The following is a 166,114-nucleotide window of genomic DNA, read 5'->3' on the forward strand; positions in this document are numbered from 1 at the left end:
AAAGTGAGAATAGCTATCTGTTATCACTCTACTTTAGTTTATAATTCGCTCCTACTAATCAATAAATAAATTACTATCCTAATTTCAGCATACAGGTATCTTTCTTTATAAGATATGCCACTTCATAGGCTTTCTTCTTATGTTCAATATCCATTTGCTTAGTAGTTGGCAAGGGCTCACTGCAGTGAACAAATAAGCTATCAGATGTAAACAAATAAGCTAACGATAGTAAACAAATTCGTTCACTGCAGTGAGCCGTTAAAAGACATTAGGGCTTATCAGAAGAATCACGAGGGATAAACATCTATTATATAAGGCATTGACGTCTATTGTATAGGAGAGTATAAGATAAAAGCGAATAGACAAGACACTTATTATAAACTGTTTAAGATAGAATCAGGACAAGACAGGGTGAGGGTAAAAAGTTACCCTCACCCTACTACCGCACTTACCCTCACACGTTGTAACCACGATGAATAAAGGAATTGAGCGAAGGTGTGAGGATGTGAGGGTAAAAGTGATACAAAAATTTAGTTGAAATGAAATATTAAAAGCATCCATGTTCTATTAAAAAAGAAGGAGCTGCACAGTGCAATGCATTCTTTCTGTTAAAACCTCCAGGATACTCAAACAAAAAGAACCTCCGTCTGTTACATTAGCGATTTAAACATAGTAACCTAAACTTTAAAATTATGGCTAGAGAAAGTGTAAAAATCCTACAAGGTAAATTAGATGTAGAAAGTTTAATTTCACAGTTGAACGCAGCATTGGCTGAAGAGTGGTTGGCATATTACCAATATTGGGTAGGTGCATTAGTAGTGGAAGGCGCCATGCGTGCCGACGTACAAGGTGAGTTCGAGGAACATGCCGAAGAAGAACGTAGACATGCACAGCTGCTTGCCGACCGTATCATCGAGCTGGAAGGGGTTCCGGTACTTGATCCGAAACAATGGTTCGAACTGGCAAGATGCAAATATGATACTCCGCAAGGCTTCGATTCAGTCAGTTTGCTGAAGGATAATGTTGCTTCCGAACGCTGTGCCATTCTCCGTTATCAGGAAATTGCCGACTTTACTAACGGGAAAGATTTCACCACTTGTGATATCGCCAAACATATTCTTGCCGAAGAGGAAGAACATGAACAAGATTTACAAGATTATCTGACTGACATTGCCAGAATGAAGAAATCATTTCTCGAAAAGTAAATTCTAATTTAATAATGATTAGGTGAGAGAGGGTGCATCCGAAATACAGGATATGCCCTCTTTTATGTAATAGTACGATAAAAACCAAACTATTTTCAAACAAATCAAGAAGAAATCTTTCTTTTTTCGTATTTTTGTCCCAATATGCATGTTTAATCCAAGTAGATAACAACATCAACGAAAAGGAATGAAAGTAATTGATTTAATAAATAACAGTAAAGGTACAGCTTTTTCTTTCGAAATTCTCCCTCCTTTGAAGGGAACCGGAATCGAAAAGCTCTATCAGACAATCGACACTCTTCGAGAATTTGATCCGAAATATATCAATATCACCACGCATCGCAGCGAATATGTCTACAAAGATCTCGGCAACGGGCTCTTTCAGAGAAACCGCCTGAGAAGGCGTCCGGGAACAGTCGCTGTGGCGGCAGCCATTCAGAATAAATATAATATTACTGTGGTTCCTCATATCCTGTGCAGTGGTTTCACGCGTGAGGAGACCGAATATGTATTGCTGGATTTGCAATTTCTGAATATAACAGATTTGCTGGTACTCCGTGGAGACAAGGCTAAACATGAATCGGTATTTACTCCCGAAGGAGACGGATATCATCATGCGATTGAATTGCAGGAGCAGATTAATAATTTCAATAAGGGAATCTTCGTTGACGGTTCGGAGATGAAAGTCACCGCCAGTCCTTTCTCGTATGGTGTGGCGTGTTATCCGGAAAAGCATGAAGAATCTCCTAACATAGAGACAGATCTTTACTGGCTGAAAAAGAAGGTAGAAACTGGTGCAGAGTATGCTGTGACACAATTATTCTACGATAATAAGAAATATTTCGATTTTGTGGAGCAGGCTAAGGCAGCAGGTATCAACATTCCTATCATTCCGGGAATCAAGCCTTTCAAGAAAATCTCCCAACTAAGCATGATCCCCAAAACATTCAAGGTGGATTTACCGGAAGATCTGGTGAAAGAAGCATTGAAATGCAAGAATGATGCGGAAGCCGAACAGGTGGGTGTTGAATGGTGCGTGGCTCAATGCAAGGAGTTGATGGAACACGGAGTTCCGAGCATCCATTTCTATTCTATCGGAGCAGTAGACAGTATCAAGGAAATAGCCAAAATCATTTATTGATATGTTTTTCAGAGACGTAATCGGACAAGAAGAAATCAAGCAACGACTCATTCAGGAAGTGAACGAGGGGCGTATTCCACATGCCCAACTCATTTGCGGTCCCGAGGGAGTTGGTAAAATGCCATTGGCTATCGCATACGCACGCTACATCAGTTGCACCAATCGGGGCGAGGAAGATGCTTGCGGTGTCTGTCCGTCTTGTGTGAAATTCAATAAGCTGGTACATCCGGATGTGCATTTCGTATTCCCCATCGTGAAAAGTGCGAAAGGAAAGAAAGAAGTGTGCGATGATTATATTGCCGATTGGCGGCCATTCGTTATTAACAATCCTTATTTTAACCTCAACCATTGGTTGGGTGAAATGGACGCGGAGAACTCGCAAGCGCTGATTTATGCCAAAGAGAGCGATGAGATCCTGAAGAAGCTCAGTCTGAAATCCAGTGAAGGTGGATTTAAGATTACGATTGTATGGTTGCCGGAGAAAATGCACCCGGTATGCGCCAATAAGTTGCTGAAACTGCTTGAGGAGCCACCCGAAAAGACGATTTTTCTGTTGGTATCCGAAGCTCCGGACATGATTCTGCCTACCATTTTGAGCCGTACTCAACGTATGAATGTGCGGAAAATTGACGAAGCCAGCATCGACCGGGTATTGCAGAGTAAATATCATGTTCAGCCTGCGGATAGCATTTCGATTGCCCATCTGGCAAACGGAAATTTCGTCAAGGCACTCGAAACGATTCATCTGAATGAGGAAAATCAGTTATTCTTCGAGCTCTTCGTCAACCTGATGCGCTTGTCCTATCAACGGAAAATAAAGGAGATGAAGATGTGGAGCGAACAGGTGGCCAGCATGGGACGCGAACGCCAGAAAAACTTTCTGGAATATTGCCAGCGCATGATCCGCGAAAACTTTGTCTTTAACCTGCACCAGCGCAACCTAACGTATATGACCATTAATGAACAGAATTTTGCAACCCGCTTTGCGCCTTTTGTCAACGAACGTAACGTGATGGGCATCATGGACGAATTAAGCGAAGCGCAACTACATATAGAACAGAATGTAAATGCTAAAATGGTATTCTTCGACTTCTCGCTGAAGATGATTGTACTGTTGAAGCAATAATAAATATATAAACTTATGGAATATAAACTTCATAATGGAAGCGGTGGCCTTTGCTGCAAAGGATGCTCCCGACAAGATAAAAAGCTGAACACCTACGATTGGCTGGCGGACATTCCGGGCAATGCGGAAGAGAGTGACATGGTGGAAGTGCAATTCAAAAATACCCGGAAGGGATATTTTCGGAACAGCAACAAGATTAAACTGGAAAAAGGAGATGTAGTTGCCGTTGAAGCGGCTCCCGGCCATGACATCGGCGTGGTTACATTGACCGGCCGGCTCGTTCCCCTGCAAATGAAGAAAGCAAACTTCAAAGCAGATACGGAAATCAAGCGTGTCTATCGGAAAGCTAAGCCGGTAGATATGGAAAAGTTCAACGAAGCCAAAGCCAAAGAACACGCTACGATGATTCGTGCGCGTCAGATTGCGTTGAATCTCAATCTGGATATGAAAATCGGAGACGTGGAGTATCAGGGAGATGGCAACAAAGCTATTTTCTACTATATCGCCGATGAGCGGGTAGACTTCCGGCAGCTGATTAAAGTATTGGCCGAAGCATTCCGCGTACGTATCGAAATGAAACAAATCGGTGCCCGTCAGGAAGCAGGACGCATCGGCGGAATCGGTCCTTGCGGACGCGAACTTTGCTGCGCTACGTGGATGACGAGCTTCGTCTCTGTTTCTACCAGTGCAGCCCGTTTTCAGGATATCTCATTGAATCCGCAGAAACTTGCCGGACAATGTGCTAAGCTAAAATGCTGTCTGAACTACGAAGTGGACTGTTATGTGGAAGCTCAAAAACGTCTCCCATCAAGAGAGATAGAGTTGGAAACGAAAGATGGCACTTTCTATTTCTTCAAAGCGGATATTCTAAGCAATCAGGTTTCTTATTCTACAGATAAAAACTTCCCAGCCAATCTGGTCACTATCAGCGGCAAACGTGCGTTTGAAGTAATCTCCATGAATAAGAAAGGGATGAAACCGGACAGCTTGCTCGAAGAAGAAAAGAAACCGGAACCAAGAAAACCAGTTGATTTGCTGGAACAGGAAAGTGTTACCCGTTTCGACCGCAGCCGGAATAATAAAGAGGGCGGCAATAACGCTAACCGGAATAATAAAAAGAAGAAAAAAGGAAACAATAATAACGAAAACCGCCCGCAACAGCAAGCAGAAGGCGGCAATCGTCCGCAACAACCTCAACGGGAGAATGAAAACCGCCCGCAGCAGCCAGAAAACGGTAACAGAGGGGAAAGAGACAACCGCCCGAGAAATAACAATAACAACAACCGGAACAGAGGACAGAACCAGGGACGGAACAACGAAAACAGACGTCCGGAAAGAGGATCAAATCAAGAACGTCCACAAGGACAGGAACGGTCGAATCAGGAACGTCCGCAACAACAAGACCGTCAACGGGAACAGCAAGGGCAGGAACGTCAAGAACGCCGTCCCAACCACGAGCGTCCTTCCAGACCGGAAAGAAATCAGAATCAGGAGAAACAGTCAACTAATGAAAAGCCTACTCAAGAATAGTATATTGAGTCTATTCAGCGCTTGCTTACTGACAGCCTGCAATGAACATACAGTGTATCACTCTTATCAATCCCTTCCCAACGAGGAATGGGGAAAGAGTGATACACTCTCTTTTCAGATTCCCATAACTGACAGCGTTCCCACTACTCTCCGGCTTTTTGCGGAAGTCCGCAACAGTATCGAATATCCTTATCATGACCTCCATTTATTTATCAGTCAGAATCTACAGGATTCTACGGTATGGCGCACTGATACCATTGCTTTCTGCCTGGCTGACTCTACCGGAAGATGGACGGGACACGGATGGGGAAGCATTTACCAATCGGAAACTTTTATTACATCTGTTCGCCCTTTACATCCTGCAAATTATACTATTAAAATTATGAGCGGAATGAAAGATGAAAAGTTACAAGGATTGAGCGATGTAGGTATCCGTATTGAGAAGCAGTAAGATTAGAGTCTTCTGCCACGTCCTGCATCAATGCGCAGGAAGATAAACAGCAATATCGTAAATCCCCATAAAGAAGAACCTCCATAGCTGAAGAAAGGCAATGGAATACCGATAACCGGAGTTAACCCCAGCACCATACCGATATTAATAAATAAGTGGAAAAGGAAAATACTGACAACCGAATATCCATAAACCCGCCCAAAGTTGGAAGTCTGCCGTTCGGACAGGAAGATTAATCGTAAGATCAAAATAAGGAAAGCCAACAGGACAGCAGCCGAGCCGACAAATCCTTGCTCCTCACCCACTGTACAGAATATAAAGTCGGTATCCTGTTCGGGCACGTACTTTAATTTTGTTTGCGTACCATTCAGGAACCCTTTTCCTGTCAACCCACCGGAACCGATGGCAATCTTGGACTGATTCACGTTGTATCCGGCACCGGTCAAATCTTCTTCCAAACCGAGCACTACTTTGATACGGACTTGCTGGTGAGGTTCGAGCACATTATCAAATACATAATTGCTGGAATACAGGAAGCCGACAGAACCGATTGTAAACAGGGCAATCAGGAAATAAGTACGCTGCCGCTCACTTAATGCCAAATAAATCAGATAGCCTATCACCACAATACAAAGTGCCCATTGCACCCAAACGAGGCTAAAATGTACCCAATATTCGGATATTAAATAAGCAATCAGTAATATAGCCAAACTTCCACCAATGATATTGCGGGTAGCAGACCATTTCTTGCGATATACCCACACCATACCACCGGCAAATAATAAGATCAATAGTAATACGATAAATTCTCCCAGTGGTGTAGGAGTATCGGCGATAAAGACTTCATCAAAACGGATGCCGACCACAAAGTAGATTACCGCACATACGCCCGCAAAAAGCACTACTCCCGGCATTCCTTCACGATAAAGAACCAGAAAAAAAGCAAGATAAACCAATGCAGATCCTGTCTCCCGCTGACCGATAATCAATAACATCGGAAGAAGAATGATGAACCCCAGGATAAAGGCACACTTTTCTTTCTTGATACTGAATGAATAAGAGTTCATGTATTTGGCCAACGCCAAGGCCGTAGCGAACTTGGCAAACTCGGCGGGTTGCAGGCTCACAGGCCCCATGACAAGCCAGGAGCGTGATCCTTTGGTGTCCGGTGCTATGAAGATGGTAACAATGAGCAAGAGAATCATCCCCACATATATAATGTACGCGAACATATCATACATACGGTCTTCCAGCATCAACAGCACGAATCCGAGCCCGAAGGAACAGATAATCCACACGAACTGCTTGCCGGCACGGGTTGAGAAGTCGAGGAAGTCGCGTTCGCCATAGTCATAGCTGGCTCCGCAGACGCTAAACCATCCGCCAACAATCAGGAGCAGGTAAATAAAAATCGTTACCCAGTCCAGCGTTTTCCACAAACTATCGTTCCTCGTTACCATATAATATCACTCTGTTACTAAATTCTTCCGCCCTCAACTCGTTCTCCGGCGAGAGCTTGCCTTTCAAATACTGTTCCATCATCAGTGCGCCGAAAGGAACTCCGTAAGTAGCCCCCCATCCGCCGTTCTCTACATAGACAGCAATAGCTATCTTCGGTTTGTTCATCGGAGCAAAGCCCATAAATACCGAGTGGTCGTGTCCGCGGTTCTGCGCAGTACCCGTTTTTCCACAGGCTTCCAAATCCGGAACCATCACTGACAGCATACGACAAGTTCCTCCGGTGGCTGCGCCACGCATCCCTTCTACGACTGATTCATAATGTCTTTTCTCAATAGTGGTATAACGTGGTACGCGATAGATGCTGTCCAACTGATTATCTTGGATTTCCTTTACAATATGCGGTGTCACAAAGTATCCTCTGTTAGCAATCGTTGCTCCCAGGTTAGCAATCTGAAGGGGAGTGGATAGAATTTCCCCCTGTCCGATAGAGATACTGATTACTGTCAGTCCGTTCCAATGTCCGCGATAGGCTTTATCGTAGAACTGCGCATTCGGAATCAAGCCCCGTTTCTCTCCCGGCAAATCAACTCCCAGTTTGTAGCCAAATCCTTGCGAAACCATGTGGTCTTTCCAGACCGTAATGGCGTTTTGTGGCGAACCGTATTTACGATCGCCAAACATACGGAACAATCCCCAACAGAAATAGGAGTTGCACGATGTAGCAATAGCCGGAATCAATGGCAAGGGAGATCCGTGAGCATGACAGCCTACTGTCAATCTTCCGTAATGGAATCCATGTGAGCAAGGGAATGCCGGACTTTGTTCGGTGATGATTCCTTCTTGCAGAAACGTCAGTCCTTGCGCTGTTTTGAACGTAGATCCCGGAGGATACACTCCCATCAGGGCACGATTCAAAAGCGGTTTGGTCATATCACGTTGCAAGGCCAGATGGTTCTTGCCACGCTGGCGCCCAATCATCAAATGCGGGTCATAATTGGGAGAGGATACCAGACAAAGGATTTCTCCGGTCTCCGGTTCAATAGCCACAATGCTTCCAATCTTATTCTTTAATAAACGTTCGCCCAGCATCTGTAAGTCAATATCCAAACTCAATGTCAGGTTCTTGCCGGGAACGGAAGGACGGTCATATTCACCATCCATATAATGTCCCTGGATACGACCGTGCGCATCGCGAAGCAGAATCTCAATTCCTTTCTCGCCACGCAGATACTTTTCATACGATTTCTCGACTCCTAACTTGCCGACATAATCCCCACGGATGTAGTATCCTTCTTCATCCGCTTCCATTTCTTTTGCGGAGACTTCTCCGATATCTCCCAAAGCATGGGCGGCAGCATTGTACGAATATTGACGGATGGTACGCCGTTGAATATAAAAGCCACGAAACTTAAACAGCTTTTCCTGAAAGACACCACATTCTTCCGCCGAAAGTTGCGACATAAACAACTGGTTGGTATAGCGGGAATACCCCGGATTGCGGCGACGGTCTTTCATATCGCTCATTATTTTGAGAAACTGTGCACGGGTGATATTCAGCGATTGGCATAAATCGAGTGTGTCCAGATTCTCTATTTCCTTTGGCACGATCGTTATGTCGTATGCCGGCTGGTTGAATACCAATAGTTTACCGGTCCGGTCATAAATAGCGCCACGCGAGGGGTATTGGATCTTATTCAGAAAAGCGTTACTGTCAGCATTCTTCTTGTAGTCATCGGTCGTGATCTGCAATACAAAAAGACGTATCAGATAAATCAAAACAATGGAGATAGCAATGCCTCCGATTACAAATTTGCGCTTCTCTAAGATATAATCTTTTGCCATCGTTACTTCTTAATCCCTTCTATAGCTATGATACAGGTTACAGTCAGAATAGTGCAAAGAAGCACTCGCAACAGTAACAGCCAAATGCTGGTAAATGAGAAGAACTCAATGGAGAGTAATGCCAGACTGTGCACAAAAACACTTGCAGTAGTATATTTTAAGAAAGGACTGATTCCCATCGTCTTGAAAGAGGGAATAAGGCTGTCCGGATTATCACGGGGCATGAACAGACGAAGCAAAGAGGGACGGAGAAAGGCAAGCAATACGGTAGCTGCCGCATTCATTCCCGGAGTATCGGAGAATATATCAATGGTCAGCCCGAAGAAAAAAGCCCACAGCATCAGTTCATTCCGGGAAGTGCCGGAGCTGAATTTCAGAATAAAATAGATATAGAGAAAAGGAGTAGCATAGCCGGCAATATGTACACTATTAAGGATTAGCACCTGAAGAAGTACCAAGCCGATAAACCATCCGATTCTATGTATATAAGTAATAATCATTCTTTCATCACCTTGTTTTCAAGTTTCTTCTGTTCTTCCTGACCTGTCCGGGCTACCACCCGAACGTCACTCAACTTACCGAAATCAGTAGCCAGCTTGATTTTCAACAGATAGGAAAGTCCGTCATTAGAGTCGGACATATCATCTACCGTCCCCACCATTATACCTTCGGGAAAGACGGTGGAGAAACCACTGGTAACGACTGTATCTCCCAAATTAAACTCTGCATGACGAGGTAAGTCTTTCAGATAAGCATAGCGCGAATCTCCATGTTCCCATTTCAGGTAGCCGAAATAATCACTGCCGATAATCTTGCAACTGATATTCGACTTGCTGTTCAGTACCGAAATCACCACCGAGTAGGAAGGAGAGGTTTCATAAACAATCCCTACAATCCCATTACCATCCACCACTCCCATTTCGGAGCGAATACCAGAAGAGGAACCTTTATCAAGCGTGATATAATTATCAACCAGATTCAAACTGTTCTTTATCACATGCGCTTTAAACAACTGATAATCTGCTTGCGGCACCTGCCGGATGCTGTTGATGGCCATAGAATCGAGCTGCTGCTCTCTCAATGCTTTTTCCAGATTAGTGATCTGTTGTTCGAGCACCATGTTGCGATCCAACAGATCTTCATTGACCGATTTCAGATGAAAATAAGAGGAAATCCCTCCCGAAACTTCATAAACCGCCCCCACAACCGTATTGGCAGAAGTGAAGAATGCACTCTGCTGATAACGGTTGAACCGAAATAACAAAACAAAACTGGCTACCTCCAATAAGATGAAGAGGAACCAGTAATTGTATTTCAGAAGGAAGTTTAATAAATTCCTCATCCCCGGTTTATCTCATTAAGAAAGAGAAACGGTCTACGTTCTTCAATGCCACTCCTGTACCTTTGGCAACTGCATGCAAAGGATCTTCCGCAATATGGAAAGGAATGTTGATCTTATCGGTCAATCTCTTATCCAATCCACGAAGCAATGCACCACCTCCGGAGAGATAGATACCATTGTGCACAATATCAGCATACAGTTCAGGAGGTGTATTTTCCAATGCACTCAAGATAGCAGTTTCGATCTTTGAAATTGATTTCTCCAGACAGTGGGCTACTTCCTGGTAGCATACAGGCACTTCCATCGGAAGAGCCGTGATACGGTTCGGCCCGTGAACGATATAATCTTCCGGAGCATCATCACCCAGTTCGGTTAAAGCAGCACCTACATTGATTTTGATACGTTCTGCCATACGCTCGCTGACTTTCACATTGTGCTGACGGCTCATATATTCGCGAATATCCTCTGTCAGGTCATCACCGGCTGTGCGGATGGAGTTGTTGGAAACGATACCTCCCAAAGAGATAACAGCAATTTCCGTAGATCCACCACCTATATCGACAATCATGTTTCCTTCCGGAGCTTCCACGTCGATGCCGATACCGATTGCCGCAGCCATCGGCTCGAAAATCAAATAAACATCACGACCGCCGGCATGTTCCGCAGAGTCACGGACAGCACGGAGTTCGACTTCCGTACTTCCCGAAGGAACACCAATCACCATGCGAAGAGAAGGTGAAAACAAATGGTTGCGAGTATTCACCTGCTTTATCAAACCGCGCATCATCTGCTCGCAAGCATAGAAGTCGGCAATCACTCCGTCTCTCAACGGACGGATGGTACGTATGTTTTCGTGGGTTTTTTCATGCATCAACTTCGCCTTTTCCCCCACGGCAATCATCTTTTCTGTACGGCGATCCAGAGCTACAACCGAAGGCTCATCCACCACGATTTTTCCGTTCGTGATGATGATAGTATTGGCTGTGCCCAAGTCCATTGCTATCTCTTGTGTAAAAGAAAATAATCCCATTCTTAATTCTTGTTTTTAGTGTTTAAAATGACGGATACCGGTAGTCACCATCGCCATACCGTGCTCATTGCAATAAGCAAATGATAAATCGTCTTTTACCGAACCTCCCGGTTGGATAACAGCCGTAATACCTTCCTGATCCGCAATTTCCACACAGTCGGGGAACGGGAAGAAGGCATCGGAAGCCATTACTGCACCATTCAGGTCGAAACCGAATGATTTGGCTTTTTCAATTGCTTGTTTCAATGCGTCTACACGTGAAGTCTGTCCTACACCGCTTGCAAGAAGTTGTTTATCCTTTGCCAATACGATGGCGTTGGATTTGCTGTTCTTTACAATTTTGTTGGCAAACAACATATCTTCCACTTCTTCCGGAGTAGGAGCTTTGTCTGTCACGGTTTTCAGGTCGGCTACCGTTTCAATATTAGTATCTTTATCCTGCACCAATACGCCATTCAGCAAAGCGCGGAATTGTTTCTTAGGCAATTTAGCTTCCTTACGAACGAGGATGATGCGGTTCTTTTTCTGTCCCAGGATTTCGAGTGCATCCACATCATAATCCGGCGCGATAATCACTTCGAAGAAAATCTTGTTGATTTCTTCCGCAGCTTCTTTGTCGATGACACCATTCGTAATCAATACACCGCCGAAAGCAGAAACCGGATCACCGGCCAATGCGTCTTTCCAAGCTTCCAAAACTGTAGTACGGGAAGCTAATCCGCAAGCGTTGTTATGTTTCAGGATAGCGAAAGTGAGGTCATCGAATTCGTCGATCAGATCAACGGCTGCGTTGATGTCGAGAAGATTGTTATAAGAGATTTCTTTTCCGTGAATCTGGTCGAACATTGCTTCCAGATTTCCGTAGAAATAACCTTTCTGATGTGGGTTTTCACCGTAACGAAGTTGCTTCTGGCTATTAACAGAGCAACGGAAAGCAGAACCTTCGCCGGCATCGAAATAGTTGAAAATAGCCGAATCGTAGTGAGAAGAAACGGCAAATGCTTCTTTAGCCATCCAGCGACGTTCTTCGAGTGAAGAAGTAGCGCCGTGCTCCATCAACATATCCAATAATGGTTTGTATTGAGCTTGAGAAGCTACGATGATTACATCGTTGTAGTTCTTAGCTGCAGCACGAATCAGTGAGATTCCGCCTATATCGATTTTTTCAATAATGTCTGCTTCAGATGCACCGGAAGCTACGGTAGCTTCGAACGGATACAAATCAACAATAACCAGATCTATCTCGGGAATTTCATATTTCTCAATCTGTTGCATATCCTGTTCCAGGCCGCGACGACAAAGAATACCTCCGAAAATTTTCGGATGTAATGTCTTTACTCTACCACCGAGAATAGAAGGATAAGTGGTCAAATCTTCCACTGCCTTGCAAGGATATCCCAATGATTCAATAAACTGACGAGTTCCGCCTGTTGACAAAAACTCTACTCCCTCTTCATGAAGTTTGGTAATAATTTCATCCAAACCTTCTTTATGGTATACAGATACCAATGCAGTTTTTATTCTTTTAGACTCTGACATTGAATTGCTTATTAAGTATTTGGTGTGCAAAGTTACGAAATATTGTTTATCGTACGTAATAAATAAGGTGTGAATTAATAAAAAAAAGCGTTGACTCTCCTCAACGGAAAATCAACGCCTCTTCGCATATATGCTATCTATTCAAAAACTATTACCAGATAGATACTCGTTTTTCTTTAGGTACGAACATCGAATCCTGTTCGGTGATTTTGAATGCTTCATACCAATTCTGGATATGAGGAAGAGCACCGTCCACACGCCATTTGCCTAATGAGTGAGGATCAAGTTTGGTTAATCGGAGAATCTCTTCCGGACGGATATTTCCTGCCCACACATTAGCGTAAGCCAGGAAGAAACGTTGTTCCGGAGTAAATCCGTCAACAATTTCCAGCGGTGCGGCTTCTGTTGCATTCTTGAATGCCTGGAAAGATACTTGCAAACCTCCGTGGTCGGCAATGTTCTCTCCAAGTGTCAGGCTACCGTTTGCGTGTACGCCCGGAGCTACTTCAATACTGTCAAAGAAGTTAACCATCACCTGTGCCCGTTCTTCGAACTTTTTAGCATCTTCTTCTGTCCACCAGTCTTTCAGGTTTCCGTCTTTGTCATATTGACGTCCCTGATCGTCAAATCCATGAGTCATCTCATGGCCGATTACCACGCCGATTGCACCGTAGTTCATAGCATCGTCCGCATTCATATCGAAGAACGGAGGTTGCAGGATAGCTGCCGGGAAGCAGATTTCATTGGTAGTCGGGTTATAATAAGCGTTCACTGTTTGAGGAGTCATCAACCATTCATCCTTGTCTACCGGTTTGCCGGCTTTGGCAATCATTTCGTTGTAATCCCATTCGTTGGCACGCTCGATATTTGCCCAGTAAGAATCATCTTTGATCTCCAGTGCGGAGTAATCTTTCCATTTATCAGGATAACCTATTTTTACATGGAAGGTTGCCAGTTTCTCCAACGCTTTTTCCTTGGTCGGTTCACTCATCCATTCCAAACCTTTGATACGTTCTCCCAAAGAAGTTTGCAGGTTCTTCACCAGTGTAACCATACGTTCTTTGGCAGCAGCCGGGAAGTACTTCTCTACATACATCTGTCCTACCACTTCGCCAAGTACACCATCTACGGTGCTCACGGAACGTTTCCAGCGAGGTTGCATTTCTTTCTTTCCAGACATTGTTCTGCTGTAGAAATCGAAGTTTTGTGCTTCAAAATCATCGCTTAGATAAGAAGCGGCAGCATCTATCAATCCCCATTGGAGATATAGCTTCTGATCGTCCAGTGATACGGTATTAATCACATCGGCTACTTCCTTCATGGCAGCAGGCTGACCTATATTCACTTCTTCCAAATCTTTCAAACCGGAAACGGTGAAATAAGTATCCCAGTCAAAAGTCGGGAAGTTCTTTTTCAGCGTCGCCCTATCCATCTTGTTATAATTAGCATGAGGATCACGCAATTCCACTTGTGAACGAGCCGCTTTCGCCAGGCGAGTTTCGATGTTCATCACTGCTTTCACAGCTTTCTGTGCAGTAGCCTCATCATAACCTGCCAACTGGAACATTTTGGCGATATGTTCCTGATATTTATTACGGATATTCTTAGTCTGCTCGTCATTCTCCAGATAATAGTCACGCTGTCCCATTCCGATACCACCTTGATAGGTCTGTACGATATTCATGGAACTGTTCATATCATCTGCACTTACGAACATGGTGAAGTAAGGACGGATGCCTTTCTTCTGGCTCTCTGCGATATATGCATAGATTTCTCCTTTATCCTTGAGAGCGTCAATGGCTGCCAGTTCTGCTTTGATCGGAGTTACACCTTCCTGGTTCAGCTTCACGCTATCCATTGCGATATTATAAAGATCGCCTACTTTCTGCGCAGCACTGCCCGGTGCGTTATCTTTCTTCGCTGCCAATTCGGCAATCAATGCTTTCAGTTGTTCACGACTGTTTTCGCGCAACATATCGAATGTACCGAAACGTGAATACTCGTCTGTCAGCGGATGATCTTTCACCCAACCTCCACAGGCATATTGATAAAAACTTGTACCCGGCATAGCCGTGGTATCCAGATTAGCAAGGTCGATACCGGACGTCAGCACGGCCTCTTTCTTACTGTTACATCCTGTTGTCATAAGGCATACGGCAAGAATTGGTAAATACTTGGTTACTTTCATATTGTATAAATAATTAAATAGTCTCTCTAATCAACAATCATCCTACCCGCAGTCCGGCACCGAGGAAGAAGGTGACCGACACCGAGGAACGCCTCGTTCCTCAACGAGAAACACCTGTTTCGACACCGAGAAACAGATACCCGCCAGGAATACCTTCTATCGAGGTATAGCATTTCTCTCACATAGTGCTCGGAAGTATGCGTTTTGTTCTAGTTTTTCGCTTCTTCCAGTTCCATCGAAACCCGCTCCCACTCTTCAACAATGCCATCCAACTGTTGCTTCAGTTTTTGATGCCGTTCATAGAGCTGCATATCCGAAGCTCCTTCGGGAGTTGCCATCTTCGTTTCTACGATAGCAATCGCGGATTCGGTTTCCTCTATTGAAGCTTCACAGTCCGCCACCTGGCGTTCGAGTTTCTTAATCTTCTTATTAAGTTCTTTCTGGGCTTCGTAAGAGAGCTTATTCTCCGAAGGCTGAACGGTTTCAGGTTCATTACCTTTAGCTGAAGCCGTGGGAGAAGCCGACAGTCCCGCTCCTTTCTGAAGCTCGTTCAAGCTATCTATCTTTTTCTTTTGCAAGAATTCATAGATACCTCCAAGGTGTTCTTTTACAAGTCCACCACCGAACTCATATACTTTAGTCGCAAGTCCATCCAGAAAATCACGGTCGTGGCTGACAAGAATCACTGTTCCGTCAAATTCGCGGATAGCTTCCTTCAAAACATCTTTCGAACGCATATCCAAATGATTGGTCGGTTCGTCCAGAATCAGTAGATTTACGGGTTCCAGCAGAAGTTTAATCATCGCCAATCGCGTACGTTCTCCTCCGGAAAGGACTTTCACCTTTTTATCCGAAGCTTCGCCTCCAAACATGAAAGCTCCCAGTATATCACGTATCTTCAGACGGATATCTCCTGTCGCTACCCGGTCAATCGTATCGAATACAGTCAAGTTCTCATCCAACATTTGTGCCTGGTTCTGCGCAAAATAACCGATTTGTACATTATGTCCGATCGTTAGTTTGCCTTCGAAATCAATCTCGTCCATGATACATTTCACCAAGGTAGACTTACCCTCTCCGTTCTTCCCGACGAAAGCCACTTTCTCTCCCCTGTTGATAGTCAGGTTGACATCATGGAAAACGACATGGGTGCCATACGCTTTGCGCACATCTTCGCAAATCACAGGATAGTTTCCGCTACGACTGGCTGGAGGGAATTTTAAACGCAAGGCGGAATTATCTTCCTCGTCCACTTCGATGCGGTCTATCTTTTCCAGTTGCTTGATACGGCTTTGCACCTGTACGGCTTTCGTTGCTTTATAGCGGAAGCGTTCGATAAAATCTTCCGTATCTTGTATTTGTTTCTGCTGATTTTCGTAAGCACGGAGCTGTTGTTCACGGCGTTCTTTACGCAGGACTACAAACTCATCGTACTTCACTTTGTAGTCGTAAATCTGACCGCAAGTAATTTCGATGGTGCGGGTCGTTACGTTATTCAGGAAAGCACGGTCATGGCTGACTAATACGACTGCATTGGCACGTGTAGACAAAAAGTTTTCCAACCATTGGATACTTTCAATATCAAGGTGATTGGTCGGCTCATCGAGCAAAAGCACGTCCGGGCGTCGTAAGAGCAATTTTGCCAATTCGATACGCATACGCCATCCACCGGAAAACTCCGAAGTAGGGCGTTCAAAATCTTCCCGACTGAATCCCAATCCGAGAAGTGTCCGTTCGATTTCCGCCTGAAAGTTCGTACCGCCCATCATCAGGAACCGGTCGTTTTCATGCGTGAAACGGTCTATCAACTGATGATATTCTTCCGAATCATAGTCTGTCCGTTCGGCCAATTCCTGATTCATCCGTTCCAACTTCGCCTGAAGCTCAAATATATGTTCGAATGCCAGTTCTGCCTCTCCCATCACCGTCCGGTTGTCGGAAAGAATCATGACCTGTGGCAAATATCCGATGGTTACATCTTTCGGAGTAGCTACCACTCCGCGTGTCGGTGACTGCAAACCTGCCAATATCTTCAGCATGGTTGATTTGCCGGCACCATTTTTGCCGACCAGCGCAATGCGGTCTTTCTTATTAATTACATAGCTGACGTCCTCAAAAAGCGGCGTCGCATTAAATTCTACTGATAATCCTTCTACTGAAATCACTTCTGCTTCTGATTTATAACATTTTGGACTGCAAAGATACTGAATATTTATTAGATACTACTTAGTATGATACGTTATGAAAAACAAAAAAAGCAGTCATTCTTATGAATGACTGCTTTCTATCTTAATCAATGGCTCTTCTTTAGAACAACTTAGCAGGATATTCACCGGCATCTACCAATGCCTGAATCTTGTCTACTACGCTCTGACGGTCTTCCGGATAAGTGACGCCGAACCACTTGCTGGTAGTATCCAGTACTTCAACAGTGGCAGTTCCGTCATTAATCAATTTATCTACCATCAATGGGATGAAGAACTCGCTCTTCAGGTTTTCCATATTCTTCGGATCGCTTAGGAAAGTCTTGAAGAATTCCTGACTGTAAGCGAAGTAATCAGGAGTAAAGCCCCAGAAGTTCATACTTACCGGAGTCGTGTCGGGAGTAGCCGTCCATTCGCCATCATCACCGATATATTTCACTTCGCCGTCCAGACGTTGAATCTTCGTACGTTCTACTACAGATGTCAACAATCCTTTAGCATCTGTACTACAGATACCACGAGATACCGTACCGCTTTCGCTCAATGTATTTCCTACACGGAAACCTACCATTGAATAAACGTTCTTTGAATTTTCAGGAAGAGCAGAAAGGAATTTACCCATTACCTGGAAAGAATCGCGACCATAGAAGTCATCACAGTTAATCACTGCAAACGGTTCTTTAATCACATCAGCGCCCATCATTACTGCATGGTTAGTACCCCAAGGTTTAGTACGGTCTGCCGGGCAAGTAAAGCCTTCCGGAAGATCGTCGATTGATTGAAATACCAGTTCGCAAGGAATGTGACCTTCGTATTTGGAAATAATTTTATCACGGAAATCTTGTTCAAAATCTTTGCGGATTACAAATACAAGTTTGCCAAATCCGGCATTGATAGCATCATAGATTGAGTAATCCATAATAGTTTCGCCATTAGGACCCAGTCCGTCTAATTGCTTCAAGCCTCCATAACGGCTACCCATACCGGCTGCCAATAAGAATAAAGTTGGTTTCATAAATTGTGTAATATTAAAAGGTTAGTGATGTCAACGGCATCAGATTTCGTTGCAAAATTACAAAAATAGTTGAATCCAACAGGACAAATATCAATCATTATTTACCAAAATCGTACAAAAATCATTCATTAGAAGGGATAACCGATAGCAAAATGTATTCCCAGATTCTTCATAAAGGATCCTGTGACATTGTAATATCCGCTTCGTTCTGTATCGTAAGGCAAATGCAAAGGTATACCGAAGTCGAGACGGAACACCAGAATATCCATATCATAACGAATACCGACACCAGTACCCAAGGCGATTTGTTTCGGGAAAGTTTTCAGTTCGAGTTGTGAATTGGGACGGGCCTCATCCTTTCGCATCAGCCAAACGTTTCCCGCATCCAGGAAAGTGGCTCCCCAAATGCTCTTAAAGATACGGAAACGGTATTCTACATTTGCCTCAAAACGGAAAGTACCCGTCTGGTCGAGGTAAGAATAGCGGCTTTCCGCCGGATGGTATCCGCCCGGGCCGATGCTACGTACTGTAAAAGCGCGGATGCTGTTGGCACCACCCACATAGAATTGTTCGCTGTAAGGGGCTATCGTTGCATTACCGTAGGCGAAGAGAGCGCCCAAAGCTACACGGGAAGCAATCTTATTATTCTTGTCCATATTCCACAAATGGCGGAATTCCGTATTCAGTTTCACAAACTGCGCGAAAGGGACGTTCAGCAAACGTTTGTCCTCTTTGCTGAAAGACTGACCGAAAGCACGGTAAATCACCGAGGTCAGGTTACCGGCAGAGGTTACAGTCGATTGCCACCAAATCGGATTTTTAATACCGCGTGCGGAAGCATTATCATAGGTATAGGTATATTCCATTGCAGGAATAAACTGATCTTTCAAACTGATATATAATGCAGGATTGGCATCGGCAATTTCCCTGAACTCTTCCGATTGGTGTTGAAGGACGTTGAATGTCAGTTTAAAAGGGGTGATACTATGCCGGCTTGTACGTGTCGGCTGGAAATCGTAGGTAGCATTTCCGCCGAATGACAACAGTTTATAATACCTGGCACGGTTCAACTGGTCGATGTATAGACGGAATGTAGTGGTAGCCGGGAAGTCAAACTCCCTTTTCCCCCAATGCGGGAAAACCACGCGCGGGAAAGTCAGAGAGGTGGAAATTCCCATCTCCCAGCTGTTCATTAAAGAGCTTTTTTCTCCTCCGCCGGTTTGCCATTCATAAGAACCTTTCAGCTTCACGTTCCAGCTTTCGCCACCTCCGAATACATTGTTCCGAGTGACGCCGAATGATGCCCCGGGACCGGTTTGGTCGTTACTTTTGGTTACGACATTCAATTCCAGTTCGGCGTCCAGCGGCCTGGCAAATGTGGCCTGCATGGTTACGTTCAACGTATCACAAACGGCTGTCGTATCTTTCGGAGCATATTGCAAATCCAGATAACTGAAGATTCCCAACTGGCTAAGTTTCTCCTGCACCTGCTCCTGCCGATACTGACTGTAAAGACGGGTACGATTGGAAGCCCGCATCTGTGCATTCCGCACAAACTGTTGATAGTTCAACCAACGATAAAGCATATTCGGACGTACCTGCAATTTCTTATAATAATGTATATTCAGATTCTTATACATCATGCTGTCATTGGGCGCCTCACCATTCTTGCCAAACAGGTAAACAGAAGCATCTCCTACATAGTAAGGACGTTGTGCCGCAGCGGGTAATCCCGGAACGGGAATCAGACGAAGGCTGATATGTCCACCGGGAACCAATGTCGTATCTGCCTGATAAGTCATATAATCGGGACGGAAGTAAAAATATCCCCGGTTACGCAACAGCGTACTGATACGGGTACGCTCTTCATCCAGATCGACCACGTTAAACTGCTCGCCGGGACTTATATAAGACATTCGACGTCCCCGTTCCATAATGCGCAACGTTTGGGGAGTGAAACGCTGATAATAAACCGTATCTATAAAATAAGGATTCTTCATGTCTACCGTATAAAGAATACTTGCTTTCAGGCTGTCTTTCTTATCAACCAATGTTTCATAAGTCACTTTTCCATTGAAGTAACCATAATCACGGAGTAAGTTTGTAGCCACCTTGATACGAACCTCCGGATTGACAGTAGAGATAAACACCGGAGGATTGGCAGCCAGGCGGTTGAACATCCACTTTCCAAATCCCTTTTTATATTTCACAAAGTCGTTATACATCCACATTTTAAAAGGAATAGGCAGAAGGCCTCCTAACATCTTTGTACTGGGAGTTTTGTCAAGAGCCGCATCAATCTCTGTTAAAGCCGTCTCTCCTACCGGTGTTGCCGACTTATTCTCTACCACCGTTTTTCCTCCTGTATAAAGTACCTCCCCTTCAGGCAGGTGTTTTGTCACCGAACAGCCCGAAAACAAAATGATACCAATCAGACAACTTGCTAATATGTTATTATATATCCCTTTCATGCTTACTTCTTTTTCTTAAAGATGAACAGTTCACTGAGTTTGTCCAGTTTCTTGCGAAGTACCAGACCGACTCCTGTTTCCGTAATCTCGCCTTCGAGTACACTCTCGTAGTTTTTATCGTAGAACAGACGAACATAACGGGTTCCGGTTCTATCCAAACGATATTCCAGAGAGATGTTATCGATAAAGGATTCCGCATCATTCGTCGCATTCTCACCTGTAGACACCTTACCTCCGATTACAATCTGGAAACGGTTGTTAAAGAGACGTTGTGAATAACGGAAACTGTAATCCGTACGCTTACCACCCGTATCCGACAAATCGTGATCTTCGATACCGACAGAAACACTGGCATTTTTCAAATTTCCCATCAATGAGTTGATTTGGCTGCTTAATACGGAGTTCAGTGCGGAACCCATATTCAGTTTACCCAATCCACCACCTCCGCCACCAATCGGTCCGGTGCCAAGATAGGTTTTCATAACCATAATATAGAGGGCTTGTTTACCTCTCTCTTCCGCCCCCATGGCTGTCAACTCGTTTTGTATGGTTGCATCTTCGGGAGCAGATACATCAAATGCAAAGGAAAGATTATCCAACCGGTTCTTGACAACAATGGACACATCGAAATTAACCGAACGCGTTCCGCCGTTCTCTCCTTCGGAAACAGAAGCACGGATACGATCGGTTGCTTTGAAGTTCAACATCGGGTCCATGGGGTTTCCTGTCCATTCCACATAGCTACCGTTATCGATAGCAAATTCTTTGGCAGCAATGACAGGTAAAGCATATTTCATCAAACCGCCGCTCAACGTATAGCGTCCGGTCAATGTCAGATCACCTTGCGGAGTATATTTCATAGAGAGGTCACCTCCCCCTTCCAGTTCGACACGATTGTCATTGCTTGCATCCAAATCGACTTTCAAACGGACGGATGGATCGATATGTACCATCATCACCATGTCCAACCCGCCTAAAGAAACAGTCGGCACTTCTTGTTGGACAACCGTAGTGGTGTCGCTAAACGAAGTAAAGGTTACCAGACTTCCCAAACGATCCTGTACCGTCAACGGCGAGTCGGTCAAGATATAGGAAACGTCTGTATTACCCAACAGGCTCATGTTTCCACGCATATTCAATCCATCCAACGGCCCTTTCACTGTTGCCCGGAAATCGGCAAAGACTTTTCCGTAGACCAGACTCTCACGAGTGCGTTTGGCATCCAGAAGCGTATAGTTCTGCGCCAGCAGATTCAGATTCGCCATCGGTCGGAACATATCCCTGAAATCAACATAACCGTCAATCGTGAATGGAGTTTTTCCTGTTGTATAAATTGCGAATTTATCAAATTCCAACCGATTATTCTTTATCTGTACCGGACGGTTGTCGAGCCTGAAGTTAGCACCATACTGCCGGGAAAGGACAGTAACGCTATCCAATATCAGTTCGCCATTTATCAAAGGCTGTTCGGTACTACCCGCAATATTCAGATTACCATCCATATCACCGGCCAGCGTAGCCATTTTATCAGGAATAAATACGTTAGCTACACGTAGCGGGAAATGCTCCAGAGTAGCGTTTACTTCCAGACTGTCTTTTCCTGTCTGGGTTGGAACCAGCTTACCATCCGCCACCATCACTTCCACTTTGTCATGATTCAGATAGGCGTTCAGGTATTGTTTTCCCTGTTCGCCTGGCAGCCAGGTGGCTCCCACTGTCACGTCACCAATTCGTTGACGTTCATAAGTCAATTCATCAATAGCTGCTTCAACCGAAAGTTGAAGATCCTTTTCGGTCTGTACATAGTGCGCTTCCGCAGAGAATAAACCGGTTATTTCCGGGAAGTAAGGAAGTACACTGCTCAAATCAGCCAAACTGATTCTTCGGATTTCCACATCAATATTCTGTAGAGAAACGGTGTCTCCCCGTACAGAATGTACACGGAATCCCATTCCTTCGTCATCCCACATATCTACATTGGCGTATACACGCATATTCTTATGCACATAAATCCAATTATGATTTTCATTGAAATGAAACTTCTGGAAGGCGATTATCGGTTCTTCCGGAATCAAGGTGAGAGCCAGTCCATCGCCTTTTCCTTTGCCCTCGAACAAGGGACGTGCATTGACACCGAGTAATACTCCTGTTTCTCCTTTTCCATTCTTAAAGTCTACCAGCAATTCGGCATCCCGATCACGAATTTCTCCCGTCAGTGTGGTAGAGAAGGAGAATTGCGGATTCTTGGGACCGTTAATAACTCCGGCACGCAATTTCATGAGTGTGGTATCTTGTTTGACGGTAAAGAAGATGGTATCCAATTGCAAGGTATCTACTTTCAAGGCGTGGATAGCGGCTTTTCCATTAATTCCCCAGTTGGGAGCCGTTCCGAATTTCACTGAAGCGTCATGGTAAGCTATCTTCTTGGTAGCCAGAAAATATGCCAAAGGGTTCTCTTGTCCTGCGGAGAAAGAGAAAATAGCAGTTGGCAATGCTTTGCGTAATTCAGCGTGATTCAAGGCTTTCTCATCAATCTGCTTCATCAGTACATCCACAAAATGAGTGGACTGACGAATCAAAGGATTAACACCGGAACGTGCACTCAAATCGAGTTTCATATCTCCGGAGATTAAATGGGTAAATACGCGGTTCTGACGAGCCTCTGCCGAAAAATTGAAAGTCAGCGGACGCTTCATTGGCTCCGGCATGATTCCCAGTTCATGCAAATCCAGTTGGGTGACATCAATCGTTATTTTACCGTCGGGGTAGCTGTGTGCCAGATTGTATTCAGCATCCGTTGTCATTTTCAATAAAGCATTGTCACTTGTCAGATGTGCAGTGACCAATGCGCCTTTAAGTTCTCCCGTCAGATCAAGATTGGAAAGATGGTATTTAGCATAATGAAGCTGATCTAATGAAAGATTCAATTTGGCAAATGAATGGTAGGACATGACATCTAATCCACGACCATTAGCCGCAGCCGAAAGAGAAAGTTCATAGATAGAGTCTTTCGGGAGGAAACTATGAAGTTGCAGATTGTCTATTTTCAGATCAGCCTTATAGACTTCGGTAGTGGTATTTAAGGCTGCATTCACGTCTATAGCTCCTTGTCCTTCTTTCAAACGGAGATTTGCTTTATATTCAGGACCTTTGATATCCACTTTCGCCACCAGATTCATGCTGTCAGGAATGACAAGCGTACCATTAGGCGCTTCTCCCGACAGAGCGGTCAGGAAGTTCAGGTTTTGAGTAGTCATTTTCAGGCCGATGGTTCCGGTGCGTGTGAGGCTGTCGGTGAGGTTTTCCAAAAGGCCACCGCCCTCCAATGCAAAAGCACCCGGCAGGTCTACCGTGAAACGGGAAATCTGCATTTCTTTCAGATTGCCGTCCGTGCCGGCACGGATGACGAGCGGACGAAATGGATAGGCTACTTTGAAGCTTTCGGGCAGACCGCCGGCAAACAGCATGACGTCTTCTTTGCCGATATAAGCATTGAGACGGGCGGATAAGCGTCCCGTAGTGGGGATATTGACCAGTTCCCAATAGGTATGGGCAGATAAATCGATTTCAGAATGGGGAGTGTTCAGTTTCAAACCAGGAACACAGATAACTGAATCATTGGAGTAGGCTCTACCCGTCAGGGAAGTGACGCTCAATCCGGAACGTTCGTTCATGGTAAACTCACGAATGACTGCGTTCATATCCCTCCCTTTATACAGCAAGGAATCCAGAGCGATGCGAATATCCCGGACGGCAATATGAGAAGTGTCGAAGCCCTCTGCCGGTTGAGCAGTTCCGGTATCATAACTGGCAGAGGTTCCCGATAATAAGAACTTCTTCAAGTCGTAGTACTGATTCTTCAAATCTGCTTGAGCATCATCGATGGCTGCTTCTCCAATATGGGCCGCCATACGCATGGAATCAGCAGGAAGTTGCATACTGAACGATACATTTTTCAATTTCAACTGATGAAGAGCTACTTTCCAGTTGATCGGAGCAGAAGCTGTGGTATCTTTGGGCGTAGTTGTGGTATCATTCATCAGTAGCTGCACGTGAGTGTCGGATAGTTCGACCTGATTGATTACCGCTAGTTCATTAGACAGATCGACGCCATGACTTTGCAGGAAGAAACGTCCCAAAACGCCTTTAATCTTCATTCCCTCCATCAAATCGGCTGAATTAACGGCTACCCGGCTCAAAGTGACTTCATCCACTTCTACTTTTCCTTTTATCAACGGCCATGCCTGTACACGAACATTGAGACTTTCCAAAGACAAAAGGGTATCCGGCTGTTGAATAACCTCCACGCCACGTACCAACAGATTAAGCGGGAAACGAAGGTCTATCCGCTCCACCTGAATCCGCATGCCGGTTGCTTTAGAAGCGTATGCAGTAACCTCCCGACGCAAAAGATTCTGAACGGGAGGAACATAAAGCAATACCATTAGTATTACAAAGAGTATTATAGGAGTAAGCAATATCCAGCTTACCCAACGTATCCATTTTCGTTTCATGTAAAATGTGTCAGTGTAAATAAGGTGACACAAAGTAAACAAATTATTTTGAAAAAAGGTTTGGGTAATAGTAAGAAAGATACAGATAGTAGCCAAGGAGTAGAAGAAAACGGCTTATTGGGTATTCTTCATTACCTCCAAATAATGCTCCGCTTCACTAATTATTTTACGGACAGCTTCTAATGTATTGAATGTTGTTTCTTCTATTTTTTCCGAAAATTCTTCTCCACGACAAGCCTCCAACCATTTTAATGGGGCGATAGTATCCTCCGCTCCGATCATTGTGAAAAGAGGGAGAAGTTTATGCGCCATGGCAGCTATCCCGTCCACTTCTTTTTCATTCAATGCTTGTTGCATCCGTTCGACATTCTTGCCTGTCTCTTCAATAAAAGTGTGAATGATGGAGTATGCTGCTTCCGGATCATCTTCAGAATAAGCAGTCAGTGCAGAAAAGTTGATCCCGACAGTTCCCATATCTTCTGTTATATGCGCTTCATCGGCCGAAAGTTGACCTTCATTTACTGTTAGCAACAATTCCTTTACTGTAAACGGTTTATGCAAACAACCGGCAAAACCATGTTCATGTAAAGCGGCTTTATCCATTTCACTACGGGCAGTCACAGCAATAACAGGAATTGTTTTTGCTTGTGGTATATTAGAAGCCCGTAATAGTTTTACCAGATCAAACCCGTTAATGGCAGGCATTTGTATATCTGTCAGCAATACATCGAAGACGGAAGAGCGAAGTTGTTCAATCAGCTGTTCCAGCTGTTCACAACATACGGCATCAATACCATGCTGTTTCAACATGGCAGCAGTCAGATTCAGCTGAATCTTATCGTCATCAATCAAAAGCACACGAATGACTTTCATGGGAGGAATGGCAACCGACTGTTTGGGAGCGTATGGACTTTCGTCCTCCGAAGATTCATTTTCCGGAGATTCGCTTTCCGCAATGGATTTACCTACCGGATAAAGAGGTAAAGTTACAGTAAAACAGCTCCCTTTTCCTAATGTGCTTTGCACGTCAATGGTTCCTTCAAGCAAGGTTACCAATTTCTTCACAATAGAGAGTCCGAGTCCGAAACCTTCTTCCCCCTGCGCACCGGAAAGACGTGTAAATTCTTGGAAGATACGTTCACGATCTTCTGATGCCATCCCTTTTCCTGTATCGGCAATGGCGATGGTTAACTTAGAAGAATCATAACTGGCTGTCAGGCTAATTTCTCCTTTTTGAGTAAACTTTACGGCGTTGGACAAAAGGTTGTTCACAATTTGCCGGAGTCGCAAAGGATCACTGATATATCTTCCATTCAGTTCCGGGACGACGTGACATTGCAAGGCTAAACCTTTGGCAGCGGTCAAAGGTTCGAAACTGACATAAATTTCATCAAATAGCTGGGAAGGGTTAAAGGTTACGCAATTCACTTCCGCTTTATTGAGATCAAGCCGGTGGAAATCAAGTAAGTCACTGACTAACTTCAATAAATGTTCTGAAGAGCTTTTCATGTTGTCAAGGTAGAATCGTTGCCGTTCATCTTCTGTCAATCGGGACAGGAGTTCGGTATATCCCATAATTGAGCCTAACGGAGCTTTAAAATCATGGGTAATGGCAAGCATTAATTTTTCACGGGCGATCAGCAAATCTTCCGCCCGTTTATTCGCCACCTCCAATTGCTGGCGGTAACGGTTGCTACGGGAAATATCCCGCATAATCAATATCAGGAAAAAAGCCGATAATAGTACGGCACCAACCGCGATACCGCCGATGATACGTGCCGACCGCATCCTCACTTCCTGCTGAAGTTCGGCATCCTGACGGGCACGCAAGGTCATTTCTTCCTCATACTGTTTAATCAAGCTATCCATCCGTGCCGTCAACTGCGTATTCATCCGCTGGTACTTTGTACTGGTACGCCGGATTGTTTTCCTCCGTTGCAACCGTTTTTCTTCGGTAGCCATGCGGATTTTCTGCTGAAGAGAATCTTTAGAAGTGGTCGGTTGGAGAATGGTATCAGTGGCTACTTCCAACGATGTATTTACTAATACGGCACTGTCTTGTTTAGAAGGGGAAAACACTTCGGCGAGTCGTTTGAAGAATCCCTTCTTTTTAGGAGTAGTGATTAACGAGTCACGTTTGGTGATGACCCGATGTTGTACCCGTTGCTGGGTAATCACAGAATCCTGTTCGGAAATGATTTCTTCGATTTCCGAAGCAGAGAGAAGACTGTCGTTTGCCTCACTTAGCACCCGCAACATCTGAATCGTGTTTTGATCTTTCTCATGGAGAAGGGTCAATAGACTGTCTGTTCTTAAATTTTGTTGATCGTCGGCGGCCGACAATGCTTCCATTTCACGATGTACAAACACCAGCGAGAAAAGGAGGATCGCCAGCAACAAAGTGTAACCGGCGGTTATTTTCAACTTTGTAAAACGGAAGGAAGCCATTGGGGTTAAGTATTAAGTTTTAAGTATCAAGTATTTAGTATCAGGTTTTGGGATGAGGTTCGGGGAGTTTCGTCATGTGATGAAAACGCCACCAAAGCATCAATCCTGCGCTTGTCAAACCAAAAGGAAATGCCATCCAGACACCTACTACTCCCCATCCCATCACAAAGCCGCAGAAATAACCTACAGGAAGAGAAATAATGAAATAGGCGACAAAGGCAATCAACATCATTAGTTTTACATCTGAAATTCCACGCAAAGCGTTGGCGAAAGTAATCTGCAGTCCGTCGCCAAACTGATAAACGAGGAAAGGGAAAATTAGAGAGGTCACCATAGCAGCCACTTCCTGACTGTCGGTAAACCAGCCTCCCAAGTAATTCCGGCAAAGGAAGACAATCAAAGAAAGCACAACGCCCAATGTCATCATCAGATGAAAACCTGCATAGGCAGAACGACGTACATTGATGATGTCATTCTGACCTTTGAAGTTACTGACACGAACAGCCACAGCAGCACCCATACCGTAATACATCATAAATGTAAACTGCGAAATAGCCAGCATAACCTGATGAGAAGCCAGAGCGATAGTACCCAGCCAACCGATCATGATCGCACTTAGACTAAAAGAGGCTGTCTCCATTCCCATTTGAAAAGCAACCGGCCATCCGAGGCCGTTCAAATGCCCAAATACAGCTCGTGACCATCCCAAACGGAAAAAGCCAATCTTATAGCGGACAAAACGCGGACTACGCATAAAGATGATGATAAATATAATCACCATCACGATACGCGAGAACAGCGTGCTGACACCTGCTCCCAACAGACCTAACTCGGGCAATCCGAGCTTTCCATAAATCAGGATATAGTTTCCTATGATATTCAAGACATTTCCACCAAGCAATATCCACATAGCGGTTTTTGTATCCGTAATTCCGTCTGTAAACTGCTTGAATCCATTGAAAAGCATGACAAACACTAGTGAAGCGAGCAAAACAAGGTAATACGGTTTAATCAGGGGAATCAATTCTTCCGGCTGTCCGAGACGTTCTATATTTAGATAAAGAACAGTCATACAGACAGTCAGCAGCAATGCAACCATCAGGTTTGCCAGCAAACTGTTGCGTAAAGCCTGTCCCGCAGGGGCATACTGGCGGGTTCCATACAAACCTCCCACAATGGGAGTCAGCCCATACGAAAAACCCGTACTGAAAATAATCGCCAGATTGAACACATTATTGACGAAGGAAGCTGCTCCCAGCTCAATCGTACTATGATGCCCGATCATTAACGTATCCGCAAATCCAAGAACGATTACTCCTATTTGACCGATCACAATCGGCAGTCCGAGAAAAATTAGTGCTTTATAATGCTCTTTATATGTACTATAAATATGTCTCATTTACTTTTCCGTTACCTAAACGTATCTCCATTTTCAGGCAAAGGGACTTTTCCCTTTCACTGATAGATTAAAAAAGGGAGAATTTAATTTTGTTGTTTCTTATAATATAGTATTACTCCGTTCTCCTTACGGAAAGCAGATTGAGCTACCGCCCGCAATTGTTCAGCCGTGACAGACCGATAACGATCGACCTCTTTTTCCATGTCCTCCGCCCGGCCAAGCAATTCGTACCAAGCCAGGTTGGTTGCCACATTCAAATAATTGATGTTGCCGAATATCTGGGTGGACTCAAATTTGTTCTTCACTTTTTCCAGTTCCTGTTCGTCAACCAATTCTTGCTGCAACAGTTCCAGTTCTTCCCGCACTGCCGCTTCCGCCTGTTCCAGGGTGACACCTGCCGAAGGTTTACCACTAATATGGAATAACCCCGCATCTACACTGCCGGAAATATAAGCATCTATACTCGAAAATAATTGTTTCTGTTGTACCAAACGCTGGTTTAACCGGCTGGAACGTCCGTTGCTCAACACATCCGACAAAATATCAAATGCATAATAATCCGGATGGCAATGGGCAGGCATGTGGTATGCCATAAATAAAGAATCGAGAGGAACATTTCTCTCTACCGTCAGCCGCCGTTCTTCCGTCTGTTCCTGTTCTTGTGGCAGGTTCCGTTGAGGAACTTCCCGACGAGGAATAGAGCCGAACCATTTTTCCGTCAAAGCAACCGCTTCTTCGAAAGAGATATTGCCGGTTACAGCTAATATAGCATTATTAGGAGCATAAAAACGGAAAAAGAATGCCTTCACTTCTTCCAGCGTAGCATTGGCAATATGCGACAACTCTTTTCCGATAGTAGGCCATTGATAAGGATGCGTCTGATAAGCCAGAGGACGCAAAAGATGTCCGATATCCCCATAAGGCTGATTCAAACATCGCTGTTTGAATTCTTCCATTACTACTCCCCGCTGTACCTCCAGACTCCGTTCGCTAAAATCAAGACTCAACATCCGGTCGGATTCCAACCAAAAGCCGGTTTCTACATTCTGACGAGGTACAGTGAGGTAGTAATTGGTTATATCATTATTCGTCCAGGCATTATTCTCTCCACCCGCCAATTGAAGCGGCATATCATAATCGGGAATATTCACCGACCCTCCGAACATCAGGTGTTCGAACAAATGGGCAAAACCGGTATGTTCGGGATCTTCGTCGCGAGCTCCCACATTATATAATATATTAAGGGCAACCATCTGCGTACTTTCGTCCTGCGAATGTACCAGACGTAACCCATTATCAAGAATATGCCTGTTGATTTTCATATATTTCAGTCAAGTATTGTCACCTTTGTTATTTTTACATCTTCTTCGGGACGATCGCTACGGTCGGTTTTCACCTGCTGGATTTTATCCACAATATCCAAACCTTTCACTACTTCGCCGAACACAGTATATTCGCCATCCAGATGCGGAGTTCCTCCCACCGTTGTATAGGCTTCAATCTGTTCCGGAGTGAAATGAAATTCCGGTTGTTTAGCTGCCATTTCCTGTGCCTCTGCAAACAACTTTTCCTGCAAATCATAAAGACCATTTTCGTCATTTGCTTTTCGCATCTTATAAATTTCCTTCATGTGTTTCTGTGCCAGCGTATTGAAAATAACATTAATCTTATTCTCATTCATCTGGCTTTCCATACCCAGCAAGGTAGAGTCATTGAACACCTTACCTGTCACGATATAGAACTGACAACCGGAAGATTCTTTCTTCGGGTTCACATTATCTCCCTGACGGGCAGCGGACAAGGCACCTTTCTTATGGAAATATTTAGGATATACAAATTCAGCGGGAACAGTATAACCTACATCTCCCGTACCCAGCATTTTTCCTTTCGGTGCATTCTTTGAGTCCGGGTCACCAGCCTGAATCATAAAATCTTTGATAACACGATGAAACAGTGTGCCTTCATAAACACCGTCCTTCACCAGTTTGATAAAATTATCACGATGTTTCGGTGTCTCATTATATAGTTTCACCTCGATATCTCCTACAGTTGTCTCAATCTTTACCAACGTTTCTTTATCCATGTCTCCTCCTTTTTTTGTTCCGGTTTTGCAGGCAGTAAGTCCGCAAAACGATATGGTTAATATTATCAATAGAATCTTTTTCATAACACTTTTATTTAATTTAAGTTTGCAAATATACCACTTTCGCCTAAATCCTCTTACCTTTGTGACTTAAAAGAATCAAAACCTGACATGATGAGCTCCATATTGATCGTTGAAGATGATATCACTTTTGGAATGATGCTAAAAACCTGGCTAGGCAAAAAGGGCTTTGAAGTATCATCAGTGAGTAATATTGCCCGCGCCCGAAAACATATCGAAAGCCAAAACGTCGATCTGATTTTATCAGACCTGCGACTACCCGACCACGAAGGTATCGATCTGCTGAAATGGATGAATGAACAAGGCATGGACATTCCTTTAATCATCATGACTGGCTATGCGGATATACAATCCGCCGTACAGGCAATGAAACTGGGAGCACGTGATTATATAGCCAAACCGGTAAATCCGGAAGAATTACTGAAGAAAATTTCTGAATGTCTACAGTCTGAAAAGAGTCCTGCTACTCATAACGTTGCTAAATCTTCTTCTAAAAAAGGTGCTTCTACTTCATCTAAAGATTCAACAGAAAATCATCGTGCTTATCTGGAAGGAGAAAGTGATGCAGCCAAACAACTCTACAATTATGTAGGTCTGGTAGCTCCGACCAATATGTCCGTACTTATCAACGGTTCCAGCGGAACAGGAAAAGAGTATGTGGCGCACCGTATTCATCAACTTAGCAAACGAAACGATAAACCGTTTATTGCCGTAGATTGTGGTTCTATCCCCAAAGAACTGGCTGCTTCCGAATTTTTCGGTCATGTGAAAGGTTCGTTTACAGGTGCTCTGACAGATAAAACGGGTGCTTTCGTTGCAGCCAACGGTGGTACTATCTTTCTGGATGAGATCGGAAACCTTAGTTATGAAGTGCAGATACAACTGCTTCGTGCCTTGCAAGAGAGAAAAATACGTCCGGTAGGTTCTACACAGGAGATATCGGTAGATATTCGTCTGGTATCTGCCACCAATGAGAATCTGGAACAAGCCATTGAAAAAGGTACTTTCCGTGAAGACCTTTATCATCGTATCAATGAATTTACCCTCCGTATGCCCGATCTGAAAGAACGGAAAGAAGATATTCTGCTCTTTGCCAATTTCTTCCTCGATCAGGCAAACAAGGAACTGGATAAACACCTGATTGGTTTCGATGCAAAAGCATCGCAAGCTTTAATGAATTATCATTGGCCGGGAAATTTGCGCCAAATGAAGAACATCGTCAAAAGAGCAACTTTATTGGCACAAAGCAGTTTCATTACTTTATTGGAATTGGGGACCGAGCTTTTAGAAACTCCTGCATCCAGCAATACGAGCATTGCATTACGCAATGAAGAGACTGAAAAAGAGCATATTTTGGAGGCGCTACGCCAAACAGGAAACAATAAGAGTAAAGCAGCGCAATTACTGAATATTGATCGAAAGACTTTATATAATAAATTGAAATTATACAATATTGATTTGTAACAAGTTACATTCTTGCATTTTCTCAAGTGTTCTCATGCCTATGAGAAAATTTTCTCAATGCAATGAGAAAAAATTCTCACTATTATGAGTATTTATTCTCATCACGGTGAGAAATGATTCCTTTTTGTAGTGCTCGAACTTATCTTTAACCGAATCTATCGCATTACCAGATATTATTAATTTTAATGCATATTCCATAGAATAAAATGCCCCCCATGAATAAAAAAACATTATTACCCCTTGCATTTGTGCCACTCGCAGCAACCAATCTGCAAGCACAAAGCAATATGCAAATAGAACACGCGGACAAACGTCCGAATATCATTCTCTTTATGGTAGACGATATGGGATGGCAGGATACTTCACTCCCATTCTGGACACAGAAGACACACTATAACGAATTGTACGAGACTCCAAATATGGAGCGGTTAGCCAAACAGGGAATGATGTTTACTCAAGCGTATGCCAACAGTATCAGTTCTCCTACCCGGTGCAGCCTCATCACCGGAACCAACGCCGCACGTCACCGAGTAACTAACTGGACGCTGCAAAAGAATACAATGACAGACCGTAAAGATAGCATTCTGGCAGTCCCTGACTGGAATTACAATGGAGTAAGTCAAGTGTCCGGCACTAATCATACTTTCGTAGGAACCTCCTTCGTGCAACTGCTAAAGAACAGCGGTTATCATACTATACATTGTGGAAAAGCCCATTTCGGAGCGATAGATACTCCAGGGGAAGATCCGCATCATTGGGGATTCGAGGTAAATATTGCCGGACATGCGGCCGGTGGACTTGCCAGTTACCTGGGAGAAGAGAACTACGGACATACCAAAGATGGGAAAGCGGTATCACTGATGTCTGTTCCCGGATTAGAGAAATATTGGGGAACGGAAACCTTTGTAACTGAAGCATTGACGTTGGAAGCCATTAAAGCACTGGATAAAGCGAAAAAGTATAATCAGCCTTTCTATTTGTATATGTCGCAATATGCCATCCACATTCCTTTGAACAAAGATATGCGCTTCTATGAGAAGTACAAGAAAAAAGGAATGACAGACCATGAAGCTGCTTATGCCACACTGATTGAAGGAATGGATAAAAGTTTAGGTGATTTAATGAACTGGCTGGAAAAGAATGGAGAAGCCAACAACACTATTATCATTTTTATGAGTGATAACGGAGGACTTGCATCCGAATCCGGATGGCGTGACGGCAAGCTGCATACACAGAATTATCCATTGAACAGTGGTAAAGGTTCTACTTATGAAGGCGGTATCCGCGAACCGATGATTATCAGCTGGCCGGGAGTAGTAGCTCCGGGAAGCAAATGCAACAACTACTTGTTGATAGAAGACTTCTACCCTACTATTCTTGAAATGGCAGGTGTCAAGAACTACCAGACAGTTCAACCGATAGACGGTATCAGTTTCATCCCTCTGCTGAAACAGACAGGCAACCCAGCTAAGGGTCGGAGTCTTTTCTGGAATATGCCTAACAACTGGGGAAATGACGGTCCCGGAATCAACTTTAATTGTGCCGTTCGAAACGGTGACTGGAAATTGATTTATTACTATGGAACAGGAAAGAAAGAGTTATTCAACATACCTGATGATATAGGAGAAAGCAACAACCTTAGTGCACAGCATCCGGACATCGTGAAGAAACTTTCTAAAGAGCTGGGCAACTTTCTAAGAAAAGTAGATGCACAACGACCAACTTTCAAAGCGACAGGTAAACCTTGTCCCTGGCCGGATGAAATTAAGTAAATAGATTACCTAAATAAAAGAACTGTGGCGGGGAGTGTGGAATAATTCCACACTCCCCGCCACAGTTTCCACACACTCCACACATACTTCCCCACTATCCTAATTGGCATCATCTTCCTCATTCCCTTATTTATCAATCACTTATCATACATTATCTAATTTTGGCACGCGCTTTGATCTTTAATTAAACGTTAGCGAAAAGCAATAACCGATTCCTTAACACAAAGGTAGAGAATTGAAAACATATGTCTAATAATCATTAAAGCAAACGATTATGAAAAAATTAGTATTAGTAGTAGCAATGTTTATGTTTGTTTGTGGTGGTTCATTCCTTGTAAAGGCTCAGAGTTCTGCAGAAGCTGTGACAGCCCCGACAGAAATCAATGCAACAGTTGTCAATGATACAGTAGTAAAAGATACTGTAACTAAAGAAGACGCGCCTGCAAAGGCATCACTGGTTGCACTCGCCGCCAATGTCAATGATACAGTTGTCACAGACACTACATCAAAAGACAAACCGGCTGAGCCTGTCAAGGAATAACCTTGCCAACAACATGCAGGACATAGTCTGCCGAAGAATAGTAAGCACACTACAAAAAAAGCCATCCCTACTTTCGTCTATTCCGGGGATGGCTTTTTTATTATCCTATCTTCTTACAATTATTCTGTAGGAGTACTTGTTTCCAATATCGGATCTGTTTTCCAACTTGAAACAATATTTGCCGCCTCTGCTTCGAAGCTCTTTCCTGCCAAGGACACAAATGTCTTGGTATTACCATTTCCATTATTGAATAACCAATTAGCTACCATTCCATCCTTATCCTCACTCAACAACTTGCCGCTCTGCTCGGAGATCTGTTGATCCGACAAGGCTTTTGTCCAAATACGGGCATAACTGATAGCTCCGTTCAACCGGCGTTTACCATCAGACTGGCCGATGTAGAAATCAGAAGTAAGATTGATCTCTTTCAAATCATCCGGCGTACCGTTTGATAATTGAAGCGTTTCTCTGACACCATTTACATACAATGCAATCCGTTCGCTTCCGCTCTTACTATTATCCAATACCACAGCCACATCATACCACTTATTGGTTTCTATCTTAGTAGAGCCCTCATAGCGAATACTACCTTTATCATCTGCAGCAAGCTGAAGGAAACGTTCTTCATCATTGCTTCCTCCCTTATGCACGTCGACACGCAGCAGGAATTTCTTCTCTATACCCATCACCGTATTAATCCGGGCATTTCCATTGTCATTGCCATTCAACGACTCAATATTGAAACGAGCCTCAAATGTGATCGTACTCAAATTCTTTAGCGATTCATCTGCCGTACCATTATATTCAAACGGTACTTTAAAGTAATTACCGCTACCTAGGTTCGCTACTTTATCTGCCTGTACCACCGTAACGGTCAGACTTAATTCCTGTTCCGCTTCGTCTCTGACAAACACGGTAGTGATACCCGCTTTTTTACCTATTAAATTGAAACGAGTGTCATCCACCTGCTGAATAGCTACAATCTCTTCATCCTCTGCTGTCAGACTATAACCTCCGTTCCCTTTTTCTACCGTAATCATGATCTTATTGTTGACTCCCACTCTCGGTGTCAGGTTGGAGACATCGATAGAAATCGGATTTACCGTCACCTGAACCACTGCCTGTTTTCCTTTATGGTCTGTAAAAGTCACTGTTGTATGTCCGTTCTTCAAACCTGTCAAAGTATAGAAAGGACGGAACTGATCTGTATTAACCATGCTGACAACCGTTTCATCCTCCACCTCATAAGACAATTCATCATTGCTGGAAAAGTTTCCCATGCTAACAATCAGTTGCTTTTCACCGGCAACTTCCAAGATCACCTCCGGTTCATTCACTTCCAATTCAAATACACCTACATTCACAGAAATATTGGCAACTACTCCTTCTCCATCCATTACTTCGACGGTAGTGGCCCCATTCTGTGAGCCACTTTTTACAGTTATCAATTCGCCGGAAACGGTAGCCGTTGCAATGGCAGTGTTGAAACTTCTCACGGTATAGTTTCCGTTTCCAACCACTACATTCACTTTGGCTTCCTCATTCTGCCCGATACGTATTACCGGTTTGTTCACAATCAACTCTATCAAGTCTTTAGCCACATCGTCGTCATCATCGTCATCACAACCTGTAACGGCAAACGATAATACCGACAAAAGCAACAGACACATATATGTATAGATTCGTTTCATCTGATTTTCTTTTTAAAGTTATACATTCCTACCGGTTTACCATCCGGGATTTTGTTCAATGGTCGGTGTCTTCTGCAACTCACTCTGGCGAATCGGGAACAGATAATGCTGAATAGAGAACGTACGTTCTTCCACGCAGAAACGCTCCATTCTATATTTCACACCGTCAACCGTAATGGCCCCATTCTCATCCTGCACCGGACGCATTCCGTTAATCATTCGCTGGCAACGGGGCAATGCACCGTTATTGGCAGCCCAGTATTTCTGTGTACGTTTTGAATTGTCACTCCCGCTCGATTTCCAAAGGCTTTCCTTTGCTAGCTCTTCCTTACTGGTGGGTTCCAGATACAAGCGGCAAGTCCACGGACGTTTTCCTTCATAAAAAAGTTCCACGCGACGTTCGCGCTGAATGTATTCACGCATCAACTGTTGATTAGTCTTTACTTCCGGCGGCATCGGTTTCATAAAAGAACGTTCACGAACCGTATTCACCAATTTATAAGCTTCATCGATATCCTCGCCCAATTCATTACAAGCCTCTGCATAAATATAAATAAACTCCGGAAGACGCCAGATGGCGGGCGCATTGATACTGAAGTTACCGGATTTGTTCCATGACTCCTGTTGGAATTTACGTAAATAATAACCGGTAGTAGTTGCATTGGTAGCACCAATCTTATCGGAACCACTCGCCGTATTGATCGTTTTCGACTCGTTCTTATTATTACGGTAAGGAGCTCCGTGATAAATTACATCACGATAGAAACGCGGGTCACGAGTACCTTTCACATACGGATTAGTATCATCATAGCCACCTTTGCGGGCTTCTGCCGAATATACCGGATAGCCATAATCACCTACGATATATTCGTATTCATCCACTTGTTCCTGTACCGGTTGCTGGCGCGAACTTCCCTCACGGCTGGGCGGATAAATATCACCCTGCCATGCCTGATCCTTGCTCTTCGTCATAAAGAACACATACTCATTGGCAAAGGCATCCATATCATAAAACATATCCCACAAACGAGCATATACACGGCTGTCATTCAGATTACCGTCAGCCGGATCCTTGAAATCATTTGCATCATGTTTCGTATAGAGAGAATAACGCTTGGTTCCGCCGACTTCGAAATCCAGAACGGCTTTAGCCGCTTCTTTGGCTTTTCTCCAACGAGTAGCATCATAAGCATACTCATTTTCAAACACACGACGCAAGTTGTATCCATATTGAGAAGCACCGTTCCACAACGGAGTAGCCGCTACCCAGCGAACAAAAGAAATCAATCCCAGACAGGCTCCCTTATCCACACGCCCAAAATTCTCGGAAGTTTTCACATATTTATTAGGAACCATGCCATAAGCAGTTTGCGCATCCGTCACAATCTTTTCAACCATCGAATGAACAGATTCTTTCTTGAAGTCCATATTATCTCCGGCATTAATCACACGGTCAATATAAGGAGCTTCGCCATACATACGCAATAACAGCATGTGGAAATAACCACGCATGAAATACATCTCACCGATACGGTTGCGAAGATCACCATCCTGCTGTGGGTTGTCGGGCGTATTATACTTCTGTACATTTTCTATAATCAGGTTCGCTTTACGGATTCCTTCATAAAGAGCTTCCCAATATTGCCCTACACTACCGGGCAAAGAATTCGGGTTCCAGGCACCGTTATTGAAGTTATTCGTAATGTTTCCCTCTACGTTGGTTCCTTCACATTCGTCCGTAATGGCACTGTTGCTGAAGTGCTCGAAGAACACCAGCGGACGGTCTGCTTTCTTTGCAGCCGCATATACGTCGGAAACCAGTCCGTTCACTTTTTCGTAACGGGCAAAAACGTCCGCTTCCGTAATATTATCATCATCGTCCCGATCCAGGTAATCGCTACATGAAGTAAAGACCAACGGCAGGACCAATAAAGCAATTGCTGAAAATCTATATAACTTTTTCATATTTCTATCTTATTTAGAATGTTATATCAATACCAAAATTGAATACCTTTTGAATAGGATACCAGGAAGCTCCGTCTCCGGATTTCGTTTCCGGATCTATATCCACATCACCCAGTTTATCAAAAGTCAACAGATTCAGACCTTGTACATAGATACGTGCCTGTTGCACATGGAATTTACGTAATAATTTGGGTGATACATTGTAACCAATTTCCACATTCTTAAGACGCAGGTAGGAAGCATCATACAAAAACAAACTACTGTTTCCATTCTTGTTGTTATCATGTGTTCCATAATGCAATGCCGGATATTTGGCAGTAGCAGCCGTTTCCGGTGTCCAACGGTCCAGATGCATTTTCTTCACACGTCCGATCTTATCTTGTTCAAATTGCGGGAAGTCAAATACAGCAGCCCCATTCAACAGAATAGATGATTTTGTCGCACCTTGCAATAATACACTAAAATCAAAGTTCTTATACTGGAAACCGAAAGGAATACCGAACATCAGTTCCGGACTACGCGGATTTCCCATTGCTGTACGGTCTTCATCATCAATCACTCCGTTACGATCCAAATCCTTATAAACAACATCTCCCGGAATTAATTGTCCCCACGGCTGATAACCGATCTTGTTCAAACGGTCAGCCTCTTCCTGATCGGCTACAAAATGATCGAACACATAAACGAAGTTTTCGTATAAACGTTTACCGGTTTCTTTACGCCAGGAGTTCTTGCGGGCAACTTCCGCTTTATATTCCAAACGGTTGCGGGAGAAAGTCAGGTTCGGACGAATATAGTAACGGAAATCCTTTCCAATCTTATCATTCCAGCTCAATTCGATATCCACACCGCGGTTGCTTACTTCACCCAGATTCTGTAAAGCTGCATCTTTACCTACAATATCCGGATATCCCATGATACCGTCACTATTCATATCTGTAATAATGTCAAAACGATATTCATAAAATGCATCTATCGTCAATGCCAAACGTTGGTTCAGGGTAGTAAAGTCAATACCGACATTCAGTTTACGGGCTTTCTCCCAAGTCAGATTCGCATTAGCCAGATTACCTTCGGAAGTACCGCCTACATTCGTACCAAAGTTATTACCGAAATCATAACCACTGCCACCACCGTAGAAAGCCAGATATGGGAAACGGCTGCTGACATTGTCACTACCTACCAAACCATAGGAGGCTCTTACTTTCAGGAAGTCAATCCAGGAAGCCTTTTTCATAAATTCCTCTTCAGAGACTACCCAACCGATTGAACCAGCTGGGAAGAACCCGTAACGTTTGCCCGGAGCGAAGTTTTCGGAACCATTGTAACCGAAGTTAAATTCCATCAGATACTTCTGATTATAATAATAAGCAAAGCGTCCGGTGATACCCTGGCTATGATAAGCCAGTTCATTGTTAACAGTACGGTTACCACGGTTTGCCAATAACATGGCGGTCACTTCGTGGCGGTTGCTAAACAAACGGTTGTAATCCAAACGTGCCTGTATATAAGTACGTCCGTCAGAAGCGTTATGACTGAATCCGTTGCCAATAGTCTGGTCAATATCATATTTGTTACCCGTTTTGTAAGCACCCGTATAGTGTCCGCCTGCCATATAAGCATCCGAACCTTCGATCGGCATAAACGTCGCATATTTCGGATATTCACGATAACCGTCTTTGTAAGTATCCAGTTTGCGATTAATCCAGCGTCCTTCAGAAGCATCATAAGAGAACATCACTTCCGCTTTTAATCCTTTCGTCAGAAATTCCATATCCAGATTCATGGCAAAACTACCATTCAGATACGTGTTCTTTTCATTCAGATAACCGGTACGGCTCAATTCACCCAGAAGATTGTAACGGTAGATATTGTCACCATAAAGCATTCCACGAGGATTTTGCTGAATGTATTCCTCATTCTGCGGATGCGCATTTTCTTCCACCAGGATGGGCAGATATGGAGGCTGGGTAGCACAGATGGTCATCAGGCGACCGGCTGTTGTACCCGGTGCATTACGGTCGGTAATACGGGCCCCCAAATCCAAACGGGTACTCAAATAACGATTAATGTTGATATCGATGTTCGAACGGAAGTTGTAACGGGTGAACTTGGTTTGCGAGTCATATTCACCGGCATTCGAATATTTGTAGTTACCGCCTTGTGAAAAGTAATTGGCCAATACATAATAACGTACCTTGTCCGTACCTCCACGGATGGAGAGGCTGACATCTTCCTGCAAACCGGGTTTGAAGGCAAAATCATAATAATCCCAGTCATATCCCAAACCATCGGAGTTGTCTCCTTTCGCACGGCGGAAATTGTCAATCGCCTGTTGAGAGAAAAGGTTCAAACTGCTGATGTCTGCGCCCGTCATCTTGGCATCGTTCAATCTGGCTTCATTATATAAAGTTGCATAATCGGCAGAGCCTAAATATTCGGGGAAACCGATCGGCTGGTTAATACCGATAGAGGCTTTCAGGTTCACGGTTGCCTTTTCCGCTGCCTTACCACGTTTGGTAGTAATAACGATTACACCATTTGCACCACGGATACCATAAGCGGCAGTAGCCGAAGCATCTTTCAGGATAGTGAATGTTTCAATTTCATCCGGTGCGAGGTAACTCATGTCACGTTCGATTCCATCGACAATGACAATGGCACTCTGGTTACCGTAAGTTGCCTTACCACGGATAAACAATTCACTTTGATCCACACCCGGTTCACCACCCGCATACTGGTTTACAATCAACCCCGGCAGACGTCCGGCAAGCGCATTGTTGATATTGGCAGTAGGACTTTGCGTCAGATCTTTTGTCGTGATGGTAGCAACAGAACCGATCATCGTTTCTTTACGTTGTTTGGTATAACCTACCACAACCACTTCCTGCAAGGCTTTCGTATCTTCCTGTAGTAAGACAGTCAGTTCCTTCTTTGCACCGGGAACAATTTCCTGCGGCTGGTAACCCAGGTAAGAAAACACCAACGGAGCTTCCGCATAAGGCAGTTTCAATGTAAACTTACCATCCATATCTGTAATCGTACCTGCATTGGCCACCCCTTTCACGACAACAGACACACCGATCAACGGGTCATTTGTCGTCTTGTCCAATACCGTACCCGACACTGTTATTTTATTACTTTGTGTGGCCTGCACCTTTGCCGTTCTTCCCGTTTGCGCCACACCCTGCAAAGGTATACCTGCAAGAAGAGTGCAAGAAACAGCCACCAGACAAATATTTCTTTTTATATGTATCATCTTTCTTTTCGATTTTCTATGTGTAATAAATCAATCTTATTCCTCTGCTTTCTTACCGAAATCCGGTCCGACCCAGTTGGCCTTTTCCGTTGCTTTACCTTGCACCCAGTCTTCATAACGGGCACGGATTTCAATCATTGTTGCTCCCGGGACTTCCGCATTCAAGGAAATTGTCAGGCGATCTTCCCTGTTGTCACGATTACCGAAGGTCGGTGCTTTTGCCCAATCGTACTCCCACACATAATAGCCTTCGGGATGAGCCAACGTCCAAAGCACATCAGAACAGCTGCGCAATGCAGCGATAAACTTATTCTTGGTCTTTTCCGGATAAAGGCTGTTAGTCGGCTGTTTCACCATATCCAGGAAGTAACGGACAAATATTCCACGGAATAAAAGATTATCTCCCGAATTTCCTTCACCACTGAATACCGGATAGTTGGAATCCATCTTCTTATTCACCTGGTAAGAGCCGAAAGCAACCGCATTACGAAGATATTCATCCTCACCGGTAGCGTTGTACAGCTCCAGGGCAGCCGCCATAAATGTTCCCTGATTATAAGACAAGGCTACTTTATCAGGATCTCCCGGTGTTCCGTCATCTTTAATACTAAGATTATCATATACCTGTCCGGTGGAAATATCACACAGATAAGCCGTCATCCAGTTGTATACCTCTTTGGCGAAGTTCAGGTAATAAGCAGCCTGCTCTTCCCAGCCATCTTTAGCCTCCTTAACGGTAAGTTGATACAATTTCATAGCCAGAAGGCAACCGGGACCATTGGAACAAGACATACGTGAAGCCGGCGCATCCGTTTTCCATGCCATTCCTCCTACCCCTTTATAGTCATTCTTCGCTCCCTTGATATGGTTCCACATCTTCATCAACGCACTGTAGTAATCCTGATCGCCAGTCAATTCATAAACCCGCAGACAAGACAGTGCCATCCATTCCATATCATCATAGAAGTTATTCCAGAAGTCTTTGCCACCATAACCGCAATGTTCATTCCAGTCATCAAAAGCCGGCAGGAAAGGTTTCATGATGTTTTCATACAAATGAGCTTGATATTCGGGATTGTTTGCGTGACGGATATAAGCATCGATCACGATGTCCAATGCATGTCCCTGCGACCATCCGCCGCTACCGCCCGTGCTTGCCGGTTCTCCGGTTTCCGGTGTATTCGGTTTTTCCCAGTAAATGCTTCCGCAAAAGGTATCCCGTCCGCTGGCATTCTCATAGAAATATTTGATATAAGTTCCCGTACTTTTGTCGGCTGCATCTGTCCAGTTCACATCCGACACATATTCACCGGATGAATTACCTTTGTAGATGTCTCCCAGATCGCCGTCGTCACAAGCTGTAAATATTGCCAGTGCACCGCTTAACAACAAAGCTCTTTTTGATAATGATACTATATAGTTCTTCATATTATTATTCAGTTTTAATCTTCATTCGTTTCCGAAGCTACCCAACGGTGGGTGTACGTTCCAAACTCTGCATTGAAATAGAGGGTTACATCGGTTTTCACCGTAGCATAATAGACATTTCCCTGCTTTTCGCCCCATTGCAGTAATTCGTCGCAGAAACGGAAACTGTAATCCCATGGATCTGTGCCCAATGCCAGTTGATATAAATTATAATAGCTGTTGTCGGTAGTCAGATTCGGTTGCCCTTTATCTTTCTCCTTATGTCCCCAACGGTAGGTTGTTCCGTTGATTTCCATCTTAAAGCTATGACGGGTTTCACCGCTTCCTGCCCAACTTTCCGTTTGTTTCCGGGCAGTATAATTCTTCACACCCCATTTGCCATATCCCAGATAGTTGAAATCCTGTCTATACCCACCCGAATGGTTATAAAGATATACAGCTCCTATTTCATCGTAACTGATCGTTTGTTCACCCATATTGATGGTAATCCGGTAGATGCCTGATTGAGGAACCGTAACTGTATAGTCTTCACCATCATTACGCTCACGTAACACTCCGTTGTCGTCTACATAATAATAGCATTTGCGACCTTCTACAGTAGACATAAATATAAATGGCTGGTCGGCTTTCAATTGAGTGAAAGTCTGATAGATTCCTTCATTCTGACGGAGCATTTGTTGTGCTTCCGCTTCATCACCATCATCTTCCGTACCCACGCCAGTGATATAAACCGGCTCGTTTTCAGAAGGCATATCATCAATGCCGTCCATCATAAAAATTACGAAATAACCTTCCAGACTACTAAGAGCCTGATCCAATCCGCAATAAGCACGCACCTTCCAACGCAGTGTGCCGTTAGTATTGCAACGGAATTTAGCCAGTTTACCTATTGTGTTTGCCTGATAATGGGTTAAAGTCAACTGTGATTCCAAACCGTTATTGTCAGAAAAGATCGTTTCTACCGGTTTGGTAAAGTCTCCCCCGATCGTATCAATCAATACTTCATAACGATATACTGTATTTCCGTGTTTCTCGGTAGGCGTCCATTTCAGAACAATATCCGTCAACGAAGCACCCGAAAGTACTACTCGCTCGCCACTAGCCATTGCATCCATTGTTCTAACAGGTTCAGGCGGAACAATCGGTTCATAATCATCCGGATCAAATCCCGGATTCAGTTTATTGTCACAAGCCGTCAGTCCGATAAGAAAAAACAGCAGGGCAAATTTGATTAGTTTTTTTGTTATCATATTGTTTCTCATATTATTATATTCCTAGTTTTAGTATGAATGAGGACATTCAATTGGTTCAAAGCGGCTCTTATCTCCATTATAAGTTGCAGGAAGTTCCGCTCCCCAGGCAGGTTTATTTTCGCTTATATTCTGCAAACAAACTTGCGCATCCAATCCGCTGCCGCCATTTCCCCAATTTTCAAAAACTGTAGTACCTCCGACCCCTTTCGAGAATACCCAATATCCCATCAAGTCAGAGTGTTCTTCTGCATTAAGGATTTTGCACATATTCGCTTTAATTTCACTTTCGTCCAACGCTCTCTTCCACATCCGTGCCTGATAAACTTTGCAATATCCTACCCGATATGAATCTCCGGAACGTCCAATCAACAGTGCTTTATCATTTCCACCTACATCTGTCAGATTGAGAGATGAATTAGGGGCACAATCCTCATAAGAGTTATCTGCAGGAGTCAACGTTTCTCTCACCCCGTTTATATACATTTTATAAGCCTCTTTAGTACTTGATTTCGTTCCATCATATACAATGGCTATATGATACCATTTACCCGGAGTCTTACGTCCACCTTCCGAATCATCGCAATAAATAGTTTGCTGACTACGGAAACGGGGATCACTCTTACCATTAATTTTAGTGGCTATTTCAAAACGCGGATTCACATCCTTAGCTTCTGCACGAAGCAGGAATACACTTTCCAAACCTATAAACGATTGCATAGAACGAGTATAAGTCGGGTAGAACACAACCTCAAAAGTAAGCTGATTCATACTTTTCACCTCTGAATGTGATTCGGCATACTTTTTAATATCAATTTTAAAGCATACGTCATATTCCATACGATAACATACCGGATTCACATAAACTGGTAACGTCAATTTCTGACCTGCCGCATCAGACAGTTCCAGTGTGGTACTCCCGAGCTTCTTTCCTGTTAGTTTTAACTTGGTAGCCCCGTCTTCCGTAATCAATTCTGCGGTTTTCAAATAGGTTTTATTATCATCTGTGAGTTGTGCCAACTTATAATCACCATTTCCTCTGGTAATAGCTATTTCTGTAGATGCCTCATAACCACCGATGATTAAAGAAGTTGCTTCATTTTCCAGTTTAAGGTTATATGGATTCACTTTCACCGAAATCTCCTCCACAGAACCTTTCTGGTCTGTCACAATCACTTTCACATCACCTCTAGCTTTGGGTTTCAAGGTAATCAGGTTCTCTTTTTCAGTAGCTTCCACAATCGTTGCATCCGTAGTAGGCTCGCCGTCTCCCACCTGATAAGTGAAACTATATCCGCCATTACCTCTCTCAATAGAGATATATTGAGATTCGGCATCCGGTTCGGCAAAAGTGGCTTCATTACTTTTCAGTGTCAGATCCACGATGTTCACTACCACAGGAATAGTGATTGTCTTACCTTTCTTATCTGTTATCGTAATATTTACCGGATCGGCTCCAGTCTCGAACTTGGCAGTCAACGGAATAACTTGTCCGGATAGTTCACCCACTTCCAAAAACTTATCAGCACCTTCCGGTATGGAAATCTGATAATCTCCGTTACCGGTCAAAATCTTCACCAGTCTCTTTTCACCGATAAAAAGGTCAAAACCTTCTTCCGGTGCATCTACCGTCAAATCCCAGAGTTTTGCTACCCGAACCAGCACTCTAGCCACTTTCTTACGTCCATCTACTATTAATATAGTGGTTTCCGTACGGTTATTTTCTTCCAACTGGCTATTTTCGGTAGCTTTAATAGTCACCTTATTACCATTGATTGTAGCCGTCGCCACGTTTTCATCAAATGGCTTCACATAATAATCGCCATTACCGGAGGTGATACTCACCGTAATTTCGTCTCCTTGTAGTAGTGTCACCGAATTATTATCGACAACCAGATCTGTTGCCGGTTTCACTTCCTGTTCTTCTTTATCATCACTGCACGATACCATAAAAAATGGAATGGTCAATGCTGAAAGAAATAAAAAACTAAGTTTCCTTTTCATTAGATTAAAGATTAATAAATTAATACTTTTCAAGTTTATCTACTTAAAAACTTCGATGAGACAAAGATAAAATCACTAAACTCTACCAAAAGAAAATTAACTATCCTTTTTTACCTTTTGGCACGGATATTTACTATATTAACACGGATATTTACTTCTTCTTTTTCTTTAAAAATTCCCGCCACAGGCTACTGCTGAACCTCTTCCAAATGTTTCATCCGAAACTCTTTTGGCGTGCACTCATACTTTTCACGGAACACCTTAAAGAAAGTAACTTTGTTCGAGAATCCCGAATCGAATACAATTTCATCAATCGTCTTTTTAGTGGTCAGCAATAAATCTTTCGCTATGTGCAAACGACATTCCTTAATCAGATCGGTCGGGCTATCCTCTCCTATCTCTTCCATCTTCCGATAAAGACTCCGGGGACTGATTGCCAGCCGATCGGCGATATAACGTGGAGTCAAATCTTTGTTCGTTATATTATCATTGATAATCTTCAAAACCGACTGAAGGAACTTCTTCGACTCTTTATGCGTCAACTTCCCGTCCGACTTTTCAAAAGAACTGATCGGCGAACTGAAATAATTCTTCAACACCTCTTTCCGTTCCATCACCTGACAGACAGAAATACGAAGGTACTCCGCACTAAACGGTTTCGTGATATACATTTCCGCACCGGCAGAAAGAGCTTCCATCTGTTGTTCCATCTCGTGCCGTCCGGAAACCACAATAATAGGAATATGCGCTGTCTCTTTCACCGATTTGATCCGCCTGGTCAGTTCAATGCCGCCCATTCCCGGCATCATGACATCACAGATAATCACATTCGGATAAACCTCATTCATCACCTGATCCAGCCGTTCAGGATCTTGCAAGGTTACCACATTGAAGTCAGCCGAGAAGATTTCTCCAATAAACCATAGCATTTCGATTTCATCATCGACAACCAAAAGCGTAGGACGCATCTTATCAAACTCATACTGGGGAAGTTTCAGTATCGATTGAGTATCTATCTTAGGGATGTATTCCGCTGTGAGCCGCTTGGTTTCCGACACTCCGGTAGTCAGTTTCACGACCGGCAAGGTTAGTGTAAACATCACCCATCCGTCAGGAGTATTTTCCACTTTCAACGTACCATTCAGCAACTTTGCCATATTATAAGAGATGGCTAGCCCCAGTCCGTTCCGTGAAAAGTTCTTTTCATCCTGATTCTCGAAATTATCCAAAATGGCATACCGATTAAAAATATACTGAAAATCCTTTTCCTTGATGGTACTTCCTTCATTTGCTACACGAAGAGCCAGCATATTTTCCCGGCTCGTATCCACTTCAATCTTGATACTCTGTCCGTCGGGAGTATATTTAAAGGCATTAGAAATCAGATTAATAATAATTGTATTCAGGAATCCTTTGTCCGAGTTCCACATCACCTGCTCGGGTATCTTGCTCAAGAAAGTGATGTTTCTGGATTTAGCCATTTCAACAAACGTTTTGGCTATTCCTTTCACAATGGAAGACACATTCAATGACTCAACCCGCACTTCCCTGTTTCCCGTTTCAATCCGACGGAATTCGATCAACTCATGAATCAGGTTGTTGAGACGCTCCGCATTCGTCTGAATCATCTGTACGTAGTCCACGACAAATTTACTAAGTCCCTTCGATGAAAGGATTCGTCCGCAAGGACCATAAATCAAAGTCAGCGGAGTACAAAATTCATGTGCGATATTAGTAAAGAAACGAAGTTTGGACTCAAAGACATTCTTTTGATGGCGTTTCTCTATCTCGTTCAGCAATTCCTGCTTTTTACGTTTGGAGCGCAGGATAAAGGAACGTATCAGCAAGGCTGCCAGTAAAAGCAGACACAGGGCATAAATCAAATAAGCCCACCAGGAAGCATACCACGGATCACCTATACGAATCACCAGAGAATAGACATCACTCTCTTTATCAAAGACACTATTGTAATATTTCACCAGTAAGGTATATTCGCCGGGAGCCATATTCGTAAAAGAGACTCCGCTTTCCGAACCATTGTTTACCCATTGGTCACTCAATCCTTTCAGTTTATAAAAATAGGTACAGTTATTACCATTCAGATAATCCACAGAGGCAAATGAAACAGAAAAGAAATTCTGGTCATACTGCAAATTCAAGACTTCAGTTTCTTTTTTCCGGGTGAGAAATTCGCCCAGATTGTATTGTTCACCGAAGATAGACAGCTTATCAAAATAAACAGGAGGCATATAAAGCTGCTCCGGACGGCCATCCGCCCGGATAGCTACGACTCCATTGATTCCGCCAAAGAACAGAGTACCAGTCTGGGAATCCCGAAAAGCGGCTCCGTCACTAAACTCTACCACCTTTAAACCATCTCCAAAACCGTATGAACGAAAGACATTCCTTTTCGTATCGAAATTGATTAATCCAAGATTGGTGCTCAACCAGAAGTCGTCGGACGAGTTTCTAAGAATTGCATGAATGGTATTATTCAGGAAACCATTCTTGGCATTGAAGAGCTGATAAGAGGTTTCCGATGTGTACTTTATCAATCCGTAGCTCGTTCCGAAAAGATAGTTATTGCTGCTGTCTTTACTGATAGCGAGAATATTATTCAGGGTCATGTTTTCGTATTTGTGAGTAGACACCGGTTCCAGGCCATTCGTCGTTTCGTTATAGCGGAATACCCCATATCCTTTATTGCCAAACAACAGGTTGGCTTCATTCTCCGCATAAATAGTAAAGAAATAGTTCGATCCCAGTTCGCCGTCATTGATGATGTAACGTTGCGCATCCACAATCACCGGATTGTCCGGTGTTCCGGCAATACGAGCTTTCACCACTCCCATGCCGACACTCGCCAGCCACAGTTCGGAATCTGCTGTTTCGTAAATGTCATGGATGTATTTGAAATCTTCGTTACCGATCCGTATTGGTATACTCTTGATACGTTTTTCCCGATATGAATAATAAGTTAATCCTTCTTCGTCTCCTATCCAAAGCAAATTCCGGTGGCTCTTGGCAAAACAATAAACGGCATTACTACTCAAAGCACTATTAGAGGTAGTCAACACCTCCGCCCGACAGTCGGAGATGTTTTTATCGAATTCGTAATCATAGATTTTAAGAATTCCGTTTCCTTTGGTTCCCACCCAGAAAGTACGTTCATCATCAAGATAGATGGCACGCACGGGGCGTTCTATTTTCTCGGTATAATTGCTAAGCACCATTGATTTGATAGAATAAAGCGGGTTCGAATAAAGATAAACACCCTGCCCGTCGGTACCAATCCAAACAACATCCTGAAAACGGTCTTTCTTGAGACAGAATACACCGCTGTTGATAGGTAACGACTGAATTTGATAATGATTCGTCTCCTTCTGTTTCTCCAACAGCAGAATACCATCCATCAAAAAGCCCACAAAATAGCTGTTATGATAATGAACGATGGAAGAAATTTTACCACGTTCCTGTATTTCTTTACCTAGATTGGCAATAAACTCATTCTTCTGGGTCGGAATATGGAAAGCATAGAAATTAAATTCCTTGTCTATGTAATAAAGAGATTGCTCGTCATTGAAACAATAAATCAAGGAAGTCTGATAAATCAGGTTCGTTTTCTGGGGTAACAGGGTGATATCTCCCGATGCGGCTTCCTGCTGTATATCATAACAGCGGTTATATCCTTTCATGACTACCCACATCCGGTTGTTACCGTCGATAAAGAAGTTTACGATATCGGAAATCGGGATTCCCGTGATATTGATTTTCTTGAAGACTCCTTCTTTTTTATGATAATAATAAATGCAGTTACTATCCTGGATAATGAACAGATTACCATGACTATCTTTATTCATAAAGAAGAGTTTCTGAAATTCATTATAGTGAGTGATTGTATTGGTTTTCCGGTTCAAACGGTTCAGCCCATAGTAGGTTTGAATCCAGTAAATATCTTCGCCCGTATACACAATATTGTCAATCAGATTACCAGATAAGTAATCCTCCTTGTCACGAGTCTTAAATTCCTCAATCTCCTGTCCATCATAAATATTCAGTCCGTCGCAGGTCCCGATCCACATCAATCCACGCTCATCCTGGCACAGAGATGTAATCGAACTATTAGACATATACTCTTTATCTGCAACTTGCTTCAAATTATAAGCATAAGCGTTATGTATCAACAGATTAAGAAAAAAGAATAGAATAAAAACCGACTGTTTTCCCATAGTGTATTATTCTTAGATTTGCTATATGACAAAGGTAAACAAAAAAACATTCCGAGCTTTTTTTTGGCCGGAATATAAGTAAAGCTCCGTGCCAGAGTAGTTAATTTCAGCGACAAGAGGCGATTTAGCCCCTCTATTACTAGAAGCACATTCCTTTTCTCCCTATTTTCGTCGTAGAAATTATTTTCAAATCTATAAATTCATTTGTTCATGAAAACACATTTTTCATTTAAACACTTGCTATTTCTTGGAGGTGCCGTGTTGTACAGCCTGCAATCTTCTGCCGTTAAGAATCCTGTAGACTATGTCAGCACACTGATAGGCACTCAATCCAAGTTTGAACTGTCTACCGGAAACACGTATCCGGCTACGGCATTGCCGTGGGGAATGAATTTCTGGACACCGCAGACCGGTAAAATGGGAGACGGTTGGGCGTACACGTATGATGCCGACAAAATCCGGGGATTCAAACAAACACATCAGCCCAGTCCCTGGATGAACGACTACGGGCAGTTCGCCATCATGCCTATCACAGGCGGACTGGTATTCGATCAAGACCGACGTGCCAGTTGGTTCTCTCACAAAGCGGAAGTTGCCAAACCTTATTATTATAAGGTATACCTCGCCGACCATGATGTAACAACCGAGCTTGCTCCTACGGAGCGTGCCGTCATGTTCCGTTTCACGTATCCGGAGACAAAGAATGCCTACGTGATTGTAGACGCTTTCGACAAAGGTTCTTATGTGAAAGTGATTCCGGAAGAAAACAAGATTATCGGCTATTCAACCAAGAATAGCGGCGGTGTGCCGGAAAACTTCAAAAACTATTTCGTGATTCAATTCGACAAACCGTTCACATTCGTTTCCACAGTTTTCGAAAACAACATTCTTCCGAATGAAACAGAAGCAAAAGGAAACCACACAGGGGCCGTGATCGGATTCGCCACGAAAAAGGGAGAAATCGTACACGCACGTGTTGCTTCCTCCTTTATCAGCCCCGAACAGGCGGAGTTGAATCTCAAAGAGCTTGGCAAAAACAGTTTCGACCAATTGGTAACGAACGGAAGAGACGTGTGGAACCGTGAAATGAGTAAGATAGAGGTGGAAGACGATAACATTGATAACCTGCGCACCTTTTATTCCTGCCTGTACCGCTCCATGCTTTTCCCACGTAGCTTTTACGAGATAGACGCTAAAGGAGAAATCATGCATTACAGCCCCTATAACGGTGAAGTGCGTCCCGGCTATATGTTTACCGACACCGGTTTTTGGGACACGTTCCGTTGTCTGTTTCCTTTCCTCAACCTGATGTATCCGTCGATGAACCTGAAGATGCAGGAAGGTTTGGTAAACGCTTACAAAGAGAGCGGTTTCCTGCCGGAATGGGCCAGCCCGGGACATCGGGATTGTATGGTAGGCAACAACTCGGCTTCCGTAGTGGCCGACGCTTACATCAAAGGATTGCGCGGATATGATATCGAAACTCTTTGGGAAGCATTGAAACATGGAGCAAATGCACATCTTCGCGGGACTGCTTCAGGTCGTCTCGGTTACGAATCTTACAACCAACTAGGATATGTTGCCAACAATATCGGCATAGGACAAAACGTTGCACGTACACTGGAGTATGCATATAACGACTGGGCAATTTATACATTAGGCAAGAAACTCGGTAAACCGGAGAGCGAAATCGACATTTATAAGAAACACGCGCTGAACTACAAAAATGTCTATCACCCGGAACGCAAACTGATGGTTGGCAAAGATAACAAAGGCGTATTCAATCCGAATTTCGATGCAGTGGATTGGAGTGGTGAATTTTGCGAAGGGAATAGCTGGCACTGGAGCTTCTGCGTATTCCACGACCCGCAAGGACTTATCAACCTGATGGGAGGCAAGAAAGAATTCAACGCGATGATGGATTCCGTCTTTGTCATCCCGGGTAAACTGGGAATGGAAAGCCGCGGCATGATTCACGAAATGCGTGAAATGCAAGTAATGAACATGGGGCAATATGCGCACGGCAACCAGCCTATTCAGCACATGGTATATCTCTACAACTATTCAAGCGAGCCCTGGAAAGCTCAATACTGGATACGTGAGATTATGAACAAACTATATACCGCCCGTCCCGACGGTTATTGTGGTGACGAAGACAACGGACAGACTTCCGCCTGGTATGTATTCTCCGCACTCGGTTTCTATCCGGTTTGCCCGGGAACGGATGAATATATCATAGGAACCCCGCTCTTCAAATCGGCGAAGTTACATCTGGAGAACGGAAAGACCATCACGATCAAGGCAGATAACAACCAGCTTGACAACCGCTACATCAAGGAAATGAAAGTAAACGGGAAATCACAAACCCGCAATTTCCTTACACATGACCAGCTGATTAAAGGTGCTAATATTCAATTTCAAATGAGCCCCGTGCCCAATAAACAACGGGGAACCACAGAAAAAGATGTACCTTACTCTCTTTCGTTTGAATAAAATATTGTACTTTTGGAGATCAATGAATTATCTACCAAACAAACTATAAAAACATGAAACTGAAAAGCCTTTTACTAATTGCCCTTGTTGCGATCGTCTTTTGCGGTTGCCAAAGTAACTATCAGCCTACTTCTATCACCGTTGCCTCCTACAATTTGAGAAACGCCAACGGTGGCGATTCAATCAACGGAAACGGTTGGGGACAACGTTACCCGGTCATTGCCCAAATAGTGCAATACCACGATTTCGATATTTTCGGCACGCAGGAGTGCTTTATTCATCAACTGAAAGATATGAAAGAAGCATTACCTAGTTATGATTATATCGGTGTAGGCCGCGACGACGGCAAAGAGAAAGGTGAACATTCTGCTATTTTCTATCGCACAGACAAGTTTGATGTGATAGAGAAAGGTGATTTCTGGTTATCGGAAACTCCCGACGTGCCGAGCAAAGGATGGGATGCCGTGTTGCCGCGTATTTGCAGTTGGGGACACTTCAAATGCAAGGATACCGGCTTCGAATTCCTTTTCTTCAACCTGCACATGGACCATATCGGCAAGAAGGCACGCGTGGAAAGTGCGTTCCTCGTACAGGACAAGATGAAAGAACTTGGCAAAGGCAAAGAGCTTCCGGCCATCCTGACGGGAGACTTCAATGTCGACCAGACCCACCAGTCTTATGATGCTTTTGTGAGCAAAGGGGTGTTATGCGACTCTTACGAGAAGGCCGGCTTCCGCTATGCTATCAACGGCACGTTCAACGACTTCGACCCGAACAGCTTTACGGAAAGCCGTATCGACCATGTATTCGTTTCTCCGTCTTTCCATGTGAAAAAATATGGTGTGCTGACGGATACTTACCGCAGCATCGTAGGCAAGGGAGAAAAGAAGCAGGCGAACGATTGCCCGGAAGAAATCGACATCAAGACTTATCAGGCGCGCACTCCTTCAGACCATTTCCCCGTAAAGGTGGAACTGGAGTTCGAACAGCGTCAGCAGAAATAATCTTTGTATCTAGTTATAACCTGAAAGTTTCACCACACAACCCGATATTCCTATGAGAAATATATGTTTTGTAGCCTGTATGTTATTTTGCCTTACCTCCGCAGTGGGAAAGACACCGGGAAATACCCGTTATCTTTCTATTGCCGACTCGATTCTATCTAATGTATTGAATCTCTATCAGACGAATGACGGACTACTAGCAGAAACGTATCCTGTCAATCCCGACCAAAAAATTACTTATCTGGCGGGCGGAACGCAGCAGAACGGAACGCTGAAGGCTTCTTTTCTATGGCCGTATTCCGGAATGATGTCGGGTTGTGTGGCTTTATACAAAGCGACCGAAAACAAGAAGTACAAAAAGATTCTCGAGAAAAAAATTCTACCGGGGGTGGAACAGTATTGGGATAACAGCCGCCTGCCGGCCTGTTATCAGTCATACCCCACCAAGTACGGGCAGCACGGACGTTATTATGACGATAACATCTGGATTGCACTGGATTACTGCGATTATTACCAACTGACTCACAAACCCACATCTTTGGAAAAAGCCGTTGCATTGTATCAATATATCTACAGTGGATGGAGCGACGAGATAGATGGTGGCATCTTTTGGTGTGAACAGCAGAAGGAAGCGAAACATACTTGTTCCAATGCACCGTCTACTGTGCTCGGCGTCAAGTTGTACCGGCTGACGAAGGATGCCAAATACCTCGAAAAAGCAAAAGAGACGTATGCCTGGACGAAAAAGCATCTATGCGACCCTACCGACCATCTTTACTGGGATAACATCAACCTGAAAGGGAAAGTTTCCAAAGAGAAGTACGCCTACAACAGTGGACAGATGATTCAGGCGGGTGTATTACTCTATGAGGAAACAGGAGATGAACAGTATTTGCGCGATGCACGGCAAACAGCCGCAGGAACAGATGCCTTTTTCCGCACAAAAGCCGACAAGAAAGACCCGACTGTCAAAGTACATAAAGACATGGCCTGGTTTAACGTGATCTTATTCAGAGGACTGAAAGCTCTGTATAAGATTGACAAGAATCCGGCGTATGTCAATGCGATGGTGGAAAATGCGCTTCACGCCTGGGAAAACTACCGGGATGAAAACGGATTATTAGGCAGGGATTGGTCGGGACATAACAAGGAGCAGTATAAATGGCTGCTCGACAATGCCTGTCTTATTGAATTCTTTGCAGAGATTTAACACTTCTTCTCCGCAACACTTTCATAATCAATACTAATCAACAAAAAAAGACTATTACCATGAATATAACTAAAGCCTTTTGTTTGTCCATAGCACTCTTTGGTGCTAGCAATATGCAGGCTATAACGAACAGTGATTTTGTCATCCAACAAGATAATACCAAAATCAACAACTATCAGACGAACCGTCCGGAAGCATCGAAACGTCTGTTTGTCTCGCAAGCTGTGGAACAACAGATTGCGCATATCAAGCAACTGCTGACGAATGCCCGCTTGGCATGGATGTTCGAAAACTGTTTCCCGAACACCCTGGATACTACTGTTCATTTTGACGGCAAAGACGATACGTTTGTTTATACAGGCGACATCCACGCCATGTGGTTGCGCGATTCGGGTGCACAAGTATGGCCTTACGTACAACTCGCCAACAAAGACGCGGAACTGAAAAAGATGCTGGCCGGCGTTATCAAACGTCAGTTCAAGTGTATCAATATCGACCCGTATGCCAATGCTTTCAACATGAATTCCGAAGGCGGCGAATGGATGAGCGACCTTACGGACATGAAGCCCGAACTGCACGAACGCAAATGGGAAATCGACTCGCTCTGCTATCCTATCCGTCTTGCTTATCATTACTGGAAGACGACGGGAGATGCCAGTATATTCTCCGACGAATGGCTTACAGCCATCGCGAAGGTTCTGAAAACGTTTAAGGAACAGCAACGAAAAGAAGATCCGAAAGGTCCTTATCGTTTCCAACGTAAAACGGAACGTGCACTCGATACGATGACCAACGACGGCTGGGGTAATCCTGTAAAGCCGGTCGGACTGATTGCTTCTGCTTTCCGTCCTTCGGATGATGCTACAACTTTCCAGTTCCTCGTTCCGTCCAACTTCTTTGCTGTAACTTCATTGCGCAAAGCTGCCGAAATTCTGAATACGGTCAACAAGAAACCTGATTTAGCTAAAGAATGTACTACACTGTCTAACGAAGTGGAAGCAGCCCTGAAACAGTATGCGGTTTACAATCATCCGAAATATGGCAAAATCTATGCTTTCGAAGTGGACGGTTTCGGCAATCAACTGTTAATGGATGATGCCAATGTGCCGAGTCTCATTGCCCTGCCTTATCTTGGGGATGTGAAAGTGAACGATCCTATTTATCAGAATACCCGTAAGTTTGTATGGAGCGAAGATAATCCTTACTTCTTCAAAGGTACTGCCGGCGAAGGAATTGGCGGTCCGCACATCGGATATGATATGATTTGGCCCATGAGTATTATGATGAAAGCATTCACCAGTCAAAACGACGCAGAAATCAAGACCTGTATCAAAATACTGATGGATACGGATGCCGGAACAGGGTTCATGCATGAATCTTTCCACAAGAACGACCCGAAAAACTTTACTCGTTCCTGGTTTGCATGGCAAAATACGCTGTTCGGAGAACTAATCCTAAAACTCGTGAATGAAGGAAAGGTAGACTTGCTGAATAGTATCCAATAGTCTTCTATTATGTTTTTATTGTATTCCCGCTTATGAGATAACTGTTTCTAACCTTGAAGCTTACGCTTCCAAAGTAGTTTCAAGGTTGAAGAACTTTAGTTTCAGGCCTTTGAAACCACAGTTTCAAGTAAGAGAAACTAGAGTTTCTCACCGATGAAACTAAAGTTTCCCGCTGACGAAACAAAAGTTTCAAGCAATAGAACTTTTAGTTTCAAGTACTGAAACTCTCTCTTCCGTAATAGTCTGATAATCCTTGAATACCGCTCCGGATAGAAAAATAAGTGCCCACATAGCAGAGAAGCAATAAAATCCTTACTTTCAACAAGGTGACAGCAAAGTTGTCGTCACCTTGCCGTCACATCATGCTGTCACACTGCAGTATATTTATAATCAATCATTTATGCCCAATCAGATGACAGATGACAGCATTTTATTTATTTTCCAATTTATATGTAGAGAGTATATGACTCCTAAAAAATAAATGACCCATATAATATGAACAATATGAAATCAACTTTTTTATTCCTACTTACTACAACCATGATGACCTGTACTGCCTACGGACAGTCTTCCAATCATAAAGAGAACAAATTACCCGATTGGGCTTTCGGTGGTTTCGAACGTCCAAAGAATGTCAATCCGGTAATATCTCCTATAGAAAACACCAAGTTTTACTGTCCATTGACCAAAGATTCTATTGCGTGGGAATCGAACGATACATTCAATCCGGCTGCTACACTCTACAATGGTGAGATTGTCGTGTTATACCGTGCAGAGGATAAATCAGGTGTCGGTATCGGACACCGGACTTCCCGCCTCGGTTATGCCACTTCTACCGACGGCACACATTTCCAACGGGAAAAGACTCCTGTATTCTATCCGGATAATGATTCACAAAAAGAGTTGGAATGGCCCGGCGGCTGCGAAGACCCACGAATTGCCGTAACCGATGACGGATTATATGTAATGATGTACACCCAATGGAATCGCCATGTACCTCGCCTGGCAGTAGCGACCTCCCGCAACCTAAAAGACTGGACAAAACACGGTCCTGCTTTTGCCAAAGCATTTGATGGAAAGTTCTTCAACCTGGGTTGTAAGTCCGGCTCTATCCTGACCGAAGTTGTTAAAGGGAAACAGGTTATCAAGAAAATCAACGGGAAATACTTTATGTACTGGGGAGAGGAGCATGTATTCGCAGCTACTTCCGATGACTTAATCCACTGGACACCGATTGTCAACATTGACGGCTCCCTAAAAAAGCTGTTTTCTCCCCGTGACGGCTACTTCGACAGCCATCTCACCGAATGTGGGCCTCCAGCTATCTACACTCCGAAAGGAATTGTCCTTCTTTATAATGGTAAGAACCATTCAGGAAGAGGTGACAAACGCTATACCGCCAATGTCTATGCTGCCGGACAAGCACTCTTCGACGCCAATGATCCTACCCGCTTTATCACCCGTCTCGATGAACCGTTCTTCCGTCCGATGGATAGCTTTGAAAAGAGTGGGCAATATGTGGATGGAACCGTATTTATAGAAGGAATGGTCTACTTCAAAAACAAATGGTATTTGTATTATGGTTGTGCTGACTCCAAAGTAGGAGTAGCCGTTTATGATCCGAAACGACCGGCAAAAGCTGATCCGCTTCCATAGTTATAAAAATAGTCTTGATTACATTCTTTTTTAAAGGAAAGATGTACTTATTTCTTAAAACTATATTCCCCAAAACGGCTGAAAACAGTAAGTTCTTGTTAAGGATTTGCTTTTCAGCCGTTTCTAGTATAAAATAAAGCTTTCCGAAGCAGAATTAAATGCTACAATCGGAAAGCCTTATAATACCTATTGAAAACTGAATTGAATATTGAGAACCAGCTTTATTCTTTCATTGTCGGAGGCTTCTTCCTCCTTTCAACAATTAGCTGTCTTTTATAAGTAAGCCATCTTTATCCATTTATCTTATTCAAAACAACCGGTCTGTTTGCCGGAGCCTTACCAAAATTCTTATTAGGCTTTTTCCCCATTACAAACTTCAATGTGCTGCCATTTATTATATCCTGATAAGTGATATAACTCTTATCATAAGGCTTGCCATTCAAATACACTTTCTGGATATAGATATTTTCTTTGCTGTTATTGGGTGCTTCTACAGTAAAAGTGTTACCACCACGTACCTTCATTTCTACTTTCTTAAAACAAGGGCTACCGAAAACAAATACACCATCCGACGGGTTCACCTGATAGAGTCCCATAGATGAAAGAAGATACCAGGCAGACATTTGGCCACAATCCTCATTACCGATGATGCCGTCCGGCTGGTCTGTGTAAAAATCGCTCATGATAAAACGAACCTTTTCCGCCGTTTTCCATTGTTCACCGGCATACGCATAAAGATAAGCAACATGATGGCTCGGTTCATTTCCATGTGCATATTGTCCGATCAATCCGGTTATGTCGCTCGATGCTCCTTCCCCCATACTGTCGTTGTTGGTGAAGAAATTATCAAGTTTAGTAATAAAGGGGTTGTCACCGCCAAACAAGGCAATCAGCCCGTACGGGTCTTGTGGTACAAAGAAAGTATATTGCCATCCGTTTCCTTCACAAAAATCTCCAACTGTGTGGATGGAACGTGCCGGATCATAAGGAGTACGCCAAGAGCCGTCTTCCAATTTCGGACGAATGAAATGGATTGAAGAATCAAAATAGTTCTTGTAATAATGAGCACGCTTTGAGAAAGTTTCAGCATCTTCTGCCTTTCCCATCTTACGTGCCATAGCGGCAATTCCCCAGTCGTCCACTGCATACTCCATGGCTATGGAAGTAGCTTCATGAACTTTATCGGCAGGGATATACCTCTTTTTGACTACATAAGGTACTCCTTTCTGCTTTTCATAAGTAGCTGTAGCTATCATTGCTTGCAATGCTTCTTCCGCATCGAACCCGGTAAATCCCTTCAGATATGCATCGGCAATCACCGGCACGGAGCTATACCCCGGCATCTGATCGGTCTCTCCACTCATCAAAGGCCAGATAGGGAGTTTGTCCTGCTGACGATAGATGGAAATCATCGAATTGACTACATGGTCAACCATTTCAGGTTGAGTAATAGTCATCAAAGGATTTAATGCACGGTAGGTATCCCATAAAGAAAGAGTCGTATAGTTGGCTTTCTTCGGGTCTGTGTAAATCATGTCATTCATCCCTCTATACTCTCCATTCACATCGCAAAAAAGCGTAGGGGCAATCATAGTATGATAATGGGCGGTATAGAATACACGCTTGGAAGCCTCATCATCAGTCTCTACTGTCATCTTCTCCAGTTGCTTGTTCCATCGGTCGGCACTCATATCCACCACCTTATCAAAATCCCAGTGAGTAAGTTCGGATTGCAGGTTCATCGCTGCGTTGTCACAGCTGACAGAAGAAAGAGCGACTTTTATCTTCACTTCTTTCACGTTGCCAAAAGTAAGGACACTCTTCACCGATGCCACTTTCAGTTGGTCCCAAGGTTGCGGAGCATTATCGTCATAGGCAGTAAACTGCTCTATCTTTTTATCACTTTTCAACACAAAATAAACTTTGCGGGAAGGACTCCAGCCTCTCACATAACGATAACCCTCTACTGTATAATCATCTACCTTACGGATATAGCTGTCGTAAGCATTCGATCCGTTTCCTTCACGTAAGTCGATTAATATGGAAGCCGGTTTTCCTTCAGGATAAGTATAACGATGGAAGCCTACACGATCTGTAGCTGTCAGCTCGGCTTTGATATTGTAACGGTCGAGAAGCAAAGAGTAATATTCGGGACGGGCGATTTCATTCGCATGAGAATATCTGGAAGCATACCCATCACGTATATCATCCTGATTGCCTCTGGGAGTACGGATCTCATTCAATGGCATGATGAGAATATCACATAAGTCAGTACAGCCCGTACCGCTCAAATGGGTATGTGAAAAGCCAATTAAAATACTATCGGAATAATGATAACCCGAGCACCAGTCCCAACCTTTATGGATATTGGTAGGACCCAGCTGTACCATTCCATACGGAACACTCGTCCCAACAAAGACGTGTCCATGATAACCGGATCCGATATACGGATCGACGTACTGCAATAATCCTTCACTTTTTGAATAGTTCTGTTGCGCTACTCCATTTCCCGCTGCAAGCAAGACACAAGAAGTAAGTGCAAGTAGTTTAAATGCCTTCATTCGTATTTTTCTTTGGTATGATTGAAAATTATAGTTAGCGAATGGTGCAAATATACTACCTATTTAGGAATTAACTAACTGTCGCTAGAGTTTACAAGAAAAATGGCAGGCAGGTTTACTCTTTTGGCAAGTTCCAACCACAGATTTACACGGTTTTCCACAGAAAAACTGCGTACCGTCTACTAAATAACATAATAAATGAATCTGTGGAAATCCGTGTTAATCTATGGCGAATCCTTTCCATAAATTCCCTTCGGGAAGAGGAGCTTCAAGCTCTATCAGTTCTTTTGAGACAGGATGTACGAACCGTACTCTCCGGGCATGCAGACAAATGCTCCCATCCGGATTGGAGCGTGGAGAGCCATATTTCAAATCTCCCTTGATAGGGCATCCCATTTTTGCCAGCTGACAACGAATCTGATGATGACGTCCGGTTTTTAAATCGACTTCGAGCAAATAGTAATTCTCCGAATGACCGATCAACCGGTAATGCAAGATCGCTTTCTTGCTGTTCGGCACTTCCTTATCGTATGCATAACTTTTGTTCTGCTTTTCATTACGTACAAGAAAATGTACCAGTTCACCTTCCGGTTCTTGCGGAGCATTTTTCACAACCGCCCAATAAGTCTTTTTCACCTCACTGGTGCGAAACATTTCGTTGAGCCTTGTCAGCGCCTTACTCGTTTTGGCAAAAATAACAAGACCGCTTACGGGGCGGTCCAGCCGGTGTGTCACACCGAGGAAAACATTTCCGGGTTTCTGATACTTCTCTTTCAGGTACTGTTTCACAGTCTCCGAAAGTGGCGTATCCCCCGTCTTGTCTGCCTGGACAATCTCGGAAGCGGTCTTGTTGGCTACAATGATATGGTTGTCTTCGTATACAACAGTCATTCTGTTCGATTACATATTCATACCACCATCTACCTGAATCACCTGACCTGACACATAAGATGACATATCAGAAGCCAGGAAGGTAGCGATGTTTGCCACATCTTCAGGAGTACCACCACGACGCAAAGGTATTTTCTTTGCCCATTCAGCTCTTACTTCGTCAGAAAGAGCAGCTGTCATGTCTGTCAGGATGAATCCCGGAGCGATAGCGTTGGCACGGATGCCACGAGAGCCCAACTCTTGTGCGATAGACTTAGCCAATGCAATCATACCTGCTTTAGAAGCAGCATAGTTAGCCTGTCCTGCATTTCCGTGAACACCTACAACAGAGGCCATATTGATAATGCTACCAGCTTTTTGACGCATCATGACAGGTGTACAAGCATGGATGAAGTTAAATGCTGACTTCAAGTTCACGTTGATTACCATATCCCATTGCTGTTCGCTCATGCGCATCATCAAACCGTCACGAGTGATACCGGCATTATTTACCAATATATCGATCCGTCCGAAGTCCTTGTGGATTTCTTCAACGACCTTTGCAGTATCTTCAAAGTTAGCCGCGTTAGAAGCGTAACCTTTGGCTTTCACGCCCATTGCTTCCAATTCTTTAGCTGTATTTTCTGCATTTTCGTCAATGACAAGATCAGTAAATGCGATGTTTGCGCCTTCGGCAGCAAACTTAAGAGCGATAGCCTTACCAATACCGCGAGCAGCACCGGTCACAATGGCTGTTTTTCCGTCTAATAATCCCATACTAAAAGTTATTTAATTAAATTTCTGTTCTATGCAGTGCGCCAAACACAATGTTGGACACATATCTATTTCTTGTATCTTCATCCAGATGTGCACCTATATGGCCTCGAATATAAGGAACTTCAATTCCTTTCACACAATAATGTATCAAGTCGGCAGTCATCTCCACATCGTCAATATGGAAAACTCCTTTTGCCTGTCCTTCCAGAAGAACAGCTTTAAAGAGCTGGACTTCCTTTGCATCAAACTTCTTGCGAACTTTTTCCACCCGCCATATATCACGGAAGAAATAAGCACGCAGTGTTCCGTTTCGATAGACGACCTCTTTTACTGCGTCCAACCGGGTATATATCATCTCCAACAATTTCTCGTCCGGTGAGATATTTTTCTCGGCCACCCGCTTCATCATATCCGACAGAATATCCAATTCCGATTCCACAACAGCCAAATAAATTTCATCCTTACTTTTAAAATAAGTATAGAGCGTTCGTCTACCTTTTTTAGAAGCAAGAGCGATATCATTCATAGTTGTGTTTTCTACTCCCATCTTCGCAAAAAGCTGACGGGCTACATCTACTAATTTGGCTTTTGTCTTGGATACGGTCATAGGTTACAAATTGCACATTGCTGAATATTTTGAGCAAAAGTAATTCTTTTCTTTAGACCATACAAGAAAATAGAGAGAATATTAACATTTGTATATTAATAGGTGCTAAGAAAAAGTTTCATCATTATTTCATTCATTCTCAACTAAATAAGAAAAAAAATGATGATTTACTCGAAAAATATTCAGCAAATTATTTGTTTGTTTCAAAAAAAGCCGTACCTTTGCACCCGTTAAACATCGCGGAGTGGAGCAGTTGGTAGCTCGTTGGGCTCATAACCCAAAGGTCATTCGTTCGAGTCGGATCTCCGCAACTAAAGATAAGAAGAATCGCAGAAATGCGGTTCTTCTTTTTTATGACGACTCTTCTTTACTGGTTTTATTCACAACCTAATTTCAGTTATCAACAAGGATATCAACAAAGTTATTAACAGGTTAATTTGCTTATAACAAGACAATTAAGCATATAGACTCCTTTTCTATCAACAAGGCAGTATTTAGTTATTCACCATACAAAAGCCGGCTGATCCCTCATGAATCAGCCGGCTTTTATGTTCCTTCGAAAAAGGGTATCCTATTGATGTTTATAAAACTTCAGTATCTTTTTCGCATAACGTTTTCCTAATAACAGTTGTGCTTCCGTATTAAAATGAGGGTCTTTCTCATCTTTATACCATCCCAATCCTTTCGATGATACCCAATCGGAATAGGGAATAAATGAAGAAACTTTTTTAATCATCTGATTAAAGGGGACTGTACCTGCTTCTCTTTTCGTCCAGTTCCATTGTGAAATCTGTCCTACAACAACCGGTAGATCCGGCATGTCCAGATCTTCCCGCAAGTCTTTCACCAAAGAAATCAGTTTCTGTTTATACGCTTCCGGATTCGAACAATCGGCTTCTCCCTGATGCCAAAGGATTGCTTTCAAAACACCTCCCTGCTTCATTGCAATCCGAACCCGGGAAAGAGCTTCTTCATAATATCCGTCTTTACTCCCTTTTAGCCAGGAGTTGATGGATGAGCCTCCACGCGCATTTACTACCAGCCCGACAGGACGTTTCGTTTGTCGGGCCATCTCTTTAGCAAAGCCGTAAGCCGGTCCCAAACGCTGCATTGACAAATCTTTCCGAACTGTAGAATAACGATTGAGAGGATTTACTGCCGGTTCAAAATTCCCCTTATCATTCAATAGATACACATTTTGGAGGGTATCCATGACTTCCGGAGTTAATGTTGCACGCCCCGCCATGTTGGATTGTCCGATGCATACATACAAGTCAAAAGAAGACGGAACATTCTCCTTTACATTCCCGGCAAAAGCAAATAAAGATTGCAGGAGGAGAAAAGACAGTAAATAAATAGACCTAAGCATATTGACAGTGTTTATGATTAATAGTTTCTATAAATACGGATAGCGTTCAGAATAGGTTCTCCTTCTTTTTTATGAAAGTCAACACTCAATCCTTTTCCATCCTTCACCGTTACTACAAACTTCTTGATAACAGCACGGGCATATCCGTAATCACGAGCTATGTTGAAATCATCCAAAACAGTCGTTCCATTCATTGAAATTCCGAAGCTACGGTTTCCGGCAAACGTCTGTTCCGAGTCAGCTCCCAGATTATAAACCAACGCTTCCCTCTCTTTGTCCGACTCCAATTCTGCCCAGTACAAATATACGGAATATTCTCCATTCGGTACATCAGCTTTAAAAGATTTTATTCCAACACGTTGAGTCTGGAAGATTGGATTCATATCCGTTCCCAGAATGTCAATATCCGAACCAAGCATACTGCCGAATCCTGTTTTACGACGATAAGAAGTTCCGCCTACAAATCCCCAGCTACCGGGCTCATACTCCTGCTCGGGAATCCATGCTACATTTGCTGTACGGTCTTCAAAATATCTCGGAGAACCCAACATTACATTTATTTCCGTAAATGGGATTGCTTCGTCTTTCAACTGTGAGCCTACCAACCGGAACTGAATCCGGAGCATATCCCGCAATTTGCTATCACCAGCCACAGCAACCGCTTCCAGGAGATTCTCCCCACCAACGAACGGTACATCGAACAAAGCATAATTATCTTCCACCTTTTTCTTTCCCAGACTCTTATTGTTCACAAACAGCTCTACTTCTTCCGCATTGGAGAATACAGGAACAGACTGAATACATTCTTTCTGTGCAGTATTCACCACTCCCCCACGGCTTTTCCACTCCCGATTACCTATAACAAGTATCGGACGACGTGACAAAGCTGTCTTATAAAACCAATAAACATCCTTCTTCTCCCTGTTTAATCCGACAACTCCTTTATTGTTTACATGAGGAACAGCATCGACACGGGATTCGGAATAAAAATCATTCAGATTCCACAGACTGGAACCGGCAATAAACGGACGTTTCATCATTTCACGGAGATAATGTTTATGATACACCAAACCATATTCCTGTGAGAAGTCGAAACGTTCCGGCTGGTAGGAATGAAGTCCCGGATCTACTCCCGGTCCATATTCCGTAACCATCAACACTTTTCCCTTGTATACCTTATGGGCACGGTCGAGCAAACGTTGAAACTCATTGATATCCGGCTCATACCAGCCTTGATACAGGTTCCACCCCTGAATCATCGGAATTTCGGTCAGATGGGCATCTTCGTAATATTGAGGCATATTATGATAAGCCATCATGGTATATCTTGAAGGATCTTCCTCGCGGATGGTCGCTTCCAAGGCACGGGCTACTTTTTCAGTAAAGCGGTAGTAATCTTCCAATTGCTTGCCTTCGGTATAAGGGCGACGCAGAAAAATCTCATTCATATACCCCCAAATCATAACAGAAGGGCGGTTGAAATCCTGACGTACCATTTCTTTAGCCATCTCAACGGAGTTCTGCAAAAACTCTTCAGTTTCCGTAACAGCATTGACAACGGGGATTTCAACCGAAGTCACAATACCCAGTTTATCACACATTTCCATGATTACAGGATCTTGGGGATAATGTGACACACGCAGGAAGTTCCCTCCCATCTCTTTCAACAACAGTACATCTTGTACATGCAACTCATCGCGCAAGGCATTTCCTTTCTGAAAATAATCCTGATGCCGGGCAGTTCCGATTAGTTTACGTCCTTTGCCATTCAGGAAAAAGCCCTTTTCCGAATCAAATTTAAACCAGCGCAAGCCTAACGGATTCACCACTTCATCCAGCAAAGTACCCTTTTTCTTATCGAGAATACGCGTATATACCATATACCGATAAGGATCGTCTATATCCCACAAACGGGGCGAATCTATTTTTATCTTTTTAGAGATGTCTGTCTTTGTTTCACCGGATGCCAGCTTTATTTCCGCATGAGTCTTTTTCACTTCCTTACCATCCGCATCGCAGATTATATTTTCCACCCTGATTTCTGCAGGTTGGAGTGTATTATTCGTCAGTAATGTAGTAATTTCTACCGAGGCTGCGGAGTTGTTCACTTCGGGTGTACGGATATAAACTCCTGACGAAGCATAATCATTCGTTGCAATGTGTACCGGATTCATAAACTGCAGATAGACATCCCGGTAGATACCGCCAAAGAAAGTAAAATCGGCAGATAAGGGAGGAATATTCGGATTATAGACATTGTTCACATAAATGGCAAACAGGTTTTCCTGTCCATAACGCAAATGGGAAGTGATGTCAAAACAGAAACGGGTATACCCTCCTTTGTGTTCTCCCACGAACTGACCGTTCAGATAAAATCGCACTTCCTGATTGGCTCCTTCAAAATAGATCACTGCCTGACGTCCCTCCTGGCTTTTATCTACAAACAATTGTTTCCGGTACCAAGCCGGTCCCCGATAAAATCCCGGAGTTTCGTCGTCTGCATCTTTATTATTCCATGTATGAGGTATATTGACCGTCTCCCAAGAAGAGTCGTCACAGCCGGCCAGCTGCGCTTCAAACGGAGATCCTTTTGTAAATTTCCATCCGTCGTTGATTGTGTATACCACACGCTGTTGCGCCTGTGCCCATCCCACAATAAACAATAGAATAAAAATATAGAGAAACTTCTTCATAATCGATATATACTTATAATTAAAACTTTATTTTTACTTCTCTACCTGTGTAGACGCACTCTTTGCTATCAAGAGCTGCACCTTCAGGCAGATATAATTTCACACGCATTTTTATTTGTTCCGGCATACCGGGATAAGTTCCCTCACGCAGTCCAATAGTCAATGTCCGTTCCGAATCTTTCCATTGCATCGGCACTTTCGAACATACACCCTCTTCATAGCGGTAGGAATCACCTTCATCCTCATACCATAAAAAAGCAGCATCCGCTCCTCCATAGATACGCAATTCCAGTTCACGATCGGGATATTCCATCGCATATTGTTTCACTTCTGCCAAAGGCAAGATAGAACCAGCCTTCACATAGAGCGGAAGTATGTCGAGGATATTTGTCTGCATTTGTTCTCTTCCTCCTTCAAAAGCTTCTCCGGTCCAGAAGTCATACCAATATTTACCGCTATGTTCCGGCAGATAAATACAGATGTTCTTTTCTTCCGATTGCGGATGAAATACCGGACGCACCAATAAGGAAGTACCGAACATATAGGCATTATCAATATCAAATGTCCGGGTATCTGTTGTGAAATCCATTGCCAAACCTCTCAACATGGTATAATTATTGGCGGTTACCTGATGGGACATTGAGTAAATGTATGGCAACAGACGGTAGCGCAGATGGATATACTTCACTTGATTATAATAAGATAATGTCCCCTCTTCACCGAATTGCCAAATTTCACGCGGCACATTCGTACCGTGAGCACGGAAGATAGGAGTAAATGCGCTAAACTGGAACCAACGGGAATATAACTCTTTATAATCATTACTTTTCAGTCCGTCGGGATATTTTGCATCCCGTTCTGTAACAAAGAATCCTCCCGTATCGGAAGTCCAATACGGAATACCGGACATAGACAAGTTTAAGCCGGCAACCAGTTGTTTGTGCATATTCTCCCATGAAGCCGAAACGTCACCCGACCATACGGCTGTACCATAATGCTGTTGCGAGGCAAAGGCGGAACGAGTTAAGATAAATATACGCTTCTGATCGCTCTCGGCGCGCAGGCGTTGATAGAAGTCCTTTAGCATTTCTAAAGAATAAGTGTTCAGATAACGGTGGAAGCTACCCAGATAAGTATTACCAGCTGATTTGGTCTTTTCTTCCTGCTTCAACTGTGTGAATCCATCCCGGAAAGATGGTTCCGTTGCATCCATCCACCAAGCATCCACACCCATATCATAGAGTCCTTTCTTGAGGTATTGCCAGAAAATATCCCTCGCGACAGGATTGTAGGCATCAAAAACCTTATAACCTGCCCATGTAGGTTCACTAAACAATGCACCGATAGAATCCAAAGACTGATAGACAGCCGTTTCCGGTCCGAATCCGGGCCATACGGAAAGCATAAAATGAACATGGTCCTGTTGATGCAGTTCATCAATAACCTGACGGGGATGATTAAAGTTTGCCGGATGGAAGGTCAGGCTGTTCCAATGAGGTTTGTCTCCCCAATATTCCCAGTCCTGCACAATGTTATCCAACGGAATTCCCCGTTTACGGTATTCTTTAACGACTGCCTTCAATTCATCGAACGACTTATATCGTTCTTTGGACTGCCAGAAGCCATACACCCATTTTCCAAACATCGGCACGTCCCCCGTCAATTCCCGATAACCGGCAACGACTTCGTCCATATTCTTGCCATAGACAAAATAATAGTCGGAGGCATCACCTACTTCGGAAGTAAATGAGTAGCCCTCCTTCGTATCTTCAAACTTCGTAGAAGAATAATTATCCCATAAGACACCATATCCGTTGGTCGAAATAAGGAACGGATTGACAATATCCATATTGGCCTGTAACAGAAGTACGGATTTCCCCCGGTAGTTCATGATTCCATTCTGATACTGTCCCAGTCCGTAAATGGCCTCATCCTCGGTAGGAACAAAGCGTTGAGTGACTTCGAGACATTGTTCACCTCCGGCAACCGAACGTTTGAAGTTCCGTGCCTTTCTATCCCCTTTCTCTTTTAGTAATAACTTACCTGTGGATGTTTCCTGAAAAGTGAAAGCCGCATCTGCCTTATCAAAAACTACGGAAAGTTCACGGGTGCGAAAGACCAGCTTCTGTCCCGTATCTTCCCATTTATAATCTTTAAAAGCCGGCTTTTCCGAATCGACCACCAATCTTCTTGTTACCAGTGTATCACCTTCAGGAAAAGACAGAATCCGCACGCACCCCGCCGACATAAACTCGACCCGATATTGAATACTGTCAGATACGAAAGCACATCCCCTACCGTCTTCATGAACCGGAGAGGAACATCCGATGCAGGATAGTACAGATAAAACTAATAACCAATTAAAACTCTTCATCCATGCATTTATTTGACTGTGTAGATCGTATAACCCAATGACAAATTACGAACTACGACATTTCCTTTTAAATAGAAAGTAGGCATATTGAATCCATTCATGATATTATCCTTATACAATTCTACTTTTGCGCTTTTCCATTCACCTGTATTGTCGGTACGTATCCGGGATACAATTTTAAACGGTTCTTTCGGTTCGCGCTGTGTAGATGAACGTATAAAAAGAGATTCATTTCCCTTGTCCAGGTATTCAAAATAGAGATACCCTACATAGTTATTCATTTGTAATTTGGAAACCAGCTCTTTGGGCAAAGAGATAGAGAGAGTTTCTTCGGCACTGTAACCACCGGATTTTCGCTTTCCCTGAATCTTCATGTCCGACTCACGCAAACGCATCATCTCAACCGCCAAAGCGGATTTTGCCGTCTTGACATCATTTTCTATTTGTGACAACAAGCCTATTGCCACCGGATAACGTCCCTGGCTAATCAACAATGCTGCCCTATCGAGCGAACGTTGACAAGCGGATACGTCCATCTTCGTCTTTTCCAGGAAACGGGCTTCTTTTCGCAGCCGGAAAAGCATTAAAGGTAAGGTTAATCCACGCTCGTCCGCCTGTTCGTCTTTGAATTCCGCCGCATACTTTAAAGTCGTACGTAGTTCACGGTCACCGTTTTCAATGGTCGGCTCTATTTCGTGTCCTTCGGTATAGTCACTCCACGAAGCGATAAACATCATGTCCAGGCTGTCCTTCTCTGCCATACAGAACTTCCACATACTTTGATAAGTTTCTCCATTGTTACGTGGGATATAATAGAAGTGTCCACGTCCCCAGCCTGCACAGCCCCGGTTATCCATTCCCGGCATGGCAAATCCCGACTTAATGGTATAAGCAGGATTGTTACTATGCCAAATTGAATCACGGAAAGGTTTCATAAACTCAATAACATCATCCTGTGTGGCATAATTATCCCATTCAGCATGTGCCTGATCTCTTGTGCGAACACGGGCAGGAAGCCATGCAGTCGGTATTTCTCCCACTTTTTCCCAAGCATCCATATCATCACTGCGGGTGACGGGAATGTATTTATCATTTTCCAGTTTTCCCCAATCCGCCCAACGGCGTAAGGCAACGGGCTGCCTCATTCCTTGCGGAAACTTCACTTGTGATAACACTTTCTTGTATTCATCAACTTTCGCTCCGGGACCGAAATGATAAAAAACAGGCATTCCTTTCACCATAGGAGCAGTCGGACCTGTGAAGACACTATCTACCAGATATTGATAACATTTAGCCATGTATTCGGTCTTTGCCTCACGGGTGTTAACTTCCGGATAAATCTTCGTAATCCAGTCATAATATAACCAACCGTCGCACCAGTTTACGCCGATTTCAAAGTCATACTTTGCTGCCACTTTCTGCATCTCACGCAGCAAGATGTCATTTTCGTGAGGCTTGAACCCCCATTCGATAAAGAATCCATCTATCTTAGCCGCTTTTGCCGACAATATCTGATATTCGATATAATCGGGATCGAGATTGGACTGCATTCCGACTTGGGGATAAGCCACTGCCGCTATCTCATGCCGTCCTTCGCTGTCTATCAGATCGGCATTATAACACAGCGACTTCCTTCCGGTACTTGATTTTTCCGTATTGGCATACATTTCCCAACGGCCCAACTTTCCGTCATGCTGCCGGGTATAACGTACACCGTGGAAGTCGGCATACACTTTCTTTCCGTTTTGCGCCAAAGCCGGTAATGCGATAGATACCAATAAAAAAAGAAGAAGTTTCCTCATTGTTCCAAACTTAATTATTCAACTTATATATTTTATCAATCTTCGGCTATACTTAATTTAATCTTCGCCCAATACGAAATCATGCTTTTCCGGATAACTGAAAGTATTGTCTATCATCCAACGACCTTTATAAATCTTAGCTCCGTCCATTTTGAAAAGTTCTTCTCCCTCCTCATTTACAAGTCCTTCTGCCCACCACTCTTCAGTCGGTTTCAGCATCAGGATTCCGTCCGGTCCGTTGCAGATGCTTTTTATATCGGCTATGCTGTAAACTTTCTCGCAAGTAGGTTCGGCAGAGTCATTAGTCGTAGCGTCGGTAACTCCAGTCAAATCAAACTTATAGACAGCCGAAGCAGCAGTAAGCCATAATTTATCTTCTTCACCATATACCGGGAACAAATCATGCCCACCCGATTCATTGCTGAATGTATAAAGGGTAGTCTGATTTATTAACTTGGGATTACTCCGGTTGCCATCGTACTTAAAACGGAATAATGCAGTCACTCCCTCTTTTTTGGTAGCTGTAGCATAAAGATACGATCTTTTCTTATCCCAAACAACATTATGCGCATTACCCAACTTCACCGTATTAGCTTTTGCTCCCAATACCTTAACCGTGTCAACCACAAAGGTATTGATTTCACCGGATTTAGATTCTGCCGTCACGATATTTCCATCGGGCAATACCTCCGCAGAGTGGGGATTCTGTCCGCAGTTTGCATAGAACATTAATTTATGATCGGACAAACGGATTAAAGCCACAGCTCCGCCGGAGGCAGTCATCAAGATATAGCGTCTATTGAAAACCGGTTTCACTTCACTCGGATTAACAAACCAACCCTGCTGTGCAGCAGGAACACAGGCAGTATAAGGATCCCAACTCCAAATATTGCGGTGCGTCTCCGCATCTCTGATGACAATAGCCCGTCTGGATTGTTCCGCCAGTACATAAGCCTTTTCCGGAAGTTGAAAGATTTCATTTTTTACTACAGGAGCGGCATCATCATCGGAACATGCTCCCAAAGCTATATTAAATCCTAAAAGGATTGCAAATAAACTAAACTTCTTCATGGTCATAACTATTTTAATTCTAAATATTCAATTTGTCTATTTAAAGTTTCCGTCAATCTATTGAACCGATTTTGTATCGTAATAATCGATCAATGAATGAACTGAAAGATTCAACTGCCGCATCTGCGACAGAAAAGATTCATAAGGTTCGTATTCGATGGAAACCACTCCTTTATTAGAAGCTTTTCCGTTAGAATCGTAACCATCATTATACTCAAAATGTACCCAGCCCACACAGTTATGAGTTTCAAGCAAACGAAGACAGAAGTTCTGATAAAACTCACCTCTATTTTTTTGTGTATGCACCAGCCAGCCACCTCCTTCAGTATTAGCATATCCAGTTCCTTGATAACTGGCATCTTCCGCTTTTATATAGAATTCTGAAACTAAAAAAGGCTTCGCTCCACACCAGATTTTCAGGTTTGCCAAGAAATCTGCCTCCGGTTGCCAACGTGCATAATAGTTGACGGAAACAAGATCGCAATAACGAGCACACGCTTCCACCACTTTCTGATTATATTTACTCCAATCATGCAGACGTGTTCCCAATATCAAATGCTCTTTATCATATCGTCTGACGGTAGCGGTGGTCAACTGATAATAATAATCAGCAACCATCCCCCGGAAGTCTTCCTGATTTTTCTTGGTTATCACTCCGGTAGAAGCTATACCGTTATCCCGCATAAACTTTTCGGCATACTCACGAGCAGCTTTATAGCGTTCGGGCAAAGACAAGAAATGTTTCAGATCAATTCCTCGCAAAGGGTCAGCATTCTGATAACTGGCAAATGGCAATTCATTGTCAAGATAGAAACCGATAAAATGCCGGTCACCGGCAAATAAAGCTGACTTTTCTTGTACGAGACGATCTATGTACGTAGCAAATGTGGGTTCAAAAAGAAGAACTAAGCGATTATATTTGTCATCATCAAACGCATAGCCCAAATTCCTACTCATATCCCACATAAAGGTACGAAGCAGATACAGATTCTCTGCATAAGCAATCTTTTGCGTCTTAGGGGTCAACAAGTTACCACGTACTGCAGCAGGAAATACTTCAATACGGTTCGAGCCATACGAAATATAGTTTATATGATTGTCTGCTAACAGTTTGCCAGTCTCTTCACTCCATTGCGCCTCACTACCGTATCGAGTACCGAAAGCCTTCTTATGAGCAGTAGATTCTCCCGGACGAACATGCTGAATTCCATGAATGATAACAGCTCCATTATCCGGATCGAGCAAATAAAAACGGCCTCTACAATTAGCCACTCGGAAAAAGCCTTCTTTTCCAACCACAGAAGAAGGCTGTAAACCGATTCGTCCTCCCCATGCAGTCCGGCTATAATCCGAAGAGGGAGTATACCAATTCATATTATCAATGGTACGTGTTTCCCTTGAATCTGCCGTTATCCATGCCTGGAAAGTTCCGTTCTGCCACTTCCGGTATTCTACATTCATAAAAGTATATTCATCTTTTTCCAAAGAAGCATCTTCTCCTTCCGGTTTCAAAGGTTCTATTTCGTTGGAAGAGGAGGAACAGCTAAACGTCAACTGCATCAGTCCGACCAAAGATAAAAAGAGGAAATACCTATATATTATATGTTTTCTCATATTACTTTCAGCTACTGCACATTATTACTTAACCATCGTATTTGTTATCAATCGCATCTTTCGTATACTCTAGTTCACCGGGATAGCTGTTAATAACTCTCGCGTCGGCTATTAATAGAAAAATTATCCTCCACTAGGAGAGAACTTCCTTCCTCCTTGTTGCAAACTTCTTTTATCCTTATTATAAACTATAAACGCAAGCTTTGTTTTTATAATTGCAAGTTTTGTTTTTATAAACGCAACTTGCATTTATAAAAACGTAAGCTTCGTTTATAGTTTGTATCGGACAGAGAACAACTTTACTCCCAATGAAAGGGAAGTTTAGTCTTAATAGAAAAGAAGTTTTCTATTAAGACTTCAGGCGGTAGGTAATACTACCCTGCCTACTTCTTCTTAGGGAATTTGATTTCAACAGTTAATACACGAGCTGTTGTATCTCCGGGCTTCAGTACACCTTCACCAATAGATGGTGTCATACTAATGATTTTCATCACTCCGATTCTGTTTCCACCTGCTGCAGAAGTCGATGCTGTTTTAAAGGCAATAATATCTCCCTCCGCTATAGGAATCAGTTCTTCTTTCACAATCAAACTAGCTGATATTTCAGAAGCTATAGAAGTAACTGTTGCATTATCATAATCAAAGCCGGAAAGTTTAGCTATCATAGTCTTATTCTTCACAGCCGCGGTGTTCAAAGATACCCCACCGGAGCCTGTATATTCATTTGTTTTTGTAGCATTTATAGAATACAGACGAGGCTCTGAAGGAACGTCCTTACCTTTTCCCATACAATAGAATTTCAAATCAACATTCTTCGCATTATCCGCACTAGCTAATGCATAATCAACAGAATACGTTTTTAAATCTTTGAAAGATAACAAACCATAAGCATCCGGATATTTTTCGTGCGCACTATTAGCAAAAGTCTTACTAGATATATTCACTGTGGCAACATCCATATTTACATATGCTTTCACAGTTCCGACAGCTTCTTTTCCCACTCTCCCATCAGAAACCACCACTTTAATTTGAGACGTAGTTTCAGTAAAATCAATTTCCGGAGTGTAATCCAATTGTTTCTCACCATTCTTCTGTTCCCGTAAGACTTCGATTTCCTGTCCGTTTTCAATACGGTAAATAATTACTTCGTGAACTCCTCGTACAGATTCGACCTTCACCGGCACTCCCTGTTTTGCATCTGTTGTAGCAAAAATAGGCAATTCAGGCAAAGTCAATACAGGTATTGGCACTGTTCTATATTCCACAGGTAAAGTTGAAATGGTCACATTATCATATATATCCACTGCTTTTACTTTGAAACCTTTATCGCCTTCTTTGTAATTAATCATCTCGTCATACGAGAAATCCTTTTTGCCATTCAGTTCCACACTTCCTTTTGATTCCTGTCCGGTGGCAGATACCAAATACACTTCCACAACCTTCAAGCCGGCTTCCGAAACAACTTCGAAAGTAGTACGGGGAATTACCGGATTTTCATCCATCTCATCATATACAATCTCTTCCGGATCGAATGTAATGACAGGACGTGCCATTACATCGGTAACAGCAATTGGTAAAGTCCCACTCGTAACATGATTCAGTTTATCTGTAGCTTCAATGATAAAAGCTTCATAATTTGCATTGTACTCCAAGTTTTCAGACAAGCTATACGAGTTGGGATTGAAAAAGTCGGTTACAGTTTTATATTCTGTCACTCCCTCCACCGTCTGCAATTTCATTGTCACGCTCTGAAGCCCTGCCTGTGATTTAATAACAGCCACTACCGGCAGATTGTCTACTTTATTCAAATCAACGTCCAGCTGCTCCATAGGAAAATTAATCACAGGAGCCGCTGCATTAGGATCCAATCCATCATTATCGTCGCCACAGGCAGCAAAGCCCAAGCAAAGTCCTAATATTAATAAGGTATATATTTTACGAATCATAATTAGTTCTCTTTTTAATTAACTGTGGTTATTTGGAATATTTGCAATAGTTCTCAAATATATGAATCACACCGTTTGTCGGCAGAATATTGCTAGTCTTAGCTTGTCGTTGCGGAGATTTTCCGTTGCTTCCGGTCTGATTCACCAGAATCTTACCTACTGCAGCCTGCCATGGATTTTTCCAAACAGACATTGTCATCAATCCAGTCTCACCTTTCAGCATAGTTAAGACGAACATCGGTTCTACCTGCAATTGCCCATAAGAACTATATTCTCCATCTACAATATGATAAAGCAACATATTCTTCACCTTTTCTTTATCACAATCTGTAATGGAAGCTACGCCTGCAAATTCATTCTCCCGATAAAGCTGCATACCGGCATTATTCAAAGCCAGAAAAGTATATTTATTATCAGTCTGGGTATAATAGTCCTTTAAGCCTGTATATTCAATAGCTGCTATCAACTCCGAGAACATATCTTTGTGATCCTGAAAATATTCCCACGCTGTCACTTTTACATACGGATCATCCACCGAAGGCTCATAATCATAGTTCTTTTGCAAGTCCAGATCACAACCGGTCAATGCCAAAATTGTCCAACAAAAGAAAAGAGTCTTATATAATATTGTCTTTTTCATTGCTTCTACCTTTTTTAGTTGTTAGTATTACCATAATACGTATTCTGCACAATCTTCGGATTTTCCAAGATATGTGAATAGTGGATCGGGAAAAGTTCATTGCCATCCTGCTCCATTCCGTTAATAGGTTTCATCACTTCCTTCCACTTTTCGGTACGCAGTAAATCAAACCAACGGCGTCCTTCGCCAGCTAACTCCACCTGACGTTCACGCAAGATATAATTGACTACCTCTTCTTCTGAAGCAAAATCATTTTCAGTCAGTGTATTCAATCCGGCACGGTCACGTACAGTTTTTACTAAATCCAAAGCTTCCCCCCATTTTCCCTGATGAGCACGAGCTTCAGCTTGCAACAACATCATATCTGTGTAACGATAGATTGGATAGGCTACTTCGCATGTCTTATTCAAAGAGTTACTGATGTCACCTGCCATATATTTACGCAATTCATTTCCATTTTGGTAATTCTTCACCGTATAATCTTTGCGTAAATCACCTTTCATATCCTTTTCATCAAAGATACTCATAAACTTATCAGACATGACTGCCGCACGATTCCCTGAACCGGAAAACCATTGATACATGTAACTGTAACCATTCGTGCCGACTTCATCCATGTTGAAATGAACAAGGAAAATAAACTCTCTGGAGTTATATTCATCATTTTCCGGTGTATCATCAGAAGGTTTATTAGTCAGCTCTTCCGTAAACATGGTATGCCAAGTAGCAATGTTAGGTTCGAAGTCTACAAAACGACCGCCCTTTTTAGAAGCGATAGTCGCCATCTTATCGATGGTCTGGTCGGCCAGATTATATTCTTTAGCCCACATATAAGCATCCGCCATGATGGCCCATACGCCACAGATAGAAATGCGTTTGCGTTCGTAATTCTTGTTACGGTTAATCAGGCTTTCCGCTTTCTTCAGGTCCGGAAGAATGACATGTTCCAAAATGTAGTTTTTATCCGTACGCTCTTTGTAGATGGCTTCCGAATACTTTTCAGTAGGTTCTGTAAACAAAGGTACGTCTCCCCAAACACGGATAGCATAGAAGTAGGCCAAAGCACGCAATGCATAAGCTTGTCCGAGATAGTCATTTCGGTCTGCCACATCAGGCATACTGATATTAGGAACATATTTAATAGCCAGATTTGCCTGGTTAATCATCTGATACAGAGTCGTCCACTTTGCACATTTCTCATCCGTAGACATTAGGTTGTTGATAACACGTGCCTGATCGGCCATTACCGGTGCTCCGGGAGCTACATTATCCGAACGGAACTCCCCCCAATAGAAATAGTTCTCCCGTAAAGTGGAACGTAACAATCCATAGATTTCATTTATACCTGCCTTAGCGTCACGGGCAGTCTGCCACATGTCACCTGCCGGAATTTCACTTACCGGTTCCTCATTCAGAAAGTCTGAACAGCTATTCAACGATAGAGCCAGGCATACAGCTCCAACAAAATATTTTATATTCTTCATACGATATCTTCAATTAAAAGTTTGCAGAAAAACCAATACCATATTCTCTCTTTCTCGGATAACGGTAAGAGTCTTTACCTACCTGCAGAGGATTGTTGGTAGAGAATTCAGGATCGAATCCCGAATAGTTGGTCCATGTCAAGGCGTTGTTTACAAAAGCGTAGATATTTATATTCTTCAACATCAGCTTCTTTATCCAGTTTTCAGGAAGATCGTATGCTACACGTATGTTCTGCAAACGAATAAAGGAAGCATCTTCCAGATAGAACGAGTTACCCATACGGGCATTGTTGTAATCATCATTATACGGACGCGGATAGATTGCCTGGTCACCCGGATGCAACCACATATTATGGATGACTTCCGGTGAAGGAGTAGTTCCGGTGTATTTGAACATATTACGATTATGTTCGGCTGCATTATAAATCTGTCCTCCCAATGAATAATAGAATCCTAAGTATAAACTCAAATTCTTCCAAGTCACCGTTGTATTCAAACCACCGGTTACATCAGGCATGGCATTACCGATCACCATACGGTCATTATCATCAATCACACCATCACGGGTTCCTTCCGGTTCTTCCCAGTTGTAATCTCCACCACGGAACGGTTTGCCGTTCGGCAACGTCTTCTGACGAATATTACCTGTATATTCTTTTCCATCCAACAAATATTTGTACTGGAATACACCATTCTCAAACACCGGAGTCAGTTGTTCCCATTTATCAGTGAAAGCATTCGATTCGTCGTATGCAAAGACACCGGCGCTTTTAAATCCGTAGAAGTCACCCACACGGCCACCTTCCTTCATCCACCAGATATCACCTTCCATATATGCCTTACCTTCAGACAGCTTTTCAATACGGTTGATGTTTCTGGAGATATTGAAAGAAGCATTCCATTTCCAATCCTTCGTGCGGATAATATCACCGGTAACGGCAATTTCAAACCCGCGGTTGCTCATCTCACCGACATTGGTTTTCATATATGCAAAACCAGACTCCTTAGGTAATTGGTAGTTTGCCAACAAACCGTCTGTGTATTTATCGTAGTAATCGGCAGTAATCGTCAAACGGCTATTCCAGAAATTCAAGTCCAAACCAAGGTTGAACTGTTTAGTTTCCTCCCATTTCAGATTGTCTTTACCGATACGAGTCGGAATAACGCCACCCACTCCGTCATAAATAGAATTCGGAGAATAAGAGTAGATATAGTCGTAGTTGCCGATTGCTTCGTTACCCGTGATACCGAAACTTGCACGGATCTTACCATCTTCGAGAAACTTTTTCGAAAATTTCATGAATTTCTCATCCGAGAAGCGCCATCCCACAGATACGGAAGGGAAATTACCCCATTTGTTCTCTTTGGCAAAACGAGAAGAACCGTCACGACGCATAATGGCATTGAGCAAATATCTTCCTTTATAATCATAAGTCACACGGGCAAAAATGGAAGCCATAGAGTGATTGCTTAATGTGGAGCCTGTAGATGACAAATCCAGGTTTGCGGCAAAAGCATTCATTGTATAGATAAAATCTGTAGACGAGTTTATCCCCACAAATGTTTCGTTTTCATAACGCCACTGCTGTGCACTAACACCTACCATGGCCGTAAAATTATGATCTTTTATTTTGCGTGCATAAGTAAGGATGTCTTCATTCATCCAGTTCCAGTTCAGGTAATTATAAGAATAACCTTTATTCTGTTTCTGCCATTCATCGGTGATAAGACTCGGTTCGAGTTTTTTGCGTTTATCCAGATAGAAGTTGGCATTAATATTAGCTCTAAACTTCAAATACTTGTTGAATTTGATTTCAAAGAACTGGAAGAAGTTAGCCTTATAAGAATCAGTAAAGTCGGTGGTATAATTGACCTGCGCAATAGGGTTCTTCTGACCGTTAAACACTCCGACCAAAGAGCCATCCGGATAATAAGTATTGAAATAAGGACGACGAGTCAACACTGCGCTCAATAAAGTACCTTCATTCAGACCTTTCTTTTTAGAATAAGTCAAAGAAATACGGCTACCCATATTCATCCAGTCTGTCGGTGAATAATCGGAGTTGATACGAGTATTTAATCTCTGGAAACCTGTATTGGAAATAATACCTTTCTCATTATAATAACCGGTATTGATGAAATATTTCAGTTTCTTTGTACCACCACCTACACTGATATCCACCTGATCTTTTTGTGCAGTGCTTGTAATCATGTCCAGATAATCGTTATCCACATTAAAGAAAGAGTTCAACGGATCATTCAGTATATCACTACTTTCATCCGGATTACCTCCGCCGTATGTTTCAAAATACTCTTTACGGTACTGGTCGTACAACAAACGTTCTTTACGGTTTGCTTGTGGAACCTTGTGAGACAATGTACCCCACGAGTGATTATACTTGATATCAATACGGGCTTTACCTTCCTGCCCACTTTTAGTAGTGATAATAATCACACCGTTCGCCGAACGGGAACCGTAGATAGCTGCAGAAGCGGCATCCTTCAAAATTTCCATAGAAGTAATATCATTGGTATTGATACCATCGATACTTTCCAAAGGAACACCGTCTACAATATAAAGAGGAGTCACACCTTCGGCAGAAAAAGTGGAAGTACCACGAATTTTGATAGAAGAAGATTCACCGGGCTGTCCGGAACCGGATACCACCTGTACACCGGCAGTAGTACCCTGCAATGCTTCAAAAACATTAGTAGCCATTTTTTGCTCAATGGCCTCGCTTGAGATGGAAGTAATAGCTCCTGTTACATCACGCTTTTTCATCGTACCGTAACCCACTACCACTACTTCGTCCAATAGCTTAGAGTTCTCTTCAAGCGTAATATTCATTGTTTTATCTTTCACTACCACATCTTTAGGGGTATATCCCATGAATGATACAGTCAAAGTAACTCCCTTCTTCGAAACATTCAATGAGAAATTACCATCTAAATCTGTAATTGTTCCATTAGATGTTCCCTTTTCCATCACATTGGCGCCAGGCAAAGGAAATCCTGTTTTATCCACAATAACTCCCTTCACTGCAAACCCGCCTTGAGCATAAGCCGGATTGACAAGGAAAAAGAGACTCAAGGAAATCAAAAGGAACGACTGAAGCAACCGCACTTTTGTCCTACTCTGCAAATTTTTCATAACTAGAATAAAATTAAATTGGTTAATTATCAAGGTTTTACTCACTACTTAATTAATTGGGGAAAATATATTGTTTCTCTCCAATAAGATGTTATCTTTTATTTATTATATGGATATTTGTCTTTCATAATACTACACAATAATTATTATATTAGAATAAAGATTACACAGCACCCGGTCTACCAAATGAAAGTGTGTGCGGACACACCTAACCAAAGAAAACTCAAGTACAAGCTGGCATTATCCAACGCCACAAAAGTATCACATTTGAATATATTGCACCCTATCGAATTGTTCGTTTTATCTAGTCTAAAAATTCAGATGACTTATTTTAATCACTTCACAGAGGGTTCGGAGGAGGTATTATGAGCTTTTCGGTATTGCGTAGGAGCAATATCAAAAAGTTCTTTAAAACATTTATTGAAGTATTGAGGATTTCCAAATCCTAACCGGTAAGCAATATCCGATATATTCATTTCCGGAGAATTCTGCAGAAAATATGCAGCTTTTTTCAGACGCAGATTCATGATAAAATTATTTGGCGTACTTCCCGTGATACCTTTTATCTTCTGGAATAAGACAGTACGTCCCACCCCCATCTCACGTGAGAAGACATCTACACTGAATTCGGGATTTTCCATATTATCTTCCACTACCTGTGTCGCTTGTTCGATAAACCTCTGATCGAGTTCATTCGTTGCAATCTTCTCCGCTTTGCTATCCAGCTGATGGGCATATTTATTCTGTAAAAGTCTGCGGGTATTAATCAGATTATTGCATTGCATCACCAGCCGCCGCATATTAAATGGCTTCACCACATAAATATCCGCTCCAATTCTTAATCCTTCCAACTCACGTTCGGGCGCACTAAGGGCAGTCAGAAGAACGACAGGGATATGACAAGTTTCAATATTGTTCTTAATTTTGGCACACAATTCCGTTCCGGGCATTCCGGGCATCATAATATCCGAAATAACCAGATCAGGTTGCATCATCTTTACTTTCTCATACCCTTCCTCACCATCACTTGCAGTTTCAACCGTGTACAATGGAGAAAAGATATCTACAAGGATATTTCTGATTTCTTCATTATCATCAATAACCAACAGCTTGCAGTCAGTAGTCCCACTCTCACTTTGAGCCGTTTGTACCTCCTTAACCAATAGTTCTTTATCTTCCGAATAATAAATATATTCCTTATCCTGCTCCGGTTCAATCCGGGAAACAGAAGAATCAAAGTGAGCATCTCCTTTCTTCAGAGTGACCTTAAAGCATGAACCTTTCCCCAACTGGCTTTCTACAGTTATATCTCCCTGATGAGCTTTCACAATCCCCTGACTTAAAGCCAGCCCGATACCCGTTCCTCCATACTGTCCGATATTCTCGGCCTGATAGAACCGCTCGAATATCTTCACGTAATCTTCCTCGGATATTCCTGCCCCATTGTCTGAAACGGAAAACATACATTCATCCGCTCCATCAGCCAATTCCATACTGATACTTCCACCGTCTGAAGTATATTTAAAAGCATTCGACAGCAGGTTATTAACCACTTTCTGCAATTGCATACGATCTCCCCACACGAGGCATTGCTCACAGTCAGCATGCAAAACAAACGAAATATTCCTGTTAGCTGCCAATTCTTTGAACAATACATAATGCTCTTTGAGTAAAGAATATAAATCAAATTGAGAAACTTTCAGTTTCAAAAGTCCCTGCTCCTGTTTCCGGAAATCAAGCAACTCCGTTATCAATGATTTCAGGTTACCGGCATTTTTATGTATATTCAGTAATTTCGAATAAGCATACGTAGACAACTTACCGGAATTCAACAACAGATCAACCTGCCCCAGGATAAGGGTAATAGGGGTTCTGATTTCATGTGAGATATTAGTGAAGAAACGCAGTTTGGATTGGTTCATTTCTTCAATATATTGTTTCTCACGAAGTTCAAAGTCCAACGAGGTTTTCAAGAACAGCCGAATTCTATATTCTCTCACTACAAAGAATAGAATCGTCAGAATCACACACACATAAATTGTATAAGCCCACCAGGTGGCATAAAAAGGTGGTGTGATCGTTATATGAAGAGATCTGATTACTTCCGGAAAGTTCTTCAATCTGATCTCAAAAACATAATCGCCCGGAGATATATTTGTATAGGTAATATCATTCCCCAAACGATTCTCACTCCATTCGTCATTAGAACCTATCAACCGGTATTCTACCTCACCACCGCCAATATGCAGAAAGTTATCTGTCGAGAAACCGATAGAAAACACATTCTGCAAATAATTCAATTTAATCCGGTCGGTATAGGCAAAGGACTTATTTAGGATGCCGGTTTGATCGCCTGTGGTAATCTCTTTATTATTGACATACAAATGAGCCAACTCCAAATCATATATTTTCGGAGGATAGGACAAACTACTTTCACGAATGGCAACCAGTCCGGTAGCTCCTCCCATATAAATATCATGATTGCGGGATACATGCATGGATTTCCTATTGACAAGAGTCAGCGGAAATCCTGTTTTAGAATTGAAGTTTATCACTTTCCCGTCTTTCTGTTCTAACACAGACAATCCATGTCCGGTACCAATCAATAAATTCCCGGAAGGAGTTTCGCCCAACACTCTGATATTTTCTCCCGACAATACGCTTTCAGGAGTATGTAAACGAAACAATCGCTCTTTCTTATCCAACAAGAAAAGCCCGTTGCCATGTGTTCCGACCCAAATGTTTCCCTTTCGATCTTCATAGATGACATTGACCAGCTCTTTTTGAGATCTGACCTGTTTCTTCAGACTTATCCTATACGTTTCAAACCGCCCTTCATCAATCACATAAGCTACACAACCATCATCGGAAGCAAACCATAGCCGGTTTTTCGAATCAAGCAACAAAGTGTTATAATTATGTGTAAACAACTCCTTTTGATGAAACAGCACTTCAGTTTTTAAGGTCTGTTTATCCAGACTAACAACTGCAGATGTTGTACCTACATACAATTTACGAGGAGTGTCGGCCAAGGCAAACAGAGCTTCTCCCACACTTTCCTCTCCGAGCGGTTCGAGGTCATATATATCATTCCGATAGTTATCAAGATGAAAACAGTTGACCTTGTTTGTAAAGTCAGCAGCAATCCACAAGCAGTTATTAGCCTCATCAAAAACGACATCTTTCAGATAATCCGTACTAAAATGATATCCGGTATGCGCATTAAAATGTTTGAATGTTCCTTGTTCCGGTTGATATAAATCCAGTCCTCCACCTTCTGTGCAAATCCATATATTTCCGGATTTATCTTCTGCCATAGCACCCACCACCGGAAAAGACAATCCGGTATCCGAAGCATGATAATGTACAAAATGTTGATATTCCGGTGAGAAGAAGTTCACGCCGCCCCAATAGGTCCCCACCCAGACAGTTCCTTGTTTGTCCGTATAAAGAGAAGTCACCGAACGATTGGACATAGCCCCCACCCGGTTAGGATCCGCCTGATAATGAAATATTTTCCCGGTAGCCACCTCAATCTTACTCAATCCGCTTCTGTAACCTACCCATATATTCCCTTCCAAATCCTGACATAGCGCTCTTGCCATATCATCCCGGACCGTGTAAACACTCTTGTTGTTATAATCATAATGATGTATGACTGCACCTTGAGGTGAAAAACAGAAAACACCATGATCCTGCGAACCAACCCAAATATTCTGATCGTTACTTTTTATCAGTTTCATCACCTTGATTCCGGGCAAATAAAGCGACATCGATCCACAAGTATCCACACGCATCACCCCGCCATCTTTCAAAGCAACCCAAAGATTTCCTTCCGAACCTTCTACCATTGTCGGCCCGGTGTCCGGCAAATGTACCTCCGCATACATGGGTTTCACGGAACGGGTATTCTTATCATATAAGAAGAGTTTTCCCCCTTCTGCAATCCACACTCCCAACTTTCCTTTGGCAAGAGTGGAAGGAGAAGGCACCGGAAGAATATAATATTTCTCCGTTTCAAGGTCGAACTGGAAAAGTCCCGTAGAGGTCAAGAGAAAAAGACTCCCCTGGCCGTCCTCCACCATCTGGGTGACATATAGATTACCATAACTGATGGAATCGTTATGAAAATGATTAAAGACTTTGATATGATTGCCATCGAAACAATTCAGACCATCCAGTGTGGCAATCCATATACGCGACTTCTCATCCTGGCAAATATCGCTCACCGTTATTTGCGACAATCCATCCTCCACACCCAATGTTCTGAACTTATATTCCTGTGATTGAAGAGGAGATATAAATCCTAAAAGAGATAACAGAATAAGAAAATGGATCTTAGATAGTTTTTGTCCGCGCATATCAAGAATGATGGTTTATAGCACATTATCTTCGCCACAAAAGTAACAGTTTTTATGATATTCCCAAAATCAGAGCCAAATAACTAATAGATATGAACTTCATCCTATTCATTCTTCCCGCCCGAACGAACGATACTCCAACGGAGTTAGTCCCGTACGTTTCTTGAAGAAAGAGAAAAAATATTCGGTTGACTGGAAACCTAGAAAAAAAGAAATCTCTTTTACTGACTGGGAAGTTCCCACCAGCATTTGTTTAGCTTTACGAAGTTTCAATTCCTGGAAATATTTAGCCGGAGCATAACCTGTATACTCCTTAAAAACACGTCGAAACCATGAATAACTAATATTAAGTCGCATAGCCAACTCTTCCGGGTCCACATTGCCGGAAACATTTTCATTCATAATGATTTTTGCCTGTTCGATCTTCTGATCCACATCACTCATCTCGAAAACCTTATTCTTGGAGACGGAAAGAATCATCCCTATCATGTGGAGCACAATCCCGGAAAGATATTGTTGCGCGGAAATCTTATCCGCTTCGGCTACGGCAAGAGCACGGGAGAATAATGAGACTAACTCTTCATTAAGGCCTATTTCCAGTATTTGCTGTTCCTGCGACAAAAAAGCATCATCAACAATGGCGTCTATCATAGGCCCCTCGAAACCTATATAATATTCCGTCCAACCAGTCTGCCGCAACGGGCGATAAGTATGCCATTGTCCGGGAAACAATACCATCAGCCGACCTTTACAAACTTGCTTTTCAGAGGTAGAATCAGATGAAAACAAACCACGTCCCTTGGTGATATATACCAATTGATACTCACGAAGCACTCTTCCTTTTTCTGCATTAAAGAAGTAACCGGAAGGATGCTCTTTCAACGGATAAGGTGAATCGGGAGGAATGGATTGATAGCCGACGGTATTTACCCATAGCCCGAATTTACGGTCCATGTCATTTACAATCAGATATTTAAATTCTAATCCTAAACTATTATCCTCGATCATACCAGTGTGTTTTCATGTAATTGAGTTGGACAAAAATAGGAATTATTTTCAGAAAAACACCACAGATTACACAGATTTACACAGATTATTTTCTAATCGGAAGCCGATATTTAAGAATTAAATCTGTGTAAATCTGTGTAATCTGTGGTGAAAAGAACTTCCGCAAAAACTAACTTTAGAAAGCTTTGCGATATAGAGCTTCGATATCTGCTACCGAAGTAGGACGAGGATTACCACCTGTGCAAACATCATTGAAAGCAGCTACAGCCAGTGCAGGAATATCTTCTTCCTTCACATTGATTTCATGTAATTTCTGCGGTATATTGATACTGGCAGAAAGTGCTTTCACTGCCTCAACAGCCGCTTTTACTCCCTCGGCTTCACTCATTCCGGTAGTATCCACTCCCATTGCTTTCGCAATATGGATATATTTCGGAGCTGCCGGAGATTCAGCATTGTATTCCATCACATACGGTAACAATAAGGCATTGGCTACCCCATGAGGAGTATCATAGAACGCACCTAGCGGATGCGCCATCGAGTGGACAATTCCTAAACCGACATTCGAGAATCCCATACCGGCAATATATTGTGCCTGTGACATAGCTTCGCGGGCTGCCACATCTTTACCATTATCCACAGCTGCTTTCAAGTTTTGAGCAATCATTTCAATGGCTTTCAATTCGAACATATCGCTCATTACCCAAGCACCCGGAGTGATATAACTTTCGATGGCATGAGTCAAAGCATCCATACCGGTAGCTGCAGTCAGTCCTTTGGGCATTGAGTACATCAGTTCAGGGTCTACGATAGCTACGGCAGGAATGTCGTTCGGGTCTACGCAAACCATTTTCTTGCGGGCATCTTCATCAATAATCACATAATTGATCGTTACCTCGGCAGCTGTTCCAGCAGTAGTAGGCAGCGCGAAAGTAGGCACCGCTTTGTGTTTGGTATCGGCTACCCCTTCCAGAGATTTCACGTCTGCAAAATCCGGATTGTTCACAACAATACCGATTCCTTTGGCAGTATCGATGGAAGAACCGCCGCCCAAAGCAACGATAAAATCGGCTCCGGAAGCTTTGTATGCCGCCACACCGTTTTGTACATTTGCAATCGTAGGATTCGCTTTTACATCACTATAAAGTTCGTAAGGAATCTGATTTTCATCAAATACTTTAATGATTTCGGCAGCCACACCAAACTTGATAAGATCTTTATCCGTTACAAAAAAGGCTTTCTTAAAGCCACGTCTGGCTGCTTCCACAGCAATGACACTACGGCATCCGGCACCGAAGTACGAAGTTTCGTTTAAAATAATGCGATTCATGGTTATCTATTTGTTTAAAGGGTTAACCGCAGCACCTTCCAGGGTAGAAAATGCCACGGTTTCTAAAGTAATTAAAATCAATGACTAGTATAAATCTTATTTAGGAAGATTGAAAGCAACTGACATTTCTTTCATCTGTTCCTGACTCATACCATCCGGTTCGAAGCCCATATTTTTAGCTGCGATATAAATCAGAGCCGACTTATTGAGTACATCAATCTGATCGAATGCCTGCATCGCATCGCAATCCACTGCAAATACACCATGTTTCTCCCACATCACCACATCGTAATCCTGCAATTCTTTGATGGTAGCTTCAGCCAATTCCACCGAACTAGGTAATTTATAAGGAATGATACCCAAACCACGCGGGCAGAATGCCTTTGTTTCAGGGATCATACTCCACAACAGATTGGTAGCCACATCTTTTTCCAGAAATTTCGGACAATGTGTCATGGCAATCAGTTCAATCGGGTGTGTGTGTACAGATGCTTTATAAGGAGAGTTTTTGCTCAACAGGTCATTGTGTACGCTCAAGTGAGAAGGCAATTCCGATGTCGGGACTACGGCTTCATCCGCAATAATCACATAGCTGGCACAGTCATCCAGAATACGGATTACCGAACCATTTTCCATCGGCCAGCGGGCTAAATCACGCATGCGTTTATTAGTTCCCTTGCAGTAGAAATAGCAGCCTTTCAGATAAGGAAGAGTCACACCGATAGACTTTACTTCGCTGATCGGCTTCATCTGACGGATTTCATCGTCTACAAACTCTGTGATATTAACAGTGATATTACCACCATTACGTTCAGCCCATCCTTTCTGCCACAAGTATCCGGCAACTTCTGCTACCTTGTTTACTTCTTTGGCAAGTGCCGGACGATTCTCTAAAATTGATTTCATTATATATATATTTTAATTAGGCACGGATTACATGGATTTTGCCGCAAGTTATAAAAAAACTGCGTAATCCGTGTAATCCGTTCTTGATTTTTTTAAAACAAATTTGGGAATACTAAAGAGAAGATAAGGACGATCAGACCAGCTATCAGCACAGTTATGGTCTTGTTTGACACCCCTTTCCATTCTTTTAAAATTATTCCCCAAACATTACTAAAGGTTACGTTCAATGCCATTAGAATACACCAGGAGAAAGCCAGTAACACCGGGCTTTCGGTGAGGAAGCTCTTACCCATTTCCAATCCGAAAAACTGCATATACCATAGTACACCAGCCAACGCACAGAACACTAGATTATTGCCCCACACTTTTCCTTTAGCATAGTCACCCATCGTTTTGTTAACCACATTCTGTTGCAAACAGTAAGCTGCATTTGTCAGGAAGCCTCCAAGCGTAACCAGAAAGATAACCGGAAGACCGGCATAAAGTCCTTCCACTCCACCAGCCAAAGCGGCTTCTTTGATAGGTGTTCCCGCATCCAGTCCCAAAGCAAAGCAGGCACTCATGATACCAGCCAAAAGTGCAACCAGTAACCCTTTTGTCAATGCAAAGTCTTTTACAGCAGCACGTTTTTCTTCTTCGCTCATGTTTTGCGCACGCAAACTACCGGCATACCCGATAATAGCAATACCTGCCAACGTGATGCAAACACCCAACAAAAGAATTAGCCCGTTACCTTCAAACAAGTTTGTACCGGCAAAAAGAGCCGGAAGAAGGGTACCGAAACCGGCACAAGTACCCAGTGAGATACTCTGTCCGAGCGCAACACCCAAATAGCGCATGGAAAGTCCGAAAGTCAACCCTCCTACTCCCCACAATATACCATAAAAGATGCTCATTCCAGCACCTCCTGCTCCCCACAAGTCGAACAAACTGCTCTCTTGGGGTACACCCAGTAGTGAACCCAGGAACGGGAACACTAACCAGGCAAATACACCTTGTATTAACCAGAAGCTTTCCCAGCTCCATTCTTTTACCTTTTTGATAGGTACATAAGAACTGGACTGGCAAAAGCTACCGATAGCTATAATCAATAAGCCGATTAAGATTTCCATAACTTATCGTTTAGAAGTTACTTCGGCTTCGTACTTTTCAATTTCTGCGATGAAATCTTCACCAACAGGCACATTGTTCTTCAAGCAGAACATATCCCAAACTGCATTCCAAGGAAGCGCCTTTTCTTCTTCAAGCAAAGCCAGACGTTGGAATCCCTGTCCGTTTGCTTCGTATTCGCGCAACTTGGCAATCGGTTCGAGCAGAGCACGAATCATACATTTCTGTGCAGCACGGCTACCGATTACGTATGCACCAATACGGTTGATAGATGCATCGAAGTAGTCAAGACCATAATGTACACGGTCCAAAGCACCGCAACGAACAATTTCGCTGAACAGTTCCATTGTCGGATCATCCATGATAGTAACGTGGTCTGAATCCCAACGAACCGGACGGCTTACGTGCAACATCAATTCAGGTACATAAAGCAACAGTGAAGATACTTTATCAGCTACACTTTCTGTCGGATGGAAATGACCGGTATCCAATGTAATCATCTTGTTACGAGAAGCACCATAACCGATATAGAAGTCGTTAGAACCCACTGTATAGCTTTCCAGACCGATACCGAACACCTTAGATTCGATACAATCCTTCATATTCTTATATTCGGTAGCGAAGATCTGATCCAAAGAATCTTTCAGCAATGCACGATATTTCATACGATTTACCGTAATATCCTTGCTTCCGTCATGTACCCAAAGATTCATGATACACGGATCCCCCTGTGCCTTACCCATTTCTTCCGCAACGGCACGACAACGTTTGGTATGTTCAATCCAGAACTGACGGATGCCTTCATCAGGATTAGAAAGAGACAAGTCACCTGATTTCGGATGAGAGAAAGAGGTAGAGTTGAAGTCGAGCTTCATGTTATGTTCTTTACCCCATTCGATCCAGCTCTTGAAATGTTCCGGTTCTACCTGGTCACGGTCTACCACCTTACCCTGGAAATCTCCATAGATTTCGTGCAGGTTCAGACGATGAGTACCCGGAATATAAGAAGCAGCTTTCAAAATGTCAGCACGCAATTCATCAATATTACGAGCTTTGCCCGGATAATTACCGGTTGCCTGAATACCTCCGGTCAATGAGCCGGCCTGTACTTCAAATCCTGCAACGTCGTCAGCCTGCCAGCAGTGAAGTGACAGATGAAAATCCTGCATCGTTTTCAATACTTGTTCGGTGTCTACACCTACTGCTGCATAACGTTCCACAGCAATCTCATACGCTTTCTGAATCAGTTCTTCTTTTTTCATGATATTCTATTAGTTTAAATAAATGATTATTCTGTCGGTTGTTCAATGTATTATCGAACGCAATTCTTAAAATGGATATAAGCCGCGTCCCAAGCTTCCGTATCTTGCGACTGATAAGTCTTCAACGGGATAGAGCGGTTGATTAACTGGCGCATACCGGCAACATCCGTTGCTTCACCTGCTGCCATTGCCTGAATCATTACATTACCGATAGCTGTTGCTTCAGACGGACCGGCTATCACAGGAATTCCTATCGCATTAGCTGTAAACTGGTTCAACAGATCATTCCGGCTACCGCCGCCAATTACGTGCAATGTATCAATCGGACGGGGAGAAAGCGAACGTAAATTCTCCAATACCTGACGATAACGCAAAGCCAGACTTTCAAAAATACAACGCACCACTTGTCCACGTTTCTCGGGAACTGCTTGTCCGGTAGCCCGGCAATATTCAGCAATGGCTTTTTCCATATCCGCAGGATTCGCGAAACAATCATCATCCGGATTAATCAGACTACGGAACGGCTCGCAAGCATCCGCCTCACTGATTAATTCAGGATAGCTTGTATCTCCCCAATTCAAACGGCAACGTTCCAACAACCACATTCCACAGATATTCTTCAACAGACGGATGGTTCCTTCCACACCACCTTCATTGGTAAAGTTCAACGCTTCTGTTTCGGCATTAATCACCGGAGCATCTGTTTCAACTCCCATCAACGACCAAGTCCCACTGCTCAAATAAGCAAAGTTACGATCGAGTGCCGGAACGGCAGCAACAGCAGAACCGGTATCATGACCGGCTACTGCAATTACAGGAATTGCCCCCAGTCCGGTTATCTTTTGCACTTCTTCCGTCAATACTCCCACCTTTTCACCCGGAAATACAAAACGTCCGAAATTCTTTTCACTCAAACCTACTGCTTTCAGCAACTCCGGTTCCAAACGACGTGTTTGAGCATTTACCAGCTGCGCTGTCGAAGCAATTGTATATTCCGTCACCATCTCTCCGGTCAGCATATAACTTAATGCATCCGGCATAAACAGAATTTTATCTGCCGCCTCCAATGCGCTGTCGTGATTGCGACGTAAAGTATCTAATTGAAAAAGTGAATTAAAATTCATAATCTGAATACCCGTTTTGCCATAGACTTCACTACGCGAAATACGGGAGAAAAGAGCTTCCGGTGCTCCTACCGTATGAGGATCACGGTACGCGTATGGCTGACGAAGCAGGTTACCGTCTTTTCCGACGCATACAAAATCCACTCCCCAGGTATCAATACCAATAGAAGCAATGGATTCGCCACGATGAGCCACCAACTTCAGCCCGTCAATAATATGACGATATAATGCATAAATATCCCAATAGAAATGTCCACCCACTTCAATCAGGTGGTTAGGAAAACGATTAATCTCTTCCAGATTTAATCCGCCTTCGATGAAAGTTCCTAAGATTGTACGGCCGCTCGTTGCGCCCAGGTCGACTGCAAAAAAGTTTTGTTTCATGGTATTCTGTCTATATATTTAAGGTATCCATTTACCTACATGGCAAAGATAGGCGATTCCCTCCTCCCTTTCCTTATGTATTTTGATTGAAAGGGTATACATTTTGACACAAAACAAAAAAGCAGGCTCTCACCGTTTAGCATATTTTTCACTTTTATGCAAAAAAACTTTGGTTTTATGCATATTTTCTCCAAAATAATGCATACTTTTGCGCCATTCTTAGAATAATTATACAATGAAGAAGAAAGCAAATCGGTTAGACGCCATCAAAATGATAATCTCAAGCAAGGAGGTCGGTTCGCAGGAAGAACTGCTGCAAGAGCTGAACCGCGAAGGCTTCGAACTGACACAGGCCACCCTCTCCCGCGACTTGAAACAATTGAAAGTAGCCAAGGCTGCCAGTATGAACGGAAAGTACGTATATGTACTGCCGAACAACATTATGTATAAACGTTCTACCGACCAGAGTGCCGGTGAAATGTTACGTAACAACGGATTTATCTCTTTACAGTTTTCCGGTAACATTGCCGTTATCCGCACCCGTCCCGGTTATGCGAGTAGCATGGCGTATGACATCGACAACAATGAATTCAGTGAAATACTGGGAACCATTGCCGGTGACGATACAATCATGTTGGTGTTGCGTGAAGGAGTTGCCATCAGCAAAATACGTCAGCTTCTGTCACTCATCATTCCCAATATCGAATAATTATACCTATTATTATATAATAAAGAAATGGACACTCAACAAATAGATGTTATGGTAGCCGACGCCTCACATGAGGTTTACGTTGACACTATTTTGGAAACTATCAGAAATGCTGCCGCCGTACGAGGAACAGGAATTGCGGAACGTACACACGAATACGTAGCGACAAAGATGAAAGAAGGTAAGGCGATTATTGCTCTTTGTGGCGATACTTTTGCCGGATTCACCTACATCGAATCATGGGGAAACAAGCAATATGTGGCTACTTCCGGTCTGATCGTTCATCCCGATTTCCGTGGGTTAGGACTGGCAAAACGTATTAAACAAGCTTCTTTCCAACTGGCACGTCTCCGATGGCCGAAAGCAAAAATATTCAGTCTGACCTCCGGAGCCGCTGTCATGAAAATGAACACCGAACTGGGTTATGTGCCTGTCACCTTCAACGAACTGACAGACGACGAAGCTTTCTGGAAAGGATGCGAAGGATGTATCAACCATGATATTCTGGTAGCGAAAAACCGCAAGTTCTGCATCTGCACAGCCATGCTGTACGATCCGACAGAGCCGCGGAACATCAAAAAAGAACAAGAAAGAAATAACATTTAAAAGATACAGCACTATGGAAGAAAAGAAGAAAAAAGTAGTGGTGGCATTCAGCGGCGGACTGGACACATCGTTCACCGTCATGTACCTCGCCAAAGAAAAAGGTTACGAAGTATATGCAGCTTGTGCCAATACGGGTGGTTTCAGCGAAGAACAACTGAAAACAAACGAAGAAAATGCTTATAAACTGGGAGCAGTGAAATACGTGACACTGGACGTAACCCAGGAATACTACGAAAAGAGCCTGAAATACATGGTTTTCGGAAATGTGCTGCGTAACGGTACTTATCCTATTTCTGTTAGTTCCGAACGTATTTTCCAGGCACTGGCTATCGCACGCTATGCCAACGAAATCGGTGCGGATGCCATCGCACACGGTTCTACCGGAGCAGGTAACGACCAGATCCGTTTCGACATGACTTTCCTCGTATTGGCTCCCAATGTAGAAATCATCACATTGACCCGTGACATGGCATTGAGCCGTCAGGAAGAAATTGATTATCTGAACAAACATGGTTTCAGCGCGGACTTCACCAAACTGAAATATTCTTATAATGTAGGTTTGTGGGGTACTTCTATCTGTGGTGGCGAAATCCTCGACTCCGCGCAAGGACTCCCGGAAACAGCCTACCTCAAACATGTTGAAAAAGAAGGCAGCGAACAGCTCCGCCTGACTTTCGAAAAAGGGGAACTGAAAGCTGTCAACGACGAGAAGTTTGACGACCCGATCAAAGCCATCCAGAAAGTGGAAGAGATTGGTGCAGCATACGGTATCGGCCGTGATATGCACGTGGGTGATACAATTATCGGTATCAAAGGCCGTGTAGGATTCGAAGCAGCCGCCCCGATGTTGATTATCGGCGCCCATCGCTTCCTTGAGAAATATACATTGAGCAAATGGCAACAATACTGGAAAGACCAGGTAGCCAACTGGTACGGTATGTTCCTCCACGAAAGCCAATACCTCGAACCGGTGATGCGTGACATCGAAGCGATGTTGCAGGAAAGCCAGCGTAACGTAAACGGTACGGCTATCCTCGAGCTTCGCCCTCTCTCCTTCTCTACCGTAGGTGTAGAATCGGAAGACGATCTGGTGAAGACTAAATTCGGAGAATACGGTGAAATGCAGAAAGGCTGGACAGCCGAAGACGCCAAAGGCTTTATCAAAGTCACTTCTACTCCGCTACGTGTCTACTATAATAACCACAAAGACGAAGAGATATGATTAAAGCAGGAATCATTGGTGGCGCAGGATATACAGCAGGCGAATTAATCCGTCTGCTGCTCAACCATCCGGAAACTGAAATCGTATTTATCAACAGCAGCAGTAATGCCGGAAACAGAATTACCGACGTACACGAAGGCTTGTATGGAGAAACAGATCTAAGATTCACCGACCAGTTACCTCTGGACGAAATCGACGTTCTCTTTTTCTGCACCGCCCACGGCGACACAAAGAAATTCATGGAAAGTCACAACATACCGGAAGACCTGAAGATTATCGACCTCTCGATGGACTACCGTATTATGAGCGACGACCACGACTTTATCTACGGTCTGCCGGAACTGAACCGCCGTGCCACTTGTACGGCAAAGCACGTAGCCAATCCCGGCTGTTTTGCAACCTGCATCCAGCTCGGTTTACTTCCGCTTGCCAAGAATCTGATGCTGACGAATGATGTAATGGTAAATGCCATTACAGGAAGTACGGGAGCCGGAGTGAAACCGGGTGCTACCAGTCATTTCAGTTGGAGAAACAACAATATGAGTGTGTACAAAGCATTCGAGCACCAGCATGTTCCGGAAATCAAGCAATCACTGAAACAGCTGCAAAACAGTTTCGATGCGGAGATCGACTTCATTCCATACCGTGGCGATTTCGCCCGTGGTATCTTTGCAACGCTGGTAGTCAAAACCAAAGTAGCACTGGAAGAAATCGTTCGTATGTATGAGGAATATTATGCAAAAGACTCCTTTGTACACATCGTAGACAAGAATATTGACTTGAAACAAGTCGTTAATACTAATAAGTGCCTGATACATCTGGAGAAACACGGTGACAAACTATTGATTATCTCTTGTATCGACAATTTGCTGAAAGGCGCCAGCGGACAAGCGGTTCATAACATGAACCTGATGTTCAATCTGGAAGAAACCGTAGGACTACGTTTGAAGCCTTCAGCTTTTTAAAAACAAAGAATTATGAAATTATTCGACGTATATCCTTTATATAACATCAACATTGTCAAGGGCGACGGTTGCAAGGTATGGGATGAGAACGGAACGGAATATCTGGATCTCTACGGAGGTCATGCCGTTATCTCTATCGGACATGCACACCCTCACTATACAGCAATGATAAGTAACCAGGTGGCTAAACTTGGTTTCTACTCAAACTCCGTCATCAACAAACTCCAACAAGAGGTAGCCGAACGACTGGGCAAGATTTCCGGTTACGAAGACTACAGCCTGTTCCTGATTAACAGTGGAGCCGAAGCGAACGAAAACGCTTTGAAGCTGGCTTCCTTCTATAACGGACGTACCAAAATCGTATCTTTCAATAAGGCATTTCACGGACGGACATCTCTGGCGGTAGAAGCGACTCACAATCCTTCCATTATCGCCCCTATCAACAATAACGGTCATGTCACCTATCTCCCGCTCAACGATATGGAAGCGATGAAGCAGGAACTGTCTAAAGGAGACACATGCGCTGTTATCATTGAAGGAATACAAGGGGTAGGCGGTATCAAGATACCGACCACCGAATTTATGCAAGAACTCCGCAAAGCTTGCAGCGAAACAGGAACGATCCTGATTCTCGATGAAATTCAGAGCGGATACGGACGTAGCGGTAAATTCTTCGCCCATCAATATAATGACATCAAGCCGGACATCATCACTGTAGCCAAAGGTATCGGCAACGGTTTCCCGATGGCAGGTGTCCTGATCAGCCCGATGTTTAAACCGGTATATGGTCAATTGGGAACTACCTTCGGCGGAAACCATCTGGCATGCTCGGCAGCACTCGCTGTGATGGACGTCATTGAGCAAGAAAATCTGATAGAAAACGCAAAGGTAGTAGGTAACTACTTACTGGAAGAACTGAAGAAATTCCCGCAAATAAAAGAGGTACGCGGACGCGGACTCATGATCGGACTCGAATTCGAAGAACCCATCAAAGAACTACGTAGCCGCCTCATCTATGACGAGCATGTATTTACCGGAGCAAGCGGTACGAATGTACTTCGCCTGTTACCTCCTCTCTGTCTTACTATGGAGGAAGCAGAAGACTTCCTTGCCCGGTTCAAGAAAGTACTCTAATCGCTCATTTGATTAATAAACAGCCAACGATAAAAGCAGCCTTTATTAGAAATTTATTTCTTATTCCGGCTGCTTTTTGTTTTTTCGTAATTAACTGCTACCTTTGCCTTTAACAACTCATTAAAAATAAGCGTATATGAAAATAGCCATTATCGGTGCAGGAAACATGGGCGGTTCAATAGCCCGTGGCCTGGCAAAAGGAAGTCTGATAGACGATTCGGACATCATTGTGTCCAATCCGAGTGCCGGAAAACTAGAGAAACTGAAAAAGGAATTTCCGGGTATCTCTATCACCAACAGCAATGTGGAAGCTGCCACAGGAGCAGATATTGTCATCCTTGCTGTCAAACCGTGGTTTATGGAACCGGTGATGCGCGAATTGAAACTGAAAAGCAAACAGATACTCATCTCCGTAGCTGCCGGCATCAGTTTTGAAGAACTGGCTCATTATGTCGTAGCACCGGAAATGGCCATGTTCCGCCTGATTCCGAACACCGCTATCAGCGAACTGGAAAGTATGACGCTTGTTGCCGCCCGCAATACGAACGATGAACAGGACAAATTCATCCTCCGGTTGTTCAGCGAGATGGGAACAGTGATGCTTATTCCCGAAGATAAAATAGCGGCAGCCACCGCATTGACCTCCTGCGGTATCGCTTACGTATTGAAATACGTTCAGGCAGCCATGCAAGCCGGAATCGAAATGGGACTTCGTCCCAAAGATGCCATGCAAATGATAGCACAATCCTTAAAAGGAGCAGCCGCACTGATTCAGAACAACGACACCCACCCCAGCGTAGAAATCGACAAGGTCACCACTCCGGGCGGAATCACAATCAAGGGGATCAATGAACTGGAACACAACGGATTCACCTCCGCTATCATCAAAGCCATGAAAGCCTCCAAATAATACCATAGAATTATTAATCATAAAAATACGAACCACTTGTATGAATGAACAAATTAAACAGATCGCAGAACGCCTCCGCGGATTACGTGATGTACTGGAACTGACCGCAGAGGATATCGCCCGCGACAGCGACATCTCTGCCGAAGAATACCGACTTGCAGAAACCGGAGACTACGATATCTCTGTCAGCATGTTACAAAAAATAGCCCGCACGTATAATATAGCTCTCGACGCCCTGATGTTTGGTGAAGAGCCTAAAATGAGCAGCTACTTCGTGACCCGTGCCGGCAAAGGAGTCAGCATCGAACGTACCAAAGCTTATAAATACCAATCACTGGCTTCAGGATTCATGAACCGTACCGCCGATCCGTTCATCGTCACTGTTGAACCGAAAGCAAACGACGAACCAATCCATTATAACCAACATAACGGACAAGAATTCAACCTTGTCATCGAAGGACGTATGCTTATCAACATCGAAGGCAAAGAAATCATCCTCAACCAAGGCGACAGTATCTATTTTAACTCTAAACTTCCACATGGCATGAAAGCGCTCGATGGCAAAACAGTACGTTTTCTGGCAGTAATTATGTAATAACATCATGGTAGAAAGATTTTTATCACAGACCTCTTTCAGTTCACAAGAGGATTTTATCAAAAACTTGAAAATAAACGTCCCGGAGAACTTCAACTTCGGCTATGACGTAGTAGACGCCTGGGCTGCCGAACAACCTGACAAGAACGCTTTACTCTGGACAAATGACAAAGGCGAAAGTCGCCAATTCTCATTTGCCGACATGAAACGCTCTACGGACATGACCGCCTCTTACTTCCAGAGCCTGGGTATCGGCCGTGGCGACATGGTGATGCTGATTCTGAAACGCCGTTATGAGTTCTGGTATAGCACCATCGCTCTTCACAAACTAGGAGCAACCGTTATTCCGGCTACTCACTTGCTGACCAAGAAGGATATTATCTATCGCTGCAACGCTGCCGACATCAAAATGATCGTAGCTGCCGGCGAAGGAATCATCCTGCAACATATCAAAGATGCTCTTCCCGAATGTCCCACGGTTGAAAAGTTAGTCAGTGTCGGTCCGGAAATCCCGGAAGGCTTCGAAGATTTCCATCAGGGTATCGAAAATGCTGCTCCATTTGTACGTCCGCGCCATGCGAATACTAATGATGACATCTCTCTGATGTATTTTACCTCCGGCACTACCGGCGAACCTAAGATGGTGGCACATGACTTTACTTATCCGTTAGGTCATATCGTTACCGGTAGTTTTTGGCACAACCTGGACGAGAACAGTCTTCACCTCACCATTGCCGATACCGGCTGGGGAAAAGCGGTATGGGGAAAACTCTACGGACAATGGATTGCCGGAGCCAATATCTTCGTCTACGACCACGAGAAGTTTACCCCGGCAGCTATTCTGGAAAAAATCCAGGAATATCATGTCACCTCTCTCTGTGCGCCTCCTACCATCTTCCGGTTCTTGATTCACGAAGACCTGACAAAGTTCGACTTGTCTTCACTAAAATACTGCACCATTGCCGGAGAAGCATTGAACCCCGCCGTATTTGAAACGTTTAAGAAACTGACAGGTATCAAACTGATGGAAGGTTTCGGACAAACAGAAACAACCCTTACCATCGCCACTATGCCGTGGATGGAACCGAAACCGGGAAGCATGGGGCTGCCGAATCCTCAATATGATGTAGATTTGATTGACCATGAAGGTCGCTCTGTTGAAGCCGGTGAGCAAGGACAAATTGTAATCCGCACCAGCAAAGGCAAACCTCTCGGACTTTTCAAAGAATACTACCGGGATGCGGAACGTACTCACGAAGCTTGGCACGACGGAATATATTATACCGGCGATGTTGCCTGGAAAGATGAAGACGGATACCTGTGGTTTGTCGGTCGTGCAGACGACGTTATCAAGAGTTCCGGTTACCGCATCGGCCCATTCGAAGTGGAAAGTGCGTTGATGACTCATCCGGCTGTTGTGGAATGTGCCATTACCGGAGTACCCGACGAGATTCGCGGTCAGGTAGTAAAAGCTACGATTGTTCTATCCAAAGACTATAAAGCACGTGCCGGAGAAGAACTGATTAAGGAATTGCAGAACCACGTGAAGAAAGTGACTGCTCCTTATAAATATCCGCGTGTGATCGAGTTCGTAGAAGAGCTACCTAAGACAATCAGCGGTAAGATCCGCCGGGTGGAGATTCGCGAAAACGATAAGAAGTAAATTATAAACAACTCTAATCAATAGAAGAACGATATTACAGATGATGTAATATCGTTCTTCTCATATCTACCCAACAATAAAATTCAACAGAAATAATATGATAGTTCCTGTTTATTTAAAACTCTCTTTTTTCCAATAATTATGTCCTTCAATAATATGACTGTTATTAGCTTTATAAAAATCCTTCACAGGAGTCATCTGAAAACAATTATTAATAATAGCATTATCGACATCTTCAAAAGTAACAATCGGTTGTTGGTTTACAGGATACTTCGATCTAACATTATTCAGAACAATCTGCTTACACTTACTGAATTGCCACGGTGAACCAGTCTGCGAAGAGAAATCCACATTATCAAAACGAATATCTTCAGCAATATCAACTATAAATCCAACCTCTGCCTTCATATTAATATTTGAAAAGGACAAACCTTGTACAGGCATTTCTTCAATCCCTTTAATATAACCAATTTGCTTGATATCAGAACCTGTGATATTACTCAAATGAATGTTCCGGAAAACAGGAGTCCGTTCACTGACAGGTTCCACTTTTGATTCTTTATCATAGAACAAATCAAAGATGAAGGCATTCCGCTGAATATTCTTCATGACGATATTATCTACCCGAAGCTCTTCAACAACCCCTCCTCTCCCACGAGAAGATTTCAAGCGAATACCGGAATCCGTACCATCGAAAACACAATTAGAAATTGTCACTCTCCTTACACCGCCTGACATTTCACTACCAATAACTACCCCTCCATGACCGGAAAGCATAACACAATTAGTTATCGTTATATTTTCACATGCCTTTCCATATTTCCGTCCATCAGCATCACGCCCCGATTTAATTGTAATACAATCATCCCCCACACTAATAAAACAATCAGAAATACGCACATTCCGGCAAGAAGAAGGGTTTATTCCATCCGTATTGGGACCTTTTGGGTCTTTTGAAGGGTTATATATCGTCACTCCATGCACTGTTACATTATCACAAAAAGCCGGATTTATGGTCCAAAAAGGAGAATTGACAATTTTCACATTCTCTATCAACACATTGTTACATTCATAAAACTGAATAAAAGGAGGCCGAAACATACGACGCTCTAAAGAAAGTTTATAATAATCCGAAATTTCCAGATCTTCATTAGCCTCTTCCCACATTCGTTGTAGTTTATTCAAAGCAGGCAATTTTCCTCCGTTCTTTTTAATCAGCTCCCGTGTTTCTTTCTCCCAGCTCCACCATTTGAATCCATTACCGTCCAACGTTCCACGCCCGGTTATAGTCAAATTCTCCGCATCATGCGCATAAATCAGGGAAGACAAAGTATTCATCACTGTACCTTCCCAACGAATCTTCACAAAAGGAAGATAATCTTCAAAACGATCTGAAAAACGAAGAACAGCTCCGGACTCCACATACAAAGTTATATTACTTTTCATGTGGATAGTGGCTGTCAAATAAACACCTGCCGGAAAATAAATAGTTCCTCCACCTTCAGAAGATGCTTTTTCAATCGTTTGGTTTATTAACTCCGTACAAGATTCAATACCTCGGGGATCAGCTCCAAGCCCCTTCATATTAAAGGTACGAGACCATGCGGTTACGGCTATAACAAGTCCCACTACACAAATAAATAGACGTTTCATTTATAGTTTTCATTTAAAATTTTACCAGTTCTAATTGTCAAAACAAAAGTACGAGGTATCTTCTCTCCTTATAGGGTAATAATTGTGCTTGATAGAGGATAGACAGGTGGATTAAATATGCAAAAGCGTGCATTTTATGTTCAATCACGGTTTTATATTTCCTTTTTAATCCAGTTTTATCTATTTTTGCTCTACACATAATTTATAATATCATGAAGACACTCTATGTTTTCCTTTTATGCTTATACACCAGTCTGACTGTAGCAGCTCAACCTCTTTGCCAGATTAAACACTTCTCTGTCAATAGTGGCCTTTCGCAAGGAGTAGTAGTGAATATAATGCAAGACAAAAAAGGATTTCTTTGGTTCGCCACCTGGAATGGACTGAACAAATTCGACGGATACACATTTAAAAATTACAAAGCATTCCCGGGAGACGGCTGTACGTTAACGACCAACCGCTTCTCTTATATTACAGAAAGCAAAGACGGAGATATATGGTGCAAATCTTATGATAACCGTGCATATCTATTCGATATTCAAACAGAGAAGTTTATTGACATACTCCTTCCTATTGAATCATCCCTGCAACAGACCAACACAGTCAGCAATATCTATACCTTAAATAAAGGGATTACATGGATCACCTGCGAACAAGGTTATGCTTTCAGAATCAATGAGCAAACCTGCAAAAAAGGAAAAGATATCATTTTATACAGCAGTTTCAACCAAAATTTAAAAGGAAACAAGATATTCGACATTTACGAAGATTCCGACGGGGACGAATGGATCATGACAGATAAGGGAGTAACCATCATCGGGAAAAAACGAATCAACAGCGATTATCCGTTCAAAATGGTCAAAGAATATAATAAGAGAATATATCTTATCTCAACTTCCGGAAAAATCGCAATATATGATCCCAAGAACGGAAATATAAAATTCCAGGAGCTACCATGTCCTGTCACAGATATCTATTCCATATCTTCCATTTCCCCTTCTAATGACAAGATCGGCTTAGGAACTGACAACGGATTTATAACATACGATACAGAAAAGAAAAAATTCCAACATTTTAATATACAAACAGCCACCCAGCCATCCAATGAAGCTCATTTCTTTTATCAGGACAAAACCGGAGAAGTCTGGATCTTTGCCAATACCTCCGGTGTGATAAAGCTAAATCTGAAAACAGGAGATAAGCAGCACTTCACAGCTCCTATACAAAACCTAATCCAATATGAACGCGACAACCGGTACATGATCTTTGAAGACCATGAAGGCACACTATGGATGAGTCCTCAAAAAGGGCATTTGTGCTATTATGACCGCGACAGTAATCAACTGAAACTATACTTTGCAGATGAAAATAATCCCGCTTCCCTATTTGCCCCCTCTATTCGTTATTATTATACCGACCGGCAACAGAATGTATGGATTACCAATGACCGGGGCGTAGACAAAATATCTTTCTATCCCAATAAATACAAAATACGTCCCATAGACAATGGATTGGAAATACGTGCTTTTCTTGCCGACAAACAGAAACGTCTCTGGGTTGCTTCCAAAAAGGGAAACGTCAGAATTTACCGTCCGGATGGGACATTAGAAGGCTACCTTTCTCCACAGGGCATAATCACCCCTCAAGAGGTTACTTTCGGAAAAAGTGTGTACTGTTTTATGGAAGATAAACAAGGAAATATATGGATGGGAACCAAAAAAGACGGCCTCATCCTTCTAAAGAAGAAAAACGAACACTCTTATCTTTTACAACAATTCGTCCATCAGCCACAAGATACATACAGTTTAAGTAACAATAGTGTCTATAGTATTATTCAGGATAGCCATGACAATATATGGATCGCATGTTATGGAGGTGGTCTCAACCTATTATCACAAGCACCTGATGGTTCTACCAACTTTATCCATAGCGGCAACCGGCTGAAAAACTATCCTGTTTCTACTTCACTCAAAATAAGACATATCGCAGAAGCCCCCAACGGAGTGTTATTGATTGGCACAACCAATGGTTTACTTACATTCTCCAATAAGTTCGATCAGCCTGAAGAAATTAAGTTCTATCACAGCAACCGTATCCCTAATGTAGATTCCAGCCTTAGCAGTAATGATGTCATGCAGATATTTACTGACAGTCGAAAAAACACTTATGTAATAACATTCACCGGAGGAATCAGCCAGGTTATCTCTAAAAATCTGCTCACGGAAGATATACAATTCAAAAGTTATACAATCAAAGACGGATTAGCTTCTGATTTGGTACTTTCAATGCTCGAAGATACTCAAAAACAATTATGGGTAATCTCCGAAAACTCCATATCCAAATTCAATCCACAACAAGGAACATTTGAGAATTATGGAAGTAATTACTTTCAGAGAGAACTGAATCTCACTGAAGCAGTTCCCACACTAACCAGTCAAAAGAAAATCGTTCTCGGAACCAATCAAGGGATACTTGAAATCAACACAGAACAAATGAAAAAAAGTTCTTATGTACCTCCTATTGTATTTACCGGACTCAAAATACAAGGAAGTCAACTTCATGTAGCACTTGATGACATAAAAGAACTGGAACTAAATCCTTCGGAACGTAATGTCACCTTTCAATTTGCAGCCATTGATTATGTAAATCCCGATGCCATCGAATACGCCTATCGCCTGCAAGGCCTGGAAGAAGAATGGAACGAAGCCGGTAATAACCGCTCTGCAACATACATAAATTTACCTGCCGGAGAATATCAACTGCAAATCCGTTCCAGCAATAGCGACGGAGTATGGACCGATAATATACGCACCCTCCCCATTCATGTTTTACCCACTTTTTGGGAAACATACTGGGCATGGTTATTCTATATTGTCATGTTCGTGTTATTCACTACTATCATTGTATACATTCTGTTCTATATCTACCGTTTGCGGCATCAGGTTGACTTGGAACAACATTTATCCAATATCAAATTACGCTTCTTCACTGATATTTCACATGAATTACGCACTCCTTTAACTTTAATATCCAGCCCTGTATCAGAAATTCTAGCGCATGAAGCAATCTCTCCGACAGTTCGGGAACATCTAAATTTGGTACATAAAAACACAGAACGTATGCTTCGTCTGGTTAATCAACTACTGGATTTCCGCAAAATCCAAAATAAGAAGATGAAAGTGTTGGTAGAAAAGACAGAACTCGTTTCCCAATTACAGAAGATAATGGAAAGCTTCCACCTTATAGCAAAAGAAAAGAGAATTGATTTCCAACTTCAAACTAATACAGACAAAATATACGCATGGGTAGACCGTGACAAATTTGAAAAGATATTCTTCAATCTACTTTCAAATGCCTTCAAATATACACCGAACGGGAAGAAAGTAACGGTAAATATGATAACAGGTTCGGAGCAAGTCACCATCTCCGTATCTGATGAAGGCATTGGCATTGCTCCCGAAAAGCAACAATCCCTATTTTATCGATTTGAAACACTGGCACAATACAATATCCTGCAGCCCTCATCCGGCATTGGGCTTTCACTGGTACGCGAATTAATAGAATTACATCACGGAAATATCCAAGTGAAAAGCGAGCCGGGAAGTGGAAGTGAATTCATTGTCACACTTCCTAAGGAAGAAAAAGCATTTGCAGACGATCAACAAGCCGAATTTATTTTATCCGACAGTGACAATAATTCACCGACGATACAAGCTACTGAAGAAGATTCGGATAGTACATCCTTCAAGGCAGCATACGCAAAGAATGAAAATAAAACCGACGCAGAGGATGAAAAAACTTCCATTCTTATTGTCGAAGACAACAATGAATTACGTCATTTCCTATGGAATATCCTGTCAGAGACTTACACTGTTCTCGAAGCAACAAATGGAAAAGAAGGATTAAAATATGCACAGCAGTACATTCCGGATCTGATAATCAGTGATGTTATGATGCCGGTCATGGATGGATTAGACATGGTGAAAGCAATCAAAGCCGATCATGACACCTGCCATATTCCTATCATATTACTATCAGCAAAATCTTCTTTAGATGATCGGATAGCAGGACTGGAACAAGGTATCGATGACTACATTACCAAACCATTCAGCTCTACATACTTAAAAACCAGAATCTTGTCGCTGCTCCGTCAACGTAAACAGCTACAAGATCTATATTTATCGAAACTGTCAGAGCATACTCAAGAAGAGGATCATATAAATGGGTGGGAGCCTTCACAACCTCAAGTGACTCCATACGATGAACAATTCATGCAACAAGTAATGGCGTTTATGGAGGAACAAATGGATAATACAGATATCACCATCGACGACTTCGCCAACAAACTAATGTTAAGCCGTACGGTATTCTACCGAAAATTAAAATCCATTGTTGGGCTGACTCCGGTAGATTTCGTATGTGAAATGCGCATCAAACGAGCCGCCCAGCTAATTGAAAAAAGTGAATACAGTTTCTCCCAAATTGCTTATATGACCGGTTTCAATGACCCGAAGTACTTTAGCAGGCGCTTCAAAAAAATCATGGGAGTCACTCCTACAGAATATAAAGAAAGAAAGGGAGATGCCTCATAAGCACCTCCCCTTTCCTTACCAGTTTTCTATATTCAATTACAATACACCTTTTTTACCTTGCGTTCCATATTGATTCACGGCAGATACCTTCAAAGCATAATTCACTTTCGACACCGGAAAAGAGGTATCAGTAGTCGTCCCGAGAATCTGTTCTCCATCATATACAATATATCCGATCGCATTTTTCACAGGATTCCATTTAAGAGTGCCTTGCTGATAAACCAGACTGCGCGGACTTCCTAATTTCTCCATCATAATACGCGGATTCCAGCCATCATTACCCGGAATCATATTTTCGTACGTATATTTGTCCGCCTCCTCTTTCGTTATAGTTGCCTGACAGGTACCCGATACTTCCTTACCGGTTTGGCGGTCTTTATATTGATATTCCGTTTTGCGTTTACTTAAATCCAACACATTACCCTGTGCATCACGACTATTGTATTCGGCAAAAATCCCGGGAACCGTTCCCATATTCGTCCATCCTTCATCAGCGACAGGGATAAGCATGATGGTATTGATATACACCGTCTTCGAATTATTATGCCATGGACGCCCCAACTTCAAACGTCCGTCAGCCGCTTCACTGTTTCCATCTATAGTGCAATTACGAAAAGCATAACCATATTTGGCATCTTTATGGGAAGGAGCCACTATTACTGCTCCACTCCGTACATTATAAAGCGTACAGTTTTCCAGCAACACATCACCACCACCATAAAAATAGTCTACCGCGCCTTCTATCCAGCAATCTTTCACATAGTGCCGACTGACATCATTATTGGCAGTCATCCAAGTATCTTGAAAAGAACGGAACTTACAATTATAAAAGGAAGCACAATCTGCCTGACTATTCATAGCCAAAGCCTGCGGACCATTATCTGATAAAACTCCCCAGTCATTCACATACGAAATGTTTTCCGTATAAAAGTGGTCTCCTTTTACCACCACTACCGATCCCTCGTATTTATAAACTGGAGAGGAAGGATTATGAACCGAGTGTTCCCAATAAGCTGTTTTTCCACCTATTTCTTTACCGGTCAGTTTACTACCAACATTCAAGTTTAAATGAATAATGGTCTTATCCTTATCCTGGCCTATTAAATGTACGTATGGCTTATTCTTAGGGATAATCACCTGCTCATTATACAAGCCATTCTTTATCAGAATCAACCAAGGTTTCGTCTGTCCGTCAGGTACAGCATTGATTGCTTCCTGAACCGTTTTATAATCTCCACTACCATCAACAGCTACAATAGCCTGATAAGGCGATGAGTCCGCCTGTGCATAAATCATTGCACAGGCACTCATCAATAAAATTGATAATACAATATTCTTCATGATATTCTTTATACCTAACAATTATAGGATCAATTAATACCAACGTGGATCACCAGCATTACCCGTTCCGGCGAACCCGGCTCCCGGTTTAATATGGAAATCACCGTTTAATGGATCAACGAACAAGTCATCCGAGCTTTGTTTTATTCTCGTTATTTCTTCAAACCTGTTATTGCCTTCCTGCAGGTCGGAGGTGATATAACAATTATCAGAGAAGTTCAAAATGTCATAAGCACCATTTCCACTATTCATTTTCTTTCCTTTGTTCGGACCGGAGAAAATCAAATTCCGCATTGTCGCAGATTTCGGAGAAGGCGGAGTACTTGCCGCATTATCGAAACGGAAAACTTTAGGCAATTCCTTCTTAGCATCCATAGAATTATAGAAAGTACAATTTTCCAATATCACATCACCGATTCCCCCTTTCACGTCCATCAACTGGTCACCAATATTAATCAATGTACTATTCGTTATAGAAACCCTTTCCAACTGATCGATATTTTTTCCGAAATTAATCATTCCATATCCGTCCGTACCAACTTCGGATATGACACAGTTATCGATCGTAATATCCGTCATGAACACACCACTTCCATCGCTAATACGTACAAGCGTACGTTTTATGTTCTGTATAGCACAGCCTGTGAATGAAATAGACTGGGCATAAGAACTATTTTTCCAATCCGTCATATAACTGGCCTCGCCATTTCCATTCAGGCAAACAAACTCGAATGACAGAGACTGTATCGGAGAAGCCAATGATATTTTATTAGTCACAATAAGCTGTGGACGATTATTTTCATTAGCTTCCGTACTGGTAAACAAAATATTATCCAATCCCGGAATCTTTAGTTCACTTACCTTATACACCGCCCCCGGAGTAAGTTGGACAGTTACATTGCTACATTCTTTCTCTTTCACAAAATTAGATAACAATGTACTTAAATCAATGACTCCGGTTTCCGTAGCCTCCACAAAAAGGATTTCGCTACCACCCAATCCCAGTGTCTTGAATACATACGAACCACGTAATGCATCATTATTATAAATCCGAACACGATAGGTCGCTCCATTCTCCAATTCGGAGAGTGTTTTTGAACAAGCCGCTATATCTTCCGAAGTCAAATCAATCTGTTTTTCCTCACCATATTTCGTATCCACCATTTGAGCCAACGTCAGATGAGTTACCCTGTTCGTTTCTTCCCATGTCAAGGTTGCGGAATTAGCTGTAACTTCCACTCCGGTAAATAATTGCTCATCCGGAGTTTTAAATGCTACACTGACATAAGTGCTTGCCTTTCCCTGCGCATCTTCTCCTTTCATACGAACAGAATATTGCGTAGAACCGTTGAACTCCTGAAACAAAGTACGATATTCCACCCTCATAGGCGTATTACTCTCTGAAAATACAGTCAATGTATCTTTCAGAATCGTATCTGTCCTTACATAATTTTCCGCATTAAACTCCAAGCTGTCCGTATAAAACTCAAAAATATAGACTTTTGCATTCACAATCTGCGAATATCTTAATGTAACCGAAGTCGCATCGGTAGCCGACTTATCGAACGTCAACGGACGGAACAAAGCATCATAGTTCTTATTAACTGTCCAGTCATTGGCATCGTCCTCACAGGAAGACATACCCACTATCAAAGCCAATAGTACATACAGGCATGCTCCGGATAATCTATTAACTAGTCTTTTCATTTTTTCCTGCCATTAATTATTTATAACCATACGAATTAGAAACATACCCTTGCGTCTTATTGACATCCTCATAATAAATAGCGAATACATGGCGATAATTACACACTCCATTACCAACAGAATATTTACGGAACTCCGCTTCGGCTTCACCGCCCCAGTTCAGCCTGCCAAACAAATTCGAATAGTCGTAAGACGCATTCAGTCCTGTACCGCAAACCAATATTCTAGCCATTGTTTTCACATAATTAGTATTCAGGGTTGCATTTATATCACCATCCTTATTCAATGTCACCTGCATACTGATCCAGTTGCACTCATACTGTCCTTTTGATGTAGAAGCAGTACCGGTTCCCATATCCTCATTGAAGTTAACAGACGACATATCAATGTATTCCGGATTATCAGAGTCTTCATATTTATAATAGATTTTTCTCGGTATTTCATCCACTTGATAAGTCTTCCCGAAAATAGTCACCGGCTTGTAGTCATACAACATACAAAGACCTATTTTCATCTCTTCTATTTTCTCCGCCAACAATCCCCAACGTGTCAAATCCTGACGACGAATAGATTCACAACCAAACTCCCATGCCCGTTCATTGACAATAGCCGTGAAGAAATCCGCGTCATACTGCGTGATTTCGGGAGCACCAGTACCAAATGCTCTTTCACGAACCTTTTCCAAAGCCTGTCGGGGAGACATACCGGCAATCGGACTAACTGCATCCGGCCCTGTCAATACATTTTGAGCCTCCGCAAACATCAGGTAAATATCTGAATACCGCATCAAAATCCAGTTGATACCAGTAGCAATACGTGAATTAGCTTTCGGGAAACGGACTTTCATATAATTATCAGTCATCCAATACCAACGCCATTTACCACAAGCCACTCCTAATGGATTACAGCGAATAACTTCCTTATTTTTTCCATTCTCATTGATATATTCCTGGAAAACACAAGTAACATCCCGACGGGTGTCTGCCGGATCAAATGAATAAAAATAGTAAGCAGTAGTAGCCGCATATCCTGCCCCTCCCATACCTTGGGTGGTATTAAAAACTCCTCTGTTCAGGTTGTATCCCATCGTGGCCCCCACATCTCCATTCTGTCCTTCACCAAAAGCAACTTCAAACAGGTTTTCATTATACTTGTTGTATTCCAGATGATTGACAGTAGACCAAATATTCTCATAACTGGGATCAAGCTCATGAGGATTATCAGTCGCTCCCAAAATCTCCGCACACTGTTTGGCAGCCAGCTCATAATAATCTTTCCAATTCTTAGGGCGACCGACGAAATATCCGTTCATTTCCGGAATGGTCGGATGATGTTCCACATCCAAGTCCGGAAACTGATTTCCATCCCGTACAGACCATCCTCCGGCAAATAGCGCTACTTTTGCCAGCAGTCCTTTGGCAAAACCTTTATTCATGCGTTCTACCGTATATGATTCTTCTCCCATCCAAGGCAGATATTCAATTGCCTCTTTCAAATCCTCTATGATATAATTATAAACAATATCACGATCCACTTTTCCTATATAGACATTTCCCAATCCGCTTTCAGACGCATGCTCTTTATATGGCACATCTCCCCAATAACGGATCAATTCAAAATAGCCTAACGCTTTTAGTGCTAATGCCTCTCCTAAATATCTACGCATGGCAGCCTTGTCCGAAGTAGATTGCATCAACGGTGACCGACGTATACCATCTACGATAGTAGTGGCGGATTCTGCCAGATAATAAAGTTTGTCCCATCTGGTATTCCGGTTATAATTGTCGTCATAAAAATTGCCAGCACCTTCATCACGAAGTGTCGAATTATAGTTTTCCGTAGAAAACGCACCCGAACCAACCTCCACGTCAGAAGCTCCCTGCCAGTTGACACACAGTTTCTGACCATATATATAGGTGTCCGTCATTGTCGCATACACACCCATCAGGGCTGCTTCCGTCAGAGCGGTCGATTTAAACAGATTCTCATCACTTGGAATAGAAGGACTTTCGGTATCCAAAAAATTATCCATACACGAGGTGCATAACACAGAGGAGGATAAAACCGCTAAAAATAGTTTCTGTATTTTCATTTTTCAAGTATTAAAAAGTAACATTAAGACCGAATACATAAGAATGCGCTTTCGGATATGCAGAATAATCCACACCCGGAGTCAAAGGGGTAGAACGTTGTGTGCTCACTTCAGGATCCTGTCCGGAATAAGCTGTCCAGCAAAACAGGTTATTGGCCGTAGCATACACGCGCAGGTTCTTGACTCCTAGCTTACGAGTCACAGTAACCGGAAGCGTATACCCTAACGTCAGGTTACTACAACGCAAAAAAGAACCATCTTCAATCGCCCAGTCCGTCACAAGCGTACGCCCCATCATAGGCATCCAGATAGAGGCTTTGGAATTGATTTCAACAAAGCGCTCCGGATTGGCATCATTACCATACATTACATTGGCACCCATTTCCGGATCAATAATCGACCAGCGGTTTTCCAAACTCATAAAATCTCTGATATTATTATATTTACGATTCGTATGAGTGGATGCCATAATCTTATTGGCATTATATACTTTATTGCCATATGACCAGTTGAACATTGCCGCCAAGTCAAACCCTCTCCATGCAGCATTCAGCCCGAATCCGCCAATATGCTTTGGTTGTACACTACCGATCACTTTACGATCATTATCCGCATCGATCACACCGTCATTATTCTGATCCTTCAGTTTGATAAAGCCCGGACCAAAGTTAGGCAGGTCGTTAGAGAACAAAGCCCTGTCATCTACTACCCCTTCATTCAGTATCCATTTTTTCGTATTCTCATCAAACGTAAAGTCGTCTACAGAATAAAAGCCCTCTACTTCGAATCCATAAATCTGTCCTACCGCCTGACCTACAATAGCACGAAAATCATCAGAGCCGATATCCGGTCGCCAGTTGGATTGCGCACTCAATACGGTTGCCGTTCCATCCAGTTTATTCACTATATTTTTATTGAATGATATATTGAAGTTAGCGCCCAGATAGAAATCTTTACTATTGATAATCGTTCCGCTAAGCGTAAGTTCAACTCCCCTGTTCGTACTGCGGCCTACATTCTGATACTGATATTCATATCCCGAATTTGAAGGAAGATCCATGCGTAAGATTAAATCTTTCGTTATATCATTATAGAAGTCAACCGTCACATTCAAACGGCTATTAAAGAGGCTGGCATCTATTCCCACATTAGAGGATAACTTCGTTTCCCAAGTCAGATTCTCGTTCCGCAAGGTGTTCTGCAATTTCAGGGCACTCTGTACTGTTTCATTCAGATAATATTGCCTATTGGCAGAAGATTCCATTTTATAATCCTGTCTCCAGTATGAATTGACACGCGCATTACCAACTGACCCGTAACTCACACGAAGTTTCAGATTATCCAGCCAGTCTTCCGTCTGCTTCATAAATTTTTCCTGGGAAATGCGCCATGCCAATGCCATACCCGGGAAAAATCCCCAACGGTTTTCAGGAGCGAACACATTCGTTCCGTCGGCACGGGCTGTAAAAGTGAACATGTACCGGTCTTTGAAAGCATAGTTTAAACGACCGAAGTAAGATGCCGTACGAGAAGGTTCACCAAGAGTGGTATACGTTGGTTGGGATTCTCCATAGTTCCACATAGCCAACACTTCGCTCGCCGTAAAATCCATAGGATAATATTTGGATGAGGCAATCATCTGATTTCTGTAATTACTCACCATTTCATGTCCGGCCATCAGATCAAGACGGTGATTCTTTTTCAGAGAGAACCGGTAACTCAATATGTTCTGCAAGTTCCATCGTGCACCTTTCTCATCCGTACGTTTGGCTACGGGCTGACCGGCATTGGAGCTCGACTCTCCGGTTTTCTTTAACCAGACATTATCGGTATAATTATAAGTGTATGCGTAACTACCTTTCAGCTGATAAGTCAATCCTTTAACAATTTCCCAGTTAAATCCGGCATTATAAGTCATAGAAAACTGGTTTTGCTTCTTATACTCATTCACCGTATTATATACAGGATCATTCAATGATGATAACAATGCATCATCCGAGTAATCAATTTCACCCCCCAAAGCATCTCCCGCATCTATACTTGCAAGGCTGTTGATTGGCGAGAAAAGAACGGCATCTCTCAATTTACCTCCATTGGTACCCGCACCGTCAATCACCATTCTAGTCAGACGGCTGGAAAACTCAAACTTCAATTTATTACTTAACTTTTTATCCATCTTCACACTCAAGTTATCCCTCACATAATTGGAGTTGAGCATAATGTACTTCTCATCATCCCGCGTATAACTCAAATTATAACGCAATGTGGCATCCGTTCCTCCTGTTATACCAACGTTATAGCTTTGTTTGAATCCGGTGTTTCCATATACTTTATCCTGCCAGTTCGTGCCTTCTACCGAACGATAAATATTGCGGTCGTCCCAACGTCCATACATCGAATTAATGCTACTAGTCAGAGAGGTGCCCGGATCAAGTTCTTTCTGATAACAGTAGTATTCGTAAGGTGAAAGTACCCCCGTCAGATTATACACATTACTGACACCCCAGTGAGCATTGAATGAGACTTCTGTTTTTCCCGCCTTACCGCTTTTGGTAGTAACAAGAATAACGCCGTTCGCACCTTTAGCTCCATAGATGGCGGTAGAAGAAGCATCTTTCAAAACATCAATGCTTTGAATATCACCGGGAGGAATATCATTGATATTACTCACCTGAAAACCGTCAACAATATATAACGGTGAATTGTCCTGGGTAATAGAACCACCACCACGTACTGTAATCTGGATTGTTGCATCGGGCGATCCATCAGTAGCCACTACATTCACACCTGCCAGTTTTCCTGTAATAGCCGCAGCCGCAGAAGTTATCGGAATATCCTTCAAAACCTTCTCACTCACTGAAGAAATCGCACCGGTCAAATCTCCGCGACGTGAGGTTCCGTATCCTACCACTACCACTTCGTCCAAAGTCTGATTGTCTTCTTCCAACACAACTTTCAGATGTTTGCCCGGTTTCACAGTCGCAACAACTGATTTCATTCCTACAAAACTAATTTCCAACTTTGTTGCATCTTCGGGAACAGACAAAGTGAAATTTCCATCCAAGTCGGTAATTGTACCGACGGAGGACTTTTTCAACACCTTCACACTAGCACCAATAATAGCATCGCCGTTGGTATCCACCACCGTTCCTTTCACAGATACCTTCTGTGCATATACTGTTGTCGCCGTTATAAAGCACAAGAGCAAGCAACATATATACGCAAAGCATCTTCTCAAAAATAAATGTCTTTGTACATCCATAGTATTATCTTGATTAATTTGTTTCATTTTTGATGTTACAAAAGTCACACTTTTACATCTGTTTTCCACTCATTATTTATGCAAAAGCGTGGACTTTTTATATAGAATGTCTTATTTTACTGTAACAATAATCACCTCTCCTTCGCGTGTATCCACATCATACAAATAAGTATCACGTAATGCCACTCCTTTTAAAGGCGCTTTTTCACTAATCATCGGGCGTGAGATTTGCTGTACTTTAAATAATGCGTTCGGATTCGCTTCCTCTTCCTTCTTCTGTTTCAACAATGCTCCTTCAGCAGCCAATTTCCAGTAAGAGCGCAGGCGCAGATTGCCTCCGGTTTCCGAACGTAACACAGCTTTTACCAGCTTACCGTCCTTCCAGGTCAATTCATCAATCAAAAAACCTCCCCGGGCACGCAACCCTTTCACTGTCCCGCTCTTCCATTCCGAAGGCAATGAAGGCAACAGATGAATCGCACCATCATGACTTTGCACCAGCATTTCGGCAATACCAGCCGTGCAACCGAAGTTACCATCTATTTGGAAAGGTGGATGCGCGTCGAATAAATTAGGATACGTTCCGCCTCCCTGTCCTTTTTGTATTTCAGGGCTGACATAAGTCAGCTGATTCTTTATCAACTGATAAGCATGGTCCCCGTCAAGCATACGGGCCCAGAAACAAACTTTCCATCCCATTGACCAACCGGTAGAAGGATCTCCCCGTTGTATCAATGTGTTTTTTGCCGCTTCAAAGAGTACCGGAGAACGATAAGGAGAAATCTGATAACCGGGATATAGCCCCCAAAGATGAGAGATGTGCCGGTGACGATCATTAGGATGATCCCAGTCTTCAAACCATTCCTGCAATTGTCCGTACTGCCCTACCTGCATCGGAGGCAACTGCCGGCGCATATTCTTCAATGTATCACAAAAATCAGTATCTGCGTTCAGCACTTTGGCAGCTTCGCATGTATTTGAAAATAAATCAAAAACCAACTGATTATCCATTGTGATTCCTGCAAAAAGATTACTTTTCTTCTTTATCCAGCGCGGAGAATTCTCGGGTGAGTTGGAAGGAGTGACAACCAGATAACCCGTGTTCGGGTCGCGTACCAGAAAGTCGACAAAGAATTCCGAAGCACTTTTCATCATCGGATATACTTCCTCCAAATACTTCTTATCACCGGAAAACAAATAACGGTCCCATAAATGCTGGCAAAGCCATGCATTAGCCACAGGCCATGTCCCACAATAAGGACGGTCCACCGCACCCGTCATACGCCACAAATCCGTATTATGATGCAACACCCAGCCACGACAACCATACATTCGACTGGCAGCTTCACGCCCATTCTCGCTCAATTCACGTACCATCTGGATGAATGGTTTATGAAGTTCGGCCAAGTTGGTGATTTCCGCCGGCCAGTAATTCATTTCAGCATTAATATTCGTTGTATAATTGCAGCTCCAGGGAGGTCCCGGGTTATGATTCCATTTGCCCTGCAAGTTGGCGGGCTGGCATCCGGGCTGTGAAGATGAAATCAATAAGTAACGTCCATACTGGAAATACAATGCTATCAATGCCGGATCATAGGATGAAGAAAATTCCTTGATACGTACATCCATCGGCTTATTGGCTTGGGAAGTTTCACCCAAATCCAAAGTTACACGATTGAATTGTTTCTGATAAGCAGCAATATGAGCGGCTTTCGCTTTACTATAATCTTTCGCTGCATTTTTCAAATAAGCTTTATTCCGTTGATACGGATCGCCCGATATATCTTTATAGTTGACAAAGTTAGTCGCCATCGAGATATACAATGTAAGTTCACTGGCTTCTTGAACGCTAAGCAACGTGTCATTGGCAGTTATCACTTTCCCACCTTTATGTTTCACATCCAAATCGGCACAATAGTGCACTTTACCCGGAAAATAACGGCTACCATGCGTAATACCTTCCAGCCGCAAACCTTTCTTTCCATAAATACTACGTTTCGGATCTCTCATCGGGGTATTAAAAAACAGTTCGCAATTGATTGTTCCCGGTTTAGATGCTTTGATATGCCTGATAACCAGTTGATCGGTAAATGATGCAAATGTTTCTTCGGTAAATTCCACTCCGTCTACTTCGTAGCGAGTCACAGCTACTGCATTGCTTATATCCAGATCACGATAGTAATTATTTACTTTTTTGTGATCTTGATAACGGATATTCAGACGACCCACTGTCTGGTAAGGCATTTCATTCCCCACTTGTGAAAGAATCTTCGTTGCCGCCATGTTCTGCGCTTCTTCGTACTTTCCTTCAAAAATCAACCGGCGCATTTCCGGCAAAGCCGTTTTTGCTTCTTCATTATAGTTCTGGTAAGGAGAGCCCGCCGACACTGTTTCTTCGTTCAACTGTATTTGTTCCAGTTGAGGGTCACCGAACACCATTGCTGCAATCCGTCCATTACCAACCGGGAGTGCTTCTTCCCAATAAGAAGCGGGTTTGTCATACCATATTCTATAGATGTTTTGTCCTTCCACATTCCCCAACAGAGAAGAAAAAGCCAACATACAACTGAATACTTTACTTATCATTTTCATATTTTAAAGTTTTAATTGTCATCACTCTTTTGAAGGTTCACTCAAAGCCCCATACTCACTAACGGCCTTCACCTGATATGTCTTTCCTTCCTCAACATTACAAGACGTTTCCTTGGTTATTTGTACAGTTTCATCGTTCGCAATTACCAAATAACAAATTGCATATTTTGAAGCATCCCAACTTAATATTCCGTTTTCTCTTTTCAGATTTTCCGGTGCGGATATTTGTTCCATATATTTCTTCGGGTCCCAATTATCGCCCTCACGAACAACGTTTTCATACGTATACCGAGCTGCTTCACCTGCCGTAAGGACAGCCTGACAAATGCCTGTCACCGGATTCTCTTGTTCATCCTGATAGGTATATTGCGTTTTACGCTGGCTTAAATCTACAGTATTCCCCTCCTTATCCTTACTGTTATATTCAGCAAACATTTGAGGAATAGCTCCCATATCCGTCCATCCTTCCGGAGCTATCTTTATATTAAAAATCGTATTGAGATATACAGCTATCGGAGAATTATGCCAGGGACGCCCCAACTTGACACTTTCTGTATCAGCCAATTCATTTCCATCCACAATGCAATTATTCAACACATATCCCCAACGTGTTCCTACTTTATGAGAAGGAGCAACAATAATTGCGCCATCCCTCATATTATAAAAGGTGCAATGTTCGAGAAAGCAATTCCCGTTTCCATAGAAGTAATCAACGGCTCCTTCAATCCAGCAATTCTGTGCATACAGTCTGCCATTATCCGACTTAGGTCCTGTCTGCCATGTATCTTGATAAGAGAGAAACTTGCAGTTATTGAATGAGTTACGATCGTTTTGGGTATACATAGCCAATGCCATAGGACCTTTCTGCAACTCCTTACCATATCCGTTTACAAAAGAAATATTCTCGGCGTAAAAATCCGTAGCTTTCACTGATACCATAGCGGCTTCCGTTTTTCCTAAGTTCTTATAAGAGTACTTCCACACATCCGGATCAGTCGCACTGGCTTCGGTTGAGCTGTTAATTCGTAACTTGACAATTGTCTTATCCACATCCTGTCCGATGAGATGAATATACGGTTTGTCTTCAGGAATCATAATTTGTTCTTCATACGTTCCGTTCGCCACGAAAATGAGCCAGGGTTCTGTTCTTTTCGAGGGGACATTATCTATTGCTTTCTGTATACTGGTATAGTTTCCTTTTCCGTCAGGACTGACCACCGCATCAAATATGCGTGCTTCCGGTTGAGGACGTTCTCTGATTGTAAACTGAATACTGACACCTTCGAATACATTTCCCTGAAAGTCTATGACTGCACCTTTGGGGAGGCTGAACTGACAGGCCTGATTATAGTCCAAAGCAGTATAAGCGTAAGACGCTGTTTTACCTTTGAAAGTCAACTCCACTTCCTCCCCATTAAAATTCGCTTTCCCTTCTCCCGCTTTCACATACTCGTTAAAAGTAAGCAGAATCGTACTGTTTTCTTCGGCCGTTTCACCATTTGCAGGAGTTACAGACACCAAAGAAGGGGCTTCATGGTCGGGAACAAAAAAGTTATTGCTACTTTCCTTGCAACTTGTTGCCAGCAAAGCTGATAACAACAATAGTCCTTGGGACATCTTTGAAAATAAATGTGCTTTCATAAATTATTTGTTATATTCTTAATGATAGATTCTTATTCCATTATTATTTGGTCGTCCTGCCTTGAGCAGTTACTATTTCACGTTACAAAAGTATACGGAACAACATGAATACTTTCTCACTATTTGTTTGTTTGCGTGGACTTTTTTAATACCATTCAAAAGTTGCGGACTTTTTGTGCAATCTGGTGCACTATCTATGCAACCAGTTGTCTATCAAATTCTATCCACTTACATTTGTATCAGTATCACTATCATCACATTTTATAAAAAATCAGGTAAGATATGAAAAACAACAAGGTAAAATTCATTTTCGTGGCACTACTGTTTGCCACACAAGTAGAATCGTTCTCCTCCTGTTCCACATCTTCAGTCAATGAAGATAATAAAGAACAGGAGACTCCACCGGATTCTCCCTCCATATCTCCACCAGTAGAAGAAACAGCATATGCCTTTCCCGGAGCTGAAGGAGGAGGAATGAACACTACAGGAGGAAGAGGTGGAAAGGTATATATTGTCAGATCCCTGGAAGACTCCAAAGCACCGGGTACCCTCCGGTATGCCATCGAACAAAAGGAGCCTCGTATAATTGTCTTCTGTATATCCGGCACCATTTATCTAAAATCAACACTGGACATTCGGAACGGTGATGTCACGATAGCCGGACAGACAGCTCCCGGAGACGGTATCTGCCTGGCTCACTTTCCAGTAAATGTATCGGCCGATAATGTAATTCTACGATACCTGCGTTTCCGAATGGGAGATACGGATTTGCTGGGCTCTTCGGCTTCCGACGGTGCAGATGCTCTGGGAGGACGCCAGAAAAACAATATCATGATTGACCATTGTTCCATCAGTTGGAGCACTGACGAATGTGCTTCATTCTATGATAATACTAACTTTACTATGCAATGGTGTATTATTTCAGAAAGTCTCCGCTTATCGGGACATACCAAAGGCCCTCATGGATATGGCGGTATTTGGGGAGGAGTCAACGCTTCCTATCATCATAATCTGATGGCACACCATGACAGTCGCACACCACGTTTCGGTTCCGGAGTAAAATATCAAGGTCAGGAACGTACTGATATGCGTAATAATGTTATTTATAACTGGAGCGGTAACGGATGTTATGGCGGCGCAGCAATGGGTATTAACATTGTGGACAACTACTACAAACCCGGACCCGCTACGGATGCCAAAGTGGCCAACCGTGTGATGGCTATCGACATCAGCTCTTCTGATGGAGATTTTGCACCGATCAAAGGGGTATTGGGACAGTATCATATCAGCCGGAATTACTTCGAGGCAGGAAACCAACTGACAGAAGCAGCAGCCGCAAAAGTGAACAAAGACAACTGGACTGGTATCCGTAACAACACCGGTCACTCTCTCGATGAACTGAAACGGGATACTCCGGTAGAAGTAGATGCGGTAACTACCCACACAGCACAAAAAGCTTACGAGCTGGTGTTGAAATATGCGGGTTGCAGTCTCAAACGAGATGATATAGATACTCGTATCGTTGAAGAGACACGCACAGGAACGGCACAATTCATCGGAAAGAACGAACACAACGGATTAGGAGATGCCCCCTGCCCGAACGGTCCTTGTGAACATTGCGACAAAGGTATCATCCATTGGAAAAGTCAGAATTATCCTAAGGGCGGACTTATCGATAGTCAGAAAGACCTAAAGCCTTCCGGAGCTGGTAGCGACTGGAGCGCATGGCCAACATTAAAATCATTGCCACAAATTACTGATTCTGACAATGACGGCATGCCTGACGAATGGGAAACCGCCAACGGATTGAACCCAAACAAATATGATGCAAACGGAAGAAATCTAAGTACTGCCTATGATAATATAGAGGTTTATATCAATAGCCTTGTAGAAACAATAACAAATACGCAAAATAAGAAATGAATGATGTGAGGGAAAACAACTCTTATTAACGCAAAAAACTGGTCAATTAATACAAATCCTGATTCAATGAATCATTTGTATACTATAGATGAAACAATATTGCACCTCTATGTTGCTTTTCTCTCTTATCTTTGTCGCAGTAAAAACAAAAACACACTATAAAGATCATGATTACAAGTAGAAAGATTTCTCAAGTCAAAGTTTTTGCTGGTAGTCCTTGGGAAGTAGCCAGCGTAAAGAGTTTGTTGAATGAAGCTTATATTCAAGTGTCAACGAAAGACAATGGTTTAAACAGTATTTTGATTTCTGTTCCTTGCGAATACTATACTGCGGCCATGCGTGTAATTAATAACAGAAAAGTTTCATAGGTTTTAGGTTTACATATAAATTGGAGGGTTCTTATTGTCAGCAGGAGTTTTGGCTGGATAATACGGTGACTAGCAACTCATTGCGCCCTGACAATAAGCTATGACAATAGGCTGACAATAAAAAGATCGTACTTTTATTGTCAGCCTGCTATTTAATAGATTAAATTCACGGCAGAATTATAGAATTCGTTTCAATCTCCTGCATATCTTTCTGATCCAGCAGTTGCTACAAATAGCGTTGTCCGACATAGAATTCTTCTCGAAGGATCGCAGTCTTTCGTATTGTTCCTCCACCATTTTCCATAAACCGTCCAGTCGCGAACTTTGTCCTCTAATTGCCATTAATTCCTGATCCCGCATATTCAAGAGTGAAGCATACAATCTGCTGGTTTTGTTTTTTTCCATGCAAAGTTGCTCTAACTCATCGATATATTCAGACGTAATTCCCAGCTTAGTCCGTTTTATGAATTGCTGGATACTATCATCATCTATGGAAACTGTATCGTTCTCATAAGACACTGTGATTTTTTTCATTTCCACCCAGAGCCAGATATACTCTTTTTCGAGTCGGTATTTCTCGGCTGCCGCTTCTATGCTAATCCATTGTGACATAGTGTTTGTTTTTAATTTGTTATACAACAAGGAATAAATAGCACTCTATTGATGTTGATTCAACAAACATTCGCGCTTTTTGTATTCCGGGCGGACAGGAGATTGGAGTTGGGGATTTATAAGGATCATGAAACCAACCGGGTACAAGAAAAGCGTGAATGCTGTTGAATCATTATCTGTCCTTGAGGCCTAGCAAACCCGTCCATAAGATAATGATAACAACAGACATCCACGCTAATCGTTTATATATAACACATCTTCCATCAATATGTTGATATACGACCGTTCACGTGGAATATCTGTTGAACCACCCCTCTACGGACAGAAACTTGCTAGATTTCAAGGACGAGGGATAATGCAATAATATTCCTATTTCAAAATAAATAACGCTTCTTACCTGTTTTCACCACGCTGGTGAACAGAAAGCGTATGACAAAGATATGCTTTTTTTTCGAAACAAAGTGGAAATACGGAAATAAATACAGGAAGTTTTGTATTGAAAGAGAGGAAGTTCAATATTAGCAAAGAGCCTATAAGAAATATAAACTCGCTACGAAGCGAATGTCGCCCCGTTAAATGAGTAGTTAAATGAGTACTGCACATCCGGTATCTTTCACTAAAGAAGCAGGTATTGTTCTGCTAAAGTAACAGTATTGTTCCGTTAAAGCAGCAGCATTGTTCGGCTAAAGCAGCAGTATTGTTCGGCTAAAGTACCGGTATCTTTACCTTCCCACGGCCGTGGTTACTTCTTTCCACAGCCGTGACGAATTCCTACCACGGCCGTGGGAAGATCTCGTCACGACCGTGGCGAACTACCAATACCGGTAAGTTAACGTAAGAATAACGGTGTCTTTATGCAACAATACACAGTGGCGAGCATATCTTTACTTGCTTGTTAATGTTTCAAGTCCGCCTTCTTGAATAGAGTATAACAAGAAAGCACATTCTTTATCGCGATAAAGCGCAAATAGTTTGCTTTACAGATACCTTATCCGTACCTTTGAAACCAATAACAAACACTTACTCTCATTAAATATCAAGAGAAGAAAAATGAAGATTACACAAATCAGGGAAAACGGAGATACGGAGGCACTAAGCGTAACAGACATCGACCTGCTGATAGAAAAAATGAAAAAAGAAACCAAGCTCCGCCCGGTAACCGGATTACGTCAGGCCCTGCATTTTGTTCTACCCGATGAGCCTTGTTCCCTCGCCAGCAAACTACCACGAGTGATTCCCGCAGCAGCCTTCGGGCGAGTGAACGGAGTGAAGCGAATGAAAACCTACAATGGCATTGTAGAACTGACCATCGGTCCGCTAGCCGGAAAGACAGAAGTGGAAATCGTGAAGCAAAAGGCTGCCGAACTTCCCCAAACAATGCTGGCTTTTATGGGAGCAAGTGGTAAAAGCGTCAAGATATGGACTTGCTTCACCCGTCCGGACGGCACTTTACCGCAAACAACGGAAGAAGCCGAAGTGTTTCAGGCACATGCTTACCGGCTTGCCATTAAATGTTATCAGCCTCAACTTCCCTTCAACATTCTATTAAAAGAGCCGAAACTGGAACAATTCTCACGTCTTAGTTATGATCCGGACTTGATTTATCGTCCCGCTCCCGTACCTTTCTATCTTTCACAGCCCATCGGTATGCCCGGCGAGATGACTTATCATGAGAAATCGAGCACTGAAGCATCTCCGCTGAATCGAGCACTGCCGGGGTATGACACGGAAGATACGGTAGCATTGCTTTATGAAGCGGCATTGCGGAAAACATTCGAAGAAATGGAAACGGACTGGCATCGAAACGATCATGATTTGCAAACATTAGTAGTCCCGCTTGCCGAAAATTGTTACTACTCCGGCATCCCGGAAGAGGAGGTAACCCGACGAACCATCACGCGTTATTACAAAAGAAAAAATCCGATGCTGGTACGCGAAATGATAAGAAACGTATATAAGGAATGTAAGGGAGTGCCCAAAAGCAGCTGCCTGACTAAAGAGCAACGTCTTAGCCTGCAAATGGATGAATTTATGAACCGTCGTTATGAGTTCCGTTATAATACGCAGATCGGGGAAGTGGAATATCGGGAGCGTTTCTCGTTTCAGTTTTACTTTCATCCCATTGACAAACGGGCACAAAACAGTATCATGCTCGACGCACAATCCGAAGGTATTGGCGTATGGGATAGGGATATAGACCGATACTTACATTCCAACCGTGTGCCGATCTACAATCCGTTGGAAGAGTTTCTGTTTCATCTGCCTCATTGGGACGGCAAAGACCGTATTCATGCTTTGGCAAACAGGGTTCCTTGCAAGAATCCGCATTGGGAATTGCTTTTCCACCGTTGGTTCCTGAATATGGTTTCACATTGGAGAGGGGTAGATAAAATGCATGCGAACAATACATCGCCCATATTAATGGGGGCACAAGGAACTCATAAGTCAACTTTCTGCCGTGAAATGATTCCGCCTGCACTTCGCGCTTACTATACAGACAGTATTGATTTCAGCCAAAAACGGGACGCAGAACTGTATCTGAATCGATTTGCGCTCATCAACATCGATGAGTTTGACCAGATTACCCTGCCACAACAGGGATTTCTGAAACATATTCTCCAAAAGCCCGTGGTCAATCTTCGGAAACCGCATGGTCGCTCGGTACTTGAATTGCAGCGGTATGCTTCATTTATCGGTACAAGCAATCAGAAAGATTTGCTGACTGATCCTTCGGGAAGCCGTCGTTTCATCTGCATTGAAGTGACAGGAAACATCGACACTACACAGCCGATAGACTATGAACAGCTTTACGCACAAGCCATGCACGAGATTTATCATGGTGAACGATACTGGTTTGACAGTGAAGATGAGCAGATTATGACTGAAAATAACCGTGAGTTTGAGCAAACACCGGCTATGCTGCAATTGTTTTATCAGTATTTTAAAGCTGCGCAAACGAAAGAGGAAGGAGAATTTCTTACTCCGGTCGAAATACTAAATTATCTGAAAAAGAAAAGCGGTATGTCATTGTCTGATAACAAAGTATATCACTTCGGGAGATTGCTGCAAAAATGCGGTATTCCTTCGAAGCATACTTATAAAGGTACTGTTTATCAGGTTATAAAGGTATTATAAGAGATAAAAGTAAGGCTGACAATAAAAGTCGGGATATTTTATTGTCAGCCTATTATCAATGGTTATTGTCAGGTGACAGAGTGCTGATATTCATCTACTTGAATGTATCCCTGACAGTATGACAATAAAACAGGTACAAATCTTATATGAGTAGTAACATACGAATCATAAGAGCCCCTCTCACATTCCCTGTTTAGAATAAATCCATTGCAAAGCCTGTGACCAATGTTCCGGATAAGCATAGTGCTCGGCTTCCTCCATTATCACAATCTCTTTAGGGGAAGTAATTACGTTATATACAGAAAATGTGGAAGTAGGAGGACATACCATGTCGTTATATCCTAAATAGAAGAAGACCGGGACTTTCAGCTGCTTTGCGAAATTAGCCACATCATAATAAGAAGATACTTCCAATTTCTTCTTTCTGATTTCGACAGCATCGGTGGAATCTCTGAATAAATGCGGCCATCCACCTGCCCGTCCTTTCTCATAGCCGCTCAAATCGCTAAGTGCCGGAAAGAAGCTAACGACTCCTGTCACACGCGGATTAAGAACCGCCGTGACGATGGCCAACGCACCTCCCTGACTACCTCCCTGCACCAAGAGGTTGCTGCCATCAAATTCTTTCATAGAACAAAGATAATCTACCGCACGTACACATCCCATATAGACGCGTTTATAATAAACTTCATCACGATTGTCCCAATTCTGATATTGATATCGATAAAGTCCTCCCTGGCTCAAACTAGCATAAACGGACGGTTCTAATGTTACCGGAATACCATGGATGCCAATCTCCAACGTAATCATACCTTTTTCCGCTTCTACAATCGCACCGGCATATCCCCGTACTCCCGCTCCCGGTACCCGCAATAAAGCAGGATACTTTCCGGGCTTTACCGGCACACAAAGAATACCATATACCCGGCTGTTCAAACGGTAGTTCTGTACATTCCATTCATAAACATTCACCTTCTCGGTACAACGTTCGGGCAGTAAACGCAATTTCACATTCATAGGAATTCGAACATTCTCCTGTTTGGCACTTTCCCAGAAAGTATTGAAATCGTTTGGCAAAACAGCTGTCGGTTTTATCTTCTCAGGTTCAAAGGCAGCCGTAGCCCGTCCTTCAACAGTTCTACCGTCATATTTTGTCCAGACACGACAACGCAAAAAGCCAGGAGTTTTCATGGTTCCGGCATCCAATGTCAGCACACCATTTTCCAAGACAATGGTATCTTTGAGTAATGGATGCATCATATCCTGAGCAACTTCATACCATACAGTCACATTTTCTTGAGGTACACGATTCTTTGTCACCACAACGTTGAATTTCACCTTCTCACCCAGTTCGTACTTCCAATCGACATGATCAGGTACAACATTCACTTTAACCATTCTTTCCTGCAATTGGGCGGACAGAGCCGCCGCCATGCAGAAAGAAATGAATATAAAAAACAGTCTTTTCATAAACTACTATTCAAAACCTTCGCTACAATACAGAAAAGTCCCATACCCCAAATGAGCAATATCAGTACCGGCGTTTTCAGGACGAACCTTTGTTTCTAAGACTTCTTTCACATAAGGCATTCCCAATCCTAAACGTGTCGCATAATGATTGTACACCCGCTCATAGACAGGAGCAAATTTACCACGTCTTGATTCAGGTCTCTGACCACTGGCTACCTCTTTCTTGTCTACTTCGTCTATTTCATACCAATTATACTTCCCGGTGAGTTCCGGCATATACTTGAATGGCACATCATACCCTAAATTATATTTAGCTGTATATTCATAGCCTTTCAGCAAGCGGTTGTCTAACACACCGTAGAGATCAGTACCTTGTTTCCAGGCCGTCTCACAAAGCATGGACATCATACCTAATCCCAACTGTGCATGTGTTTGGTCACGACCACTTTCCTGACATTGTCCAGTTTCTCCATCTATATAATAACGTATAGAACCATTTTCATATCCGTAAAGATAAATATCTATAGCTTTCTTATACATTTCCATATCATCCAATACAATCGCCATGGCCATGTAACAGTTAATGGCAGATGCGCCAAAGTTACCGACTGCCTTATTCTTAGGCTCTGTGATAGAGAAGAAATCATCTAATACGGGAATAAAACACCGCTTAAACATATCACATGCTCCCTGAAAGTCCTCATTCGTCATCCCGGAGCCATCAAGATATCGCATAAGTTCAACAGCATAAACTAGTTTTATGCATAAGTTACCCACCATCAGCACATGATCCAAACCAGCTTGTCTCGCACTATAGACCGGCTTTTTAAGGCTAACGGAATAACCACGTATGATCTCCATTGACTTATCAGCATAGCCTTTTTGTTGTGTAGTAGCAAACATAATGGCATTCTGACAAGCTGCCGCGAAATCGTTTCCAAATTGATTCATTATGTTCGGATGAGAAGCATCTTCACCGGCATAAATTTCATCATAAGGACCATTCATTATATATGTACTTTGAGAGAGTTTATCCGCACTCAATAATTCATAAGCCGCATATTGTGGTTGTATCTGTTGGGTAGCAATCTTACGAAAACGCTCGATGTCTTCTACAGTAAAAACAACTCCCGGGTGTTCAAATTCCGTAGGATAGGTCACTTCTATGCGAGGCAGCGGCCAACTATCTATATCGGTCGTCCCATCTTCTATTTCACTGTTACACGAGCATAGTGAGGTGCAGGCAATCACCATGCCTGCTACCTTTATCTGATTCTTTATATAATCTATCTTCATAATCATTTAACTATAAGGTGAATATAAGTCCATATTATTTCCCAGCCTCAACCTCTGAAAACGTCATCATTTCTTCTACACTCTTAAATGTACGTATCCAGTCTGCCGAGAATGAAGGAATATCGACTTTTAATATCTTGAACATAAAGGCTCTAATCGGAACGACCCCTTCTGTATTGGTAAACTGTGCTAAGGAAGATGCGTCATAATAAACCAGTTGTGTACCATCTGACAATTTCTCAACTTTCATAGCCGGTGCGATATTTACGGTATTTCCCAAGTTAGCAAGATTAAGAGTATATTGTGCACCCGATGGTATATCTGTGCATTTCATGGCAATCACCGGATAATCTTTAAAATTCATATCCATCTGATTAGCTACCGTACTATAGACTCTTTGCATATACACGCGCTTATTATTATCAGCAGTCACGGTCATAACCAGTTTTCCGTCTTTACGCTCCATAGAGCCAATATTACTATTGATAACCCATCCCTCAAAGTCTGTTGTGGCATCCCATACATAAAAACCTGAGGCTACAGTCAAGTCGATAGTCGATTTATTGCCAGTCTCTATACAAGTGGCAGTAACAGTGGCTGTTCCGAAGCCCATGGCTTTCACTTTTCCTCCTTCCACAGTCAATACCTTCTCATCGCTTGATGTCCATTCCACAGAACTTACAGTAGCTACTTCCGGTGTTAGCGTAAAGTCTAAATCAAGTTGCTGTTTCCAGTAGAGAACATCCGTATGAGGAACAATCTCAACATTCGTCGCAGGTTCATATTTCATCACTTTCAATGAATATTCTCCTCTTACATTACTGCCATCGTGCGTATATGCATAGATAGTCACATCTCCGGCTTTTATCCCCGTCACTACTCCATTCTTATCTACCGTCGCAATATTTTCATTGCTACTTGCCCAAGTCAAATAAGAATAAGTATGGTCAGCAGGCAATATATCATATTTCAACTGTAATTTATCAGTTTCGTAAACTCCTTCCTCAACGTTTGTAAACTGAATCCCGGTAGTCTTGATTACTTCCGGAATCACTGTTACCTCGATAGTCCGTACAGTGGATGCTGTTCCAAATCCTACCGATGGAGTTACGGTAATCATCGTTTTTCCCAACGATTTGGCAGAAATCGTTCCATCTTGTGATACTGTAGCTACCAATTCGTTAGTAGTCGTCCACTTCAACTCTGTATGATCCGCATTTTCGGGAGTAATATGATAGACAATAGTTGTATCTGTTCCCAACTGCACAGGCAGTTCACTACTCACTTTCAATGAAATAGCTGTAATCAACTTGTTCTCGGGCATGTCAGTAGTAAATTCCTTCTCTCCGCAGGAAGCTATTAACAGACATAAGCCAAGTAATACACCAGCCTCCCAATATCCTTTCTTAAACAATGAATATCTGTTTTTCATGTCACTTACAATTATTTGTTTTTATTATTATTCCCATCCGGGATTCTGTTGCAAATTAGGATTCAACTGCAACTGGTCACTCGGCAACGGGAACAGATAGTTCTTTTCTTCCCATTTACGCCCCTTTTCAATAATGATACAACCTTCAGCATTGGTCTCATAAGGACAATTCGCCCACACTTTTTCATACTCCGTACCTTTCCACTGAATTCCTACAATATCCATCGGCATTTCTGTTTCTGCTGTCTTCCAACGTTTCAGGTCATCTAAGCGGAAGCCTTCATTGAATAGTTCAATGGTACGTTCACGGCGGATTTCTGTCCGCATATCCATACCCGCATTTTGAGTAATCAGTTCATTAGTCAATGGAGTCATAGCCGGATTAACACGGAGACGCACCAAATTCAAGGAAATATTCAGGTCAGTATTCGAGATCTTGTCGTCCTGTTCATACACTGCCTCTGCATAATTCAACAAAACTTCAGCATAACGGATTATAGGAAAATCATAACCTTCTTTTTTATCTTCCACCTTACGCTCTGTTGCCCATTTCTGATTGTGATATCCGGTCCCCGTCTTCGGCACAAAATTAGAGATATATGGGTTCTTATCCTTTCCATCCCAAGAAGTACGTGGTTTCTGATTGTTCCAAAAGTTATCGTGAGGACGCATCATTGTATAACGCATACGATTGTCACGATCCTGAAATTCATCATCTATTTTCATATACCCTTTGAATTGAGGGTTTGTTTTTCCTCCATAAGTGATGGGAAGTCCATTTTGACAAAGATACATATTGGCGAATTTACGACTAATCCATATTGCATTATATAATGAACTTTGTGTAATATTCCAGTTGATAGGTGCCAATATTTCATCAAAGCGCCGAGCAAATATATATTCTTTATTAGCACTTTTCTGTAATCCGGCAGGATTAGACTTCGCATCCTCCAAGATGAACATATATTTCTGTGCACTGTCACCCAATGCTTCCGGTTTGAACAAACTGAATGTTTTGCTATCGATCACGTCTTTGGCAGCTTTCGCCGCAATATCCAGCAGTTCTTTTCCACGTTCTACGTTACCACGACTTTTTTGCCAGGTACCTTCGTACAACGCCACTCGTGACAAGAATGCCTGACATCCTTCCCGACTTATGCGCCCATACTCTTGTATTTCGGAGAACTTCGGTAACAGAGGAACGGCTTCTTTCAAATCTTTAATGATGAAATCAGCCACTTCACTACGATCATTCTGCTTGACATACATTCGCGCATCAGTTACCTCCATAGGTTCCTTCACCAAAATAGCATTGCCATATAGTTGCAATAAATCGAAATAAGAATAAGCACGAAAGAATTTTGCTTCACCCACATACTGGGCTATGTCACTCGGAGTGGCATATGACTCTGCATTTTTCAATAACAGATTCGTACGGCGGATGTGCGAGTAATTGCTGGTATAGTTAGCATCCGCAGGCTGTACAGCATTGCTTCCATTGCTAAATAAATTACGTTCATCTTTATTGGTAAACAGATCTGAAGTATAATCAGAATGTACCGGTTTTGTCGACTTATATTCCATTGCTCCTGAAAAGTGACGTGTCCAGCCATAGAATTGATTGGCAAATAGCATATAGTCATCCGGTGTGTTCCAGTAGTTCGTTTCCGCCAACTGTTCTTGCGGCTCGAGATCAAGGCAAGAGTGTGTGGACAGTCCCAAGGTTAAAACGACAAACAGATTTTTTATTTTATTTAATCTCATACTATTTAATATTTAAAAGGTCAAGTTTAATCCTACCGTCAGGTTTCTCGTAAAAGGATAGCGGCCAAATGTCTCTACTTTGCGCGACGCTTCCGGATCCCATCCATCCTTGATTTTACTATTCTCCCACAAATCAGCTCCCGATACATAAATACGGGCATAGCTTATGAATTTAGTCTTCGAAAGCACATTTGCCGGAAACGTGTAGCCTAACGTAACATTCTTCAGACGAAGATAAGCACCATCTTCCACTGACCAGGAAGAACAAATATAGTTATACAGATTGATCTGTGTCTGATGTGTGTAAGTGGGATAATGGGCGTTCGGCGTTTCTGCCGACCATACATTACCAACCGACTGATTCGTTGAATTATTATACCAAGACATCATCGGTATCCGCCAATTGTCATTCTTTCCCTTTTGATTATTTTCGCCACCACGCCATACTGTGCGTTTACCGGCTCCTTGGAAAATAACCGAGACATCGAAGCCTTTCCACGATAATCCGGCATTAAAAGAGAAAGACACCTTCGGATCGTCAGTTCCCAAATATACATAGTCAGCTTCTGTCAATTTACCATCTTTATTGACATCTTCATACATATTATCTCCCAAACGCAAGTTACCAGGCATAGCAATATTGTTATTGCCATTGGCATATTGATTAATATATTTATCCAACTGATCTTGCGTTTGTATCTTACCGCAATATTTCAAACCGAACACGGAATTCAACGGATAGCCTTCACGATTTGAAACTACACCGGATTTAATCACAGCGTCACCCCCATTATCTACCAATTTGTTAGTGGTATAGGTGAAAGTCCCCCCCAGATGATAGGAAATTTCTCCTATTTTATCCGACCAGTTAATCGTGCCTTCCCAACCGTTTGCCTTAAAACTACCTCTATTAGCGGTAGGAGCTTTATCCCCCAATGTTCCAGGATAGGTGACATCAATCAACATATTGTTACACTTCTTCCAAAAAAGTTCGGCAGTACCTGTCAGTCGATTATCCAGGAAACCGAAATCCAAACCGATATTGTAGTTCTTGATGACTTCCCATGTACGGTCTGTACTCAACAGCTTACCGTTTGTATCCACATAGGAAAGTAAACCACTCCCCACTAATGCACCTCCATTCTGTTTGAAATCGTATAGCTGCACACCATCGTATCGATCAATACCTCCCTGATTACCCACTGTACCATAAGAAAGACGTAGTTTCAAATCATCGAAAACACCCAGCCCTTTCACAAACTCTTCTTCACTGATACGCCATCCTCCGGATACACCTCCAAAGAAAGCCCAACGATTCTCCGGCTGAAATTTAGAAGAACCGTCATAACGGAAATTTCCTTCAAGCAAGTATTTGGATTTATAGTTATAGTTCAAACGTGCAAAATAAGAAAGCAATGCTTCCTGATATCTGGAAGGTCCTTCATTCTTTGTGTTGCGTAATGTTATCTCTCCTATTCCGTTGATAATATTCAGTGAAGGTAAAATATTCAAAGCCTTAGTTGCAGTATAATCATATTCTTTCATGCTATATTGCGTACCAAGCATCATTCCGAGGTTATGACTACCGAATGTCCGCTTCCAGTTCAAATAGAAATTTAACGTATACAGATTGGTTCGTGCAGTTGTTTTAATATAATAAGTATCCTCTTGCCTGGGTTCCACACGCGTTTCCCGTTTTGTACCAGTGTAGTCATAATAATCTACTGTTTGGTTTTTCACGTCCCGAATGGCAGTAGAGGTGTTATACCCCAAAGTGGCTACTGCATCAAAATGCTCGTCAAAACGATATTTAAATGTCTCACTGATATTGATACCGGAAGTGTTGAGTTTGTTGTCTCCTCCCAATTCACAACGCCAGTTGGGCGTAGCCCAGTTACCCCACGCATAAGGTTTCCCATCCATCGTGGAAGAAGGAAAACCCGGTTGTTGCGTTCCGGCTGTCAAAGCTTCTCCAATTTGCGTCGGTGACACTTGATCCTGACGATAATAGAAAATGATAGACTCAAGATCAAAGTTCTTTGTAAGATGGAATGTATTACTCAAACGAAAATTATAACGTTGATTCTTATTGTTACCCCATTTCAAATTACTATCATCATACATATATCGTCCGGAAAGACGGAAGACAGACCTTTCGTTACCACCCGATACGCTCAGTTCATGTGAAGTGGAAGCTGCTGTCCCCCACATGATATCTTGCCAATCGGTATCAAAAAAGACGAAGTCGTATAAACCTTGGAAAGAATCCGGGAAAGGATTACCCGACTGCTCCACATTAATATAATGTCCCTTATTCTGACGAGCCAAAGCTACGTATTGCAGCCATTGATCGTCTGCCAGCTTTTTGTTATCATTCAAACGAGCTTGTTCCATAGCATCACACCACTCATCCAATGTCATCAGTGTAGGCTGCAACCCTACGAATTTAGCAGTTACCGAACCACTATATTCCACCTTTACCTTACCTTCTTTGGCCTTTTTAGTCTGTACCAGAACAACACCTCCGGCAGCTTTACTACCATAGATAGCTGCAGAAGCGTCTTTAAGGAAATTGATGGACTCTATATCACCCGGATTTAATTGGGAAAAATCGTCAGACTCCACACCATCAATAATCACCAACGGAGCTGAATTATTCTTCGAGAATGAACCGCGTAATTTCATATTCCAGCTCTCATCTCCCGGAGCAGCCGAGTTACGGGTTATAATGACTCCCGGCACTTGTCCTTGCAAAGCCTGTGCAGGATTAGAGAGAGCTCCCTTATCCTTTAACATCTTGTCACTAACTACGGTCACCGCACCTGTTAGTGTTTCTTTCTTCTGTGCGCCATATCCTACAACTACCACTTCTTCGAGCACTTCAGTACTCTCCTTCATTGTCACATTTAGTACCGCTTTTACACCTGCATCAATTATTTGGTCTTCGTAACCGATATAACTAAATTTCAATTTAGCACCCGCAGGAACATCTAGCGAATAGTTACCATCAATGTCGGTAATCGTACCACCCGTTTGTCCGACTACACTCACATTGACGCCGATAAGCGGCTCACCTAACACGTCAATCACTTTTCCTTTAATTTTCTTCAGGGTTTGTGCTACCGACTGCTGTTCACCGACAGCCGCTTGTATCCCAGCAACGGGATACACCACACACACCAAACAAGCAAAGATTGTTATCTTCTTCACCTGCTTTACCATACATAGCATTTTCTTTCGGAGTTTCATGAAATTAAATCTGAGGTTTTTACATTATTATTTTTATTCTCAAGACTCGGCAAGATGTGCAGACATCCCGTCATTTTACTTTTTCTGCTTTTTTTCTTCATTGGCTTCACTTCTATTTATTAATTCAGTTCATATTAAATGCAATTCTTCATATATCGGCGCATGTCACGACGTCCTAAAAATAAATGATAATCTACCGTACGCTGACTAAGATTCAACATATTGGCTATCTCTTCCGTATCTTTTTCTTCATAACGGCTCAACGCATACACCGTACGCCGTTGTACAGGAAAGGCAGCAAGTATCCGTTGTTCTGTCTTACACAAGTCATCGGCAATAATCTTCTCTTCTGTTTCATTAGTAAAAGAAGGGATCATATCATAGATATAATTATTCACTTCTTGTTTTTTGTAGTATCTGCGTAAATAATCGGTTACGATGTTACGGGCAATGGTAAACAAGAAATACTTTACAGTATCCGGACGAAGCATTTGTTTATAATCCAATAAACGTACAAATACATCTTGAGCCAAATCTTCTGCCTCACAACGATGAGTGATGCGATAGGTTATGTAATTGAGAATTATCTGGTGATACTCTTTATAAGAGCAAGTTATGATATCATCAAAAGTATTAGCCATCATTGTTATTTTAAAGTTCTCTATAATATTGAATAAAGGCAGCAAGAGGAATTCCCATTGTCGGATAATTAGGATATGGATGGGGATTTCCGGTCTGTATTCCGTCACGATTCCGGTTGTACCCTTTTTCATTATCAATGGTAATGCCTATGTCAACGACATAGTATCCTTCACTTTCCCTACCATCAAATGTATCAATGATATTTTTTCGCAGTTGCCACATGGCTGCATTCTGCCGTAACGTAAAATCTCCTCTGATATTGTTGAGCGAACCACAGGTTGTACACGGGATCAGAATTATAAATTTACCATCGGGCACAGCTTTGTAATATGACTCTTTCATCTCGGCAATCTTTTTATTCCATTCCCGATAATCGGCCGTCAAACTGTCGCGATAATCATTGAGCCCCAACATCTGTGCAAAGAACTTAGGTGCATCAAGATTCCACATATCCAGATATTTTCTATAATTGAAAGCCCATTTTCTCTCATCAACCTCAACATTCTTCCACTTCTTTCCTGTATAAACCATGTAGCTTCCACGTGCATTATCATACATTAAATCGTTTTTCTTCGGAGCTGCCAAATAACCTGTCTCCTTATCGAATTTAGTTATGCATTGATCGTATCTCCCACAGTTATAGACTATTTCAGTATCTGTCAGTTCACCATTAATCACCTTATAACAGTTTTTCCAAAACTCACAACTCCCCCAATATCTATATTCACCCACAGGTTGCATATATCCATGATATGATGTCATCTCTCCTTTAGGAATCTCGAAGTATTTCTTCACTGTCCATCCACCCCGCCCTTCATCATATTGTCCTTCTTCATTCTTTATATTCCTTAGTCCGACCAGTTTTATACCGGGAATATAATTCTTCGACAGCAACGCGTCCCTGAAAAAAGCTCCGTTGACAAAACTGTCCCCCAGTATCTGAACAGTAACTTCCTGAGTTCCTATTCCTTTTTTCCCTACGCATATAGAAATTGCTTTTTCTTTTATTATTTCAAACTCATCCGAATTGACCAATTCGATTTTCATATTCGATCCATCCACAGGAGTATCGACAGAAGCTACACGATTCAGTTTTCTCGAATAAACACAGTCACCCGAAAATCTCACAAAGTCATTGTAAGGTCTCCATCTTTTAATTAGTGCTTCGACAAAAACATCATTCCTTATATCCGAAAGCATATACAGTTTGCCCGGAATACAAATGTCATTTTTAAAGTTACTTTTCTGTCCCCAAAGCGGATGAAGTGAAAAAAGAAATAGTGGTAATACAATAAATGTTCTTTTAGATAGAATATTCTTCATGGTTCCATCATTTTGCAGTTCATAGTTATTTTTAATCACACTGCAAAAATAGACGAATCCAATCGACACCATTGAGATAATTTGTCCCGATTATTAGGTTAGTTTGTCTCATTATACCCTTTTTAGGGCATTTTCAGTATATAAATGGTAGTGGAGAGACTTTTTATTTAGTCTCTCCACTACCATTCGAACGATATTGCGTCGGAGTGAATCCGAACTCTTCTTTAAAGTATTTATTGAAATATTTAATGGAATTGAATCCGACCCTGTCCGAAATCTCCGAAATATTATATGAACTGCCCCGAAGCAACTGGGCAGCTCGTTTCAATCGGACAGAACGAATAAAATCATTCGGTGTCAATCCAGTAATGGACTCAAATTTACGGTATAGCTGACTACGACTCATCCCCAAGTCATCACACAAGTTATTAACCGAGAACTCCGGATTTTCCATATTCTCTTCCACCAACCGTAAGGCTTTCTCCACAAATTCTTCATCTAAAGAAGTAATAGTGATATTCTGAGGAGAGATTTCTATTTCTTTATGAAATATTTCCTTACGCTTTTCCTGCTGTTCTAAAAGCATATTAATACGCGTCAGTAATATGTCATAATTGAAAGGTTTCGATATATAAGAATCAGCACCAGCTTTATAACTTTCTATCCGAGCTTCGTCTGAAATACGTGCCGTGAGCAAAATAATCGGGATATGTGAGGTCTGAATATTGTTTTTAATCCGGACACACATTTCCAGACCATCCACTTTCGGCATCATCATATCGGATATTATCAGGTCCGGCGACTTATGTATGGCAACTTCTTCGCCTTCGGCTCCGTCTCCAGCCTCCAGAATATTAAATTGACCTATCAATTGTTCCACCAAAAAACGACGGAATTCTACATTGTCTTCCACTATCAAAATAGTTTTCCTGTCCGAATATACCACCTTTTCTTCCACATCGGGAGACATAGCCGGAGCTTTGGATTCACTGTCGTCTCCTTTCAAATCGGATGGAATATATATCAAAAATGTTGTTCCTACTCCTATTTTGCTATGCACTTCTATCTTTCCGTTATGCAAAGAGACATATTCTTTGACCATATGCAAACCAATACCGGAACCTGTCACACCAGGAATTGGCTCCGACTGATAAAAGCGGTCAAATATCACATTCAAGTCTTTTTCACTGATTCCACATCCTGTATCGGATATTTCGATTCTTACGAATATCTTTTCATCTTTTTTCTCCGTCGCTACAATCGTTGAGATAAGCCCTCCATCAGGAGTGAATTTAAATGCATTGGAATAAATATTATTCAGAATCCGTTGCATTTTCGTATCATCAAACCAGATATTCATGCCAGGACATTCACTCTCTATCGAAAACTTTATAGATCGATTTGTCGCCAGTTCTTTAAACCCTGAACCAATGTACCGCACAAACTCTACGATGTCAGCCTGATGTAATTTCAGACTTTCACCTCCCATCTCCAGTTTCCGAAAATCAAGCAGTTGATTAATCAACTCCAACAAATTACCGGCATGGTTATAGATTGACTTCAATTTGTCCTTCATTGGATTCTCCGCTTGTTGAATAAGGATACCTAAAGGCGTCATTATCAAAGTAAGCGGAGTACGGAATTCGTGACTGATATTGGTGAAAAAGCGGAACTTCATCTGATTAAGCTCTTCTTTCTGCTGTTCACGTTTCAATGCCTCTTGTTCGAACTGCTTTTTAAGTTTTTTCTTCCTATAAGCTTTAAAAAACAAATAGATGACTCCACCTGCAATCAATATGTAAAATATGTAAGCAGGAACAGTTGCCCAAAAAGGCGGAGAAACGACAATAGTCATTTCTGCGGCCTGTTCTCCCCAACTTCTGTCATTATTGGCTGTGTATACCACTAATTTATATTTCCCCGGATGTAAACCGGTATAGGTAGCCACTCCCAGACCATTGGTCTTTATTTCATTCCAGTCCGGATCAAAATTCTCGAGTTTATACCTATAGTAGGTTTGCAAAGTATTCACATAGTTAAGCCCGGCAAATTCGAAAGTAACAAAGTTCTCATTATACTTCAAATGAATCTCACGAGTATTATTTATCGGATATTCAAGAATAACACGCCCTTTATATTCTGTGTGTTCCTTAACAGGAGAATTGAACAGACGGAATGCAGTGAATATAGGTTTATTGTGGACATGATTATAATAAATCTTTTGAGGTTGAAACGAATTAATGCCATGATGACCGCCAAAATACAGTTCTCCATCACGGGTTTTTAACGATGAATTCTCATAGAACTTTCCTCCCTGCAATCCGTCTTCTGAACTGAAGTTGACTATGAGAAAATCATATCCTTCAGAAGTCTCTTTTAATTCAATTCGTGAGATACCACTTACCGTTGATACCCAATAAATACCGCTATCATCCTCAATGATTGACGATATAGAATTGTTAGCCAATCCGGTCTCTGTAGTTATCGTATGAGCTTTCTTCTTTTGTTCGTCCCATACACGAATTCCAATATCCGTCCCAAACCATTCTAGCGAATGGCTATCTTTGTACACACAATTATAGCTTACCTGAGGCCCCATAAATTTAGGATTATCCGGATCGTCTATTTCAGGAACAAAGATTTTATCTTTATGAGTATCATAGTAGTAAATACCATTTTCCCCAAACACCGCAAAAGTAGAATTGCTGACAGGATAAAAACCATAATCGCGTTTATGAAAGCTAATCTTCGGATGTTTATCCCGCAACAATCGTATTTTTCCCGTTGAGGTGTCTAGCTCACCTACTCCTTCATTACTGACACTGACCCAGTAACGCCCATCCGGATCTTCATAAACTGCTCGGGAGATATTCTGCTCCGGGAATAACTCTGTATTAACTAATTGTTTATTGTAATATCTCACATTTTTTCCATCTATGCAGCAAAATCCATTCAAATACGTTCCAACCCACAATCTCTTTTTACTGTCTCTATAAAGAGTCAGACAAAGATCACCGGACAGAATATCTTTGAATGCCCTGCTGACTTCTCCCGTAGAAGGAGAGTAACGCATCAATCCGTATGCAGTAGTACCAATGAGTATCGTTCCGTCTTCGTCTTCCAACAAACAACGCACCGATTCGTTGGTAATCATTGTTTTATTCTGAACAGTCTGAATTAGCTTGAACTTATACATACTCGGATTATAGTAACAGATCCCTTGCCACAAAGTGCCTACCCAAATTCCGCCATTATTATCGGCAAAGATGCACTGTATGTCATTACTTAACACACTGCCGTCACCTAATTTCAATCCGGGCATTGTTTCAATTCTATGTGTAGAGTTTTCAATTTTCCGCAATCCAGACCACGAAGAACCGACCCATGCGTTTCCTTGCTTGTCCAAATCCATACAGGTAAAGAAGTTGGACATACCTTTAATGGTGCTTATCTCTTGCCAACCTTTATCAGTTTTATCACGATAGCAAACAGCCTGATTATACATCAGCCATAGATTCCCATCGGAGGTAGATTGTATTTTTAACCGGTCTGTAGCTTCAGAGATACGTCCTACAAAAAAAGTATCCTGACCGGTGTAATCTCGCAAGGTTTTGTCCCAACGACGAATCAGCCCGCTCGAATATACGATATAATAAGTATTCTTATATTGAGCTAACTCGTACGGAATACCGTGCCGATATGTAAAGTCACTGTTCCCCTTTTCGATTATCTGTAATTCTCCTGCGGATATATCAAAAAAATAGAATGTATTATCTTCGGTAAGAAACCAATAGTTCTTGCTCTCATCAATAAACAAATTCTTCAATTTTCCACTTACTCCCATCCGGCGTAATTCGGAATCAATATCATAAATAAACTGATTGGTATTCAAATCGAATAATAACAAATATCCCGGAGATTTCATCCATATCCGTCCGTAAGCATCGTGATAATCTTTAAATATTTGATTCCGGTTGAAATCCCATTTATAGATTTTCCGCCTATCGTGATAAAAATGTTCGAATGTAGCACCATTGTAGATGTTTAAAATAGAAGCTGTTCGAATGACCATACGACCATCCGGTGCCATTGTAAAATATCGTATTTGATTATCCGACATCCCATCAACCACATCCCAATGCCGAAACATATATTGTGAGTATACCTTAAAAATGCTTAGCAGGAGAACGAGTGTGATAATGCTTGTACGCTTTGTATTTTTCATAAGCCAGCCTAATTTGCCAGACAAAAATAGAGATTAAACATCAATACAACAAGGGTATACATTATAATTTTCGAAAAAACACAAATGATTAAGCGAGATAGACGTTTCATTCGTATTTCATTTAAATAAGGAACCAATTTATGCAAAATGTAATATGAAACGAATTCTTTTATGTCTTTCAGCAGCTTTATATTTACTTTTTATCCATGCAGAAAAAATAAAGCATCCAGCCTTACTTTATACCCCTCAACGAATTGAGCAGGCAAAAATAAGTGTCAGACAGGATACACGAATGTCTGAAGCTTGGAATTCAATCAGGAAAACTGCCGATAACCTATTGCAGAAAACTCAATTGAATAAGATAGACTATTTAGCACTCTCATTTCTAATGACGGATGAAAAGAAGTATGCTGATAAAATAAAAGAGATTTTGCTGGATGTCACTGAGGACGAAACTTGGGGCAATCAAGAAATGATGGCTCGTACCCCAGCCTGGAACGCCGACCTTGAGATTGCACATAAAGCTTTTTATGCAGCAATAGCTTATGACGCCATCTATCAAGAACTTTCTCAATCTGAAAGAAGAAAAATAGCTCACGGATTAAAACGTCTGGCAATGGACCCGCTATTAGGTGACTGGATCTTGGAGCCAACACGTATTCATTCACTAAACTCAATGGGGCACAACTGGTGGACTTCTTGTACGTGTATGGGTGGTCTACTTGCACTAAGCTTACAGAATGAATTGGAAGAAGCAAGAGATGCTGTAAAGATTATCAACGAAGTCCTTCCCGAATGGTTTGAGTTTGCAGGAGATGTGCTTCATCAAAAGCCAAAGACCTTTGATGAGGCCGGTGGAATGTATGAATGTCTGAACTATGCAAACTACGGGATTCAAGAGGCTTTATTATTCCGCTTAGCTTGGATGAATACTCACAAGGAAGATAAAGCAATAGAGATACCCCAACTGGAGAAGTTATCAGATTTTTTTGTACATATCTGTTATCCACGTACAGGTATGCTTTATAATATAAACTTCGGGGACAGTCATAAAAACACGGCTGCCGAAAGTAGTCTGATGTTATTATATGCAATGGGGATTCAAAATGATGATATGCTTTGGTATATGAATCAGATAGAGCAAGGGCAACACCGTGATGGATATTTTATCGACCGCCCGATAGGATTTCTCTATACTCCCGATTTGAGTAAAGCACCCAAGGTTCCTAAACTAAAGAAATCACAATTATTCAAAGACTTCGGTTGGGCAACCATGCGCAACTCTTGGGAGAAAGATGCCACAATGTTAGCCGTCAAGTCCGGATATACCTGGAATCATTCTCATGCCGATGCCAATTCATTCATAGTCTTTCATAAAGGAGAGGATATTATCAAAGATGGAGGACGATGTTGGTATGCGAATCCCGAATACCGCAACTACTTCTTTCAAAGCGAGGCACATAATGTCGTATTATTCAATGGCAAAGGGCAAAGACGAGAACAGCAATATTATGGTTCTACCTTAAGAGGATATCTGCATTATCTGTTGGATGCCGGAAATATAAAATATGTGTTGGCAAATGGTACAGGTCCTTATTCGGACCAGTTTAGCCGCAACTTCCGTCACTTTTTGTGGCTAGACAACGTCATCTATATCATTGATGATTTAAAAACCTATGAAACCGGTCATTTTGAATGGTTGTGGCATCCGGGAGGAATAACTGAGAAAAAAGGGACAGATCTAAACATTACAAATGGAAATTCTTCAGTAATAGTCCGTCCATTATATCCTCGCACGTTGGCACGATCTAATTTTGTGCATGATTATCCGGACGATTTGTATTGGGAAGTAATAGAAGTACCGACTGAAGATTTGAAAAGTAAAGATAGTTATTATTCTTTTCACTTGCCTGACGAAGTCAATAGAGTGAAAGGTGTGACTGCTATTATTTTAAAAGAGACTCCCGATGAAAAAGAGCTTCCTGAGATTGAGAAACGTGAAGGTAAAAACTGGATTGGTTTACGCATCCGCAATAAGGGTAAGATTACAGATATTTATATTAATCAGTTAGCAGACGGACGATTAATGCATAGCAATTCATGGATTGAAGCCGATGGCTGGTCTACAGATGCTTATATGTTTATAGTTACATATCCGGAAAAGAGCGCTCCGGCAGATGCTAAAGAGTATTTTATTGGTTATGGCAGTTCATTAAAAAGAGGAACTACCTCTTATTTCTCCTCGCTGGCAAAACTATTTATTATTCAGAAAGAAGAAAATAGACGCATGCAGCTATGGATTGATGGCTCCACCAAAGTCAAAGCCTATATCAGAAGTTTACAATGCCCGGTATCTGTGTCTGTTAATGGGGAAAGTATTCCCATAGTCTATGATCATTCAAATCTAAAAATCGAATTATAAAGCGCGAACCAAGTGGAGTGAAATGATAGCATCGAGACTATATTTCATTATCAGCCTATTATCAGAGGTTATTATCAAGAGAGCATTGATATTCATTTATTTGAATGTTATACTAACTGTTTGACAATAAAAATAGGTGCAAGCTACAAATACATTCAGTCAAAGATGGCATCTCCTATTTTATAGCTACTTTCGTCTGTAATCTTATGTCATCGGAAGCAGCACCAATCATTATCTGAAAAGTTCCCGGCTCCACAATCCTCTTTAAATTCCGATCGACAAGCGAGAAATCCTCTTCGGACAAAATAAACTTCACTTCCCGTTCTTCACCACGCTTCAAAAACATTTAGATGGAAAAGATATAAACAGGATAAATAGTAACTTCTTCATAAAACAAACATAAATAAAAGAAACCTGCTTACCAAAAGAATATTATCTTTTCAGTAAGCAGGCTTTCACTCATATTCAAAAATGCAAAGAGCAAAAACTCTCACAAATTTGTGTGTTCCATTAATTGATAGCTATCGGAGCATCCAACGTCTTAATAGTAATTCCATTTGTAGTACCGTTTATACGCCCTGTGGCATCTTTGATAACTCCACCTTCCTGAGTCTCTGATCCGTCTAGTTTATAATAAAGTGCCAAGCCTTCTGAAGCAGGGTCAACACCCAGCATATTCTGCTTAAGTTGATTTTCCGTACGGGCTACACTCCAAACACGGACTTCACTCATTTTACCATGGAATGGACGTTCACCCCATTTAAAACCATAGATTCTACCAATATAAAAACCCATGTCCGAATTCGGATCAAAACCGTCAATACCCCAATCTGAACCAGCCCATTTCTCACCATTTACATAAATACCTGTTTTTCCTGTCGGTTGATCATAAGTCAACGCTACATGATACCAACGATTTGTTAACAACGGTTTCGTTACACGGTAGTTCTGTCTTCCGGCCACTTCCAAATAATCTTTAGGAGTAATTCCTCCTCCTGCATCACCGATACGGAGAATCATCACACCTTCGGTTCCCATAATCGTATTATTATCGAGGAAATAATCCACATTAATCAATGCTTCGTAAGTGAATGACGAGAAGAAAGTACCGACAGGGAACTTCACAGAAATATAGTGATTACTGAAATTACCAGCTTTGGTAATTTTCAACGGTTTGGAGAAAAAGAAATATGCAATGTTTGTTCCGGAAAGAGTCGACACCGAAGACGAATGCACCCGCATAGGCAAAACATATGAGTTCCCGGCTTTCAAGGCTTCTAACCCGGAAAGTTCGACTTCTACATTATCCGCATACAATTTTCCACTCGAAATAGAAGATGTCGTACTGCTTAGCTTTACCTGCGAAACATCAAGCATCTCATAATTTGTGCCATACTTTGCATTGTATTCGTCTACTACACTTGGTTCGGCTACACTATATGATACGTCTACCTGAGAGGAAGTTGCTGACGAGAGTCTTGAAACCAGATCAAATGTCATTACATCCATTTCATCTTCCACCGAGAAATTATATTCCTTGCTTTCGAAATAAACCTTAGGCTCCAGCAGGTCATTCATGCTGTCGTTGCAAGCGCCCAACAATAACGCCATACTACCTACCATCAAATAATAGAATATATGTTTATTCATCATCTTTTTACTGTTTTAGAATTTTATAAGTCCACTTATTTCTGCGGTTTATTTTCCGCTTCGTTTTGTTTCGCTTTCCATTCATTGAAAACCCGCTGATTGATTTGAATAGCCTGACGCATCCATTTATAATTTGGCGTATTGTCATAATCATTATCGAAGCGATAAGCTCCTACTCCACCTTTATAACCTTCTTGCGGCATAGCAGCAGCCTGCTTCAGCAATTGACCTCCATTAATGGCATACTTTTCAAAGTTCTCTGTGCAGATTATTTTTTTAGGATCAACGCCATAACCATCAAAACCGGGATTGGAACTAGCATAACTTTGTATAATCCAATAATCGACATACTCATCCAATTCATGGGTAAGCCCATAAATATTTCCATCAATACAGATCATTTTATGTCCTTTACCTTCCGGATCGCTTTTCGGACCAATGTAATTGTTCATCTCTTTAACCAAATGAATCAAATGCTTATTCTGACTCAATGTGCCATCCATATCAAACACACCACTACCGATTTCCCAGTCTACATCATAACCGTCCCATTCGTTTGCATACAAAGAATCACACAGAGCTTTGGCAAACTTCGCCAGACATGCATAATGGTTTTCACTTTCAAACTGACCTTCAAATCCCCAATATTTCCAACGGGCTTGTTTCTTCGCCGTTTCCAATTGAGCCGCCGACCAGCCTTCTTCCTCCGCTTGTTTTTCCACTTCGAGGTATACCGAATTTGGTGTCGCGCCCTTACCAAGATAAGAAAGCAGACTTACCTGCAACAGTTTCGTTCCTTTCACCTTTTGCACAAACTCTTTATCTGCCTTCTGCTCCGGAGTGATTTCATAACGTCCTGGAGCGCCACTCCACATAGAAACAAAATCCATACTATCGGGCATAGCAGAGAGATATCCTCTTCGATAAGCTCCAGCAGGCGCCCAATTGGAATACCATCCGAAAGCTACGGGACGATTGTAATTCCAAGCAGTCGCCTTATAGGCGCGCAGATTGGCATAATATGCCTCACTCTCCGCATTGTTCATTGTGGCATACCCGCCTATATGGTCTATCTCAATATTCTCCACATCCATGCAAGAAGTTACCATCATGCCTGTCAATGGAATAATATATAACAATTTTCTTAATGATTTCATATTCTTCATCTGTATTAAAATGATACATGTAGGTTATCTCTTACAATCCCACCACAAACGGGTAGAAGACTTATCTTCGCCACCTGCACCGTTATTGAACAACTTCAAGGCTGCTTCATAAATAGCCTTTCCCTCGTTAGTCTGAGAAAAACTGGTGGGATAAATCATACGGCGAATACCGCCCTCAAGAGTTGCGCCTTGCACTGCTCCTTTCAAAGTCTTAATGACATTCAACTTCGGATAACCGGTTCTTCTCCATTCCGTCCACGCTTCCTGTCCGTTAGGAAACAAAGCAATCCACTTCTGAATCATAATTTTTTCCAACTTCTGCTCAGTTGTCCCTTCAAACTTGACAGTAGTCTCACACGGAGCAGAAAGTGTTTGCCCATACTGATAATGGGAAAGAACATATGCCCGAGGTGACAAATTGGAATTCATATAATCGTCTACAGGTTCGGTCACACCATTCTCCTGAAAAGACATATCAATGCCCTGTTTATACCATGAATCCGCACTGCCGAAACCTTCCCACACTAAAGCTGCTTCCGCACGCAAAAAATAAACTTCCGATGCACGCAGCCAATATGTAGGAGTTCCACTTTGAATATTGGGCTTTGAGCAAGATTTATAGATATCATTCTGCGCATTGGCATGCCCTGCCGGCACCGCTTGATATGTTTTTCCGTTGAAAGCCTCAACACCATAAGAGGCATTACCATCCATCGGCAAAAAATAAACGTTCAAACGCGGGTCTTCATATCCCATCAGATAAGAAAAGATAGAAGAACCCATACGAGCTTCATTATAGTTGCCTGCCAGCCATTCAATGTTGTTGCGAAAAGTCATACCTGCTCCTTGACTCATTTGAGCCGCATCATCCTTAGCCGTCATCACGCCGATAGAATGATTTACTGCTTGAGTAGCAAACTTTTTCGCCAGTTCCGCATCAGCGAAGCGGACACGCATAGCCAAACGAAGCATCAGCGAATTGCCGTATTTCACCCATTTGGTAGCATCTCCGGCATATACCGCATCATAAGCGCCCATTACATTCACCCCATTTTCCGCCTTTTCTGTTAATTCTTCAATGGCTGCGGTCAATTCTTCAAACATCGCCGTATACACCTCTTTCTCCGAATCGAACGGAATGTTCATTGTAGCGTCCGCCGCATGAGAATAAGGTATCGGACCGAAACTTTCAAGTGTCTTGTGCCAAGCGGAAATCTTCAGAATTTGAGCCAAAGCAAAGACTTCGGGCGTACCATTTTTCTCGGACGCTATTTTCAATTTCTTCCAAGGATCAAGAGCATTGGTATAAGACTGTGTATAGGTCGCTTTTATCCAATTGTCCAACAAATAATAAGTAGTATTGTTACTACCTGCGTTCCAACCGTTACTGTTGTTCTCGCCAAAAAATCCACTCCAATTATCGGCCGATAGATGATAAGCTATTTGATACTCATTGATAACATCTGTATCATCAGCCTGTGTGCCTACGGGAATCACTGTCCGTTGCATAGCTGTAATCAGCCCTCCGACTTCAAAACCATCCATCGCACCTTCTCCGTCGCTCATCTCAAATTGGTTGGTATTGATTTCTTCAAAATTGCATGAGGCAAATAGCGTCATTGCGCATATCACCGCTAATAGTTTAAAATGATTCATTTTTCTCATAATAAAGAAGGTGTATTATAATTTAAATTTAATACCGAAGCCAAAGCTACGAACACTCGGTTGCATAAAATAATCATTACCTTGTCCGTAAGTACTAGTGGAAGGAGTCAGTTCCGGATCGAACGGAGCTTCGCAATACAACATCCAAGGATTGTTGGCTATAAACGAAACTGTAACATCTTTCAACACGTTACCAAACCACTTATTAGGCATAGTATAGCTAAAGGTAAGTTCTTGCAAACGAATATTGGTGGCACTGTATACATAGTAACCGGAAGTTTCATAATTTCCCGTACCTGTCATCTGATAATAAGACTTCGCATCTACCAGACCTTGTCCCTTCAACAATACGCCTCCCGCTTCACGAGCCTCAGCCGAACGTTTGGATACACCGAAACGATCAAGCAATGCCTCTGTAGAAGAGGTCACCACGCCTCCAAAACGTCCGTTGATCTGGAATCCGAGCCCAAAGCCTTTGTATGTCAACATATTACTCCATCCCATATTGAAATCAGGAGAAGTTTTTCCCAAATAAACGGGTTCCCCCTTTTCCATTCCAAAGGTTCCGTCGCTCTTTACCTCAACATATCCCAAGTGGTCTTTCTTCAAGAAGGTGTTGGCATAAATATCGTGGATACTTCCGCCTTCTTTCAAGATGACACGACCACCATCCTTCAAAACCTCCGGAATATTAATCGGTTCATCCATCAAATCCGTATGATAGTTTTCAACCATCTCCTTAATCTCGTTTATATTACGAGAGAATGTCAATGTTGAAGAGATTCCTAATCCGAACTTAAACTGATCGGAATAGCTTAATGAAGCCTCCCAACCACGATTTTCCACATTACCGGCCTGCAAATAAATCTGCTTGTATCCGGTAAATTCCGGAAGATCACCCAAGAAAGTCTGATTGTATGTATTAGAATGATAGTAGGTTACCTCCGCACTTAATTTATTCCACAACTTCAGACTTAATCCAAATTCGTATGACTTTGTACGTTCTGCCTTGAAATCAGTAAACGGATAGATACCGGTAGGATCTAATGCACCACCCACAATAGGGGTAGTTACCGTACCCGGAGTCAGTCCCGAACGGGATACAGGCGCACCGACTTCCGTATACGAACCGCGAACTTTCAGGTAAGAGATAAATTCGGGCAATTTGACCATCTCGGAAATAATCCCGGACAGACCGATTGAGGGATAGAAGAAAGATTCTTCATCGGTATTCACCAAACGTGAATTCCAGTCATTACGTCCGGTCAGCGTCAAATAAAGCATACTCTTCCAACCAAGTTCCAAATTGGCAAAAACAGCATGATTACGTACACGACTATCACCACCCTTTTCTGAGATACGACCATTAGCCGGATCGATATTAGAAGCCGCAAATTTATTGGGCACTCCCAATAATGTCCCTTTGTATCCTCTCTCCAATGCCCAATAGTTAGAATAGTTCCAACCCGCATTGGCAGAAATACTGAAATCAGCTATATGTTTGTTTACGTTCAACATAAAGTCGGCATATTCCTGACGGTCTTCATAGTTATTGTATCCATACAGTCCTTTCTTTCCTTCCGCAAATTTATCGTCGGATGAAGCGTAAATCTTGCGTTCAAACAATACATGTGTGTCATCCATTCTGAAACGGGCTGTCGCATTCAACCAATCGGTAATATTATAAGTCAACCCTACGTTGAACATATAACGACTCTTTTCATTCGTAGCTACATTGCGATAAGCAGTCCAGTAAGGGTTCTGTGAAGCATATACCGGATCTGCCACCGGCCAATACTGAACCGGAAGTTGGCGACTTTCATCGAAATGTTCGAATGACTTAATTCCATCAAAGTCTTCACCACGAGGGAACAAATAGGCGGCCATCACCGGATTCCAATATTGTCCTTGCGATACCATATTCTTGTCTTTCTGTTTCACATACGACGCACCTAAATCGAGTTGTAATTTATCATTAAGGAAAGTTGCCGTATTACGGATTGTGAAATTCAAACGTTCATATTCATTATTAGGCACAATACCTTTGGAATTGGTAGAAGAAACAGAAGCAAAAGTCTGATTCGATTTCGTACCGGTGGTCAACGTAACCGAATTAATAAAGTTTGTTCCGGTATTAAAGAAATCCTTCTTAGGATCATAACTTGTAGGAGTCAACAGTTTCTCACCCCAGCTTTCATACATATCTTTTTTGTTACCATACGTATTTTGAAACTCAGGAGTCATATAAGCTTTGCTGAACTCTGAAGAAGAAGAGAACTGCACTGAAAGTTTTCCTTCTTTTCCTTTTTTAGTGGTAATCAAAATTACACCGTTAGCGGCACTACTACCATACAACGCAGCAGCCGAAGGACCACTCAAAACAGAAAGACTTTCAATATCTTCGGGATTGAAGTCGGCGATTCCTTCTGTTCCGGCCTTACCTTCACCCATAATACCACTGTCGGTATTTCCCATATTGGTATTGAACAAAGGAATACCGTCCACCACATACAAAGCATTGTTATCACCTTCGATAGATTTTGCACCACGCATTACAACACGTGTCGCACCACCAACTCCACTAGCACTTTTGTTAATACTCACTCCGGCTATCTTACCGTTCAGCGAGTTTACGAAGTTAGCATCTTTTACCGTAGTCAGTGCATCTCCCTTGACTTGTTGTACATTGTAAGACAACGCCTTTTCTGCACGTTTGATACCCAATGCCGTTACAACAACTTCATCGAGCACTTCTGTATCCTGCTTCATTACAACCGGATAGAAATCTTTCTTGGAAACAGGAATTATCTGTGCAGCATATCCGATATAAGATACTTTGAGAATAGATTTCTCTGCCGCCTTGATCGTAAAGTTACCATCGAAATCGGTAATCGTACCTGTAGAACTACCATCCACAGATATATTTACTCCAATCAACGGTTCACCGCTTTCATCAGTAACCTTTCCTTTGATATTTTTAAGGGTTTGTGCAACTACAGGCTTCTTTTCAGCTATTATGATGTAGTTACCTTGAATCTGGAATGAAAAGCCCGTCCCTTTTAAGATGGTATCAAGTGCGGTTTCGAGGGATGCGTTCCGCAAGTTTAACTGGGCTATTACTTTTCCTTTTAATTCGGAATCACTATAATTTATAGACTTTTTAGACTGTTTTTCCACAGTTTTTAAGGCATCAATGACAGTGATGTTCTTTTGCTGGATAGTTATTTTACTATCATTTTGAGCCAAAGCGAAAGTCTGTATAAGAATAAGACTTAAAAAAGTGAGAAAGACCCGCTTATGAGCTATTTTTTCTGCTATTTTTTCGTAGATTTGTAGCATCTTTAGTATTAGTTAATTGGTTATTATTCTAGGATCATTCAGAATAGCGTCAATATTACGCTAATATTAAAAGAGATTGATTTCATATCCGGGAGGAACGGCCATTCCTTCCGGGTATTTTTTTGCATTACGTATTAAATTTAAAAGGTTCTACAATATATTTATTCTTTACTAGTTACATAGCACTTATTTCCCTTGATAACATAGTTTACATTTCCTACAACTTGCGATATAATCTTCATAACTTCCTCCAGATTCGCCTGTTTGGAGAAGCGGAAACTATATGTATTCTTTTTCAAGCTATGAAGGCTATATACAAAAGCATAAGGAAATTTGCGTTCAAGACTTGTAAAAATATCCTCCAGATACATATTACTAAAAACCAATTCCCCACGTTGCCATGCTGTCACATCATCTATCTCAGGCATCCGCAGATTGTACGCTTTCGTATGTTTGTCATATACCAACTGTTCATTAGGCTTTAAAATAATATTGGACAGCAAGTTATTGAATTCAACTTTCACACTACCTTCCAGCAAAGTAGCCATCAGTTCGCTATTTTCCGGATAAGCATTTACATTAAATTCAGTACCTAAAGCAGTAACTTGATAATCATTGGCCTTTACAATGAAAGGATGCTTCTTATCCGGTTTCACTTTAAAGTTGGCCTCACCAATCAAATATACGCTTCTAGTCTCTCCTGTAAATTTTTCCGGATATAGTAGTATACTCTTCGAATTCAGCATGACATTTGTACCATCCGGTAATGTAAGTTCACGAATTTCCGCTGTCGGTATATAGCATTCAACTAAATCTTTTTCCGGCCGTTCCTTTTCCAACATCAAATAAATAGAAACGGATGAGACTGCTAACAAGAAAATAGCTGCAGCTCTCCATATAAGTAACTGGTAATTTCTACGTGAAGTGATAGACTGCATTCCCAGATTCTGCCGCATTCGTTGTATTGATTGTTGCATGCCATCAGGCACTTTCTGCTCTCCTGCTTGTTTCCAAAGCTCACGAAGAGCCTCACTCTTTTCATCAACATGCTCCTCATCAGCCAACCACTGTTGCACTTTCTTCTGTGTTCCGGCTGAATAGCTATTATGGCCGAATAATTCTACGAGTTGTTGAATATAATTTTTCATGAATCTTTTTCTTTCTTTTTTGGGCTTTATACACTAAATACAACTACTACATACATACTACTTAAAAATATTAGAGAAAAAAAATAAAAAAGAGGAGTACCTTCTTTAATTCGATCAATGCCAAATAAACCTGATGCTCTATTGTTCGGATAGAAACATCGAGTTTATCAGCTATTTCTTTATGACTTAATCCCCTGAAACGACTTAGTTCGAATATCAACCGACGACGCTTCGGCATCTTCTCCAGTGTCAACTGAATAATTAAGAGCATCTCCTTATAATACACACTATTCAATATCTCTTCCTTTTCTGTCAATTCATAAAGAAAAGTTTTTTCTATAACCTCCGTCTGATATTCTTGCTCTACCTGTTGATGTTTAAAGATGTTCAGAACTATATTTCTAGTCATTATGAAAATGTAATTATCTAGTTCTTTATCATTATCCAGCCATAACTCCGGCTGCATCCAAAGCTTACAGAAAACATCTTGAGCCACATCTTCTGCATCACTTTCAGATTTAAGCAGCATTTGAGCAAAGTTCTTTACTTTCGGAAAATTCACAGTAAAAAACCTCTGAAACTTTAATTCAATCTGCTTGTCGTTATTTTCCATCTCTCTAGTATTTTTCAGCGTTAACGGTTAAATTAAATGTACCATGTATAAGGTTAAAGAAGCGGTAATATAATAATTCATTATAAACTTATAATCTGAAAGCAAAATAAAAGATTAATAACAGAATAAAAAAATATTATTACTGTTTTTTGATTTTTTTTCAAGTAGCCATTACTACAAAGCTCCCTCAAACAAAACAAATGTATATTACACACCCATAAAAATAAAAAAGGCTTCATGAATCAATGATTCATAAAGCCTATAAAGAATACTCGTACTCGAAGCGGGACTTGAACCCGCACAGCCGCAATGGCCAAAGGATTTTAAGTCCTTCGTGTCTACCATTCCACCATTCGAGCATCCTTTCAAAGAAAGAGCGGAAAACGAGACTCGAACTCGCGACCCTAACCTTGGCAAGGTTATGCTCTACCAACTGAGCTATTTCCGCGTTTTTTTCAACGGGTGCAAAGATAAGTAGTTTACTTGTTTCTGCCAAATCTTTTCGGAGGAAAGTTTAAAAAACTATCCTCCGAAAGTCTATTTTATCTTCCAAGCAGTGCTTTCTCCGCTTTCTCCATTCCACAAAAGTTGAATCCATCAATCACTTGCTGCATCAATGCGGAGATTTCTGCATTACAGAGGTTGCCGATACTACCTTCATGAGTATGGTGTACTTCTTTAGTATGCGAGAATTTACCTGCTTCAATATCCAAACCAACCTTCTTATATGCATCACGGAAAGGCATACCTTCACGTGCCAAACGATTTACCTCTTCCACGCTAAAAATAAGGAGGTATTTGTCATCATCAAGAATATGTTCATTTACCTTTATTTCATTCATGATATAGGTTGTCATCTGCAAACAGTCTTTCAGTTCCTGAAAAGCAGGAAGGAAAACTTCTTTGATAATCTGCAAATCACGGAAATAGCCAGAAGGCAAATTATTCGCAATCATCATGATCTGTTGGGGAAGCGATTGCAGTTTATTACATTTAGCACGTGTCAGTTCAAAGACATCGGGATTCTTCTTATGAGGCATAATGCTAGACCCCGTGGTACAGTCATCAGGCAACTTAACGAAACCGAAGTTTTGACTGTTAAACATACAGGCGTCAAAAGCTAATTTGGAAATCGTCCCGGCAATCGTAGCCAATGCAAAAGCAACATTGCGTTCCATCTTTCCACGCCCCATTTGAGCATATACAACATTGTAATTCATTGAATCAAAACCTAATAAGTCAGTCGTCATGGTACGGTTCAAAGGAAAAGACGAACCATATCCGGCTGCTGAACCTAATGGATTACGATTGCACATTTTAAATGCTGCCTGCAAAAACAGCATATCGTCCATAAGACTCTCGGCGTAGGCACCAAACCACAAGCCAAAAGAAGAAGGCATTGCAATCTGCAGGTGTGTATATCCCGGCATCAAAACGTTTTTATACCGTTCGCTCTGACGGATCAAGACATGAAATAGTTGTTCTACCGCTTCGGCAACCTCTTTTATTTGCGTACGGGTAAAAAGTTTCAAGTCCAACAGAACCTGATCATTTCTGGAACGACCACTATGTATTTTCTTTCCGATATCTCCCAAACGACGGGTCAACATCAATTCTACCTGTGAATGTACATCTTCCACCCCGTCTTCTATCACAAATTCGCCTTTTTCGGCCGAGGCATAAATACTCTTCAATTCCACCAGCAACTGGTCCAGTTCTTCTTTTGTCAACAACCCAATGCTTTCAAGCATCGTAATATGAGCCATAGAACCAAGCACATCATGCTTGGCCAAATAAAGATCCATCTCACGATCACGACCTACCGTGAAACGTTCGATATCCTTATTTACCTGTACGGACTTCTCCCAAAGTTTCTGTGCCATAAAAAAAAGTTTAATATCCAATAACTGCCAGCATATCAACCATCTTCTCCAAACCTTCCTGGAGAGGTTTCTGTACCATTGCTTTCATAAATGGATTAAGATCCATTCCGATAGTTACCTTCACTTTGCACTCTTCTTCTGCAGTTTCAACCAATTGAATCCACATATTAAAAGGAAGAGGAGAGTTAGTTGTTGCCAACTTTATACATTTACAAGGATCACGCTCTACAATTTGCAAAGTCAACTTTCCGATAGGAGAGACACTAAAACTCAACGTGTCCGAATCAAAACTCAAATCCTGCACCTTATCTTTTGGCAAACGGTCTTTGACTGCTTCCAGATTACTTAAATCTGAAAGTTTATTATATACGCGCTCCTGGCTGTAAGGTATTACCTTGACACTACTCTCAAAATTACTCATAATTTTCTATTAGTATAAAACAAAAAAAGAACAATCCGGCCAAATATTGCCCGAACAGTTCTTTTTACCAAATATGTTTGATCAAAAAATGAATCTTATTTTCCAGCATCCCAATGAGCAGGGTCTTTACGCCATTCGTTCAATGTCTGTATGTCTTCTTCTTCGATATAACCTGTACGAAGAGCAACATCAAGCACGGCTTCATAATTGGTCAACGTTACCAAAGTCACCTTCGCATTTTTGAACGCCTCTTCAGCTACCGGGAATCCGTATGTATACGCTGCAACCATACCGATCACTTCACAACCATCGCGACGAATTGCTTCAACAGCCTTCAAACTACTACCACCAGTAGAAATCAAGTCCTCTACGACTACGACTTTCATACCCGGACGAAGTTCACCTTCAATCAGGTTTTCTAATCCATGATCTTTGGGGGTAGAACGAACATACACGAACGGCAAATTCAATGCATCAGCCACCAAAGCTCCCTGCGGAATAGCGCCTGTAGCCACACCAGCAATCGCATCCACCTGTCCGAATCGTTCTAATATCAGACGTGTAATTTCAATCTTCACAAAATTACGAAGAGAAGGATAGGACAGAGTTTTACGGTTGTCACAGTAAAAGGGGGATTTCCATCCAGAAGCCCATGTAAAAGGGTTAGCGGGTTGAAGTTTAATAGCTTTAATCTTCAACAGTTTCTCCGCAAATAGTCTCTCTAAGTTTTTCATAACTAAACTAACTATTAATTATTTGCCGCAAAAGTACAGAAATTGAACGAGAATAAAAAGAAGAATCCGTTTATTTTTTCAGTCAATTTGTTCCTCTTCATCGGGAATGTCGATACAACGCTTAATATCTTTCAGTTCAAATCCACGACTCATGGCAAATCGCATCAGCTTTCCATTCAATTCATAATCGTCTGCCGCATGAATACTTTTCCGTTTGGAAGCCAGCAGGTCACGCAGAATAGAAAGGTATTCTTCTTCATCAATTTCATTCAGATAACGCCATGCCACATCAGAAGGGATCTTCTTCATGTAAAGCCCCTGGGCTATTTTCATTTTCCCCCACTTGGCAAAGCGGAACTTGTCATTCACAAAAGCCCTGCAGAAACGTTCATCATCAATGAACTTCTCTGATTCCAGTCGGTCAAGAATACGCGCAATGGTATCATAGGCAATTCCCCAACGTTGTAACTTCTCATTTATTTCTGCCCGGCAATGCTCGGCAGTGGAGCAGTAAGAGGCTACGCGATTTAAAGCCTCTTCATCAGTTAATTGTGCACTCATCGGTTAGCTGTAACTATTCTATCTTTTCCAAATATGTCTTTTATAACACGAACATCACGATATTGGTTCATTTCAAGTATGTGTGCTGTTTCCCGGCCATAAGCCTGGTTGATTTCAAAATAAAGTTTTCCGCCCGGCAATAGCAATTCACTTCCCAGACAGGCTATACGATTATAAAACCGTAAAGGATCCTCGTCAGGAACGAACAATGCCAACCCTGGTTCCCAATCAAGGACATTAGCGTCCATTTCATTCTTTTCCGTTTCAGTCACATAAGGCGGATTACTGACGATCACATCAAAAGACGGCACCTTTTCCCAGTCATCAGACAATACATCTCTTTGCAGAAATCTCACCCCGGCTTCCAAATCTTCATTGTTTTTACGGGCAATAGCCAACGCTTCTTCCGAAATATCCCATGCCTCTACGTCTACATCCGGAAGTTTTTTATCCAGAGAGATCGCAATGCATCCACTTCCCGTACCTATATCTAACAGATGACGGGCATTCGGATTCTCCTTTACTATTAGCTCTACGAGTTCTGCGGTCTCCGGTCGAGGGATTAACACGCCGGAAGCAACCTTAAAATTCCTTCCACTAAACTCTGCAAAACCGCGAATGTACTGTATCGGTTCATTTTTCTGTAAACGGAATATAATGTTTTCTAATTCACGCTGTTTGCATTCGGATAAAATTATATCTTTGCCCATGTAAATATCAAGCGCATCTAAGCCTAACATGTCGCAACAAATCAGCATTGAAAGAGCTTTTATCTCTTCCTGCGGATAGCTTTCCTGCAAAGACTGGCGAATGTAAGCGGTGATACGATTCATATTTTCACAATTTCGGAGTGCAAAAGTAAGAATAATATGGCGAAGAGCACCAAAATGGAAGAAGAAAAATACATGAGGCGTTGCATTGAGCTTGCAAAGAACGGGTTATGCAATGTGCCTCCAAACCCGACGGTAGGGGCTGTTATCGTATGTAACGGACGTATTATCGGCGAAGGTTATCACATTCGCTGCGGAGAGGCACATGCGGAAGTCAATGCAATCCGTTCTGTCAAAGATGAGTCTTTATTGAAACATTCTACGATTTATGTCAGTTTGGAGCCTTGCTCCCACTACGGGAAAACACCTCCTTGTGCGGATCTGATTATAGAGAAACAGATTCCACGCATTGTTATCGGATGCCAGGACCCCTTTTCTGAAGTAACCGGACGGGGGATTCAAAAACTACGGGATGCCGGACGAGAAGTTACAGTCGGCATATTAGAGAAAGAATGTCAATCACTGATTCGTCGTTTTATTACTTTCAATACACTTCATCGGCCTTATATTACATTAAAATGGGCAGAGTCAGCCGATCGGTTTATTGATATAGAACGTACAAGTGGAATGCCTTTGATACTCTCCTCTCCTCTCACTTCAATGCTAGTACATAAAAAAAGAGCGGAGGCGGATGCGATTATGGTAGGCAGGCGAACAGCTTTATTGGATAATCCGTCGCTAACGGTACGCAACTGGTATGGACATAATCCAATACGTGTCGTATTAGACCGCACATTATCTCTTCCGAATGATTTACAAATATTCGATGGGAATGTGCCAACATTAGTCTTTACTGAAAAGAAACAACCAGCAAGAACCAACATCACATATATCTCCATCGACTTCAATCATAACACACTGGAGCAGATTATGGAAGTACTGTATCAACGGAAAATACAATCATTACTGGTGGAAGGAGGTAGTCAACTGCTACAGTCGTTCATCGACGACGAGTTGTGGGATGAAGCTTATATCGAAAAGTGTCCCAACAGGTTACACTCCGGTGTTAAAGCACCTCAAATGGACGATAAATTTAGTTATTCGATAGAAGAACACTTCGAAAGACAAATTTGGCATTATGTTCGCCGAATATAGCTAAGATAGTTCTATTCAGGGGGTTTTACGTCGATAAAAACAGTGTTATTATCTATAATTTTATATAAAACTTACCTGTAATGTTCATTATCGGAAAAAATGTTTCTATTTTTGCAACTTGTAAATAAACACAATCTTTCAAATGAGAATAAAGTTTTTATCATTCATTGCGAGTTTTTTCATGGTGTCATTTGTTATAACGTCATGTCTTGATGACGATAATAACATCGAATATAGCCCGGATGCAACTATCCATGCGTTTGCACTTGACACAGCAGGCCTTGGGAGTTATAAATTCACTATTGATCAATTATCACGTGAAATTTATAATGAAGACTCTCTTCCTGTTCATGCCGATACCATCATTGACAAGATTTTAATCAAAACATTAACTACGGCATCAGGCGTCGTAACAATGAAAGACAAAAGCGGTAACGATTCTGTCATAAACATCAATGACTCTATCGATCTTCGGGAAGATCTCACTATTAAAGTGTGGTCAACAGAAGCGTTAGCAGGAATATCTCCTAATCAAACTAAGGAATATACTATTAAAGTACGAGTACATCAGCATGATCCGGATTCGTTGAGATGGAAGTATATAAATGAAATAGATAATCAAATTACAGGAGAACAAAAATCCATTATTTTGGGAAGTGAAGTTCTCACATACTCTGTAGTTGGTAACGAGTTACGTGTGTATAAGAATTCTTTAACTAACTTCGGCAATGGGGTCTCACAAGAAACTGTGGGATTACCAGAAGGTCAACTTCCGACTTCTATCGTCACATTCCAATTCAACAGAAGCATAACCATGTTATATGCTACATCCGCAGGTGATGGTCATGTATATGAATCTGCAGATGGTATAAATTGGGGAAAATCAAGTATGTTTGGTGAGGGAGTGGAGTTACTTCTAGCCACATTGACCAATAACGATATCAGCAGAATTTGTTATACAAAGAAAGGAGCCGATAACCAACGCTATTTCTATTATCAAACAAATGATATACCACAAGAGACTTTGGATGAAGCAGAAAATGGAGGAAAAGTACCTGCTAATTTCCCAACTAAAAACATATCCTACACAGTATATGAGTCTGCGACAAATATTAAATCCGTCCTTTTAGTGGGAGATACAGAAACGGCGACTTTGGCTGATGACAGCGAATTAGAAACGACCATTGTATGGGCGTATGACGGTAGTAAATGGGTTGAGTTCTCAACAACTTCCTCCGTTGCATACTGTCCCAAATATACTCAACCATCTATCATATATTACAATGACTTAGTATATATATTTGGCCAAAATTTCAGTTCCATTTATGTTTCCAATCAAGGGTTATTCTGGAGAAAAGCTAACTCCAAGTTTGCATTCCCTCATAGAGATTGGAGCAAAGGAGGAACTCCAAACCCTAGCGTAGATCCTGAATTCAGAGGTAAAACGAATTACTCAATGGTACTAGACCCTGCGACTCAAAATCTATGGATTATATTTAGTAAAGGAAACGCCAGTTTCGAAGAAGAGGTAGATAAAGCAGAAAGTACTAAGTCTACCACAACTGAAACACGTACTTATAATCATGATTCAGAGGTATGGCGTGGTCGTCTTAATCAGCTATGGTTTGATTTAGCAAATGCTGGCAAATAAAAAACGTATACGTTTAAAATAAAAAGATGTCCTATATAGAACAAATAGACAAAACTCGGATACCACAACACGTGGCCATCATTATGGATGGGAACGGACGATGGGCAAAACAACGAGGGGAAGAACGTACTTACGGTCACCGTGCTGGCGCAGAAACGGTACAGAATATTACCGAAGATGCCGCCCGTTTGGGAATCAAGTACCTGACACTGTACACCTTCTCAACCGAGAACTGGAATCGGCCGCAAGACGAGATTGCGGCTCTGATGAATCTATTGCTAGAATCTATTGAAGAAGAGACATTGATGAAAAACAATATTCGCTTCAATGTAATCGGTGATTTCAAAAAGTTACCTGTTGAAGTCCAAAAAAGTTTGGCATCATGCATAGAACGTACATCCAAAAATAGTGGTATGTATATGGTATTAGCTCTTAGTTACTCATCCCGTTGGGAAATAACCGAAGCTGTACGGCAAATAGCAACACTGATAAAAGCAGGAGAAATGTCTCCCGAACAGATAACGGATGAATGTATCTCATCTCATCTGGATACTAAATTTATGCCCGATCCGGATCTACTGATCCGCACAGGAGGAGAAATCCGGCTAAGCAATTACCTCCTATGGCAATGCGCTTATTCGGAGCTTTATTTTTGTGACACCTTTTGGCCCGACTTCGATAAAGAAGAACTCTACAAGGCCATTTGGGAATATCAACAAAGGGAACGCCGATTCGGCAAAACCAGTGAACAGATCAGCTAATATAACTCGAAACATCAAATTATAACATAAATGCATTATCGTATTTCCTTTATATTCATAACGTTTGTCTGCCTGTGCTGCTTTGCGACAACAGGCATTGCGCAAAATGCTAACACTGATGAAGACTCGAAACCTGTCATCTTATACTCCGGAACACCCAAAAAGTATGAGATAGCAGATATTAAAGTCGAAGGCGTAAAGAATTATGAAGACTATGTATTGATTGGACTATCCGGACTATCGGTAGGACAGACAATTACTGTGCCGGGTGACGAAATTACTGGAGCAATCAAACGTTATTGGCGTCATGGCTTGTTCTCAAATGTACAAATCACAGCCGAGAAAATTGAAGGCGACAAAATCTGGTTAAAAATCAGTCTGACACAACGCCCGCGTATCGCAGATGTGCGCTATCATGGTGTGAAGAAGTCGGAACGTACCGATCTTGAAAGCAAGCTGGGAATGGTAAAAGGCATGCAGATTACTCCGAATACCGTAGATCGTGCCAAGACATTAATCAAACGTTACTTCGACGATAAGGGATTCAAAAATGCAGAAGTAATCATCTCGCAGAAAGACGATCCATCCAGCGAAAATCAGGTGATCGTTGACATTGATATCGACAAAAAAGAAAAAATCAAAGTACACGAAATCCAAATCGTTGGTAATCATGCGATCAAGACTTCCAAGCTGAAGAAAGTTATGAAGAAAACCAATGAGAAAGGTAAACTTCGTAACCTGTTCCGCACCAAGAAATTCGTGCCGGAAAACTTTGAGGCAGACAAGCAACTGATTATCGACAAATATAATGAGTTGGGATACCGTGATGCAATGATTGTAAAAGACAGCGTTTCACAGTATGACGAAAAGACTGTAAACGTTTATTTGAATATAGACGAGGGACAAAAATATTATCTGCGTAACGTTACATGGGTAGGTAACACTCTCTATCCGTCAGAACAGTTGAACTTCCTGCTCCGCATGAAGAAAGGTGACGTATACAACCAGAAGTTATTGAACGAACGTGTTTCTACAGATGATGACGCTATCGGTAACTTATACTACAACAACGGTTACCTGTTCTATAACCTTGACCCGGTAGAAGTAAATATCGTTGGCGACTCTATCGACCTCGAAATGAGAATCTATGAAGGCCGTCAGGCTACTATCAATAAGATCAAGATCAGTGGTAATGACCGTTTGTATGAAAACGTCGTTCGCCGTGAACTTCGTATTCGTCCGGGACAATTGTTCAGCAAAGAAGACTTGATGCGTTCTTTGCGTGAAATTCAGCAGATGGGACACTTTGACCCGGAAAAACTGCAACCAGATATTCAACCGGATCCGATGAACGGAACTGTTGACATAGGTTTGCCTTTGACTTCCAAAGCTAACGACCAGGTGGAATTCTCTGCAGGTTGGGGACAGACGGGTATTATCGGTAAGTTGAGCTTGAAGTTTACCAACTTCTCTGTAGCCAACTTGTTGCACCCGGGTGAAAACTACCGTGGTATACTTCCTCAAGGTGATGGTCAGACATTGACTATCAGCGGACAGACGAACGCTAAATACTACCAATCATACAGTATTTCATTCTTCGATCCATGGTTTGGCGGTAAACGTCCGAATTCATTCTCTGTATCGGCATTCTTCTCTGTACAGACAGATATCAGTAGCCGTTACTACAACTCCAGCTACTTCAACAACTACTACAACAGTATGTATAGTGGCTACGGTGGTTATGGTATGTACAACTATGGTAACTATAACAACTACGAAAACTATTATGACCCTGATAAGTCTATCAAGATGTGGGGACTTTCCGTAGGTTGGGGTAAACGTCTGAAATGGCCGGATGACTATTTCACTCTTTCCGCAGAATTAGCTTACCAACGTTATAACTTGAGCGACTGGCAATACTTCCCGGTCACCAACGGTAAATGTAATGACCTTAGCATTTCATTGACTTTGGCTCGTAACTCTATTGACAACCCAATCTTCCCTCGTTCGGGTTCAGATTTCTCACTGTCAGTTCAGTTCACACCGCCTTACTCGTTGATGGACGGTAAAGACTATAAGGGATATTACAGCAACCCTGAAACAGGTAGCATTACCCAGGACAACATGAATAAACTTCATAAATGGATAGAATACCACAAATGGAAATTCAAAGGCAAAACATATACTCCGCTGATGGATCCGGTTGCTCATCCTAAATGTCTGGTATTAATGACACGTACGGAATTCGGTCTGTTAGGTCACTATAACCAATACAAGAAATCTCCGTTCGGTACATTCGACGTAGGTGGTGACGGTATGACCGGTTATTCAACTTATGCAACTGAAAGTATCGCTTTGCGTGGTTACGAAAACAGCTCATTAACACCATACGGTTCTGAAGGTTATGCCTATGCACGTCTCGGTATCGAATTGAGATATCCGTTGATGCTGGAAACAAGTACTAACATTTATGTGTTAGGTTTCCTTGAAGCAGGTAACGCATGGCATGATATCAAGAAATTCAATCCATTCGAGTTGAAACGTTCTGCCGGTGTCGGTGTTCGTATCTTCCTTCCGATGATTGGTATGATGGGTATTGACTGGGGTTACGGTTTCGACAAAGTATTTGGTTCTAAACAATATGGAGGAAGCCAGTTCCACTTTATCTTAGGACAAGAATTCTAATGTATCATCAAAAACTAAACGTTATGAGAAAGTCTGTTCTATTAATCATGATGCTATTTGCTGTCAGCATGGCAGCAAATGCACAGAAATTTGCACTGATCGATACGGAATATATTATGAAGAATATTCCGGCAGCTCAAAGCGCTAACGAGCAAATGCAAGAAGCTACGAAGAAATACCAGAGTGAAGTAGAAGCTCTGGCTAAAGAAGCACAGAAGATGTTCCAGGATTACCAGGCAAAATCTTCCACTTTTTCTGCCGCACAAAAAACAAAGACAGAAGATGCAATCGTAGCGAAGGAAAAAGAAGCAGCCGAGCTGAAGCGTAACTACTTCGGTCCGGAAGGCGAATTAGCCAAGATGAGAGACAAGTTGATTACTCCGATTCAGGATGATATTTATGAAGCAGTGAAAGCTATATCACAGCAACATGGATATGATATGGTAATTGACAGAGCCTCTGCTACAGGTATAATATTTGCAAATCCACGCATAGATATTAGTGATGAAATCCTAAGAAAATTAGGATATTCAAATTAATTTCATACATTTGCAGCTGGAAATAACTAAAAATCATTCAAATAAATTATAGAACTATGCTAAAAAAAATTGCACTTGTAATGTTGCTTGCACTCCCAATGGGTGTATTTGCACAGAACCTGAAATTCGGCCACATTAATGCACAGGAAATCATCACTGTGATGCCGGAATTCACCAAAGCTCAAAATGATATTCAGACTTTAGAAAAACAACTTACTGCCGAACTACAGAGAACGCAGGAAGAATTCAACAAGAAATATCAGGAATTCCAACAAGCTATCGCTAAGGATTCTCTTCCTCCTAACATCGCTGAAAGAAGACAGAAAGAGTTGCAAGATATGATGCAGAGACAAGAGCAATTCCAACAGGATGCTCAACAACAAATGCAGAAAGCTCAAAATGATGCAATGGCTCCTATCTACCAGAAGTTGGACAATGCTATCAAAGCAGTAGGTGCTGCTGAAGGTGTGATCTATATTTTCGACCTGGCAAGAACTTCGATTCCTTATGTAAACGAATCACAGAGCATCAACTTGACTAGCAAGGTAAAAGCAAATCTTGGTATCAAATAAGAGCTGACCAAGAATAAAGAAATACCAAAAGGGAAAGAGAAAGAAGGATCATCTTCTTTCTCTTTCCCTTTTTTTGGTGTACATTTGCGTATATAAATCAAGTGTGTCATGAAGCAACATCTATCCCATACGCCCGGACCTATCGGAGTATTCGACTCCGGATACGGAGGTCTGACCATCTTAGACAAGATTAGAGAAGTATTACCGGAATATGATTATATCTATTTGGGAGATAATGCACGTGCCCCCTATGGGACACGTTCTTTCGAAGTCGTATACGAATTTACCCGGCAAGCCGTCAACAAACTGTTTGATATGGGATGCCATCTGGTTATATTAGCTTGCAATACTGCTTCCGCCAAAGCCTTGCGCAGCATTCAGATGAATGATTTACCCCAAATCGATCCTGCCCGCCGTGTGCTCGGAGTCATCCGCCCCACTGTAGAATGTGTTGGAGAGATTAGCAAGAATCAGCATATCGGCGTACTGGCAACAGCAGGCACCATCAAATCCGAATCGTATCCATTAGAAATACATAAACTATTTCCTGAAATTCAGGTTAGCGGGACAGCATGTCCGATGTGGGTATCCTTAGTTGAGAATAACGAATCACAAGACGAAGGAGCAGACTATTTTATCCGGAAGTACATCGACCAATTACTGTCAAAGGATCCTCAAATAGATACTGTCATCCTCGGATGTACCCATTTCCCTATACTCCTACCTAAAATCCGGCAATACATCCCGGATCATATCAGTGTAATTGCACAAGGAGAGTATGTTGCAGAAAGCCTGAAAGACTATCTGAAAAGACATCCCGAAATGGATGCCAAATGTACCAAGAATGGCAACTGCCAGTTTTACACGACCGAAGCGGAAGAAAAGTTTTCAGAATCGGCCTCTACTTTCCTGAAACAGCAGATTAGCGTAAAACATATCACACTCGAATAATTTTTAAGAAAATAAATAACCATTTCTCTCTCTTTTTTGTTATATTTGATGTAGTCTGAAGGTATTTAATTGACTACAAATAGATTAAAAGAAACTCGCATGAGAATGGGCAACGGATAAGAAATTGGTAAAGTGCTTTGATACACTATATTTCTCATGCTGTCAAACAACTCTTATTTGTTTGCAAATATAATATTATTGCAGGTAATAATCAAAAATAACGAGGTTTATTTTCATTTTTACCTGCTGATATTTGTTCCGGATTATCAGATGCGATATATTTGTAATTAGGATTCGTACCGTGTTCCAAGCGGTTCATA

General features: G+C 42.2%; 104 protein-coding genes and 3 tRNA genes. 34 read left to right on the forward strand and 73 right to left on the reverse strand.

Annotation, left to right across the window (positions count from 1 at the left end):
* The first annotated feature begins 692 nt into the window (after positions 1-692).
* From DXA54_RS02420 to gldH, 5 genes are all read left to right on the forward strand, one after another.
* Complete coding sequence (locus tag DXA54_RS02420; protein WP_120078908.1) at positions 693-1,205, forward strand: ferritin-like domain-containing protein; 513 nt, start codon at positions 693-695, stop codon at positions 1,203-1,205.
* 187 nt (positions 1,206-1,392) lie between these two features.
* Entirely contained in the window at positions 1,393-2,346 is a 954-nt protein-coding gene (gene metF / locus DXA54_RS02425; protein ID WP_004299949.1) for a methylenetetrahydrofolate reductase [NAD(P)H], read from the forward strand.
* Between the two features lies 1 nt (position 2,347).
* Complete coding sequence (locus DXA54_RS02430) at positions 2,348-3,472, forward strand: ATP-binding protein (protein ID WP_004299948.1); 1,125 nt, start codon at positions 2,348-2,350, stop codon at positions 3,470-3,472.
* A gap of 15 nt (positions 3,473-3,487) precedes the next feature.
* Positions 3,488-5,002, forward strand: a complete 1,515-nt coding sequence (locus tag DXA54_RS02435) for a stage 0 sporulation family protein (protein ID WP_117610973.1) — start codon at positions 3,488-3,490, stop codon at positions 5,000-5,002.
* Complete coding sequence (gene gldH / locus DXA54_RS02440; RefSeq protein ID WP_004304910.1) at positions 4,980-5,453, forward strand: gliding motility lipoprotein GldH; 474 nt, start codon at positions 4,980-4,982, stop codon at positions 5,451-5,453. The genes DXA54_RS02435 and gldH overlap by 23 nt, the downstream gene beginning before the upstream one ends.
* A 2-nt stretch (positions 5,454-5,455) precedes the next feature.
* On the opposite strand, the gene rodA is transcribed toward gldH, so the two are convergent.
* The 15 genes from rodA to DXA54_RS02515 form a co-directional block, all read right to left on the reverse strand.
* Positions 5,456-6,913, reverse strand: coding sequence for a rod shape-determining protein RodA (rodA, locus tag DXA54_RS02445; protein WP_004304911.1), 1,458 nt, complete (start codon positions 6,911-6,913; stop codon positions 5,456-5,458).
* Positions 6,894-8,756, reverse strand: a complete 1,863-nt coding sequence (mrdA, locus tag DXA54_RS02450) for a penicillin-binding protein 2 (protein ID WP_004324644.1) — start codon at positions 8,754-8,756, stop codon at positions 6,894-6,896. The genes rodA and mrdA overlap by 20 nt, the downstream gene beginning before the upstream one ends.
* Positions 8,757-8,758: 2 nt before the next feature.
* Positions 8,759-9,256: a rod shape-determining protein MreD gene (gene mreD, locus DXA54_RS02455; RefSeq protein ID WP_004299943.1), complete on the reverse strand. Its 498-nt coding sequence runs from the start codon at positions 9,254-9,256 to the stop codon at positions 8,759-8,761.
* Positions 9,253-10,098 carry a rod shape-determining protein MreC gene (gene mreC, locus DXA54_RS02460; protein WP_004299942.1) on the reverse strand — a complete coding sequence of 282 codons (846 nt, stop codon included), beginning with the start codon at positions 10,096-10,098 and terminating at the stop codon, positions 9,253-9,255. The genes mreD and mreC overlap by 4 nt, the downstream gene beginning before the upstream one ends.
* Positions 10,099-10,105: 7 nt before the next feature.
* Entirely contained in the window at positions 10,106-11,128 is a 1,023-nt protein-coding gene (locus DXA54_RS02465; RefSeq protein WP_004299941.1) for a rod shape-determining protein, read from the reverse strand.
* Between the two features lie 15 nt (positions 11,129-11,143).
* Positions 11,144-12,667: a bifunctional phosphoribosylaminoimidazolecarboxamide formyltransferase/IMP cyclohydrolase gene (purH, locus tag DXA54_RS02470; RefSeq protein WP_120078909.1), complete on the reverse strand. Its 1,524-nt coding sequence runs from the start codon at positions 12,665-12,667 to the stop codon at positions 11,144-11,146.
* Between the two features lie 151 nt (positions 12,668-12,818).
* Positions 12,819-14,855, reverse strand: a complete 2,037-nt coding sequence (locus tag DXA54_RS02475; RefSeq protein WP_120078910.1) for a M13 family metallopeptidase — start codon at positions 14,853-14,855, stop codon at positions 12,819-12,821.
* Between the two features lie 209 nt (positions 14,856-15,064).
* A complete protein-coding gene (locus tag DXA54_RS02480; RefSeq protein ID WP_120078911.1) occupies positions 15,065-17,020 on the reverse strand; it encodes an ABC-F family ATP-binding cassette domain-containing protein in 1,956 nt (651 codons plus the stop codon).
* A 142-nt stretch (positions 17,021-17,162) separates the two neighbouring features.
* The gene (locus tag DXA54_RS02485; RefSeq protein ID WP_004299937.1) at positions 17,163-18,074 is read right to left on the reverse strand and encodes an NDP-sugar synthase; all 912 of its coding nucleotides are present in this window, start codon (positions 18,072-18,074) and stop codon (positions 17,163-17,165) included.
* 128 nt (positions 18,075-18,202) lie between these two features.
* Complete coding sequence (locus tag DXA54_RS02490; RefSeq protein ID WP_120078912.1) at positions 18,203-20,545, reverse strand: BamA/TamA family outer membrane protein; 2,343 nt, start codon at positions 20,543-20,545, stop codon at positions 18,203-18,205.
* Between the two features lie 2 nt (positions 20,546-20,547).
* Positions 20,548-25,059 carry a translocation/assembly module TamB domain-containing protein gene (locus tag DXA54_RS02495; protein ID WP_165863213.1) on the reverse strand — a complete coding sequence of 1,504 codons (4,512 nt, stop codon included), beginning with the start codon at positions 25,057-25,059 and terminating at the stop codon, positions 20,548-20,550.
* Between the two features lie 114 nt (positions 25,060-25,173).
* Complete coding sequence (locus DXA54_RS02500; protein ID WP_120078914.1) at positions 25,174-27,507, reverse strand: hybrid sensor histidine kinase/response regulator; 2,334 nt, start codon at positions 27,505-27,507, stop codon at positions 25,174-25,176.
* A 40-nt stretch (positions 27,508-27,547) separates the two neighbouring features.
* A complete protein-coding gene (locus DXA54_RS02505) occupies positions 27,548-28,906 on the reverse strand; it encodes an MATE family efflux transporter (protein ID WP_120078915.1) in 1,359 nt (452 codons plus the stop codon).
* A gap of 83 nt (positions 28,907-28,989) precedes the next feature.
* Positions 28,990-30,228 (reverse strand): M16 family metallopeptidase, encoded by a 1,239-nt coding sequence (locus tag DXA54_RS02510; protein ID WP_004299932.1) that lies wholly within the window; start codon positions 30,226-30,228, stop codon positions 28,990-28,992.
* Positions 30,229-30,233: 5 nt separating this feature from the next.
* Positions 30,234-31,073 carry a peptidylprolyl isomerase gene (locus DXA54_RS02515; RefSeq protein ID WP_004304934.1) on the reverse strand — a complete coding sequence of 280 codons (840 nt, stop codon included), beginning with the start codon at positions 31,071-31,073 and terminating at the stop codon, positions 30,234-30,236.
* An 87-nt stretch (positions 31,074-31,160) separates the two neighbouring features.
* Here DXA54_RS02515 and DXA54_RS02520 point away from each other — a divergent pair, with 87 nt between their 5' ends.
* The 3 genes from DXA54_RS02520 (at position 31,161) to DXA54_RS02530 (ending at position 34,847) form a co-directional block, all read left to right on the forward strand.
* Positions 31,161-32,534, forward strand: a complete 1,374-nt coding sequence (locus DXA54_RS02520; RefSeq protein WP_004304936.1) for a sigma-54-dependent transcriptional regulator — start codon at positions 31,161-31,163, stop codon at positions 32,532-32,534.
* 215 nt (positions 32,535-32,749) lie between these two features.
* Entirely contained in the window at positions 32,750-34,306 is a 1,557-nt protein-coding gene (locus DXA54_RS02525) for a sulfatase (RefSeq protein WP_120078916.1), read from the forward strand.
* A 274-nt stretch (positions 34,307-34,580) separates the two neighbouring features.
* Positions 34,581-34,847: a hypothetical protein gene (locus DXA54_RS02530; RefSeq protein ID WP_004299920.1), complete on the forward strand. Its 267-nt coding sequence runs from the start codon at positions 34,581-34,583 to the stop codon at positions 34,845-34,847.
* 119 nt (positions 34,848-34,966) lie between these two features.
* Here the strand turns inward: DXA54_RS02530 and DXA54_RS02535 are convergent, their stop codons facing one another.
* The 7 genes from DXA54_RS02535 to DXA54_RS02565 form a co-directional block, all read right to left on the reverse strand.
* On the reverse strand, positions 34,967-36,538 hold the full coding sequence (locus tag DXA54_RS02535) for a LamG domain-containing protein (protein WP_022276192.1): 1,572 nt from the start codon (positions 36,536-36,538) through the stop codon (positions 34,967-34,969).
* Positions 36,539-36,574: 36 nt separating this feature from the next.
* Complete coding sequence (locus tag DXA54_RS02540; protein WP_004299918.1) at positions 36,575-38,503, reverse strand: RagB/SusD family nutrient uptake outer membrane protein; 1,929 nt, start codon at positions 38,501-38,503, stop codon at positions 36,575-36,577.
* Positions 38,504-38,516: 13 nt separating this feature from the next.
* Positions 38,517-41,762, reverse strand: a complete 3,246-nt coding sequence (locus tag DXA54_RS02545) for a SusC/RagA family TonB-linked outer membrane protein (RefSeq protein ID WP_004299917.1) — start codon at positions 41,760-41,762, stop codon at positions 38,517-38,519.
* A 36-nt stretch (positions 41,763-41,798) separates the two neighbouring features.
* Positions 41,799-43,190 (reverse strand): glycoside hydrolase family 76 protein, encoded by a 1,392-nt coding sequence (locus tag DXA54_RS02550; protein WP_004299916.1) that lies wholly within the window; start codon positions 43,188-43,190, stop codon positions 41,799-41,801.
* Between the two features lie 14 nt (positions 43,191-43,204).
* Positions 43,205-44,452, reverse strand: a complete 1,248-nt coding sequence (locus DXA54_RS02555) for a SusE domain-containing protein (protein WP_004299915.1) — start codon at positions 44,450-44,452, stop codon at positions 43,205-43,207.
* Positions 44,453-44,470: 18 nt separating this feature from the next.
* Positions 44,471-46,444, reverse strand: coding sequence for a LamG-like jellyroll fold domain-containing protein (locus DXA54_RS02560; RefSeq protein WP_120078917.1), 1,974 nt, complete (start codon positions 46,442-46,444; stop codon positions 44,471-44,473).
* Between the two features lie 188 nt (positions 46,445-46,632).
* On the reverse strand, positions 46,633-50,673 hold the full coding sequence (locus DXA54_RS02565) for a response regulator (RefSeq protein WP_120078918.1): 4,041 nt from the start codon (positions 50,671-50,673) through the stop codon (positions 46,633-46,635).
* 210 nt (positions 50,674-50,883) lie between these two features.
* Between DXA54_RS02565 and DXA54_RS02575 the strand changes: the two genes are divergently transcribed.
* The 5 genes from DXA54_RS02575 (at position 50,884) to DXA54_RS02595 (ending at position 58,541) form a co-directional block, all read left to right on the forward strand.
* Complete coding sequence (locus DXA54_RS02575; protein ID WP_120078919.1) at positions 50,884-53,166, forward strand: GH92 family glycosyl hydrolase; 2,283 nt, start codon at positions 50,884-50,886, stop codon at positions 53,164-53,166.
* A gap of 53 nt (positions 53,167-53,219) precedes the next feature.
* A complete protein-coding gene (locus DXA54_RS02580) occupies positions 53,220-54,170 on the forward strand; it encodes an endonuclease/exonuclease/phosphatase family protein (protein WP_008645241.1) in 951 nt (316 codons plus the stop codon).
* A gap of 52 nt (positions 54,171-54,222) precedes the next feature.
* Entirely contained in the window at positions 54,223-55,380 is a 1,158-nt protein-coding gene (locus DXA54_RS02585; RefSeq protein WP_120078920.1) for a glycoside hydrolase family 76 protein, read from the forward strand.
* Between the two features lie 59 nt (positions 55,381-55,439).
* Positions 55,440-56,885, forward strand: a complete 1,446-nt coding sequence (locus tag DXA54_RS02590) for a glycoside hydrolase family 125 protein (RefSeq protein ID WP_081104627.1) — start codon at positions 55,440-55,442, stop codon at positions 56,883-56,885.
* Between the two features lie 495 nt (positions 56,886-57,380).
* The gene (locus DXA54_RS02595; protein ID WP_008997875.1) at positions 57,381-58,541 is read left to right on the forward strand and encodes a glycoside hydrolase family 130 protein; all 1,161 of its coding nucleotides are present in this window, start codon (positions 57,381-57,383) and stop codon (positions 58,539-58,541) included.
* 290 nt (positions 58,542-58,831) lie between these two features.
* On the opposite strand, the gene DXA54_RS02600 is transcribed toward DXA54_RS02595, so the two are convergent.
* The 4 genes from DXA54_RS02600 to DXA54_RS02615 all read right to left on the reverse strand — a co-directional run bounded on the left by DXA54_RS02600 (position 58,832) and on the right by DXA54_RS02615 (position 63,356).
* On the reverse strand, positions 58,832-61,102 hold the full coding sequence (locus DXA54_RS02600) for a GH92 family glycosyl hydrolase (protein WP_120078921.1): 2,271 nt from the start codon (positions 61,100-61,102) through the stop codon (positions 58,832-58,834).
* Between the two features lie 219 nt (positions 61,103-61,321).
* On the reverse strand, positions 61,322-61,993 hold the full coding sequence (locus tag DXA54_RS02605) for an RluA family pseudouridine synthase (protein ID WP_120078922.1): 672 nt from the start codon (positions 61,991-61,993) through the stop codon (positions 61,322-61,324).
* A gap of 9 nt (positions 61,994-62,002) precedes the next feature.
* The gene (gene fabG / locus DXA54_RS02610; RefSeq protein WP_010536417.1) at positions 62,003-62,749 is read right to left on the reverse strand and encodes a 3-oxoacyl-[acyl-carrier-protein] reductase; all 747 of its coding nucleotides are present in this window, start codon (positions 62,747-62,749) and stop codon (positions 62,003-62,005) included.
* Between the two features lie 16 nt (positions 62,750-62,765).
* Complete coding sequence (locus DXA54_RS02615; protein WP_004299903.1) at positions 62,766-63,356, reverse strand: TetR/AcrR family transcriptional regulator; 591 nt, start codon at positions 63,354-63,356, stop codon at positions 62,766-62,768.
* 238 nt (positions 63,357-63,594) lie between these two features.
* On the opposite strand from DXA54_RS02615, the gene DXA54_RS02620 reads away from it, so the two are divergent.
* Positions 63,595-63,667: transfer RNA gene (locus DXA54_RS02620), tRNA-Met, on the forward strand.
* A gap of 260 nt (positions 63,668-63,927) precedes the next feature.
* Here the strand turns inward: DXA54_RS02620 and DXA54_RS02625 are convergent.
* The 17 genes from DXA54_RS02625 to rhaB form a co-directional block, all read right to left on the reverse strand.
* Complete coding sequence (locus DXA54_RS02625; RefSeq protein WP_008645237.1) at positions 63,928-64,725, reverse strand: sialate O-acetylesterase; 798 nt, start codon at positions 64,723-64,725, stop codon at positions 63,928-63,930.
* Between the two features lie 17 nt (positions 64,726-64,742).
* Positions 64,743-67,418, reverse strand: a complete 2,676-nt coding sequence (locus DXA54_RS02630; protein ID WP_120078923.1) for a glycoside hydrolase family 2 TIM barrel-domain containing protein — start codon at positions 67,416-67,418, stop codon at positions 64,743-64,745.
* A gap of 19 nt (positions 67,419-67,437) precedes the next feature.
* The gene (locus DXA54_RS02635) at positions 67,438-69,792 is read right to left on the reverse strand and encodes a TIM-barrel domain-containing protein (protein WP_120078924.1); all 2,355 of its coding nucleotides are present in this window, start codon (positions 69,790-69,792) and stop codon (positions 67,438-67,440) included.
* Positions 69,793-69,800: 8 nt separating this feature from the next.
* Positions 69,801-71,594 (reverse strand): glycoside hydrolase family 71/99-like protein, encoded by a 1,794-nt coding sequence (locus DXA54_RS02640; protein ID WP_120078925.1) that lies wholly within the window; start codon positions 71,592-71,594, stop codon positions 69,801-69,803.
* A gap of 57 nt (positions 71,595-71,651) precedes the next feature.
* A complete protein-coding gene (locus DXA54_RS02645) occupies positions 71,652-72,665 on the reverse strand; it encodes a DUF6528 family protein (protein WP_032852750.1) in 1,014 nt (337 codons plus the stop codon).
* A 57-nt stretch (positions 72,666-72,722) separates the two neighbouring features.
* Positions 72,723-74,279 carry a hypothetical protein gene (locus DXA54_RS02650; RefSeq protein WP_032852749.1) on the reverse strand — a complete coding sequence of 519 codons (1,557 nt, stop codon included), beginning with the start codon at positions 74,277-74,279 and terminating at the stop codon, positions 72,723-72,725.
* A gap of 383 nt (positions 74,280-74,662) precedes the next feature.
* On the reverse strand, positions 74,663-76,225 hold the full coding sequence (locus tag DXA54_RS02655) for a hypothetical protein (RefSeq protein WP_004310455.1): 1,563 nt from the start codon (positions 76,223-76,225) through the stop codon (positions 74,663-74,665).
* 28 nt (positions 76,226-76,253) lie between these two features.
* Positions 76,254-76,865, reverse strand: a complete 612-nt coding sequence (locus DXA54_RS02660; RefSeq protein WP_004310456.1) for a fasciclin domain-containing protein — start codon at positions 76,863-76,865, stop codon at positions 76,254-76,256.
* A gap of 14 nt (positions 76,866-76,879) precedes the next feature.
* Entirely contained in the window at positions 76,880-78,349 is a 1,470-nt protein-coding gene (locus tag DXA54_RS02665; RefSeq protein ID WP_004310457.1) for a RagB/SusD family nutrient uptake outer membrane protein, read from the reverse strand.
* A 13-nt stretch (positions 78,350-78,362) separates the two neighbouring features.
* Positions 78,363-81,500, reverse strand: coding sequence for a SusC/RagA family TonB-linked outer membrane protein (locus DXA54_RS02670; protein ID WP_032852748.1), 3,138 nt, complete (start codon positions 81,498-81,500; stop codon positions 78,363-78,365).
* Positions 81,501-81,835: 335 nt separating this feature from the next.
* On the reverse strand, positions 81,836-85,861 hold the full coding sequence (locus DXA54_RS02675) for a two-component regulator propeller domain-containing protein (RefSeq protein ID WP_008649672.1): 4,026 nt from the start codon (positions 85,859-85,861) through the stop codon (positions 81,836-81,838).
* A gap of 108 nt (positions 85,862-85,969) precedes the next feature.
* Positions 85,970-86,869, reverse strand: a complete 900-nt coding sequence (locus DXA54_RS02680) for an AraC family transcriptional regulator (RefSeq protein WP_004310460.1) — start codon at positions 86,867-86,869, stop codon at positions 85,970-85,972.
* A 175-nt stretch (positions 86,870-87,044) separates the two neighbouring features.
* On the reverse strand, positions 87,045-88,199 hold the full coding sequence (fucO, locus tag DXA54_RS02685) for a lactaldehyde reductase (protein WP_004299884.1): 1,155 nt from the start codon (positions 88,197-88,199) through the stop codon (positions 87,045-87,047).
* Positions 88,200-88,295: 96 nt separating this feature from the next.
* Complete coding sequence (rhaD, locus tag DXA54_RS02690; RefSeq protein WP_004310461.1) at positions 88,296-89,105, reverse strand: rhamnulose-1-phosphate aldolase; 810 nt, start codon at positions 89,103-89,105, stop codon at positions 88,296-88,298.
* A gap of 92 nt (positions 89,106-89,197) precedes the next feature.
* Entirely contained in the window at positions 89,198-90,217 is a 1,020-nt protein-coding gene (rhaT, locus tag DXA54_RS02695; RefSeq protein ID WP_004310462.1) for an L-rhamnose/proton symporter RhaT, read from the reverse strand.
* Between the two features lie 3 nt (positions 90,218-90,220).
* Positions 90,221-91,477 (reverse strand): L-rhamnose isomerase, encoded by a 1,257-nt coding sequence (locus DXA54_RS02700; protein WP_008649670.1) that lies wholly within the window; start codon positions 91,475-91,477, stop codon positions 90,221-90,223.
* 50 nt (positions 91,478-91,527) lie between these two features.
* Positions 91,528-92,985, reverse strand: a complete 1,458-nt coding sequence (gene rhaB / locus DXA54_RS02705; RefSeq protein ID WP_008649669.1) for a rhamnulokinase — start codon at positions 92,983-92,985, stop codon at positions 91,528-91,530.
* A gap of 235 nt (positions 92,986-93,220) precedes the next feature.
* Between rhaB and DXA54_RS02715 the strand changes: the two genes are divergently transcribed.
* The 8 genes from DXA54_RS02715 (at position 93,221) to DXA54_RS02750 (ending at position 100,789) form a co-directional block, all read left to right on the forward strand.
* A complete protein-coding gene (locus DXA54_RS02715; RefSeq protein ID WP_004310466.1) occupies positions 93,221-93,694 on the forward strand; it encodes an arginine repressor in 474 nt (157 codons plus the stop codon).
* A gap of 27 nt (positions 93,695-93,721) precedes the next feature.
* Positions 93,722-94,300 (forward strand): GNAT family N-acetyltransferase, encoded by a 579-nt coding sequence (locus DXA54_RS02720; protein ID WP_004299851.1) that lies wholly within the window; start codon positions 93,722-93,724, stop codon positions 94,298-94,300.
* A gap of 13 nt (positions 94,301-94,313) precedes the next feature.
* The gene (locus DXA54_RS02725; RefSeq protein ID WP_004310468.1) at positions 94,314-95,522 is read left to right on the forward strand and encodes an argininosuccinate synthase; all 1,209 of its coding nucleotides are present in this window, start codon (positions 94,314-94,316) and stop codon (positions 95,520-95,522) included.
* On the forward strand, positions 95,519-96,487 hold the full coding sequence (gene argC / locus DXA54_RS02730; RefSeq protein ID WP_120078926.1) for an N-acetyl-gamma-glutamyl-phosphate reductase: 969 nt from the start codon (positions 95,519-95,521) through the stop codon (positions 96,485-96,487). The genes DXA54_RS02725 and argC overlap by 4 nt, the downstream gene beginning before the upstream one ends.
* Positions 96,488-96,499: 12 nt before the next feature.
* Positions 96,500-97,621 (forward strand): aspartate aminotransferase family protein, encoded by a 1,122-nt coding sequence (locus DXA54_RS02735; protein WP_008649668.1) that lies wholly within the window; start codon positions 96,500-96,502, stop codon positions 97,619-97,621.
* 136 nt (positions 97,622-97,757) lie between these two features.
* Positions 97,758-98,531, forward strand: a complete 774-nt coding sequence (gene proC / locus DXA54_RS02740) for a pyrroline-5-carboxylate reductase (protein WP_004310476.1) — start codon at positions 97,758-97,760, stop codon at positions 98,529-98,531.
* Positions 98,532-98,571: 40 nt separating this feature from the next.
* Positions 98,572-99,126, forward strand: coding sequence for a helix-turn-helix domain-containing protein (locus tag DXA54_RS02745; protein ID WP_004313803.1), 555 nt, complete (start codon positions 98,572-98,574; stop codon positions 99,124-99,126).
* Between the two features lie 7 nt (positions 99,127-99,133).
* On the forward strand, positions 99,134-100,789 hold the full coding sequence (locus tag DXA54_RS02750) for an AMP-binding protein (protein ID WP_008645207.1): 1,656 nt from the start codon (positions 99,134-99,136) through the stop codon (positions 100,787-100,789).
* Between the two features lie 111 nt (positions 100,790-100,900).
* Here DXA54_RS02750 and DXA54_RS02755 read toward each other — a convergent pair whose 3' ends face one another.
* On the reverse strand, positions 100,901-102,442 hold the full coding sequence (locus DXA54_RS02755; protein WP_120078927.1) for a glycoside hydrolase family 28 protein: 1,542 nt from the start codon (positions 102,440-102,442) through the stop codon (positions 100,901-100,903).
* Positions 102,443-102,654: 212 nt separating this feature from the next.
* On the opposite strand from DXA54_RS02755, the gene DXA54_RS02760 reads away from it, so the two are divergent.
* Positions 102,655-107,034 carry a two-component regulator propeller domain-containing protein gene (locus DXA54_RS02760; protein ID WP_120078928.1) on the forward strand — a complete coding sequence of 1,460 codons (4,380 nt, stop codon included), beginning with the start codon at positions 102,655-102,657 and terminating at the stop codon, positions 107,032-107,034.
* A 36-nt stretch (positions 107,035-107,070) separates the two neighbouring features.
* On the opposite strand, the gene DXA54_RS02765 is transcribed toward DXA54_RS02760, so the two are convergent.
* The 6 genes from DXA54_RS02765 to DXA54_RS02790 form a co-directional block, all read right to left on the reverse strand.
* On the reverse strand, positions 107,071-108,375 hold the full coding sequence (locus DXA54_RS02765) for a pectinesterase family protein (RefSeq protein WP_120078929.1): 1,305 nt from the start codon (positions 108,373-108,375) through the stop codon (positions 107,071-107,073).
* 33 nt (positions 108,376-108,408) lie between these two features.
* A complete protein-coding gene (locus tag DXA54_RS02770; protein WP_087322794.1) occupies positions 108,409-110,082 on the reverse strand; it encodes a DUF5123 domain-containing protein in 1,674 nt (557 codons plus the stop codon).
* A gap of 16 nt (positions 110,083-110,098) precedes the next feature.
* A complete protein-coding gene (locus DXA54_RS02775) occupies positions 110,099-112,174 on the reverse strand; it encodes a RagB/SusD family nutrient uptake outer membrane protein (protein ID WP_004305005.1) in 2,076 nt (691 codons plus the stop codon).
* Between the two features lie 10 nt (positions 112,175-112,184).
* Positions 112,185-115,436, reverse strand: a complete 3,252-nt coding sequence (locus DXA54_RS02780; protein ID WP_120078947.1) for a SusC/RagA family TonB-linked outer membrane protein — start codon at positions 115,434-115,436, stop codon at positions 112,185-112,187.
* Positions 115,437-115,547: 111 nt separating this feature from the next.
* Complete coding sequence (locus DXA54_RS02785; protein WP_120078930.1) at positions 115,548-118,028, reverse strand: glycosyl hydrolase family 95 catalytic domain-containing protein; 2,481 nt, start codon at positions 118,026-118,028, stop codon at positions 115,548-115,550.
* Positions 118,029-118,049: 21 nt separating this feature from the next.
* Entirely contained in the window at positions 118,050-119,669 is a 1,620-nt protein-coding gene (locus tag DXA54_RS02790) for a pectinesterase family protein (protein WP_120078931.1), read from the reverse strand.
* 282 nt (positions 119,670-119,951) lie between these two features.
* On the opposite strand from DXA54_RS02790, the gene DXA54_RS02795 reads away from it, so the two are divergent.
* Positions 119,952-121,592 (forward strand): pectate lyase, encoded by a 1,641-nt coding sequence (locus tag DXA54_RS02795; protein ID WP_120078932.1) that lies wholly within the window; start codon positions 119,952-119,954, stop codon positions 121,590-121,592.
* A gap of 167 nt (positions 121,593-121,759) precedes the next feature.
* Positions 121,760-121,960: a DUF2007-related protein gene (locus DXA54_RS02800; protein WP_055279560.1), complete on the forward strand. Its 201-nt coding sequence runs from the start codon at positions 121,760-121,762 to the stop codon at positions 121,958-121,960.
* A 177-nt stretch (positions 121,961-122,137) separates the two neighbouring features.
* Here the strand turns inward: DXA54_RS02800 and DXA54_RS02805 are convergent, their stop codons facing one another.
* The gene (locus DXA54_RS02805) at positions 122,138-122,572 is read right to left on the reverse strand and encodes a hypothetical protein (RefSeq protein ID WP_004305010.1); all 435 of its coding nucleotides are present in this window, start codon (positions 122,570-122,572) and stop codon (positions 122,138-122,140) included.
* Between the two features lie 1,050 nt (positions 122,573-123,622).
* On the opposite strand from DXA54_RS02805, the gene DXA54_RS02810 reads away from it, so the two are divergent.
* Complete coding sequence (locus DXA54_RS02810) at positions 123,623-125,707, forward strand: BT4734/BF3469 family protein (RefSeq protein ID WP_120078933.1); 2,085 nt, start codon at positions 123,623-123,625, stop codon at positions 125,705-125,707.
* A gap of 180 nt (positions 125,708-125,887) precedes the next feature.
* Here DXA54_RS02810 and DXA54_RS02815 read toward each other — a convergent pair whose 3' ends face one another.
* The 8 genes from DXA54_RS02815 to DXA54_RS02850 form a co-directional block, all read right to left on the reverse strand.
* Positions 125,888-127,141: an acetylxylan esterase gene (locus tag DXA54_RS02815; protein WP_004299805.1), complete on the reverse strand. Its 1,254-nt coding sequence runs from the start codon at positions 127,139-127,141 to the stop codon at positions 125,888-125,890.
* A 42-nt stretch (positions 127,142-127,183) separates the two neighbouring features.
* The gene (locus DXA54_RS02820; RefSeq protein WP_032852781.1) at positions 127,184-128,473 is read right to left on the reverse strand and encodes an alginate lyase family protein; all 1,290 of its coding nucleotides are present in this window, start codon (positions 128,471-128,473) and stop codon (positions 127,184-127,186) included.
* A gap of 34 nt (positions 128,474-128,507) precedes the next feature.
* A complete protein-coding gene (locus DXA54_RS02825; RefSeq protein WP_120078934.1) occupies positions 128,508-129,905 on the reverse strand; it encodes an Ig-like domain-containing protein in 1,398 nt (465 codons plus the stop codon).
* A gap of 27 nt (positions 129,906-129,932) precedes the next feature.
* Positions 129,933-131,669, reverse strand: a complete 1,737-nt coding sequence (locus DXA54_RS02830) for a RagB/SusD family nutrient uptake outer membrane protein (protein WP_120078935.1) — start codon at positions 131,667-131,669, stop codon at positions 129,933-129,935.
* 12 nt (positions 131,670-131,681) lie between these two features.
* Positions 131,682-134,918 carry a SusC/RagA family TonB-linked outer membrane protein gene (locus DXA54_RS02835; RefSeq protein WP_004299801.1) on the reverse strand — a complete coding sequence of 1,079 codons (3,237 nt, stop codon included), beginning with the start codon at positions 134,916-134,918 and terminating at the stop codon, positions 131,682-131,684.
* 134 nt (positions 134,919-135,052) lie between these two features.
* Positions 135,053-135,568 carry a sigma-70 family RNA polymerase sigma factor gene (locus DXA54_RS02840; protein ID WP_369746308.1) on the reverse strand — a complete coding sequence of 172 codons (516 nt, stop codon included), beginning with the start codon at positions 135,566-135,568 and terminating at the stop codon, positions 135,053-135,055.
* Position 135,569: 1 nt separating this feature from the next.
* Positions 135,570-136,883: a hypothetical protein gene (locus DXA54_RS02845; RefSeq protein ID WP_243647629.1), complete on the reverse strand. Its 1,314-nt coding sequence runs from the start codon at positions 136,881-136,883 to the stop codon at positions 135,570-135,572.
* Positions 136,884-137,046: 163 nt separating this feature from the next.
* Positions 137,047-141,108, reverse strand: a complete 4,062-nt coding sequence (locus DXA54_RS02850) for a two-component regulator propeller domain-containing protein (protein WP_120078937.1) — start codon at positions 141,106-141,108, stop codon at positions 137,047-137,049.
* A gap of 154 nt (positions 141,109-141,262) precedes the next feature.
* Between DXA54_RS02850 and DXA54_RS02855 the strand changes: the two genes are divergently transcribed.
* Complete coding sequence (locus DXA54_RS02855) at positions 141,263-143,530, forward strand: heparinase II/III-family protein (RefSeq protein WP_120078938.1); 2,268 nt, start codon at positions 141,263-141,265, stop codon at positions 143,528-143,530.
* Positions 143,531-143,705: 175 nt separating this feature from the next.
* Here the strand turns inward: DXA54_RS02855 and DXA54_RS02860 are convergent, their stop codons facing one another.
* The 14 genes from DXA54_RS02860 to prmC all read right to left on the reverse strand — a co-directional run bounded on the left by DXA54_RS02860 (position 143,706) and on the right by prmC (position 157,543).
* Complete coding sequence (locus DXA54_RS02860) at positions 143,706-143,876, reverse strand: fibronectin type III-like domain-contianing protein (RefSeq protein ID WP_004299796.1); 171 nt, start codon at positions 143,874-143,876, stop codon at positions 143,706-143,708.
* Between the two features lie 164 nt (positions 143,877-144,040).
* Positions 144,041-145,183: a DUF1735 and LamG domain-containing protein gene (locus tag DXA54_RS02865; protein WP_004310490.1), complete on the reverse strand. Its 1,143-nt coding sequence runs from the start codon at positions 145,181-145,183 to the stop codon at positions 144,041-144,043.
* A 32-nt stretch (positions 145,184-145,215) separates the two neighbouring features.
* Positions 145,216-146,337 carry a glycoside hydrolase family 18 gene (locus DXA54_RS02870; RefSeq protein WP_120078948.1) on the reverse strand — a complete coding sequence of 374 codons (1,122 nt, stop codon included), beginning with the start codon at positions 146,335-146,337 and terminating at the stop codon, positions 145,216-145,218.
* A 33-nt stretch (positions 146,338-146,370) separates the two neighbouring features.
* Positions 146,371-148,011: a SusD/RagB family nutrient-binding outer membrane lipoprotein gene (locus DXA54_RS02875; protein ID WP_120078939.1), complete on the reverse strand. Its 1,641-nt coding sequence runs from the start codon at positions 148,009-148,011 to the stop codon at positions 146,371-146,373.
* Positions 148,012-148,026: 15 nt separating this feature from the next.
* The gene (locus DXA54_RS02880; RefSeq protein WP_008649633.1) at positions 148,027-151,350 is read right to left on the reverse strand and encodes a TonB-dependent receptor; all 3,324 of its coding nucleotides are present in this window, start codon (positions 151,348-151,350) and stop codon (positions 148,027-148,029) included.
* Positions 151,351-151,511: 161 nt separating this feature from the next.
* Positions 151,512-152,498, reverse strand: a complete 987-nt coding sequence (locus tag DXA54_RS02885) for a FecR family protein (RefSeq protein ID WP_120078940.1) — start codon at positions 152,496-152,498, stop codon at positions 151,512-151,514.
* 70 nt (positions 152,499-152,568) lie between these two features.
* A complete protein-coding gene (locus tag DXA54_RS02890) occupies positions 152,569-153,111 on the reverse strand; it encodes an RNA polymerase sigma-70 factor (protein ID WP_004324601.1) in 543 nt (180 codons plus the stop codon).
* A 275-nt stretch (positions 153,112-153,386) separates the two neighbouring features.
* A tRNA-Leu gene (locus DXA54_RS02895) sits at positions 153,387-153,470 on the reverse strand.
* A 16-nt stretch (positions 153,471-153,486) separates the two neighbouring features.
* Positions 153,487-153,559 (reverse strand) — tRNA-Gly (locus DXA54_RS02900).
* A 94-nt stretch (positions 153,560-153,653) separates the two neighbouring features.
* Positions 153,654-154,994, reverse strand: a complete 1,341-nt coding sequence (argH, locus tag DXA54_RS02905; RefSeq protein WP_004305025.1) for an argininosuccinate lyase — start codon at positions 154,992-154,994, stop codon at positions 153,654-153,656.
* 10 nt (positions 154,995-155,004) lie between these two features.
* On the reverse strand, positions 155,005-155,415 hold the full coding sequence (locus DXA54_RS02910; protein WP_004299788.1) for an SRPBCC family protein: 411 nt from the start codon (positions 155,413-155,415) through the stop codon (positions 155,005-155,007).
* A 95-nt stretch (positions 155,416-155,510) separates the two neighbouring features.
* Entirely contained in the window at positions 155,511-156,149 is a 639-nt protein-coding gene (gene pyrE / locus DXA54_RS02915) for an orotate phosphoribosyltransferase (protein WP_004299787.1), read from the reverse strand.
* Positions 156,150-156,227: 78 nt separating this feature from the next.
* Positions 156,228-156,710: a regulatory protein RecX gene (locus tag DXA54_RS02920; RefSeq protein ID WP_004299786.1), complete on the reverse strand. Its 483-nt coding sequence runs from the start codon at positions 156,708-156,710 to the stop codon at positions 156,228-156,230.
* Complete coding sequence (gene prmC / locus DXA54_RS02925) at positions 156,707-157,543, reverse strand: peptide chain release factor N(5)-glutamine methyltransferase (protein ID WP_004299785.1); 837 nt, start codon at positions 157,541-157,543, stop codon at positions 156,707-156,709. Before prmC ends, DXA54_RS02920 begins: the two co-directional genes overlap by 4 nt.
* Positions 157,544-157,579: 36 nt before the next feature.
* On the opposite strand from prmC, the gene ribD reads away from it, so the two are divergent.
* The 7 genes from ribD (at position 157,580) to murI (ending at position 165,794) form a co-directional block, all read left to right on the forward strand.
* The gene (gene ribD, locus DXA54_RS02930; protein WP_008649603.1) at positions 157,580-158,635 is read left to right on the forward strand and encodes a bifunctional diaminohydroxyphosphoribosylaminopyrimidine deaminase/5-amino-6-(5-phosphoribosylamino)uracil reductase RibD; all 1,056 of its coding nucleotides are present in this window, start codon (positions 157,580-157,582) and stop codon (positions 158,633-158,635) included.
* A gap of 142 nt (positions 158,636-158,777) precedes the next feature.
* Complete coding sequence (locus DXA54_RS02935; protein ID WP_008649601.1) at positions 158,778-160,286, forward strand: DUF6242 domain-containing protein; 1,509 nt, start codon at positions 158,778-158,780, stop codon at positions 160,284-160,286.
* 26 nt (positions 160,287-160,312) lie between these two features.
* A complete protein-coding gene (locus DXA54_RS02940) occupies positions 160,313-161,047 on the forward strand; it encodes an isoprenyl transferase (RefSeq protein ID WP_004299782.1) in 735 nt (244 codons plus the stop codon).
* A 30-nt stretch (positions 161,048-161,077) separates the two neighbouring features.
* Positions 161,078-163,732 carry an outer membrane protein assembly factor BamA gene (bamA, locus tag DXA54_RS02945; RefSeq protein ID WP_004299781.1) on the forward strand — a complete coding sequence of 885 codons (2,655 nt, stop codon included), beginning with the start codon at positions 161,078-161,080 and terminating at the stop codon, positions 163,730-163,732.
* 23 nt (positions 163,733-163,755) lie between these two features.
* On the forward strand, positions 163,756-164,271 hold the full coding sequence (locus DXA54_RS02950; protein ID WP_004305030.1) for an OmpH family outer membrane protein: 516 nt from the start codon (positions 163,756-163,758) through the stop codon (positions 164,269-164,271).
* A gap of 56 nt (positions 164,272-164,327) precedes the next feature.
* Positions 164,328-164,843 carry an OmpH family outer membrane protein gene (locus DXA54_RS02955; protein WP_004299779.1) on the forward strand — a complete coding sequence of 172 codons (516 nt, stop codon included), beginning with the start codon at positions 164,328-164,330 and terminating at the stop codon, positions 164,841-164,843.
* A 108-nt stretch (positions 164,844-164,951) separates the two neighbouring features.
* Positions 164,952-165,794, forward strand: a complete 843-nt coding sequence (gene murI, locus DXA54_RS02960) for a glutamate racemase (protein WP_004310502.1) — start codon at positions 164,952-164,954, stop codon at positions 165,792-165,794.
* The last annotated feature ends 320 nt before the right edge of the window (positions 165,795-166,114 follow it).

The organism is Bacteroides sp. OF03-11BH (assembly GCF_003604005.1).
GTDB lineage: Bacteria > Bacteroidota > Bacteroidia > Bacteroidales > Bacteroidaceae > Bacteroides > Bacteroides ovatus.

Excerpts from the sequence above, each read along its gene's own strand:
- DXA54_RS02795 (WP_120078932.1), top strand. The coding sequence starts at position 119,952 with ATGAAAAACAACAAGGTAAAATTCATTTTCGTGGCACTACTGTTTGCC.
- DXA54_RS02555 (WP_004299915.1), bottom strand. The coding sequence starts at position 44,452 with ATGAGAAACAATATGATAACAAAAAAACTAATCAAATTTGCCCTGCTG.
- DXA54_RS02535 (WP_022276192.1), bottom strand. The coding sequence starts at position 36,538 with ATGAAACGAATCTATACATATATGTGTCTGTTGCTTTTGTCGGTATTA.
- DXA54_RS02870 (WP_120078948.1), bottom strand. The coding sequence starts at position 146,337 with ATGAAATCATTAAGAAAATTGTTATATATTATTCCATTGACAGGCATG.
- DXA54_RS02815 (WP_004299805.1), bottom strand. The coding sequence starts at position 127,141 with ATGGCGGCGGCTCTGTCCGCCCAATTGCAGGAAAGAATGGTTAAAGTG.
- DXA54_RS02650 (WP_032852749.1), bottom strand. The coding sequence starts at position 74,279 with ATGAGAAAACATATAATATATAGGTATTTCCTCTTTTTATCTTTGGTC.
- DXA54_RS02820 (WP_032852781.1), bottom strand. The coding sequence starts at position 128,473 with ATGAAGATAGATTATATAAAGAATCAGATAAAGGTAGCAGGCATGGTG.
- DXA54_RS02830 (WP_120078935.1), bottom strand. The coding sequence starts at position 131,669 with ATGAGATTAAATAAAATAAAAAATCTGTTTGTCGTTTTAACCTTGGGA.
- DXA54_RS02600 (WP_120078921.1), bottom strand. The coding sequence starts at position 61,102 with ATGAAGGCATTTAAACTACTTGCACTTACTTCTTGTGTCTTGCTTGCA.
- DXA54_RS02465 (WP_004299941.1), bottom strand. The coding sequence starts at position 11,128 with ATGGGATTATTTTCTTTTACACAAGAGATAGCAATGGACTTGGGCACA.
- DXA54_RS02775 (WP_004305005.1), bottom strand. The coding sequence starts at position 112,174 with ATGAAAATACAGAAACTATTTTTAGCGGTTTTATCCTCCTCTGTGTTA.
- DXA54_RS02430 (WP_004299948.1), top strand. The coding sequence starts at position 2,348 with ATGTTTTTCAGAGACGTAATCGGACAAGAAGAAATCAAGCAACGACTC.
- rhaT (WP_004310462.1), bottom strand. The coding sequence starts at position 90,217 with ATGGAAATCTTAATCGGCTTATTGATTATAGCTATCGGTAGCTTTTGC.
- DXA54_RS02605 (WP_120078922.1), bottom strand. The coding sequence starts at position 61,993 with ATGACTGTTGTATACGAAGACAACCATATCATTGTAGCCAACAAGACC.
- DXA54_RS02515 (WP_004304934.1), bottom strand. The coding sequence starts at position 31,073 with ATGAAAAAGATTCTATTGATAATATTAACCATATCGTTTTGCGGACTT.
- mreC (WP_004299942.1), bottom strand. The coding sequence starts at position 10,098 with ATGAGGAATTTATTAAACTTCCTTCTGAAATACAATTACTGGTTCCTC.
- DXA54_RS02505 (WP_120078915.1), bottom strand. The coding sequence starts at position 28,906 with ATGAGACATATTTATAGTACATATAAAGAGCATTATAAAGCACTAATT.
- mrdA (WP_004324644.1), bottom strand. The coding sequence starts at position 8,756 with ATGGCAAAAGATTATATCTTAGAGAAGCGCAAATTTGTAATCGGAGGC.
- DXA54_RS02565 (WP_120078918.1), bottom strand. The coding sequence starts at position 50,673 with ATGGGAAAACAGTCGGTTTTTATTCTATTCTTTTTTCTTAATCTGTTG.
- DXA54_RS02665 (WP_004310457.1), bottom strand. The coding sequence starts at position 78,349 with ATGAAGAATATAAAATATTTTGTTGGAGCTGTATGCCTGGCTCTATCG.
- DXA54_RS02575 (WP_120078919.1), top strand. The coding sequence starts at position 50,884 with ATGAAAACACATTTTTCATTTAAACACTTGCTATTTCTTGGAGGTGCC.
- DXA54_RS02750 (WP_008645207.1), top strand. The coding sequence starts at position 99,134 with ATGGTAGAAAGATTTTTATCACAGACCTCTTTCAGTTCACAAGAGGAT.
- DXA54_RS02770 (WP_087322794.1), bottom strand. The coding sequence starts at position 110,082 with ATGAAAAGACTAGTTAATAGATTATCCGGAGCATGCCTGTATGTACTA.
- mreD (WP_004299943.1), bottom strand. The coding sequence starts at position 9,256 with ATGATTATTACTTATATACATAGAATCGGATGGTTTATCGGCTTGGTA.
- DXA54_RS02845 (WP_243647629.1), bottom strand. The coding sequence starts at position 136,883 with ATGAAGAATATTCTATCTAAAAGAACATTTATTGTATTACCACTATTT.
- DXA54_RS02590 (WP_081104627.1), top strand. The coding sequence starts at position 55,440 with ATGAATATAACTAAAGCCTTTTGTTTGTCCATAGCACTCTTTGGTGCT.
- metF (WP_004299949.1), top strand. The coding sequence starts at position 1,393 with ATGAAAGTAATTGATTTAATAAATAACAGTAAAGGTACAGCTTTTTCT.
- DXA54_RS02595 (WP_008997875.1), top strand. The coding sequence starts at position 57,381 with ATGAACAATATGAAATCAACTTTTTTATTCCTACTTACTACAACCATG.
- DXA54_RS02850 (WP_120078937.1), bottom strand. The coding sequence starts at position 141,108 with ATGAAAAATACAAAGCGTACAAGCATTATCACACTCGTTCTCCTGCTA.
- DXA54_RS02855 (WP_120078938.1), top strand. The coding sequence starts at position 141,263 with ATGAAACGAATTCTTTTATGTCTTTCAGCAGCTTTATATTTACTTTTT.
- DXA54_RS02510 (WP_004299932.1), bottom strand. The coding sequence starts at position 30,228 with ATGAAAATCAACAGGCATATTCTTGATAATGGGTTACGTCTGGTACAT.
- proC (WP_004310476.1), top strand. The coding sequence starts at position 97,758 with ATGAAAATAGCCATTATCGGTGCAGGAAACATGGGCGGTTCAATAGCC.
- rhaB (WP_008649669.1), bottom strand. The coding sequence starts at position 92,985 with ATGAAACAAAACTTTTTTGCAGTCGACCTGGGCGCAACGAGCGGCCGT.
- DXA54_RS02810 (WP_120078933.1), top strand. The coding sequence starts at position 123,623 with ATGAAGATTACACAAATCAGGGAAAACGGAGATACGGAGGCACTAAGC.
- DXA54_RS02745 (WP_004313803.1), top strand. The coding sequence starts at position 98,572 with ATGAATGAACAAATTAAACAGATCGCAGAACGCCTCCGCGGATTACGT.
- DXA54_RS02655 (WP_004310455.1), bottom strand. The coding sequence starts at position 76,225 with ATGATTCGTAAAATATATACCTTATTAATATTAGGACTTTGCTTGGGC.
- DXA54_RS02530 (WP_004299920.1), top strand. The coding sequence starts at position 34,581 with ATGAAAAAATTAGTATTAGTAGTAGCAATGTTTATGTTTGTTTGTGGT.
- DXA54_RS02485 (WP_004299937.1), bottom strand. The coding sequence starts at position 18,074 with ATGAAACCAACTTTATTCTTATTGGCAGCCGGTATGGGTAGCCGTTAT.
- DXA54_RS02540 (WP_004299918.1), bottom strand. The coding sequence starts at position 38,503 with ATGAAAAAGTTATATAGATTTTCAGCAATTGCTTTATTGGTCCTGCCG.
- bamA (WP_004299781.1), top strand. The coding sequence starts at position 161,078 with ATGCATTATCGTATTTCCTTTATATTCATAACGTTTGTCTGCCTGTGC.
- DXA54_RS02615 (WP_004299903.1), bottom strand. The coding sequence starts at position 63,356 with ATGACCGTATCCAAGACAAAAGCCAAATTAGTAGATGTAGCCCGTCAG.
- DXA54_RS02785 (WP_120078930.1), bottom strand. The coding sequence starts at position 118,028 with ATGAAAATGATAAGTAAAGTATTCAGTTGTATGTTGGCTTTTTCTTCT.
- DXA54_RS02880 (WP_008649633.1), bottom strand. The coding sequence starts at position 151,350 with ATGCTACAAATCTACGAAAAAATAGCAGAAAAAATAGCTCATAAGCGG.
- DXA54_RS02720 (WP_004299851.1), top strand. The coding sequence starts at position 93,722 with ATGGACACTCAACAAATAGATGTTATGGTAGCCGACGCCTCACATGAG.
- gldH (WP_004304910.1), top strand. The coding sequence starts at position 4,980 with ATGAAAAGCCTACTCAAGAATAGTATATTGAGTCTATTCAGCGCTTGC.
- DXA54_RS02890 (WP_004324601.1), bottom strand. The coding sequence starts at position 153,111 with ATGGAAAATAACGACAAGCAGATTGAATTAAAGTTTCAGAGGTTTTTT.
- DXA54_RS02545 (WP_004299917.1), bottom strand. The coding sequence starts at position 41,762 with ATGATACATATAAAAAGAAATATTTGTCTGGTGGCTGTTTCTTGCACT.
- DXA54_RS02715 (WP_004310466.1), top strand. The coding sequence starts at position 93,221 with ATGAAGAAGAAAGCAAATCGGTTAGACGCCATCAAAATGATAATCTCA.
- DXA54_RS02435 (WP_117610973.1), top strand. The coding sequence starts at position 3,488 with ATGGAATATAAACTTCATAATGGAAGCGGTGGCCTTTGCTGCAAAGGA.
- rhaD (WP_004310461.1), bottom strand. The coding sequence starts at position 89,105 with ATGAAATCAATTTTAGAGAATCGTCCGGCACTTGCCAAAGAAGTAAAC.
- fucO (WP_004299884.1), bottom strand. The coding sequence starts at position 88,199 with ATGAATCGCATTATTTTAAACGAAACTTCGTACTTCGGTGCCGGATGC.
- DXA54_RS02550 (WP_004299916.1), bottom strand. The coding sequence starts at position 43,190 with ATGAAGAACTATATAGTATCATTATCAAAAAGAGCTTTGTTGTTAAGC.
- prmC (WP_004299785.1), bottom strand. The coding sequence starts at position 157,543 with ATGAATCGTATCACCGCTTACATTCGCCAGTCTTTGCAGGAAAGCTAT.
- DXA54_RS02475 (WP_120078910.1), bottom strand. The coding sequence starts at position 14,855 with ATGAAAGTAACCAAGTATTTACCAATTCTTGCCGTATGCCTTATGACA.
- DXA54_RS02670 (WP_032852748.1), bottom strand. The coding sequence starts at position 81,500 with ATGAAAAATTTGCAGAGTAGGACAAAAGTGCGGTTGCTTCAGTCGTTC.
- DXA54_RS02635 (WP_120078924.1), bottom strand. The coding sequence starts at position 69,792 with ATGAAGAGTTTTAATTGGTTATTAGTTTTATCTGTACTATCCTGCATC.
- DXA54_RS02950 (WP_004305030.1), top strand. The coding sequence starts at position 163,756 with ATGAGAAAGTCTGTTCTATTAATCATGATGCTATTTGCTGTCAGCATG.
- DXA54_RS02835 (WP_004299801.1), bottom strand. The coding sequence starts at position 134,918 with ATGAAACTCCGAAAGAAAATGCTATGTATGGTAAAGCAGGTGAAGAAG.
- DXA54_RS02790 (WP_120078931.1), bottom strand. The coding sequence starts at position 119,669 with ATGAAAGCACATTTATTTTCAAAGATGTCCCAAGGACTATTGTTGTTA.
- DXA54_RS02755 (WP_120078927.1), bottom strand. The coding sequence starts at position 102,442 with ATGAAACGTCTATTTATTTGTGTAGTGGGACTTGTTATAGCCGTAACC.
- DXA54_RS02725 (WP_004310468.1), top strand. The coding sequence starts at position 94,314 with ATGGAAGAAAAGAAGAAAAAAGTAGTGGTGGCATTCAGCGGCGGACTG.
- purH (WP_120078909.1), bottom strand. The coding sequence starts at position 12,667 with ATGTCAGAGTCTAAAAGAATAAAAACTGCATTGGTATCTGTATACCAT.
- DXA54_RS02885 (WP_120078940.1), bottom strand. The coding sequence starts at position 152,498 with ATGAAAAATTATATTCAACAACTCGTAGAATTATTCGGCCATAATAGC.
- argC (WP_120078926.1), top strand. The coding sequence starts at position 95,519 with ATGATTAAAGCAGGAATCATTGGTGGCGCAGGATATACAGCAGGCGAA.
- DXA54_RS02875 (WP_120078939.1), bottom strand. The coding sequence starts at position 148,011 with ATGAGAAAAATGAATCATTTTAAACTATTAGCGGTGATATGCGCAATG.
- DXA54_RS02825 (WP_120078934.1), bottom strand. The coding sequence starts at position 129,905 with ATGAAAAACAGATATTCATTGTTTAAGAAAGGATATTGGGAGGCTGGT.
- DXA54_RS02760 (WP_120078928.1), top strand. The coding sequence starts at position 102,655 with ATGAAGACACTCTATGTTTTCCTTTTATGCTTATACACCAGTCTGACT.
- DXA54_RS02935 (WP_008649601.1), top strand. The coding sequence starts at position 158,778 with ATGAGAATAAAGTTTTTATCATTCATTGCGAGTTTTTTCATGGTGTCA.
- DXA54_RS02630 (WP_120078923.1), bottom strand. The coding sequence starts at position 67,418 with ATGAAGAAGTTTCTCTATATTTTTATTCTATTGTTTATTGTGGGATGG.
- DXA54_RS02625 (WP_008645237.1), bottom strand. The coding sequence starts at position 64,725 with ATGCTTAGGTCTATTTATTTACTGTCTTTTCTCCTCCTGCAATCTTTA.
- DXA54_RS02765 (WP_120078929.1), bottom strand. The coding sequence starts at position 108,375 with ATGAAGAATATTGTATTATCAATTTTATTGATGAGTGCCTGTGCAATG.
- DXA54_RS02645 (WP_032852750.1), bottom strand. The coding sequence starts at position 72,665 with ATGAAGAAGTTTAGTTTATTTGCAATCCTTTTAGGATTTAATATAGCT.
- DXA54_RS02735 (WP_008649668.1), top strand. The coding sequence starts at position 96,500 with ATGAAATTATTCGACGTATATCCTTTATATAACATCAACATTGTCAAG.
- DXA54_RS02940 (WP_004299782.1), top strand. The coding sequence starts at position 160,313 with ATGTCCTATATAGAACAAATAGACAAAACTCGGATACCACAACACGTG.
- DXA54_RS02860 (WP_004299796.1), bottom strand. The coding sequence starts at position 143,876 with ATGTTTTTGAAGCGTGGTGAAGAACGGGAAGTGAAGTTTATTTTGTCC.
- DXA54_RS02420 (WP_120078908.1), top strand. The coding sequence starts at position 693 with ATGGCTAGAGAAAGTGTAAAAATCCTACAAGGTAAATTAGATGTAGAA.
- DXA54_RS02585 (WP_120078920.1), top strand. The coding sequence starts at position 54,223 with ATGAGAAATATATGTTTTGTAGCCTGTATGTTATTTTGCCTTACCTCC.
- DXA54_RS02495 (WP_165863213.1), bottom strand. The coding sequence starts at position 25,059 with ATGAAACGAAAATGGATACGTTGGGTAAGCTGGATATTGCTTACTCCT.
- DXA54_RS02580 (WP_008645241.1), top strand. The coding sequence starts at position 53,220 with ATGAAACTGAAAAGCCTTTTACTAATTGCCCTTGTTGCGATCGTCTTT.
- DXA54_RS02920 (WP_004299786.1), bottom strand. The coding sequence starts at position 156,710 with ATGAGTGCACAATTAACTGATGAAGAGGCTTTAAATCGCGTAGCCTCT.
- DXA54_RS02680 (WP_004310460.1), bottom strand. The coding sequence starts at position 86,869 with ATGATCGAGGATAATAGTTTAGGATTAGAATTTAAATATCTGATTGTA.
- DXA54_RS02520 (WP_004304936.1), top strand. The coding sequence starts at position 31,161 with ATGATGAGCTCCATATTGATCGTTGAAGATGATATCACTTTTGGAATG.
- rodA (WP_004304911.1), bottom strand. The coding sequence starts at position 6,913 with ATGGTAACGAGGAACGATAGTTTGTGGAAAACGCTGGACTGGGTAACG.
- fabG (WP_010536417.1), bottom strand. The coding sequence starts at position 62,749 with ATGGGATTATTAGACGGAAAAACAGCCATTGTGACCGGTGCTGCTCGC.
- DXA54_RS02700 (WP_008649670.1), bottom strand. The coding sequence starts at position 91,477 with ATGAAAAAAGAAGAACTGATTCAGAAAGCGTATGAGATTGCTGTGGAA.
- DXA54_RS02910 (WP_004299788.1), bottom strand. The coding sequence starts at position 155,415 with ATGAGTAATTTTGAGAGTAGTGTCAAGGTAATACCTTACAGCCAGGAG.
- argH (WP_004305025.1), bottom strand. The coding sequence starts at position 154,994 with ATGGCACAGAAACTTTGGGAGAAGTCCGTACAGGTAAATAAGGATATC.
- DXA54_RS02640 (WP_120078925.1), bottom strand. The coding sequence starts at position 71,594 with ATGAGGAAACTTCTTCTTTTTTTATTGGTATCTATCGCATTACCGGCT.
- DXA54_RS02955 (WP_004299779.1), top strand. The coding sequence starts at position 164,328 with ATGCTAAAAAAAATTGCACTTGTAATGTTGCTTGCACTCCCAATGGGT.
- DXA54_RS02675 (WP_008649672.1), bottom strand. The coding sequence starts at position 85,861 with ATGCGCGGACAAAAACTATCTAAGATCCATTTTCTTATTCTGTTATCT.
- DXA54_RS02800 (WP_055279560.1), top strand. The coding sequence starts at position 121,760 with ATGATTACAAGTAGAAAGATTTCTCAAGTCAAAGTTTTTGCTGGTAGT.
- DXA54_RS02500 (WP_120078914.1), bottom strand. The coding sequence starts at position 27,507 with ATGGCTTCCTTCCGTTTTACAAAGTTGAAAATAACCGCCGGTTACACT.
- DXA54_RS02865 (WP_004310490.1), bottom strand. The coding sequence starts at position 145,183 with ATGATGAATAAACATATATTCTATTATTTGATGGTAGGTAGTATGGCG.
- murI (WP_004310502.1), top strand. The coding sequence starts at position 164,952 with ATGAAGCAACATCTATCCCATACGCCCGGACCTATCGGAGTATTCGAC.
- DXA54_RS02660 (WP_004310456.1), bottom strand. The coding sequence starts at position 76,865 with ATGAAAAAGACAATATTATATAAGACTCTTTTCTTTTGTTGGACAATT.
- DXA54_RS02780 (WP_120078947.1), bottom strand. The coding sequence starts at position 115,436 with ATGGATGTACAAAGACATTTATTTTTGAGAAGATGCTTTGCGTATATA.
- DXA54_RS02490 (WP_120078912.1), bottom strand. The coding sequence starts at position 20,545 with ATGAAAGGGATATATAATAACATATTAGCAAGTTGTCTGATTGGTATC.
- DXA54_RS02560 (WP_120078917.1), bottom strand. The coding sequence starts at position 46,444 with ATGAAAAGGAAACTTAGTTTTTTATTTCTTTCAGCATTGACCATTCCA.
- pyrE (WP_004299787.1), bottom strand. The coding sequence starts at position 156,149 with ATGAAAAACTTAGAGAGACTATTTGCGGAGAAACTGTTGAAGATTAAA.
- DXA54_RS02805 (WP_004305010.1), bottom strand. The coding sequence starts at position 122,572 with ATGTCACAATGGATTAGCATAGAAGCGGCAGCCGAGAAATACCGACTC.
- DXA54_RS02525 (WP_120078916.1), top strand. The coding sequence starts at position 32,750 with ATGAATAAAAAAACATTATTACCCCTTGCATTTGTGCCACTCGCAGCA.
- ribD (WP_008649603.1), top strand. The coding sequence starts at position 157,580 with ATGGCGAAGAGCACCAAAATGGAAGAAGAAAAATACATGAGGCGTTGC.